This window comes from Rhodococcus sp. OS5 (assembly GCF_056837585.1).
Window position 1 is genome coordinate 5,843,078 of record NZ_CM166368.1, and the last position, 230,686, is coordinate 6,073,763.

The following is a 230,686-nucleotide window of genomic DNA, read 5'->3' on the forward strand; positions in this document are numbered from 1 at the left end:
GATCTTGTTCTTCACCAGCTTCTGCAACGCCGAAGACGCTGCCGCATGATCGGAAATTGCCGCGTCAGGACGAGCCTCGACGCGCACTGTCAGAGTATCCATCCGGCCCGGACGCTCCAGCACACACTGGAATTGGGGTGCCAGGGCGGGGACGGTCAGGATCAGCTCTTCGATCTGTGTGGGGAACAGATTGACCCCACGCAGGATGATCATGTCGTCGGTCCGGCCGGTGACCTTCTGCATCCGACGCATCGAGCGCGCCGTACCCGGCAACAGTCGGGTCAGGTCCCTGGTTCGGTAGCGAATGATGGGCAGCGCTTCCTTGGTGAGAGAGGTGAAAACCAGCTCACCTTCTTCACCGTCCGGCAGCACTTCGCCCGTGACCGGATCGATGATCTCCGGGTAGAAGTGGTCTTCCCAGATATGGAGCCCGTCTTTGGTTTCCACACATTCCATTGCCACACCCGGGCCCATGATCTCGGAGAGTCCGTAGATGTCGACCGCATGCATGTCGAGTTGCTGTTCCAGCTCGGTACGCATCTGTTCGGTCCACGGCTCCGCTCCGAAAACTCCCACCCTCAGTGAGGTCTTCGAGGGATCGATGCCTTTCTTGATCATCGCATCCACGATGGTCAACATGTACGACGGAGTCACCATGATGGCGTCGGGCTCGAAGTCCTCGATCAGTTGAATCTGCCGCTCGGTCATGCCACCGGACATGGGAATGACCGTGCAGCCCAAGCGCTCCGCACCGTAGTGTGCTCCCAACCCACCGGTGAACAGACCGTACCCGTAAGCCACGTGAACCTTGTCCGAAGACCGCACGCCGCCGGCCGAGAGACTGCGCGCGATGAGATCGGCCCAGTTGTTCAAGTCGTTGCTCGTGTACCCCACCACCGTCGGGCGACCGGTGGTCCCCGAAGACGCGTGAATTCGCGAGACCCGGTCCTGTGGCACCGCAAACATCTTGAACGGATAGTTCTCACGTAGATCCGCTTTGGTGGTGAAGGGAAACTTGGCGAGATCGCTCAGATCCTTCAAGTCGCTCGGGTGGACGCCGGCGTCGTCGAAAGCTTTGCGGTAGTGCGGAACATTGGTGTACGCGTGCATCAGGGACCATTGCATCCGCTCGAGTTGGAGCGTCGAAATGCGGTCCCGACTGGCAAATTCGATTTCTTGCGAAGTAGCAGTGACGAGTTCGGTCATGATTGTCTCCGGTGGGCTCAGTGAGGGCGCTGTGCGGGCGGTCAGGCGTCGAAATCGACTGTTATCTGTTCACCGACAGGGAAGGTCTGGCAGGTCAGTACAAAACCCGCGTCGACTTCGTAGTCTTCGAGTGCGTAGTTCCTGCGCATCTCGACGTCACCGCAGGTGACCTTGGCGCGACACGTTCCACACACCCCGCCCTTGCACGCGAAGGGCAGATCCGATCGGTACTGTTCCGCTGCATCGAGAATCGACTGGTCTCGCGGAAGTGCCGCGGTGGTCGATCGACCGTCGAGCGTGATGGTGACCTCGCTGCCTGGTCCCACAATTCCGGGCTCACGATGCACTGCAACCGGCGGAGCGACGTCGTCGACGTAGAACAGCTCGTGATGGATGCGATCCTTGGCAATTCCCAAGCCGGCCAGTACTTCCTGGGCGTCGTTGACCATCCCGAACGGACCACACAACCAGAAGCCGTCGACCTGGTCGCACGGAACGAGAGAGGTGAAGATCTCACGCAACCGGTCGGCGTCGAGACGGCCCGAGAACAACTCGACCTCGCGCGGCTCGCGAGAGAGGACATGAATAACGTCCAGGCGCGCACCGTACCGGTCCTTTAGGTCGGCGATCTCTTCGGCGAACATGACCGAACGGGTGCGCCTGTTCCCGTACAGCAGGGTGACATCGGCCTCGGGGTTCACCAGCAGTGTTGCAGCGATGGACAACATGGGCGTGATTCCGGAGCCCGCCGCGATCAGAACGTGCCGTCCACCCAATGCCGGATCGGCGACAAAATTGCCAGATGGGCCCTGGACGTCGATTCGATCCCCGGCCTTGACGTCTCGCACCAACCAGGAGGAGAAGAGTCCGTCTGCCACTTCGCGAACCCCCACCCGTGGAGACGCCCCTACCGGTGCACAGATCGAGTAGGAGCGACGGTGTTCGACGCCATCGATCATCCGCCGCAGTGTCAGTGACTGCCCGGCGCCGAAGTCGAATTGATCGGCGATATCGGCAGGCACGTCGAAGGTGACGGCAACTGCGTCGTCGCACAGTGATTCGACACCGGCGACCGTCAACGGGTGAAATGGTTTGTTCCGGTTCGTCGTTGCGGTACTCATCTGTTCAGATCTCCTTCACGTGATCGAACGGCTCGAGGCAGTCGAGGCAGCGATAGAGCGCTTTGCACAGGGTCGCACCGAATTCCGAACTCAGTCTGGTGTTTGCCGAACCGCACTGGGGGCACAGGATGTCGCGCGGCTTGGCCGTCAAGGTCAAGGCGATCGGGCCGGAGGTGCGACGCGGCGCGGCCCCCGGCACCGAGTACCCGGCCGTCCGAAGTTTCGCGAGCCCCTCTTCGCTGATCCAATCCGAACTCCAAGGCGGCGACAGTTGAGTCTTGATCTGGACGCTGCCGTACCCCGCGTCGGTCAGCTTGTGCTCGATGTCGTCTCGCATCGTCGCCATCGCCGGACACCCGGAATAGGTGGGAGTGATTGTCACACAGACCAAGTTCGCTTCGACGTCGACCGATCGGATGACGCCGAGATCAGCCAAGGTCAACAGTGGCATCTCCGGATCCATCACCGAGGCGACGATCTCCTGCGCCGAAGAGACAGTAGCGGAAGAGACGGTAGCGGCAGTCACGGTCACCACACCCCTTCCGGATGCTCCCGAGCGACGCTCTGCATTTCGGCGAGAAGTAGCCCCAGTGCCCCGGTGTGCAGTCCGGCACGCCCGCCGCGGCCGCCGACGAAACCGGAGAAACGCGAAGGGGGCTCTTCCATTTCGGCTGCATGGAGGACCTGGGCAAGAACAGCGTCGAACTCCGGCCGAACAGTACGCGGGTCCACTCCGACGCCAACTTCTGCCAAGACGAGTTCGTCCTGAGTGGGAACAAAGAGTTCGTCCACGAACGGGAAGATCTCGAGCAAGGCGTCGGCCGTCCGACGCTTGGATTCTGCCGTGCCGGCGCCCAAGGTGACGACCCATCTTGCCGCGTAGTCGCGGTGATAGGTCAGTTCCTTGACGCCCTTGTTCGCCACAGCTGCGAGAACCGGATCGCGCGACATGCGCAGCCGATCGAACAGCGCCAGCCGCCAGGTCGAGAACACGAGTAGCCGAACGACCGTGTGCGCGAAGTCGCCGTTGGCGAGTTCCACCAGTCTCACGTTGCGGAAACCGAACTGATCACGAAAGAAGGCAAGCGCATCTTCAGCCGGCACCGGTGACGTATCGGAGATGAACGGAACCACAGTGGAATCGGCTGCTGCCGCGCGAGCCAGCAGCAGCCTGGCCTGCCCGATCAAGTCCAGGCCGACGTTGGCGAGAGCTACCTCTTCTTCGAGTTCCGGTGCCCGCGTCGACCATTCGGCGAGTCGCTGCGAACTGACGAGCGCGTCGTCGCCGAGCATGAGGCAGTAGCGCGCCAGCGCACCGAGATCGACATCGCCTGGCACCGTGGTGTCGACTCCGGCGAGGGGGTCGTCGAAGCTCGTTCCGAACGCCCACTGACCGTGGCCGTCACCGTCGACCAGGCCGTCGTAGGCACTGTCGTGATCGTTCATCTGTTGGTCCTCGAAGTCGAAGTGATTCTCACATGTGCGGAACGGAGTCCGGGATGTCGTAGAAAGTCGGGTGCCGGTAGACCTTGTCGCCGCTCGGCGCGAAGAACGGATCCTTTTCTGCCGGACTCGAAGCCACGATGTTCGCGGATGGCACGACCCAGATACTCACGCCTTCGTTACGTCTGGTGTAGACGTCGCGCGCGTGGCGTAACGCCATCTGGTCGTCTGCCGCGCGCAGGGATCCGACGTGCACGTGGTTCAGTCCGCGCTTTCCCCTCAGAAATACCTCGTACAAAGGCCATTCGCCCCGCACCTGATCGCGCTGTACCTGATCGTTCTCGCTCATGATGTTTCCCCAGTCGTGCGATCGTGCGCGAGTCTCTCGCGCTGTGCAAAGGCGTACGCGGCGTCGCGAACCCAGGCCCCGTTGTCGTGTGCGGCTTTCCGATTGGTGATCCGCTCGACGCTCGCCGCTCCGTTGCCGCGGACCACGTCCATGAATTCGCTCCAGTCCGGCTCGCCGAAATCGTGTGCGCCACGCTCGGGGTTCCAGCGCAGGTCGGGATCAGGGAAGGTCACACCGAGTATCTCGGCCTGCGGTATCGACATGTCCACGAATCGTTGCCGCAGTTCGTCGTTCGTGTGCCGCTTGATGCGCCACTTCATCGACTGCTCGGTGTTCGGCGATTCGTCGTCCGGCGGTCCGAACATCATCAGAGCGGGCCACCACCATCGGTCGACGGCTTCCTGCACCATTGCCCGTTGAGCGTCCGTGCCGCGCATCATCGTCGCCAACAGCTCGAAGCCTTGCCGCTGATGGAACGATTCCTCCTTGCACACACGGATCATCGCGCGCGCATACGGCCCGAAGGAGCTGCGGCACAGCGGAACCTGATTGCAGATAGCAGCTCCGTCGACCAGCCAGCCGATCACACCCACGTCGGCGTATGTCAGCGTCGGATAGTTGAAGATCGAGGAGTACTTCTGCTTTCCCTCGATCAGTTTGGTGGTCAGATCGCCACGATCGGCACCGAGCGTCTCGGCCGCGGAGTAGAGATACAGACCGTGCCCGGCTTCGTCCTGGACCTTCGCCATCAGGATCGCCTTGCGTCGCAACGAAGGCGCACGGGTGAGCCAGTTTCCCTCTGGCTGCATTCCGATGATTTCGGAGTGCGCATGCTGGGCAACCTGACGGATCAGAGTCTTGCGGTAGCCGTCCGGCATCCAGTCGCGAGGCTCGATGCGCTGGTCTGCCGCGATCGTCTCGTCGAACAGGTTCTGCAGGTCTTGTGGAGCTTCCACGTTGGTCATCGTACCTACCTTTTATTACCGAATGATCGGTTGGTAACTAGTATGCACCGAGGTGTCCCAGCACACAAGAGAATCTTTCGCCGCACCAGAAATCAGCGGCCCTCGAAAACCGGCTTCTGCTTCGACAGGAAAGCCGTGACTGCGCCTCGATGATCTGCCGTGGAACCCAGCTCCACCTGTGCGTTCGCCTCGGCCGCCAGCGTCTGGGAAAGCCCAGGAGCAACGGCACGGATCAGCGATTTCACGTGGGCGAAGGCCGCGGTGGGTCCGTCGGCAAGCCGACGCGCGAGTACCCGAGCCTCAGCTGCGACGTCCTCGTCGGCCACCACGCGATGAACCAAGCCCCACTCCAGCGCGCTCTGCGCGTCGAACTTGTCGCCGAGCAACATCAGGCCACTGGCGCGGCTAGGTCCGAGCGCGTGCACGAGCGCATGACTGAGCCCGGAGTCACTGGCCAGACCGATGCCGGTGAATGCCGTCGCAAAGCTCGCGCGAGCCCCCACGACACGGATGTCTCCGGCCAACGCGATTCCCAACCCGGCCCCGACGCAGGCTCCGCCGATACCCACCACCACCGGGACAGAGAGCGTCGACAGCGCCGTGACGATGGGGTTGTAGTGCGCCTCGACGGTATCCATCGCGTGCGCCGGATCAGCATCCAACGCTGCAGCGTGCTCGCCCAGATCCTGACCGACGCAGAAGTTCTTGCCTTCGGCGAGAATCAACACCGCTCGAACCTCTGCGTCCGTGTGGACCTGCAGCAACGCTTCGAGCAGCTGAGACTTCATTTCGCCGTTGACGGCATTGGCGGCCTTGGGTCGGTCGAGAGTGATTGTCGCCAAACCTCGCTCGATCTCCAAGCGAATCACGTCAGTCATCGATGTTCCTTTCGCAGGCAGTTCGGTTCAGCTCCATGTGTGAAAACCCTGTCCCGTCTTGCGCCCCAACTCGCCGCGAGCCACCTTCTCTCGCAGCAGTGCTGGAGGTGCAAATCGATCACCGAGCGTGCTCGCGAGGTGTTCGGCGATCGCCAGGCGCACATCCAACCCGACCAGATCTGTCGAACGCAGCGGGCCCATCGGATGCCGATACCCCAATTCCATTGCTCGGTCGATCGATTCCGCGTCCGCCACACCCTCTTCGAGCATGCGGATGGCTTCGAGCCCGAGACCGACACCAAGCCGGCTGGTTGCAAAACCAGGTGAGTCGTTGACGAGCACCTCGGCTTTGCCGAGCATCGACACCCATGCTCGTACCGAGTCGACAACCTCGGGGCGGGTCTGAGGCGCCCGGACGATCTCGACCAACAGCGACGCCGGGACTGGATTGAAGAAGTGCATACCGATGAACCGGCCCGGATCCGTCAGCGCTGCGCCGAGTTCGGCGATCGACATGGAACTGGTGTTACTGGCGATCACGGTGCTTTCTCCGGCAACGGTTTCCGCAGCGGCGAGCACCTCGACCTTGAGGGCCGCAATTTCCGGGACCGCCTCGACGATCAGGTCGAGCGACGGTGGCAACGAGGTCACTGCGTCCACGGTGCTCACGCGCGCCAGCACCGTCGCGGGGTCCTGGTCGTCGAGTTTCCCTCGCTCGTGGGCTCTGTCGAGGCCGGCGGAAACACGCTGCAACGCGGCCGCGGTGTCGCCACTCTCCGCGATGGTGACCGCCCCGCCGAGACTGGCGAACACCTGGGCGATACCTGCACCCATGCGTCCACCGCCGATGACTCCGACGGTCTTCGGCGCAACTGCTTCAGTCATGATTTCTTCTCCAGGAAGGCCGTCATGCGATCGCGCTTGTCCGAACTCTCGAACAGGACGGCCTGGGCGATGTCGTCGGCAAACGGATGCGATCCCGGCGCATCGACGATGATCTTGGTCAATCGCAGTGCCAGCGGGGACAGTCGGGAAATGCGGTCGAGTAGCCGATGCGCTGCGTCGACGTGGCAGTTCGGTTCGGTTACCTCGACAACCAGGCCCGCTCGTAGCGCCTGCTCGGCGTCGAGGTTCCTGGCACCGAGGAGCACCTGCTTCGCGATCGAGACGCCGACGAGCTTCGGCAGTCGATAGCTGGCGCCGGCGGCTGCCATTATGCCGAGATTGGGCTCCGGATTCCCGAAGACCGCCGTCGTTGTCGCGATGCGAATGTCGCAGGCGTAGGTCAACTCTGCCCCACCGCCGAGCGCGTAGCCGCTCACGGCGGCCACGGTGGGAAGCGGGAGCTTTCCGATTCGGTCGAACAGCGTGCGGTTGATACCCGCGAACGCTTCCTCTCGTCCGCGCTCTCGGAGCTCCGCGATGTCAGCGCCGCCTGCGAAGTGGTCGCCGCGCCCCGCAAGCAGGAGCAGCTTCGGATCCCGTTCGAGGCGTCCACAAACCTGATGCAGTTCGTCGATCATTTCCGCGTTGATCGCATTGCGTTGCGCGGGCCTGTCGAGGGTGACCAAGACGCGATCCTCGCGCTCGTCCACGTGCAGGGTGTTCACATTCGCTCCTTCTCACTCTTCTCCATTAGTAACCGAACATTCGGTCGTTTGGCAAGGGTGAGAACGAGGATGGTGCACAGCTTTGCCCGAACTGAGAAGATGGGGACATGACTACGGCACGCCCCACTCGACGCACCGGCCTCCCCGGACGTCCCGGCTACGACCTCGATTCGCTCCTGGCCGTGGCCGTGAAGGTGTTCAACGACAAGGGCTACGACGGCGCCAGCATGGAGGTGCTCGCCAAGAAACTCGGCATCACGAAGTCCTCGATCTACCACCATGTGTCCGGAAAGTCAGAACTTCTCGAACTCGCCCTTTCGCGTGCACTCAACGCCCTGTTTGCGGTCACGACCGAAGAGGGCGCCACCACCGGTCCGTACATCGACCGGCTCGAATACCTGGTCCGGCGCAGCGTAGAGGTGCTGGTCGCAGAGCTTCCATACGTCACCCTGCTCCTGCGCGTCCGCGGCAACACGACGGTCGAGCGCGCCGCGCTAGCTCGTCGACGCGAATTCGACAACTTCGTCGGAGGTCTCGTCGCGTCCGCCGCAGCGGAGGGAGACTTGCGCCCGGACATCGAACCAGCCCTCGCCAGCAAGCTGATGTTCGGCACCGTCAACTCACTGATCGAGTGGTACAAACCCCGAGCGGGTGAGTCCGTCTCCGACATCGCCGACGCGGTCGTCGCCGTCACTTTCGACGGACTTCGCAAGGCCTGACTCCAGGCAGTTCTGCCGAATCCTTGACAACGCGGCGTTACCGGGCGATCGTAATTACCGACCGAACGTACGGTGAGATGGAGTTGTCGTGAGCAGACTGTTGGAAAGCTATGTGGCCGGTCAGTGGTACGCCGCACCGGACGCAGGTACCCCGTTGCCGAGCGCAGTGGACGGATCGGAGGTGGCCCGGATCTCCGCAACCGGCATCGACCTCGCCGAGATGGTTACGTACGCACGCGAGGTCGGCGGGCCTGCGCTGTCCGCGATGACCTTCCACGAACGTGCCGGCGCGCTCAAGGCTCTCGCCCTCACGTTGATGGCAGGAAAAGCCGAGTTCTACACACTCTCCACTGCCACCGGTGCGACGACGCGAGATTCCGGGGTGGACATCGACGGCGGATTCGGGACCCTGCTGAGCTACGCGAGCAAGGCTCGGCGCGAATTGCCCGACAGCACAGTCTTTCTGGACGGAAACGTCGAGCCTCTCGGCAAAGGCGGAACCTTCCTCGGGCAACACATCTATACATCACGTCGCGGCGTCGCCGTGCAGATCAACGCCTTCAATTTCCCGGTGTGGGGGTTCCTGGAGAAGCTGGCACCGGCATTCATCGCGGGGGTGCCGTCCATCGTCAAACCTGCCAGTTCCACGGCATATCTCACCGAACTCGTCTTCCGGCGCATCATCGAATCAGGCTTGCTCCCGGAGGGTTCCGTCCAACTGCTCTCCGGTAGTGCACGGGGCCTCCTCGATCACCTCGGCGGGCAGGACTCAGTGGCATTCACCGGATCCGCCGACACCGCCGCAACGCTGCGTGCTCACCCGAACGTCGTCGGCAAGGGCGTCCATTTCAATGCCGAGGCCGATTCACTCAACGCGTCGATCCTTGGCGAGGACGCCGTACCAGGAACACCCGAATTCGATTTTTACGTCAAACAACTCGTCACCGAAATGACAGTCAAGGCTGGTCAGAAGTGCACGGCGATCCGGCGCGCCCTGGTCCCGCTCTCGCTGGTCGACGCCGTTGTCGATGCCGCATCCGAGCGACTGAACAAAGTGGTCGTGGGACACCCCGATGCCGACGGCGTCACGATGGGAGCTCTCGCCAGCATCGAACAGCGTGACGAAGTCTTGAAATCCATTCGCGGTCTGACGAAGTCGGCAACTATCGTATTCGGAGACCCGGACAACGTCGACGTGGTCGGTGCCGACGGCCAGTCAGGAGCCTTCCTTTCCCCTGTCCTTCTCCGGGCGGAAGAGAATGCGCACGAGGTACACGAGCTGGAGGCCTTCGGACCCGTCAGCACCGTCATCGGATACGACGGCATCGATCATGCGATCGAACTCGCGGCCCATGGCGAGGGAAGCCTCGTCGCCTCGGTGGTCACTGCCGACACCGACATCGCACGTCGACTGGTGCTGGGCCTCGCAGCTTTTCACGGCAGAGTGCTCGTCCTGAACCGCGACGACGCCAAGGAATCCACCGGCCACGGCTCTCCCCTTCCAGTCCTCGTACACGGCGGTCCCGGCCGTGCCGGCGGCGGTGAGGAGCTGGGTGGCATCCGCGGAGTTCTGCACCACATGCAGCGGACCGCCGTACAGGGCACACCCGACGTCCTCACCGCAGTCGGCGAGCGCTGGTTCACCGGATCGCAGCGCACGACCGGATCCGAACATCCATTCCGAAAGAGTCTCGCCGAGTTGAAGATCGGTGACACTGTTGTCGGCGGTCCGCGCCAGGTCACACTCGCAGACATCGATCATTTTGCAGAGTTCACCGGTGACACCTTCTACGCTCACACCGATCCGGTGGCCGCTGCGGCGAATCCACTCTTCGGCGGCATCGTCGCGCACGGCTATCTTGTTGTCTCACTCGCTGCGGGCCTGTTCGTCGACCCGGCTCCCGGCCCGGTTCTCGCGAACTTCGGCGTGGACAGCCTCAGGTTCCTGACTCCGGTCAAAGCCGAAGACAGCCTGACGGTCACCCTCACAGCCAAGACCATCACACCTCGCAGCAGCGCCGACTACGGTGAGGTTCGTTGGGACGCCGTGGTGACGAACCAGGACAACGATCCGGTCGCGACATACGACGTCCTGACTCTGGTAGCCAAGACTCGCCCCGAAGGGAATTGAAAGCACATGACCTATCGAGTAGCAGTGTGTTACGGACGCCCCACCGATCCGGAGGCTTTCGACAAGTACTACAACGAGATCCACGTCCCGCTCGCCAGCGCAGTGCCAGGGCTCTCAGACTTCACGTTCAGCAAGTGCTCGACGCTGGACGGCTCCGATCCAGTCTTCTATGCCGTCGCCAACCTCGAGTTTCCCGATCTCGAGACTATGCAGAGCGGCCTGAAGTCCCCGGAGATGGGCGCCGCTGGAAAAGATGTCGCAAACTTTGCCACCGGCACGGTCGACATGTATGTCCAGGAAGTTGTCTCGGTCCTCTAGACCCCTGCAATTTCCCGATCACACAGGAGTTGTCTCGTGAGTACAGGAAGCATCACCGCCAGAGAGATATTCGACGCGGACCAGGCATCGCAGGCACTCGGTATCGAGATTTCCGAGCTGGCGCCCGGTAGCGCAACCGTGACCGTCACCGTGGGCGAAACCATGGTGAACGGTCACGGAATCACACACGGCGGTTATGTTTTCCTGCTCGCGGACACCGCGTTTGCGCTCGCCTGCAACGGCTACGAGGATTCAGCCGTTGCAGCGCGCGCGGACATCAGATTTCTGCGTCCGACCCGTCTGGGCGACACCTTGACCGCGGTCGCCACCGAGAAGGCTCGAGGCGGCCGAAGTGGGATCTACGACGTGACCGTTCGCAATGGCGACGCCGTCGTGGCCGAGTTCCGCGGCGACAGTCGAACCATCACCCGCTGAAATTCAGCCCACGGTGTATCAGCCCACGACGGGAAGTTCGAGGGGGCCGGAACCGTCGGCGAAGATCGTCACCGGCATGCCCTGCAATCCCCCACGGAAACTGATGTCGCCACCGGTGATCGCGAGACGCACGGAATGCCCTGGCTCGAATCGGTGCACTATCGCCGGCATCGTCACCGGCACCGGCTGCGACGGATCACTGATGCGTATGGGCGCGATGAGTCCGTTGATCAGCGAGGAAGTTCCGTCCGGAGCCACGTCGTAGAGTTTCGCGAACACCACCGGCTGTCCGGGCGCCGCAACACGCAGCGTCACAGTGGGGGCTCCCACCACGTCCATCGCCTCGGTCATCGGCGCAGCGGTCCAGAGCGCCTCGGTTCCCGGAATCTGTGCATTCGGAATGTTTCCGGCCGGATTGATATTGAGTGGCTCTACGCCCGTCGGCAGCCCAGCCGGTGCGGTGACGATCGTCTTCGAACCCGGTATCACCGGCGTGCCGTCCGGTAGCAGTCCCCCGTCGGCGGACAGATGGAAGGCGCGAGCGGTCCCGACATCGACGGTGTCGGACGTCGCGTAGGCCGGTGCCGCGTTTCCCTCGTAGTCGATCCAGTTGCGGAAATACGCGAATTCCGGGCCGGTCTCCGTGTTCTCGTCCTTGAGGTAGTGATCGAACCAGTCCATGAAGCGACCGGTCTCGTACTGGGTATCCTCGTCGGGTGCGGAGAAGCTGAACTCGCCCGGCGCAGCGGCCAAGTGGCTGTGCCCCCACGAATGCCAGATCATCTTGGCTTCGACGCCACGATCCTTCAGCGCGTCGTAAGTCGCGGTTGCCTCGTTCAGATCGAACAGGGTGTCCTGTTGCCCCTGAGCAAGCAGTACCGGAATGTTGATCCGGTCGACGAACGACGAGACCGACGACGCTCGGAGCTCACTCACTACTTGCGGTCCGATGTCGCCGGTCACCACCGCCTCGGCGATCGCGTTGCACATGTAAGGGACGTAGTTCGGGCAGCCGGGTAGCCGTGCGGGATCTGCGATGTAACCGTCCACACCGGGATTCGCGATGCCCGCGCCGAAGAGCAGCGATGCAAAGAGCACCTTCGCGGCTCCCGGCTCCGCTGTCGACACACCGGAGATGATTCCCGTGCTGTTGGGCGCCAAGGAATACGAGAGATCGTTCCAGGTGATCATGGGGATGATCGTGTCGATACGGGGATCGACACTCGCGGCGGCGAATTGAATGCCGCCGCCGTAGGAACCACCCGTCATTCCGACCCGCGGGTCGTTCGTCGACGGTGCACCGGTGTGATCGACGGAGTCCTGAACCACCGCGGTGAGCGCCGGATAGGGCTGCGTCAGAGCCTGATCCGTGAAGGCAATCCCTTCTTGGCCGCCGAGGAAGCTGACCAACTGGGAAGCGGCGACACCGTCGTATGCGGGAGAGTCGAGGGTGATCTTGCAACTCGAGCCGCCGAAACCCAATCCCGAATACGTCAGTCCGACGTACCCGTTCTCGGCGAAGTTCTGCAGGGCCGGAATCTGGTCCTTGTACGAACCGCCGAACCCGTTGGTGGTCAGGATCGCGGGAGCTGGGTTGTCAGCGTCGACACCATCGGAAACAAAGAGTTCACCGACGACGGTGCACGGCGTCGAGAGTTCAGGCCCGACATCGACCGAGAAGTACAGCAGCTGTGACGAATACGAGCCGTTCGGTGAATCCGCGAGCGCCGGCGGCGAAAAGCCGAGGGCGCAAACCACGAGCGTGACGACACTGATCGCAATTCTCCGGCGCACCTGAAAACCGTACACCCGGATCTGTTCTCCACCAGCTCAATCCGGCGCGTGCCGCCAACGTTTTCTCGCGAAAGTCACGCCAGACCGAGCCGACCTCTACTTGACCGTCAAGGTGCCGTGCATGCTCGGGTGGTAGGTGCAGTGGAACGTGTACGTTCCAGGCTCGTTCGGCACCGTGATGGTTTCCGTCTCACCCGCTTCGATGTCCTCGTTGAACAACCCCGCGGTATCGGACGTGACCGAGTGCTCGACGGTGTCGTTGTTCTGAATGGTCAGTACCTGTCCGGGCATCACCGACTCCGGCGTCGAGTATTCGAAACCGCTGATCACGATTCCCATCGACGACGCTCCCGGCGTCGACATACCCAGAGGCATGCTCGGCATCGACATACTGGTCGGCATGCTGGTCATCGGCATACTGGTCATCGCCATGCCGTCGTGATCGGCCGAATCGTTGTCCGACGAATCGTTGTTGTCACTGCACGCGGTCAGTGCGAACACCGCCAGGATCAGCGCTGCGAGCACTGCGAGAATCCGCTTCATTGCTTCGCCTCCTGCTCGTTCCCCCGCAGTCTGCTGATTACCCGCCGCCTAGGGGGCCAAACAGCTCCGATGTGGTGCCTGCGGCGCTGATAGTGCACGATTTCTGCACCAGCTCCACTCGCGGACCGACACTGAAGGAAACAGCACAGATGGCCAAGAGCAAAACGTCGAAGGCAGCCCAGCCGAAGGCGTCGAAGGCAGCGCAGCCGAAGGCTCCCAAGACAGCAGAGCCGAAGGTAGCCGAGAAGGCTCCCGCCGTTCTCTGGAAGGACCTGCCGGACGAGCACGACTACCCGGCAGCCCGCGATTACCTCCAGTTGGGCGCGACGCCGGTTCAGGTCCAAGCTCTCGTGTACGCCCTCAAGACGGCGACGCTGGTCTCGAAGAAGGCCAAGGACATCCTGCGGGCTGCTGGGCTCCCTCTGCTTCCGGTCGACAACCCACACGTGGCTGCCGACCTGTTGAAGATCCGTAAGGGGATCGCGCTGTCGCCGATCCTGCTGGTGCAGGGAGACTTCCGCGCCGGAGTACCGGCGCAGATCGCCGACGGCTACCACCGTGTGTGTGCGAGCTACCACGTGGACGAGAACACCGGCATCCCTGCAAAGATCGCTCCCTCGACAGTGACGTCGTAGGTCGTCGATGACCTTCGGCATCCTTGCCCTCGTCGCGCTGGCCGGCATTCTCGGCCCGCTGCTCGGCGCTCGCGTCAGTTGGCATGTCCCCGTGGTGGTCGGCGAACTTGCCGCGGGCGTCGTCTTCGGTGTCACAGGTTTCGGGCTGCTGGACTCTTCCGACCGGACTTTCACCTTCCTGGCCGATATCGGGTTCGCGCTCACGATGATGGTGGCCGGCTCGCACGTCCCGGTTCGCGATCCGGCAGTCCGTGCGGCCATCGGCAAGGGTGCCGTTCGCTCGGTTGTCGTCGGACTTCTGTCGGTTGTTGCCGGCTACGGTGCGGCGACGGCATTCGGCACCGGTCACGCCGCGCTGTACGCGGTCCTGATCGCGTCGTCGTCCGCGGCGTTGATTCTCCCCATCGTCGATTCGCTGGGGCTCGGTGGAACCTCGGTTCTGCAGATGACTGCCCAGGTCGCGATCGCGGACACCGTCTGCATTGTTGCGCTGCCTTTGGTGATCGATCCGGACAATGCCCCTCGTGCCGGTGTCGGCGCACTGGCTGTGGCGGCGTGTGCGGTTGCCTTGTTCTTCGTACTGCGAGCCTTCCACCGGTCCGGCCATTGGCGAAGGCTCCACAAATTCTCGGAGAAACGAAAGTTTGCACTCGAACTCCGGATCAATCTGGTGATCCTCTTTTCTCTGGCAGCGCTGGCGTCGAGCACTCACGTGTCGATCATGCTCGCGGGCTTCGCCTTCGGGCTCGTTCTTGCCGCAATCGGTGAACCCCGCCGCCTCGCCAAACAGCTCTTCGCCATCACCGACGGCTTCTTCGCTCCCCTCTTCTTCGTCTGGTTGGGAGCGGCGATCAATCTGCGCGACCTCGTCACCCATCCGTCCGCCATCTGGCTCGGATTGGTCTTGGGCGGAGCAACTCTCGTGGTTCACGCCGCGATACGCGCCCTCGGTCTCCCGCTCCCTCTCGGCGTGCTGTCCGCCGCACAACTGGGAGTACCGGTTGCCGCAGTTACGGTGGGCACTCAATTGGGGGTGATGGGCGACGGTGAACCCGCAGCCATCCTCCTCGCCGCCATGATCACGATCGGTGCAGCAACGCTGGCGGGTGCTGCCGCGTCGAAAGCTGGTCTCACGAAGCCTGCTTGACCGCGGCCCTCTCCACCGTCAGCAAGCTCTCCTCCGAATGTTCGGCGTGATACGCCGCGCCGCCGCCGCGGACACCGAAGAGTCGCTTGCTCCAGATCAGCCATACGACGGCAGCGATGTTCACCAGCAGCAACCCGGCCCTCAACCACGTGATCTTCTCGGTCAATTCGTAGATTTCGAGGGGCAGGAACAAGCTGGTCGCCACCACCGCGAAGTACTCGCCCCAGCGTTCGACCATCCACAGGCCGACTGCCTCGATCACTTGAAGGCCGGCGTAGACCAACAGCCCGACTGCGATCCAGGTGAGCGTCGTAGCGGACAACGAAAACGCCTGCTCGATGTGATGGACCAGTTTGGAATCGTCGATGTTCCAGCCCAATTGACGGGCAAGTGGCCTGATCAACGGCAATTCGTTCTCGAAGGCGTCCTCGGCGCGACCCTTCGACGATCTCAGTTCGAACACACCGATCGCCAGAAGAACCAAACCCAGAGCGCGGAACATTCTCTCGGTGGCAAGAAGTCGCATGATCAACCGGTCGCGAAGCAGCCTCCCCCGCGGAACCTCGGGGGCGGCGTCCGCCGGTCCCGATGCTCGGGGCGCTCCCGGGACGAAGTTGCCGCAACGTAGGCACCGCCACGCCTGACCCACCGCAGTATCCACATGTAGTCGATCCCGCAGCTCAGGTTCGTCCGGAGCGTAGGTCTCGTGACCGTGCCAACTGCACGAGCGCAATGCGAAGTCCACGGGTGAACTCTATGCCGCATATGCCCGGTAGCGTGGATACCCGCTGACCGTGCACTTCGAACGATGAGGATTCCGATGACAACCACCAAGATCGAAACCCGGCATGGCGTCATGGCAGTCGACGACAGTGCCACCGACGGTTTTCCGGTTGTCTTCATCCACGGGAACTCGGCCAGCCGCTCCATCTTCCGTCATCAGGTCGACGCCGACTGGGCCGGCGACTACCGCATGATCACTCTGGACCTACTCGGCCACGGCGACTCCGAGGACGCGAGCGATCCCGAAGCCGCATACACGCAGAACGGTTACGCCGACGCCATCGTCGATGTTCTGACCGAACTCGGCGTCGAAAGAGCCGTTGTCGTCGGCTGGTCGCTCGGCGGACACATCGCTCTCGAGTTGATCGCGAAATTCCCCGGGCTCACCGGAATCGTCATCACCGGTACGCCGCCGGCAAATCCCGAGACGCTCGGCGACGCCTTCAATGCCGGCGACGGATTGTCCATCGGCGGCACCGAGGTCATCACCGCGCAAGAAGCCGAACTCTACGCACGAATGACCGCCGTTCCCTTCGAGCAGGCTGCCCTCGACGCCGCGATACGCACGGACGGACGCGCTCGCAAGATCATGTTCGACGCATTCGGCGCCGGCCGCGAATCGGATCAGAAGGCTCTGGTTGCAACGGCGTCTGTGCCTCTCGCGGTGATCGACGGCGCCGAGGACCCGTTCGTGAACACGTCGTATGTCGCGTCGTTGACCTTCGCGAATCTCTGGGAGGGCACGTATCACGTGATTCCCGGTGTGGGGCATGCAGCGTTCTGGGAAGCCCCTGAGGTGTACAACCCACTGTTGCAACGATTCCTCGGCAGTTTCGCACAGTAACCTGCTGGACAACCTGCTGGACGCGGCGTCCTATGAGATAGAAGCCACTCGACAATCCGGCCATGTCCGGATCATTCATCGCCGTCCTACAGTTCGGAAAACGACTGGAGGCACTGCGATGACCATTCTCGAGCACGGCACGGAAACGTGCATCGGTGGACCGACCCTTCCCCAGATACGACGCCTCGTCACCGAAGTGCCCGGCCCCAACTCGCGCGCTTTGGCAAAGCGCCGGAGCGCCGCACTACCGGCCGGGCTGACCAGCGGATCCAGCATTTACGTTGCCGCAGCGGGCGGAGGAGTTGTCGTCGACGTCGACGACAACTCGTTCATCGACTTCGGCAGCGGCATCGCCGTGACCACCGTCGGAAACAGTGCGCCGCGCGTGGTCGAACGCACCACGCGCCAGCTCGGTCAGTTCACCCATACGTGTTTCCTCGCAAACCCCTATGAGGGGTACCTCGAGGTCTGCGAAGCGCTCAACCGCCTGACCCCGGGAGATCACGAGAAGCGAACAGCGCTGTTCAACACCGGCAGCGAAGCGCTCGAGAACGCCGTGAAATACGCACGTGCCGCCACCGGTCGCCCGGCAGTTGTCGTCTTCGACCACGCATTCCACGGTCGCACGTTGATGACCATGACGATGACAGCCAAGAACCAGCCGTACAAGGCCACATTCGGCCCGTTCGCACCAGAGGTCTACCGGGTTCCGATGGCATACCCCTACCGTTGGCCGAGCGGCCCCGAAAACGCGGCCGACGAAGCATTCGCCCAGTTCCGTCTTGCGATCGACACTCAGATCGGCGCCGAATCGGTAGCCGCTGTGGTCGTGGAACCGATTCAGGGTGAGGGCGGTTTCATCGTTCCCGCTCCGGGATTCCTGAAGCGAATCTCGGAATTCTGCCGTGAGCGCGGCATTCTCGTCGTCGCGGACGAGGTCCAGACCGGTATCGCACGAACCGGATCCTGGTTCGCCAGCGAGAGTGAGGACTTCGTCCCCGACATCATCACAACCGCAAAAGGTCTCGCCGGCGGAATGCCACTCGCCGCCGTGACCGGCCGTGCCGACGTCATGGACGCCGCGCATCCCGGTGGTATCGGCGGTACGTACAGCGGCAATCCCGTTGCCTGCGAGGCCGCCCTGGCAGTTTTCGAGACGATCGAGATGGAAGGGCTCCTCGACCGCGCCAAGGACATCGGCGACATTCTAACCACAGGTTTGTCCGAAATCGCTTCGGACACAGACATAATCGGCGACATTCGCGGACGCGGCGCCATGATTGCAATCGAACTCGTCCACGACGAGGACAAGGCTCCGAATCGCGAGGCCGTCGCCCAGATCGTCAGCTACGCCCACGCGCACGGTCTCCTTCTGCTCACCGCCGGCACCTATGGAAACGTCGTCCGTTTCCTCCCACCGCTGAGCATCTCCGACGAGTTGCTGACCGAAGGACTCGGTATTCTTCGCGACGCTGTGGCCGCAGTCCGATGAGCGTCGCAGTGCGCAGCTTGATCGGCGGAGCTTGGGTCACGGGCAGCGACGGCACACTGACGGACACCAACCCGGCCCGTCCCGACGAGGTTGTCGCCACCGGAGGCCGCGCCGGTGCCTCCGAAATGGCGACCGGTGTTCGCGTCGCCCGCATCGCCGCGAACGACTGGGCCCGCCTGCCGATGTCCGCACGCGGCGCATACCTCACTCGTGCAGCGGAAATCATAGAATCCAACGCTGAGGCCTGGGGCGAAGAACTCACCCGCGAAGAAGGGAAAACGCTGGCCGAGGGTATCGGAGAGGTGCGCCGCGCAGCGCAGATTCTGCGTTACTACGGCAACGCCGCCGACCGCGAGACCGGAACGGTGTATTCCTCCCCACGTAGCAGCGAGCAGATTCTCGTCACTCGCAAACCTCTCGGCGTGGTAGGCGTCGTCACGCCGTTCAACTTCCCGATCGCGATCCCGGCATGGAAGATTGCGCCTGCCTTGGTGTACGGAAACACCGTCGTCTGGAAACCGGCTGCCGCGGTGCCCCTTCTGGCCTTCCGTCTCGCGCAGGCACTGACCGAAGCGGGCCTACCCGACGGAGTCCTGAACATGATCCTCGCCGACAGCGCGGCCGGTGAAGCGCTGGTCGATCACCCGGACCTCGACGCCGTCACCTTCACCGGTTCCACCGGCGTCGGCCGAAAGATCGCGGGATCTGCTGCGGCGCGCGGAATTCCGGTACAGGCGGAAATGGGTGGAAAGAACGCAGCCGTCGTACTTGCCGACGCAGATCTCGAGCTTGCGGTCGAGCAGGTCATGCTGGGCGCATTTCGGTCAACCGGCCAGAAATGCACGGCCACTTCACGTCTGGTGCTCCATGAATCCATCGCCGAGGAATTCCTGGCCAGGCTGACCGTTGAAGTCAAGCAACTGAGAGTCGGAGATCCACTCGATCCCGACGTCACGACAGGTCCCGTGGTCAGCGCATACGCGCAGCAGTCGATCATCGGGGGGATCAATCGAGCCGTCGACGGCGGCGCCAGGGTTGTGGCCACCGCCGAAGCGCCGCAGTCGGGCTACTACGTCCAACCGACAGTGCTGGAACTACCGTCGAGCACCGAACTGTGGTTCGAGGAACTCTTCGGCCCGGTACTGGCGGTGCAGCGGGCAGCAACAACCGCAGACGCATTCCGCTTGGCGAACGAGGGCGAATTCGGTTTGTCCGCAGCATTGTTCACGCAAGACCTGACCAGTGCACTGGCCGGTATCGACGATCTGGACGTGGGGATCCTGCACGTGAATTCGGAATCGGCGGGCGCTGATCCCCACGTACCTTTCGGCGGCGCGAAGAGGAGTGGATACGGCCCCAAGGAACAAGGCGACGCGGCGCGAGAGTTCTTCACTCACACCACCACCGTCTATCTCAGGGGCGGCCGAGCGTGATCTGAATTCGATTCCGCCTGCAGCAGTTCACGAGCTTTGAGTGCGATCCACAACTCGGACCGGGTGTGGGCGGAATCGAGATCTCTCCCGATCAACTCGGCAGCCTTGTCCATGCGATTACGCAGCGTGTGCCGGTGAACACCCAATTGCGCTGCAGCGGATTCCCATTGACCATTGTGGTGCAGGAACGCTTCGATCGAGTCCACCAGACGGGAACCGTTCTCGGCGTCGTAGCCTTCCAGCACACCGAGACCGCCGGCCGCGATCGACTGCAGAACTTCGCTCGACTGCACACTCAACAAGAGACTGAAAGTCCCGAGTTCCGAGAACGGAACGAGCGTGTGCCCTTCGACCTGCCCCACTTTGGCAGCAGAGACGGCCTCGCGCAGACTGGCTGCTACACCGCTCATCGGCCGGACGCCACCGATTCCACCGTTGATACTCCGGCGTGAATTCTCCCGCACTCTCGCATACACACTGCGCGTGACCTTCTCCGCAACTTCACTTTTCACGACGAACCACACACCGGTTCCGTCATTCAGCGGGGCCAACAGGTACGGCACCGACTCTTCTTCCAGGGCCGCTGAAGTGATGTCGGTGGCCGCAAGCAAAGGTCCGACATCGGTCAAGGCAGTTGCCACCACCGTGGTTTCGGATTCGAATCCGAAGTACCGCAACAGACTTTCGTCGACGTCACCGCCGGCCTGGCGCACCATCGTCGTAACGGCCAACCTCAGCCGCTGTTCGGCATCGACAACCCGCAACGGCTTGGCAAGCTCGATGGTCAACAGCGACACCGTGTGGCCCACCAACAATCGCTCGGACTGATCCAAGGCGGCGTCGGACGCCACGGCCAGCGTGCCGCTCACAGCAAGGCGGTGAATGGCCAGGTGACCGTCGTCGTCCACCACGATCCGGCTGCGCTCCTTACCTGATCGCTCCCTGATACGTTCGGGCAGAGACGAACTCGCACCTTCCGTCAGAGCCAGCACCGCGCCGTCCCGATCGAGAACACAGACTGCTGCGTGAACGGCTCGACCCAGGGCAGTGATCAGAGCCGGCACCCCGTCGAGCAGAGCACGCGCCAACTTCTCCTGCGCGTCGACCACCGCCTGCACCGTTCGTATCTGGTCGGCGGTCAGTTCGTCGATCACGGCCCGCGAAATGGCGATGAACGGCGTCTCCTTGGCGACGGAAAGCACGGCAAAACCCAGTTCGTCGCCGGCCCTGATGATCGCGTCCGGCACCCTCTCGTGCACGGTGCCGGTGTCGAACGCCAGTGCCACCGCACCGGTCTGCGCGATGCGCTCGACGTACTCGTATTGCTTTGTCGCCGAACGCGGTAGATGCAGCCCCGTCGTCATGACAAGCTCTCCACCGGCGAGCCAACGGGTCGGATCCTGCAATTCGATTGCGTGCGCCCAGCTGATCGACAGATCCACGTCGTCGTGACCGGCAACGATCGTGAGGCCGAGCGAGGTGGTGGCCGCCAGGCGCCGGACAGTCATCGGCATTACCGGAACCTCCGAAGACATTGAACAGAAAGGCAGTGGATAAATGGGCAGTGGACAGAACTGACAGTTTCCAGTTCAGATTTGTACATCAAGTCCATGTTCTGGATCACACGATGAGCTTAGCGTCTCTCCGAAAGAACTGATCGCGTCATGCAATAGGAGCTGAGCCCAGATGCCCGACAGCAGCACCGAAACAGCCGAAGCCGCCAGCGTTCATTCGACACTCAAAACAGGCTTGAAGAAGCGTCACCTGACCATGCTTTCCATGGGCGGCGTCATCGGCGCCGGTTTCTTCGTCGGGCTGAGCGGAATCATCAACCAGGCGGGCCCCGGCGCAGTCATCACGTGCGCGATCTGCGGCATCATCGTGTTCCTGGTGATGCGCATGCTCGGCGAAATGGCCGTGGCCAAGCCGTGTACGGGATCGTTCACCGAATACGCCCGCATGGCGTTGGGCGACTGGGCGGGTTTCACCACTGGCTGGCTCTACTGGTATTTCTGGGTGATCGTCGTCGGCATCGAATCCGTCGTCGGAGCAACCTTGCTCTCCCGGTGGATCCATGGTGTCCCGCTCTGGCTCATGTCAGCGGTACTCCTGTTGGTGATGACCGGGGTCAATCTTCTCTCCGTCAGCAACTTCGGCGAGGCTGAATACTGGTTTGCGGGTATCAAGGTCGCCGTCATCATCGGCTTCATCGTGCTCGGCAGTCTGTTCGTCTTCGGCATCTGGCCCGGCAGTGAAGTCGATTTCAGCAATCTGACCGGCCACGGAGGATTTCTGCCGAACGGCTTCACCCCCGTACTGGTGGGCGTTGTCGCCGTGATCTTCTCCATGACCGGAGCCGAGCTTGTCACGATCGCCGCAGCGGAATCCGCCGAACCTGCCGGAGCGATCAGGCGGGCCACGAACACGGTCGTCTTCCGCATTCTCGCCTTCTTCGTTGTCGCCACCTTCCTCCTCGTGACGATGCTGCCGTGGGATTCGTTCGTCGTCGGCGATTCTCCGTTCATCTCCGCACTCGACCTGCTCGGAATTCCCGGCGCCGCCGACATTCTCAATCTCGTGGTTCTGGTCGCGGTGCTGTCCTGCCTCAATTCCGGCCTGTACACGGCGTCGCGGATGCTCTTCGCACTCTCCGTCTACAACGACGCGCCGGCCTGGATGACACGGACCAACAGCCGCGGCGTGCCGGTGAAGGGCGTACTCGCCTGCACCGTGGCCGGGTACTTCTGTATCGCGGCCGGCTACATCTGGCCGGATACGATTTTCTTGTTCCTCGTGAATTCGTCGGGCGCGATCTGCTTGTTCGTTTACATCCTGATCTGTGTATCCGAACTACGCCTCCGACGCCGATGGGAACGCGAAAGCCCCGAGATTCTGAAATTCCGTGTCTGGTTGTATCCCGGCCTGCCGATAGTGGTCACTGGTCTGATTCTCGTGATCCTGGTGGGAATGGGGCTCAACGAACCCACGCGCGCGGAATTCGTCCAAAGCCTGGTCGCGCTGGGGGTCATCCTCGCCGCTTACGGCGTGAGAAAGTCTCGTACGCGAAAAGTCGTATCGTTCGCGACCGGCTCGAACAACGCACACAGCAGTTCGAAGAAGGCTTGAAACAAGCATCGAGTAAGCACTCGACTCGATAATTGAACCTCTTCCCCGAAAAGAGCCGATCCGATGGAAGCGGTCGAACATAGATTTTCTCTTTACCTAAATTCAAGGCAAAATGGACAGCATGCCGAGCCCTGTCATCGCCTCCGAGGGGCACAGTTCTTGGCGAACACTTCACGAATGGTTCAACGAACCACACGACTACGAGTGGATAAAGCACCAGAGGTCCGGCCGGGCAATCATTCCGATCTTCCGAACCTTGCTCGGAATGATGACGATCATCTTCGGACTGTCCGCTTTCTACAAATTGATCGGTCCGGATACGCCGCCGACCACCCCCGGCAAAGCTCTTTCGATTTTCATGATCTGTACGTGTGTGGGAATCGCCGCATGCTGGTTCACACAACCGTTTCCCGGACGCCGGGGGTTGCTTGCATTCGGAATATTCGCAGATCTCGGGATCGCGGCTGCCGTCCTCCTGGTGCCGGATCGCTCGTCCGGGACGTTCGGTTGCATCGTCTTCGCGGTCACCGGAACCTTTGCGACGCTTTTTGTCAGCGCAAAGTGGCTTGTCGCTCATGTCGTTTGGTCGACGACCGTCACGACTACCGTTTTCGTTCTTGCATATCTGGAAGGCGACGTCGATATCACGACGCTTCTGGCCCGCGGCACCGTTCTTTTCGGAGCTGTCACACTCGTTCCCATTTTTGCGCACCTGACTTGGCGCACTCTCTACCGCGATGCCCAGTATTCGGACCGGGATCCCCTCACTGGACTGTTCAACCGTCGGGGACTGGAAGGGGCAGTCGGCGATCTCTTCGAGAGCGCCCGAGACGATTCTTCATCTCTCGCCTTCATCGTCGTCGATATCGACAAATTCAAAACGGTGAATGATCTTCACGGTCATGCCGAAGGCGATCATGTCATCAGGAGAACCGCGAACCGATTGAGCACACATCTCGGCGAACGCGGAGTCATCGCTCGAACCGGCGGGGAAGAATACCTGGCCGTCATCGCCGGCAATCCCGAATCGACAACCCTGTTGATCGAAGGGATAAACGCGGCGCTGTCGGATTGTTCCGACGCGATCCCCACAACGGTGAGCGTCGGAGCGGTGATGATGACCGCCGAATCGAAGGCGTGGAGCGGCGGTGCTTCCGCAATCCTGGCGGCGACAAATGTCGCGGATTCGATGATGTATCAAGCGAAGGCGGCAGGCGGTAATACGATCCGCTCGGCTCAGATCTGATTCACAGCCACGTAAGTGGGTGGACGCTGCGCCCAGTTTCCGTGTCCGTCGCGGCAAGATACACATCGACGCGCTCAGCGGTCAGAGCCTTGCTGATGTGGTAACCCTGGACCAGGTCACACCCGACCCACTGGACGCGGCGGAACTGCTCGATGGTCTCCACGCCCTCGGCCAACGATTTCATACCGAGGGCCGCGGCCAATTCGACAATGGACTTCACCACGGACATCTTCGGATCGTCCGAGTCGGTGACCAGCATGCGATCGATCTTGAGAACGTCGATTGGAAGTCTCTGGAGCGTGGCAAAGGACGAATAGCCGGTGCCGAAATCGTCGAGTGCGACGGTGACCCCGAGCTCACGCAGCTTGTAGAGATCCCGGATCGCGCGATCGTCCACAACACCTGTCTCGGTGATTTCGAGCTGCAACAGTTGCGGAGGCAAGCCCGAATCCGTCAGCGCTTTCTTCACCATCGCACCGAACTCTCGCGACACCAACTGCACTGGTGAAACGTTGACCGAGACGCCAATTCCGGTCGGCCACCCCGCAGCAGCGGCGGTCGCCATCGCCATTGCCTGCGCGCCGAGGGGAATGATCATTCCGGTTTCCTCCGCCACCGAGATGAACTGGCTGGGCCCGATGAGGCCGCGGCTGGGATGGTTCCACCGAAGAAGAGCCTCGAAGGCCACCACTTCACCGGTCTGAGTGTCGACCTGAGGCTGGTAATGGAGATCGAACTGCCCTTCCTCGATCCCTCTGTCCAGCTCGTGCAACGCCGTCGCCCGCGCCGATGCCCTCGCCCGCAGCAGCGGTGAGAACTTGCCCACTCGATTGCGCCCCGTCGACTTCGCCTCGTACAGAGCCAGATCCGCCAGCATCACCAATCCGTCGGCGTCCGTCGAATCCTCGGGCGCGCTCGAGTAACCGATCGTGGCCCGCACTTCGATCCGATTGCCTTCGACGAAGAATGGTTCGTGCAGCACTTCCAGGTACCGATCGAAGATCACACCGGGATCGTCGCGCGAAGACGTACAGACGATCAGCCCGAATTCGTCACCGCCCATCCGCGAACACATGTCCGAACCGATCACGTCGCGAAGGCGTTTCGTGACTTCGAGAAGTAATTGGTCCCCGATCGGATGACCAAGGGTGTCGTTCACCGATTTGAAGTTGTCGAGGTCGAGAATCCCGACGAGAACCTGCTTCTCCGGCGCGCGGGAATCGATCGCTTCCTCGAGTGCCACTCCGAACGCACGACGGTTCGGCAACCCGGTCAACGAGTCGGTGGCCGCAAGGCGAAGGATCTCCTGCTCGTGGACATACCTCTCCGTGATGTCGGAACCGACACCGCGCCAACCCAGAATCACGCCGGATTCGAGGACCCGTGGATTGCCGGAAAGAGACCACCAGCGTCGCCTACCGTCGACATGCACCGGCACGACGGTGTCCCGGAAGGGAGCACTCGATTCGAGTTTGTCGATCATCTGGGCCGCGGCCGCACGCCCCTCCGGACTCGATGCGATCTGGAGTATGGTGAGGAGTTGCCCGAAGGTGAGTTGCTGCAACTCGTCCACCGTCATACCTGCGACCTCGGCGAGACGTGCCGAGGTATGGGAGAACCGGCCGTTGGTGTCGCACTCCCACAGCCAGTCGCGGGAACCGCCCTCGAAACCGTCGAGCAACAACGCCACAGTCTGACGCTCGGATTCCGCCTGAAACTCTGCGAGACAACGTCTCTGGAAAGAGGCCGACAGATAGACCGCCCCTACGGTGAGCGCAAACATGTAGATGCACAACTGAATCGCAAGTATGCGAAAGTGGGGTTCGGCGTGGACGACGAGAACAGTGAAGACGCCGAGGCCGTGAATGTATATCCAGGTCAGGCTCACCGATCTCAGACTCGAGAACGTCACGGTCCCGGCGCCCATGATCCCGGCCATCGTCGCGATCAGAACCAAGTCGCGGAAGACGTCCATGTCGTGAAAGAGCAGAGCGAAAAGTGTGACGTCGAGGGTCGCGACCACGATCACTTCGACGAGCAGACCCACGTAGTCGTAGCGCGGGGTGTGCTTCGACGGCCGCCAGCGAAGGGGAATCCATACTCGGATCGAATTCGCGAGGACGAGAAAGATGAGGGCGCCACCCAACCACCTGAGCGTCTGACGTCCGGGCGGGACGGTGTAGGTCAGAATCACGACCAAACTCGCCATGTACGCAAGATTGGCGAACGGCGCGACGGCTGCAGCTTCGTCTATCTGACGGCGAAACAGGCTGTTGCAGTCGGCCTCCGAAGCAGGATCTTGCCTGCCCAATCGACTCGGACGGCTCATCAGCGAGGCATCCCGACATCTGCGCAGGCGCCATCAGCGGGCGTCGAATCCGCTCGCCTGGCCATCCGAACCTCCCCTGGCTCCCCACCGAACCCTTATCCGGTGAAACGTCAGTGTTTCAGACTCGCTGCTTGTTTCCTTCACAACGGTAGCCATCTGACGAATCGATTGTGCGCAGATCACTATATCCAGAGGTCGTTCCGTCGATCGTCCAGGTCGATCCGCGATTGCTGATTCTTAGCTCGAACCACGTTTGTCGCCGACCGCGACGTGGGGGATTCGAGCGGTCGGGAACAACGCGGCGATTGCGAGCAGCGCTGCCACGGCAAAAGCGACACGCAACGCGTCCAGCCTGGCTTCTTCGTTCACGTCCACGATCGCATCCGCCGTGGACTCGGCGACGCCGGCGTCATCGAGAGCGGATCGGAGTTGCGTCGTCGACAGGAACGGCACGCCCGAGGCCATGTCGGTGCTCGCTTGCTGCTGCACCGATGTCGGAACCGCCGGATTGTCTTCGATTCCGGCGATCGCCGACGTCGTGAGAGTGGCAATGAGAACCGATCCGATCAGGGCAGTTCCCAAGGAAGCGCCGAGGTTGGTGGCGGTGTTCTGCAACCCGCCGACCTCGGTGCTGCGCTCGTCCGGGACCGAGGACACCGTGACGGCTCCGAGCTGCGAAGACAGGCACCCCAAGCCGAAACCCATGAACAGCATGGGAATCATCACGATCGCCGCATTGGCGCCGGGGTCCATGCCTGCAACGAGCATCAGAATGCCGACGACCATGACCAACAATCCGACTCGGACCACGCGTCGCGGGTTCGCGGTAGGCCGTAGCTTCGGAATACCGATCGCCGCCACGACGAGCGCCGCCGACAACGGCAGGATGCGAACTCCCGTCTCCAGGGCACTGAGCTCCAGAACTACGGACAAGAACAACGGGACCGCGAAGAACACGCCCGCCTGGACCAGAAACTGCGCGAAGAACATGGAAAGTCCGCCACTGAGCTCGCGGTTTCGCAGCATCGCCGGATCAAGCAACGGCTCCTTCCCCGCAGCGGCCAGGCGTCCCTCCCATCGCAGGAATCCGTACACGACCAGGAGCCCGGCGATCAGCAGCCACACCACCGGGGAAAGCCCGACCAACTGCGGTCCGTCGGGTTTGGCCTGCACCCAACCCCACTCGCTCGAGCGCAGTACACCGAAGACGATCATGCCCAGTCCCACCACGGACAAGATCGATCCGACGTAGTCGAGGCGCGACTTCGACGGTGGGACGTCGACCACCTTGCTGAGCACCAGCAAGATCAGGACAACGATCACGACTTCGCCGACGAACACGTAACGCCATGACGCAAATGTCGTCGCGGCGCCGCCGATCAGCGGCCCGACCGCCACGGCCATCGCGCCGGCGGCAGCGACCAGACCGTAGGCAGCCGGGCGCTTCTGAGCCGGAAAGTTGGTGGCGACGAGCGCGACGATCGCGGGCATGATGAGTGCCGCACCGACGCCTTCGAGGAACGACCATCCGATCAGCAGGACCGCAAGATTGGGAGCGAGCGCCGTTGTCAGAGAACCTGCGCCGTAGATGATCAAGCCGAGCGCGAAGGCCCGGCGACGACCCATCATCGACCCCAGCTTGCTGCCCGTGATCATCAGCGTCGCCATGACCAGGGTGTACAGCGTGATCGCGGTTTGAATACCGGTGATGCTCGTGCCGACGTCCTCGGCGACGGTTGCCATCGAAACGTTCATGACCGAACTGTCCAAGGTCATCAGGAATTGGCTGGATGCCAACACCGTGAGAACCAGTCCTGAACCCGCTTGCGTCGTCGAACCAGCAACCTGTCCGTCACCCATCGTGCGGGTGTACCCGGTGTTCAGGTCCTCGAAGCAGACCGGTCAGTGCTGTTCGAGGCTGAGCTGATCCGCCCAAGCCGACACGTCCCCGCGTTCCAGAGCCACCGCCAGCAGTTCCGGAAACTTGTCCGGCGTGCACGCAAACGCGGGAATCCCGAGGGCACTCAGCGACGCTGCATTGTCGTGATCGAACGACGGTGCCCCGTCGTCCGAGAGTGCCAGTAGAACCACGACTTGAACGCCGGAGTTCTTCATGGCGGCCATGCGGCGCAACATCTCGTTGCGAATACCGCCCTCGTAGAGGTCCGAGATCAGAACGAACATCGACTCGGCAGGACGCGAGATCAGTGACTGGCTGTACGCGATTGCGCGGTTGATGTCCGTGCCCCCACCAAGTTGGGTCCCGAAAAGGACGTCGACTGGGTCGGACAGTTTGTCCGTCAGGTCGACGACGGCAGTGTCGAAAACCACGAGCGAAGTCTTCAGCGCCTGCATCGACGCCAACACCGCGCCGAACACGGATGCGTAGACGACGCTGGACGCCATCGAACCCGATTGGTCGATCGCCAGGACTACGTCGCGCTGCACGGATTTCGACTTGCGGCCGTATCCGACGAGCCGCTCGGGGACGACGGTTCGATACTCCGGAAGGTAGTGCGACAGATTTGCTCGGATGGTTCGGTCCCAGTCGATGTCACGCAACTTCGGATTCGACGTTCTGGCCGAACGATTGAGAGCCCCGGTCACCGCGGCCTTCGTTTTTTGCGCGATTCGCTCTTCGACTTCCCGAACCACCTTGCCGACGACCATTCGAGCAGTTGCCTTGCTGGCCTCCGGCATGACCTGGTTGAGGCTCAGCAGCGTCCCGACCAAATGCACATCGGGCTCGACGGCATCGAGCAGTTCCGGTTCGAGCAGCAACTGCGCCAAACCCAGTCGGTCGATCGCGTCCTTCTGCATCACCTGCACCACCGTGCTGGGAAAGTACGTCCGGATATCGCCGAGCCATCTGGCGACGGACGGAGCCGACGCCCCCAATCCGGCTGAGCGGCGTCGCCCCTTGGTCGGGCCGGACGAATCGTAGAGTGCGGCAAGAGCTGCATCCATTCGACGCTCGCCCGGTTGGCCCAGCCCACCCGTCGATTCTTCGGCGGATTCCCCGAGCATCAGTCTCCAGCGTCGAAGGCGCTGATCGTCGTCGCTCATGCGCCCACCCCCAAGATGTCCGCAACGACCGCCATTGCCGCTCTGCCGCGTCGAGCATCGGTCTCCACTGTCGTTTCGACGCGTCGGCCGCCTCTGACCGCCTGACCGATCGCTCGACGCTCCCCCGCCTCGAACGCTCCGAACGTACGTCGAAGCAGTGGAAGCGTGTCGATGAAGTCCTGCTCACGAAGTTGGCGAACCCACGTGTCGATCAGCGTGAGCAACGCTCGATCGTGAACGAGCACAAGCCCTCCTCCACCGAGAAACCCGTCGACCCACCCGGCTTTGGCGGTCGGCGTGCTTCCCACGGACAGGGCCCGAGACAAGCGCTGGGCTGCAGCGGTTTCCGTGATCGAACCGCTGTCGCGCAGTAGCCGCACCATCCGGCCGACGAGTAATCCGTTGACGTCGTCACGGTCGATCACGCCGGCCATGGCCTGCAGCCACCGTGCGCTCGCATCGCGATCGTCACGAACCATGACTGCCGAGTGAACCTTGTCGAGGTGTTCGCGAAACTCCTCGGCACTGGGATCGTCCAGGCCCGTGACGGCGACTGCGAGGCCGGTGCAAATGCGGATCAACAGGCTGTCGGCGACGTCGACCAAGGCAGACACGTCGGTTCCGCGCACATCGCCGTACCGCAGCGTTCGCGTCAGCGTGGGCAGCGCCGCCATCAGGTGCGACACGTCATGATCTAGTGCCGCAACCGTTTTCACACTTTCCAGCACAGCGGACAACGCTGCCGGCAGGTTCGCCAGGAGCGAGTTCTCCAGTAGTCCGATCAGTGACGCGAGGGAGATGTCCGGCTCGTTGATCTTCGAGACGACACGTGATGTTGCCGCTGCAGCCACCGTCGTGCCCCACAGCGACGCCTCGATCACCGAGACCGAGAATTCGGGCTTCCATTGCAGCGCCCAAGTCTCCCGGAACGTTCCGGTGGAACGGACCTCACTGTCGGCCGGGGTTCCCCAATCGATCTCGAGGATCCCCAGTCGGTGCAGGAACTGGGAACGCTCGACGTCGATATCGCGTCGCAGGTCCAGATCGAGAGTCTTTGCTCCCGCTTGTTGTCTGAGCCGCAAGGTCTTCGAGCGTGCGCGCAGGTCTGCTTCGAGTGGGACTGTCGGAGTTTCCTCGGGCACCGCGCCCAGCGCTTCGCCCACAACCAATCTTCGCGTGATCAGATCCAGAAGAACGTCGTTCCCGTCGCACATCACCGACCTCGTTGCCTCGGTGACCTCCGACAATCCCGCCAAGGGTCGAGAACGCAGTGCCGCCAACGTATCTGCCAAACGGACAGCTTCGATGACGTGAGCACTCGAGATCGGAAGGTCCTCGTCCCTGAGCACCCGCGCAACTTTGGTGAGCCACCGCGTGATCGTCTTGTCGTTCGCGGTGAACAGGTGGTGATACCAACCCGGCGAGGTGATTCCGGCGCCGTAACCCGATGCCGACGCCAGGCGTGAATGTGTCCAGGGAACCCAGGTCAGCGAGGTCTTGACCTTGGACATTCCTTTGAGGATGCGAGCATCGGGTGCCGCCGGCCCCAAGGCTCCGACCAACGCCGGCGCGTGCCAGGCTCCGCAGACGACCGCTACCCGCTCAGCGCCATCTTTCAACGTCTTTCGCAGCACCTGACGCATGTACGCTTCGCGATGCGCTGTCTCCTCGTCGATCGGCACTGTCTCACGCAGCGCCTCCATCGCCTCGGTGATCGCATCGAAAGAATCTGCGCCCGAGCTCGATTCGATCACCGAATCCCACCAGCGCTCGGTGTCGTCGAAACCCGCGGCCGCGGCCAGTTCCGACAGAGGATCGCCCTCGCGGACAGTACGAATCCCCTGATCCGCCAACACGTTGAAGGCGGGCAGATCGCAGAACCGTGCCTGCACACCGTTCTTCGCAGCCCACTGCAGCGCTTGCCATTCGGGTGAGAACACCGCAAACGGCCAGAAGGCCGCCTTCGACGGCTCGCCAGTGGCGTACGCGAGCAACGCAATCGGCGGTTTCATCGATTCCGACGCCGCCAGCATCACCAACGGGTCTGCGTCCGAAGGCCCTTCGATCAGGACGACGTCAGGCGAGAACTCTTCCAGACCCTGCCGAACCGAACGAGCAGATCCCGGGCCGTGGTGACGGATACCGAAGACCCGGACACGCAGGTCCGGAATCACGATGGTCACCCGGTGACCTCGCGGCACGCCCGGTAGAAGTCGGACCACTCGCCGCGTTCACGCACTACTGCCTCGAGGTACTCGTTCCACACCACCTTGTCTGCGACCGGATCCTTGATCACCGAGCCCAGGATTCCGGCAGCGACGTCGGATGCCCGCAGTACGCCGTCCCCGAAATGCGCAGACAACGCCAAACCGTTGGTGACCACCGAGATCGCCTCCGCCGTCGACAGAGTTCCGGACGGGGACTTCAACTTGGTGCGGCCGTCGGTGGTCGTGCCTGATCGCAGTTCCCGGAACACGGTGACGACCCGGCGAATTTCCTCGGCTGCTGCGGGGGTTGTCGGCAATTCCAGTGCTGCGCCCAGCTGTTCGACTCGACGTGCCACGATGGCCACCTCGTCTTCCTCGCTGGCCGGCAAAGGGAGGACTACGGTATTGAACCGTCGACGCAGTGCGGACGACAGGTCGTTGACACCGCGATCGCGATCGTTGGCGGTAGCGATCAGGTTGAAGCCCTTGGCTGCCTGCACCTCGATGCCCAGCTCCGGCACCGGCAACGTCTTCTCGGAGAGAATGGTGATGAGGGCGTCCTGCACGTCGGCCGGAATACGCGTCAACTCTTCGACGCGGGCGATCTTCCCGGTTTCCATCGCCGTCATCACGGGAGAAGGCACCAGTGCACCGGCGGTCGGCCCCTCGGAGAGAAGACGTGCGTAGTTCCAGCCGTAGCGGATAGCTTCCTCGGGCGTACCCGACGTGCCTTGAACCAGGAGCGTCGACGCACCCGAGATTGCGGCCGAAAGGTGTTCGGAGACCCAGGTCTTGGCCGTACCGGGAACCCCCAACAGCAGTAGCGCCCGGTCGGTGGCAAGAGTTGCGACGGCCACTTCCATCAACCGCCGTGGACCGACGTACTTCGGCGAAATGACGGTTCCGTCGTCGAGAGTGCCACCCAACAGATACGTCACGACGGCCCAGGGCGACAAGTTCCACGACGGTGGACGCGGACGAGCATCCTGCGCGGCCAGTGCTTCGAGTTCGAGCGCGTACTCCTGCTCTGCGTGGGGCCGCATCAGCTTTGCCGGTTGCGCGAGCTTTGCCGGTTGCGCGAGCTTTTCCGGTTGCGCGAGCTTTTCCGGTTCCGTGGTGGGCACGGTTACGCTGTCAGTCACTTGAGCTCCTCGAGCAGAGTCTTGCGGTGGGTGATGGCACTGGCAGTTCTGGCGAAGGTTTGCCGCCAGTCGGGGTCACGAGCACGCTCCGCCGCACGCTCCAGCAAAGTTACTGCGCTGTAAGGAAATCGAGTCTCGGCCAGGCGCAGCGATGCGACGTACTTGTAGCGTGAGAATTCGCCGGCCTTGGCGCCTCCGTCGGCACGTCTGGCCGCAACTCGTTCCCACTGGGCTACCACTGCCCGGGTGATGTCCTCGGGCCATGGACCTCGCAGAGCGTCGTAGATCGCTGCCCGGCCCGGGTGCAGAACGTTGGCGTCGCCGTTTCCGGACCTCAACAGATCAGCCAGCGCCTTGGCCGGCACCAACGGGAGCACGCGTCGATCGGTGGCGGTGCCGCGCATACGAAAGAGTTCCAGCGCCCATTCCGTATTGTTCTGCGCGACTGCGGCGGTGGACCACGCGTCGTGAAGGATCGGCTCCCAGCTTTCGTCAACGCTCATCCCCAAGACCTTGCCTGGTCCACCGATCATGTTGTTCCACAGAGACAACGGCGCAGAACCGATCGCCTGACGCACATACTCGGCACGATAGTCGGTGTGTGGATTCGGCCGGTCTTCGATGCCGTCTCGCCTCGCCGCTGAATCGACTTCCTCAGGCGGGACGATGACGAGCGTGGACCGAACGAGTTTCCTTTCCACCCGCACCCATTTCCGAACCCGAGCAGCCATTCTCTCCCCGAACTCCGATTCGGGGAGTTGTCCGAGTACTTCCACTGCCGCGCGTCGCACGTCCTTGCGACGGTCGTCGAGGGCTTCCTCCAACAATGGTTGATCATCCGCACTCAGTCCGTTTGCCAGCGCCGCGACGAAGGCAGCCTTCTGTTCGCCCCGCTCGGTGCCCCAGGACTTTCGGAGTTCGGCCAGCGCCAGCGCGGGATCTGTTCGACGAGTGTCCATCAGCCACTGTGTGCGCTGCGACGAACTTCCGTGACGCCACACGTCCGGGTTGGCATCCCTGGTTCGGACGAGTTTGCTCCACTCGGGGTTTTGCGCGGCAAGCCATCGACCACGCTCGCCGACCATCTGCAGGATGCTCTCCCGGTGAGCTTCACTTGCACGTGCAAAGGAAAGCAACTCGGCGACCAGATGATCAGGCGCACGGTAATTGTGCTCCAACGCGACTGCGAACCATTCGTCGAGCAAGGTCGCCTTGGCCGCGAGCATCGACAGCAGATGCGCCGATGAGGATTCCGGCAGCGTGAATCGAACATCGTCTGGCGCAGGTGTCGGCACCGCCGCCGTGGTGGAGCCCGCACCGCCACGGCGGTACGCCCTCTCCAACGCTGCTCCTGCGAGAAGCATCTCGGCAGGATCGCCGTCGAGTTCGCGAGCGTAGCCACGCACTTCAGCCGGCAGCTCCTCGAATGTTGTTGCTGTTCTGGCTGTCCCAAGGAGCGCCGCTGAGATCAATGTACTCACAGCACGATCACCTGCCCTCCCGTGAAAACCGAGATCGGAGTAAGAGCCAGCGCGTTCCACGTTCCGCAGACTGTGACCGGGTAACCGCCGGAAATGCCGAGCAACTTCCACAGAAGATCCGAATCACCCTCTGCCCGAAGCGCTGTGCCCGATTCGTCGACGACAAACCATGATCCGTCGACGAACGACGGGACCACCGAACTGATCACTGCCGGCCACGAGCGCAACCATGGATCCGCGGCGAGGGCATCGGTAAACTGCTGCAACGCAGTGTCGATGCTTCCGAACGGCATGGTTGTGAAGGGCTCCGGTTCTCCGTGCGTGACCCCTATCCGCGCCCGCAATGCCGCGGCACCGGGATAGAAATGAACATCGGCGTTGAGCAGAAACCCGACTGGCGGCGTTTCGGTGGCAAAATTGGGTGACCCGTGGGAGAAGTCGAGCAGCATGGCCCACCGCTTCGAATTCCTGCCGAGCATCCACACCGTTCGGGTGAACAGTCGCTTCTCCTCGGTGATCCCGGAACCGAGAATCATCCAGTTCTCTTTCACCGGAATCGATTCCATCACACTCTCGGTTGAGACCGGATAGCCGACGTGTGCTTTCACCGAATCGGCAAGATCTTCCGGCAACTCGGACAGCTTCTGATGCGCAGCAACCAGCAGGTGCAACCGAGCCAACTCGTCGAGTACTTTCTCAGGCCAGTTCTCGGTAGACGCAACGGTGCCCGCCAAGGCTCGAAGTGTGCCTGCGACACCAGGCGCCTGAGCATCCACCATTCGAGCAGCTACTGCGTCGAAGCCCGCCCAGGATGTGTCCATCGCTGCCAGACCACTGCGGATCTGATCGGTGATCCACAGGTCCAATTCGACGAGCCCGCTCGCAACGCGGTCGGCGCGCTTCTGCGCTGTCGCCGGGTCGGGAGCCTTCTTGGGGGCCTCGTCGCCGGTCTCAGCCCTTTCGCCGCGGGTCTCGGCCTTCTCCTCGCGGCGCAACAACCACTCTGCCGCGAAGTCGGCGGGCTCGTCCGCCGACGGCACACGCCCTTCCGACCATTCCACCAACAGCCCCAGAGCATGTTTGCACGGAAACTTTCGACTGGGGCACGAGCACTTGTATGCAGGGCCCCGCAGGTCGACCACTGCTTGATACGGCTTCGAGCCGCTGCCCTGACACAGCCCCCAGAGCGCGAGACCCCTGTTGCCGGCATGGCTCCACGAACCAGCCAACTTGCGCGCAGCGGCCAGCGATGCGGCGTCCGGAGCTACCGACGCCACCTGCCCAGCTGTCCACGGCGAAGTCACTCGACCACAGTATGACAACCCGCTGACATCACGGAGTCAGGCCGATTCGTTGGTGAATGACCCCTTGACTCGAACACATATTCGAATATGGTTTGGGGAGGGGATCGGGGGATTCAATGAGCGTCTTGTTGTCGGATGTGGTGTCGGGTTCTGCGGTGGGGCTACGCGGACGGTTGTGGCAGTTGTCTGCTGCCGAGTTGCGTGCGGCTGCGGTGTCGGCGAGCGCGGAGATTCTGCGCCTCGAAGCTGTGCGTGTGGCGGTGGTGGACGAGTTGTCGTTGCGCCCGGATGATCAGGTGATTGCCAGTCGCGGTGTGGGGTCCTGGTTGGCGGCTAACACCATGCTGCAGGTTCGGGACGGGAAGAAGATCGCCGCGTTGGGTGCGGCTTTGCGGCCGTTTCCGGCGGTGGCGGCTCGGTTCGATGGCGGGGATTGCTCCTTCGATCATGCCGTGTTGATCGTGGCGTTCTGTGAATCACCACCGAAGGGGATGCCGGAGGAGGCGCTCCCGAAGTGCATCGATTTGTTGCTCGCTGCTGCGTCGGGTGTGGAGGCGACGACGACGAAAGTGCAGAACGTGATCGCGACCTTGGAGCGGTTGTTCGAATCCGATGAAATTCCGCCCGCCGAAGATGTCGACCGGAACGAGTTGCGGATCGCCTCGACATTGAACGGTCGGGTGGTGGTGCGCGGCGATTTCGACGCCCTCACCGGCGAAATGCTGCTCTCCGCGTTGTCGAATCTGACAATGCCGACCCCAGCACCGGATGGGACGCCGGATGCCCGGTCGGCGGCGAAACGCACCGCGGACGGGTTCACCGAACTGATCCGCCGGTATCTGGACTGCGCGAAAACCGGTACCGATGGTGGTCAGCGTCCGCATGTGAACGTGCACATCAATGCTCGGGATCTGGCGGAGCATCGGGATTGTGCCGCACAGTCTTCGGATTCGGGTGATGACGACTCTCTGGACCTGGCCGATCTTGATGTCGGGCACATGCCCTGGCTCGGACCACTGTCCGTGTCACAGACCAGACTCCTCGGCTGCGACTGCTTCCTCTCCACCGTCCTGCTCGACGATCACGGCGCACCGCTCGATGCGAAACCCGGAAAACGATTGGTCACCCCCGAACAGCGAGTGGCCTTGATCGCCCGAGACAAAGGCTGCGCGTTCCCGGGGTGTTCATGTGTGCCTGCCTGGACGGATGCGCACCATATCCGGCACTGGGCGAACGGCGGCCCGACGGTGATGAACAACCTGGTCCTGCTGTGCCGTTCACATCACCGACTGATGCACCGGAAATCCGGGTTCGTCGGCAAATGGGAAATCCGAATCGGCGCCGACAACAAACCCTGGTTCGTCCCGCCGCCCTCGATCGACCCCGGACAGCAACCCAGGCCGGCGAACACCACCTTCAAAACCTGAGGGGTCAAACCTCTTTGGCGACAACAGAACACGGCCAGGCTCCGCATCGGACATCAAAACCCGATACGGAGCCCACAGGCCGTGTCGCATCCACGACTCATGACGATTTGGCCGGGCGCAAGACCGATCTGCCCAACAACTCACAAACCTGCAGGGCCAGAGCAAGATCCAACTTGTCTCGGCCGGCAGCAACTGGATCGCCGAGCGCCTTGTTGATGCGATACTTCACCGTATTCCGGTGCAGATTCATGTGATTGGCAGTGTGCAGATGACTTTCACCATGTGCAAAGTACACACTCAACGTCGTCCGCAAGGATGCAGCAGAGGGCGTATCTTCCGCCAACGGGCCAAGCACCTCCCAGACCCATGACTTCGTCGAATCGATGTTCTCGGACAGAAGTGAGACCACAGCGACGCCGCGGTCTCCGAAGCTCACCACAGGTCGCTGCGGTGTATCCGGGACGGCAGCAACCGAATAGGCGGCGGTTGCCTGTTCGTGGGACCGTTTGAAACCGTCGACCCCTGACCCCGGCAGTCCGATTGCCACCCGCGCCCCGCCGTCCAACGGCACTGCCGCCGCGAGAAACTCCGGATCCGGCGCAGGCACCCGGCGACCGAACGGCAGCCACGCCCACACCGTGCGTCGATCGATGGCGGTGATGATCGGCGGCTTGTCCGCTCCCGCCGCTGCGCCGAGATCACGTACGAGTCGGTCCAGCGTATTGATGCCCATGACGTCGGCATCCCACGTCGACCAGACCACCAGGGCGACGTGGTTCTGACCGAGGCGGTACCCGGTCTCCGCTTCGAAAGCAGCGGTATCTGCGTTGGTGCCGGACAGGAGGGCGTGGATTGCGGCCGAATGGAGGTTTCCCTGCGCTGCCATCCATCGACTGCGTTCCCGCTCGTACGCGTCGAAGACGTAGAGCGTGATCCAGTCGATGTAGCTGTAGACCACGTCCGAAGTGTGTTTCAGGACAGCCAAAGTGAGTCGCGCCGGAATATCCAGTGTGCTGATCTCGTCGTGACAGATCCGCATCAGATCGCCTTGGCCCATGTGATAGGCCCGGACAAGGGAGTTGGACGGGACATCCCGCTGCGCCAGACGCAGCGCGTATTCCACTGCAGCAGTGGTGGGTTGGAGATGATCGATCGGAATGTCGTTGGCCAATACGTGGATGATCGTCGTGATGTTTCCCTGCACGCTGGCCTCGAGCATTTCGAGCAATTTGGCGTCTGCATCCAATTGGTCGATTTCGTGAGCCATCATGAAGGCCATCTCACGCGCGATGTCGGCGCTGCGCTCGTCGAGTCGTCGTGCCAACTCGGCAACCACCGCAAGCACTTCCGGCTCCGCGGCTGCAGGCACTCGGGCGAGGCGCCGCATCGCACCGGCGCCTCGCTCCTTGTGCGATGGACTACTCACAGAACTTCCGCACCCTTTCGTCGCAGGTACTTCAGAGCCGATTCGGCTGCGTTGTACCCGCACATTCCATGTGCTCCGGCACCCGGCGGGGTCGAGGCCGAGCACAGGTAAGTGCCCGCGATCCCCGTGCTGTACGGATCGACTGCGACGCGCGGACGCAAGACAACCTGCAGTTCGGTGTTGGCACCTCCGATGATGTCGCCGCCTACCTGATTCGGATTGTCCTCTGCCAGGTCAGCTGTACCACTGCTCGACGTCGCGACGATCTGCTCCCGGAATCCTGGCGCAAACCTCTCGATCTGACGGATGATCGCCTCCGTAGCGTCGCCGGCGTAACCGTGAGGCACGTGCGCATAGGCATACAGAGGATGAACGTTCCCGGCGGATCGGGTGGGATCAGCCAGGTATTGCTGACCTAGGAGCACGAACGGCCGGTCCGGCATACGGCCTGAATTCGTCTCACGCTCAGCGGCCACGATTTCGTCGAAACCACCTGCCAGATGGACAGTTCCGGCCCGAGCACAGTCCGGATTGGTCCACGGCACATGACCTTCGATCGCAAAATCGACCTTGAATGCTCCGGGAGCCTGCTTGAACTTTCGATAGGCCCTCGCCACTCGACCAGGGAGTCGATCGCCCAGAATTTCGAGCGCACCCCCCGGATTGACATCCAGCAGAACAACATCGGCGTCCGGAATCTCGGAGGCCGTACGAACCCGAACGCCGGTGTCGATCTTGCCGCCGTGATCGAGGAGCATCGCAGCCATCGCGTCGGTGATCGACCGCGAACCTCCCTCGGCAACCGGCCAACCGTAGCGGTGACCAGCAGCAGTGATCATCAATCCCACCGCCGAGGTGGCCGGACGGTTGAGTGGATAGAAGGCGTGTGCGGCAACCCCGCCGAACAGCGCCTTCCCCTTGTCCGTCTTCCACAGTTTGGCGGTCACCGTTGCCGGAAGCAGCGCTCGCGGACCGAAAGCTGCGAGCCGCAGCGGATGGTGCGGAACATTGACGATCGGGCGCATCAGATCGGACGCCAGCGCATCGAACCCAGTCGACAAGTCACCGAACATGCGTTGCCATCGAGGCCCGTCAGCGCCGAGCCCCGCAGCCGTCTGCTCCAGCGAGCGGTACAGGACCCCGGCGTCCCCGTTGTCGAGCGGATGCGCGCAGTCCACCTCTGCCCATCTCCAGATCAGCCCGTATCGCTCGAGGTCCAGCTTGGACAGGTACGGCGAGCCGATACCCATCGGGTGAAACGCCGAGCAGTGATCATGGATCAACCCCGGCACGTCGATCGGACCGGAGCGGGTGCCTCCGCCGATCTGGTCGGCAGCCTCGAGCACCTGCACGTCCACACCGCTACGTGCGAGGTGTACCGCGGCAGCGAGCCCATTGGGCCCGCTGCCGACGACTACGGCCTTTGTCACTTACTCACCTCTTGCTCGCTACCGCTGACCCTCGTACGCATCTTCGGTTCGGAGACAACCTGCGGATCCGTTGCCGCGCGGTCGGCCCGTACGTCCAGTGTCCACTGAACGTCGAACGGAATGGGCCCGTTCGGCAACCACGGCTGTTCGGCGACTGCGTCGGCGACCTTGAAAGTACCTCGTTCGATGACACCGAGAGCGGCATCGATCACCTGGTACTCCTGCGTTCCCTTGTGGATGGGCTGCGATTCGATCCAGGTCACCAGGAACTCACCGGGTGCGAAATTGCAGCGACGCTGAATGGCTGCGATCAACTTCGCGTCGTGCAGGTGCCCGTCACCGAAGTTGAAGGCGACGATGGAGTTGCACATGAACTCTGCTTCCCGCAGTGAGTACGTGTTGATGTCGTCGCCGAGGTGCCTGATCATCAGAGAGAACAGCGCACGCCCCTGGCTGTGCATGGAACGCCAGCCCAACAGCTGATGCAGAACGACATCGGACACATCTTCGGGGTACATCGTCATCAACTGATTGCGCGTATCCGGCGACGGACGCTTGATGAACTGGTCGATCTTGGCTTCAGCGCCCGGCGCGAATGCCCACGTCGCGGATGCCCAGTTGCCGGCGTACTGACGCATCGACGGCAGGAAGGACACCAGATCCGGTCGAAGGTTTCCGAGAATGGGGAAGAAGGCAAGGGCTGCAACAATTCCCGCGGTGATCCACGGTGAGGACATGGCGCCGAGTCCGTAGCCGTCCCATGCCGGGAATCCCAGGAACAGGAAGACCGAGGCATAGGCGAACAGAAGATTCCATTCGAGTGGGACGGCAAGCGGGAAGGTCGACGCGATGAACAGATGGAATCCGACCATGAGGATCACGGCGAGGATCGTGAGGGTCTTGTTCGTCGAGAACAGCAGTATCAACGGGGTGACGATTTCGACCATCGTTCCGGCCACGTGTGCGACGCCGCCGCCCAGGTGTGAAGGCCGCAGATCCTCCGGGAAATTCCGGTAGTGGGCGCGCTTGATCTTCTTCGACGGGATCCACGGGGTATTGCTGAGCATCGGAGGAACCACCAGCGAGAAATGGCGACCGAACTTCGAGACACCGGCACCGATCCACACCATGACGATCAGCAGTTTGAGCGCCAGGATCATGTCGACGAACGGCAGGAATGTGAAGAAGAAGATCGCCGGCAGGTACTGCTCACTACGGGCAGCGATGAAGGGCACCTTGTCCCGCAACCCGAGAATCACCATGAGTACCAGGAAGGAGTACAAGACCGTCGGACGCACCAGTCCGGCATTGTCAGCGATTGCCGAGTCGATTCCTGTGGTGTGAACACCGGGGAGAACAGCGGCAACAAGGAGATTGGCGACTGCGGCGGCATAGATGAAGACGTCGAACACCGTGCGGGTGTCACCCGAGGTGAGCGGCACTTTGCCCGGCCACGGTGGCAGACGAATGGTGCCGGGGCGGAGCCAGTAGAGAACTCCACCGGTCATCGGCTTGAAGTGGCCGGCGAGCGGTCCCCAGGATCCTGCCAAGCCCAGCATCTCGAGCATCATCGTCCAGATGATGAGTTTCTGGTAGACGATCGGCTGGTTCCACCACGATCCGATGTCGAACCACGAGAGGCCGGAAGTCAAAGTGGCAACGGCTGTTCCAGCTGCCAGGTAGAGGAACAACAGTTTCATGATGTAGACGGTGTGGACCATCTTCGGCGTACCGAAGCCGTAATCCACCCAGTGCGTGGACATGTCACGCAGACGCTCGAGAAACGGCTTGTCCATGAACGTTGCCGGATCGACGGGAGGGAAGTTTCCTTCTTTGAATCCCATGATGTGCTCCTGAAATACGGAATGTGGGCATGACGGATCGACTCGACGGACGTCGTCGAGCTGTGCTGGTATTACGGGGAAGTGACTAGTGAGCGGGAGTTGCGCTCAAAGCTCGTCTCATTCCAGGTTTGTCGATCTTGCCCACCGGGTTTCGGGGAAGCGCATCGACGACGTAGATCGCCACTGGCACCTTTACTCGGGTGAGCAAGGCCGTGACATGTTCGAGCAGTTCGTCTTCGGTGACGGGTGCATCGGGGTAGGCAACGACATAGGCAACTGGCACCTCTCCGTAGACCTGGTGCGGAGCGCCGATGACGGCTGCCTCGAGCACGGAAGGATGTGTAGCGAGCGAATTTTCGATCTCCTTGGGGTAGATGTTCTCTCCCCCACGGATGATCATGTCCTTGATGCGATCGACCAGGGTCAGGTAGCCGTCCTCGTCGAGGACTCCGACGTCACCGGTATGCAACCAACCATCCTTGACGGTCTTCGCAGTCTCCTCCGGCTTCCCCAGATAGCCACGCATCACGTTGCCACCCTTGATGACCACCTCTCCGGCAGTCCCGGCGGGCGCAAAGGTTCCGTCCTCGGCAAGAATGGCAATCTGCTGGCCGGGCAACGCCGGGCCGACCGTACCGAGTTTGCGCACGCCGTCCACAGGATTGCAGGCCGACGCACAGGTCCCCTCGGTGAGTCCGTAACCTTCCACGATCACGAAACCGAAACGCTGCTCAGCGCGTTCGAGGAGTTCCTTGCTGATCGGCGCCGCACCGCACACGGCAAACCTCAAGGACGACGTGTCGATCGAGGAGTCTTCCGGCTGTGAGGTCAGCATCGCGTAGATTGCCGGCACCGCCGAGAAATACGTGGGGCGAAGCCGCGCGACGTCGTCGAAGAATCTCGAAACCGAGAACTTCCCGGTGACACTCACCTGTCCGCCGACAAGTAAGGGCGTCAAGACGCTGACGCAGATCGCGTTGACATGGAACAGCGGCAGAATCAGCAGGCAGTGATCCGCGCCGGTAACGCCGATGTTCTTGCCCATCGACGAAGCCATGAACTGCAGGTTGGCATGAGTCAGCATCACTCCCTTGGGCCGTCCGGTGGAGCCGCTGGTGTAGATGAGCAACGCCAGATCGTCTGCTGCAACATCGATTCCGGGTCGGGGATCGGTCGGCGGCACTGTCGCCAGATCCTCGACGGCCAACACTGCGCGGCCGCCCGAGGGTGCGTCGGCAGTGGCGGTGATGACCAACTCGGCCCCGGAGTCCGCGATCTGGTAGTCCGCTTCGTTCGCGGTGAACATCGGATTGATGGGTGTAGCGGCAGCACCGATGCGCCAGGCAGCCATGATCGCGATCAGCAACTCGACGCGATTGGGCAGCATGATCGCCACCACGTCACCGAGGCCGATTCCGAGTCCAGCCAATTGCGCGGCAACAGCTTCCGTGCGATCTGCGAACTCTTCATACGTGAGTTCGACGTGGTCGTCCCGCAAGCACGGCTTCTGCCCGTACTTCTCTGCAAGATCCCAAGCCAGATATCCGATGTTCGCCACGAGAGTCAGCACCTTTCATTCGTGTGTGACTCAAAACACTATCGGCGTCCTGCGGCCGAAGAAACGGTCCCAGGGGATCAACTTGTCCAGGTTCTTTGTTCCCTGAGCACAACACCACACGTACGGTATGCATCAGTTCGACGGCTGATGCAACACCTCGTGGGCGCGTCTGGTCACCACCTCGGAGATCCGGCGCAAGACAGGTGACGACAGTTTCCACTGCTGCCAGTACAGCGGAACGTCGTCCACGAAGTCCGGATCGAATCCGATCAGCACGCCGGAGCGATCGTCGTCGCCGCGCTGCAGGTCCGGTATCAATCCCCAGCCGTATCCCCGCCTGACGGCGTCCGCGAAGTCTGCCGATGAAGGAACAAGATGACGGGGCGGATCGGCGGGGTGGCCGACCTTTTGATCGAGGTAGCGATCCTGCAGTAGATCCTTGCGATTGAACACAACCAGCGGCGCCTCCGAAAGGGATTCGGCCGTGACACCGTCTGCGAACCAACGACGGCAGAACTCCGCACTCGCCATCGGCCGATACCGCATGATGCCCAAACGGCTGGAGGTACACCCTTGAATCGGTGACGCAACAGAGGTGACGGCAGCCATGACCGAACCGTCGCGCAGTAGTTCAGTGGTGTGGTCTTGATCGTCGAGATGAAAATCGAAACTGACTTCTTGCGTGAACTCCGCGAGGGCCCCGAGAACCCAGGTGGACAGCGAATCGGCATTGACCGCGATCGAGACGCGTGCAAACATCCCTGAACCATTTTCAAGGCCGAGTTCTCGCACGGTGCCACGCGACAGTGCGTCTATCTGACGGGCAAGACGCAGGACTTCTCTCCCCGAATCGGTGACCCGGATGGGTTTGGTGCGCTGCACCAGGATCCGGCCAACCGAGGTCTCGAGACCTTTGATTCGTTGGCTGACCGCCGAAGGCGTGATGTGTAACTTCCGCGCCGCCGCCTCGAAGGTTCCCTCGTCGACCGCGGCGTGCAATGCCCTCAGTTGCTCGAAATCCAACATAATCTGAAGCTACTCTGATGCATCCTAAGAATCATTAGCTGGACTGACTGAAATCCGAGCGGCAGGCTCGACGACATGCTCAGCACCAACGACCCTGCGTCGGCCCTCGTCGGTTTCGGGGTCGGACTGTCTTTGATCGTCGCAATCGGCGCCCAGAATGCGTTTGTTCTTCGTCAAGGCCTGACGCGATCACACGTACTCCCGATCGTCGCAGTGTGCGCGTTGTCAGACGCAATTCTCATCCTCGCGGGCGTCAGCGGAATCGGGACCCTCCTCGAACACGCACCGTCGATGATCACGTTCGTTCGTATCGCCGGCGCCGTTTTCCTCCTCAGCTATGCGCTCTTCGCCGCCAAGCGGGCACTTCACCCCCAGACGTTGGCGCCGGATCGACATGGCAACGGGTCGAGGCTTGCCGCCGTCACGATGGCATTGGCTCTCACCTGGCTCAATCCACACGTGTACCTCGACACCGTCGTGCTCATGGGTTCCATCGCCAACGGTCGCGGCGAGATCGGACGTTGGTGGTTTGCCGCCGGTGCCATCACGGCAAGTGTGGTCTGGTTCGGCGCCCTCGGTTACGGCGCACGTCTGCTGACGCCGCTTTTTGCGAAACCCAACGCCTGGCGGGTTCTCGATGCTCTGATCGCCGTGATGATGGCGGTTCTCGGAATCAGCCTGCTTGTCGAATTGTGACCAGGCTGCACAACCTCGATCCGACCCTGCGGGTAGCGCGATGGGTTACCGTCCAAGGTGAGGAAGCTCAATTCACCTGTCGCGAGTTGTGACCATCAGGTAGGGCTGATCACGATGACCGAGGACGATGGCGGCACCGAACCGCGTGACTCCAACCGCGGACTGGGTTTGCTGTGTCTACTCGCTGCGGTCGCCGGCGTCGGGGTCGGATTTGTCGGCGGCGCGTTCCGTTGGTGTCTGATCAGGGCCGACGAACTTCGTCAGGCGATCGTGAACTGGGCGCATCACGTTCCGTACGTCGGGTGGCTCGTGCCGGTCCTCCTGGTGGCCCTGTGTACCGTACTTGCCGTACTGATCGTCAGACGAGTGCCCCTCGCAAAGGGAAGCGGCATCCAGCACGTCGAGGCGGTGTCCCGCGGTGAAGCGAAACCGCCGGGAATCAATCTCGTGCCCGCCAGATTCATCGGCGGCCTCTTGGCGATCGGCTCCGGTCTGGTTCTCGGTCGTGAAGGCCCCACCGTACACATGGGTGCGGCGATCGGAGCAGAAGCGGGACGGCGAGCCCGCCTCACCGAACCCGACGTCGCCATGCTGCAAACATCCACGGCCGGAGCAGGTCTCGCTGTCGCATTCAACGCGCCGATCGCGGGAGCACTGTTCGTCTGCGAGGAGGTGACGCACTCGTTCCGGCTGCGCACCGTGCTGCCAACCCTTTTCGGTGTTTCAGTGGCGGTGGGCTGTGCACGGATCGTCATCGGTGATCAACCCGATTTCGAAGTCGGCACCGTCCCGACACCTCAACTCGCATTCTTGCCACTGTTCGTCGTCTTCGGAATCCTCACGGGGCTACTGGGTATTGCGTACAACCGCCTGATTCTAGGACTACTCGACATCGTGGCACGGCTCGACAAGATCCCACCGACTGTCATCGGCGCAACGATCGGCGCCGTCATCGGCCTGACGCTGTTCCTCGACCCGTTGGCCAGTGGGGGCGGCGACGTTCTTGCACAGATGATCGTCGGCGGAAGGACCTTCGTACTGCCGATCCTGCTGCTGTACTTGGTGGTTCGGTTCTTCACCGGCCCGCTCTCGTATGCCGCTGGAACTCCCGGCGGACTGTTCGCTCCCTTACTCGCTCTCGGCGCGCTCTGGGGGTCGATCTTCACCGGACTGTCGAGCTTCGTGCCCGGAGTGGACGCCGGGCTCACGGTCACCATGGCCACCGTCGGTATGGCGGCCTTCTTCGGCGCCGTAGTACGCGCACCGTTCACCGGCATCGTGATCGTGGTCGAAATGACCGCGGTGACGTCGACGCTGGTCCCGATGCTCGCTGCCACTGCGGCAGCGGTATTCGTCACCACGTCGGCAGGGTCGGCACCTATCTACGACAGTCTGCGCGAACGGATGTTGGAGCCGCAACGCCCGCATACGGATTGATCCCCGCACACGGGTCATTGCAGCACGGGTGCGCTACGTGAATTTCAGAATTTGCAGATGACTTCCTCGGAGAACCTGCGTACCGCATCTTTCTTCGCTTCCAGGTCGCAGTCGAACCCGAGGCCGTACATGGCCCAAGGAATGACGATCGATTCCGTCACTCCGCTATCGGCCAGTTCCAGGGAGCCGTCGAGACCGAAGCGATCGGCGCAGACGGCCTGAATTTCGAACGGGGACTCGGCGCGCCCGTACTCGACCCGCAGGACGCCGATCCTCGCGATGAGAGCTTGCAGATCAGCGAAAGAGACTGTAGCCGAGGTCCAACCGTCACCCACTCGCGCTGCACGGCGCAATGCGGCCGCGGAATGTCCTCCGATGTAGATGGGGACGGGATCGACCGGCGCCGGGCTCATCTGCAGCCTGTCGAAGTCGAAGAACTTGCCGTGATGTTCGACCATACCGCCGCCTAGAACCAGTCGCAGTACCTCGAGCATCTCGTCGACTCGCGGGCCTCGATCCTTGGGGGAAGCGCCGCACCACTCGAATTCCTCTGGCGCCCAGCCCACACCGACCCCGAGACCGAAGCGGCCTCCTGTCAGATTCGCGACCGACCCCACCTGGCTTGCCAGCAGCAGAGGATTGCGTGAGCTGAGCTCGAGCACCTGCGGATAAAAGCGAATCTTCGACGTTCCGGGCCCCATGAAGGCCGCGGCAATCATGGGGTCTACAAATGGTGTCTTCGCGTCCCACATCCGCACACCGTCAGCGGTATACGGATACCCGGTAGCGCCCCGCTCGGGAAAGAACAGTGAGTCGGGCATCGTGATCGAAGAAAAGCCGCATTCTTCGGCCACTTTCGCAAGTGCAACGAGTTGAGAGAGGGGAATCATCGCCACGGCGAGGCTGAACTTCATCGGAAGATCCCTCTGTTCAGTTGACCGGAGCGACTGAAGTGCCTCGATGAGCTCGAAGTCGGTTCGCACCGATCGGCTTGGGAGACAGTGGATCCTGAACAGTCACTTCTTGCAACGCCCAGTCATACGACAACTCCCCCGCAGTGCGGTCGAAGCATCAGCCACCCTCGGTTGGACAAGGACGTGTTCGAGGTTACAAAGCTCCCGCTACTTCGGCTCGGCGGCTTCCCGCCAGGCGGACACATACCAAGAACTTCGGGGTCCTGGTGACACCTGGCACCCCACTCCCCCTGATTTCGCACCGTGCAACCTGCGAATCGGCCTACTGATGCAAGGGAGTTCCGACGTAGTTCTCGGCGATCAGCGTTCGTCCCGCCACGGAACGCGTGACCATGTCCAACTCGGCCAACTGTCGGCGATGCCCGAAACCGCTGTCGTCTGGCAAGCGATGGAGCATCGACGACATCCACCACGAGAAGTGCTGCGTCCGCCACACACGCGGCAACACCGTTTCGGTGTACCCGTCCAGCATCTTTCGGTCGGACGAGGTGAAGAAACCGTCCATTGCCTTCGCCAGTGCGTAGACGTCGGCGATCGCGAGATTCATTCCCTTCGCGCCGGTCGGCGGCACGGTGTGCGCCGCATCCCCGGCAAGAAACAGGTTGCCGTGCTGCATCGGCTCACACACGAAGCTGCGGAACTGGAGGATCGACTTCTGAAAGATCCTGCCGTCCTTGATCTCCGCCCCCTCACCGTCGACGCGCATGTGCAGCTCGTCCCAGATTCGATCGTCGGACCAGTTGTCCACGGAGTCGTCCGGATCGACCTGAAGGTAATGACGCTGTACCTCGGGCGTCCGTGTGCTGATCAGTGCAAACCCGCGCTCATGGTTGGCATAGATCAGTTCTTCGGACGACGGCGGCGCCTCGGCCAGGATGCCGAACCACGCGAAGGGATACTGGCGGAAATGATCTGTTCGGATCGACGGTTCGGGAATCAGCTTTCGCGTTCCGGTGCGTGAACCGTCGCAACCGGCCACCAGGGCGCACTCGAGCTTCTGATCATTTCCGTCCGAGTCGACAAAAGTGATACTCGGGCGATCCGATTCGTGATCGTGTACTTGCGCGTCGGACACTCCGAATCGAATGTCCCCGCCGTCAGCGAGACGCCGCGCGATCAGATCCTTGAGCACCTCGTGTTGCGGATAAACCGTGACTGCTCGCCCGTCGGTCAGTTCGTCGAACGCGATTCGGTGCCCTCGTCCACCGAATCGCAACTCGATTCCGTGATGTTCGAGGCCCTCCCGCTTCAGTCGATCACCGAGTCCGGTCTCGACCATGAGATCAACCGTGTTCTGTTCGAGCACGCCGGCACGAATGGTGCCTTCTACCTCTTCGCGGGTGCGGCATTCCAGGACAACCGAATCGATTCCCTTCAGATGCAACAGATGCGAGAGCATCAACCCGGCGGGACCACCACCGACGATTCCGACCTGGGTGCGTGAAGAAGACATACAGAGAGCTCCTGAGGTGAGTGACGATTGAGACCACCCTCGACCACGATCACTCCTCTGAACAGCTGCAATTTCACTCAGTGAAAGACCGAAACGAGCTATCGAAACCCACCGCTACCAAGCCCGCGTGATATTCCACGGGCGGCCGCGACCAACGCCGGCAGTAAAGGAGCCGGATCCTGCTCCACCGGAACAACTGTCGAGACCGCTGCCACGACACTGCCCCCGGCTTCGCGGACAGGAGCGGCGACGGCAAGGGTTCCGACGTTCAGATACTCACGACAGACCACGAATCCGGCGCGCCTGATCTCGTCGAGAGTTGCTCGCAAAATCCGCTCGGAAGTAATGGTTTTGGGAGTGAACGACTCGAGGCCGGCGCGAAGGACGTCGTCGAGAAGCTCGGTTCCGCCGTGCGCGAGGAGAATCAATCCACCGCTGGACGCGTGCAACGGCAATCTTCCGCCGGCACGGCCGACCACGGTGACGGCGCTACGCGAGGACAAGCGCTCGAGGTACAGAGCCTCGGTGCCCTCACGAACGACCAACTGCACGTTCTCTCGGGTGACCTCGTACAGGTCCTCGAGGAACGGCAACGCCACCTGCCGTAGGCCGTGAGCGCCGGGAGCAAGAGCGCCGATCTCCCACAACCGGACTCCGACCTGGTACTTGCCGTCACTCCGACGCTCGAGTGCGCCCTCAGCCACCAACTGCCCACACAGTCGGTGGACGGTGGGCAGAGGCAAGCCGCTGCGACGACTGATCTCCGACTGCGTCAACCGCGGCGATTTCGCGTCGAAGGCACCGAGCACGATAAATGCCCGGCCGATCAACGAACGCTCGCCTGATGCCATTCACACAGTGTGACTGACATCAGGCGAAACGTGTTCAGGCGGTGCGGAGCTACGCGGAGTGCGCCAACTCCGGTTCGCGTTCGGTCACCGGCGGCGTGGCCTCGATCTTCATCGGCTCCTGCGCGTAGTGGAAGTGCGGACGACGGTGACCGATAAACGAACCGAACCACGACATCACAGCGACATACCGGTTGCGGAAGCCCACCAGATACATCACGTGCACGGCCAGCCACATGAACCAGGCGATCGTGCCCTTGAACTCGACCTTGCGGACGCGACACACAGCGCTGAATCGGCTGATGATCGACATGCTGCCCTTGTCGAAGTACTTGAAAGGCGTTCCGGCCTTGACCTTTCCGTTCACAGTCTTCGCTGCGTGACGGCCACCCTGCATTGCAACGGGCGACTGACCCGGCAGACCGTTCAGCGAAGTCATGTCGCCGATGGCAAAGACGTTGGCAAACCCGCCGACGGTCAAGTCCGGATTGATGAGCAGACGACCCGCACGGTCACTCTCACAACCGGTCGCCTCGCCGAGCACTGCTGCGAAGTCGTTGGCGCGAACACCGGCCGACCAGATGACGGTCTCGGCGTCGATGCGCTTCTCTTCCTTGGTCTTTGCCGAAGAGACGGTGACACCGTGCTCGTCGATGGCGGTGACCATGGTGTTGAGAACAACCTCGACACCCGACTTCTCGAGCGAGGCCTGTGTGTACTCACTGAGCTTGCCGCCGAAGGCCGGAAGCGCAACGCCCGCGCCCTCGACCATGGTGACCGTGACCTCGTCGGCGCTGATGTTGTTAATGGACTTGGCGAAGTAGCGACGCGCCAGTTCCTTGATCTGTCCGGCGAGCTCGACGCCGGTCGCGCCTGCACCGACGACAACGAAGCTGAGCAGGTTGCGGCGAACCAGCGCGTCGTTGGTGGTGTGAGCCTCTTCGAAGCAACGCAGGATCTGCTTACGCAGGACCTCGGCATCCTCGACGGTCTTGAGCTTGTAGGTGACCTTTTCGAACTCGTCATGACCGAAGTACGCCTGGGTGGCACCGGTGGCTGCGATGAGCGAGCGGTATCCGAGAGTGTGGCGGGTGCCCGAAGCCTCGTAGACGACGGTGTTCTCTTCGGCGTTGACCTCGACGACGCGACCGAGACGCACGTCGGCGTTGGGGTACTTCTGCAGGATCGTGCGGATGGGCGGAGCAACTTCGCCTGCCGACAGAACACCAGTCGCCACCTGGTAGAGCAGCGGCTGGAAGAGGTGCTCGGTGGTGGCGGAGATGAGGACGAACGGCGTCTTGGACTTCGCGAGGGTCTTGGCCGCGGCGAGGGCTCCGAATCCCGAACCGACGATGACTACCTGAGTCTGCTCGTGTCCAGTCGCGTCGATGTCAGCGCGACCCGCAGCTGTTCTATCCACAACAAATCTCCTCAACCAAATTGAAAGTATGACTATTACGGTATGGACTGATCATGGGTCGGGTCCAGCTAGCTGGAGTATTCGCAAGACTGTTATCTCGATTGCTCATAAGTAAGCTGTCCTCATGGACTTCCGCCAACTCAAGTACTTCCTCGTCGTGAGCGAGGAACTGAGCTTCAGTCGCGCTGCCGAGCGCTGCTTCATCTCGCAGTCGGCGATCAGCCATCAGGTCGCCCGACTGGAGAAGGAGCTTGGCGCGACACTCTTCGAACGCTCGACCCGAGCCGTTCGCCTTGCCCCGGCAGGATCGCGACTCGTGCCCATCGCGCAGCAAGTCCTCAGCCTCGAAACGATGGCCTACTCCGTCGCACGGGACCCACGAGCCCGGATCCGGATCACCGGAAACATGAGCTTCGCCGCTCAGACGCTGGACGCCATCGCACACGTGCGCGAACTTCATCCGGACCTGGACGTCGAGTTCGTCATCAAGAGTTTTGCCCACCGCATGGACGCCGTGGCCTCCGGTGACGCCGACATCGCGCTGATTCGCGGCGGCGTCGACCGCCCCGGACTCGAACCCTTGGACCTCGGCGTCGAAGATCTCCTGGTCGTCATGTCGAGCCGGCACCCCCTGGCCGGCCAGCAAAGCGTCGACCTCAATGATCTGGCCGCATACCCCCTGCTCCTGCCGCCGCGCCAAAGCCAGGTGCTCATTCACAAGGTGGTCGAGGACGCGTTCCGCGAGATAGATCGACGCGTCCAACTGGGCCCTGCAATTCCGAGCGATCACACAGCCACGCTGGACGTGATCACCAACCCGCGCGCCTGGACCCTGCTGTATTCGATCACCGCAGGCGAATCTCCACGCGCCGGCATCAGCTTCATGCGAGAATCGAACGGCCGCTTGCGAATTCCCGTCTCGGGAGTGACCCGCAGCGGCGCCACCCACTCGACCGAGTTCGCCGATCTGATCCAAGCGCTCAAGGACGCCATGAATCCGTCTTTCACTGAGTGAAAGTGCGATGGCGATCAACTCCCCTCACGGAGCAACGTGGTCCACAACCATGTGATGCGGCGCGCGGTTGCATCCCTTTACCGAGGAGCGGCCATGACGCGTTTGCTGAGCGAACCTGTGTGGGAATCGAAGATCTTCGACGGCGAATGGGTTCGCGGTAGCGCCGACGATCGCATTGTCGTCGAGCCGGCCACCGGCAAGCAGTTGACGACGGTCGGCATGGCAACACCAGACGACGTAGCAGCCGCTGCAACAAAAGCTACTGCCGCTCAGAAGGATTGGGCAGCAAGGCCGTACACCGAACGAGCCGCCGTTCTACGCCGCGCCGGTCAACTGTTCGAGCAGTACGCCAACGAAATCGGCGAATGGGTAATCCGCGAGGCCGGCAGCATTCCCGCCAAAGCCGGACTGGAAACCCACACCGCTGCCGAAGAGTGCTACAACGCAGCAGCTTTGGCCGCACACCCCGTCGGCGAGGTGCTGCGCTCGGAGCAACCGCGGCTGAGCTTCTCTCGTCGCGTCCCCGTCGGCACCGTCGGCGTCATCGCACCGTTCAACTTCCCGATCATTCTGTCGATCCGTGCAGTCGCTCCCGCACTGGCACTGGGCAATTCGGTGATCCTCAAGCCTGATCCGCGCACGGCGATCTGTGGCGGTGTGGTTCTTGCCCGCATCTTCGAAGAAGCCGGTCTGCCTGCCGGAGTGTTCGGCATGCTGCCGGGTGGCGCTGACGCCGGTGAGGCAATCGTGGTTCATCCGAGCGTTCGCGTCATCGCATTCACCGGGTCGACCCGGGCAGGACGCGCTGTCGGTGAACTGGCGGGCCGCCATCTCAAACGAGCACACCTCGAACTCGGGGGAAACAACGCACTGATCGTCATGGACGACGTCGACCTCGAAAAGGCCGCATCTGTAGGCGCTTTCGGATCCTTCATGCACCAGGGGCAGATCTGCATGACCACCGGCCGCCAGCTCGTCCACGAAAGTATCGCCGCCGACTACACCGCACTCCTTGCCGAACGCGCCGACAAGCTTCCGGTAGGCGACCCGTTCACCGGTCAGGTCGCACTCGGACCCATCATCGACGCCGGACAACGCGACCACATCCACTCCCTGGTCACCGGAAGCATCGCGGCCGGAGCAAAACTGGCGGCCGGCGGCACCTACGAGGATCTCTTCTACCGGCCCACCGTGCTGGCCGACACCCCACTCACCGCGCCGGCATTCGCCGACGAAGTCTTCGGGCCAGTCGCACCGGTCACCTCCTTCGCCACCGTCGAACAAGCCGTCGCCATAGCCAACGATTCCGAGTACGGACTGTCACTGGGCATTCTGACCTCCGACGCCATGCGCGGGCTCGAGCTCGCCCAACAAATCCCCACCGGCCTCGTACACATCAACGATCAGACCGTCGGCGACGAAGCAGTCATCCCGTTCGGCGGTATGGCGTCTTCGGGTAACGGTGGCCGCGTCGGCAGTATCGGCGCAAACCTCGACGCCTTCACCGAAACGCAGTGGGTGACTGCGCAGAGCGCACTCCCGGTCTACCCCTTCTAGTCCGGAACACGCCGAGTTGGTCCTGAATACACCGAGCTGGCCCCAGGGGCTCACTGACCAGCATTGACGGGATCGATCTCGCGGACTTACCATCCAGAGAAAATTACTTCGGCACATTAAGCAATTTCTCTTGTAATTCCCGAGAAGGACCCACTTGACGAATTCAGTGACGACCGACAGCGCTGCGCAGCCAACGGTCCACGACACCCCGGATGTATCCGTCGTAACATCGCCGCGCCGCGAGGCCGTCATCATCGGGGCGCTCAGCCTGGCCGCGATGATCGTCTCGATGATGCAGACACTGCCCGTCCCGATTTTGGGGCGTATTCAGTCCGATCTGGGCGCATCCGCGGCCGGCATCAGTTGGGTGACGACGGCGACGTTGCTGTCGGCCGCCGTTTTCACTCCCCTGTTGGGCCGCTACGGCGATCAGCACGGCAAGAAGCGCACGCTGGTCGGCGTTCTGGTCGTCATGGTCATCGGTTCGATCGTCGCCGCACTGGCACACAATCTGCCACTTCTCATCCTCGGACGCGTCCTCCAGGGGACCGCCACCGCCATCTTCCCGCTGGCTCTGTCGGTCCTGCGCGAAGAGGTCCGCCCACACAAGCTTCCCGGCGCGATGGCATTGGTCAGCGGAACTCTCGCATTCGGCAGCGGGCTCGCCCTCGTAGCCACCGGACTTCTCACATCGGCTCCGGATGCCGACTACCGCAACGCCTTCTGGATGGCCACCGGGTTCGCGTTGCTTGCCCTCGTCGCCGTCGTCACGCTGGTTCCGGCAACCAAGCACAAGAGCGGCGGGCGCGTCGACGTCATCGGCGCGCTGAGCCTGGGCGCTGCACTCCTTCTGCTCCTGTTGTCGATTTCGCAAGGCCACCAATGGGGTTGGTTCTCACCCGTGACCATCGGTGTTTTCCTGGGCTCGATCGTGATGTTCGCAGTCTGGGTCTGGATCGAGAAGATCGTCGACGAACCACTGGTCGACATGCGAATGTTCGTCCACCGGCCCGTGATGATGGCGAATCTGGCGGGGGTCATGCTGGGCTTCGGAATGTTCGCCAACTTCCTGGGCATCTCCTATCTCGTGCAGCTTCCCCACGCCCTCACGGGATACGGATTCGACGCCAGCATTCTGCGTGCGTCGGTGGAATTCCTGCTGCCGGGTGCGATTGCCTCGCTGATCGCAGCACCGATCGGTGGGCGGTTCATCAGAGTGCGTGGGCCACGCTTCGTCCTGGGACTCACCGCCATCTGTGGTGCGGTGCCGTTCGCCTGGCTCGCGTACGACCACACGCACACCGCGTCGGTCATCGGTGCCGGCATCGTGATCGGCGCCGCCGTGAGCCTGGGCTACGCGGCCATGCCCGCGATCATCATGTCGAGCGTTCCGCGACACCAGAGTGGAATAGCCAACGGCATCAACTCGATCTCCCGTTCCACCGGCAGCGCCATGGGCAGTGCCGTGGTGACTACGATTCTCGCCTCGATGACCATCGCGAACCTGCCAGAGGGCGTATCCGCTCTGCCCAGCGAATCCGCCTTCACCGTCACCTTCGTCACTGCCGCCGTAGCTTTCGCTCTGGTCGGCCTGGTGGGTTGGTCAGGCCTCCCCAAGAGTGCGTCGACGTCTGTCAACGGCAGCGCGTGAACAGGCCTGCTCCGAACAGCTCCGCATTCACGAGATGCCCATGCGTGTGAGCATTGTGCGAGGATCGGCGGGAGGTAGCAGGTCTCGAAGCTGAGCGGCTCGGCGGTCGGTGAACTGCCGACACGCGTCGTCGTCGGAGAACACCCAGAAGTCCCCACGCGCTATTGCTTCGGTCATGTGCTCGGCGGCATCGAGCGGGTCGAGTCCGGATTCGACGTTCGCCTGTTGCATTGCATCGAAGACAGCGTTTGCCGTGACGTTCGTAGTCGGCGCGTCACGCTGGGCCGCACGAAAGATCTCACTCCGGATCGAGTGTGGAACAACAGCACTGACCTGAATCGGAGAGTCGACCAACGACAGATCTTGGTGCAAGCTCTCGGTCATCGCCAGCACCGCGAACTTACTGACGATGTACGGTCCTTGCACCGCGGCGCTGTTGATCCCGCCGACAGAAGACAGATTGGCCACACACGCCGGCTTACCCACCTTCAACATCAATGGCACGAAAGCACGAAGGCAATAGAAGACGCCGTCGACGTTGATCTCCATCAACCGTCGCCACCGCGCACCACTGACTTCCCACAGCAACCCGGCCGTCTCCACTCCGGCATTGTTGACCAGCAACTCGACGCTGCCGTGACGATCGAACACATTGTCCGCCATCCTCTTCACGGCATCGGCATCCGCTACGTCCACCCCATGGACGTCAGCTCTCCCACCGGCCGCGCGAATGTCCTCGGCGACGAGCGACGCACGCTCCTCGTCGATGTCGGCAACGACCACCGTCATTCCCAGCCGCGCAAGGTGACGGGCGAACCCTGCACCGATACCGGCCCCCGCACCGGTCACGACGGCCGTGCCGGTACCGAACCGGCGTTCAGCGTGGGACATCTCCACTCCTCGGGTTGTGTCGCCGAAACTATTGCTCGACAAAGACTTCAGATTCCTTCGGGCAGAATGTTGGGATTGCACCACGTCGGTGGCTCACGTCTGGGCATCAGCCCTTGCCCGTCGAGCGCCTTCACGACCAGATCCTGATACCAGGGAAAATGAAGACTGAAGGCTACAAGGCCGGTCCGCTCGGCCGCGGGAAGAGAACACATGGCCAGCACCGTCTCGGCAAGATACTCGACGGGCTCGGTTTCGTATCCATCCGGAATGAGTGCGTCGGCGCCGGGAGTCGAGATCGCAGTGGAAGGCCCCACCGAGTTGACCGCGATATTGTCGTCCAGCACCTCCGCGGCGAGGCCCTGTGTGAACCTGTGCAGTGCTGCCTTCATCGACGCGTAAATCACGTCACCCGACGTCTTGTTGTAGTCGCGGAAGGGCCTGATCGGATTCAGTCCCGTCGAGGAACCGATGTTCACGATCCAGCCTGCGCCGCGCTCTCGCATGTAGGGGATGGCTGCCTTCGACAGGGCGAACGGCGCGCGAATGTAGTGGTCGAGGGTCCGATCGAACGTCGCCAGCGACATCTTCTCGATCGGCGCGTAGTCGGCAAACCCGGCATTGTTCACGAGGATGTCGATACCTCCGGTCCGCGAGACGACCTTCTCGATCAATCCGTCGCGAGCCTCGGAATCCTCGAGATCGGCCGGAATGGCAAGTGCACGACCGTGTTGCGACTCGATCATCTCGACGGTCTCGGACAACGTACCGCCGATGACGACATTACTGTCGGCACGGACTGCCGCGGTAGGCCGAGCCGACCGTGCGGTGACGACCACGGTTGCCCCCTCTGCCGCCAGTCGCCTGGCGATCGCCCTGCCGATGCCTCGACTGCTCCCGGTCACCAGCGCGGTCTTCCCTACCAGCGAGTGATTCAACTGCTCCTCCAAGGCTCTTCCACTTCACGACATCGAACACATGACGTATGTGTTCGACCTGAGTTCGACTGCATTTCACGCAATCGTTGTCCGCCATGTTGCATCATCCGATTCTGTTGCACAGCAACGATTCCCGCCTGACGGGAGGTGTCGAAATGCCGGGCACATGACCAAATCCGCTATCTCCCGCTGTGTGAGATCGAAAGCATCACAACGGGTTAGGGGAAAGTAATCTTCACCAATGACAGATGAAACGCTCTACGTGATCGATCGGATAGTCACGAAACCGGGATGCGGTCGACAGTTCGTCGACGCGCTACTCGACCAGTATTTGCCGAGTGCACAGCGTCGCGGCATGACACTCGCCGACGTACTCGTCAGCCCTCCGTTGTGGTGCGATCAAGACCCGAACACCTTGACCGTCACCTGGACGGTCGACGGCACGGCCGGCTGGTGGTCGATGACGCGCCAGGGCCGCAGAGACTCCACCCTCAGGCAGTGGTGGGATGCAATGGCTCCGCTCATAATCGAACGGAGTCGCTCCATGGCCGCCGCAGCAAAGGACATCGAAGGACTGAGCAATGTATAACGTGACAAGAGTCGTGCACGCCGCCAACGGGGCGGGCGCCGACGAGTGGACCGATGCAGTGAAGAACATTGCCGCAGTTGCCGAATCGTCGAACGCGCTGCGTCGTCTCGTCTGTACGACACTTCCCGGCGTCATCAACGGCGGAGATCTGATCGTCCATCTTCAGTTCGAAGACGAGATGGCTTGGCAGACAGCCCGAGATGCGGTCGACGACAGCCTGCGCTGCGCCGCCGTCGACCACTTCCACGGTGCCGAGTACTCGTCCGGGACCACGGGACGTTCCGGCGCCGACGCCGCCGGTCAGGTGTACCGAGCGCTGTTCATCCGGGTATCCCCCGGCACACCCCAGGACGTACTCGAGGAATTCGAACGGGATCTGCTCAGGATGCCTACCCATATCTCGTCGATCTGCGCCTGGCGTCTCAGCCGAGTCGACGCAGCGATCGGGCACACACCATGGACTCATGTCTGGGAGCAGGAGTTCACCGACCTCGGCTCACTGCAGACCCAGTACCTCGATCATCCGATTCACTGGGCAGTGGTGGACCGGTGGTTCGACCCCGAATGTCCCGAGGCCGTGGTCCACGACAGAATCTGTCACACGTTCGGCAATCTCACCGAGAGACTCCTGACAGTGAAGTGATCTGCCTACTCGCTACCGAGCGCCTCGCGCGTCATCGCCCAAAGCTTCTGTCGCGCAGGCTCGGTCAGTGACAAAGACGGGATAGTGAGGAAGCCGTGGAACAATCCTTCGAAGCGATGATGGCGCACCGAAACGCCAGCCGTCGCGAGCATCTGCGCATACGCGTCACCTGACGAACACGGCGGATCGAGTTCGGCTGTCACGACGACAGCAGACGGAAGACCGGCGAGCGTCTCCGCACGCGTAGGAATCACACGGGCGTCGTCGCGACCTTCAGGCGCGTACTGCTGCCAGTACCATTCCATCGCTGCGGCTGTGTTGTAGTGACCCGTGCCGTAGAGCCGGTACGACTCGGTTTCGAAGTCGTCGTCGATCACTGGGTAGATGAGAACCTGAAGGGCGATTTCCGGACCACCCCGATCCCGAGCGGCAATAGCCACAGTCGCCGCGAGGTTCCCTCCCGCACTGTCGCCCACAAGTGCGATTTTACCTGCGTCGGAACCGTATTCGGCAGCATGCTTGCTGGCCCACGCCACCGCGGCGTAGACGTCGTCGTGGGCTGCCGGTGCCGGATGCTCCGGCGCCAACCGATAGTCGACGGCAACCACTACTGCGCCGACTCCCTGCGCCATCGATCGACAGAATTCGTCGTGACTGTCCAGATCGCAGAACACGAAACCGCCCCCGTGAGCGAAGACCACGAGAGGAACGTCGTTCGAGGTTCCATGCGGACGAAAGACGCGAATTGCCAGATCTCCACCGGGACCGTCGATTACGTGATTCTCGACTGAAAGCATGTCGGGAAGACCCGTCAGCGGCGCACGTCGGTTCCGAATCAGAGTTCGTAGCTCCGACGGCGGGACACTGGTGACATCCGGGAATCCAGCGTTGAGGGTTGCGAGCATCGTGGTGACTTCCGCTTGAATCGTCATATCGTCTCCTGGTCTCTCAGCCCGGCGGGTGGCGCTACGTCTGCGCCGGCATCCGCGTTTGTCCACTTGGCGTGTGATCACGTCAACGTAGATCGCCCACCACCAAGCAAGGAACCCGCTCTCCCGATCAGTGGTCCGTTTCCGCCGACGAGCACCGGAGGCGTCCGATCCACAGGGTGGCCTTCTTCACAAAGCAGAAAAAACATGTCATCATTCCTAATCGAAATAGCCTTGTCCAGGGCAGTTGTCCAACTTGACTACGGGATAGCAGAGGGAACACATGTCGCTCCAGCTCGAGGTCGATCCCGCAACGCCGAACGCCTTCCTCGACCGAGTCTCTCTGCTACTGGATGCGTTCGGCGGTCGAGATCGTCTCACCCTCGCCGAGATTGTCCGACGAACCGGGCTTCCAAGGTCTTCAGCCCACCGCATACTCGACCATCTGGTCCAACTTCGGTGGCTGCACCGCAGCGGCCGCGATTACACGCTCGGGTTGCGGCTCGTGGAACTCGGCTCGTTGGCCGTGTACCAGGACAGACTTCACTCAGCTGCGCATCCGCACCTGTACGAATTGCACCGGCGTACCGGACTGATCGTCGAGATGACGATTCTCGACGGCTCAAATGTGGTGTGCCGCGCCCACATGGCAGGTCGTTTCGCCAGCATGATTCCGAATCGGATCGGTTTCAGCACGCGCGCAGACGGAACTCTCGTCGGCAGGGTCCTCCACACCTTCAACAACGAGCGAGGAGAGGCGGCCGACGAGGTCCGAAAAACCGGCGTGGGATACGGCCGTGACACGCCGATCGACGGATTCGGCACGATCGCCACTCCGATCGGCCCGATCGGCGTCGCGACCTCCGCGCTGTCGATCTGCGGACCGCTCCGACAAATGCCGCTCGACGAGCGAAACTCGCCTCTCACCGGGCTTCTTCGGGAAACAGCCGCTTCCCTGTGGCGAAATGCGGGCGTCCGGACCACCGAAAGCATGCGAGCTCAGTAGACACGAAGACTAGGCACGAAGACTAAGCACGAAGACTGGGCACGAAAACCTCGACAGCACAATTCTATTGGCGTGGGGCAGAATCTGGGGAGTTGTACCTCCGCACGCTCAGATCAACTTCCAACTACCGGCATTGACGGGCTGCGGCAAGCCGAGAGCGTTGGCGTCGCCTTGCGCGAATCGAGCGGCGGCCTCATCGATGTCATCGAGCAACTGAGCGGCGAGGTCGATCTCCATCTGAAAATGGCGGCCTATCCATCGCAGACTCATCTCGGTAAATGCCCAGGCGGGTTCATTCTCCGAGTTATCGGCGTGTTCGATTGCCTTGAGCTTCTTTGCCTCGAGGTTGTCGATGTGATCGAGCACTATCGACTTGAGCTGATCGGGGTCGTTGAGGTGGCCGACCCACAGTCTCAACATCACTCCATGTTTGAGAACGGGGGTTTCGATCTCCGATCGGCGTGACCATGATCTGAGAGCCTCGATACCGGATTCGGTTATCGTGAACACTCGTCGACGACGCCCACCCGACTCCGAAACCTCCCGCGAACTGACGAATCCCAGCGTTTCCAGCTTTTTGAGCTCGGTATAGACCTGGCTCACCGACGGGCTCCAGTAATAGAACCCGATGCTCCAGTCGGCCCAGCTTTTCAGATCGCTGCCACTGAGTTCTTCTCCGAATGTGAGCATTCCCAGCACTGCCCAACTTGTCGCGGGCAATGCCGGGTAACACGCAGTTGCGGGATCAGGCACCGGCCCAGACTAACAAGACGTCGACCATCTGACACCGACTTGCCCACCGAGTGGTCTGTTCACGAATTCGTGCAATCAGAAAAGGTTCAATCGCAGTTCGGAGACACCGCGGATAAAGGCCGTGCCACCCCACGTCACTCCACCGTCGACGAGCTCGGTCTTCGGCGCTTTGTCGATCAACGCCTTCAGGATGGTCTTGATCTCCAGCCGGGCCAACCACGCACCGAGGCAAGCGTGCGCACCGTGACCGAACGTGATGTGGTCCCGGACATTTGACCTCGACCAGTCCAATCTGTCCGCGTTCGGACCGAATCGAGTTTCATCGCGATTTGCCGACGCCAGCCACGTCACAATGTGATTTCCGGCCGGAATCACCGCATCTCCCACCGCGTAATCCTCGGGAGCAATGCGAATCATCAACTGCGCCGTCGGCTCATAGCGCAGGACTTCTTCTACCGCGTGATCGAGCAGTGCCCTGTCGTCGACGAGTCGTTCCCACTGATCACGATGGCCCATAAGTGCATTCATGGTGAGACCGACCTGATTGACTGTGGTGTCCAGTCCGGCGATGACCAAAGTCTGCACGGTAGCGGCAACTTGATCCGGCCCGATTATCTCGCCTTCGTCGCCGGCGGAGATGAAGTCCGACAGGATGTCGTCGCCAAGATTGTTGCGCTTCCAAGCGATAACGTCCTGAAGGTGTGCCGAGAAATCACGCTGAGCGGAAATGTAGTCGCTGGTCTGCTCGGCAGTCAGAAACGGATCGAGTAGGTTGAGTCCCTTACGGGTCCACTCGAACATCGTATCGGTGTCGGCAGGTACGGGGATACCGAAAATTTCGCAGACAAGGCGAATCGGTAGCGGATGAGCAACTTCCGTCACCAGCTCGATCTCGGAGCCCCGTCCATGATCGGCAAGCAACTCGTCGACGATTTCCTTCGCCCGCGCGTCGTAACGCTTGATTGCCCTGGGCGTGAACGGGCGCGCCAGTAGCTTGCGCAATGCCAGATGGTCCGGTGGATCCAGCTTCGACAACGATGGGCGCAACAAGTAGGCGTCGCTGCCACCGGCCGCCTTGATCCGCATATTGCGCGGTGCCTCGAGTGCATACTGTTCCGACGAACTCAGCGACTTGTCCGCCAGTGCGCGTTTCACGTCGTCGTAGGCGAAAAGCATGTATACGCCATTCGAATGCTGTTGTACCGGAGCAACTTCTCGCGCAATCGCGTACCGCGCGTACGGATCGGACAGGAAGCCTGGCTCCGTTGGATCGACCAATCCCGTTCTGAGCCAATCCGTTGTGTCATGAACCGCACGCTCCGAACCCACCGGCGAAGTCATAGTCAACCTCTCGTCCTCGACAAAATCACTCACACAAGATCTGGCAGATCATTGACGCCCTCGTAAAAATCCACAGCCGAATACCACTGGTGACGAGCGTCAGCGCTGCGCTGAACTGAACTGAACTGCGCAGAGCTTCACAGTCGGACTACGAGGCAACCAACAAACCGCCCGCTGTATGGGAAATGAAGTCGCGCTCCGGACGTCGGGTTGCCACATTCTCACTGAGCGGGCGGGAAGGTGCGCTCCTTGCTGCTCGAGGACAGAATTCCCAGACGTCTTCGCCGTGAATCAGTAAGGCGGCGAGATCAATTCCGGGCAATCGTCCCGAGAAGTGATGCGAACCGGTGTCGAAGCAGATTGGAAATTGCGCATGACCGAATATGTGAACCGCGCTGTGCGAGTCGTTCGAGCTCCCCGCGGCTTGCCTGTCGTAGAAGATTTTCGGATCGACGAGGTCCCGATCCGGCCGCCCGCGGACGGCGAAGTTCTGTTCCGCGCCCACTATCTTTCGATCGATCCGGCGATACGAAGACGCCTACCGTCCACCAGCTCTGCCCCCGGGCCGTTGGGAGCTGTTGCCGGTATCGGCGACGTCGTCTTGGCTGGAGTAGTGCCTGCGCACTCCGGTTTGGACGGCATCGCAGTCGGCGAAGTGATTTCTTCGCGGCATCCTGACTTTGCGGCAGGTGATTTGGTTCGAGGCGGCACGCACTGGCAGGTTTATCACACAATCAAAGGCGCTGCCCTGGACCGCATACCGAGGGAGAATCGAGCTTCCCTAGGAGATGAACTCGGAATTCTAGGACAGCCAGGATTTGTCGCACACTGCGGAATGCGGTTGGTCGCCGACGTCCGAGAGCGAGACACAGTCGTGGTTTCGGCGGCCGGCGGAGCAGTCGGCATGGTTGCAGGCCAAATCGCGAAGCTGGCGGGCGCCCGGGTGATCGGAATCGCCGGGGGTGAGAAGACCGAATACGTTGTGGAGGAATTGGGGTTCGACGCCTGCATAGATAGGAAGACGGCGAACATCGGCGAGCAGTTGGACGAATTGTGTCCGAAGGGCGTCGACGTCTATTTCGACAACGTCGGAGGCTCGATCACGCGAGCGGTTTTCGATCGCATGGCCGATTTCGGAAGGGTCGTCGTGTGCGGAATGATCAGCGAATACAACCAGGATGAAAGCGAAGTCGGGCCTCCCCTACGCCCTGTACTACGCAAACGTCTACGCATCGAAGGGTTCATCTGCTACGACCACTACGACCGGTACCCGGAGTACCGGGCGTGGGCGTCCGCTCGAATCGCCGAAGGTGGACTGCGCTACCGCAACGATGTCACCGAGGGCATCGAAAATGCCCCAGCGGCCTTGATCGGGCAGCTTTCGGGGCACAACCGGGGGAAGCAGTTGGTGATGATTTGACAAAGGGAGACCACACGTCGTTGTGTGGTCTCCCTTTTCGATTCGTTCAGCCGATCAGGCGTCAGCCTCTGGGCCGAGCATCTACCTTGTCGTCATCGTCGTCGCGCTCGCCGGTTGCGAGCTGGACGCCGGATTTCTCGATGCTGCCGTCAGGACCTGACTTCTCGAGGTCGATCGGTGCATCACCGGTCGCAACCTCTTCGGCCTCAGGCTCTTCCGGTAGCGGCTTCTTGAGACTCAGGATGATCGAGCCTGCCAACACCACGATGATCACCGCGAGGCTGACCAGTGAGGGAATCTCGGGGATCGACGTGCTGATCACCTTGTGGCTGGCCTGCATGATCAGCTTCACGCCGATGAAGGCGAGGATGATCGACAGACCCTTGGACAGGTAGTGGAACTTCTCGAGCAGGCCCGAGAGCAGGAAGTACAGGGCACGCAGACCCAAGATCGCAAACGCGTTGCTGGAGTACACGATGAATGGATCGTCACTCACTGCCAGCACTGCCGGGACACTGTCGACTGCGAACACGAGGTCGGCAGCTTCGATGGCGACGACGACGGCGAACAGTGGTGTTGCGACGCGCTTTCCGGCTTCCTTGACGAAGAACTTGGTTCCTGCGTATTCCTCACGGACCGGCATGATCTTGCGCAGCAAGCGAACCGCCAGCGAGGTTCCCGGATCGAAGTTCTCGTCGTCGTCCTTGAGCAGCTTGTAGGCGCTGTAGAGCAGGATGGCGGCGAAGACGAACAGCACGGCCGTGAACTTGCTGACCACGGCAACGCCGGCGGCGAGGAAGATACCGCGGAAGATCAGGGCGCCGATGACACCGAAGAACAACACGCGGTGCTGGTATTCACGGGGCACCTTGAAGTAACCGAAGATCAGGGCGAACACGAAGAGGTTGTCGACGGAGAGGCTCTTCTCCAACAGCCAGGCCGTGGTGAATTCGACGCCCGAGTTCACCCCCAAGGTCAGGGTGACGACCACCGCGAATACGAGAGACAAACCGACCCAGAGTGCACTCCACCAGGCCGCTTCCTTGAAGCCGATGACGTGCGCGCCGCGGTGGGCGAGCAGGTCGATGAGCAACATGACGACGATGACTGCGGCGAACGCGGCCCACGCCCACATGGGAACGTTCATCGCTGACCACCTACCCGAATGGCACTGATGACTGCGGTCACGGGGAGCTCCTTCACTGGGTTCGGACGGCCGTCTCGCCGTCTTCTCCAGTGTTCCTTGCCGACTTCTATCCATCCCGGTCGAAATATCGACGACTTTCACACCTGAAGTTGCCGAAACCATGCAATCTGAGGGTGTTGCGTCCGAAACCGCCGCTGGACGGCATCTTGTTCTAGCCTGGCAAGCATGAGCACCTCGTTGTACTACTCCGCCGTCCGCACCACACCGCTGACCGACGACGAGAAGGCCGAAGTCGACCGACTCATCGCCGTCCACAACGACGAATTTCCGTTCGACTACGAGGTCCTGGACCTCTATCCGTCGGATATCCCCGACACTCTGCTCAACGGTTCGACAAAGATCTCGAGCGACCCGACCGAGGTAATTCCTTCGCTCGTCTACTGGTTCAACGCTCTGACCGAACTCCGGCGAGCGGTGCCCGACGCAGACTGGGACGTTTCACTCGACGACACCCCCGCCGATTGGGATGACAGCTCCGGCTATTCGCTCCCCGGGCTCGACGACATGCAGTAGCGAGTCACGGGTTCGCCAGGAGGGCGGCTCCGTAGCTCTCCAGCGCGATGAGCGCCAACTCTGTTGGCAGCCGACGCTGGTCCACGCTGCGGTCTAACAGCTTTTCGGCCTGATCGAGTCGATACCGCACGGTGTTCTTGTGCAGACCGAGCGCCACGGCGGTAGCGGCTGCAGTGCAATTGTTCTCGTAATAGACCCGAACGGTGTCACGGATACGCGTCGTGACACCGTCCGCGCCGGCGAGTCCTTTCAATTCCCGGGCCACCAACGCACGCAGTTCGTCCAGATCTTCGGTGAGCAGACAGGGAACCTGAACATCTTCGTAGACGGTGACCCCCGGCGAACCCGTCGAACGGACCGCGATGCGCTGCGCGGCGAGAGCCTCGCGGTGACTGCGCGCGAATCCTTCCATTCCGTAACCGCTGGCCCCCACCGCGACACGGAGGTCCGAATTCCGAGCACGATCGAGCGCCGCCCACTCATGGTCGTCGAAATGCGCGACCCACGACCACACCTCGCGCGCCCCCGAAGGCAGCGTCAGCACGCGCTCGGCATTCGACTCGTCCACAAAGGAACGCGCATACGAGTCCAATCGGGCCAATACGTCGGCGGCCGGATCGGTGTCGTCCGTCCAGAGAACAAACGCAGTGTGGTGGCGCCGCATCGGGTAGTCGAGAATCTGCGACACCTCATCGGAGTGAAGTGCTTCGCCTGCGACAATCGCGTGCACCGTCTCGGACCGACGCGCAAAAGCGCCGCGCGCCAAGCTCTCACGCTCCTTCGCATACGTTGCCACCAACAATTCGGTGGTCACTTCCAGCCATCTCATCGCCGAACCCCACACTCGGACCAGAAGTGCGCGCTTGAGTTCCGGACCGATCGGAAGTGCTTCTATCGACTCGTCGACGAAGCCCAGCATCGCGAGGCGTCCGGCACCGTAGATCTTGAGCAGGACTCGAAGATCCATACCGCGCCTGGCAACGGTGAGTGCAAGCGCAACCGACTCCGGCGGCGGCGTGACCTCCTGGGAACCGCCCGCGATCGCGGCCACGATGACGCGAAGCTGCGCCGCAGTGCTCGCATCCACATCGCGTCGTAGCTCCCGATCACCCGCCACTTCAGGATTGGCCACCGCAATGGCGTCGTCGATGCGTTGAACGAAACCGTCGATCACCTCCGGCTGGAGATAGATGGGCGCGAGATTTGCAATCCAGCCGTCCAACTCCGATGTGTCCATGGCGCCTCCCCGACTTGTCATCCTGATTGTGACTTAGTCACAAATCTATCGTCTCACTTCGGCCAAGAAGCCCTAGCAACCCGGTTTCGACTGGTCCACAATCACATCTCACTGCAGATTCATCTCACTGCAACCAACCCCTATCTTTGGAGACGCTGGAGTAAATGAACAAACCTTTCGACGGTCAGGTAGTGGTCATCACCGGCGGCGCCCGGGGCATCGGATACGCCACCGCGAAGCGGCTGATCAGCCTGGGTGCGACGGTCGCGATCGGCGACATCGACGAAGCCACTCTCGCGCGAGCAGCCAAGGATTTGGGCATCCGCACGTTCGGGCGCCTCGACGTCACCGACCCCGCCTCGTTCTTCGACTTCCTCGACACCGTCGAAGGTGAACTCGGCCCGATCGACGTGCTGGTCAACAATGCGGGCATCATGCCGGTCGGACGGATCGTCGACGAGGACGACTCCGTGACCAGACGCATCATCGAGATCGACGTCCTCGGCGTGATCACGGGAACCAAGCTCGCATTGCGACGGATGCTTCCGCGCGGACGTGGACACGTCATCAACATCGCTTCGCTTGCAGGCGAACTCCCGTGCCCCGGTTTGTCGACGTACTGCGGCGCCAAGCATGCGGTGTTGGGCTTCACCGATTCTGTCCGCAAGGAAGTTCGTGGCACCGGAGTTCACATCTCGTCCGTGCTGCCGACGCTCACCAACACCCAACTCACCTCGGGCACTTCGGGAATGAAGGGATTCCGAGAGGTTCAGCCGGAGGAAATCGCCGAAGCCGTCGTCGGCTTGATCACCAAACCGCGTCCACGCGTACGTATTACGCGGGTGTCCGGGCTGCTCGTGCAGGCACAGGGCTTCTTCCCCCGGCGGCCGTACGAGGCATTGAGCCGACTGTTCGGCGTCGAGACGCAGTTTCTCGGCGACGTCGACACCGCGGCACGTGCTGCCTACGAAGAACGCGCCCGCGCAAGCTGATCAGGTCAGCTCGGTGGCCGGCCAGTCGAGCAGCTTCGCACCCAGTACGGCAGCGTGGAGTGCGAAGCTGTCGTTGGGATCGTTGACGTTCTGACCGGTGAGTTCACGGATGCGGTCCAACCGGTACGTCACGGCGCGGACGGACAAATGCAGGTCTCGGGCGGTCTTAGCCGTATTGCCGCCGGCGGAAAAGTACGCGAGCAGTGTGTCGATCATCGGTCCAGCGCCACCACGCGCCTCGAGCAGCGGTGTGAGAAGGGTGTGGATCAGGTCGGTGACCGCCGGTCTGTCGTTGACCAGAACCCGGTAGACCAGCAGGTCACGAGCATCGATGATCGGTGCGGTCAACGACAGGCGCTGCGCCAGGTCCAGTGCGTCCAGCGCCTCCCGGTACGACGCCACCACGCCCGAAGCGGTGGTTCGAGGGCGCCCGACAGCGATCTGCCACGTGCCGTCCAAAGGACGCCGCTGCAACTGCACTCGCCCGTCGTCATCGGTCCCCGGCCCGAGAGCCGACCGAATCCCTGCCAGCACGTGGTCGACGGCATCGCGATCCGGCGCCGCGAAAACGACCACCAGTTTGCCGCTCTTGCTGGCGACCAACGCATCGGCGTCACCCTTGCTACCCAGAACGGCACGTTCGACGGCGCGCACCAAAGGGTTGTCGTCGGTGAACTCACGGGCGGCGGTCACTACCGCCACGGCATGCGGACCACTGAGGTGGAGACCGAATCCTGAAGCGCGATCCAACAATCCGACGACGTCAGCGCCGCCGGTCAACAAGTCGTCGACGAACTCGCGGCGTGCCGATACCTGCGAGCGGACCAGAGAACGCCTGGCCAACTGAAAACCTTCGGCCAGTTCGGCGACGGCATCGTCGACGGCACGCAGCATCACTTCGCCGGCCGCGACGACGGCGTTCGGATCCGATTGTGCCGCAATAACAGCAGGCAGTTCACGCCACAGACGCCAGGCCGAGGAGAGATACAGATCGAGCAGGGCTCGCAGGGCGACACCCTGCTGCGCTGCTTCTTCCCCGCGAGCGCGGAAGCGGTGCAGCTGGCGACGCTGCAGCGGTTTCCCTTCACAGACAGCGTCGCTGAGCACGTCGAGGAAATCACCCAGCAGTTCGACGGGCAGGCCACCGGCGTCATCGGCCCCCGCCGCGGCAACCCGGCGTATGGCGTCGTCAGGTACCCCGGTTCGGCTCACCCTCGCATTCTCTCACTGCCGGCAGCATTGCCTGGCGTCACGAAAAGCGCATCGAACCCGTGTCGATGTACCGCTGATGGAACGAGAATGCCTCGCCCAGGATGTGCGGCGTCTGCCCCGCACCCGGTTGAGCGTCGGCGCGAGCGATGTAATCGTGGAGCAGTGGCCGGAATTCCGGGTGAGCACACTTGTCGACGATCAGGCGCGCGCGTCGCCGCGGCGACAGACCGCGCAGATCCGCCAACCCCTGCTCGGTCACCAACACCTGAGTGTCGTGCTCGGTGTGGTCGACGTGCGGAACCATCGGCACGATCGCCGAGATCTCACCGCCGCGGGCCGTCGACGGGCTCAGGAACATGGACACGTAGCCGTTGCGGGCGAAGTCCCCCGAGCCGCCGATTCCGTTCATGATCTTCGTCCCCATGACGTGCGTCGAGTTCACGTTGCCGTAGATGTCGGCCTCGAGCATGCCGTTCATGGCGATGATTCCGAGCCTGCGCACCACCTCCGGGTGGTTGCTGATCTCCTGCGGACGGAGAGTGATTTGGTGGCGGTAGAAGTCGATGTTCGCGGTCAGTTCTTCGATGCCCTCTTCGGTGAGCGCCAAAGCCGTCGAAGACGCATGCGCGACCGTTCCGTCCTTGATCAGCTTCAGCATCCCGTCCTGGATGACCTCGGAGTAGCAGGTCAGGCCGCGATACGGCCCCCGATCGAGCCCTCCAAGCACCGCGTTGGCGACATTGCCGATGCCCGCCTGCAGCGGAAGCAACGTATCGGCCGGCATCCGTCCGGCGCGCACCTCGAAGTCGAAGAATTCCAGGACGTGGCCGGCGATCGCCTCACTGACGGCGTCGGGTGCAGTGAGAGGGCTCGCGCTGTCACGGCAGTTGGTCTCGACAACGGCCACAACCTTCGTGGGATCCACTCGGAACGTGGTCTGGCCGATCCGGTCCTCGACACGAATGATCTCGAGCGGCTTGCGATGCGGCGGCAGCGCGGTGCCGTAATAGACGTCGTGAATACCTTCCATCGCCTCGGGCACCCACGAGTTGACTTCGAGGATGACTCTGTCGGCGACGTCCAGCCAGGTCTTGTTGTTGCCAATCGACGCGGAGGGAATCAATTCCCCTGATTCGGTGATACCGGCGACCTCGACCACCGCGACGTCTACGTTGCCGTAGTAGCCCTCCCACACCTGCTGAGCCACGTGGGAGAGATGGATGTCCACGTAGTCCATACGACCCTCGTTGATCCGGCGACGTGCGGTGGCCTCGGACTGATACGGCATGCGCAGCGCGATTCCGTCGACCTCCGCGAGCAGCCTTTCGGTCTCGGTGGACACAGAAGCGCCGGTCAGGAGATTGATCGTGAAGTTCGATCCGTTGCCGCGGGTCCGGTGAATACGCTCGGCCAGGGCCGGAATGACAACCTTGGGTGTACCGGCGCTCGCGAAACCGCTGATCGCGACGGTGTCGCCCGGGTTGATGAACTTCACGGCGTCGGACGCAGACATCACCTTCGACGCAAACGCTGTGGCGCGAATGCGGTTGGAGGTGGCGTTGTGTCCGGTCTCACCGAAGGTTGAACTCACGGCACCAGGATAAACAGGGCACGTCGAAGCGATTTACGGGGATAACCCAGACAGAATCGCTCCGACGTGCTATGTGCACCGATCAGTTGACGACGCCGTACACGCCTTCGCCGACCAGGCTCGCAATTCGATATTTCTGGATCTTGCCCGACCCTGTCAGTGGGAACGCCTCCGCGCTGAACCACTCCTTGGGCGCCTTGTGGCGCGCCAGTCGCTCGGTGCAGAACTCGACCAGCTCGGCGGCGGTCGGTTGGTCGGACTCGTCCTTCCAGCGGATGACGGCGACAACTCGCTCACCCCACACCTCGTCGGGCACACCCACGACCGCCACGTCGAGAATCTTCGGATGTGTGAAGATCACGGACTCGACCTCACGCGGATAGATGTTCTCACCGCCGCGGATGATCATGTCCTTGAGGCGGCCGGTAACCCGGACGTATCCACGTTCGTCCATCGTCCCCAAATCGCCGGTATGCAACCAACCGTCCTTGTCCACGGTGTCGGCCGAAGCCTCCGGATTACGGAAGTACTCGGTCATGACGAGGTACCCGCGCGCGCAGATCTCGCCTTGTTCGCCGAGCGGCACGCTGTCCCCGGTCACGACGTCGGAGATCTTCACTTCGACCTGCGGCAACGCGAGTCCGACCGTCTCCGACTTGTCCTCGGGGGTGTCGGCCGGGCTGGTCTGTGTGATGACGGGGCTGGCCTCGGTTTGTCCGTAGACGATGCTGAACCCCGCCCCGAAGGCCGACTCCACCGTGCTGACGAGTTCGGGCGGGACCGACGACCCGCCGGATACGACCACCGAACAGGCCGAGAAGTCGCGGCTCGCGAAGCTGGCGTCGTTGATCATCGCGATCAGCATCGTCGGCACTCCACTGATCACGTCAGCGTGAAAGCGTTCCGCCGCATCGAGAACCGCAGTCGGATCGAAGTACTGGATCAGGCCGATGGACATTCTTCGCTGCGCGGCGCCGAGAACCAGGATGCCGCACCCGGCGGTGTGGAACAGCGGCATGGCCGACACAACCGAACCCCGCTCAGGGAATCGGCCTCTCCGACTCACGAAATCGGCATTGTTGACCAATCCTCGGTGATGCAAAAGAGCACCTTTGGGAACCCCGGTGGTTCCCGACGTGTACTGGATCTGCGCATTGTCGTCAGGCGAGACTTCGGGCAGAGCGCCCCGCTCGCCCGCCCAACCTCGAACCTGGCGATCCCACTCCTCGAAGTTGACTGCGAGAACTTCTTCTCCCGAAATCGAAATCGCCTCGGATGCAACCGCTGCCATATCGCCACCGCGGAACTTTCCGGTGTGGAAGAGCCCCCGAGACTGGGACTGCGACAGGACGTACGCGAGTTCCTCCGCACCCAACGCCGGATTGGCGGTCACCAGAACCATCCCGGCGAGCGCGGCGCCGTATTGCAGAATCATCCATTCCGGAACGTTCGGAGCCCAGACAGTGATCCGATCTCCACAGTCGAACCGAGACAAGAGGTAGTGCGCACACCCCTCTGCTTCGTCGAGAAGCTCCGCGAAGGTCCACGTGCGATCGGTTTCAGCCGCCCCAGAAAGCGAATGCGATTGCGTCGGAACCACTTCTCTGATTGCAATCAGATTCGGCGAGTCCGCGGCGCACTCTCGCAGCAGCCCACCCACCGTTTGCTCCTCTATCGGGTCAGACACGTCAGCGGGGAAGTACGACGTTTCGAGAACACTGCTCATCTCACATCCACTTTCTATCGAGGAGGGGTGTCGGACGCGGGGAGCGGCCCGCCTCCGTCTGGAATCTTGCGTCCGGAATCGCGGTACTGAACCGCGGCATGGAATCCGTCGCGCTCGGCAAAATCCTTGAACCAGCGCCCCTCCGGGGAGTGACGCGTAATTCCGTCGAACAGGGTTGCCAGTACCTGGGTGCCTTGCAATCCCATGTTGTCGTACGCCTGGTTGATCATCATCTTCTGCATGGCCAACTGATTGAGCGGAACACCGGCGATGCGATCCGCCAACGCTTCCACCGCCGAGTCCAATTCGTCGGCCGGCACCGCTTCGAGCGCCAATCCCCAGTCAGCCGCAGTGACACCGTCAATGGTGTCTCCCGTCAACAGCATTCGCTTGGCACGCTGGGCTCCGAGCCGGTACACCCACATCGCCGTCGTCGGGCAACCCCACACACGCGCAGGCGGGTATCCGATGCGAGCGTCGTCGGCCATGATCAGCATGTCGCAGGACAGCGCGATGTCACTCCCACCGGCAATCGCATATCCCTGAACCTTGCAGATCGTCGGCTTGAGCGATCGCCAGAGCGTGAAGAAGTCGTCGGTGTTCTGCTTCATCCCGCGAAAGTCCTTGATGGGGTCCCAGACCGGGCCCTGGTTCCACTTTCCGTCAAGGTCGCCTTCGGCAAACTTCTTGAGGTCGTACCCGGCACAAAACGCCTTGCCCGCACCTTGCAAGACGATCACACGGACCTCGTCGTCGTCATTGGCTGCTGCCACCGCGTTTCGAATGTCCGACGGCATCCGGTCGTCGATCGCGTTGAGCCGATCGGGACGGTTGAGCGTGATATACGCTTTACCACCGGACGTCTCGTACTTCAGGGTCGCAAAATCCGTCATCATCGGTCCTGTCGACAGAGCGCGCCTCGCTCGGAACGAGTTGCGCTAGTTCTGGGTGAGGAGCAGGCGAACGACGCCTGCCCATTGACTGATCGAACGACGCGCAGACGCGTCGCTCTTCTGCACTGCCCGGGACAGCGCCAAACCACGGAGCATCAGCACCGTCAGATCTGCAATCTGCGAATAGTTCTCGGAAGCAACAATTTCGGGACCGAAAGCGTCGTGGACAACTCGCCGCAGATCCCGTCCGGCGATTCGCTCCGATTCCCGGAGCACCTCGGCCAACACCGGATCCGTCCGCGCTGCGGACCACAGTTCGAGTTCCGCTTGAAATGGCGGCTGAGTCAACGCCGAATACAGAGCGGAGATCGAGTTCTCGATCGTGTCAACCGACGAATCCTGCCGAGACATGGCAGCTCTTACCGCCACCTCGTTCCGTACGACGATGTTCGACACCAACGCCGCAGTGAGCTCCTGCATGTTCGGAAAGTGGTGCAGCAGAGCGCCCCGACTGACTCCGGCAGCGGTTTGCACCGACTGCGCCGTCAGAGATGAATAACCGTCCGCTATCAGTAAATCCGTTGCCGCATCGAGAATCCGGTGGCGCGTCGCTTCGCGCTGCGCATCGCGCAGGGTCACGGTCTCACCTCCAACTTCTCGAGTGGCATGGATCACAGTTTCACAGTCCATTCAGACTGTCAATGGCCGAAAGCCTCCGGCGTACTCTCGATGCACCGGCCCTTCGGACTGATCGGAGCAACACGTGACGACCTCACCGCCGACCGTCTCGCTGACGCTCGACCAACTTGCTTCACGCGCTGCTTCCCTGATCACCGACGACGGTCGGAGAATCCTCGGCATCACGGGCGCACCGGGAGCCGGAAAGTCGACGGTGTCACAGGCAATTGTGCGGAAATTAGGTTCTCGTTGCTCCATCGTCGAGATGGACGGTTTTCATCTTGCCAATCGGGAACTCGACCGACTCGGCAGGCATGAACGCAAAGGCGCACCGGACACCTTCGACGTCGACGGCTACGCGGCTCTACTACGCCGACTCCGAGCCTCGAACTCGACGGTCTATGCTCCGGTCTTCGATCGCGAGTTCGACGAATCAATAGGCAGCACAACGGCTGTCGATCCATGTACACCGCTGATAGTCACCGAGGGGAACTATCTCCTCCTACCCAGTGGTGGATGGCAGGAAGTGCGAGCAGCACTCGACGAGGTCTGGTATCTCGACGTTCCGGAGGAAACTCGGACGAAGCGCTTGGTGAAACGCCACAGCCGCTTCGGAAAGAGTTCCGAAGCGGCTGCAGAGTGGGTGAAACGGGTAGATCAGCCGAACGCCGAGTTGATCAGCGCAGTCAGGCCACGCGCGGATCTGATCGTCAGAATCGAACGGTCCGAGCCTCACTGATGTCAGCTGAAAACCTAAGAACCGCCGCCGGTTCCGAGAAAAGTGGCCAGCCCGGCAACTCCGGCGATTCCGCCGAATATCGCCGCCAATGCACCGGCGACGGTGATAACGCTGTCGAGCGCTTTGAGATCGGTGTCGGATGAACCCATGGCAGTCTCCTGGAGTCAGAATTGAAAGTGGGGTTGAATGTGCGCCGAAGTGCGCAATGTTGCACACGTCACTTTACCGGCATTCGCGACCCGAATCAACGAAAATTCTCTCTAAACATGTTGCACTGCAACATATTCAAACAGCAGCTTGCAGGTCCACCGAGGCACGACGACGGCCACCGTCCCGCAGCGCGGGCAGGTGGCCGTCGTTGGATATTGCCGAGGAGTCAGACGCTCGTCACATGCATGACGTGCTTGGCCCTCGTGTACTCCGCCAGTGCGAGCTCCGACAGATCCTTGCCGTAACCCGACCCAGCGAAGCCACCGTGAGGCATCTCAGCGGCGAGCATTCCGTGGGCTCCCACCCAGACGCAGCCGAAGTCCAGTTCGGCCGTCATCCTCATCGCGGTGCCGTGGTCGGACGTCCACACGCTCGACGCGAGAGCGTACTTGGTCCCGTTCGCAAGTTCGATCGCTTCAGCCTCGGTGGAGAACGACTGTACGGTGACAACCGGCCCGAATATCTCTTCCTGGACCAGCTCATCTTCCTGCTGCACCCCGGAAATAACAGTCGGCAGATAGAAAAACCCTGGTCCAGCTGGCTTTCCCCCGCCAATACATACGTTCGTATTTGCTGAGCGTCTCTCTACCAACTCCGCCACTCGATCACGGTGAGCGCGGCTGACCAGGGGGCCGAGACAATCGCCCGATTCCGGTCCGCCCAACCTCAAGTCCGCGGCCGCAGCCGTCAACTTCTCGGTGAACTCCTCCGCAACCTCCTCTTGAACGAGAATCCTCGTCGCAGCGGTGCAATCTTGACCGCTGTTGTAAAAGGCTCCGGCAACAATCCCCGCGACTGCGCCGTCGAGGTCCGCGTCGGCGAAAACAACGGCGGGTGCCTTGCCTCCGAGTTCGAGATGCAACAGCTTGACGTCTTCCGATGCGGCCTTTGCGACCGAAATCCCCGCTCTCGTCGATCCCGTCAGCGCAATCATCCGAGGAACCGGATGAGCGACGAGCGCGGCTCCGGTATCGCGATCGCCGCACACTACGTTCAACACCCCGGGCGGATAGATCTGCGCTGCAAGCACTCCCAGCATCACCGCGGTTTCCGGCGTCTCCTCGGCCGGCTTGAGCACGAGGGTGTTTCCCGTCGCGAGTGCCGGCGCGATCTTCCAGACCGCCATCATCAACGGGTAGTTCCAAGGAGCGATCGTACCGATCACGCCAATGGGTTCACGTCTGACATAAGACGTAGCACCCTCCGTGTACTCCATTGCGGCAACGCCCGGCAGAGAGCGGGCAATACCCGCGAAGTACCGCAGAAAGTCAACACACTGAGGGATCTCGTCGTCTCGCACCTGCCTGAGAGGCTTGCCGGTACTGCGGCATTCGACCTCGAGGAAATATTTCGCGTTTGCTTCCAGCGCGTCCGCGAGGGCCAGCAGCAACTCCTGACGGCGCGCAGGGGTGGACCGGCGCCAGAACCGCGCAGCCTTCTCGGACGAACGGCAGGCTCGGTCGACGTCATCGGCGGAACCGACGGCAGCACGGGCGTATACATTGTCGGTCACCGGATCGACCAGCACGGAAAGTCTACCTGCCGGGCTCTCGCACGTTCCGTTGATCACGTGACCAAACGCTGCGACAGTCATCGAAGTTTCCACCGTCATGAGCGCGATCCGGGGAGCGCGACGAAGAACTTCTTCGACGGCTCAACCGTCTCCCAGGTACCGCGAAACGACTGCGGCACGAAAAATGCTTCCCCAGCGGAGAATTCGCGACGGTTTCCATCGAGGTCGATCAGCGCCACCCGGCCGCTGATCATGATGCAGACCTCGTCGTACGGATACGGGTCGCACAAGAGCGTGCCGGGCTCGCCTTCCCAACCACCGCCGAAGTATTCCCCGTTCGGATCTCCGAATGACCTCCATTCGGATTCCGACCAGTTCGGGCTCGCGTCGTCACCCCACTCCGGGATGAACCGCGTCCCCTGCCCTGGCCCGAACATTCGAATGTCGTTGACACTCATGTCATTTTTCCTTCGTGTTGGAGCTGGAAATTCGTGCAGCAAACAGATTCAGTACGTTTGCAGTTATTCGTTCGGTGAACGGATCGTGATGGATCAGCCCGTTCACCCATTCGGTGGAACCTGCGTTGAACACGGAGCCGAGACCTCGCTTGTGACAGGCGACCATTCCCGATCCGTATTCGAGATCACGAAGGTGATCTGGAGGCTCACTGCCATAGAAGCATTCGATGATTCCCTGCACTTCGGCGAAAGGCGCACCGATCGGAACTTTCCCGTTCCATTTGTCCCGCGAACCCGAAACTGCCGGCGCCATCGCGATGATCTCCAGATCCTCGGGAGCGCCGTCGACGCCGGTCGCATACGGCTGGCCCTTCCGGAACGTGAAATCCACGCCGTCCATCTCGAATCCGGCAACACAGATCGGGGCGATCCCGAAGTTGTCTCCGTAGTACAGGTCGGTTCCGTTCAACGCCCAATGATCCGGCCGGTATACCGTGAAACCGCCCGAAGACCTGGGAGTTGTTGCACCGTAACGATTGTAGACACCGGCCATGCCGGTCAATCCCATCGTCCACGCCCCCGGTCGGGCAACCTCGGGCGAATCCCACGCCGTCGTCACCCGGGTCGGGTCGACTTCTCGCATCGGATCGTCGAACGGATTCTTGTAACAGACTTGTGCGTCGTTTTCGAGGCGTACCTGCCACAGGAAGTTCCCGCCGAATCGCGCCAGACCACCACCCTCTTCGACGAAATCATCTATGCGGTCACGCATCTCCCAGGACCAGTACTCGTCGTGACCGACGACAACTGCGCATGAATATCCATGCAGCGCTGACGGATCGTTATGCAGATCGTGTTGTGTCACGTGGTGGACGCGGAACCCCTGCTCTTCCGCCCAGACCGTGAACGGCCTCTCGTAAGTGGCCCAGAAGGCGTCCGCATGGTGACGCGAGTAGCCGTTCACCCACGCCCATTCGTACGGCGGGTGACGGGGTATCCATCCGATTCCCGGTGTGTCGGTGTGGATGTTGCGTGCTGCGCCCTCGGGTTTGCGCAACATCCCCCGCGCGACGGGACGCTGCGTCGAGGAAATCGGTGTCGGCACATCGCCGGAGCCGTCCGGAACACCTCGGTAGTGGTTTGCCCCACCCCAGTCGTTGTAGGCCAACATCGTGCTGGTGGTGTGAATGAGTACGAAGTCGGCATGCTCGGGTTCGCGCGCCTTGACGACGAAGAAGCCCTCCCGCTCAATAGTCACCCCTTCGTGGAGCATCCGGACCAGAACCAAGTACATGCCGGACGTCCACTTCGGATCTATCTCGACGGCAAGGGATTCCGACCAGTCGCAGCCCACTGCGTACGCGTCGGCAGGCGTCTGCTGCTGCTTGCCCGGCAGACCGACGTATTGCGCGACCTGTTGCGGCCGGGCGCCGTCTCGAACAATTTCGAGGTCGTATTCTTCTGCGGTGGTATGCACTCGGATCGAGACGGTGTCACCACCGAAGTACGAGAACCTGTCCGCATAGACCCATATCTCGGGAGCGCCCGGAACAATTCCGGGACGTTCGACCAACCCTCCGGGGACCGACCATGCGTATTCGCTCATGCCGACAACTCCTCGACCGAGTGTTCACGTACGCGCATCCCGCGTCCCACGCCGAATGCGAAAGCCAACAGCAATGGCACTGCCAACAAGAAGTTTTGCGCGGTGGTCAACCCGGTCAGGTCACTCATGTTCATCAAGAGGTATCCGAGCGCGACGATCAACGCCACTGCAGCGAGCGAGGGTGCAATCAACCTCTGCCACAGACCTTCACCGCGAGAATCCTGCGAGAAGAACCTGAGCACGGCGACGGAAGTGAGAACCTGCAACACCAGCACACCGATGATCGTTGGTGTATTCGTCCACACGACTACTTGGGTGTACGGGTCTGCGGGCGTCAGCGCAAAGCCGGCGATTGCCGCGAATACCAGTGCGCCTTGTGTGATTCCGGCGACGCTCGGCGTTCCAGTGGTCGGCGAAACCCGTGCAAGCGCGGCAGGAAAGACTTTCGCGCGCCCCATGGTGAGCAGATAGCGACTGCAAGCATTGTGGAGGGCAAGGCAACCCGCGAAGAAGCTCGTGACGATCAACAGATGCATCACGTCGGTCATCATGGAGCCGGCAAATTCATTGTTGAGATCGAAGATCAGCTCGGACGGGTCACCGCCGAGTAGGTCGCCCATCCGACTCGGGCCGACGGCCTGCACGATCACCCAAGCACAGAATGCGTAGACCACAGCCAGAACAGTGACTGCTGTGTAGGTCGCACGCGACACTGTGCGTTTGGAATCGACAACTTCCTCGCTGTAGATCGCCGTTTGCTCGAAACCGACGAAGGAGGTGAAGGTCAACACGAAGACGCTCGCCAGTCCGGCTGTCATGAAGGTCGACGGCGAAAAACTGTCGAGCGACAGTCCTTCGTGGCCGCCTTTCAACAGAACCGCCACACAGAAGACTGCGAGGACGCCGAGCTCGAGCGCCATCAAAACGGCCAGCACCTTCGCGCCGATATCGACCCTGCGATATCCCACCACCACGACCAGAACTGCGACCGCCAATGCGCAGGTGTAGACGGAAACGGTTACTCCCAAGAACAACTCGATCGTCGACGAGAGAAAGATGCCGCAAGCGACGACGAATCCGATCTGGCCACCGAGATAGCCGATGTAAGCCAGCACAGAGGCGCCTGCGCCGACTGTTTTTCCGAGCCCTTCGGTGATGTAGGCGTAGAACGCGCCCGCGCCGCGGATATGCCTGCTCATCGCCGTGAAGCCGACGGCGAACAGTAGATAGACGATCCCGGGAACGACGTACCCCACCGGAAGCGCAGCGCCGGACACCATCAGGCCCAGTGGCGCGAATCCCACCAAGATCGTCAGTGGCGCCGCTGCGGCGATGACGAAGAAGACCAGATGACGGCTGTTGATAGTTCCGGCGCGCAGGCCCGAGGATGACGTGGGAGAACCGGATTCAGAATGCGTTCCTGCACCGGGAGGGTTGGTTTTTTCGGTCATGGGGAGGCTCCGCGAGTTAAGGCAAGTATGCGCCTGCCTGGTCAGGTTTCCCGAGGTTCGCCCGAATTTCTCTCGACGTTCGCCCGGTGTTCCTAAGAGGGTGCCGAATCGTTTCACCAGTGTCAATACCTGCGCTGAAACGATTCGACGTTTTGTTTTGAGGTGCCCCTCACCGGTGCACGCAACATGCCGAAACGATTGATCGATAGGCTGGAGACAAACCGACCAACGAGTAGAAACGATCCGCAGTGGCTACCCCTGTTTCGCCGACGCTCCGTGATGTCGCCAACGCCGCCGGCGTCGCGGTGTCCACGGTCTCCTATGCACTCAACGGCAAGGGCCGGGTCGACGCGGCCACTCGCGCTCGGGTTCAAGAGGTTGCCGACCGCCTTGGATACCGTGCCAATCGGTCGGCCCAGAATCTCAGGTCAGGCCGGACTGCCACCCTCGGGTTGATGCTCCCCGCTCCCGACCAACTGTCATCGGCCGAGTACCTCAATTTCGACTGGTACGGGCGCGTGGCGACCGCCGCGACCCAGGCTGCATTCCACGCCGATCACTCACTCCTCCTACTACCGTCGATGAAAGATCCGAACGGACTGCGGCGCATCGAGATGGACGGCGTACTGGTCGTCGACCCGATGGTCGACGACCCGCGCGTCGAGGTTCTGCAGAAGATCGGAATCCCCTCTGTCGCAGTGGGTCCTGGACACTCCGGGCAGTTCGGATACTCCACCTCACCGGACCTCGTCTCCACCACGGAGACTCTTCTGAACCACCTCGCCGAACGTGGCGCAAGGGACATTTTCGTCCTCACTCCCGGAATGCACTCGGAGTGGACCCGCGCAACGACTTTCGCTTACTTCGAGTGGTGCCGCGCCCGAGGCGTGGCACCACGCACCAGCGAGGAATTGACGTCGTTTCCGGGCGCCAGCACCGTCGAAGGCCTCATCGGCGCCGCGTATGCGGCCACCCGCGAGGCCCTCGACTCCTCGACTCCGCCTGACGCGATCCTGTCGTTGATTCTCGGTTGCGCCCCGGCAGCGGCGCGAGCGGCCCTCGATCTCGGGCTGTCGATTCCGGGTGACGTCTTGATTGCACAGGACAGTGACGAACCCGCCCTGCTGGTTTCCCAGCCCCCGATCACTGCCTTCGACTTCTTCCCCCAAGAACAGGCGGCAGCGGCCGTAGATGCACTGTTGGCTCTGGTCAACGGTGACGAATCCCCAGTTCAGAGCTATACGCGTAGCGAACTCCGCGTGCGAGCGAGCACGGCCCATTCGCTCACACCATAAATTCACCTGGCACCGATAGACTGATTTCCGAATTATCGTCCGTCGCCTGCCGAGAGGAATCAGGTCATCGCGCACCGCTCCCGCGACCGCTTGGCCGGGTATCTCGCCGTAGTGCTGGTCTGTGCACTCGCCCTCCTCGCATCTGTCAGCAGTGCGACCGGCCTCGACCGCGACGTCGCTCCGGTCCGCATCGCCTACGCCGCGGCCGCAGACACTTTCGGCGATCTGTATCTTCCAGAAGGATCGGACGGTGACCTGCCGGTCGTCGTACTCATTCACGGCGGTGGATGGGCCCAGAAGAGCAATCTCGAATACGCGGGCGCGTGGGCAAAAACCCTGACCCCGTACGGAATTGCGGTCTGGAACATCGAATACAGACGCGTCGGCGGTCAGGGTGGATGGCCGACCACGCTCTCCGATACCGTTACGGCCACCAACGCCCTGGCCGGCATCGTTCAGGAAAAGGCCTCCGGGCGACTGGATTTGAGCCGTGTACACATCGCCGGCTACTCCGCGGGTGGACAACTTGCCGCCTGGGTCGCATCGCGATCCCAACAGGGTGCAGACGCCCCGGAACCAAACCTCTCGGTGCCGGTTCGCTCGACGACGATCATGGCCGGCGTCTTCGACATGACGCTCGCCGCAACCGCGGGCAAAGATCGATTTGTTCGAAATCTTCTGGGCGGCATGCCTACCGATCATCCCGATCGCTACCGCATCGCATCACCGATCGAGCACCTCCCCACCGGCCTCCCCGTCACGGTGATCCACGGACTCGGAGACAAGGTCGTGTCGGTCGAACAGAGTCGGCGCTATGCCCGTGCCGCCCGAGCAGCAGGCGACGTGGTCGATCTGATCGAACTTCCCGGCGTCGGCCACGGCGAGTTCGGCAACCCGACGACCGACGCCTGGGCTACCACCAAGCAAGCAATAATCGGCCACATAAATGCCTCTTGAGCAGGTAATACGGGCCACAGTGCTCTCAGCCGCTCGAAATAGAATTAGCTGAAACTCAATCGATGACGTACGGTGGGGTTATCAGAGGGCAGCCGTCAGTCAGGCAGCCGGTCGCTTCGCCCGGAACAACAGTTCCAGTATTCGTTCCAGGGGCAGACTTCCAGTTCGGTGCAAATCCGCGCCTTTGATCACTACGCACTTTCATCAGTCCCGCAGATTGTTGACCAGGCCGAAGGCTCCGACGGAGTCCGCCGCCAATCGCGTACCGACTGCACCAGTATCAACATGCGCTACACACCGCACGGGCCCAAAGACCCTGCGGTTCAAAGGAATACCTTGATCAACACCATGATTCACCCCGACGACACGAACAACCAGACGAACAGCAACTCGACGAACGGTCTACGGATCCCGACTACTTCGGGCCGGATCCGCGAGCGCGGTATCGAAATCGTCTGTACCCTCTACCGTTGCAGCACCGACGAAGCCGCCGAGCTGTTGCTCCGACATTCTCAGACCAACAACCTCAAGGTCACCAGCCTGATCAAAGCGCTTGTCGCCCTGATCGACGAAGACACGTCCGGCACTGGTTACGGAAGCAGTAACACGCTGGCGTCTCACTTCTGGCTGCGTGAGATCAGAAATCTCAGCCAGGCCCACCGACGCAGCGATCATTTTCATCGCCATCTCGTCGGCGCGTAACCGGCGCTGAGCGACAACTGACTTGAAACGACGGCTGGGGCAGTACACGGAAATCGTGTACTGCCCCGGCTGTCGTGTTTTCAGTTGTCAGGCGGAAGCCGACTCTCGGCAGTCAGGCGGAAGCCGACTCTCGGCAATCAGGCGGAAGCCGATTCCTTGTTCAGGCCCTGCGGAGCACCGTCGGTATCTGTCGCCTCGTCCACATGCTGCGGAGCGAAGAGCAGGCAGACGATGCTCAGGATGCACATGCCGATCAGCAGTGCGATGACCGGCCAGATGCTGCCGGTTGCCTTGTACATCAGCGTCGACACCAGCGGAGACAACCCACCGAAGATCGCGCCTGCACCCTGGTACGCCAACGAAATGCTTGTGTAGCGGGCCTGCGGCTTGAACATCTGCGACAGGACGGCGGCGATCGGGCCGTACGTGGCCGCCAGCACCAGTCGCATGACAGCGAAGGTCAGGAAGATCAGGAACACGGATCCGGACTTCAGCAGCAGGAACTGCGGCGCTGCGAGAATCGCGACTGCCGCAAGGCCCCAAATGACGACGCGGACGCGTCCCACCTTGTCGCCGAGCCACGCCACGCCGAGAGTCGCGATCAACTCGACCACTGCAGCGACACTGAGCGCGTTGAGAATCAACGTCTCCGACAATCCGACATCGGGGTCGGTTGCGTATGCCGTGATGAAGGTCGTCACGAGGTAGTAGCCGCCGACTGCGACGGGCAGAATGCCGATGCCCAGGATGATCGGGCGCCAGTTGGTCACCAGCGCGTACTTGAGCGGGAGCATTTCCGGTACGTCCGCGGACTTCACCTCGGATTCGAAAACCGGGGACTCTTCGACCTTCAGGCGAACGACCAAGCCGACGAGAATCAGCAGCGCCGAGCAGAGGAACGGCAGTCGCCAAGCCCACTCGCGCAGAGCGTCGTCGCCGAAGGTGGAGAGAATGCTGAAGAAACCTGTGGCCAGGAGCGCGCCGGCCGGGTTGCCCAGCTGAGCGAAACCGCCGTAGAAGGTCTTCTTGTCCTCGGGTGCATGCTCGACGGCCATCAGGACCGCGCCGCCCCATTCGCCGCCGACGGCAAAGCCCTGGACGAAGCGGAGCAGTACCAGCAGTAACGGCGCCCAGAACCCGATCGACGCGTAAGTGGGCAACATGCCGATGAGGAACGTGCCTGCACCCATCAGCGTCAAAGTCACAACCAATGCGGTGCGTCGGCCCATCTTGTCACCGACATGGCCGAACACGATTCCGCCGAGCGGGCGAGCGAAGAAACCGACGGCGTATGTCGCGAACGCCGCCGCAACGCCGGTCAGGCGGTCGGTTCCAGGTGGGAAGAAGATGTCACCGAACACCAGGGCTGCTGCCGTGGCATACACGTAGAAGTCGTACCACTCGATAGTTGTACCGACGAAGGCTGCAAATCCCGCCTTGCGGGCCTTCACGATCTGTTGCTCTCGGTTCATTACTTTTCCTCGGTGGTCGAAGTGCTCGACAATAGGTGGTTATGACCTGAATGTGCGAGTTCGCCGTCGATCCAGGTCTCTCGGACCTCGATCTGCGCAATCGCGTCGGCCGGAACCTCGAGGGGATCCGCGCCCAGAATGACGAAGTCGGCCCGCTTGCCGACCGAGATGCTGCCCAGCTCTGCTTCGCGGCCCAGCGCACGCGCACCGTTGAGGGTGTGAGCCTGCAATGCCTGGTCGGCGGTGATGCGGAGTGCATCGGAGCCGAGCTGATGGCCCTGACGCGTCACACGAGTAACGGCTGCCTGAATTGCTTCGAGCGGCTTCGGCTCTGCGACGGGGGCGTCGGAGCTGATGGTCACGGGAACTTCGGCAGCGATGAACTCGCCGAGCGGGTTGAACCGCTCGCCCGGAGTGCCGATCGCAGCGGTCACGCCCTCACCCCAGTTGTAGTAGTGCTGTGGCTGGTTCACCGGGTAGACACCGGCCAGGTTCATCCTTGCGATCTGCTCGGCCGTCGGGAGTCCGCAATGCTCGATGCGGTGACGAGCGTCGGCGTCGGGGTGAGCCTTCTGCGCAGCTTCGATGGCATCGAGCACCATGTCGATGGCGGTCGGTGACTGAGCGTGCGTGGCGGTCTGCAGACCCACCGAATGTGCCTTGGCAATCAGCTCCGAGTAGTCCGCCGGCTCGTGGTAGAGCTGCCCGGTGCGGCACGGGTCGCCCACGTAGCCGTCGGGGAAGTATGCGGTCCAGCCTCCGAGTGTGCCGTCGGCGTAGAACTTGATGCCGCCGAACGCGAGCCGCGAATTGCCGAAGGCTCCGTGCATTCCCGTGTCGATGACGTGATCGAGGAGGTGGCTGAGCATGTACATGCTGACGCGGGTCTTGAGCTGATCCTGCTCGGCCAGACGCAGGTACATGTCGAATTCACGCCGGGTCACCTGGCAATCACCGATGGTGGTGACGCCACCGGCCAGGAACTTGTCCTGAGCGACCGACAGCTGGCGAAGGTGCTCTTCCGGCTCGTCCTCGAGATGGAAGTTGGGGCCGTGATGGCCGACCTTCACTCCGTTGACGCCGGTGAGAATGTTGCACGCGGCGTCGGAGAGCTCACCGGTGAGTTCGCCGTCTTCATCTCGGAAGAACTCGCCACCGGCCGGATTCTCGGTGCTCGCGTCGATACCGTGCTTGTCGAAAGTGAAGGAGTTGACGACGCCGCCGTGACCGCTCGCGTTCATGAGGTAGACCTCGCGATCGGTGGCCACCTGATCGAGCTCTTCCTTGAGCGGGTGACGCCCTTCGATCAGGTTGCGGTGCTCGTAGCCGTATCCGCGAATCGGGACGCCCGCAGGTGCTGTGAGCGCCGCTTCCTGAAGTAGCGCAATGATTCCGGGGATGGAATGTGCCTTCTCCGGCCCACAGTCCACCCAGCTGAGCATCTGCCCGTACATCAACGGGTGTGCATGTGGATCGACGAAGCCGGGGACGACGGTGGCGCCGTCGAGTTCGACCACCGCGGTTGTGCGAGTGCTCAGCCGACGCGCCTCGGTGCGGCATTCCTCGAGCGTTCCCACCGCTGCAAAGCGGTTTCCGAACACCAGGAACGCTTCGGCTCCCACCGTGCTGTCGTCAACGGTGTGGATCTTGGCGCCGGTGAAGATCGTGCCGGTGGCGTCGAGAGGCGAGGCTTCGTGCGTGTGCAACTTGCGCATGGTGGTCCTTCGTCGAGATGGTGGTGCAGGTCACTGCGTGTTGAGCGAAAACTACGCCCTGACCTGGAGCTATGCAATGCATCAAAGTTTCAGACCAGGCGGTATACAACTTTTTTGTATGAGTTTTCGAGCATTTCTGCACTTATCCACATCATCCATGGCCACATGCGACTGTTCTAATAGGAAGCTCATACAGAAAAATCTCTGGAAAAGTTGGGGCAACCATGACGCTCGATCTCGATTCCAAGCTCATTGCCGCACTTCAGCGCAACGGGCGAGCGACGTACCGCGAACTGTCCGTGGCGGTCGACGCCCCACGAGCGGCGGTGTCCACCAGAGTGCAGGCGCTACTCGACTCGGGAACGGTGTCCGTAGTGGCCGTCGCGCACCCCGAACTTCTCGGGTTGAAGGCGCTTGCACACGTCTCGATCGCAGTGTCCGGACCGATGACCCCGGTACTGGACGCGTTGATCGCATCCGAGGCCGCCGTCTACATCTCGGCAGTCAGCGGGCAGTACAACGTGATTGCGGAACTTCGGGTGCCCAGTCACGACGATCTGTACCGTGCCATCGCCGAACTCCGCTCACAACGTGGCGTTCGATCCGTGAGCACGCTGGTCTACGTCGACGTCATCAAGGGAATCTTCATGCCCGAGACCGCTTTACAAGCCGATATCCGACTCGACTCGACAGATGTCGCGTTGATCGAACTGCTCGAGCGCAACGGGCGAATGCCCTTTCTCGAGCTGGCCGAACAGACCGGACTGTCGCCGAGCGCCGTGCGCAACCGGGTCAATCATCTGATCGCGAGCACGGCACTGCGCGTCGGCGCTGTCGTCAAGCGGCGAGGTGGTGGCCGAACGCTGGCGATGGGCATCGGCGTCAATCTGGGCTCACGGGACGACAACGCGGTATCGGAGATCGAGTCGCTGCCCGGAATCGAATTCCTCGCCCGGACCCTCGGACGATACGACGTGATCGCGACGGTTGCCGCCAACTCCTCGAGCGACCTGCATGCGCTGTCCGAACGAATCCGCGGGATCGACGGTGTCAGCGGCTTGGAATCTTGGGCACATCTCGAGGTATTCAAGGAGCACTACGCCCGCAGCCTGGACGTACGCGGGCGAGTCATTGACCCACTTGGTCGGGCACGCTAACCTCGATCAAGTCATTGACCCACTTATCCGAGGTGACATACATGGCCGATTCCGGACGCAAGGTAGACATCGTCGCCGCGGCGATCGAGGAGGCGATCTCGACCGGTCGATGGCCCGTCGGATCGAAACTCCCGCCGGAGACCGCATTGGTCGAAGAATTGGGAGTCGCCCGAAACACCATGCGCGAAGCGGTACGGGCGCTTGCACACGCCGGAGTTCTGTCCGTACGCCACGGTGGCGGCGTGTACGTCATGGCGGCGTCGCCGGTCGAAGGACTACTCGGGCGCAGGCTCGCCAGAGGTGACGTTCTCGACGTACTGAGCCTGCGACGCGGACTCGAGGTCGAAGCCGCGCGACTTGCAGCGCAGCGCCACACCCCCGAAGATCTCGCGCGGATACATGCAGCCTGGAATGCCCACCCCGGTCATGTCGGCGGCTTCACTGTCGAAGCCGGCATGGCCCTGCACCTTTCGATCGTCGAGGCGTCCCACAATTCCGCACTGATCGACGTCTACCGGGGAGTCCTTGCCGCCGTGACGGATTCGCTGTCCGCAGTCAGTGTCGGTCCAGGTTTCCACGTCGACGAGCACCGACCCTTGATCGCAGCCATCGAGGAACGCAACCCCGACGAAGCAGCGCACGCGGCAGGCGCAGCGCTCGACACGGTCATCGACGCCGTCGAAAGGAGCTTGGCGTGAATCGGGGAAACTGGAACGGTACGACCTATTCGCCTCTTGCCGAGCAACTCTCACCGGCATCGACGGAGGCACTGCGCTCGATCGGGCATGTGAGCACGGTGTACGACGTCTGCGCCGGAACCGGGAACTTTGCGCTCCCGGCGGCTCAGTCAGGCATGACGGTCCACGCACTCGACCTCTCCGCCAGCCAGCTCGAGGTCGCACGCGAACGCTGGATTCCCCACCCCGGCACTACCCAACCCAACTTCACGATCGGCGATGCGCAGTCTTTACCCTGGCCGAATTCGAGTGCCGACGCCTGCGTCAGCATCTTCGGGATCATCTTCTGTCCCGACCCCTCGATTGCCCTCGCAGAGATGATGCGGGTGACCCGGCCAGGCGGAAAGATCTGCGTCGCAACGTGGTCGGAGAACGGGTGGGCAGCAGCACTCCGCCGGGAGGCCGCCTCGGCGTGGAATGGCATCACACCACTACCGACGACATGGTCGAGCTCGAGCGAATTCGAGAAGGCAGCAGCCGGATTGGAGTCGGTGAGCTCGGCCTCGCACCTGCTCGAGTGGCAACTACCAGCCGGTTCGGATCCCGTCGAGGAACTGTGCGACCAGGCACCGGCGTTGAAGAACTTTCGCGAGGCCGTTCGAAGCACAGGGAATTGGGCTTTGATGTCAGCGCACCTCCGCTCGACGCTCGAGGCCTATCTCAGGTCGAGCGCGGCCGGCCCCGTCGCCACCAGCGAATACGTCCTCCACACGGGCACTGTCCCGAACTCTGACACCGCGCTCTTCCGAACGCGCGGGTAACCCTCTTGGCCGGATACGGTCTCTTCACCGTCCACCGAACCGAGGAGGCCCGCTTGATGTCTGAATCGAACTCCCTACCTGAATTGAAACAAGCATCGCAGCAAGCATCGAAACAAACCTTGTCCATGTCCGTCCTCATGACGCCGGACATGTCAAACTTCTCGGGCAACGTGCACGGCGGAACGATTCTGAAGTTTCTCGACCAGGTTGCCTATGCGTGCGCGAGTCGATATGCCCAGACCTACGTCGTGACTCTGTCAGTGGATCGTGTGGTGTTCCGCGAACCGGTGCATGTCGGCGAACTCGTCACGTTCAGCGCTTCCGTCAATTACACCGGGCGCACCTCGATGGAAATCGGAATTCGAGTCGAAACCGAAGACATTCTTCTCGGAAAATCTCGCCACACCAATAGTTGCTATTTCACGATGGTGGCGATGGGAAGCGACGGGAAACCGGCTGAGGTACCCCAACTCCGGCCGACCGGAACAATCGCCAGGCAGCGATTCGAGGCCGGGCGACGGCGTCGTGAACTGCGCAGAGAGAACGAGCTTCGTGAACAGTCCATCCGGGCCGCAGTTCGGGACTTAACGCCCGAACACGATGACTGAATCCAGTCATATTTAAGTTATAACCTTATGCATTAAGCTGATCGAGTGACTTCGAAGGCACGGGAAAAGTATGACGTTGTGATTGTCGGCGCGAGCATCGCGGGATGCGCGGCCGCAATCATGTACGCCCAGCAAGGTCTGCGGATAGCGCTTCTCGACGCTCGCTCCGACATCCGGGCGCACAAAGTCCTGTGCACTCACCGCCTGCAACCGTGCGGTGCCCCGATCTTGCAACGACTCGGCGCCACGGAAAAACTGCTCGCCCTGGGAATGGTGGAAACCGTTCCGACATTCTGGACCCCTTGGGGAGTGATCACCCCTGACGCGGCAGAGAACTCACCGCCACCTGGGTTCAACGTCCGAAGGGAAACTCTCGACCCCCTACTGCGCCAACTCGCGAACGACTACCCGAACGTCGACCTTCTTCTCGGGTATCGCGTTTCCGGACTGCTGACCGAGAACGGCACTACTGCAGGCGTCTACGGCACCGAACAGGGTTCGGTCTTCACTGTCGAAGCACGATTGACCATCGGAGCGGACGGCAAGGATTCGACCGTCGCACGATCCGCTCGTTGCGACTCCGTGACTGCATCCAACGGGCGTTTCAGCTATTTCGCCCAACTCTCCGGACTTGAACGACCCGGCGGAGAAACGTCATTGTCGTGGTTCATGGATCCCGACGTCGCCTATCTGCTCCCCAACGACGGCGGAATCAGCGTGCTGGTGGTCTTCCCTGCCCTCGACAAGCTCGGCTCGTTCACTGACGACCTGTCTACTGCTTTCCTCGAGTACGCCAACGCATTACCCGGCGCTCCGCTTGTTCGGCGAGAGCACATCGTCGGGAAGATCGTTGGTACCAAACACTTCTCCACAACCCTCACCGAACCCGTAGGTAACGGGTTCGCACTCATCGGCGACGCTGCGGCAACCAACGACCCGTTGTGGGGTATCGGATGCTCGTGGGCACTCGAGACCGCTCAGATGCTGGTCGATGCGACCGCGCACATGCTGACGGAGACGCCGGCAGACACACTCGACTCACATCGGAACGTGACCGCTGCATTGACCGAATACCGTAGCGCCAGAGCAAGTATGACGAATCACATCGACTACATGAGCGGTTACGCCGGTGGGCGAAAGTTCACCGCGATCGAACGTCTGCTCATCTCCGCGGCCACCCACGACCACGACGAAGCCCGAAGGTTCTACTTGTTCGGTTCCCGGTTGATACCGGCCGAACAGTATCTCTCGACTCGCTCGGTCGCGCGGGCAGCACAAAAACATCTCAGGCACCGTCTGCGTCGTAGATCTGTGGCCGGGACGTAATCTGACAAGCGTTTTTTCGGCGCCGGCAACGGGGAACCCTCCGATCGCAACCGAGTCGGAGGAGCGACCATGCGTGCACACATCGCCATTCCGAGTGAATCGACTTGTCACAGGTACGTAGTCGCCGTCGCCAGCTCCACCTTCGCCGAATCGGTCATCTGGTGCGACGGCCCCGCGTTCGACGCAGTACTCGTTCTGGGCAGCGAGATTCCGCAGCACAGTGGCCACCGAGCCGTACTCGCCTGGAATCACTACTTCGGGTGGGCGCTCGGCGTGGAAACCACACCGGATGCGTCGTTCGCCGTTGTCGAATGCCTCGGTATCGGGAGAATGCCGGATCCTGAACTGTGCGCCGACCGCGCTGTCGAGTTGATTGCCCAGGCGGGTAGTTAAGGAACTCATCGCGCGGCGCACAATCCGGCGGGCATAAGATCGAGCGCGAGTTTCGCACGCCCGACGAAAGAGAGCCCGACATGGACCCGCTGAACAGGCCTGCCGGTCAGCTGGCTCTCGAAAACGAACCGAACGGCAGAGCGACTTTGCGGGCGCGTCAGACGCCCCGCAGTGAGCGTCGCAAGATCGGGAAAGGCCTGCGCAAGCGAGTGGCGCGATCGTCGCTCGGCGACTGGACGCCCCCATCCGATCGACGTGACCCGGTCGATCAGGTCAACACGGCACACGAGGGAAGACTCGACTGGTTGGTTCCGATCCGTGTGGGGCGAATGGTCGCTTCGCCATACGGATTCCTGCGCGGTACCGCCGGATTGATGGCAGAGGACATGGCGCAGCTGCCGTCCACCGGCATCACTCCCGTCATCTGTGGAGATGCGCACGTCGGAAACTTCGGGTTCTACGGATCTCCGGAACGCGAACTTGTCATAGACCTCAACGATTTCGACGAAGCACATCCCGGCCCCTGGGAATGGGATCTACGAAGGCTGGCTGCGAGCATCTGGGTGGCCGGTCGGCAGAACGGTCTCACCGAAGCTCAATGCGAAACAGCAACAACCTCGTGTGTGTCCGCGTATCGCCTCCACTTGGCGAAGCTGTCCGAGCGTCCACTGTTCGATCGCTCCTTCGACCGGGTCGATCTCGACGGACTCACCGACCACGTCACCGATCCTGGGTTGCTGGCCGAGATCCGGCGCGCCGCGGAGCGCGCCCGGCGGCGTACGAGTGACCATGCGGTGCCGCGGTTCACCGTCGAGGATCACGGACGGCGCCAGTTGCTCGAGAACCCGCCGCTCACAACACGACTCACGCCGCAGGACACAGACTTTCTCCTGGAGGGTCTGGACGAGTATCTCGAAACCCTTGCACCACACTGGCGCCGAGTCGTCTCGGGATACAACGTCATCGACGTCGCGCACCGGGTTGTCGGAGTCGGGAGTGTCGCTCTGCGCGCCTATGTGGCCCTGTGCGAAGGGAGCATCCCGGACGACGTCATCTTCTTGCAGCTCAAGCAGGCTCGCCGATCCGTCGTTGCACCCTTCGTGCACGGTGACTCGGCCTGGCACGACCATCAAGGACGACGCGTCGCGGAATACCAGCAGGCTCTCCAGACAGTCAGCGATCCACTGCTCGGGTGGTGCACCGTGGACGACCGCCAGTACTACGTCCGTCAGTTCCGGAACATGAAAGGTTCTGTGGACCTGAACAATATCGATGCAGCAGCCTTGACCGACTATGTCGCGATCTGCGGTCGCCTACTGGCCAAGGGACACGCACGAACCAGTGGCGCGTCACTGATTTCCGGTTACCTGGGAACCTCGGACACGGTCGACACCGCCCTCACCCGGTTTGCTCGGCTCTACGCCGATCAGACCGAACGTGACCACGACGCTCTGTGCCGGGCGGTGTCGGCCGGCACGATCGCCGCGGAGCCGGGAATCTGATCCCTCACGCCGCGACAATCCTGCCCTGCTCGAACTTCACTCCACCCCAGATTCCGGTCTGACCAGTGGCAGAGGCGAATTCACGACACGAAGCCACAATCGGGCACCTGTTGCACACGTCGGTCGCGTAGTCGTATCCCTCGGACGGAAAGGGAAACCACCGGTCCGGCTCGGGGTCTCCTCGGCATTCCGCCTGCCACCACGTCCGGTCGTCCGAGATCGGCAAAAGCTCAGCCAAATTGGAGATTTCGTCAGCGCACATCACTGGCTCCCTTCGACTGTCACGTCCGACTCAATTCGCGCCAGATCTTCTGCTGCACTTTCTCGATGCGCCGAGGTGCCTTCGGCTCCCACAGCAGCCGCATACCGGCCTCGGCCGGTGTGCGATCCGCCTTGCGCTGATTGCAGGAACTGCAGCACGCCACCAGATTTCCCCACGTGTTGGGCCCGTTACGGCTCCGCGGCTGGACATGGTCGATGGTCGTTGCCCGGGCGGCGCAGTACGCACATCGACGACCGTCCCGGTCGAAGACACCGGCAAAAGTGGCCCGACTGGAATCGGTGACCGTCACCCGGTGAGCAACGTACACGTACTCGGCGAGCAGGATCGTCCTCGGCAGTGGGATTTCGACGTGCTTGGAGCGCACCGGAAATATCGGGGTCACGTCTTCGGTGGACTGCGCGGAGCCGGTGGCGATCAGGACGACCGCACGATCGGCGCTCACTTCACCGAGGTACTCGTACGTGGCGTTGAGTACCCGGACGGGGCGGTTCATCCAACTGTGAGCAAGTGCGCGGTTCGGGTTCCGCATGAGAGTTCTCAGTTCGTGTCGAGGAGTGAAACTCCTGGACACGAAGACGGGTCAGGAGCAAATGCAAGAAATGGGGAACGGCATATATCCAGCGCCACTCTGTTCCCCGAATGCGGGATGGGAAATACCGCGGGGTGAGTGCCCGCGCAGGTGCAACGCTTGCTTCCAGTCGCGCATGCCCGTCCCCTTCCACTTCTTGTTCTCGTCACCGGCGATTGCCGGCGCTCATCATCACACGGAAGGCATCCTCAGCGATATCGATTTATCAGGCCGGAAGAGCCGTCCTGGAAATACCGCGGTTTGACGCCGGAACACGCGGCTTGATCGAATGAGCCATGACTTCGTCGTACATCGACCTACGCTCGGACACCGTCACCAAGCCTGATGCGGAGATGCGGAAGGCGATGGCCGACGCCGAGGTCGGTGACGACGTCCTCGATCACGACCCGACCATGGCGGCGCTCGAGGAAGAGGTGGCGCACACTCTGGGTTTACCGGCGGCACTGTGGGTGCCGAGCGGATCGATGGGCAACCTGATTGCGCTGATGCTGCACCTTCACCGCGGCGATCAGTTCCTGGCACCGGAACACTCTCACGTCTTGGGCTCCGAATTGGGCACCGCTGCCTGGCTCGCCCAGGGAATGCCGATGGCGTTGCCGCACGACGGCGGACCCGGACGTCCCACCCCCGAGACGGTCGTGAAGGCGGCGGGCTCCCCCGGCCCGTACTTCGCGTTGAACACCACGCTGCTCTGTCTCGAGAACACTCACAACTTCGCCGGCGGTGCCGTCATGAATCCGACCGAATGGACGACGTTGGTCGACGCAGCGCGATCACGCGGCTTGAAGATTCACCTCGACGGCGCCCGTCTCTGGAATGCCGCTGCTGCACTCGATGTTTCGCCCACCGAATTGACTTCCGGCGCCGATACCGTTCAGGTGTGCCTGAGTAAGGGACTCGGTGCGCCGGTCGGCTCGATACTCGCCGCATCACCCGAATTGATCACCGAAGCCCGAAGGATCCGCAAGATGCTCGGCGGCGGCGTTCGTCAGGGCGGAGTGCTGGCCGCAGCCGGCATCGTCGCGTTGCGCTCACAAGCTCGCCTCTCCGACGATCACGACAACGCGCAGCGCCTCGCGTCGGGGCTTCGTGAACGCGGTTGGGCCGTCGACGAACCTGCCACCAACATCGTTCTGGCCGCGACAGCTGATCCGTCGGTCACCGTTGCTCAGCTCGCCGGTGTCGATGTCGGCGCGGTCACCGTTGCCGGGAAGGTTCGGTTCGTGACACATCGCGACGTGAGCACTGCCGACATCGACGCGGTTCTGTCCAGAGTAACCTTCTGAACTACGCCACCAGGGGTTGAACCTCCTGCGCGACAAAACGAATGAACTCGCGGACATCCGGCTCGTCAACAGTCGGTTGGAGTACCACGGTGGTTGCACCTGCTGCAACCCATCGCCGTGCTGCTGCCGCGACTTCGGCCGCGTTGCCCACGGCAATCGCATCCTCCGGCGACTCGCTACCGGACGCTGCGGCCTCGGCAAGGGCGCGCTCACGACCGCCGGAACCGAAAGCACAGATGACGTAGACGACGACCTCGTGATCCGACGCCCCGATGTGAGCGATCACCCGACGCACGCCGTCCGGGGTCGTCCCACCCGAGAGCACGGTGCCCTGCGCCAACTCGCCACTGAGCGCCAAAGTCTTTGGCCCCGTGGCGCCGACGAGCAACTGCGGCACCGTCTCCGGTGGCCACGCCAGCGTGACGTCCGTGAGATTCACGTATCGACCGGACACCGTCACCGACTCACCGCCCAGTAGCCGCTCGACTGCTCCGAACTGCTCCCGCAGGAGGGTCAACGGCGATTCGGCTTTGGCCCCGATCTGCCGCATCCAACTCTGAACGCCGTGACCGAAGCCAACCCGTAGTCGATCCGGATGAACTCTGGCCAGCGCTGAAATCTCCATCGCCGTGATCGCGGTGTTGCGCATCGGGGTCGGCAGCACACCGATCGCCACACCCACGCGATCGGTCTCAGCCAATACAGTTGCAGCAGTGGCTATTCCTCCGCCGAAGAAGCAGTCTTCCCACAACCAGACCTCGTCGATACCGACTTCGTCTGCATACCTGGCATGTCGAACCAGATCTTCCGGAGATTGCTCCGGGCGCACGACGACGGCAATCCGTGCGGCGCTCATGCCGTCACCAGAAACGCGGCGATCTCGTCGGCGGTTCGACGGCCCTGTTCGCGGCCGAGTTCGGCTGCGGGGCGCCTGGTTGTCGGTGAAAGCGAGTTCGTTCCGATCGCTTCGACGACGGCGTCGTCGGCGAAGACAGGCAGCACGGGCAAGGGCGTCATCACGTCGATTTCCTCTCGTAGACTGCCGCCCAGAAGATTCGGGGCGGGGTCGGCTGCGGGTGAAAGAACCACGACCACATCGCAGTCGGCAGCCAGATGAACATTCGAGCCACTCGCCATTCCGCCGTCCATGTACCGCTCGCCCTCGATCACGACTACCGGCCACACCCCTGGTACGGCGCAACTTGCTCCGACTGCGTCGATCAGTTCTACGCCGTCAGCGTTGCCGAACACCCTCAACTCACCGGTCTGTGCGTTGATCGCCGGGATGCGCAACTCCCGGTCGGGCCACAACCGATTGGGCAGCCTCGCCTCGATGACCGCGCGACGCACGGCAGGTTCGACGGTATCGGCTCTCATCGCTGCTTCGCCGAGCAAACGGAGCTGCTCGGCCCGGTCCTGCGATCCTGCGATCGCGTCGACGAACATCTGACCGAGTACCTCGACATCGACCTTCGGGTCGATTTCGCCGGTCGCCTCCGCTGTTTGTGCGTCGAAAAGCTCTTGCAGTGTCACGCCGCTCGCTATCTGAGCGCTCACCGTGGAACCTGCGGAAGTGCCGATCAACACGTCCGCCGTCAGCAGCGCAGCGGCAGTGTCCGGTGATTTGTCCTGAAGGCCCAACAGAAAACCTGTTTCCCAGGCGATTCCCGCAACGCCGCCACCGGCAAGTACCAACCCCAATTTCACGCCGTCCACCTCTCGTCGATCGTGATCCGTGCCCGAAGTCGACGTTAGACCTACTCTGAAGTGATGTTCATGCGCAGCGCAAAGACATTTGTTCCCGACGCACTCCGTGGTTTGATCGCATCCACCGACGACATCGCGTGGAATCCCGACCCTGGGTACCTCACACGCGCAAGGCCACTTCCCCGCGGACGGGTCGCGCTCGTCTCCGGCGGCGGTTCAGGCCACGAACCCATGCACGCCGGATTCATCGGCGAAGGAATGCTCACAGCCGTCTGCCCCGGATTGGTCTTCAGCTCACCCAATGCACTTCAGATCCACGAGGGGTCCAAGGCTGCCGACGCCGGCGGCGGCGTCCTTCACATCGTGAAGAACTACACCGGCGACGTGATGAACTTCGGTATCGCCCGAGAGTTGCTACGCGAGGACAAGATCGATACGGACGTCGTCCTGGTCGACGACGACGTCGCGACCGAACGCGCAGACGGCAGTGGCCCGGGGCGACGCGGTACTGCGGCAACCATCGTGGTGGAGAAGGTCTGCGGCGCATCCGCCGCCCGCGGCGACGACCTGGCCGAGGTGACCCGGATCGGACAACACGTCGCGCACTCCGCTCGGAGCATGGCCGTCGCCCTTCGCCCATGCACTTTGCCGGGGGCTGACGAGCCGTCGTTCGACTTGCCGGCGGGTCAGATGGAACTCGGTATCGGCATCCACGGCGAACGCGGCACAGAACGCGTGGACGCCCTGCCCGCACCGGAATTGGTGCGGCGGCTGACGGACCCGATCATCAAGTCCCTGAGTCTCGCCGAAGGCGACCGCGTCATCGCCGTCGTCAACGGTCTCGGCGCCACCCACCCGCTGGAGTTGCAACTTCTGTTCGCCGAACTCGGAGATTATCTGGACGAACAGGGAATTCACATCGAGCGGACACTGATCGGAACCTTCGTCACTGCATTGAACATGGCAGGCGCGTCCATCACCCTTGTTCGCACAGACAAAGAAATCCTCGAATTATGGGACGCACCAACAAAAGCGCCCGCCTGGCCGAATGCTATAGCGCGTGAGTACACCGGCATGGGCACGCGCGAATCTTTCGGTCCCACATTCACACCCGACACCTCACGCACCGCCGAAAGCAGCTTCGTCGGAAGCTGGATTGCGGACTGGGCCGAGAAGGTACTGGATCAGGAACCGGCACTGACCGATCTCGACCGACGAGCGGGCGACGGCGATTTCGGGACCAACATGGTGGCCGCACTGGATCAACTCGACATCTCGGCGATCCGTGACACGTACTCCACCGCAACGATATTCGATGCAGTCTCACAGGCGTACCTCGGCCACGCCGGTGGCACCTCCGGCGCATTGTTCGGCATCTGGTTCCGGCATTTCTTCCGCGTGGCCGCAGACTCGGCGGACTCCGAACTCGACCTCGGCGCGATCGCGGCTGCAGCGCGAGCGGGACTCGACAACATCACCTCGCTCGGCGGCGCACGCGTCGGCGACAAGACGATGGTCGACGCGATAGTTCCGGCGGTCGAGTCGTTGGAGCAATCCGTGAGCTCGGAAGCCGATCGAGATGCTGCGCTGGCGAGCGCAGCGGAAGCCGCAGCGGCCGGGGCGGAGTCGACCGAAACCATGCTCGCGAACCGCGGACGTGCAAGTTATGTGGGCGAAGCCGCTCGCGGAGTAGTCGATCCGGGAGCGCTACTCATAGCGTGGTTCTTCGCCAGTGCAGTGGGTCACTAGCGAGCACTTCGGGGCTGTGACTAATCTGGCAGCCACAGCACATCGTTTGTGACGGCCCGTGGGCAAAAGCACCGGTCTCACACACCACACAGGAGCAGCCCATGCTGAGCACCATGCAAGACGCCCCCCTCTCCATTGCTCAACTTCTCCGCCACGGTGCCTCCGTTCACGGCGCCTCCGAGGTTGTCACGTGGACCGAGTCCGGCCCGCGCCGTGTGTCCTACGCTGACGTCGGCAAGCGCTGTGCTCAGCTCGCGCACGCCCTGCGCGGGCTCGGCGTCGAGGGCGACGAGCGAGTCGCCACGTTCATGTGGAACAACTCCGAGCACCTCGAGGCGTACCTGGCGATCCCCTCGATGGGCGCTGTGCTCCACACCCTGAACATTCGTCTGTTCCCCGAGCAGTTGATCCATGTCGCCAATCACGCCGAGGACCGCGTGATCATCGTCGACCCGTCCCTGATTCCGCTTCTCTCTCCGCAGCTTCCGTCGCTGACCACCGTCAAGCACATCGTCGTCACCGGCTCCTCCACTGCAGGACTCGAAGCTCCCGAGGGAGTGCAGGTTCACACCTACGAGGGCTTGATCGCCGATCAGCCCACCGAGTTCGACTGGCCCGAGGTCGACGAACTGAGCGCTGCCGCAATGTGTTACACGTCCGGCACCACGGGTGACCCCAAGGGCGTCGTCTACTCCCACCGTTCGATCTACCTGCACTCCATGCAGGTCTGCATGAGCGACGGCCCCAACCTCGCGCAGGGCGATCGTGCACTCGCCGTGGTGCCTCAGTTCCACGCCATGTCGTGGGGACTTCCCTACGCCGCATTCATGATCGGTGCTTCGCTGATCATGCCCGACCGCTTCCTCCAGCCTGCCCCGTTGGCTGCGATCATCGCCAGCGAGAAGCCGACGTTCGCCGCAGCCGTCCCCACCATCTGGCAGGGCCTGCACCTCTACCTCGAGCAGAACCCGCAGGACATCTCCTCGATGCGCGAGGTTCTGATCGGTGGGTCCGCGGTACCGCCGGCCCTCATGCACGCATTCGAAGCCGATCACAACGTCTCGGTCCTGCATGCCTGGGGCATGACCGAAACCTCCCCGCTCGGATCCGTTGCCCGCCCGCCGGCCGGCGTCACCGGCGACGCGATGTGGAAGTACCGCTACTCCCAGGGCCGCTTCCCGGCATCCGTCGAGGCACGTCTCATCGACGATGACGGCAAAGTTGTTGCACACGACGGCGTTTCCGTCGGCGAGCTCGAAGTGCGCGGCCCCTGGATCACCGGGTCGTACTACGGCGTCGATGCGGAAGACAAGTTCAACGACGGCTGGCTCAAGACCGGTGACGTCGGATCCATCACGGCCGACGGCTTCCTGAGCCTGTCCGACCGCTCCAAGGACATCATCAAGTCCGGCGGCGAATGGATCTCCTCGGTCGACCTCGAGAACGCCGTCATGGGTCACCCTGACGTCACCGAAGCTGCCGTCATCGGCGTGCCGGACGAGAAGTGGGACGAGCGCCCGTTGGTTGCGGTTGTTCTTCGCGCTGGTTCCGAAACCACCATGTCCGAACTGCAACAGTACCTTTCGGACAAGGTTGCCAAGTGGCAGCTGCCCGAGAACTGGGCCGTGGTCCAGGAAGTCCCGAAGACGAGCGTCGGCAAGTTCGACAAGAAACGCCTTCGCGCCGACTACCACGAGGGCGGACTCGAAGTCACTCGCCTCTGACACGGAGTGAATGCTGAAGCATGAATACTGAAGGTGGGCAACAGGTTTTCACTCTGTTGCCCACCTTCATTTAACGAGCAATGCACTTTACGGACGATAACCGACCGTGCGAAAAGCGATGTCGACGTACTTCTGCGCCAATTGCGACGGCGACATCGGACCGCCGGTCTGGAACCAACGCGGCAGTGACTGCGCCATACCGAGTATTGCCCGGACGGTCTCTTCGGTATCGGTGACCGCGAAATCTCCCGATGCCACACCGTCGTCGACGATCCTGCGCATCAGCAACTCGAGCCGCTTACGACTGGCGGCGTATCGACTTCGGCTTTCCGGTGAGACATGCCGGATCTCGGTGTCCAACGCAGCATGCCGCGACCGGTGGGTCATATAGAGAACTATCGCCTCCACCACCAAGGCGAAGCGTCGTACCGGATTTTCGCCGGCCTCCGCTTCTGCCGCTTCGGTTCTGGTATTCAGCTCACTCATCGAGACCTCGAACAAAGCGACGAGAATTGCCTCTTTGTTCGCGTGGTGATAGTAGAGCGCGGGAACGGTTACCCCGACACGATTGGCAATCTGGCGCACCGTCGTGCCGTGGTAACCATTCTCGTCGAAAAGCTCGAGCGAAGCCATCAGGATGTCGGTCATCACCAGCGGCGGGAAGGACCTCCAGTCCACTGCCACCGAGCTCACCGACTCCACCTCGCCAGTCATGTGATAGCCGAAATTACCGCGGTGCCATACGGATTGCACCGTCGAGGCGGATCGTCTCACCATTGAGCATGGGGTTGGAAACGATGTGCGCAGCAAGCGCGCCGTACTCGCTGGGATCACCCAGGCGAGAGGGGTGAGGCACCTGCTGACCCAACGACGCCTGGGCTGCTTCGGGCAGTCCAGCCAGCAACGGGGTCTTGAACAAGCCGGGTGCAATGGTGTTGACGCGGATCAGCAGCGACGCGAGGTCACGGGCGATGGGAAGCGTCATACCGACGACGCCGCCCTTCGACGCGGAGTACGCAGCCTGCCCGATCTGGCCGTCATACGCTGCGACCGAAGCGGTGTTGATGATGACGCCGCGTTCACCGTCGATCGGCTCGGTCTTCGAAATACGTTCCGCAGCAAGACGAAGGACGTTGAAGGTGCCGATCAGATTGACGTCGATGACCTTCTTGAACGCGTCGAGCGGGAAAGCGCCCTTCTTGCTGACCGTCTTGACTGCGTTGCCGATTCCGGCGCAGTTGACTGCCACGCGCAGGGGTCCGAGGGACTCGGCCACGTCGAGTGCCGCGGTGACCGCAGCCTCGTCGGTGACGTCTGCAGCCGCGAAGCGGACCCGGTCGCCAAGTTCCTTGGCGATGGCTTCACCGTTGGACGACGGAAGGTCGATAATGACGACGCTGGCACCGTCGGCAAGAAGGGCTTTGGTCGTAGCCAGGCCGAGGCCGGATGCTCCACCGGTGACGACGGCGACGCTGTCGTTGACGATCATGAGAGTTCCTTTCGAAAGGTTATGTGTTTCAGATGCGTTCGATGATTGTGGCGTTGGCCATGCCGGCGCCCTCGCACATGGTCTGCAATCCGTAGCGTCCGCCGGTGGCCTCGAGGTGGTTGACCATCGTGGTCAGCAGACGAGTACCCGAGGACCCCAGGGCATGGCCGAGTGCAATCGCGCCGCCCCACGGGTTGAGCTTTGCCGGGTCGGCGCCGAACTCGTGAGCCCAGGCGAGTGGAACGGGAGCGAAGGCTTCGTTGACCTCGTAGGTGTCGATGTCGTCGATGCTCAGACCCGCGCGAGCGAGCACCTTGTGGGTGGCCGGGATGGGCGCGGTGAGCATGAAGATCGGGTCGTCGCCCGCGACCGAGAAGGAGTGGAAGCGTGCTCGCGGCGTCAGCCCCAGCTTCGACGCCATTTCTTCGCTCATGATCAGTGCTGCGGACGCGCCGTCGGTGAGCGGAGACGAGTTACCGGGAGTGATCGACCACTGTGCCTCGGTGAAGCGCTGCGCGTACTTCTCCGAGTAGAACGACGGCTTCAAGCCGGCGAGGCCCTCGGCGGTAGTGGACGCGCGAACCGTCTCGTCGACGGTATGCGAGACGGTCTCACCGGCGGCGTTGGTCACCGAGATCGGCAGAATCTCCTTGTCGAAGAGCCCCTTCGCCGCTGCCTCTGCTGCCCGCTGGTGGGACTGCGCGGAGAATGCGTCGAGAGCGTCGCGGTCAAGCTTCCACTTGGCGGCGATCAATTCTGCAGAGATTCCCTGGTTGACCAGGCCTTCGGGGTAGCGAGCCGCGACGCCCGGACCGGAAGCGTCCTTCCCCATCGTCGTGGTACCCATCGGGACACGACTCATGGATTCGACGCCTGCCGCGATCACGATGTCGTAGGCCCCGGCGATCACGCCCTGCGCCGCAAAGTGCGCAGCTTGCTGACTTGATCCGCACTGGCGATCAATCGTGGTGGCGGGTACCGACTCGGGGAACCCTGCCGACAGGACCGCGCTGCGGGTGATGTTGAGCGCCTGCTCACCGGCCTGGCCGACGCAACCGCCGATCACGTCGTCCACCAGGGCGGGGTCGAGGCCGTTTCGCGAGGTGATGGAACGCAGAACGTGGGCCATCAGTTCGACAGGGTGCGTCCCGGACAGTGCTCCGCCCGGCTTTCCCTTGCCGGACGCGATCCGGACTACATCGACGATCACTGCCTTGGTCATCTTCGTTCCCTTCGAGGACGTGCATTGCTGGGGCGGTCAGGCACCCGTGTTTCGTGGCGCCGGGTACCGGACCGAGATCGAGGGAGCACCCTGACTTAGCGCTCGCTAAAGAACTACCACCGACTTGATCCTCTCGTCAAGAGGGGGCCTCCGAACTCGAAACAAATGCGGCCGACTAAAAGCTGGGCGATCAGTGACCTCGCCTGGCCCACGCCATTCATTAGTACTTTCGAATGATAGGTTTTCAATCTTCGCCCGAAATGTCCGGAATCGGATAACCTTCCGCCACAAGCAATCCAAGCCACAGGGGATTCGGGGCGTGGCACCAATCGATGACAACCGCAGGGGGACTGACTGGGAGGTTTGGCGTGGACCTGCGATACGTTGCCTTCACGCGTGCCGACCCGCATTTCTACGACCGAATCAGAACGGTCACCCGACCAGATACATCAACTGACCAGCACTTTATCCCCGCGAAGTCGGTGGATTGGTCGCTCTGGCGGCGCGGTCCCCAAAGTGGACCGTGGAACTACTTCCAACCGCCCGACGGTCTGCTGCCAGAACAAGGATGGAAGATTCACTGCTCCGCTACCCAAGCCAACGCGCAGGAGCTGCTCGATACCGTTTCCGTGTATTGCGGTCACAATCATGTGCCGTTCAAATTTCTTCGGACGGCAGCAGACCTCATGTTGTCCAACAGCAAGCAGGCCAATCGAACTTCCAGCGGAAAATTCATCACGATCTATCCGGCGGATGGTGTTGCCACACAACGTGTCATCACCGAACTGGACAAGCTTGTCACCGGTGCCGACGGGCCGTACATCCTCAGCGATGTGCGATGGAACCGGGGACCGCTCTACTTACGGTACGGCGCGTATCTGCCCATGCAGACCTACGATTCATTCGGCGATCGCGTCCCCGCAATTCGGCGTCCTGACGGATCGCTCGAACCCGATGTGCGCGGCACTTCCTTCAGAACTCCGGACTGGGTACAAATCCCGGACTTCGTTCGCGCGCAGCAAGACAAGCTGAAATCACATGACGAATTCCCCTATTCGATCAATGAAGCCCTGCACTTCAGCAACAGCGGGGGGATCTACTCCGCATTCGACGACGCCGGCATCGATCTGGTCATCAAAGAAGGCCGTCCCTTTACCGCCCCGGACGCAAACGGCCGGTACGCAATCGACCGCATCCGTAACGAGTACGACAAGTTGACTCACCTTGCCGACAACCCGTACACACCTTCTGCCATCAGCTTGTTCGAGCGCGAGGGACACCACTTCCTTGTCACCGAGCGCGCTGCCGGCACTCCACTGAATCAGGAAGTTGCGCTCCGCCACCCACTGATACGCGCCGACCAGACACTCAGTTCCCGAACGGAATACAGAACCTGGGCACTCGACATTGCACAACAGTTGACTACCGCAGTCGAGAGCTTCCACAACGCCGGAATCGTTCATGCCGATCTTCACCCTGGCAACGTCATGTGCTCACCGTCCGGTATTCGGATCATCGACTTCGAGATGGCCCACAACATCGACGAGCATCCGCCCCGGTCCACCGGAGCCCCCGGATACACAGCACCTCGACAGTTGACAGGAATCGCGGCGGATCGATACTCGTTGGGATGCATCGAGCTGGGACTCTTTGTCCCACTTACTACATTGTTCCCTCTCGATTGCAACAAGATTCCCGAACTCATCGACTATGCGGTGTCTCGCTTCGATCTTCCTCGTGCCTTCGGTGCTTCGCTCTATTCGATGCTCGACGTACTCCCGCCGGAACCGGAGAATCGCCCGCGTCGTTGGGACACGTCGTCGAACGAAACCTTGCAACGCACGGCCGCTCTATTGCGCTGCGGCATCCTCGCCTCGCTTGATCTCGCCCGCCCTGATCGACTCTTTCCCGGTGACATCGCCCAGTTCGAGGTGAACGGCTACGGCATTGCTCACGGCTCGTGCGGAAACCTGCTCGCCGATGATCTTCCCGCAGACACCTTGGAGTCAGTTCTGGAATGGACTGAACATCAGGTTGATTCGGATACTCAACCAAAGTTCGGCTTCTTCGACGGGCTCGCGGGTGCGGTGCACACCTTTCGGCATCACGGGCGACATTCGACAGCCGACAGGTGGGTCGAGACTTTGCGTCGAGCCCCACTCGACGACATCGACTCCAGCCTTTTCAGCGGCCTTTCCGGAATCGGTTGCCTCCTACTCGAGGAATCGGTTTCACGACCGACTGTGTCACCCACTCTCGCTGTCGTGACCGAGACTCTGCGCGAACGAATTTCAGCTGCTCGCTTGCATGTCCGCGACGCCGGCGGAACACCTTGGGCAGTGGCCGGCCGAGGTGGGCTGATGCGGGGACCGAGCGGACAAGCACTGTTCTGGACTCGCCACTACGAACTGAGTGGTGATCCTCGATCGCTGGAACACGCACGCCAGCTCGTCGACATCGATCTGTCTGTGATGTCGATGTGCCCTGACGGGTCGATGCAGCTGAGAGAGGAGCGCCGGACGATGCCGTATCTCGGATCCGGGTCTGTCGGTGTGGGCCTGGTACTTCTACAACTTCTGCGCCATGTCGACGAACCGCGTTACGCAGCTGCGGTGCGCGCGATATCCCGCTCCGCCACAGTCGAATTCACTGCCCAAGCCGGACTACTCAACGGGCGAGCCGGGCTGATTCTGTTTCTCAGCGAACTCTCCAAGACTCCATACGCCGGCGCCGATTGTGAACAGACGCTTGCACAGCAGTTTCAGCTTCTGGGCTTGCACAGCCTCAATCACGCAGGAGGCCTGCACTTTCCAGGTGAACAGAACCTGAGACTCTCGACAGACTGGGCAACCGGATCCGCGGGAATACTGGCATTGCTCCGTCATGCCGGATTGCCAACTGTCCGACAGTCGTTTCCACTGATGTGCGTGTCGAACTGCCACATCTCCTAGTTGTTCGGAAAGTTATCACCCCGGAAGATTGGAGCACAGAAGTACCAGGCGAAAAACCTGGAATTAAATCAACACCGCAAGCAAACTCGATCGATCAAATCCATCGGCAAGAACGCCGATCAACAAAGGAAATGACAATGGACGCTATTCTCTCCCTTCAAGATCTGTCAGTCGCCGCCGGCAACGTCGGAGACGCAGGCCAGCTCGAGCAGAACGCGGCAATCAGTTCGCTCAGTTTCTTCTGCCTCTGACCTCAGGCCGATACCTCGGAGCAGGTCCGGGGTATCGGCTTTCGGAATCCGTGCGGATCATCAGACGAACAATATTGTTTCATCATGAGACGCATCCGCACTTCACCGAGCTGTATTCGCCGATGATGTGTGCGACCTGGCGGCAATGCCGAGGGTAGATCGCATGGTCACTGGCGACGATATTCCTACTGATCCTGACAGCCGCACTTTCGGGTTGGTTCGTTCAGCGTTGGGGCGAGAGTTGGGACTTCGGCGACATCTGCTCGCGCTGGTACGACGGGGGGTGGCGGTTGCCATGCCAACACCGCTCTCACCTTGACGACGCTTCTCGTACTCCTACTACCGTTCGCCTCAGGAATGCTGGTCGGCGTCACCACATTCTCCTGAGACTTCGAGCGGAGGTCTGGTGGTTTGAGTTTCAATAGCTGTCAACGACAAGATGAGGGAATCGGTACCATCCGCCCCCGATGTCTTCCAGCCGGAGCTGATTGAAGGTCTTGTCGGACACACCATCGGGTGCGTACACCCAGCCGGGATTGTCCAAGATGTCCAATCCATCTCGTGCGTCATAGAAATAGACGTGGCCTTCACTGCTGACGTTGGCATAGGAGATATCGAATCTGCCGATTCGTAGATCACGATGATACCCATCGGAATAGGGATCGTCAGGTTCTTGAAGTAGTTGCTGTGCAACGGTTTCGAAGTCTGCCCGATACTGATCGAAATGTGGCTGCCCCGCGGCCGCGATCCCGAGTGCGATCACCACGAGAACCGGAACAGCGACATCGGACCACAACCATCGGCGTCGCTGCCACCAGCACACTCCGAGCAGCACGATTGCAACACTCGCCGTGAGGACCCAGAGAACGACCGCACCGGCGATCGAGAGTGCACTATCCGCAGGTTCGGGCCAGGTGAGATGGCATTTCGCTGCGACATACATCGCCGACGCCGACGCTGCGATAAGTGCGTTTACCAAAACAACCCAACGAAGAGCACCGGACCTTCTCGTTGCCTGCGAGTTCGACACTGCCTGATCCATTCGATGAGAATAGCGAGCTGTTTGTCGCGGACTAGCAGTAACCACTTCCCCGATCTCACGATCGATTGTTTCTCGGCACGGAGAAAGTGTCCACGGTGCTATCTTTGCTGGCTATGGGAGGCAGGGCTGCGAGGATGGTCGATTTGAACTACCGATGTCAGGAGAGCTCGGCGACTCCCAAAGTCGACAGGTCAATTTTGAGCACGGCTGGATTCGGTGGATCGCAGCAACCAATACCATCGTCACCCCATGATGACGTGACTGTTGCGGGCGAGTCGTGAAGATTCGATTATTACGAGCAAGCCAAGCGTCTTTAGCAATATCGCTGATCGCACTAACCTTGGTCTATTTGTTGGACGCATTTTCTTTGCGCCTCCAACATCAGCCCAGCTGGTGCATTGATCACTATGGAATCCCATCACGATTCAATTATCTCCTTCCCGGCCGGGCGGAGAGGGTAGCGGCAGGAATTACAGACTTCTGGGGATAGTTCCCTCCAGGCATAAGCTGTACATTCACTGATGCAGTGACCAAAGAAAGCGAAACGGTGGCACCGGCCGCGAACAGGTCGTACATCGTCGTCGTTCTTGTGGCGCTGATCATGATCTCGACTGTCGGCGTATTGTTCGGCCGCCGGAAGCGCTGAAGATTGGTTTTGGCTCGGGACTGCAGATGCGCACTCGACACCAGACCGATGAGTAATAAATCGGTGTCCGTCGTGTCCGGCGCTTCCACCACTCGTCGATCTTCGCGAATCCACCAGCCTTGTTCGAGGGCATTTCTTGCGGGTCCTGGTGGTCTTCGTTCCCATCACGCTGGCGATGACACTCCTGGGCCTGGTGCTCGGCTGGACCCATGCGCTTGCCGGGGACAGGCGGCAACATGATCGACGCCGATTGGAAAATGTGCTGGGGCTCAGACAATTCCGACGTGATGCTGTTGTGCTCCGGGTTGATGGTGGCGCTCGCACTCGTCGGCGCACGTGGACGACGTCGGCGACCCACCTACAACCGAATGTCGGAAATGTCGAAATCGATTTGATAGCAGCAATTTTCGATCCACATTCTCTTGTGTTCGAAACTTTGTTCGATTATGCTTTCGGCATGGACAGTCGGGATGCGTGGCAGCTGGATGGCGAGGGCCTCAAGGAGGAGGTTCTGGATCTGGTGCGTGTCCGGCACGAGTTGCAGTCGCGGTTGGTGTTGCTGATCGTGGAGATGTTTTCCCGTGAGGTTCTCGGCGGGAAGGGTTTTCGGGCGATCGCGCAGTGGTTGCATGGTTCAACGAATTTGGAGATCGGTGAGTGCAGTCTGCTGGTCGGGTTGGCGCGGTTGTTGATGCTCGAACCTGTTGTCGCGGATGCGTTTCATCGCGGTGACGTGGATGCGTTGAAAGCCCGGCAGGTGGCGTCGTTCTGTCAGCATCCACCGAAGAACATGACCCCGGCGGATGTGGACAAGGCCCGCGGGATCCTGCTTGGCCTGGCGTCGCAGAACATTGCTGATTGTGATGCGGTGCGGGCGGCGATCCGGCGGATCGAGAAGCAGTACGGAAACCGTGAGGACGGCGTTCCGGTGGGTGAGGATTCCGAACGTAACGAGTTCTACGCCTCGAAAGGCTTGTACGGGCGGGTCACTGTGAAGGGTGATCTGGATGCGATCAACGGGGCCCGGTTGATCACGTTGTTGTCGAGTTTGTCGGCTCCGACGCCGGAGAAGGACGGGGTCAAGGACACCCGCACGCCGGCACTGCGGCGGGCGGACGGGTTCTGCGAATTGTTGCGGCGGTACGAGCGGGCGGGGTTGGGTCCGATCGAGGGCGGGGTGAAACCGCACATCACGGTGACTGCGTCTGCGAAAGACATGACGGACCTCAAGGCGTTGAAGGACCTCTTGCCGTCCACGGAGGAGTTGGGGTTCGCGTGGACGGATTGGGTGGGCCCGATCAGTATCGACACGGCCCGGATGTTGGCGTGCGACTGCACCGTCACCCGGATCCTCCTGGACGAGAACGGTGTTCCGCTCGACTGCGGTAAGGAAGCGAGAACAGCGACGGTTCCGCAAAGGCGAGCACTGGCCGTCCGGGATGGCGGGTGCGCGTTTCCGGCGTGCGGGACTCCGTCGGGGTGGTGCGATGCCCATCATATTGTTCACTGGAACGATGGTGGCCCAACAGATCTCGACAACCTGGTTCTGTTGTGCGGTCATCACCATCGGACGCTGCACCACACGGAGTGGCGTGTCGAGATCGGCCCGGATCGGAAATCGGTGTTCTATCCACCGATGTCGATCGATCCGTATCAACAGCCGATCGGCGGGAACAGCCCACCTACAGCAGCCTGAACCGCGACAATCGAATACATCAGCACCGGGGACGAACCATGCCCCGGTGCTGGTGCACGTTTCTGGTCAGATCCCAACCCCTCAGATCCCAACCCCTCAAATCCCAGCCCCTCAGATCCCGGCCCTTCGCACGAGAGCGTCAGTGGCAGAAGGGGATACAACGTCAATCGCTCGTAACAGCCCCGCGTACCGCGGATACAGCTCGACGGGACGCGTATTGATCGCCCTCAAGATCCACGATGCAGCTTGATCGGCCGTCAGCGCCGGCTGGCTCACGTAATCCGCCGTCGGCGCGATCATCGGTGTTCGTATGAGTGGGAATTGCACTGTGGTGACATCGACACCGGTGCCGTGACATTCCGCGCCGAGGCTTCGGCCGAATGCACTGAGAGCAGACTTCGACGCGTGATAGGCGCTGAACCTGGGCATCACCCCGGCAGTAACTCCCCAGGTTCCGACGTTGATGATGTGTCCGGACTTCGCCTCGAGCATTGCGGGCAGTAGCCGCAACGTCAGTCTTGTCGGCCCGAAGTAGTTCAGCGCCATGGTGCGCTCGTAGTCGTGGAATCGGTCGACCGAATCCAACGCGGTGCGCCGGATCGAGCGACCCGCATTGTTGACGAGGATGTCGACCGACCCGAATCGATCCGCGATCGTCTCCGCGAGTTCGTCAACGGCTTCACCGCGGGAGAGGTCCGCAGGCACGATGTGTGCCCATCCTCCCCTGCGGTGAATCTCGTCCCGTACGTGTTCGAGGTTTTCCTCACCGCGCGCGACCAGGATCATCTCGGCTCCCCGACGAGCCAATAGATGAGCTGTCGCCTCACCGATCCCCGACGAGGCTCCCGTCAGGACGATGGTCTTGTCGGAAAGCGTGACGCCGCGAGACGGAACAAGGGAGCGCAGACGCGTCGGCGGTCTCAATGCAAGATTGCTGAGAATCGATCTGATCACGTCGGCCTCGGTTCGATCTTCGCGTGCGATTCGGTGCGAACCCGTCCCTGAACAGCCCACTTCGGACGCACCGCGGAAATTACTCAAAAGTAAGTTATGGCGCCGTTTCGGCCGTGTCAAGAATTCGTCGGGATTCAGGAGTATCTGCCACTAGCTTTTCCTGATACCTCGGGTTACATTAAATCCAGACCGAGTGCCAGCGATCACACAACCGGCCCTCGATTCCACCGAACACCGCGAGAAATACCAGCGGTGACCGAAACGAAGAGGAGACGCCATGACGCTCACATCGCCGCTCGACAAGCGCGGAGAAGCATCCGACGACTCGTACAACGAGACGCTTCGACTCCTGTCCGAGGGCTCGGTGCACAAGCACTTCGACCCGTACCTCGACATCGACTGGGACTCCCCCGAGTTTGCCGTCGTCCCGAACGATCGCCGCTGGATCCTCCCGGCCGAGACTGACCCGCTGGGTGCACACCCGTGGTACCAGTCGCAGTCCGAGGCCAGGCAGATCGAAATCGGCATGTGGCGCCAGGCCAATGTCGCGAAGGTCGGTCTCCAGTTCGAGAACATTCTGATCCGCGGCATGATGCAGTACGTCTTCTCACTGCCCAACGATTCGGCCGAGGCGCGCTACTGCACGCACGAGTCGGTCGAAGAGTGCAACCACACGATGATGTTCCAGGAGATGGTCAACCGCATCGGTGCCGACGCTCCCGGGATGAGCCGTCCGATGAAGATGCTTGCACCCTTCATTCCCCTCGCTGCGGGTCCGTTCCCCGAACTGTTCTTCGTCGGTGTCCTCGCCGGTGAAGAGCCGATCGACCACATTCAGAAGAGCATCCTGCGCGCCGGCGGCCAGATCCACCCGATCATGCAGTCGGTCATGGCCATCCACGTAGCCGAGGAAGCGCGTCACATCTCGTTCGCGCACAAGCTTCTGAGCCGCCGCATCCCGCTGATGTCACGCCCGAACCGGTTTGTCCTCTCGCTGCTGTTCCCGATCGTCATGCGCATTCTCTGTGACGCCATCGTCATCCCGCCGAAGTCCTTCTGGAAGCAGTTCGACATCCCGAAGTCCGTGAAGAAGGACCTGTTCTGGGATCTGCCCGAGTCGCGCCAGACCCTGCGCAACTACTTCGGTGACGTCCGCATGCTGGCCACCGACACCGGCCTGATGAACCGTGCCTCGCGCCTGGTGTGGAAGGCCTGCAAGATGGACGGCCGCGCATCACGCTTCCGTAGCGAACCTCACCGCAGCTCGCACAACGCCGCCGCGTAGCTCCCGGACAGTCGAGATCGGACTCATAGCGCCATGCCACACGTAGTCACGCAGTCCTGTTGCAGCGACGCCTCGTGCGTCTACGCCTGCCCGGTCAACTGCATCCATCCGACGCCGGACGAGCCGGACTTCCTCACCGCCGAGATGCTGCACATCGATCCGCAGGCCTGCGTCGACTGTGGCGCATGCGTCTCGGCCTGCCCGGTCGACGCCATCGTCCCCGAGTCGAAGCTGACCGACCCGCAGCGAGTCTTTCTGTCCATCAATGCGGACTTCTACAAGGAAGAGCGACCCAGGCCGCTTCTCGCCAAGGTCATCCCGGCAGCCCACGTCGACAAGGGCCGACCGCCGTTGCGCGTTGCGATCGTCGGTTCCGGACCGTCGGCGATGTACGCCGCGGACGAGTTGCTGACTCAGCCTGACGTGCAGGTCAACGTCTTCGATCGCCTTCCTGTGCCTTACGGCTTGGTTCGCGCCGGCGTTGCTCCGGACCATCAGAAGACCAAGCAGGTCACTCGCTTGTTCGACAAGATCGCCGCACAAAAGGGTTTCGAGTTCTACCTCAACGTCGAGATCGGCAAGCACATCTCGCACAGCGAACTGCTCGAAAATCACCATGCGGTGCTCTACGCAGTCGGCGCTTCGTCCGACCGTGGTCTCGGCATTCCGGGCGCTGATCTGCCTGGCACGGCCTCGGCCACCGACTTCGTGGCCTGGTACAACGGCCAACCCGATCACGCCGACGACGTCTTCGACCTCTCACATCGCCGCGCGGTCATCATCGGAAACGGAAATGTCGCGCTCGACGTCGCTCGCATTCTGACGGCCGATCCCGAGAAGTTGGCCGGTACCGACATCTCCGCTCACGCACTCGCCGCTCTGCGGAAGAGTCGCGTCGAAGAAGTTGTCATCGTGGGTCGACGCGGAATCGCGCAGTCCGCGTTCACGGTCCCCGAGTTCACCGGCCTGATGGCACTGCCGGACATCGAACTCTCTGTCGGACCCGACGACATGGTTCTCGACTCGGCCACCGAAGAACTGGCAAAACGCGGCGAACTCCCGCATGCCGTCGAGCAGAAGTTGCGTCTCCTCGAAGCCCTGAAGAACCGCGATCACGTCGACGTCGGCAACAAGCGCATCACGTTGCGCTACCTGCTCACGCCGACCTCGATCACCGGCGACGATCAGGTCAGCGGAATCGAGTTCGCTCGCAACGCTCTTGTCGACGCCAACGGAACCGTGCAGATCGAAGCAACCGGCGATACCGAGACCATCGATACCGGCTTGGTCCTCACCTCGATCGGCTACCGCGGAGTGCCCATCCCCGGCGTCCCGTTCGACGAGCGTGCGTCGGTCATTCCGAACGAGAACGGCCGAGTCCTCGAAGCTCCGAACGGTGATCCCGCCACCGGGGTCTACGCGACCGGTTGGATCAAGCGCGGACCGAGTGGGTTCATCGGCACCAACAAGTCCTGCGCGCAGGAAACGATCAGGATGCTCGTCGACGACTTCAACGACGGACGCCTGACCAACCCGGTCGTCGACGACTCCGCAGTCGATCGTCTGGTCCGGGCGCGACAGTCCGACGTCGTCGACCGCGAGGGCTGGCACGCCATCGACAAGGCGGAACTGGAACGCGGCGCTGCGCACGACCGTGTCCGCGAAAAGGTTCTGGATCAGGTCGAGATCACCTCCATCCTCGACGCTGCGGCACGGGTGAAACCGGCGCGTCGATTCGGTCGACCCGTTCGCGCTCGCTGATCCGCTACAGGTAAACAGCTACTTTCACGCACACGGCCCCGCCTGCAGACTCGTCTGCCCGGCGGGGCCGTCTGCGTTCCGGCAACGTCCCACTCAGCGAAAATTTATGCCCGTCAGCGGCCGAAATCGTGTAATACTGCAACCTGTTCCAGTAAGCGGCACAGCGAGCCACGATCCCCGGATCACGCTCGCCAACCAGATGAGGATTGCATGAGCGAGACTGCAACGCCGGCGCCGAACGGGAGTGTGACACCTGCAGTAGAGGGTTGGTTCACCACCGGCGACGAACCTGCTCTGATCGGCACGAAGTGCCAATCCTGCGGCACCATTTCCTTCCCTCGTGAGGCGACGTTCTGCAAGAACCCGAGCTGCTTCAGCGAGGAGTTCGACGACGTGGAACTCTCCCGCCGCGGCACTGTCTGGTCGTACACCGACGCGCAGTACCAGCCCCCGCCGCCGTACATCCCGCGCTCGGATCCGTACGAGCCTTTTGCTCTCGCAGCAGTCGAGCTGCCCGAGGGGATCGTCATCCTCGGCCAGGTGGCCGACGGATTCGGCGTCGACGATCTCAAGGTCGGCAATACCGTCGAATTGGTTGTCGAGCCGCTGTACACCGACGAAACCGGAGTACGTACGACGTGGCGATGGAAGCCTGTCGCCGCAGCTGATCAGGAGTCGCAGTCATGAGCAAGGACGTCGCAGTACTCGGTGTCGGTATGCACCCCTGGGGCAAGTGGGGGCAGTCGTTCGTGAAATACGGCGTTGCGGCCGCTCGCGCCGCGCTCGCCGATTCGGGTGTGAATTGGCAGGATGTCGACTTCATCGTCGGCGGCGAGACCGTCCGCAACGGGTACGGCGGATACGTCGCCGGAGCCACCTTCGCGCAGGCACTCGGCTGGAACGGCGCTCGCGTCGCCACGTCGTACGCCGCGTGTGCGACGGGAGCCCAGGCACTCGACACCGCTCGCGCACGAATCCTGGCCGGCCTCAGCGAAGTTGCCCTGGTCGTCGGCGCCGACACCACGCCGAAGGGCTTCCTCGCTCCCGTCGCCGGTGAGCGTTGGGACGACCCGGACTGGCTGCGCTTCCGCCTCATGGGTATGACCAACCCGGCGTACTTCGCGCTCAACGCGCGTCGTCGCATCGACCTCTACGGCGCCACCGCGGAGGATTTCGCCAACGTGAAGGTCAAGAACGCCAGGCACGGGCTGAGCAATCCGAATGCGCGCTACCGCAAGGAAGTCACCGTCGAGAACGTGTTGGCCTCCCCCGTGGTGTCCAATCCCCTTCACCTGCTCGACATCTGCGCGACGTCCGACGGCGGCGCCGCAATCTTGCTGACGTCGATGGAATACGCCCGCAAGATGGGCATCGCGGAACCTGTTCGCATCAAGGCTATTTCGACGGTCACGCCGACGTTCCCCCAGACGATCATGGACATGCCGAACTTCTCCACCGATTCCAGCTCCGCCGTTCCCGCTCCGGAGCGCACGTTCAAGGAATCCATCGGCTACGCCGCATACGAAGAAGCCGGGATCTCTCCCGAGGACGTCGACGTCGCCGAAGTCTACGACCTCGCTACCTCCGTGGAACTGGACTGGATCGAAGACCTTGCCCTCTGCAAGCGGGGCGAGGCCGAGCACCTCCTGCGTGCGGGTGACACCAGTATCGGAGGCCGCATCCCGGTCAATCCGTCCGGCGGTCTCGCGTGCTTCGGCGAAGCCGTTCCCGCACAGGCACTTGCGCAGGTGTGCGAGCTCACTTGGCAGCTTCGTGGACAGGCCGAAGGCCGTCAGGTCGAAGGCGCCCGCATCGGTATCACCGCCAACCAAGGTCTGTTCGGACACGGCTCCTCGGTAATCGTTTCCGCCTGACCCTGTTCTACTTTCGTGGCGGTCGCACACTCACCCGTGAGCGGCCGCCACGATCACGTCTGCCACTGCCCCTGGCCGGGAAACCAGCGATGCGTGCGAGGTCGGGAGTTCGCTGGTGTTCGCGCCCATCCGGTTTGCCATGAACCGCTGCGCCGATGCTGGGATCACGCGATCCTCACCGGCAACCAGATACCAGCTCGGTGTGTTCGCCCACGACGGTGGCCCGCCGAGCTCGAGGTTCGCCCACAAAGCCGCAGACTTCTGATGCGCCAACATCGTTGCCGCTGTCTCGTCGGAAACATCCTGAGCGAAGACGGAATGGAAATACTCGTCCGTGACGTAGCCGTCGACGTTCTTCCCGCCGATCGCGTGAGGATCGTCGACGATCTTCAAGCCCAGAGCCGGAGGAAGCAATTGGCTGCCAGGAAACCTGATGGGATCGATCGTGATCTGCACCGGCTCACCCTGAACCGGAGCAAACGCCGCGATATACACCAACGACTGCACCTTCGGGTCGTGAACATTGGTGATCACCGCGCCGCCGTACGAGTGACCGGCGAGCACGACAGGTCCGTCGATGTCCGCAACCGTCTTCTCGATCACGGACGCGTCGTAAGCGGGCCCGCGTAGAGGATTGTCCGGCGCCACGACGCGATAGCCACGCGAACGTAGGTCGGCGGCAACGCCGTCCCAACTGGTCGCGTCGGCAAAAGCGCCGTGGACGAGAACGACGGTTGGCTTGGGGCTCGCCACCGCAGCGCCGGAGCCGAAGATCACTCCGGCCGCGACTGTCATGAGCAACGCCAGAACTGCGGTGAATACACGTGAGATCTTCATGCGTTTCCTTCACTCTCGTCGAAAAGCGAGAAACTGCGGTAAGCCGGGACACGCCCGTTTCGATCCTAGAAATACCTGCTGCGACGGACGTGACTGTCCGTGCAGACTTTTGAGCTCACACTGCACAACTTCTGGTTGAGCGTCCGCATCGCGGGGTATCAGGGCTGCATGGCTTTGCTCCTGGATACTTCCGTGTTGGAGCCTGACCAACGCGCGGACGCCTTTGTCGACGCGATCGGTCGTGCCTCGGTCCCGTGTGCAATCCACTTGGAGAACCCGGAACGGGTGAGCGCGAGAATGAACGTGTGGAACCTCGGTGCAGCATCACTGTTCCGCTCCGAGTCGACCGGTATGCGGTTGACCCGAACACCACGTCACGTCCGGTCCGCGTCGATGCCCGTCCTTGCGATTGCCCTGCAGGAGAGCGGGATCGGCCATCTAGATCAGCACGACGAACAACGCAGAGTGCCCGCCGGTGAACTGTTGATGACGGACCTGACGTCGACCTACAATTTCTCTTGGCCGGGAACGGGCGCTTCCCAGTGCCTCTACGTTCCGATGGATCGGCTGGGACTGCCGATCGACACCGTGCGGGACGCAGCTACCCGGCCTCATCACAGCAATCTGTACCCCGTGATGATCGCGCACGTTCGTGAATTGTTCCGCAGCGCCGCTCTGTTGGAGACCGATCCTGCCGCCGAACAATTGGGCGAGGCCTCGATCGAACTCGCACGTGCTTTGGTCGCTTCGATCGCACATGCGAATCCTGACGCATCCGCTCCGAGATCGGCCCTTGCCATGACTTCGATCCGTCGATACATCCGTGAACACCTTCACGATCCGACACTGAATCCCGCACGAATTGCTCACGCCCACAACATCTCACTGCGACAGCTGTACAAGATCTGCTCGGACAACGGCTTTCGGATCGAACAGTGGATCATCACCCAGCGCCTGCAGAAGGCTCGGGACGAACTGGCTCGACCCGCTACCGTCGATCTGCCGATCGCGACCGTTGCGCACCGGGCGGGGTTTGTCGACGCCGGACACTTCAGCCGACGCTTTCGACAGGCCTACGGGCTGAGCCCGACTCGTTGGCGTCAGCTCCGCGATTGAAGCAGCGCCACAACGTCTGACTGACCACGACTTTCGGCATTGTCCAACGCGGTCTTCCCCGATGCATCCCGGATCGAGGGATCTGCCCCCGCGTCGAGAAGCTGAGTGATCACGTCGATATAGCGCGCCGAACCATCGCCGTACACAACGGCTTCGAGTAGCGCCGCCCACCCGGGATCGTTGACGTGATTGACCGGAACCCCGGCAGCGATCAGCATCCGGACGCTCTCGACATGCGCGTGTTCACTCGCGGGAATCAGCGCCGTACCGCCGTAACGGTTCACGCTGTCGACGTCCGCGCCGTGGGCGAGCGTGAGCGCCAGAATCTCGTTCAAACCCTCGGCTCCGGAATACAGGAAGGCCGAATCCTGCATGGAATCCTTCGCGTTCACGTCTGCTCCGGCAAGAATCAACGTAGAAGCCGCGGCGACGGCGTCGTTCTTGGTGGCCTCGACGAGTGGAGTCCGTTCGCCCTCGCCGCGAGCTTCGATGTTCGCGCCCGAAGCCAGGGCCGCGGTGATCGCTGCCGGATCATTGCGGTCTACCGCATCGAAGAGTGCCCGTTCGGATTCCGGCGTCGATGGCGGCTTTACGCCCGTAATCGATACAGCTGCCGTTGTCGTCGCTGACGCGGCGATCGTCGACGTCACCGGGGTGTCGGACGAACTGCAGCCGGCCAACGCCCCGGTCACTGATACCGCGAGGATAACGCAGACGAGGACAGACCTACCCGGAAGCGCCGTCACAGCGGATTACTTTCTTGGACAAGAGTTTCAAGCGTCATCCTGACGGCGTCCAGATGTTCGGCCATCGCCCTGGAGGCGTGGTCGTAACTGCCGGATGCGATTCCTTCGACTATTCGTTCGTGTTCCTCGTTCGACCTTTCCTGGCGACCGGCAACAAGATTGAGTGTCTCGGACTGCCTTGTCAACGCTTCACGAATATCGACGATTACCGACTCGAAGACCCGATTCCTACTGGCTTTCGCGATCAGTCCGTGGAACTGCGCATCGAGTGCGACCCATACGAGCGGATCATCCTCGTCACGCATCTGCTGGACCAGTCCGCGGAGAGCCGTCAACTCCTCCGCTGTGTGCCGTTGGGCAGCCCATCCTGCGGCCGGAATTTCGACATGCGGCCGCGCTTCGACCAACTCGTTGGCCGCGTAGCTGCCGAAGTCGAGGTCTCGCGCTATCGAATCGCTGACGACGAAGGTGCCGAGCCCGGATTTCGTCTCGGTGAGCCCGAGGGCATGGCACGAGCGCAGGGCTTCACGGATGACCGATCGACTGACCCCGTGTCTTTCGGCCAGGGACGCCTCGGACGGGAGACGCTCTCCGACTGCCAGTTCGCCGGAGGTTATTGCGGCACGGAGGTCGGCGAGAACCGCCTCGGCAGCACTCACCCGCGAGGCGACGGGTCGCCTGGTGGCCCAGCTGTCTGACAGGTTCATGCCGTCATTGTTGCGACTGCCGAAGTCCCGCGTCAAACATCGCACTTGATGAAGGGTTGACGTGCCGGAGTGAGCGAGGTAACAATTACACCTGTCAGACAGCCTGATAGCCCGATAGCAGGGCGGGACTATAACTCGACCGTCAGCGCTGCGATCCCGAAATACACCCACCGCGCAGAGTGATGCTTGCGCGAAGAGACACGAGGAATTGATCAAGTGCTCGAAACGCGAACAGAACACGATCTGCTCGGCGATCGCGAGGTTCCAGCCGATTCGTACTGGGGTATCCACACCTTGCGCGCAATGGAGAACTTCCCGATCACTGGTCGAACAATCTCCACGAACCCGCATCTGATCCGCGGCATCGCTTACGTCAAGTGGGCCGCAGCCAGCGCAAACGAAAAGCTGGGCATCCTCGACCGCCCGCGCGCGGAGGCCATCTCACAGGCATGCAAGGAGATCGTGGACGGGCGGTGGCACGAACAGTTCGTGGTGGACGTCATCCAGGGTGGCGCCGGCACGTCGACGAACATGAATGCGAACGAGGTCATCGCCAATCGCGCGTTGGAAATCCTCGGCCACCAGCGCGGCGACTACGAACGGCTTCACCCCAATGAACACGTGAACCTGAGCCAATCGACCAACGACGTCTACCCCACGGCCGTGAATATCTCGACGATCTTCGCGATCGATGACCTGCTGGATGCACTTCTTACACTCCAGAACGCATTCACGACCAAATCTCTTCAGTTCGCCGACACAGTGAAGATGGGACGCACCCAACTGCAGGACGCCGTGCCGATGACCCTGGGTCAGGAGTTCGGGACCTACGCGGTCATGATCGAGGAGGATCGGGCGCGTCTGGCTGAGGCCGCTCTTCTCGTTCACGAGATCAACCTCGGTGCGACTGCTATCGGCACTGGCCTCAACGCACCCGCCGGCTACGCCGAGGTGGCCTGTTCCGACCTGGGCGCACTGACCGGACTGCCGCTGGTGTTGGCAACGGATCTTGTCGAAGCGACCCAAGACGTGGGCCAGTTCGTCCACCTCTCCGGCGTCCTCAAGCGGGTCGCTGTGAAGTTGTCCAAGGTGTGCAACGATCTCCGGCTGCTCTCTTCGGGCCCGCGAGCCGGATTGAACGAGATCAATCTTCCACCGGTGCAGGCAGGTTCGTCGATCATGCCGGGCAAGGTCAATCCTGTCATTCCCGAAGTCCTCAATCAGGTCGCGTACGAAGTCATCGGCAACGACGTGACGATCACGATGGCTGCGGAATCCGGTCAGCTCCAACTCAACGCTTTCGAGCCGATCATCGTGCACTCACTGTCCGAAGGAATGCGACACCTCGGTGCGGCTTGCCGCATTTTGGCGGACCGGTGCGTACTCGGCATCACGGCTAACACTGAACTGCTGCGCGCCCGAGTCGAAGACTCCATCGGCCTCGTCACCGCGCTCAACCCCTACATCGGATATACCGCGTCCACTCGGATCGCCCAGGAGGCGTTGATTTCCGGGCGTCGCGTCGCCGATCTCGTAATCGAAGCCGGCCTGCTCGACCGCGAGGAACTCGATCGGTTGCTCAGCCCCGAACATCTCGCCAATCTCCGCGTTTCGGGGGAGAAGCCTCATGCCACCGCTGTTGCGGAGGAGGTTTGATGACCGTCGAACGGGAAGAGACAGGCCGCGCCGAAGTTGCCACTGAGGAGGATCTCGGATATCAGAAGGCGCTCGGCCCCAGACAAATTCAGATGATCGCGATCGGTGGCGCGATCGGAACCGGCCTTTTCATGGGGGCGGGAGGGCGACTACAACAGGCGGGCCCGGCCTTGGTTCTCGTGTACGCGCTGTGCGGATTCTTCGCGTTCCTGATCCTGAGGGCGCTCGGCGAACTGGTGATGCACCGACCGACTTCCGGATCCTTCGTTTCCTACGCACGCGAATTCTTCGGCGAAAAGATGGCTTTCGCTGCGGGCTGGTTGTACTGGATGAACTGGGCAATGACTGCCGTGGTCGACGTCACGGCTGTGGCGTTGTACATGAACTTCTTCAAAAAGTACTGGGCGCCACTGGGACACATCGATCAGTGGATGTTCGCTCTGATCGCGGTGTTGCTGGTTCTCGGACTGAATCTCGTGTCCGTAAAAGTCTTCGGAGAGTTGGAGTTCTGGTTCGCGTTGATCAAGGTCGTGGCCTTGACCGCATTCCTCGGGTTCGGTGTCTATTTCGTACTCTTCGGCACACCCATCGAAGGGCATTCCTCCGGATTGAGCCTGATCGCCGACAACGGTGGGCTGTTCCCCAACGGAATACTGCCGGCAGTCGTGGTGATTCAGGGCGTCGTGTTCGCCTACGCTTCAATTGAACTCGTGGGGACCACGGCTGGAGAGACCGAAAATCCCCGGAAGGTGATACCCAAGGCGATCAACACAGTGATCATTCGGATCCTCGTCTTCTACGTGGGGTCGGTCCTGCTGCTCTCGCTGTTGCTCCCGTACACCGAATACCACGCCGGTGAAAGTCCATTCGTCACATTCTTCGGTTCGATCAACATCCAAGGCGCAGATGCGATCATGAATCTGGTCGTTCTCACGGCGGCGTTGTCTTCCCTCAATGCCGGGTTGTATTCGACCGGACGAATACTCCATTCGATGGCGACGGCCGGTTCGGCGCCTGCCTTCGCTGCCAGAATGAACAAAGCCGGAGTGCCGTACGGGGGAATCGCACTCACCGGCGTGGTCATCCTGTTCGGCGTCGGGCTCAATGCTGTTGTCCCAGCGCAAGCCTTCGAAATAGTCCTCAATCTTGCGGCACTGGGCATCATCAGTGCATGGGCGGTAATTGTGCTGTGCCAGTTGAGGCTCTGGCAACTTGCGAAACAAGGCAAAGTCACTCGCCCTGCCTTCCGCATATTCGGCGCACCGTACACCGGGATCGCGACACTGGTCTTTCTTGCGGTCGTTATCGTGTTGATGGCATTCGACAACCCTGTTGGAACGTGGACCGTCGGATCCATCGCGATCATCGCACCGCTCTTGATGATTGGTTGGTACGCCGCCAGGAATCGTATTCGCGAGTTGGCCATCCACCACCCCGCAGCTTGACGTGAAAGGACCACAGTGTCGAAAGTCGCAGTTGTCACTACCGGTGGCACCATCGCCAGCACCCGGGATGCGCATGGAATCAGCCGGCCCGCAATCACCGGTGCAGATCTGGTCGGCAACGAGCAGACCGACATCGAGCTTCGAGTCGTCGACGTGATGTCGAAGGACAGCTCGAGCATGACCTTCGCGGACATGGATCGTGTTCGCGACGCCGTAGCCGATCAATTGAAAGATCCCGAACTCGACTCGGTGGTCGTGCTTCACGGCACCGACACGATGGAGGAAACTGCGTTCTTGTTGGACCTGCACCACGACGACCAACGCCCGGTGGTCTTCACCGGCGCGCAGCGCACTTTCGACCATCCCGAATCCGACGCTCGTTCGAATCTCGCCGCGGCGATCTCAGCCGGACTGGACATCTCGTCACACGGGCGTGGTGTCCTCATCGCCTTCGGCGGTTCGGTCCATCCAGCCGCAGGTACGCGAAAGTCCGATACGACGGCACTCGATGCCTTCCGCCGCGTGCACATCGATCCGCTCCTGCTGCGTACTCCCGAACCATTGCCGTGGCATCCGATTTCGGACACCCGCGTCGACATCATCGCCGTGTATCCCGGGGCAGACCGCGTACAGATCGACGCCTGCGTGCACGCCGGGGCGCAGGGACTTGTTCTCGACGGACTCGGTTCGGGAAATGCCAATCCGACGATAGTCGAGGCCGTACGAGACTGCGTAGGCGCTCACATTCCGGTAGCCGTGACAACTCGGGTGCCCTCGGGGCCAATCTCCCCGGTTTACGGTGGCGGTGGTGGCGGGCACGACTTGATCGCCGCAGGCGCTGTATTTTCCACCGATCTTCGAGCCGGGCAGGCACGTGTACTTCTGGCAGCCTTGTTGTCAGATCCGGATCTTGTGGGCCTGGAAAAGGTATTCGACCGCTATTCGAGGTTTGCTCGCACCCCGCCGTTCGGGCGGTAGAACTAGCGACACCATTCATTGTTCGAAATTCACTCCGCTAAATCAGGGACTTTGGTCCGAATATTCGACTTGGACGCTTATTTGGTGTCCGAATTGGGTAGTTTCACATCATCTAACTCGTTCAAAATTTCGATCCAGCGGTCACGTCCAGTGCAGCCAGTCGAACAGGAGTCGGATGAGCAGCCCATTTCGTGATGCCGCTGCAGTAACGCTCGACGCGTCTCACCGCGTCGGGCAAGCGCACGTGCCAGGCGCCGCACTCAACGGTCGTTTTCACCCGCCAACTGCCGTGAAAGGACTGGTCGCGCGTCCGCGCCTGCACCGCAAACTCACCGCATCCACTGCCACCAAAGGCTCAGGCCCCGGGCCTGTCGGGTTGCTCTCGGCTCCGGCCGGTGCGGGGAAGACCCTACTTCTGGCCGATTGGGCTCGCGAATATTCCCGAGCCTCCCCTGATGTTGCGCTGGCCTGGCTGACGTTGGCCGAGCGCGACAACAACGTGTCGATACTGTGTGAATCCCTCGCCGAGGCGATCGCGACCTCCGTCGATGCGGCCGGCCAGAGGCTCCCCGTGCAGACCGGATCCAGGCCGCCCGTCGAGCAGTGGCTCGCGCACTTTGCGGAAACCCTCGAAACGCACGAGCGCCGAACAACGTTGATCCTCGACGACGTTCACACCCTCCACGATCCGATGTCGATCGGTCTCCTCGATCGGATACTCACACAGACCCCGGGCAACCTGTCGATTATCGTTGCCGCCCGCTACGAACCACCGCTCACGTGGCATCGTCTGGCTCTCGACGGCCGACTCACCCGCTTTGCATCCACCGATCTCGCTTTCGATCGCTCCGAGATCACCGCGATATTCGGCGAGTACGACATCACGCTGCGCGACGACGAACTCGCAATCGTCGAGAACTTCACCAAGGGGTGGGGCGCCGTCGTTCGCCTGACCGCCGCGTTTCTGGCCGGCCGCAGTGACATCGGCGATGCACTGAACGAGTTCACGCACACACCCCGCCCGATCGCCGACTTTCTCGTCGACGAGGTACTGACGTCCTTGCCCGAACATGTCACCTCGTTCATGTTGCGAACATCGGTGGTCGATTCTTTCTCCGCCCAACTGGCGGAAACTCTGACGGACTCGAACGCTCTATCCGAGATCGACTCGCTGATTCAGTTCAACTTCCCCGTGACCCGTACCGATTCCGCCGACCACACAACGTGGTTCAGCTATCACCCTCTCTTGCGCGAGCACCTTCGGGCAGAGTTCCGTCGCGTCGATCACGTCGAGAGAAACCGCGTACACCTGCGAGCAGCAAGCTGGTTCGAAAGCAATCACTTCGAACTCGAGGCGCTCGAACTCGAGGTGTCGATCGGAGACCCACACCGCATTCTCGCGTTTCTCGAACGCTGCGGGCTGGGCCTCGTACTCGACGGGCACTGCGGGGACGTCGTGCGAGTCCTGGAATCGGTGTCGACGCAGGTTTCGGAATCCCCGATCACCCGACTGGTGCTGGCGGCGGCCGCCCTCCACTCCGGTGACGTGACCTCGGCGACCACGTGCCTCGATCTTCTCGAGGCAACTCATCCACCGATTGCAGAAGATCCATTGTTCCTGGCGATGAGCCTGGAAATCTCCTGCGTTACGGCGACTTCCGACAACGAGCCGCTGGCGGCACGTCTGGAGCGGCGTCAGAAAAGCACCCACTCCGACATCGAAGCCTACGCACACATGGAATTGGCGTCGGCACACTTACTGCGACGTGAGTTCGACAGGGCGACTGTCGAATACACTCAAGCCGTCGCACTCGGGACAATACGGGGCAGGGCGCGATTCGTCTTGAAGTCGCTGACCGGACTGGGCTACGTAGCTTCTCTCAGCGGAGACATCGGGGCGATGAGGGCTCACTCCGTCTACGCTCTCGACTACGCGGTCGAACATCGCATCACGACGACTGCGGAGTACGAGTTGTCCGCGTCGGTGGCCGCCTTTGCCACATATCTCTGCGCTTCGAGCGAACTCCCGTACCGCATCCCGACAATCGGAAACTACCGGAGCACAGACGTTCTCGGCGCCAGCGCGCCGGTGTTCGGGTGGCACTCCGTCGTAACCTTCGGCCTTCACAGTCTCGACGGCTCGACCGACCGACGCTCGACCGCCGCCGATGTTCGCGACGCGATGCTCAGCGCGATCGAATTACGTACCTTTGCGTTCGCGACCTTGGCTCTTCTACCACCCGTCGTCCACGCATGCCTTTCCGTCGGCGAAGTGGAATGGGCAGCGAGACTCGTGCGTGACGCAGCCGATCAATTCGGAGAAACGTCGGAGATACATCTCGCACGGGGTGCCGTCGCCTTCTCGTCCAACAAGTTCGCGGAAGCACTCGTCGAAGTTTCCGAAGCTCTCGGGTCCTCCGAAATCCCGTTGCTCGCACATCACGTCTACGCCTGGACACTCGAAGCCGGGATCCACGCTGCAACAGGTCACGAGCGCAAGTCGTTTCGCTCCCTCCACAAAGCGCTGCGCGCCGCGGAAGCCGGTAGCCTGCTACGCCCCTTCCTCGACTACGGCGCATCCCTGCGGCCGGTGTTCGACGAGTTCAGTGGACATTTCGGAGATCAAGAAGCATTTGCCGAACAGGTACGTAGCCGCATTCGCCCACAAGAATTGGTGAGTGCACCGATCCTCACGCCAGGCGAATACACCGTACTCCGTGAACTGGCTTCCGGAGACACCACCGAGTCCATTGCCGACACGCTGTTCCTTTCCGTCAACACCATCAAGACGCATCTTCGCGGGATCTATCGCAAGTTGGAAGTGAGCAACCGACGCGACGCGCTCAAGGCTGCGCGACGCGGCGGACTCATCTGAGCAAGACTGCTTCCATGCCCCCGAAGCTGTATTCCGATACGCGCGATCGATTGACCGTGTGGGCGAGACGTACACCCAGTCGACGGTTGGCGACTGATGCAACCATCGGGGTCTTCGAAGTCGGGCTCGTGGACAGCGCCATGACTTTGGCGGCCCAGGCCTTTACGTCATTGCTCCCGGTCATGATTGCAGCGTCGACCTTGGAGAAGCTGAAGCCGTTGGCTGATGCCGCCAAAGACGACCTCGGCGTCCAACTCCCCGACACCGTATTGACCAGTACCTCTACCGCGGCAGCGTTCGGGATTGTCGGCTTGCTCATGCTGCTGATCAGTTCCACGTCCTACGCTCGCGCTCTCGGCCGGATGTACGGACGGATCTGGAGCGTGCCGACGGCGACACTCCGTCAGGCGTGGCGGTGGTTCGCGGTAGTGTGCGTCGTGGCCGCGTCGGTGGTCGGTGCGGCCCTGTGCCGTGAACTGAATGGTGTTCCGGGAGTGGGCAGAGTCCTGGAATTCACAGCGGTCTACGTCGTGTGGGCACTCGTGTGGACAGCCGTGCCCATGCTGCTGACGGCCAATCGCATGACCACTCGAATGTGCGTCGGGTCAGGATTGCTCACCGCGACGGGCCTGACCGGACTGCACGTGGCCGGCACTCTTTTCCTCCCCCGAATGACAAAGACGTCGCAGGACGAGTTCGGTCTTCTGGGCGTGATGTTCACCGTCATCGGCTGGCTGTTCATCTTCTCGGCCATCGTGGTTGTCGCGTCGTCGATCGTCGGATCAGTGGCCAAAGATTCCGGTCCCCTGGGAATCTGGCTACGGACATCACGCTGAGGTGTTGTCTCGACCTGCAAGCGCTTTCGAGACGGTCGGATAGACGTCGACCTTCAGCGCGCCCTGGTCGGCACCGGACAGAACGTCGCGGAACTGCCCGATGTCGCGTGCCACTCGGAAGCTCACATTTCTGCGTGCCAACGAATCTCGAAGCTGAGCCAACATCTGCGCAGCGCTGACGTCGATGAACGGTGACGTCTCGGCGTCGAGAACGACCATGGTGGTGCCGGCGGTCACCAGACCGGTGATCTGATCACGCACGTGATCGGCATTGGCGAAGAACATCCCCGCTTCGACCCTGACCACTACGACGCCGTCGAGTGTCTTCAGATCAGGATGCCCACTGATGTCGACCCAGCGCGTGCCGTCCTTGGCCAGAGCGGCCACGTGCGGTTTGGAGACCCGATACAGGAGCAGCAACATCGAGACGGCGATTCCGATGATCAGACCGGGCAACGTGTCGAAGAGGAGAACCCCGAACATCGCCGCGATCGCCGCCGCGAAATCGGCCCGGGCAGCGTGCCCGTAGATACTGCCCAACCTCTTCGTCCACACCCGGTACAGCGCTGCGAGGGAGGAGAAATCGACCAGTTCGATCACTGCTGCGATGACCACAGCCGAGAGCGTCGCCTCTGGCAACTTCTCGAACAGGCCGGTGAGAAACAGCAGTGTCACCAGCGTCAGCGCCGCGACCACCAGTCCGCTGACCTGAGATTTGGCGCCCGCTCCTCCGTTGACGGCGGTCTTCGACAGGCTGCCGTTGACCACCATTCCCGAGCAGAGACCCGATCCGAGATTGGCCGCACCCAGTCCTGCCAGTTCACGATTGGCGTCGATGGTGTAGCCGGCTTTGGCCGCGTATGTCTTTGCAGCGCCAAGACCTTCGGCGAAACCGATGAGCAGAACGCCGACCGCAGGTCCGACCAGGTCGAGGTAGTCCTCGGCTCCCACACCACTCGGCAGACCCATCGACGGCAGGCCCGAGTCGATGTGTCCGACAATGTCGATGCCACGATCGTCGAGGCCGAACAACGCTACTGCGGTAATGCCCAGCAGCACGACGAGGAGCGAACCCGGTACGAGCGGAAGCCATCGCTTGACGCCCAGGACCATTGCCAGGCTGAGCAATCCGATGATCACGGTCGGTAGGTCGACCTCACCCAGTTCCTTCACCACTGTCCACGTCTGGACGAAGAAGTTTCCCTCCCCCTTGTCCACGCCCAGGAGTTTGGGTACTTGACCGATGATGATCGTGAGCGCCAGACCGACGATGAATCCCTTGAGAACCGGCTCGGAGATGAAGGACGCGATGAATCCGAGGCGCATGAATCCTGCGAGCAGTCCGACGAGCCCGGTCACGATCGCCAATGCCGCCGACAGCGCGATGAATCGGCCGTCGTTTCCTGAAGCCAATGGCGCAATCATCGCCGCGGACAACGCTGCGGTCGCCGACATCGGCCCGACGATCAGATGGCGCGAACTGCCGGCTGCTGCATACAGAATCAATGACGGAACCGCAGCATAAAGCCCGACCACCGGCGGAACTCCGGCGATGGTGGCGTACGCGAGCGCTTCCGGAACAAGGACAGCCCACACCGTAAGGCCCGCAATGATGTCGGGGCGAAGCCAAGCGCGTTGATAGTCGGACAACGATCCGAAGACCCACCAGGTCCGCGTGTGCGGAGCACTCATAGTCCTTGCACCCCTTTACTGATCTGCATCGCCGCGATCAGGACGAGGAGCCCGACGTTCAGCAAGTGCGTGTTGGTGGCTATCCAGGTGCGGATCTTCAGCAGCGGTTCGGTTGCCTCGTCCTTCTTGATCAGCAGGAGGGCAACAGGTACCGCGACCGAGGTCACGGACACCAACGAGAAGATCACGGCCGAGACGATCTGCGACGTCGGTGCCACGGTGCTGAGACGAAGGTTCATCGCTGCTGCGATGGCACACGACATGTCGATGGGGTTGAGAACGAACAGCGCGAAACCGAGCACACCGGATCGCATTGGTTGGAAGTGCTCAACCGATTGCAGCATCTTCGGCAGCTGAGGGGCCGCAGCCACAACGTCGCCAGGGGCAACTGCAGCCGCCATCGCCTGAACCCCGCGACGACTGCGTGAGTAGACGAACCAGGCACCCGCCAGCAGAGTTGCCCCGAGAACGAGATGGATGATGGGCACCCACAGCGGAGGGTGTGTGCGCTGATGAACCTGGAGTGCGGTCAAGATGACGTACGAACCGGCCAGCGCGACAACTATTCCGAGATACCACCCGATCAGGTACGCAATGCTGTTGATACGCGCTCGTTCGGAAAACAGTACGGCCACAACGGCGACAACCGCCAGCGGGCTCATGATGATCCCGAGCGCCAGCGGGATCTGTTGCAGTAGCAGCGATCCCATAACTACCTCCAGTTGTCAGAGACCGCCGATGCCCTTGCCGATGAGAACAACACCGATAACCAGGATCAACACACTCATCACCGTGGCGTTGTTTTCCTGCAACCACACCTTCAGCTTGGCCAGCGGACCACGCAGTCGCTCCGCGGCAACGAGGTAGCCGATCACGGGCACGCACACTGTGCAGGCCGCGATGATCGTGAAAACCAGAATGGCGACAACAACTTCTCCGGAGCCCAATGACGCGGATCCGATCGAGATTCCGGCCGCGATACACATCATCAGATTCTTCGGATTGATCGCAGCCAGAGCGAAGCCCAAGCCGAGGCCTTTGACAGCGGTCATGTCATCGATGGCGTGCATCCACTTCGGGGTTTCGTGCTCGCCTCCGCGTCCGCGCCATTGCTTGACTCCGAACGCAAGAAGCAATACACCCAACGCCAGCTTGATCCACGACACTGTCGCTGACGGATCACCTTCGGAGTCACCGAGCTTGCTGGACAGAAGCACGAAGATCACGGTGGCGACGACGATTCCCAGTATCCAGCCCAGCGCGAACCCGACGCTCGTGCTGCCGGCACGCTTGGACAACAACATCAAGATTGCCGCGATGATCGGGATCGGCGATACCGCAACGCCGACCGCGAGGGGTAACAGATCCCCGATGACAGATCCCATGCCGACCTCTTCTCTCTCCCGGTCGACACTAGGGGTGGCGACTCTACGGAGCCTCACACAAAAGGGATGAACGGACCCGCGACGACATTCACCCGTAGGGGATGACGCCCCGAGCGCGTACGGGAGTAAGACTGGATCCCACGGATGCGGAGTCCTGGATCGGGCAGCGACGCCGATTGCACTTGACGACATGCGATTTCGAGGCTCGGAGCGCTGCCTTCTCGAACCTCATGGCCCTACGAAATGGAGCGGATACTGATGAATGCTCCCACTCGGTATCAATTCCTCATCGACGGCGAAGTGTCGGACCGCGTCAAGGCCGCATTTCCTGAACTCAGTGTCGCCAGTGCCGCCGGCGGGTTCACCAGTTTGTACGGACCCGTCGCGGACCACACGGCTATGCGGAGCATCATGGCCCGTCTCGATTCCCTCGGCCTGACCGTCGCCGAAATGCGTCGACTCCCAGACTGATCCGAGCCACACCCTGTCGAAATGTCCCACGCACGAGCGATGGTCCCGACCGAGTCGACTCGGTCGGGACCAACTGCTCTCGGGTTGTTCGGTGCCTAGACTCTGTCCCTGTCCCAGGTCGCGACCGCCCAGATCACAACGACATCGAGCGCGATGACCAGGATCGACCACAGTGGGTAATACGGCATCCACAAGAAGTTGGCGATGATCGAGAGCGACGCAATGACGATTGCCGCCGCCCTGGCCCACACTGCACCGGTGAAGAGGCCGAGGGCCACCACGATCCCGATGATGCCCAAGATGATGTGGATCCAACCCCACGTCGTGATGTCGAACTTGTACGTGTAGTTGATACCCACGACAAACAGATTGTTGTCGGCAACGGCCGCGATGCCCTGAAGCAGAGCGACAATGCCTGCGGTGAGCAGCAGAATTGCTGCTGCAAACGTCGTACCTACCGCGAAACCCTGCCGGACAGGGTGATTCGCGGGTTCCCGCGGTGGAGCAGTCATCAGCGTTCCTTTCGACAGAATGCACTTCCCTTACTCAGTCTCGAGGGGCTGGAAGGCGAAAACATCACCCGTCGCGGATGAACCGCAGGTCACCGACCCGTACCCGTTTGCCGGGATCGCAAACCAGGCCTGACACCCTTTTCCTCGACTGAACACAGGCTGTGGCGTACTTGTGGGGGTGTTCACTCAGCTGAACCTGTGCCCACTCAGCAGTAGTCGCACTCGTCATCGCTCTCCGGCACGTCTTCGACGTTCAGCCGGGTGGGTGGACGCGGATGCATGACCGCTTCACGGTTACGGCCCCCTTCGGGGCGCTCGGACACCTGGCGCTGAGGTTGGCTGTCGGCCCGTATCTGCGGCGCCTTCTCGAGCAACGCGCCGCGCACATCAAGGGCCGCGCAGAAGTCGGCACGCCTTTCATCGAGTGAACACCCGCTCTGACGCACCGCAGCGAGTGCTCACTCGACAAAACCTGTGTTCACTCAGCAGCAGTCGCACTCGTCACCGCTCTCGGGCACAGCCACAACCGGGCAGCACGGATCGCCCTTCCACGCGTTGATGCCTTCTTTCACCGCGATGACGGCGATGACCAGTGCAGCAATCGGATCCGCCCACGACCAGCCGAGCAGCGAGTTGAGCAGCAAACCGACCAACAAGACAGCAGAGAGGTAAGTGCAGAGCAGCGTCTGCTTCGAATCCGCGACCGCCGACAGCGAACCCAACTCCCGACCGGCTCGGCGTTGCGCATAGGACAGGGCCGGCATGATCGCCAAACTCACCGCAGCCAAGAGTATTCCGACGCTCGTGTGCCAAGCTTCCCCCAGACCGAACAGCGACCGAATCGCGTCGAACGAGACGTACGCAGCGAGCCCGAAGAACGAGAATGCGATCACTCGCAGTGCCGTCTTCTCACGGCTCGTCGGATCCGGCGCCGAGAACTGCCAGGCAACAGCTGCCGCCGAGGACACTTCGATCACCGAATCGAGGCCGAAACCGAACAGTGCTGCGGACGACACTCGTGTGCCCTCCGCCATCGCGATGATCGCTTCGACGACGTTGTAGCTGATCGTGATCGCCACGAAGATGCGAATTCTTCTCGACAAGAGCGCACGCCGGTCAGTCGAGAGCCCGACACCGTCAACGGGCGCAACCATCAGCAGCACCCCTCTGATTCGCTGTCCGGGCAGTACGACGGATCCACCGCGAGTACGACCCCGAGCAGGTCGTCGAGGGCCCGACCGATATGTACATCGGCGAGTTCGTATCTGGTCCGGCGCCCTTCCGGGACGGCCACCACCAAGCCGCAACCGCGCAGGCAAGCCAGATGGTTGGACAGCTTCTGCCTGGTCACAGCCAGTGTTTCAGCGAGGTCGGACGGATACCGCGGGGCGGTCTTCAGTTCGAGCAGTATCCGTGTCCGAGTCTCGTCGGACAGTGCATGCCCGAACCTCGCAAGCACCGCCACGTTGGTCACCACATCTACGCCCTCGATATCCATACGTGCGACAGTACATCGAAAACTGGATTCAGAAAACGATGAACTCCGATGGTTCAAGATCCCACCATCGGGTAACGCAAGCGTGAAGCCACCCAACCAAGCGAACACCGGGAGCCCACATCCGATGAACCGTACAAAAGTCGACGACCACGTAGCGCTGGCCGAACTACCGACAACCGGAAGCATCTTCCAGGCCTCGTGGCCGGTGCGTACGGGTGACATCCACACCGACAAACAACTGCGCCTCGACGCGATCGCGCGCTACCTCCAAGACGCGGGCTTCGATAATCTCGTCGACCGCGGCGCCATGGATACACACCCGCTGTGGATGGTACGAAGAACGGTGATCGATGTACTCGAACCGGTCGTCTGGCCGGATCGAGTTCACCTGCAGCGCTGGTGTTCAGGCCTGTCGAACAAGTGGTGTTCGATGCGAGTTCGCATCAGATCCGATGGCGGCGGGTTGATCGAAACCGAGGCGTTCTGGATCAACATCGACCCGAAGACGGGAATGCCGGCATCCATCAGTGAGAAGTTCACCGCCGCCCTGGCATCGACGGCCGTGGACCAGCATCTTCACTGGCGTCGGTGGATCGACCCGACCCCGGACACGACGCCGTCAGCGGATACGCCGTTCCCGTTGCGCTCGAGCGATTTCGACCCCTTCGATCACGTGAACAACGCAATCTACTGGCAGCCCGTGGAAGATGCGCTGCCCGACAGATTACGAAGCGGGCCCTTTCGCGCGATCCTCGAGTACACCCAGCCCATCAAGAGAGGTGAGCAGGTGAGCGTGCGAACCGGCACGAACACGCTGCACATCGACGCAGGCGACGAGGCACGTGCGTCGGCGCGGTGGTTCGCCTTGTCTCCGAAGAGCAACGATCAGGGGTGAAGTTTTCCGAATCCCACGACGGCAGAGTCGGATTGCCAGTCCAGATCATGAACCCGCACCTTGCCGAACTCGTTGCCGCCAACCGTGACCGCAGAGTTGCCGTCCACTGCCACAACGATGTTGGTGTGCTGACCGACCCATCTCGAACTGTCGTAGATCACCACATCACCCACATTCGGGGTGTACCCGCTGCCGTTCTCGGCGTACGCGCCGATCCCTTGGTAATACTCCTGCAAGGTGTACACCCCCGGGATGCGCCAACTTCCGGAGTTCGGGTTGGACAACGGTCGACCCGCTTCCCTCATGATCCAGCTGACAAAGTCGGCGCACCACTCTTCGTCGATGCCGTCGGAATAGAAGGTGCCCGGACGGTCCTGCTCATGCTCGGATTGCAGTAGCTCGAGCACCCGACCTTGATCAGACGTGAGCGCACTCGCGTCCACCGCCGGGAACTCAGCCGTGTCCCAGGGCAGGTACCGCGATGGTGCGATCGCGACGACCACCACCCCAACCACGATCACGACGCCGAGCACCCCGGCAATCCAGAGCACGATGCGGCGTCGGCGGTTCGATTCGGCAGGACTCACCCTTACGAGTGTGCCAGCCTGCCGCGGACCGAATCGCCAACCACCCCGATGACCTGGCAATTCTCACCAAATTCACACGAATGTGCCACCAAACTATTGCGGTGGCACCAAAGTGGTGCCATAGTGATGCCATGGACTTGACACCGTACGTAGACAACCTTCGCCACGAACTCGCGGTGGCGGCCGAAGCAGGCGGAGAAGACGCAAAGGCACTCGCCGATCGTTTGACCGCACCGCTGGAATCAGCAGTGCGACTCACCCTTCTCGACGCATTGTCTGCGGCAGCCGCCGAGATCACGCGTGACCTCGCCCCGGGTTCGGTGGACCTGCGCCTGCGGGGACGCGAACCCGAATTCGTGGTGGCACCAGCCATCAGTGAACCGGTTCCAGCCCCCGTCGAAGAGGACCCGACTCCGGCACCGCGCCCCGTCACGGAGTCCGACGACGCCTCGATGACTCGAATCAACTTGCGGCTGGGGCAAGACCTCAAAGACCGGATCGAGGCGGCGGCCCGGGAAGCCGGTATCTCCGTCAACGCGTGGCTGGTTCGCTCGGCTGCAACGGCTCTGGAAGGCGGCGCGAACAGAAGCACTCCGAGACAGCGCACGTCCCAAGGTTCCGAAAGCTTCAGCGGCTGGGTGCACTGACACCGGCTTCATCTTTCGCACCACCCTCTTTCATCAACCGAGACAACCTCATCGGGAGTATCACCATGCCTACATTCAGCACACCTGACCCCATCACCTTGAACTTCGACGTGGCAGTCGCACAAATCCGGATCACGGCGAGCAGCCGCAACGACACTGTCGTGGAAGTGTTGCCCAGCAACTCGTCTCGCGAGGTCGACGTTCGAGTCGCCGAACAAACGCGCGTCGAATTCGCAGGTGGCCGGCTGCAGATCAAGACTCCGAAACAGCGCGGCCTCGGCATCTTCGGGAAGACAGGATCTGTGGACATCTCCGTTCAGCTTCCCTCCGGCTCGGAACTCGAAGGCACTGCCGCAGTTGCCAACCTCCGTAGCGAAGGCACTCTCGGACGATCACGGGTGAAGGTTTCCGCGGGCGATTGCACACTGGAAACCACCGGGCCGCTCAACGTCAGCACCGGGGCCGGCGCGATCATCGTCGAGCACGTGGCCGGTGACATCGACACGAGCACCGGGTCCGGAAGCATCCGCATCGGCCGCGTCGACGGCAACGCGGAGGTCAAGAACTCCAACGGCGACATCAACATCGGCACGATCACCGGCGCACTGAAGGCGAAGACCGCCAACGGCAGTGTCGCCGTCGAGCACGCCGAATCCGACGCGAGCGCCGCAACCGCCAACGGCGACATCCGTTTCGAGACCATCGAGAGTGGAGTCGTATCCGCCAAGACGGCCGCCGGGCGAATCCATATCGGCGTTCGATCCGGCACCGCCGCACGATTCGACGCTCATACGTCCTTCGGCCGCGTCGACAACCAGATGAATGCCACGCACGGTCCGGCTTCCACTGAACGCCGGGTAGACGTCCGGGCACAAACCAGTTACGGCGACATCGTCATTCGACGTTCGGAGCCTCGAGAAGAATCCAACAAGAAGATCTAGCGAAAGGAACGCTGATGTCCCGTAAACCAGCCATCACCGCGACGGGCCTGAAGAAGGCCTACGACGACAAGACGGTACTGGACGGAATCGACATCTCCGTCGACCGCGGAACCGTCTTTGCGCTCCTCGGCCCCAACGGCGCCGGCAAGACCACCATCGTGGAAATTCTCTCGACCCTCGTTCCGGCAGACGGCGGCAACATCCGCATCGCCGGGTACAACCCTTCCGACGATCCCGACGCGGTGCGTTCGCGCATCGGCGTCACCGGGCAGTTCTCAGCGGTCGACGACTATCTGTCCGGTGAGGAAAACCTTCTCCTCATGGCCGACCTGCACCATCTCGGCAAGGACGAACGTCGAACGCGCACTGAAGAACTCCTGAAGAAGTTCGATCTGATCGACTCCGCGGACAAGCTGGCGTCGACCTACTCGGGCGGCATGCGTCGACGGCTCGACCTGGCAATGACGTTGATCGGACGACCGGAGATCATCTTCCTGGACGAGCCCACCACCGGCCTCGACCCCCGAAGCCGACGCACCATGTGGCAGATCATCCGGGAGTTGGTCGAGGGCGGTGTCACCATCTTCCTCACGACCCAGTACCTCGAGGAAGCTGATCAACTGGCCGACCACATCGCCGTCCTCGATCAGGGACGGATCGTCGCCCAAGGTACGGCAGCGGAACTCAAACGGCACATCCCCGGCGGCCACATTCGTCTTCACTTCTTCGACCGAGATCAGCTCGATTCTGCTGCAGCTGTTTTCGACGAATCATCACGTGACGATGCCGCCTACGTCCTCCAGGTCCCCAGCGACGGGGGTGTCCGCTCGCTGCGCTCTCTTCTCGACCAACTCGACGCTCACTCGATCGACGTCAAGGAACTCTCCGTGCACACACCCGACCTGGACGACGTGTTCCTGACTCTGACCGCCACCGAAAGGACCGACGCGCGATGACCACCATGACGCTTGCCTATCAGGACTCGAAAACCATGCTGCGTCGCAGCATTCGACACATCCTTCGATATCCGTCGATGACGGTGATGCTCGTCGGAATGCCAGTCGTTTTCCTACTGCTGTTCGTCTACGTGCTCGGCGGAACGCTCGGGAACGGCCTCGGCCCCGGCGGTGGCGGCCGAGCCGAGTATGTCAATTACGTTGCACCGGCGATTATTCTGATGACCGTGGCATCAGCGGCACAAGGTACTGCCATCTCCGTCGCAACCGATATGACCGCCGGGATCATTGCACGATTCCGAACGATGGCGATCACGCGCACGTCCGTCCTGACCGGTCACGTTCTCGGCAGCCTCCTTCAGACGATCGTGAGCCTCGTTGTCGTCATCGCCGTAGCGATAGCCGTCGGCTTCCGGCCCACTGCAGGCTTCGTGGAGTGGGCCGCGACGTTTGCACTCCTCGTCTCGGTCTCCATCGCCATGATCTGGTTGTCGGTCGCCTTCGGCCTCGTCAGCAAGAGTGTCGAGACGGCCAGCAACCTTCCAATGGTGTTGATCCTCTTGCCGTTCCTGGGAAGCGGCTTTGTCCCCACCGACTCGATGCCGACCGTGTTGCGATGGTTCGCCGAGTATCAGCCGTTCACTCCGATCATCGAGACTCTTCGAGGACTTCTTCTCGGCGAAGCCATCGGAAACAACGCGATACTCGCGATCGGATGGTGCGTCGCAATCACCTTCCTCTCCTACCTCTGGGCACGGAGTTTGTTCAACCGACGCCCGGTGCGCTGACCTCGAAACACACGATCTTCGAGAACAGGTACGGTGTCGCTGTCGTCGAGTTCCGAGGCGATGGCGACGTCGTGTGGAAACCCCATGGCGATCAACTCACGTCCTGAGGCACAGTCCCGCAGGCGGTCCTCGTACGAATCCGCCACCGCCGCCCACGCATCCGCCGCCATCCGAGCCTCGGGCGATACGTGGCCGTCCCAACCAGCAGCGGTCAGCGCCGTGACAACCGCACCGGCACCCCACAGATCCTCCACCGCCGGGCGCAACTCTCCACCGGGCCACTTCTCCCCGGATGCGACTATCGCAACCCGCGATCCCGGACCATGTTCGTGCACAATCCAATCCGCGACGGCATAAGCGTTCCTCAAGGAAGCGCCGACACACACCGCAACCTCGGACGCCAACGCAAACGCGATAGTCGACCCGTTCGGAGACGGCAGCACCAGCCGACTTGGCGCCTCGGTCTCGCGAATCGTCTTGGGAGACAGACTGATCTGACCCTCTCTGGCCACACTTCGCCGTACAGCCAGAACCGCATCGGCATCACGCGCGTAGTCGACCGCACTCTCGTCATTCCAGGAAAAGGGAAGTACGTCGATTCCCGCGTCGGCGGCAACGCTCAGCGTCGTCGTGAACGAGAGAACGTCTACCACCACTGCCACATCGACGCCGGCAGCAACCGCTTCGGCGCCGCGCAACCCCCAGTCGAATCGAAGTCCGTAATCGAGTTGGCGATGCTCCGGATTCATCGCACCAGCATCTCAGAAACGAATCAGCTTGTCCGGCACGCGCAAGTCATCGTGCTCGTACAGTGCTCGCACGGCAACGGGATCGTCGGCGGCGCACACCGCGGCGACATCGTCCAACAGTAGGTCGTAGTCGGCGCCTGTCTTTCCGTCGTAGGCGTCCGTCATACGACCCCACTCGTCCCACGGCAGAGTTTCGACCTTGTTCATCGCGGCAAGATCCTTCACTGCGTTGCCGCGGATCTCGGCCGGCCCCCAGTTCTCGGTGCCGTACACCCCGAACTGGGACCCGTCGATCACGCCGCGTCGATACGCCAGCCACGCCTCACCACCACTGAGGAATTCTCCCGGCTGCAGATCATGGGCGCGAGGAAGGACGTTTTGTCCGAGGATCTCCGAATCGATGCGGATCCACCGCTTGCCGGCGTCGTCCCAGTACTCGGTGATCCAGTGGTCCACGCCCTGTCCCGGTTGAAAGTAGGTGGCAAAACCACAGCGGACGCGAGCGGCAATTCCGCGATAGCGCAGAAACGCACAACTCAAAACAGCAAAGTGCCGACAGGTTCCGACGAGCCGCTTGTCGGGTTCTCGGGCGGAGGTCACCGGTGCCGGATCGAGCGCAAGCAGGCGTTGAAGCAGAACGCTTGCCGGCCGGATCTGGTTTTCGTCGAATCGGTCGGCAGGCAGATTCAGCGACTGAGCATCGGTGGGTTGGACCACCAGGTACGGCACTACCCGGCATATTTGCATGGGGTCGGTGGGGAGCGACTCGAGGGCGAGCATGTCCACCCCGTCGATGCGGGTGAACGGTCCTGCTGATGTGTAGTCGAGAACCGCCGTCATGGGCGGAGGTTAACAAACACTGCCGACACAGCAACTCCACTATGGTTAGGGTCCCATAACCATGAAACCCGAGGTTGCCGTGAACCCTATGTTGAGCCGCCGTGCCATGCTGTCCGTCACTTTCGCAACAGCAGCCGGTTTCGCCCTTGCTGCCTGCGGCGACAGTGCGAAGGACGAATCCACTCCCGGCACCGAAGGTGCTCACGCCGAGGCCAACGCCTTCCCGGTGACGATCGACCACAAGTTCGGCTCCACCACCATCGAGCAGGCACCCAGCCGCATCGCAGCGGTCGGTATCGGCGACGCGGACGTTTTGCTTTCCCTCGGGCTGACGCCCGTCCTGGTCCCGGTGTGGAAGGGATCGACCGACGACGGAATCGGCGTCTGGGCCGACTCCGCAGTCCAGGGCGCCGAGCCGACGCCATTGGCCAACGCCACCACCGATTTCGACATCGAAACGATCGTGGCTGCAGCGCCTGACCTGATCATCGCCGTCAACAACGCGATCGACGAGGATCTGTACAAGCAGCTCAGCGCCATCGCGCCGACGGTGCTGCACGCCGCCGATCAGACGGATTGGGTTCTGCCCTGGCAGGAAGTCACGACCCGCATCGGTACGGCTGTGGGCGTTCCCGCGCAGGCAAAGAAGGAGGTCCAGGAAGTCGAAGACCTCATCGTTCGCACCCGCGCGGAGAACCCCCAGTTCGAAGGCAAGACAGCAGCTCTCGTCATTCGCTGGAGCGACGGAAATCTGCGAGCGTTCAGCCCCGAGGCAGCGCGGGCTCAGCTGCTCACGCAATTGGGATTCACGGCGCCTGCCGCACTGAAGGATCGGTTCGCGGGCAAGCTGAACTACGAGATCTCCGCCGAGAACTACGACCTCCTCGAGTGCGACTACCTGCTCTTCGACAACTACGAGAAGGCTCGCGCCGAGATGGAGTCGCAGCCGGCGTTCACCAATCTGAACGTGGTCGAGACCGGAGGCCTGATCAGCTTGGACCCCATCGTCAGTGACGCGGTGTCCATGCCGAACCCACTCACCATTCCGTTTGTGCTGGAAGATTTCGTCGCAAAGATCAATCAGACGATCGCTGGTCGATAACTTTCGTTCGGCCTGACCACACCCACAACACCACAGCCGACACGGCCACGCAGAGCGCAACGATCACCCATGGTGACGCCGGCGCTGCGTGGCCGTTGTCGACGAGGTCGTACACGAATCCGACTCCCACGGTTCCCAGGAGCGCGAGCAGACCGCCGATCGTGTTGAGCATGCCGAAGTGCGCTCCGAGGTTGCTTTCACGACCGAGGATCGCGATGGTGTCTCGCATCGGCGGCACCATCAACATCTGTCCCAGGTGCAGCAGCCCGATCCACACCGCCAGACCGACTATCTGCGTCGACGCCGAAGCTGCGGAGTCGACGCCGGTGACCAGCGGAACCAGGAACGACACCGAAATGAGCACAAGCCCGAAGGTGATCGCGCGCCGATGCCCGATGCGGTGGGCAACCGCGACCGTCGGTCCCTGCCCGACGATCACCAACACCGCCGCGCCCACGTAGAACCATCCCAGCGCCGACTGCGAACCGATTCCGCGCTCGAGCTGTTCCGGAAGCATCAGGTACAGCTGGCTGTACGCAACCAGCTGAAAACTGCAGAGCGTCGCGAAGAGCAGAAAGTTGTTGTTGGTCAGGACGCTTCGCCAGACGTCGCGCAGCGTATAGGTCGACACCGGGCCGTCGTGGGCATCGCCCGGTCGGGGGAACCAGATGAAGAACCCGACCCACATGATCGCGAAGAGCAACGCGGCGCTCGACGCCGTCCACGAGAACGGAAACATCAGGAGAGCAGCTCCCAGCGCCGGACCGATCACTGTTCCCAGGCGGCTGCACATCTGTTCCACTGCAAACAAATCGGTACGACGCATAACTCCGGCGGACTCGAGTTCGCGTCCGTACTCCGCGTTGGCCGACTCCACTGCGGGCGCGAAGAGCGCGGCAGCAAAGCCGACCAGGAGCACGCCGACGATCACGGCGCTCATGCTTTCTGCCAGACCGAGCATCAGAAAACCGACTACACGAACGGCTATGCCCAGCAGGATGATCGGACGCTTGCCGAACCTGTCGGCGAGGCTTCCACCGATGAAGAACATGCCCTGCTGACTGAACATCCGCAATCCGAGGACGAGGCCGACAATCCAGGCCGCAAATCCGAGGTCCTCCGAAAGGTGCACCGCCAGAAAGGGGACAACCAGATAGAACCCGATGTTGAACAGCACCATCGAGAGGAGGAGCAGCTTCACCACCGGCGGCAGGACACGAACCTTTGCGAAGGTCTTGTTACCGGGGAAACGCTCACTGAGTACCACGATCAGAAGACTATTGCCCGCACGGCGTTCTGTGGAAATCTGCCATTTTACAATTGGTTAACTGTCCGTTTAGGTAGCGATGGTAATCATCTTCCGGGGGTTCGAGCACACGACAACGAGAGCCGGGATTTGATGAATGGATTGACGCGCCGCCAGATGGTCAAGGCGATGGCGGTAGCCGCGGGCACAGTCACCGCGAGCGCATTTACATTGGGTGCCAATACCTCCGTCGCGGGGGCGAGCCCCGCGCAGGAGATCAAAGTGCTCTCCCTCAACACCTGGCACGGCGGAACCAAGATCAACGGTGGCCTGCAGCTGATCGCCGACATGATCATCTCGACACAGGCGTCGATAGTACTCCTGTCGGAAGCCGGCACTGCGACAACTGCATTGGCGGACATGCTGACCAAATCAGGAACCACCTTCTACGGAGCAGCGTCCTCCGACGTGGGGATTCTCTCCAAGTTTCCGATCGAGGAAACAGCCGACCTGAACTCGATGATCAAGGCAGTCGTGACGGTCGACGGCAAACAAATCGCCGCCTACTCGGCACATCTGGCCTACACGTCCTACGCGACGTATCTACCGCGCGGATACGGCGCGGGTGTTCCCAAGCCCGGAGAGTTCTCCGAGTTCGGTTGGAACAAGATGCCGTCCGGTCCGGTCACGGACCCCGAGACGGTTCAGCGTGTGAACATCAATTCGGGACGACCCAAGGCAATTTCGACGTTCGTCGACGATGCGGCAAAAGAACGGGCCAAGGGCAGATCCGTCATCCTCGGTGGCGATTTCAACGAACCGTCGGCCCTGGATTGGACCGACAGCACGCGAAATCTGTTCGACCACAACGGTGTAGTCGTTCCTTGGGAATCCACCCGCCTGCTCGACCAAGCCGGATTCGTCGACGCTTACCGCAGTAAGTACCCGAACCCGGCCACACACCCGGGCTTCACCTGGCCGTCCGACAATCCCGACGTCGACACCTCACAGCTCACCTGGGCACCCGAGGCAGACGAACGCGATCGGATCGACTACATCTTCGCCGACCGCGCTTCCGACCTGAAGCTGGGATCCGTCGGGATCATCGGCCCGCGAAAGACGATCGTGCACAACAAAAGAGTGGAGGAGAACTCCCAGGACAACTTCATCGCTTCACCGACGCCGTGGCCGACCGATCACAAGGCCGTTCTTGCGACGTATCGTTTTGCCAGCTTCGGCGGCGGATCATCGACCGGTTCGTGGAGCGGTTCCTGACAGGGCATCTCGTAGCCACTCGATCATCATCGGCGTCAACTCGGGCAGCTTGGTCACTGCGCAGTGCCCCGCATCCGGGATGACGTGTACCTGCGTGTTCGGGCGCTCCTCGAAGAGAGTGGTGTCGGAGAGCGGGATGTGAACGTCGTCGGCCCCGTTGACCACAAGCATCGGGGTCCGGCCGTCGTCGGCGGTCATCAAGACACTGCGATCGAAAGCACGCAGACCCTGTACCAGCGCCTCTTTGGTTGCCGGTGCATCGAAACCCAGTGCGTTTCCGACGATGTCACCCATGCCGTAGACCAGGCGCTCCGCGTTCGCGGTCTCGAACGCGCCCTTGACCGGGGCGCCGATGTTGATCACCGCATCGACGGCGCCGGTCAACCCCGACCGCACGGCGAAGTTGCCACCGAAGGAGACTCCCAGGTGTGCCACCTGGCCATTGCCGAGGGCGCGAGCCGTCGCCACCAGTCCGTCGATCACCTCGTCACCGAAAGCGTCGAGAGGAACCGGTGATTCACCAGTTCCCGGCTGGTCGAAAGCAACAACAGTCACTCCGGCGTTCTTCGCGAACGCACTGACCAACGGATGCATGTCCATCTTCCAGCCGTCGACGCCGCCGCTGAGCAACAGGACGGGTGCATCCTCGTACCTCCCGTCCACGGAGAGAATGTGCACCGGTAGCTCGATCTCGCCGGATCGGTAGGGCAGGGACAGGATTCGACGCTCGAACTCGAGCCCGAATCCCGGTGCTGCCTTGACGTATTCGTCCACCTGATTCTGCAGGGCCCGGCGCCGCGAATCGTTGGCCAGGACGGGGAACTTGGCGATTCCGTAGATCATCGCCGCGAGTGAATGATTGCCGGCCGCGGAGTACTTTGCTGCCAACGCCGACCACTCGTACGACCAACCACCCGGCGCGTCGGCCCAGGTCGAGTGGATGGACGCGCGCAGTTCCTCGAGATCCGAGACGGGGAGCCCGAAGCTCAGAAACTGTCCTGTGCGCTCTTCGAAGAGGCCTCGGTGATCGACAGGAAATTCGTATGACATGGGAAAACACCCCTCAATTCATCTCTAATGCAACGATCAGTTGCATTAGCTCAGTGAACCACGTGCCTCCAGCTAACACAACACCTTGTTGCGATAAGGTTGACTCATGACTTCGACACCACAACGGCCCGGAGGGCGTAGTGCCAGGGTGCGCGAGGCCGTCCTGGCAGCCACGGCGGCCGAATTGTCCGAACGCGGATTCGCCGCGATGACCATCGAGGACATAGCCACCCGCTCCGGAGTCCACAAGACCACGATCTACCGGCGGTGGAGCACGCTGTCCCAGTTGGTGGCCGACGCGGCCGTCGAGGTATCGGCAACCACCGTCCCCATCCCGGATACCGGTTCCATCGAATCCGACCTGCGCGAGATGGCCAGATCGATAGTCGCACTGGTGACCAGCGAGTCAGGCGGCGCGTTGGTGGCTGCACTGTTCTCCGATGCGGTCCGCACGCCCGAGGTCGCGAGACTCAAGCGCGAGTTCTATTCCGCACGTTACGAACTGGCAGACATCGTCGTTCGCCGAGCAGTCGAGCGCGGGGAGATCTCCGAGCAGGTCTCGGCCGCTGATCTTCTGGCGGCCGTCGCCGCACCCATCTACTATCGCCTGCTGGTCGCCGATCTACCCGTCGACCAGTCGGTTGCCGATCGTGCTGCTGCCGGCGCGCTCGCTGCGGCCCGCGCCGGGGCACTCGATCAGGCCGAATGAGCCAGTGAATTCAGCGCTTCCACGATTGCCTCGTTGAATCCGCTGCCGCCATGCCCGGCGCCGTCGAGTACCACCAACTCACTACCCGGCCAACGCCGGTGGATCGCCCAGGCAGTGTCGAGTGGCCCGGAAATGTCATACCGTCCGTGCACGAGAATCGCGGGAATCTCAGCGAGACGGTCCATTCCGTCCAATATCTGATTCGGCGCCAGGAAGCAGTCGTTACCCCAGTAATGCGTAACCAGCCTGGTCATCACCCGGCGGAAGTCCGGATTCTGGTATCGAACACTCGGAGTCCACCCCGGCATCAGCGACACGTGCACGTCTTCCCAACGGCACCACTGCAACGCGGCATTCTCGCGCACAACAGGATCCGGATCGGCAAGCAGTCGCGCGTACGCCGCGGGGAGGTTTCCGTCACGCTCGTCCACCGGCAACGGCGCCACGAACTCTTCCCATTCACGCGGAAATACCCGGCCCATGGCACGGGTGATCCACTCGATTTCGACCCTCGTCCCGCCGGTGATCGCGCCCAGGGCCATCGCTTGCACCCGCGCGGGAAACGCCTGCGCGTACACCAGACCCAAACTCACGCCCCAGGAAAGTCCCGTCACGATCCATCGCTCGATACCGAGATGCTCACGAAGACGCTCGATGTCTTCCACAATGTGCGCCGTGGTGTTCACGGTCAGATCGACGTCCGGACTGCTCGCTAGCGGAAGACTGCGCCCACAGCCTCGCTGATCGAACAGAACTGCGCGAAAGACTTCGGGATCGAAGAAACGCCTGGCGCCGACAGTGCATCCCGAACCGGGACCGCCGTGGAGGTAGAGAACCGGAATGCCCGCAGGATTGCCGACTGTCTCCCAGTACAGACTCTGACCATCCGCCACTTCCAACAGACCGGACTCGTACGGTTCGACGGGCGGGTACAGGACAGCAGTCATAGGCGGTGATTCTTCCATCAAGCTGCCTACTCGAGTAGGCAGCACGCGGCCGAGCAATGGCCTAGCGTGGACAGGACACCACTGCGACGGGAGTACACCAGATGCGTGATGGGTTCAGGTTGCCGGGATACGGCGGCGCCGCAGTCTTCCTTCGCAGTCATGCGGTTCCCGCCACTGTCTTCGAATCCGACGTACCCACACTCGTTTTCGACGTCGGGCTGCTCAGCCCCGACCGCTTCAATCAGTATCTCAGCCGACATACGGACGACGGATTCGTCGAACGGCTGGCGGCGTTCTTCTTTCACGCGGCCGCAGACTTCCATCCCGAGAAATCGCTTCCGGCGTTCACCGACGAACGACTCGGGCTGATGATCTCGGTCTGTTCCAGCACCGATCGAGAGGTGGAACTCGACTTCTCACTCGCCGAAGATCCCGAATCGGAGGACACCGAACGCGACGAGATGACCTTCGAGACAAGCCGAGTCGTCCTCGCGACCTCGGCGCAGACGGTTTCTCGACTGACCGGTGGAGTAACCACCCACTTCGACGGGGAGTTGTAGAGACATGGGTTTTCTCTTCGAGGTTCTCGATTTTCCCGAAGGCAGTCGGATGACCGATCTGTGGAACAACACATGGGCTGAGCCGGCAATGGGCGAGGAGATTGCCTCCGGCCACTTCATTCATCTGGGCGACGATCAACACGTCGACGTGGAGACCGATTTTCTCAGTAGCCACCTACCGTTCAACGTGGCAGGCTTCGGTGGAGTCTTTCCCGACGGCAAACCTTGGATGTTCGTCATGCAGAAGGCGCCGGCGGACCTCGCGACCAGGCTTCGCGGCGAGGACGATCCGCACTCACTTCTGCGCGGATCACTCGACCGCGCCATGTCTTTCAACCCTGATGCACTGGTGGCCGAGGAATTGTCCTGGAGGCACGCCGATCTGGTGAAGGTGTACGAGGAAGAGGGAATCCCTGCGGTATCCGTCGCGGGTTGGTCGGTTGCGGATCTCCTGCGTGGCCTCTTGGCGCAGTGTTGCAACGTCGAACTTGCCGCCGTCGTCGCCGGATACCCAGAGTGCGCCTATCCCGAATCGGCGCATGCGTGCGAAGCGGACGTGTTCTCAGACGTGTTCGCCGGTTGGGTCAGCGGACTGCGGTGATGTGACGGAGGAGACTCCACCCTCCCGATATTTCGGAGTAGACTCATTTATGAGCGTGATCCGAAATGGAACGAGGTGAGCGGGATGACGAAGCCGGACCAAGAGCTGGGCCGTCGCGAACGCAACAAACTCGAGAAGCAGACACGCATCTTCGACGCCGCTGCCGAACTGTTCGCGGAAAAGGGCTACAGCGCAGTCACAACTCAAGAAATTGCCGACCGCGCCGATGTAGCCGGCGGCACTCTCTTTCGTTACGCCGCAAGCAAAGCCGAGTTGCTGCTCATGGTGTACAACGCGGAATACCGCAAGCAGATCGAATTGGGAGAAGAGCGTGAAGCCAAGTCGACCGGCACAGAAGATCGTGTGCTCGAGCTGGTTTCACCCCTGCTGATCGCAAGTCGCCGAAACGACGAGAACACCGGCATCTACCAACGCGAGGTGTTGTTCGGTGAGCCCAGCGAGTGTTTCCGGGCCGAAGGCCTGGAACTCTCGCAGCGCCTGCAAACGCGGATTGCGCAAATCTTGCACGAGGCACACCCCAACCACACCACCCGAACCACCACTGCAGCGCGAACGATTTCCAACGTGCTGCACTTCGAAATAGCCCGCGCGGCATTGGACCGGATCACGGCTGACGAACTCACGAACATCGTTGCCGCACAGGTCCGATTGACGCTTGCCGGACTACCCACCGAATAGGATTGAGGATCGAAAATGACTGAACTGAAGCAGATCACCGTTCTGGGTACCGGAGTTCTCGGCTCACAGATCGCCTATCAGACCGCCTATCACGGCTTCGACGTCGTCGCGTACGACATCAACGCCGAGGTCATCGAAAAGGCCAAGGCTCGGTTCGACTCGTTGGCCGCGGCCTACAAGGCCGAGAACGTCGAGGGCGCCAAGGAAGGCAAGGCTGACGAAGCGCTGCAACGTATTACGTACTCGTACGATCTAGGCGAAGCCGTCGCCAAGGCCGACCTGGTCATCGAGGCAATTCCCGAGGACATCGCCATCAAGCGCGACACCTACGAGAAGCTTGCCACGGTTGCTCCTGAGCACACGGTGTTCGCTACCAACTCCTCGACGCTGCTGCCGAGCGATCTCAAGGAGTTCACCGGCCGCCCCGAGAAGTTCCTCGCATTGCACTTCGCAAATCACGTGTGGGTCAACAACACTGCCGAGGTCATGGGCACCGAGTCCACCGACCCCGCCGTGTACCGCGAGGTCGTCGAGTTCGCGAAGAACATCGGCATGGTGCCGATCGAACTCAAGAAGGAGAAGGCGGGCTACGTACTCAACTCGCTCCTGGTCCCGCTCCTCAACGCGGCCTCCGACCTGCTGATCGACGGCATCGCCGATCCCGACATGGTCGACAAGACGTGGCGTATCGGCACCGGAGCCCCGTTCGGCCCCTTCCAGATCATGGACGTCGTCGGGTTGACCACCGTCTACAACATCTCCTCCCAGGGCGGCGAGAAGCAGCGCGAATTCGCCGACTACATCAAGAAGAACTACATCGATGAAGGCAAGCTCGGCGTTGCTGTCGGCGAGGGCTTCTACAACTACAAGGGCTGACCGACTTACCGGCTCACCGCGCGGTGGTTACGACGTGAATTCACGTGGTAGCCACCGCGCGGACGTCTGTTGTCAGTAAGTCCGAAACCACCCTGAGCGATTGTGACGCAAGCTTCTTCACGTGCGAACCCATCATCAGGAGAGATCCCCACATGCGTCGTTCCGCCATCTCGGCACTCACAACACTGGCACTGCTCGGCGCCGGAACATTGGTCAGCACTCCCGCTGTCGCCGCTCCCCTCGCGTGTGGCGGAATCTCCACCGGTTCGTTCTCAGGCTCCGCCGGCGGATCGGAGTACCTGTGCGCCAAGGAAGGTGATCTCCTGGACGTGCGCATCGGCGACGTTCACGCGACACAACCGTCACTCGGCTACGACGAGGTGTACTACAAGCTCGGGCGATACACGCTCGGAAAAGACACGATCAACAAGAAGTTCGACGACTGGTGTGAGGCGAACGGCCAGATCCAGGCCGCGACCGCTACTGCGGCGTCGACGCTGAAGGACCCGTCGTCCTTCACCTGCCAGATTCCAGTGGGTCAGGAAACCGCCGAGAGCATCGCGCCCATGAAGACCGTGGTCGTCGGACCCCGCGGCGATCTCTACCTGACCGACGGTCACCACACCCTCACGTCCTTCATCGAGACGGCCGACGGAGGCCCCGACCTGCACGTGCGACTGCGGGTTCTCGGCAACCTCAGTGGCCTGAGTGAAGGCGCCTTCTGGACCGAGATGGAAAAGAACAAGTGGGTCTGGTCGCGTGACGTCGACGGAAACCAGGTACCGGTCCAGGCTCTGCCGAAGAGCGTCGGCCTGGCCAACTTCGCCGACGACAAGTACCGCAGCTTGATGTACTTCTCCCGCGACATCGGATTCGCCGCAGGCACGATTCCGTTCCAGGAGTTCTACTGGGGCGCCTGGGTCCGCGACACCGCGCCCGTCGACCTCACCAACTGGAATCGCGATGATCTCTCCAGCTACCTGGGCACCGTGAAGTCGGTGACCAAAGCACAGACAGCGTTGACGGGCGATGCCGTCGTCGACAGCGGATTCACTGCCACCGATCTTGGCGTCCTGTCGGCCTGGAACGACGGCAAAGCCGAGTCCAAGGGCGAGTTCGCAAAGCTGTCCAAGCCGTACACAGACGACAAGCCGGGCAAGATCGCCTACGCACTTGCCTACAAAGCAACCCTCTGACCTGCTCAGATCCAAGTCACACCAAGTAGACTTGACTAAGGTAAGCCTCTACTCAGTAGTCTGATCCCATTCGGGTGCCGCTTCATCGAAGCAGCGACGCCCTGCCCTGACGGAATACATGCCGTCGTATCTGCCCGGTCGAACAATCTCCGGGCAACCAGGACAGGGAGAAGGTTGCTGCAGTGAGCACGTCCATCGTCGGTTTGTACGACCCCTCAGATGACAAGAGCAGTTGCGGGGTCGGGTTCATCACGCGCAAGGACGGCGTGCAGACCCACGATGTCCTGATCAAGGGGCGAGAAGCACTCTGCTCGGTACCGCACCGCGGCGGTATGTCTTCCGAGGGCATCGGCGACGGCGGCGGTGTCTCGGTTGACCTCTCCCTCCGGTTCTTCCGCAAGGTCACCGGGCGCTCAGATCTCCGCGCCGGCCGCTTCTGCGTCGGCAACTTCTTCCTTCCGGACAACGATGCTCAGCATGCTCGTGCAGCCGCTCTGGTGGAACGCGAACTTCTGGACCGAGGCTTCACCACCCTCGCTGTGCGCAACGTGCCGGTCGACGACTCGGCGATTCGGCCGGCAGCCATCGCGCATCAGCTTCCGATCAGGCAGTGGATTTTCGAGGTCCCCACTCCGCGTCCCGAGCCTGCGGTTGTCGATCGCCTCGTGCACGAAGCTCTGCTCGCCATCGAAGCCATCGCGTACAACACCCCTGCACTACGCGGTTTGTACCCACTGTCCCTCAGCGCGAGGACTCAGGTTCTCAAGGGCCGCTTGAACTCCGACGAAGTGATCCCGTACTTCCGCGACCTGGTCGACCCCGATCACGCTGTCCACACGATGTACTTCCACACGCGGTTCTCGACCAACACGGACCCGCATCCCACGATGGCGCAGCCGTTCCGATTCATGGCTCACAACGGAGAACTGAACACCGACAAGAAGAATCGGCTCTCCGAAGCAGCGGTGGCAAGCGCAAAACGACGTGCGATCGTCCGTCCGCCCGGCCAGTCCGACAGTTGCCGACTCGATCAGACCCTGGAAGCTCGCGTCATCGAGGACAGTGTCGACCTGGTGACGGCTGTGGTCTCGATGATGCCGCCGGCCTGGGAAAACGACACCACTCTCTCCCCCGCAGTGCGTGCGATGTTCGAGTACTTCTCGCTGTACGAGGAGAAGAACGACGGACCGGCAGCGCTGGTGTTCGGCGACGGCACCATCATCGGTGCGCGCCTGGATCGCCTCGGTCTGCGTCCACTACGCACGATCGAGACGCACGACTACGTGTGCGCATTCTCCGAAGCCGGACAGATCGCGTTCGCACCCGAGACGGTGATTCACCGTGGCCGCGTCGAGGCCGGCGGAATGTTGTACTTCGATCATCGCGATCGCCATATCTACACTGCCCGCGAAGCTCTGGAAAAGATTGCCGCTCAGCGCGACTACCAGTCGTTGCTGGAGCAATCGCGAATCCTGATCGAAGACATTCCCGCCGTGCCAGCGGAGAAAGTCAGCTCCCCGACCCGTTACAACGGCACCTTCGAGATACATCAGCGCTACATGGCGTACTCCCTGGATCAGGAAAGTTTCAAATTCCTGATGGATCCGATGCTCACGCACGGAACCGAAAAGGTCTCCGCCATGGGTTACGGCAACGCCATCAACGCATTCAGCGACCGCGAAGGCGGTGTGGCACGTTACTTTTCACAGCGATTCGCCCAGGTCACCAACCCTCCGCTCGACAGCATCCGTGAAGCGGACGGTATGACCCTCCGGGTCGCATTGGGTGCGAAGATGTCCCCCGGACAGGGCAAGCAGATCGTCATCGCCTCGCCGATCCTCGGGCACCTGGACATGCTCAAGATCCGCGAACAGAACCACACTCCGCACCGCCGCTTCGAAATGCTCTACCCCGCCGAGGGTGACGCGCAGGCAATGGTCGACGCGATGACCGCGCTCGGCGACGCTGTTGTAGCCTTCGCGGCCGAACAGGGCGGAATCGCAGTCCTGACCGACCGCCACGTATCTCACGAGCGCGCAACACTTCCCGCGATCATGGTCGTCGGAGCATTGAACCAACGCCTCATCGACGCGGGCCTGCGATTGCGCGTCTCTCTCATCGTGGAGAGCGGCCAGATCGAGTCCTCACACCACGTTGCGGCCGCACTCGGTTTCGGCGCTTCCGCCGTCTACCCGCTGTCCGTTCAGTTGCGAGCCGAGGAGAAGTTCGCCGCTGACCCGGACGCCGCGTTCCGACGCTTCGCGAAGGCCGCCGAGAAGTCCCTGATGAAGACGATGGGACGCGTCGGTCTGTGCACCGTCGAGAGCTACATCGGTGGAGAATTCTTCGAACCCAACTTCCTCGACACTTCCGACCCTGTTCTGCGCCAGTGGTTCCCCAACATGAAGTCACCGGTGGGTGGCGTCGGTTTCGACACCGTCGCGGTGACCTCGAAGCAGTGGCACGAGCGTGCGAGCGAAGTCGGGGGCGAGAAGGATCTGCCACTGCTCGGCCTGTTCAAGGAGCGTGCAGACGGCGCAGGGCATTCGTTCGGTACCACCGCGGTCCGTAAGTACGTCGAACTCACCGAGGAGAAGATCGCGTTCGACAGTCCCTCCGGAACAGAACAATTCGAGGCTCTAATTCTACTGCCGCTCGGACGGCTCGACGACGCCTTCCGCCTCGATGCGGGGGCCTACCGGGCGACGAGCTTCGACCGGTTGACCACCGAGCAGATCGACGACTTCGACATCACCGCCGGGTACCGGGACTTTTCCACTGTCATGGCTGCGGAACGATCGCGTCGTCCCGCCGCGTTGCGCGATGTCATCTCCGTGCCCGGTGATGTCACATTTGCGGTGACGACAGCCGAGTTCACCGACCAGATCAGCCGATTCTCGGTGCGCGGCAATAAGACGATCGTGATGCGTGGAATCCGGTGTGAATCTGCCGCGGACGGCCGGTACACACTTAGCCTGGACGGTCCACTGGCCGACGACACCGCTCGGGTGGTAGCACTCGGCGATGCTCTTTCCGTCGCCTTTGCCGACGACGTCACCATCGAGGCCACCGACCCGGATCTGGTGCTGAATGCAACCGGTATTGCGGCAGAGTTCCTTTCCAAGCTGAGGGTCGCACCGGCAGGTGTACCTCTCTCCGAGGTACAGAGTGCAAGCGACATCACCCCGAAGTTGGCGTCGGGTGCCATGAGCCATGGCGCACTGAACGCTCCGGCGCACGAAGCCGTCGCGCACGGCACGAACATGGTCGGTGCGATGTCCAACAGCGGCGAAGGCGGCGAACACCTTTCGCGCTACAACACGATTCGTGCATCGCGCATCAAGCAGTTTGCATCCGGACGCTTCGGAATCTGGGCGGGCTACCTCGCCGATCCGATGCTCGAAGAGATCGAGATCAAACTCGGCCAAGGCGCAAAACCCGGTGAGGGCGGGCAGCTTCCGGCCGCCAAGGTCACCGTCGACATCGCTGCCGCCCGCGGCGGAACGCCCGGCGTCGAACTGGTTTCGCCGCCGCCTCACCACGACACGTACTCCATCGAGGACCTCGCTCAGCTCATCCACGACTGCAAGGCAGCTCGCATTCGGGTGATCGTGAAGTTGGTGTCCTCGGAAGGAATCGGCACCATCGCCGTCGGTGTCGCCAAGGCCGGCGCCGACGTCATCAACGTCGCCGGAAATACCGGTGGCACCGGCGCAGCTTCGGTGACCAGCCTCAAATACGCGGGTCGTGCGGCCGAGGTCGGTATCGCGGAGGTCCATCAAGCTCTGTGTGCCAACGGACTTCGCCAGAAAGTCGTTCTGCGATGCTCGGGCGCGCATCAGACCGGCAGCGACATCATCACTTCCGCTCTACTCGGCGCAGACAGCTTCGAGTTCGGTACGTCGGCGCTGATGATGATGGGCTGCGTCATGGCCAAGAACTGCAACATCAAGTGCCCCGCCGGTCTGACCACCAACCCGGAACTGTTCGACGGCGATCCCCGCGCGATGGCGCAGTACCTTCTCAACATCGCTCACGAAACTCGGGAACTGCTCGCGAATCTGGGAATGCGGTCCCTTCAGGAAGCGCGGGGTCGAACGGATCTCCTGCATCTGCTCGATCACCCGTCTATTGTCGGCAATCTGAAGCTGGACGCGATGTTCGAGTCCGCCCCGGACATCACCATCGACAATCCTGTGTACCTCGAACGTGAGTACGCGCTCGACGAGAAGATCATGGACGAGGTTCGTACGGTGTTCTTCAACCGTGGCGAGGCCTCGGTCGCCGTGTCCGGACCTGAATTCGCCGAAGGTGCACTGCACCTGGGTAACCGGAACAAGAGCGTCGGTGGTCAGTTGGCGATCGACCTCGAACGCGAACTCAACTACGGAGCGGCCGGCCTTCTCGCTCCGGGAGTACTGACCGACGAGCGTGGGCGACGCTACCTGGCGCCGGGCAGCGTGCGCGTCCTGACGACCGGATCTGCGGGCCTGTCGTTCGGCGCATTCTGCAACGACGGCATGCACCTGGAACACACCGGGACATGTAACGACGGCGTAGGAAAGAGCATGAGCGGCGGCGTGATTGCCGTGCGCAGCCCAGGCGGCGGCTCCAGTGACGCCGGTGGAAACGTGTTGATCGGCAACTTCGCGCTCTTCGGCGCCACCGGTGGACGAGTGTTCGTCGAAGGTGAAGCAGGCGATCGCTTCGCAGTTCGCAACTCCGGCGCCAGTGCTGTCGTCGAAGGTGTCGGAGACTTCGCCGGCGAGTACATGACTAACGGTGCTGTCGTGAATCTCGGCGAGTTCGGCAAGGGTGTCGGCAACGGCATGAGTGGTGGGTTCTTCTACCAGTACGACCCTCGTGGCGAATTGGCACTGCGAGCAAGTACCGATTCCGTACTGCTGGGTTCGATCACCGCTGCGACCGATCCTCTGGCCGCCGTCCACAACCACGCGGTACAACTCCTGCTCGAACTGCATGTGGAGGCAACGGGATCCGCGCTCGGCACCCGACTGCTCGAGAACTGGGAAGTCGAACAGCACTCGTTCGTCTACGCCATGCCCAAGGCATTGATGCTTTACCAGGACAGCGATGCAATCCTGGCTGCGAAGTCGCACAAAGAGCTTCTCGAAGAATTGGCGTCCGCCATCGCAGCACGTCAGGTCCGCACGTTCAAACTCGCAGTGCGCGATGGGCGCCCCGCACTGAACGGAGCAGTCCCCGCCTATGGCGAGACCGATACCGCGACGATGTATGCGCTGCTCAGTGCGTACACCGTGCTTCACTTCGCGCAACAACTCGCCACCGCCCGCACGCCGGGTGCGTCCGGACCCGACGATCCAGCAGTGCAGAAAGCGGCCCGAAACCTGGTGCTGACCGAGGACTTCGCCCTCGTCCAGCACTTGGTCAAGTACTCGAAAGAGATTCTGGCCGACTACGACGACGAACAGTTGGCTGCGCTGATTGCAGCCAAGCGGGTCGACGACTACAAGCAGGCGCTGAGCCTACGCAACGTGTTGGCCATGGACAGCCCGGCGACGTACGGGTGGATTCTGTTTCAAGACAACAAGAATCGGGAAAAGCTCGGATCACTGCCGAACTTCGACGAACTGTTCGCTTCGCGCACGATCCCCGACCTGGTGTCCTGACCTCCTCCCCGAAAGTAGGTGAGCTTCAAATCATGGAAATCCCGTACATCCCCGAATACGCACCGTTCACCGGCGACCAGCGCGCGTGGCTTTCCGGATTCCTGGCCGGTCTACACTCGCGAACTGTCATGTCCGGTCAAACCGGTACTGCAACAGCGACAGTGGAGAGAGCTGCCGGCGCAGCCGTGCACATCCTTTACGGAAGTCAGACCGGCAACGCGGAGTCCTTGGCTGAAGACGTAGCCGCAGCTGCTCGTGCCCACGGTCTCGAACCACTTGTCGCGAGTCTGGACACCGTGGATATCAATGCACTTTCCGCCATGCGCCGGGTGCTCGTCATCACCTCCACCTACGGCGAGGGCGAGATGCCCGACAACGCGCAGCTGTTCTGGGATGCAGTCGAATCCGAGAGTGCGCCCCGGCTGGAGGGTCTCTACTTCGGAGTACTCGCACTCGGTGACACCAGCTACGACGGCTACTGCCAGTCGGGCAAGAACATCGACGCCCGCTTCGAAGCGCTCGGCGGGACCCGGGTTGTCGACCGCACCGATTGCGACGTCGACTACGAGGATCCGGCGGCCGAGTGGATCGTTCGGGCCGTCGCTGCGGTGGCCGGTGTCGACGGTGATGCGGGGGCCGCTGCCTCGCCGGTTGCGCCCGCTCAGACGAAGACCAAGTCCCAGTGGACTCGCAAGAACCCCTATCCTGCAACCGTCCTCGCCAACCGGCTGTTGTCCGGCGAGGACTCAGCCAAGGAAGTCCGCCACTTCACCTTTGCGCTCGGCGAGGACGGTCTGGACTACGAGGCCGGAGATGGATTGGGCATCCGCCCGATCAACGACCCCGCCCTCGTCGAGGCGATCATCCATCAGCTCGGTGTCAGCGGCGATTACGTGGTTACCGCGAAAGACGGCTCGTCCGCACCGTTGGACCAGGTGTTGACCAGCGACTACGAGATCTCGATTCCCTCGCGCGATTTGATCGAAGACATCGCCCGACGCAGCGGCGACGCCGAACTGCGGCACATTCTCGACACGGAAGATCGGGAAGCGCTCGATGCGTGGCTGTGGGGCAAGGACGTTCTCGATCTCCTCCAGTTGGACAACAGCATTCGCCTGAATCCCGAGGATCTGCTTACACTTCTTCGCCCGCTGCAACATCGGGTCTATTCGATCTCCTCCAGCCCGCTGGCCCACGACGGCACCGTGCATCTGACGGTAGCGAGTGTGCGCTACCGCTCGGGCGAGCGGGATCGCGGCGGCGTCTGCTCGACGTACCTGGCGGACCGCGTCGGCGAGGGAGATCGGGTCGGAGTTTTTGTCTCCAAGAACAATTCGTTCCGCCTACCTGCCGATGACACTACTCCCGTCGTGATGATCGGACCCGGCACCGGTATCGCACCCTTCCGCGCTTTCCTGCACGAGCGTCGCGCGCGCAACGCGTCGGGGCAGAATTGGCTCTTCTTCGGCGATCAGCATCAGTCGAGCGACTTCATCTACGAGGACGAGTTGAACGGGCTGACCCGTGACGGTGTCCTGACTCGCCTCGATCTGGCCTTCTCGCGCGATCAGTCCGAGAAGATCTACGTCCAGACTCGTATGCGCGAGCAGGGCCGAGACTTGTTCGACTGGCTCGAAAACGGTGCGCACGTGTACGTCTGCGGCGACGCCACTCGGATGGCAAAGGACGTCGACGACGCATTGCACGACGTGGTCGCGGAGCACGGCGGATTGGATGCGGACGCCGCCGAGGATTACGTCAACAACCTCAAACGATCGAAGCGGTACCTAAGGGATGTCTACTGAGATGTGCCCGCACCGTGGCGAATGTCGTTGCGCAGCTTTGGCACGCATGTCGGACCTGGACGCACTGCTTGCGCGTCCGGGGTTCCGTGGTGGACTGATCGACACCGCACCTGACGTAGTCGGCGAAATGTTGCCGCTCTTGGACGACACCGTAGCAATCACCGTCGCAGGCCCGGTGGCTGTCAACGACTCGGGCAAGTACTCCGTTCCGACAGTTCCCGGAGATCCGTTGGTCTGCACGCCCGGGCTCGTCTCTCTGCGTTTGAACGTTGCCTCCCTCGGCTCGGTGGTGACCACGGAAGCAGAGCAGCACATACCGCCGACGCTCCGCATTTTCGACATCCACGGATCAAGTTCACACACCACGTATTTGACCCCGGCCTCGGATCGTCTCGCCTTCGAAGCGATGCGAACTGCGCCGAGCACTGCGAGGGAAACAAGCCCTCCCATCCAGACGTCGAATACGCCCGCATTCTGGGCCGAAGCCGATCAGCTGACACAGCTCGACTTCATCCTCGCGGACGGCGGCAGCGAACGTCGTAGCGGCCTGGTCGCTCTGGGCGCCCTCGGTTACCGGCGAGTCGATCCTCACCTCGTGGCTGCCGGGATGGAGCACCTGTCCTACCACCAACTTCCCGTCACGACCGTCGTCGCCGGGAACGGATGCCTGCAGATCCACCGTGGTGACCTCGACGCCGCAGCCATGTTCGGGGGGACGCTGACTTTGGCGTCCGACACCTGCCGGACGATGATCGACCTGAATGGTGTCTCGGAGTGCTGGCTGACTCGCACCCACGGCGTTCACGGCCTGACCAGCTCGATCGAGATGTACGACTTCCGCCGCAAATGCGTGGCAGTCTTCACCCAAACGGGTCCAACCGAACCCGCAGTCATGGGCGTGTGGGAAGACGTCATGAGTTCCATCTCGGCCGCATCCTGACACCGACAGATGCTGGGCGAGTGTAAGAAATCGGCGTACGGCGATAACCATATGGAGCCATCGACCCCTAACCTTAGGTCTCGGTCATTTGTCGTGCCTGCACCCTGGCGCTGATTCAAGGAGTTATCCATGCCCCGCCCTCTCGTCGAACCGTCGCTGGTCCCGGCCTTGCGCCCGGCGCTGCCTGCATTGGCTGCCGGGGTCGTCGCGGCCGCAGCGTCGGGGGTCGCGATGCTCGGGGCGCTCTGGTGCGTCGTGCAACTCATCGGTGAACCGTCGATGAGCTGGGCCGGGTGGGCATGTGCGCTGTGGCTCGTGGGCGTCGCGCTCGCTGCCACATCGTCGTGGCTCTCGCACCACGCGGAATCGCTTTTCGAGGCAAGGGTTCGCCGCCAACTCGCAGCCCACCTCGTTCGCCTACCGGCAAGCACGCTGTCCCGCTACAGCGGAGACGCGCTGAGGAGGCTCGTTTCGGACGACATCTCGGCGCTGCACCATATGACTGCGCACCTACCGGCCGAGTTCGCCACACTCATCGTGGTCCCCGCGGTCACGATCGCGGCGTTGGTTGCCTCAGCCGGCCCCGTGGCGCTTCTCGCTCTGGCTCCCGGCATCGTGGCAGCTCTGTTCTACCTGGTCGTGATCCCCCGAATGGCCGCTCGGCACAGCGCCGAAAGTGCAGATGTCATGGGCGACATCGTGACTGCCGTGGACGACTATGCCCGCGGCATCCGCGTCTGCCGGATCTACGGCGCGCAGACCGGCGCTGCCGCCGACTATGCAGAATCGACAGCACGGTTCACCCGGGGAATGCAGGAGCGCGTTCGACTCGTGGCTACCCCTGCGGCCGTCGCCGTTGCCCTCATGCAGGCGACGGCGACGTTCGCGATCGCCTATGCCGTCGGATTCCACTGGGATGCAACGACGTTGGCCGCCACCATTCTCTTCAGCCTCGCAATCGTGACACCGGCCCTGCGGCTCGGGCACGGCCTCGACTACGTCGCTGCTGGACGCTCTGCTGCGGGCCGGCTCGCCGCTGCCCTGGACGAACCCACCCTCCCTGCCGGTGAAGCGCCAACCGTTCCGGCCTCGAGTCCCTCCGATCGACTGGAGATCGTCAACCTGACTGTCACGATCGCGGACCGCAGAGTCGTCGACGACGTCACGCATGCATTCCGCCCAGCCACGATCACTGCGATCACGGGACCGAGTGGAGCAGGCAAGACGACGCTCCTGAAAGCATTGGCCGGCTTCGAGATCCCGGAACTGGGTACCGTCCGCTACGCAGGTCGTAGCATCACCGCGATCGACGAGAACCTGCGGCCACAGTCCCTTCTGCTCACACCCCAGGGCGCAGACGTGTTACCTGCCACGGTGCGCGAGAACATCGCGCTGGCCGCCCCCGATGCAACGGACGCGGAATACACCGCCGCACTACGCCGGGCACAGATCGACGTCAGCCTCGACGCCCACGCAGCTTCACTCTCCGGCGGAGAACGTCAGCGAGTCGGGATCGCTCGGGTGTTCCTCTCGCCCGCAGCAGTACTGCTGCTCGACGAGCCGACCAGTGCACTCGACGATCGGACAGCGGCAGAACTGCTGAAAGAACTGCGGCACCTCGCGCACGACGAAGGAAAGACGGTCGTGATCGTCACCCACGACCCCGCTCTTGCAGACGATGCCGACGATCGACTCGACCTCGGCGGTCGAAACCTGAACGAGGCTGCCTCGCACAATGCAGCCCTGACTGGAGCCGAATAATGAACAGCGCCAATGCAGCCCGACGACGCTTGATCACCATCGGACTCGGTTGGGTGTCCGTTGCTGTCCTCGAGGCGATCGCGTACACCACCCTCGCGCTCTCGATCGCTGATCACCGGTCGCCGGTTCTCGTCCTGGCCACGGCCACCATCGCTCTCTTCGTGACCGTCCTGGTCTCGCGGGGCGGTTACTTCACCGGGGCTCGACTCGTGGGCGATCTCTACGACGCTCTCGGCGACGCCTTCGCCCGTGCGAAACTGTCCTGGTTCACCGACGACAACCGGGCACTGCTCGCCACCGTCGCCGGGCGCGGAATCCCGTCGCTGATGAGTGTTCCCGCGCACCAACTTCAGACCTTCCTGGTTGCACCGCTGATCCCGCTGCTCCTGCTTCCTGGGATCGCGGTCGTCGCGGGGCCAGGCGTCATGCTGCTCGTCGGTGGACTGCTCGCCGTGTCGCTCGTCGCTCAGACGCTGGCCCAACGTGCGCTCAGCCGAGCGGACGAGCGCCGACACGAAGCCGAGCTCGCAGCAACTCAGTCGACACTCGAGCTCACCGACCACCTCGAATTACTGCGCACAGCAGCCGGTCCCACACGTTCCGTCGAACGAATCGAGCGAAGCTGGCGGAATCAGGAAGCCGCGCTTGCACGGACAAATCTCGCCGCGGCACCAGCGACATTCATCTCGGCGATCGCCACCATTGTGCCGCTGGCAGGTGCAGTGATTTTCCTCGCCGCCACCGGATTCGACGATCCCGCAGCCGCTCTCGCGCTTGTCATCCTCACCGCCCGCGCCGCTGCGCCGCTCGACGAACTCGCCCTGGCCGGAATCGGAGTCAACGAGCTGCGCGCAACGGTTCGCGACTACCGCACAGCGACTTCGGCTCCCGCACTGGCCGAGCCCGCACCCTGGGACGCCGCGCGCCCTGTTGGAACGGACATCGAGGTCGCCGGGGTAGATCACGCTCCGGTTCTGCGCGGCATCACCGCGAAGATCCCCGCGGGTGAGCGAGTTCTCGTCGCAGGACGCTCGGGTACGGGGAAGAGCACACTTCTCGGGCTGCTCATGCGCTTCGACGATCCGGACCAAGGCAGCGTCACTCTGGGCGGAGTTTCATTGCGCGACTTGCCCTACGAAGACCTGGCGGCACACATCGGCTACGTGCCGCAGGACCCACTCGTGTTCTCGGGCACCCTCGGCGAGAACATCGGACTGGGAAGACCGGGCGCTACCGAAACCGAGATCGAGGACGCCGCAAGGCACGCTGCCCTCGGCGCCGTTCTCGACCGCTCGACGCTCGGCATTCATCAGGACATCGGACACCAGGGTGCCGCTCTCTCCGGCGGCGAACGTCAGCGGGTGGCGATCGCTCGCGCCTTCCTCAAAGACGCTCCCGTCCTGGTTCTCGACGAAGCCACCTCGGCCCTCGATGAGGCCACCGAGCGCCGTATCGCCGGCGCCGTGCGGGAATTGGCGGCCACCGTCTTCGTCGTCACCCACCGCGACCCCGCCATCTGGGAGCCCACCCGCACGATCACCCTCTGACATCGCATGCCCTAGTGCTCGCGTTGCAGTCCCTCAACTTCGGCAGGTGTCCGACGGATAACCCTTGCCGGCGATCCAGCAGCAACGACGTGATCAGGAATGTCATGCAAGACCACACTTCCCGCGCCGATCACGGCGTTGTGACCGATCGAAACTCCTGCACCGACAGTGACTGAGGCGCCGAGCCACGTGTTCTCACCGATGACGATCGGAGCAGCCCGCTCCCATCCCTCGCGGCGCCGTCGATGATCATCGACAGGGTGCAACGCTGTCATCAGCTGGGCTCCAGGCCCGATCCTCACGTCCGCGCCGATCGTGATCAGCGCATCATCCATGAAGAACCCGTTCGCGTTGACGAATGCGTTGGCTCCGAGCCGAATGTTGTGTCCGTAGCTGCATTGGAACCGCGGCACCACCAAAGCTCCGTCACCTACCTCACCAAAAAGGCTGGCGAGAGCCCGTGAGCGGACAGCGTCGTCGTCCGCCGCAGCCCCATTGAACGAGTCGAGTCGACGCCAACACTCAAGCCGCCGTTCCCGCAGCTCGTCATCATCGAGATACCACTCACCACGAGCAAGACGATCCGCCTGTTCTCCCACACTCGGATCGTCGCACACCGCGCCACGGCACCCCTGTTGGGCGCGTTGCACCCGACAAAGCGCTACAACAGAAGGTCTTCCATGCCGCCCAATTTCGCGAGCTCAGCTCAGCCGCTCGATGATGGTGACGTTCGCGGTCCCACCACCCTCACACATGGTTTGGAGTCCGTACCGTCCATCAATGCGGTCCAACTCGTGCAACATCGTGGCGAACAACTTGGTGCCAGTGGCCCCAAGAGGGTGGCCCAGTGCGATTCCACCACCGTTGGGATTGACCCGGGAGGGATCTGCACCCGTCTCGATCAACCAGCTCAGAACTACCGAAGCGAATGCCTCGTTCATTTCTACGGTATCCATCTGGCCGATCGCCATGCCGGATTTCGCCAGTGCATACTTCGTCGCGGGTATCGGCGCCGAGAGCTGCAGCATCGGATCGTCGCCGCGCACGCTCATATGATGAATGCGCGCACGTGGCTTCAATCCATGAACCTCGAGCGCCTTCTCGGAGACGATCAGGGCCGCTGATGCGCCGTCACAGATCTGCGAAGCCACAGCAGCCGTCAGCAACGAGCCATCCCTCAATGCGGGCAGTGCAGCCATCTGCTCCATGGATGTCTCTCGTGGGCATTCGTCAACGACGCATTGGCCCAATGACACTGTCTCACGCTCGAATCGGCCGTCTGTGATGGCAGCACGGGCACGCTGATGCGATTGCAGTGCCCACTCCTCCATGTCTTCACGGCTGATACCCCATTTCTTGGCAATCAGGTCGGCGCCGACGAACTGTGAGATTTCGGCCTCGCCGAATCGTGCTGCCCACCCCCGGGACTTGCTGAAGGGCGTGTCGAATCCGTACTCGTTGCCGGCACACATTGCCGCCGAGATAGGAATCGAGGACATGTTCTGCACACCGCCGACAAGCACCACATCTTGGGTCCCGCTCATGACCGCTTGCGCTGCGAAGTGGACGGCTTGCTGTGAAGATCCGCATTGTCTGTCGACTGTCGTTCCTGGGATGTCCAACGGTAGGCCTGCTGAAAGCCAGGCGGTGCGGGCAATGTTGCCCGATTGCGGCCCGATAGCGTCGACACAACCGAAGATCACATCGTCGACGGCCATCGGGTCCAGTCGAGTGCGGTCGAGAATCGATGTGATCACGTGGGCCCCCATGTCCGCTGGGTGCTCTCCTGCGAGCGAGCCGTGCCGTTTACCCACCGGAGTGCGGAGCGCATCGACGACATAAGCCTGAGGTGCAACCATACGAACTCCTTCGAAATCGAGCTTTGTCGGGCTTTCGATGTCGCACACACTCTAGCGATCAAGCATTTGTTTGGTAGATGAAACGTGATTTCGAGACCCGCAGCCACCACCACAGGATTGGTCTCCGCACTTCTATCCAACGAAATCCACTGCTGTCGCAATCATTCGACAGTTCGAGGCTCGACCCCCCCAAACGCGGCTTGGCTGCCCACGCCGCAGACCCCTCACGCCAGCGTGAAACGGCGAAAGATGCGAGAACAGCTGCGGGAGTGCATCTTCGAGCGGAACGAGCGCATCATCCATATCCATTGCCTTCCCTGAGAAATCGTTCAGCCCGCCTTGCGAACAACACCAGCTTTGTCGAGCTACACCGCAAGCCGGCTGGCCGATGGCTGGAAAGTTAGTACTTTCGTTGGAGCCCAGCACGATTGGGCTATTCACCGCCCAATACAGGCTTCGTATACCGATACGCGTTGCAGGACAACGATTCTACAAACGGTCACGCACTCAGCGATTCATGAACCGCCGCTGGCTCGAAAACTGGATCCCCTTGCGGTAATTGCGCTCCGGGTAGAGCATGGGCACCACACCGTCTTCGATTACCGGAGGTTACCGTGACGAATCTCGTACGCCGACTATCTGCCTGCGTATCCATAGTGGCCGTATCGGTTCTCGCGCCCGCAGCCGTTGCCTCCGCTGCGGTCACCGTTCCGTTCCAAATCAACCCGGCGCCGTTCGGGAACCCAAACGGCAGCTTCGACGCACCCCCTGTCCACTGTGTGGCGGTAGTCGGCGAACAACCTGGCACGGTGACGATCACCGGCGCCAAAGACGAGCGGTGGGGTTGCATGCTTTCGACGGAAGTGCGCTGGATGAACCTCTCGACAGGAGCCTCCGGCACCGGTCGGCTTTCTGGCGACAACCAAGGAACCCCGGGAGAGGCAACCCTGCAGACTGGAGCCGGGCAAGTTGCCGTCGCCATATTGCCTGCCGCCGGACCTGTCACCCCGGGTTTCGCAACCTTCTTCGTCCCATAGGCAACCCTCAAACCCGGGACACCTGCTGTACGAACGACCCGTCGCCACACAATCGTGTGGCGACGGGTGAGGGCTTTCCGTTCTCCAGTTGTACGCCTACAGCTTCGCGCTGATGAGCGGCACGATATGTTCAGCCGCCCACATCGTTCCGATCGGGCCACCGCTCGTGATTGCCCACAGAACGTCGCCACCGTCGGCGGTGCGAGGAGGCAGAGCGACCCAACGACCGGAGGACACCGCTCCCAGCGCTTGGAAGAGCTTCCCGCCGGTCAGCTTGTCGAAATCCTCCTCGCTGCCGGCGGCACTGCGGCCGATCAGCAGGAAGTCCGCATCGATGTTCTCGAGAAGTTCCTCGCCGACAGTGCTTTGGGTGACGAACTCCTGTGCACGCGGGTTCTCGGCAAAACCGAGCTCGCCCAAGAAAGTTGCCGGAGCCGAATCGGGCGCTGAAAGGTACTGCAGCCCATTGCCGGTTCCGTAGAAGATCGCCCAGGTTGCGGTCAGGCCAGTGAGTTCAGGGTTCTCCTGACGCACCTTCGCAAAATACCGATCATGGTCCGCCACGATCTTTTCGGCTGCCTTCGAGAGGTCGAGTGTCTCGCCGAGTACGCGGATCGATTCCTTCCACGGCACGAGCATCCGCGACTTCGTGTCGGGGCTCGTCACCACCGGTGCGATGGAGGACAAACGTTCGTAGTAATCGCCCATCGACAAACCACCCAGGCCGTCGGCCCAGCCGACGGCGACGATGAGGTCAGGTTCGCTCGCGGCGATCGCTTCGACGGGAAGTGTGCCGCCCATCGCGAACTCGAAGGTGTCGAGATCCTCTGCGCCGTAAGGCAGCAAGTACGACTGGGAAGCCGACTCCTTGACCATCGACGAGGAGAGAACGGGTTTGACGCCGAGCGCGAGGAGCATTTCCGTGTCGACGGCATTGGGGACGATTGCGGCAACCCGCTCCGGGCGCTTCTCGAGAATACTTGTACCATATGGCGATTCCAGGGTCAGCGGGTAAGTAGTCGTTCCTTCCGCAGCGGGAAGGGCGTTCCCCTCCGAACCGGGAGTGGACGCCGTTTTCGAGTTTTCGGCCGAGGCCGAGCACCCGGACACAAGGAGCGCTGCGGCGAGCGCGGCCCCGATCAGTCCGATGATCCGTGATCGTCTGGTGCGCAGGACTGTCATTTCTGCCTTTCGGTGTTATCGAGCGCTTCGGTCTTACCGAGCGATGGAGCCGGGTCAGGAATCTGTGCGCACTGTGTCGCTGCGTTTCCAGTAGCCGGTGAAATCGATGTCGGTCTTCGCAATTCCTCGATCACGAATCAAATGACGCCGAAGCGAGCGAATCGTCGCCTGTTCGCCTGCAAGCCAAGCGAATACGCGTCCGTCAGGCCATTCGACTGCACTGACCGCGTCGAGCAACAAAGAATTAGTGCCGGGCTCCGCCCCCTCGCGTGGCAACCACGTGACACTCACCCCGGGCAACTCGCGCACCGATTGAATGTGAGCCGAGTCCGCAATTTCGACGAACACATGCCCCCTGGCATCGGCAGGCAATTCCTCGAGCAGACGTGCGATCGCAGGTAGCGCCGTCTCGTCACCGACGACGAGCAGATACTCGCAATCTTCCGGGAGTCCCTGCGATACAGAGGGACCCGCGATGTGCATTCGGTCGCCCGGGCCGGCGTCGCGCGCCCAGGTGGTAGCAACTCCACCGCCGTGAACGACGAAATCGACGTCGAGTTCACTTGTTCGCGGATCGTAACGGCGCACGGTGTACGCGCGGGCAAGTGGACGGCGTCCCGCTGCGAAAGTCACAGTGCCGTCGACTATCACAGGCAAGACCGGATCGGTTTCGCCAGGATAGGCGAACAACAATCGGAGGTCGTCGTCGAAGCCGGTGCTGACGAAGGCGGGCTCGGCAAAGCCATCGGCGTTTGTGAAGGTGTCGAGCTGCGCTCCGGTGAGCGTCACTCTCCGCATGCCCGGCGTCACGTCTGTCACCCGACGTACCTCGAGTTCACGCAAGGTGACTGAGTACGCCGTTGTCGGACGGGTGTTTCGGGGCACGGAAAGACTCCTCGGAAGCGCACAGACGGGGGGGGTTCGACCCACGCTCGATCACGGCGGAAGGGCCATTGAATAAAGCTAGCCTCCCCTAATCGGCTACGGTTATCCGTGCGTGCCGACTTCTTACACTCATCGGTGGCTGCGTGAGAAAGCATCTGAATCGGGAGGGCATACGTGGGACCACGGTTGGTGTTCTCCGCGGGCGAAGTCCCCGAGATCCCCGCGTCCCGACTCTCCTTGATCGCGAATGCACGTGAGCCACTGCTCTTCTGGGTACACACCGGACACGCGGAACTACAGATTGGCGACCGCACCCGCAGCGTGACCGCTGGGGCGGCAGCCTGGGTGCCCGCGGGAATCGCCTACAGCATCCGAGTCGACCCGGGAGCGGTCGCCTTTCCCATTCCGATGCCCGCTGCCGACCTGCCGCCCACGTTGAACCGGATCATCGATTTCGAGATCCCGGCAGCCTGGCAGGACTGGCTCGTCCACCAGTTCGCGCACAACTTGGGATTTCTGCGCGGTGGGGCGACTGTGGGGGCCGGACTACTCGAGCTTGTCGCGGGGGCCCATTCCAACGACGCCGACGCTTCGGTGTCGTACGCCCCACCGAATTTGCCACGCTCGGCCGAGACCCTCGAGATCGCTCGCACGCTTCTACGGACGCCAGCCGACGACACGGAGCTTTCCCAGTTCGCCCGGCAACTCAAGATCGGCGTCCGCACCCTGCAGCGCCGATTCACGGAGGAGACGGGGTTGCCTTTCGCGCGTTGGCGCACCTCGGCCCGGATCGCGGCAGCAATCGCATACCTGAACTCCGGCCGCGAAATCGGATGGACGGGTGGGCAGGTCGGATTCGCGACGCCCGCGGGATTCACCCGTGCCTTCCGTGAACACACCGGTGTGACACCCAGTGACTACACACGTGCAAACCAAGGCTCAGCGCCGATCCATGAGAACGAGACCTTGGCACAGAGCGTCGCACTCTTGTCCGAGGAAGGCGCCCACTCAGGCTCGGCGCCGATACCGCCGACGATTCCCGCAAGCGGAACGTGGGCCAGGGTCAACAACTTTCACGTCATCGTCTGGATCTACCGAGGCTCCGCCCGGGTCACTTTCGGCGACCGAACCTGGAATCTGAGGCGGGGCGACGCGATGTGGCTTCCCGCGGGAGTACGCAACAGCGTCGAGATCGCGGAGGGTTCGCTTCTACTTCCGCTCGGATCCCAGCCTGGCGACTCTCCCGTCACTGCACCGCCGCCACGAGTGCTGCACTTCGCGCGCGAAGCGGAGGCGTATCTGTTGCACACGGTCGTTGCGAATTACACCCTTCTGCGCCCCGAGATCCATGACCCAGCGAGGATCTCGAGGCTGATCCGAAACAGCGCGGCGACGCGGACACCCGGCGGCCGAACCGATCCTGTCGAAACGATCCTTACCGCACTCCGCGCGGACCCCACCGATTCGCGCACGCTGCCGGAGTGGAGCGCTCGACTCGGCGTCGACGAGGGCCTGCTCCACAAACGCTTCGTAGCGGCCACCGGCCAGAGCTTCCCGCGCTGGCGCGGTCAGTTGCGGATGACCCTCGCCCGCGCTTACCTCGAGGAGGGCTTCTCGGCCGGAGAGACCGCCCGTCGACTCGGCTACGCGCACGCGTCCGGATTCACCAAGGTCTTCATCGGTGCCCACGGCATGTCGCCCCGGGACTACCAGCGCCGCGGATGGCGGGGAACGGTCGAAGGACTCATCGACTCGTGACCTTCCGACGGATGAGTCCTTCGATCCGTCGTGTCGTCCCCCGAAACGGTCCCGAACTGGCACTACTCACTTGACTAAATTTTCAGTCAAGGTTTACGCTCCATGCAAGCGGGACGCGGACCGGGCGCGCACGCACACAGCACAAGGAGTCACCGCAATGCAAAGACGTCGGTTCATTCAGGCAGGCGCCGCTGCGCTCAGTGGCCTCTTTTTGGCAGGTTGCGGCGATTCCGACTCAGCCTCGGGCGGGAGCAATGGAGACGACGATCTTCGCGAGTGGGTGATGCCGGAAGAGGGTGATCCACACAAGCGCACCTGGATGGCGTTCGGTGCCAGCGAAGCGATCTGGGGAGCAGCCCTCCTGCCCGAGGTCCAGCGCAACCTCGCGACGATCGCGCAGACCATCGCGCAGTTCGAGCCCGTCTCGATGCTTGTTCGTTCCGAGGAACTGGACTTGGCTCGCTCCCTCGTCGGCCCATCGGTCGAACTGATCGCCGCGCCTCTCGACGACCTCTGGATGCGCGATACCGGCCCCGTATTCGTGAAAGGCAACGGGACCAAAGCGGGTATCGATTTCAACTTCAACGGTTGGGGCGAGAAGCAGGATTTTGATCAGGACGGCCAGGTCGCAGCCTTCGTTGCCGCCCGTGCGGGAGTCGAATCATTGCCTACCGACCTGATCCTCGAAGGCGGCGGCATCGAGGTCGACGGCGAAGGCACAGCCATCATCACCGAAAGCTGTGTACTCAACAACAACCGCAACCCGGGATGGTCGAAGTCGGACGTCGAAGCCGAACTCGGCCCCCTGCTCGGTCTCGACAAGATCATCTGGCTACCGGGAATCGCCGGCAAGGACATCACGGACGGCCACACGGACTTCTACGCCCGTTTCGCACGCCCAGGTGTCGTGGTCGCAGGCCTCGACACAGACCCGGAGTCGTTCGACCACGACGTGACCGCACGTCACCTCGAGATTCTCCAGAACGCGACCGACGCACAGGGACGGAAGCTGGAAGTGGTGGTCCTCGAGGCGCCGGTCGCGATCAGGCCCGACTTCGAATCGGACGATTTCGCAGCCGGATATATCAACTTCTACGTATGCAACGGCGCGGTCATCGCACCCGAGTTCGGTGACCCCGAGGCCGACCAGGCCGCCAGAAGTGAATTGGAGCGCCTCTTCCCCGACCGCCGTGTCGTGCAGATCAACATCGACGCCATCGCCGCGGGTGGTGGCGGCATTCACTGCACCACCCAGCAGGAACCCGCGGACTAGAAACCTGTCCCGACCACCCTCGTAGAATTCGGACTCGTGTCGAACCGCCAAACGCAAATCTTGGAAGCAGCAGTCCGCGTCATTGCCCAACACGGCGTACGCGGGCTGAGGGTGGAGACACTCGCTGCCGAGGCCGGAGTGTCGACAGCACTCATCTACTACCACTTCCAGAACCGTGCAGGTGTGCTGCGCCGGGCCCTCGATCACATCAACGATCGCGCCGCGCTGTACACCGAAAGCGCCTTCACGGAGACAGACCCTCGTGCGCAGCTCGAGCAGATGCTCCTGCTGGAGTTTCAGAATGCCCCGAAGATTCGAGAGAACAGCATCGCCTGGGGTGAACTCCGAGCAAGCGCAGTCTTCGCCGACGAACTGCGCGAACCGCTACGCACCACGACGCAAGAGTGGGCAGACGACGTCAAATCTTTGATCCGCCAAGCGCAGGACGCCGGACTCGCTGACCCGGAGGCAAGCCCGGCCGACGCCGCCGAGCGACTCACCGCCCTGGTCGAGGGTTTGAGTGAGCGCTGGCTGAGCGGCTCGATCCCCATCGAACGAGCCAGAGAACTGCTCACCGGCGCGATCAGTGTGGAGATCGATCCGAGCTAGCCTCTACCGCTCGCCGACGCCCTTCGATTCCGGAGACAGAGCCGGGAACCAGATGTCGGTCAGAACTTCGGCGGCCTGAATCCGCGTCACATCGATTGTCCCCTGCACGGCCCAGCGTGTGAAGAATCGCTCCAACTGACTCACGAGCAGTTCGACGCGCAACCGTGCCTCGTCGTGCTGTTCCTCCGGCCAACGGCCCAGGTACTTGGGCATGGCATTCGGTAGTTGGGTCATACCGTCTCGCGCTGTCTCGCGGAACTCCGGTTCGAGTGCCACGGCCTCGTCCCACGCCGGCAGCAGGCGTTTGTTCTCGTCGAACCAGTCGAAGGCACGCTCCAGCCAAGCCGTGAATTCCACGCGAGAGTTCGTGTCGAGGACCCGATCGAGATCGATGTAGAAAGCGAACGCACTCGCCGCCATCCCGGCCGCGCCGATCGTCTTGAGCATCTCCACTTTGCTGGCGAAATGCACGTAGAACGTGGCTCTACTGCATCCGACGACCGAGGCGATGTCATCGACCGTCACGGCCGCGTATCCCCGTTCCTCGAACAGAGTGCGTGCGGCGTCCACGAGTTTGGCCCGCGTCGCTCGTTTCTGCTCGTCGCGAAGTGTTCCCCGCCTGTTCTTCGGGCCGTCCGTAGTCGTGCTCACGTCGCCCACCTTGCTCGCATTTCAACCTCCTGGCAAATCACCGACTCGCCGTCACCAAAAAACATTGCGTCATTCATTGACACAACGTCAGCGAATGGCGCACTATGACTCAAGTCACTTCTCGGGCTTCGATTCTTCTTCTCGCACGCCCGAGACAGAACAGAAAGCGATGGCGAATGAGCCCCTCCCCCTTGCCGAGCGTGTGCATCATCGGCGCCGGGCCTACCGGAATCACGACGGCCAAGCGAATGAAGGAATTCGGAATACCCTTCGACTGCTACGAAGCGTCCGACGAGGTCGGCGGAAACTGGTACTACAAGAATCCCAACGGGATGTCGGCCTGCTACCAGAGCCTGCATATCGACACGTCGAAGTGGCGCTTGGCATTCGAGGACTTCCCGGTCTCCGCTGACCTTCCCGACTTCCCGCACCACTCCGAACTCTTCCAGTACTTCAAGGACTACGTCGAGCACTTCGGGCTGCGTGAGTCGATCATCTTCAACACCAGTGTTGTTGCAGCAGAACGTGATACAGACGGGCTGTGGACCATCACGCGCTCGGACGGCGAAGTTCGCACCTACGACGTCCTGATGGTCTGCAACGGACATCATTGGGATCCCAACATCCCGGACTACCCAGGTGAGTTCGACGGGGTCCTCATGCACAGCCACAGCTACAACGACCCGTTCGACCCGGTCGACATGCGCGGCAAAAAGGTAGTCGTGGTCGGAATGGGCAACTCCGGCTTGGATATTGCCTCCGAACTGGGCCAGAGATACCTCGCCGACAAGCTCATCGTGTCGGCTCGCCGTGGAGTCTGGGTACTGCCGAAATATCTCGGCGGTGTACCCGGCGACAAACTGATCACCCCGCCCTGGATGCCGCGTGGTCTACGACTGTTCCTGAGTCGTCGATTCCTCGGCAAGAATCTGGGAACGATGGAAGGCTACGGTCTGCCGAAGCCGGACCACCGCCCCTTCGAGGCCCACCCGTCGGCCAGCGGCGAGTTCCTCGGACGCGCCGGGTCAGGCGACATAACCTTCAAGCCTGCCATCACCAAACTCGACGGAAAGCAGGTTCACTTCGCGGACGGCACCGCCGAGGACGTCGACGTGATCATCTGCGCCACCGGCTACAACATCAGCTTCCCCTTCTTCAGTGATCCGAATCTGCTGCCGGACAAAGACAACCGATTCCCACTGTTCAAACGAATGATGAAGCCCGGCATCGACAACCTCTTCTTCATGGGACTGGCGCAGCCCATGCCGACACTCGTCAACTTCGCCGAGCAGCAGAGCAAACTCGTCGCGGCCTACCTGACCGGCAAATACCAACTGCCGTCTGCGAACGAGATGCAGGAGATCACCAAAGCCGACGAGGCGTACTTCCTCGCCCCCTATTACAAGTCGCCGCGGCACACCATCCAGCTCGAGTTCGATCCCTACGTCCGCAACATGAACAAGGAAATCGCCAAGGGCACCAAGCGTGCTGCGGCCTCCGGAAACAAGCTACCTGTTGCCGCGCGTGCAGCAGCACACGAACTCGAGAAGGCGGATCGCGCATGAGTCTGGTGAACGGTCACTGCGACAACGAGTTCGACGCCGTCCGAGCGGCTTTCGAGGCTCAACTCGAATCCGGTGAAGAACTCGGCGGCTCCGTTGCCATCACCATCGACGGAGAATCCGTGGTCGATCTCTGGGGCGGGTACGCCGACGAATCCCGTACCACTCCTTGGGGCAGCGACACCATCGTCAACACGTTCTCCATCACCAAGACCATGACGGCCCTGTGTGCGCTCCTGCTGGTCGAACGCGGCCAATTGGACGTGTACCAGAAAGTTGCTCACTACTGGCCCGAATTTGCGGCAAACGGTAAGGAAGACATCGAAGTTCGCCACCTCCTGTCGCATACGTCTGGCGTCTCCGGTTGGGAGCGCCCGATCGAACTGACGGACATCTACGACCTCGAGGCGTCCACCGCTCGCCTCGCTACCCAGAAGCCTTGGTGGACCCCGGGTACGGCGTCGGGCTATCACGCGATCAACTACGGCCATCTCGTCGGTGAGGTCATTCGTCGCATCGACGGGCGAACTCTCGGCAGGTTCTTTGCCGAAGAGCTTTCCGGTCCACTGGGAGCCGACTTCCATATCGGCACGTCCGCAGAGCATTTCGGTCGAATCGCCACCATGGTTCCGCCGCCCGCGTTGGAGTTCGACCTGTCCACGCTCGACCAGGACAGCATCTTCATCAAGACCCTGACCTGCCCACTGCTCGACTACCCCGAGGTCAACACCGCACCCTGGCGGGAAGCCGAGATCGGCGCAGTCAACGGCCACGGCAACGCACGTTCTATCGCTCGGGTCCAATCCCTGATCTCGAACGGTGGTGTGCTCGACGGCCGGAAGCTGCTCTCGCAGAGCACCATCGACCTGATTTTCGAGATCCAAGCCGACGGTATCGATCTCGGGATCATGACACCACTCAAGTTCGGCATCGGCTACGGACTGCCACATCCGGTTACCGCGCCACTGATTCCGGACGGACGCACCTGCTGGTGGGCAGGTATCGGCGGCTCGATGCTGGTCAACGATCTGGACCGACGGATGACCTTCGCCTACGTCATGAACAAGATGGCACCGGGCCTGATCGGATCCGACCGCAGCAACGCGTACCTGAGCGCCGCATACAACTCCGAGGTCAGCGAGGTCAGCTCATGAAGGCAGCCCAGCTCATGGGGCCCGGGCTCCTGGAAATCAACGACGTGCCGGTCCCGGAGATCGGCCCGTCGGAACTACTGATTCGGGTGGGCGCAGCGGGAATCTGCCACTCCGATCTCCATCTCCTGCACTTTCCGTACAAGATGCGCGAAGAACCGCTGACTATCGGCCACGAAATTGCCGGAACGATCGAAGCCGTCGGGAGTGGCGTCGACGGCCGTTCCGTCGGAGAGCGTGGCGTCGTCTACCTCTGTTGGTCATGTGGACAGTGCCGAGAATGCATGAGCGGCAACGAGAATATGTGCCTCGCCGCTGGACGCACCGCGATGCCGCCCTGCCCCGGGCTTGGTCCCGAAGGCGGGATGGCCGAGTACGTCAAGATCCCGGCTCGCTCATTCGTACCCATCGGAGACCTCGACTTCCTGCAGGCCGCACCTCTCGCCGATGCGGCACTGACGAGCTACCACGCCATTCGCGGTGCCCGCGAACATCTCCAGCCCGGTGCCACCGCCGTCGTGATCGGCGTCGGCGGACTCGGTCACGTTGCAGTACAGATACTTCGCGCAATCAGTGCCGTGCGCATCATCGCCGTCGATGTCGGACAGGATCAACTCGATCTCGCCAAACGTTGCGGCGCCGACATCACGCTCGAATCGGGACCGGACACCGCGCAGCACATCCTCGACCTCACATCGGCCAGAGGCGCAGAAGTCATCTTCGACTTCGTCGGCATCGACGCAACTGCACAGATGTCCGTTCAAGCGGTTGCGCCGAACGGCGCGTATCGCATGGTAGGTCTCGGAGGCGGAAACCCCGGAATCACTGCCGAAGCTGCCGGCGGACCAGGCTGGCCGTGGGGCGCATCGATCCGGAAGTCGTACGGCGGCACCAGAAACGACCTCGCCGATTCCATCGCCCTGGCACAGGCCGGTCTGGTAACCGTAGAAGTAGCCCGCTTCGACCTCGCTGATGCCCGCGACGCACTCGACCGTCTCGAACACGGCAAGGTCACCGGACGCGCAGTGCTCGTACCCTAATCTTCGAAAGGCACTTCACGTGACTACTTCCGCTGATACACAAGCATTCATCGCGTCCGTCATGGCCGGGCTGACCGGCCCCGGTGGTCCTTTCGAGATGCAAGTCGAGGATGTACTGGGCAGTTCGATGCCCGTCATGAAGAACCGTGACAAGGCACTCGGCGACGTGCTCGCTGCATCCTTCGACTACGGATCACGCGACTATCTGGTGACCAAGGACCGACGCTTCAGCTACCTCGAGCACGGCGAGGCCGTAGCAGCATTGGCGACGGCGCTCCGCGAGCGGTACGGCGTCCGCAAGGGTGATCGGGTCGGCATACTTGCTGCCAATACGCCGGAATGGGTGATGACCTTCTGGGCGGCTCAGTCCCTCGGTGCCATCGCCGTCGGATTCAACTCGTGGTGGGTGGCCCGCGAGGTGGCGTACGGCATCGATCACACCACCCCCACAGTGGTGATCGCCGACGCCAAACGCGCGCAGATTCTTTCCGAACTGAACACCGATGTTCCCGTACTCACGATGGAAGAAGATCTACCTACCTTGATGGAGAAGTATTCGGGATCGACACTGCCCCGTACTTCCGTCAACGAGGACGATCCGGCCGTCATCCTGTACACGAGCGGAACCAGTGGCCGCCCCAAGGGGGCTGTTCACAGTCACCGAAACGTGTTGGCCGTCATCGACTACCACCGCTACAGCGATCGCCTCGCTGCGGCGTTCACCGGAAAAACCAGCGACGGCCGACCGAGTGACTTGCGGTATCTGCTGACCGCGCCGCTGTTTCACATTGCAAGCCTGCATAACCTGGCGATCCCACGACTCGCGACGGGCGGAGCGGTGGTCATCCATCAGGGCGCCTTCGACGTCGACGAAGTCCTTTCCCTCGTCGAACGCGAGAAGGTCACAAACTGGGCGGTGGTCCCCACCATGGCAACCCGTCTCCTCGAGTACGGCAGTCTCGAGAAGTACGACCTGACCTCACTGAGCGCCTTTGCGCTCGCGTCTGCGCCGTCATCTCCGGCCTTGCAGGACCGACTGCGCGCACGACTGCCTTTTGCGCAGCACACCTTGGTCGACAGCTACGGGCTCACCGAATCCTCCACCGGCATTTCAGTTGCCACACCACCGGAACTTGCCGCGTTCCCCGGAACTCTCGGCCGGCCGATCATCGGGGTGAGCGTGGAGGTGCGCGACCCCTTCGGTGTTGCAGTCCCCGACGGCGAGGAAGGTGAGATCTGCGCGCGCAGCGCCTATGTGATGTTGGGGTACTGGAACGACGAGACCGCGACTGCAGCCGCTATCGGTCCTGATCGATGGCTCCGAACCGGCGACTTCGGAGTATTCGAGGACGGCCGACTCCGCCTGACGGGTCGCCGATCCGACCTGATCCTGCGCGGCGGCGAGAACGTCTACCCTCTCGAAATCGAGCAGACCATCGACGAGCATCCCGCCGTACTCGAATGCGCTGTGATCGGCATTGATTCGGCAGACCTCGGCCAAGAAGTTGCAGCCGTCGTCGTTTTGCGGAGTGAGGGAGCCGCCGGCGAAGAAGAACTACGCGACTACGTCGCCGAACGACTGGCTTACTTCAAGGTGCCGGTGAAGTGGAAACTGAGCACAACTCCTCTGCCCCGCAATGCAACCGGAAAAACGATACGTGCAAAGGTGGTTCTCTCATGACCTACGACGCCGTGATCAACAACGGTCTGTGGTTCGACGGCACCGGGGCCAAACCAGCTGTCCGCAATCTGGGTATCCGCGATGGGTTGGTTACTGCCATCTCCCTCGATCCACTCGACGAAACCAACTGTCCCCGTGTCATCGACGCCAGGCGCAAGTGGGTGATCCCGGGCATCGTGGACATCCACACTCACTACGACGTCGAGATCCTCGAAGGCCCGGCGCTGAGCGAATCTCTCAGACACGGGGTCACGTCGATCTTTGTCGGATCGTGTTCCCTGTCCACCATTCACGCCAGCCCCTCCGACGCGGGTGATCTCTTCGGCAGAGTAGAGGCAATTCCGCGTAAGCACGTCGTCGACGCACTCAACCGTGCCAAGACCTGGAACTCTGCGAGCGAGTATGTTGCTGCACTAGAGGCGCTTCCGCTAGGTCCCAACGTTGCAGCCTTCATCGGACACTCCGATATGCGGGCCGCCGAGATGGGACTGGATCGTGCTACCAGGAAGGACGTCCATCCCACAGACGCCGAACTCGCGTCGATGGAAGCACAGTTGACCGAAGCTCTCGACGCAGGATTCGTCGGGATGTCCAGTCAGCAATTGTTGTTCGACAAACTCGACGGCGAGACCTGCCGCTCACGCACGCTGCCGTCGACGTATGCAACCACGAAAGAACGACGCCGACTCAATGCGATCCTGCGCCGTCGGGGACGGGTATTTCAGGCCGGACCTGACCTCTCCAACCCGATGAGTACCGGAGCGATGGCGTTCTCCAGCGCGGGTATCTGGCGTAAGCGACTCAAGACGAGCATGCTTTCGGCGGCCGACATCAAGTCCAACAAGTTGGCCGTGGTGATACTCGGCCCACTGGCACACTTGGTCAATCGACTCGGCGGCGACCTGCGCTGGCAGCACCTACCAGTTCCCTTCGAGGTATATGCCGACGGCATCGACCTGGTTGTCTTCGAGGAGTTCGGATCCGGCGCTGCAGCACTGCATCTGACCGACGAGATGGAACGCAACGTCCTCATGCAGAGCGAGGATTACCGTCGACAATTCCGCAAGGACTACGACCAGAAGTTCGGTGTCAAAGTTTGGCATCGCGATTTCTTCGACGCCGAGATCGTGTCCTGCCCCGACGAATCCCTGGTCGGCAAGAGCTTCGGGCAGGTCGGCGTCGAACGTGGCGGCCTCCACCCTGTCGATGCATTCCTGGATCTGGTCCTCGAACACGGCACGAAAGTGCGTTGGCGCACAACCATCTCGAACCACCGGCCGGAGGTTCTGGACAAGTTCGCCCAGGACAATGGCGTCCAACTCGGGTTCTCCGACGCCGGAGCGCATTTGCGCAACATGGCGTTCTACAACTTCGGCTTACGCCTACTACGACGTGTCTACGATGCCCAAAAGGTCGGCCGTCCGTTCATGACCGTCGAGGCAGCGGTGCATCGTCTCACCGGTGAACTCGCCGAGTGGTACGACGTCGATGCCGGGCACCTTCGATTAGGTGATCGCGCCGACCTGGTTGTGATCGATCCCGCTCATCTCGACGATTCGCTCGACGCGTACGCGGAAAGCCCGGTTGTGGAGTACGACAACCTCTCCCGCATGGTCAATCGCAACGACCAGACCGTCACCGCAGTGTTCGTCGGCGGCGAGTACGTCTTCGGCGACGGAGAAGCAGCACCCGTTCTCGGCAACCGCCGAACCGGAAAGTTCTTGAAAGCAGGTGCCCATTAACACGTCCAGATTTGCCGGGAAAACAGCAGTCGTCACTGGAGCAGCATCAGGTATCGGTGCAGCCATCGCACTAAGGCTTATCGACGAAGGCGCACAGGTAGCTGGAATCGACATCGCTGCAGAGGGTTTGAAAGAGATAGCCTCCCAGCAGGGCGGGGCTTTCCTCGCCGTTCCCACTGACGTCACCAAGGAATCCGATGTTGCCGAGGCCCTTGCCGCGGCGGCGGCGGAATTCGGCGGTATCGATCTGGCTTTCAACGTTGCCGGTGCGTCGAGGGTGGGGCAGATCGTCGACCTCGACGAGGCCGACTGGGACTTCACCATCGACCTGGTGCAGAAGGGCGTCTTCCTCTGCACCAAACATGAAGCGCGGCATATCCGAGAGCATGGTCGCGGTGGTGCGATAGTCAACGTGTCCTCATTGAACGCGCACGTGCCGAGCCCCTACGGGAGCGCATACGCGACAGGCAAAGCCGGAGTCGAGATGTTCAGCAAGAATGCCGCGATCGAACTGGCTGCGTCGGGGATCCGGGTCAATGCCGTTCTACCCGGCCTGGTCGACACGCCACTGGTCGCGCCGGTCATGAACTACGAACCCGCCCGCGACATGTTTCTCAGCCGAATCCCCATGTCCCGAGCAGCAACTCCCGACGAGATCGCGGGCCCCTGCCTCTATCTCGCCAGCGACGACGCCTCGTACATCACCGGAACCAGTCTGGTCGTCGACGGCGGCTGGGAGGTCTCGAACTACCCGGATCTGACGACGCTGGGCAACTAGTTCAGTTGCCGGGCAACACACATTGAGTATCGAGGCCGAGGACGTGGTTGAGCCTGCCGAAGGCCAACCACGATCCGAGGCACATGCTCAACTCGACGATTTCTCGCTGGGAGTAGTGAGCTGTCATGCGTTCCCAGAACTCGTCGTCGAGCCCGTGGTGGTCGAGGGCGTATCTCTCGGCGTATTCGGCAGCGAGGCGCGTCCTGTCGTCGAAGGCATCGGTGGTGCGCCAGTCGGTGACAGACTGATCGAACGTCGACTCCACAGTCTCGCCGTCACGCTCGGTGCGCCAGTCCTGACAGAAGATGCACCCGTTGATCTGAGCGATCCGAAGCCTGGCCGCCTCGAACTCGCGGAGTCCGAGAGTGCCGTCCGTGTAGACCTTTTGGGAGAACCCGGCGGCCGCGGGTCCGATGCCGGGGACCATCTCTCCCCACACGTAGCCGATCGGATTCTTGCCTTCGGGTATGTCGATATTCATGTGAGTACCTCCGAGTTTCGGGCACCGAGCTTGCCGACGCCGGGTGTGAGCGGAACGTCCAGCGCGTCGTAAAGACCGGGTTCAGCCTGACGTAGCCAGGGAATTGCGTTGACGAGACGTCCTACGGCCGTGGCATTTCCACCGGCCGCGCGGTTTCCACCTTCATCGGTGGCTTCGACGTTGATCTCGATTCGTGGTCGTCCTTCGACGATCACCTTGTGCGCGCCGTCGCCGCCGTCGGGCGGGAGCGGCCAGTCGCGGGCACAGGACGGATGAATACGCGTGACGTGTTCGATCACGATCAGGGGTTCCCCGCCGACGATTCCCTGAACCTCGAATCGCAGTGCGCCTTGGGTGCCGACCGCGAACTCCCCCATATGTTCGGTCGACACGGTTTCCTCGAGCGGGCGGCGCAGCAAGGTCTCGCGGATCTCGTCGAGTTCCACCCCGAGTGCCCGCGCGATGAGCCGAATCTGCCCGCCCCAGACCATGGTGGGTACGGTCGGCGCGACCATGGGAGGTTCGTAGTCCATCGGCTGACCCATCCCGATCAGGTAGCGGACAGAATCCGGCTGTTCGTAGGTCGTGTAGTCGAAGATTTCCTGACACCGGATCTGGTCGATTGTCCCCGCGAGCCCGCTGACGAGAATCGGCAGGATGTCGTTGCCCCAGCCTGGGTCGATACCGGAGACGAACAGAGCCCCGCCGCCCGCCTTGGCAGCAGCTTCGACGGGATCACGGAGTTCGGGAGGCGCAGATTTCGGGTCGTACAGCGCATATACGGACGGCGTGACCACCACAGCTCCGGCGGCCAGTGCCCGCGTGATGTCGGCAACCGCGTCGTCGGGCCGAATGTCGCCGGACGCCGCGTAGACCACCGCGCCGGGAGACGCTGCGAGCACGGCATCGGCGTCGTCGGTAGCCGCGACGCCCAGGTGCACTCCCAGATCGGCGAGGTCACCGGCGTCTCGCCCGACCTTCTCGGGGTTCGCAACGATGACGCCGACAAGTTCGAGGGCCGGATTGGCTGTCACAGCGCGAATCGATGCACGCCCGACGTTGCCGGTACCCCACACGACAGTCGGAATCTTGGACTCGGCTTCATTCGAAACTGCACCCATCAATCGGACATTACCCAGCTCAGCGCGTCAGGTCAGCAGAACTGCAAGAATTCGTTTCACTTCATCCGGTCAAAAATGCCATTGCCTGCGCAGTCAGTGCGCCCTCACCCCGCCTCCGGTACGTCTCGGCGGGTCGGCCGTTACCTGGTCTGCTCATCTCGCCGGTACTTTCGAGCGCGTCGAGCACCTGCCGGCGGAAGCTGTCCTTCTGGAACGGACGATCGAAGATCACCTCGTACAGTCTCCGAAGTTCGGCGACAGTGAACGTCCCGCCCGACAATCCGTCCGGATCCACGTACGACGCATACCTCGTGCGTAGGTCCGTGACCGCGAGTCGCACCATGTCGGCGTGATCGAATGCGAGTCCGCTCACTGCCTCGTCGTCGTACACATCGACGAGAAGCGCCGAATCGGGCAGTGCCGATTCCGGTAGGCAAGCCGTGTGTGCGACCGACAAAACCCATCCACGGTCGTCGCGGTCCGGTCGGTCGAAGATCGCCAACTGGTGGAAGCTCGTCTGGGCCAACTCTGCCTTGACCGACAGGGCACGATCGGCTGCGGCCGTGAGCAATTCGCGTTCGTGCAGAAATGTTCCCGGTAGCGCCAGCGCACCGAGACGGTGCCGAACCACCAGAACTTTCAGAGATCCACCGCTGTACGTCAGCACCGCGACGTCCACTGCCACAGACGGACGCGGATAGTCCGTCAATCCCTTACCGCTCGCGCCTGTCCATTTATTCACCCTTGCATGTTATCTCAAACATGATCTATGGTTAGCGCAAAGTTGATCAAACGATCATCGCGAACCGAAGAGGTGGCCATGAAACTCACCGCACAGCAGTCCGATCGAGCGGCCGGCGTTCTGCTCGGCACCGCAGCAGGAGACGCGCTCGGCGCCGGCTACGAATTCACCTACCCGAAGGCCGAGGTCACGATCGACATGATCGGTGGCGGCCCGTTCGACTGGGCGCCGGGAGAATGGACCGACGACACCTCGATGGCAGTTGCGATCGCCGAGGTGGCCGCTACCGGAATCGACATCGGAAGCGCTGACGGTCTCGATGCCATTGCAGCACAGTTCATCCGGTGGTACGACTCGAAGCCCGCGGACATCGGCAACCAGACGCGAGCAGTGTTGTCCGTCCGCTCCGAAAGCGCAGCGGCGATGGCGGATTGTGCGCGAGCGATCAGCGGCCGCAAGGCCGGCAACGGCTCGCTCATGCGGACTGCTCCCGTCGCCCTCTCCTACTTGGACGATGCAGAAGGTGCCAGGTCGGCAGCGCACCGGATCAGTTCACTCACGCACGACGACCCGCGTGCCGGACAGGCGTGCGAGTTGTGGACCCATGCCATCCGCCATGCCGTTGCCTCCGGCAACTTCGACGGTGTTCGCGGCTTCCTCTCCGTTGCCGATCAGGACGTCGCCGAATACTGGGGCCCGCTGCTCGATCAGGCCGAAACCGGGAACCCGCAGGACTTCTCCAAGAACGGTTGGGTGGTGCATGCACTTCAGACTGCTTGGTGGGCAATCACTTCCACGGACAATGGCGATGCTCGCCACCTCCAGTACGCATTGGAAGCGGCAGTAAGAGCCGGCGGGGACACCGACACGACGGCGGCCATCGCGGGTGGCCTCCTCGGCGCCCGCTGGGGAGCGTCGGCGGTTCCCGCCCGTTGGCGCCGAATCATGCATGGCTGGCCGGGATACCGTTCCTCCGATCTGATTCGCCTGGCAATAAAGACCGCTCGCGGCGGTACCGACGACAAGAACGGATGGCCGTCGACGGCAGAACTCGACTACTCGAGGTTTCGCGGAACCCACCACCTGACGACGCACCCGCACGACGACGGCGTCATGCTCGGCGGCGTCGATGCGGTGTCCACTGCAGACTACGACGCCGTGGTCAGCCTGTGCCGCATGGGAACACGACAGGTCGCCCCTGATCACGTCGAGTTCTGGTTGGTCGACGACGGTCACGATTCCAACGCCAACCTCGAGTTCGTTCTCGACGACGCAGCGCGCACCGTCCAGGCGTTGCGGGCCGAGGGAAAGCGCGTACTCCTCCATTGCGTTCAGGCGCACAGTCGCACGCCGTCGGTTGCAGCGCGATACTCGATGTTGATCGGACGTGATCCCTACGACGTACGCTCGGCTATGCCGTGGGCTCGCCCGAAGCGTGAACTCTGGAACACGGCAGTCGGAGACGCGTCCGTCGGACACACAGCCGTCGGATACACAGGAGGATCCATGCCCGCTATTACAGTCGTCGAAGGTGACATCACGACGCTGACCGTCGACGCCATCGTCAATGCGGCCAACTCCAGGCTCCTCGGCGGCGGCGGTGTCGACGGCGCGATCCACCGTGCCGGTGGACCGGAGATCCTGAAGGCTTGCGAGGTATTGCGCAACACCAGCCTTCCCGACGGCCTGCCGGTGGGTGCGGCAGTAGCCACCACCGCCGGAAAGCTGCACGCCAAGGCCGTGATTCACACCGTCGGCCCGAGGTATTCGCGCTCCGAGGACCGATCCGGTCTGCTTCGGTCGGCGTACACCCGCAGCCTCGCCGTGGCCGACTCGATCGGCGCCCGTACCGTCGCCTTTCCGTTGATCTCGGCAGGGGTCTACGGCTGGCCGAAGGAAGATGCCGTCCGACAGGCCGTTTCAGCGATTCGCGCGGCGAAGACCGAGGTCGAGACGGTCACACTGGTCGCGTTCAACAAGGAAACGGCAGACTTGATGCGCCGCGCCATCGACTGACCTTCGGACGGGACAGTCAACTCCCTCAGCCGTGCACCAGGCGTGACACCAACTCGGTGCGTGTATGCACGCTCGACTTTCGATACACGTGTTGCAGGTGACTCTTCACGGTTGGGACGCTGATGAACAGCGCACGGGAGATGTCGATGTTGCTCGCACCCTGTGCCAGCAGTTCGACGACGTCGCGCTCCCGAGCAGATAATCTCCAATGTTCCGGCACTGCAGAAGAACTCGGGGCACTGGGCATTTGACCGAGCATGCAATAGGACTGTTCGACGAATCCATGAGACTTCTGCAGAAATTGCATCTCTTCCCTCGAGAAGTCACCGTCGCGGGCACTTCGGAGCAGGGAAACGCCCGCCACGATGCGCCCGGCATGACGCAGATACAGTTCAGCCTCGTATCGATAACCCATCGGGCGAAAGAAGCCGTCGTAATAGTCGGTCTTGTCGAAACGCTGGCCAATGTCGTTCGACGATGCGAGGTCGGCGCCCGATTCGGCGAACCTACGCGGATGAAAAGGGTCCAACTCGTGAAAGTGCCTGGTGTAGCGACCATTTTCCTCAGGACACACCCGATCGAATACGTGCATGTCGGCATTCATGCTGCGATCAACGGAATAGAAAACCATCCCGGACACGCGAACGAACCTGGCAAGAAACTCCATCGCGTTGCGTTTGAATTCGATGTTGCGAGCGAACTCGTTGTTGCGTCGGATCGGTTGGAGATTCGGTGCAACGAGATCCGACCGAACCACCGACATATCGCGCTCCTCCACAACGAACCAGTACGACGCTACCTGCGGCCATAATCACTGGTCAAGACCGATCGGACTTCATCCTTTCGGATGATTCTCCCCCAGCCCGGCCGCTCATAGAGTGCTACTACCTGGCGAGCCACACGCGGTGGACTCGTCGAGATGCACGGAGGTAGGTCCACGTGAGCAGAACACTCATCCGATCGTCGAAGGTCCTGACCTTCGACGATGCGAACCCGGTCGTGGAAGCGGTACTCGTGGACAACGGCGTGATCCTCGAGACGGGCAGGTTCTCCGACCTGGTCGAGTCCGCTGGCCCGAACACCCGGGTCATGGAAGCCGGCGACGCGGTCGTCATGCCAGGACTCATAGACACCCACCCGCACGTCATGCACTTCGGTGCACTTCGCGGCGGCCTCGTCGACTTGAGTGATGCACTCGATCACGCCGATATCGTCGAGCGCATCAGTGCTCGGGCCGCCGTCACCGCACCCGGCGAGTGGATCATCTGCACGCCGGTCGGTGAAGCCCACTACTTCATTCGCCGATCGTGGCGCGACCTTGCCGAGCGACGATTGCCCGACCGTCATGTCCTCGACCGGGCGACCTCCGACCACCCTGTGCTCATTCAAGCGTGGGCGCCGCGTACTCCGAACATCGTGGCGTTCAACAGCGCCGGCTTGCGTGCTGTCGGTCTGTCGGACTTCATCCCTGATCAAGTGTGTGATGTGGAGATCGAGAAGGACGAAGCCGGACGTTTGACAGGAATACTTCGCGGACCGGTGAACAACTACTACACCTACGACCCGTTCTGGGGACAGATCCTTCTCAAGCTCCCACCACTCGATCCCGATCACGCAGTACCCGGTGTACTCGACGAAATGGCTCGCTTCTCCGCCCACGGTGTCACCACTTTGTACGAGGGACACGCCATGGAACCGATCCACATACAGATGTATCAACATCTCCGTACATCCGACATGCTCACCATGCGAGTCCAGGCCACTCACGACGTGGAGTCGGTCATCTTCTATCCCTTCGAACCGTTGTCGCTGCACGAGTTCGACGATCGATTGAAATCACTTGCGCCGCAATCGGCCGATAGCGCCGACGACATGTTGCGAATCGTCGGTATGACCATCAGCCCTGGGGGACCCTGTTTTGCAGGGCATTTCGCCATGCACGAAACCTATACCGATCCTTTCGGCAGGCCTACCAAGGGAAATCGCTTCGTCTCACTAGAGAAAGAAGAATCGTACGTTCGATTCTGCGCGGAGAATGACGTTCGGGCCAACATTTGTATCGGTTCCTACCGTGAGCACGACGACTTTCTCGAGATCGCCGAGCGTGTCGTCATCGAACACGATTTTCGAGACAAGGCGTGGATTCTGCAGCACGCGATCACCATAAGCCCGGATCACGTTCGCCGGTACAAGGCACTCGGTTTCCAGATCACCACTTCTGTCGGATTCGCATGGGGCAAGGGCGCAATGTACGACGAACGGATCGGCCGGCACATATGGCGTGACATGGTCCCCTTGAGGCGCCTACTCGACGCAGGCCTCGACGTCTCCGGCGGGTCTGACTGGGGACCGAAGAGTCCATGGGAACAGATTGCACTTGCACAGACGCACGAGATTGCCGGCACAGACCTGAGAAACGACGGTCCGGACCAGGTCATCAATCGCCAGGAATCTCTCGCTATGTGGACCACAAGCGCAGCGAAGATCCTCGGATGGGACGAAATCGGATCCATCCGACCCGGAAATCACGCGGACATCATCTTCGTCGACCGCGACCCTTCGACCTGCGATCTCGACGAATTGAAGGACATTCGAGTGCATCGAACCATGTTGGGCGGAAACATAGTTCACGACGACGCCGTCCTCCCTGCCGCCACCGAGGGGATCTTCGATGAAGCCGAATGAGTACACCGAGCATGACGCCACGGGCCTCGCCGAACTGATTCGCGACAAGCAGGTGTCCGTTGACGAAGTTCACCAGGCAGCACGCACCGCGATCGAGACCGTCAATCCGACGCTGAACGCCGTCGTCGAGGGCCCGTGGGATCGAGCCCTCGATTGCAACGAACAGGGACTATTTGCGGGGGTTCCCTTTGCACTCAAGGATTTTGCCGTACACGCGGCCGGAGTACCGACCAGGTTCGGAAGTCGGCTGGCGGGCGAAGGTGCAATCTTTCCTCACGACACCGAACTGATGACACGATTCCGGGCGGCAGGATTGGCTGCTGTGGCGGTGACCACCACACCGGAATTCGCGTTCAACGGAAACACCGAACCTGTTGCTCAAGGCTCGACGCGCAATCCGTGGGACACCGAACGCAGTGCCGGCGGATCGAGTGGCGGATCAGCGGCATTGGTCGCAGCGCGAGCCCTTCCCATCGCTCACGCTACCGACGGTGGAGGGTCGATCCGAATTCCGGCGTCCGCCAACGGGTTGGTGGGTCTGAAACCGAGCCGGGGGCGTGTACCAGTGGGCCCTGACTCGAGCGAACCACTCTCAGGGCTGGGGGCCGAGTTGGGGCTCGCCCGATCGGTGCGTGACTGCGCAGCGTTACTCGATGCCGTGAGCGGGCCGGCCCCGGGAGACAAGTACGTGATCCGTGATCCCTCGCGACCATACTCCGACGAGATCAACCGCTCCCCGGGGCGTTTACGCATTGCGATCCACACTCAGTCGTGGTCCGGAGATCCAGTGAACATCGAGGTCGCGAATGCCGTGTCCTCTGTCGGCACGGTTCTCGAGGGGCTCGGGCATCACGTCATTCCCGACACGCCGGTCTTCGACTGGGATCAGTTCGTCGAGGCCAACCTTCCGGTGTGGAGTGTCTCTCTTGCCGAAGGCGTCGATGCACTTGCCGGAGCTTTCGGTGTGACCCCGGGACCCGAGAACCTCGAGGCGACAACCTTGGCCTGCGTGGAGTACGGACGCCGAGTCACGGCCATTCAACTCGCTCGAGCGCTCGCCGTCTTCAACCAGGTGTCCCGCTCAGTCGGAACGTTTTTCACGAATTACGATCTATTGCTCACCCCGACGCTCGGTGAGCCACCCCAACTGTTGGGCGAACTCGATTCCAATGACGCATCACTCTCCCCTAGCGAATGGACTCGCAAGTTGTTCGGCATCTGTTCGTTCACTCCACTTTTCAATGCGACGGGCGGACCGGCAATCAGCCTGCCGCTGGGTTCCACGCGCTCGGGGTTGCCTATCGGCGTTCAACTGGCCGCGCCCATGTGTGAGGAGGGCACCCTGATAGCGGTTGCATCCCAATTGGAGAAGGTCGTGCCGTGGGCGCATCGCATACCGAAGGTAAATGCCGGTGAATGCTGACTCGGCCGCAGCTCCCATCGCCCCCTACACGGCGATTGGTCTGTCGACGGTGGTGCGCAACATCGAACACCGATCGCAGATCAAGGCAAACCTCGACACCATCGAGGAAGCGATTCACGCTGCGGTGTCGACAGTTTCGATCAACATGCCTGTCAAACTGATTGCGTTGGCAGAAGGCGCGTTGACCGGGTTCGGGGACGAAGCCTTCGACATACCTCACGTGAAGGCAGCACGGGAGATGTTCATCGACATCCCCGGCCCCGAGACAGATCGACTCGGCGGACTTGCCAAGCAGTACGGGGTCTACATCATCGCTCAAAGCAAGGCGCGGTGGCCCGAGGTCATGGCTGATCGATTCTTCAACTCCATGGTGGTGATCTCCCCGGCAGGCGAGGTGATACATCGCGCCACGAAGAATCACGTCTGGTGTCGAGAACGTTCCTGCACGCCTCACGATGTCTATGACCGCTGGACCGAACTGTTCGGCGACAGCATCGACGCATTTTATCCCGTTCTGCACACTTCGGACATCGGTTCGATCGGCACAATCTGCTGCAGCGACGGAGAGTATCCGGAAGCAGTACGCGCCTTGGCTTTTCAAGGAGCCGAGGTCGTGTACCGCCCGAGCGAGGCGGTTCCGATGACGCATGCAGGACCGGACCCAGGGGGAACATGGCTCCTCCAGAACCGTGCGCATGCGCATTTCAACAGTCTGTACATGATCTGCCCGAACACCGGACCGGTCTATCCGACTCAGTCGGCGTTACAGTCATTCGACATCGCCGGCGGAAATTCACACGTCGTGGACTACCACGGAGCGGTACTCGGCCACACCGTCTCCGGACACAATTCATTCGTGTCGGGCGTGATCGACATCGAAGCATTGCGCCAGTTCCGCGTCATGAACTTGAACTCCAATTGGCTCAAAGACCTCCGTACCGAACTCTTCCGTCGGATGTACGACGAACCGATTCATCCTGCAAACCTGTGGCTCGAGAGTAATCCCGTTCTCCATGCCGACGCCGACAAGATATACCGGGCCAACATCGCCCGATTGCTCGCCCGCGGGGCGTACCGAGAACCTGCATACGACTTCCGCGGCGCTAACATCACCCCACGTTAAAGCAGTGCAGAGCGGTCGGAGAAGTGGAGAAATTTCACCGGTTGGACGTTTGTCCAACAATTTGTCCGAATCGCATATTTCGCGGCTCGCTCTGTGTTCTACTCCTCTCCAGGGTTTGAGCTGGTGGTGAGCAAACGACGAGACGTATTCGATTCTCTGTCAGCTCGAGGCTGGTTCCCAGACCCGGCTTCAAGCCGAGAGCTCGATCTTGTCGAGCGCTACTCAAGGAGAATGTGAATGGTGTCGACGTTGATGCGCCGAGGAGTGGGGGTGGCCGCGTCGTTGACCGGATGCGTTGCCCTCGTGATCGGCGGAGCCGGAGTCTCGTCCGCCGCTGATGTGGACCTTCCGTTCACGGCATCGTGCCACGGGTGGCAGTTCCCCGGACCGATCACGCACAACGAGACGCGTGATTCCGGCGTCACGATCAGTGCGCCGGCCGTGGTCCCGCCGAACTCCACCTTCACATACCGCCTCGCGCCCAAGCCGATGACGGTCCCCAAAGACGGTTACGACCTCAGGTCCGTCGTGAACTGGACGCGTCTCAAGTTCGATTTCGACATCCCCGCAGGCACCACCTACGTGGGGGCGCAGATCGTGGCGGGCACCAGCTCGAATCTGGGTGGGGTCGCCCCGACGATCACGCGGGTGAACGATGCTGGTTCACCCGATCCGAGTGGGACGCATCTTCGTATCTCCGGCAACAACATCACCGCGGGCAACGGACCCAACACCGACGACAACGGCGGCGGTGGAATCGAGGTCGGTGGAGGAAAGACGTTCCAGCTCCCGGCAGTCGACGTCACCGTCACGTCCGGGGCTGTCGGCACCCAGATCAAGCCCATGCTGCGCGTGTCCGACACCAACTCGGGTTCCTACGACAGTGCCGCCAACTACCTGACCTTCCTGCAGCAGGAGACGCTGCTCGGTGGAGTCAAGTACTGGCTGACCACCAATTGCTCACCGCGCGACAATCGTTCCGCCGGATTGAACGCGGGCGGCCAGCCACTCGCCGTGATCAAAGTCGACTCCAGCCTCGCTCAGACACAGACGCGAATCGACGCACCCGGTAAGGCCGTCGTCGGTGACTCCGTGGAGTTGACGGCAACGGTCACTCCGTGGCCGTCGGGAGGAACAGTGCAGTTCCGTGACGGTGGGGTAGACCTCGGCGCTCCGGTGGCTGTCGTCAACGGTGTCGCAAAGGCCAACCGCACGATGACAACAGCGGGCGACCACAACATCACGGCGTACTACACGGGATCGGCCGGCTTCATGGAGTCGATGTCGGGTGCCGTGACGATCAACGTCGTCGAACCGTCCGAGCCCGAGCCTGGCACCGGGAGCCTCGGCAGCCTCGGCATCCCCGGATTCGGGTCGTGAAAACTGTGAGCAGAAACCAGGATTTCTCGATGAACTCGAAACTGTTGCGCGGCTCTGCGATTGCAACCGTCTCGGTACTGGCCGGTGGCCTGTTCTCGATCGCCGGCGGCGGGATCGCCTCTGCTGCCCCCGAGACCAAGAGCGTGGCCTTCACAACTGCATGCCATGTGCGCGAGATGGACGGTGTGGCAAGCCCGATCACGTTCAACGAGACACTCGGCTCGGGAGTCACCATCACCGCGCCGACCACCGCGGCACCAGGTGAGACCGTCACCTACCGCGTGCAGCCGAACGAGATGAAGACAAACAGCGGCGGCCATGCCAGCCGTGGAGTCGTGCACTGGGCCCGGATCAAGTACGACTTCGACATCCCGTCCGGCGTCGAATTCGTGAGTTCCCAGCTTGTGGCGGACAGTGCGTACGGCCTCGGATCCGACAGTGCCACTCCGACAGTCACACGGATCGACGACGGCGGTAATCCATCGGCATCCGGTACGCACCTGCGTATCTCCGGATCGAATCGAACCACCGGAAACGGTCCGTCCTCCGCAGTTCGATCGAGTGACGGCATCATCGTCGGTGCCAACACCAAGTTCCGACTCCCCGCAGTCGACGTCACGGTCAAAGCCGGTGCGGCCGGTACCGAGATCAAGCCTTCGCTGAGGGTTTCCGATCCCGGTTCCGCCAACTACGACGACGACCGAAATGCGCTCACATTCGTCCAGCGCGAAAAGGATGTCTTCACAGTCAACTACTGGGAGCGCTACAACTGCTCCCCGCGGGACAACAGGAACTCCGGCCTCAACGCCGGTGGGCAGGCCCTGACCACCATCTACGTCAGCCAACCGACAACCACCACAATCCAGATGCCCGGCTCGATCCAAGCCAGCACACCGACCGAGCTTGTCGCAAAGGTGGATCCGGCTCCGGTCAACGGAAACGTGCAGTTCAGGGTGGACGGCGCCGACGTCGGTACACCGGTCACTCCGGGCGCCGACGGCACTGCCCGGCTACCGCATACCTTCTTCACCGCCGGAACCGCGCGGGTCTCCGCAACGTTCCAGGGAGTCAACGGATTCCAGAGTTCCAACTCGACCGAGGCAATGGTCACGGTGACTGCCGCACCTGTCGTCAAGCAGACCGACACTGCCGTGAACGTTCCTACCGATGCGAAGACGGGCATATCGGTGTCGCTGAGGGCGCAGGTCACGCCGACACCCGCCGGTGGCACTCTCCAGTTCAAGGACGGCGCTGCAGATATCGGCGCTCCGATCCCGGTGGGCGCTGACGGCAAAGCCACTCTGGAACATGCCTTCACCTCGGCTGGATCTCATGCCGTCTCGGCCTACTACTCCGGCGCAACAGGATTCATGCCGTCGATGGCATCCGCTCAAACGGTCACCGTGTCTGATCCCGCACCGTCCGATGTCACCACCTCGACCTCACTGGCAGCTCCCGCGACGACCAAGCAGAATGTCGCGGCAGAACTGTCCGCGACGGTCACCCCCAACCCCGGCGGGGGCTCGGTTCAGTTCTACGACGGCGACCAACCCATCGGACAGCCCGTTGTCGTCGGAGTCGATGGAGTGGCGCGACTGACGCACACTTTCGCATCGACGGGCGATCATCGGATCAAGGCGTCATACGCCGGGCGAAGTGGATTCACACAGTCCGCGTCGGACGAATCCGTCGTCAAGGTTTCTGCTGTGCCTGACGACGGCGGGAACGGCGGTTCGGGCAGCCTCGGTTCACTGGGCGGTCTCTTCGGTTCCTGATCGAATTCTTCTCGACGCTGTTGCCGCTGCACCGATTCGGAGCAGCGGCAGCAGCCTGTTGCGGCCGTGGTCATAGAACTGATTGATTTATCGATGGAGCACAAGTGTCCAGGAATTCTCTTTCTCGACGGTCGTTTCTCGCCGCCGGGGTCGGTGCAACTGCAGTCGCCGCTACTTCCCTTCTCCCGCCGTCGCTTCAGCGTGTACTGGCGACACCCGTCAACTCCGGCGGGCTCGATTCGATCGAGCATGTTGTCCTCGTCATGCAGGAGAACCGATCTTTCGATCACTACTACGGCGCACTGAGGGGTGTTCGCGGATTCGGGGATCCGAATGCGCTGCGTCTGCGCGGCGGCCACAGCGTCTTCGAACAACCCGGGCCTACCGGTCCTGTGCTCCCCTTCCCTATCCGCGATTCGGCTGCGGCGCAACGCATGGACACCCAGAACGTGACCGGACTCGACCACAGCTGGGCGGGCGGACATGCCGCACTCGCCGACGGCTGGCACGACGGTTGGATCGCGGCAAAAACCGGCACGACGATGGCCTACTACGACCGGCAAGACATTCCCTTTCACTACGAACTGGCGGACGCGTTCACGATCTGCGACGCCTACCACTGCTCCGTTCCGACGTCCACGAGCCCCAACCGGAACTATTGGGTCTCTGGATACACGGGATACGAGCCACTTTCGCCGAATCCAACCGAGTCGGTCCTGCCTTCGGATCCACCCGGTCCCGGGGGACGAGCTGTAACCAACGCGGCCTACAACCCCTGGCACGCCGGTTACGGATGGACGACGGTCCCCGAGCGGTTGCAGTCCGCCGGCATTTCCTGGAAGACCTACCAGGAGTGGGACAACTTCGGAGACAACAACCTCGAATACTTCACCGCCTTCAAGAAAGTGGCGGCAGGGCTGCTTGGCCGGCCGAGCCTGCTCCCCTACGAAATCCAGACCTTGGCCGGGTTCTATCTCGCCCTGCCGTCGATGCCGGCGCCGGTCCAGGACGCAGCGGTACTGGCCCTCGCGAATGCCGCAGACCAACTGTCGCCTGCTGATCGCCAACTCTACGATCGCGCGCTGTACCGATCCCGGCCCGGCACACTGGCTGCCGAGTTCAGGAAAGACGTCGAGTCCGGTCGACTGCCGCAAGTCAGCTATCTCGTTCCGTCCGAGGTGGATTCGGAGCACCCATCGGGTTCGTCACCGGCAGCGAGCGCAACACTGCTCTATCAAGTACTCGACGCCATCGCGTCCGATCCGGATCTGTGGACGAAGACGGCCGTGATCGTCAACTTCGACGAGAACGACGGGTACTTCGACCATGTACCGCCACCTCGACCGCCGCGCTCGGTCGAAGCCGAATGGGTCGGTAATCAGCCGCTCGGTCTCGGCCCGCGGGTGCCGATGACGATCATCTCGCCGTGGACTGTTGGCGGTTTCGTTTGTTCACAAGTGTTCGACCACACGTCCGTCACGCAATTCCTGGAGAAGCGGTTCGGAATCACGCAGCCGGAAATCGACCCGTGGCGACGCACGGTGAGTGGCGACCTGACGTCGGCGTTCGACTTCGCCAACCCGCGTAGCCGACCGACTTTGGCGCGCCCGCAGCCCACTCCGCCTCTGGAACCGCGGTGGACACCGACCCCACCCACCGAACAGAGAATGCCCCTGCAGGAAAGCGGCACTCGACCAGCACGGGCCCTTCCCTATCAGCCCGACGCCTACACGACGGTGAACCCGGAAACCGGCTCGTTGACGGTCCATCTGGTCAATGCCGGTGCCGCATCAACTCACCTGGCCTTGTACCCGTACGCAGGTGAGTTCGACGAGCCACGGCATTACGACCTCCTGGGCGAGGTCGATGACACCGTTGCGCTCAGTGATCGCGTCTACAGCCTGACCCTGTTGGGTCCCAATGGTTTCAGGCGCGAGTTCAGTGGAGCTACAGACAGTGCGGCAGCCTCGCTCGACGTCTCGACAACCATCGACGCAGGGACGCGCGCGCTTGTACTGACCGCGAACAATTCCGGAAGTCGCGCACTCTCCGTCGACGTCGACGGAGACCGACGGAAGCTCGCTGCCGGCGCACGCGGCCGGTGGGCGGTGGCGTCGGTGGACGGCTGGTATCAGGCCACCGTGACGGTCGACGAAGATCCTGAATTCAAGCGCGTGCTCGTCGGACACATCGAAAACGGGCGGACCAGTGTAAGCCAACCGACGTGAATCGACACCGAGCGTTCAAGCCCAGGGCCGAATCCCCATTCGGACAAGTCAATCCATCCACACACCCAGAAGGAGTTTCCGTGCGTCGTATCCCGCTCTCAGCACTGATAGTCGCGGGCTCACTGATACTGGGCGGCGGAATTGCCGCGGCTCAGGGCAGCCTGCCCACGTCGGGGAGCGCCGATGGCACGTCGGTGCCACCGTCGTACCTGACCGACGACGCCGGGCGCTCCTTGATCCTGCGAGGGTTCAACACGGCGTCGAGCGCAAAAAGCGCACCCGACGGCATGCCGAAGTTCACCGAAGCCGATCTCGAGCGCGAACATGCCGACATGGGAACAAATTTCGTGCGTTTCCTGATCTCCTGGCGTTCGGTGGAGCCAGAGCCGGGACAGTACGACCAGAAATATCTGGACCGCGTCGAGGACCGGGTCAGCTGGTACGCCGAACGCGGGTACAAGGTCATGCTCGACATGCATCAGGACGTCTACTCCGGCGCGATCACACCAGAGGGCAACAGCGGCAACGGCGCCGGCAACATCGGCAACGGCGCGCCGGCCTGGGCGACCTACATGGACGGCCTTCCGGTCACCCCTCAAGACCGCTGGGAGCTGTACTACGTCCAACCCGGTGTGATGCGTGCATTCGACAACTTCTGGAACACCACCGGCCAACATCCCGAACTGGTCGAGCACTACGCGAACGCCTGGCAGGCGGTGGCCGAACGTTTTGCAGGCAATGACACCGTCGTGGCATACGACCTGATGAACGAGCCGTGGGGCGGTTCCCTCCAAGGCCCCGCCTTCGAAGGTGGGCCCCTCGCTGCCCTGTATCAGCGAACCACCAACGCCATCAGGGAAGTTGATCAGGACAGCTGGGTGTGTGTGGCCCCGCAGGCCGTCGGCGTCAACCAAGGTGTCCCCAGCGGGCTCACGAAGATCAACGACCCACGAGCCGGCGAACAGCGAATCGCCTACTGCCCACACCTGTACCCGCTGCCCCTCGACCTCGGTGACGGATACTCCGGCCTCTCACGCACACTCACCGACGCGACCATCGACACCTGGCGCGACAGCGTCGAACACATCGCAGGCAACGTACTCGGCGGCGTTCCGATCATTCTCGGCGAATTCGGGCTCGACACAACACTGCCCGGCGCAACCGACTACATCGACCGCGTCTACACGACCGCCCGAGAACTCGGCGCGGGTGTCTCCTACTGGTCCAGTGATCCAGGTCCTTGGGGCCCGTACCTGCCGGACGGATCGCAGACACTCCTCGTCGACACCCTGAACAAGCCGTATCCGCGTGCCGTCGCGGGCACACCCACCGAATGGTCCTCGACCGTTGACCGCCTTCAGCTGACGTTCACCCCGAACCCCGCAGTGACGGCACCGACCGAGATCTACCTACCCGAAAGCGGCTTTCCCGGCGGCGTCGACGTCGCGGGCGCCGACATCGTGAACTGGAACCCCCAAAGCCGTCTTCTCACAGTGGAAACCGCGGACGGCGCGGGTCCCGTCACGGTCACGGTAACGCCGGCAAACTGACCGCGAGCGCCGATATTCCTGGATATTTGTCCGGTTCTTTCGTAACGTACAAGCGACGGGTGATCGGCCGACGGAAGGCGACTATGTCCACGGAGAAGATGTCTGTCCAAGATCGTGTTGCGCGGGTGGTGCTCGATGTCGTCGGCGCCTTACCGACCGGCGCGCAGCGCATTCTCGGTGGCAAGCCGAAGGAGATCGACGGGCAGACTCTGCACCCCGAGATCCAGCTTGCACTGCGGTTGCTCTCAGCGGTCGAAGGTACAAGCTTCGAGCATCTTCCGGTCGAAGAGGGACGGGCTCAGATCGCCGCCGAATCGCGACTGTTCGGCGGTACGCCCATCGACATCGAGACGGTACGTGACCTCGAGATCCCGGCCGGGGATCACGCGATTCCGGCTCGGCTGTATCGCCCGGCCGGAGTCTCAACGCCCGCTCCACTTTTGGTGTACTTCCACGGCGGCGGGTTCGTCCTCGGCAGCCTCGAGAGCGGCGACAGTGTGTGCCGCTTCCTGGCCCGCCACGGCGAGGTCAGTGTGTTGTCGGTGGACTACCGGTTAGCACCGGAGTTCCCGTTCCCCGCCGGGGTCGATGACGCCGTCGCCGCATTCCGGTACTGCGTCGAGCATGCCACAGATCTGGGTGCAGATCCGAAATCCATTGCGGTAGGCGGAGACAGCGCGGGTGGGAACTTGGCTGCCGTCGTCGCGCAGTCCACGACCGAAGACGACGTCAAGCCCGCATATCAGCTACTCTTCTTTCCCTGGGTGGACCTTTCGTCGAAGCGCCCTTCGCACAAGATGTTCGGCACCGACTTCTTTCTCACCGACGCCCAACTCGATTGGTATGCGGCCCATTACCTGTCGGGCGGCGCTTCGGCCCTCGACCCGCGAGTCTCCCCGCTGCTCACTCCGGACCTGGCCGGCCTACCACCCGCGTACGTTGCCGTCGCCGGTTTCGACCCACTACGCGACGAGGGTGAGGAATACGCGAACCGGCTGCGAGAGGCCGGAGTCCCGGTTGCACTCAGGCGTCACAGTGGATTGATCCATGCCTTCGTCAACACCACCGGTGTCGGCCATACCGGTCAAGATGCGATGTTCGAGGCCTGCGGCGCTCTGCGGGTTGGACTTTCGGGCCCGCGCTGAGGGCAGGGTCACGAAACGGGGAGTGCCAGATCCGCCCACTCGACCATCGCTTCGAGCACGGAGCGCAGTTCCATCCCCGTCGCGGTGAGTTCGTACTCCACTCGCGGCGGCACCTCGGCGTAGGCAGTCCGGGTCACCAGATCGAACTCCTCGAATCGCTTGAGCCTGGCGGAAAGTGTCCTGGGACTGATGCCGGGCAATGCGCGTCGTAGTTCCGTGAAGCGCATCGGGCCGTGCGTGAGCTCACGAACGATCAGCGTTGCCCACGGTCCGTCCAGAACCAGCAGAAAGCGCGCGACGCCGCACTCCGGAAGCACGTGACCTGATTCACTCATCGATTCCCCATTAGTTCACTTGAAGTAACTGGTTCCCAATCTGAACTATAGGCGTCATGACTTACACAGTGCATGGCGCCACCGGCGCACAGGGTTCTCCCGTTCTCGCGGGATTGGTCGCGGCTCTCGCCGGATCGACAGGTGCCGAAGTCCGAGCAATCACCCGCAACCCCGACCAGACGTTCGAGGGTGCGAACACCGTTGTCGCGGACAATGCGTCAGTCGACTCTCTCGCCGACGCTTATCGCGGGGTAGACGGGGTGTTCTTCCACCTGCCACTCGCCGGTGACACCGAGACGCTAGCTGGTTACGCCCACAACGTTCTGGCAGCAGCAAGAGTGACAGGTCCTTCGCGGTTCGTGATCTCTACCAGCGGCACGGTGACCCGCGACGCTACTTCGCCGCTTGCCGGTCCCAACACACCCGTTCTCTCCGAGCTCGTCGACGGACTCCGCGCCGAAGGTATCGCGGTGACCGTCCTGACCCCGCGTTTGTTCCTCGAGAATCTTCTTCTGCCCACCGTGCTGTCGGGGGTGAAAGACGAAGGGGTCCTGCGTTACCCACTACGTGCCGATCTCGCGGTCGCATGGAGTTCACATCTCGACGTCGCTGATGCAGCCGTTGCGGCCCTGACTCTCGACGTAGCACCGGACGCGGTCGACATCGGACAGATTCCGGCGATCACCGGCATCGAACTGGCCGAGGCATTCGCCGAACACTTCTCGCGCGCGGTAACTTTCGAAGCCGTGACGCCCGACGCCTTCGGTGCGTCGATTGCGCCGATCATCGGAGCGGGCGCAGCAGTCGGGGTTTCCCAGCTCTACACGGGGCTCGAATCTGCCGACAGCGTCGCGTTCGACTCCGCGACGGGTTCTGCCGTTGCCTTGGGCATCGTCGCCCGCAGCACCCGGGCCTGGCTGGCAGATCTCGGAGTGAACTGACCGGAACGACGCAAACGGCCGGCTCCGCGAAGTATCGCGTGGAGCCGGCCGATTTCCGGGGTTACCGGTGCGTGCGGGTCTTCAACTGGCGGTTCAGCTGCCGACTCCCGAAGTCCAGACCGGCACCGTCACTGGTGGCCAGCACGGTGAGTCCAGCGGCGACCAGCAACGAAATAAGCACAACGCTCATGGTGAGTCACCTTTCTTCCTGTCGTGAAACGGTTTTGCGCCTCCGGGAAATGTCGACATATCCGGCACCCCACTTCAGCTGACCTCAAAGTATCTGTAACTATGGGTTACGCGCAATGTGTGGTCCCTCACCTGAAAGCGCAGGGTGATGCGCAGATCACGCTGCGTTCGACGGCGAACTTACCTGGCCAGAACCATGTTCACGAACTCGTCGGCGAGCGCCTGAGCGTCCGCACCGCTGCCAGGAACCACATCGGGCGCACTGTGTACCAATTGCATCTGCCCCAGGTACATCGAATAGGCAAGTACGCCACGATGTTCCGCTTTCTGCCTGTCCATCCCCAGATCGACCAACAACGTCACGATGTAGGTAACTCGACGCTCGGTGACACGTCGAACCGCCGCCGAAACCACAGGATGGTCGATCCCGGCAAGCAGTTCCAACTCCGCACGGCGACCGGCCAATCCGGTCGTGACCGAATCCACCAGACGACGCAACCTCACCTCCGCCGGTTCACCAGAGGACTCGACGGAGGAGATCAGTCTCTCGGTTGCCAAAACTTCCCACCGGCCGAGCGCAGCTTGCAGCAATTCGTCGCGGTTGGCGAAGTGCCAATAAAAGGAACCCTTGGTCGATCCGAGCGTGCGCGCCACCTTTTCCACTGCAACTGCATCAGGCCCATGGCTTGTCAGAGCCCGGAAAGCTGCATCGATCCACTGGTCGCGAGAGAGTCGGGCGCGGGCATTCGTCACCTCCGTACGGTACCGTATGGATAAGTTCCATACGGCACCGTACGGAGGACGAAATGACACTCGCTTTCAAGGCAATGCCTGCACCGGACTGGGCAGAAGCCACCACGATCACCATCCCGTCTGTTCCGACCCATACATCCGAGGAGTGGGCGCAGGCAGTCTTCGACGTCAGGAATGTCCCCGCACCCGTCCTCGCGATGTTCTGGCTCAGGGAGCGGATAGTCGGACTGCTCGGCATCGCCAAGGGACGCCCCGACACCTTTGCCGTCGACAAGATCGCCGACGGCGAGGCCCTCATCGAAGCGGACGAGAAACACCTACGATTCGTCGCCTCGGTTCAGGCCGACAACGACGCCGGCCTCCTGCACGTCGTCACCGCCGTGGAGCTGAAGAACCGCGCGGGCCGAATCTACTTCGCACCCGTTCAGGTACTGCACGGCGTGATCACGCGGGCAATGATGACGTCCGCTCGAAAGAGACTGTGCACGTGATCAACCGTCCGGACCGCCCTTGAGTTCGAGGCTGATCTGATCGGCATCCAGCGCGGCAAGTGCCGATCCGAGCATCCGTGCGTCGAACACGCCATCGTCACGTGCGTCGAGCAGTGCCTGACGCTGCGCGTCGATCACGTCGAGGCGGATCCTCTTCTTCGACCGACCCTCTGGCGGAACGACACTCGCAGCAGCATCTTCGAGGAGGTCGAGCAACCTGCGATGCTCGTCTAGTTCGGATTCGGTGAGATCCTGCGAGGCCGGACCGGTCGCCACTACGACGCGCTTCAACGTTCCTCCCTGAAGGATCAACGAGCCTGCTGCCACCAGGAACGCAACCAAGATCAGGAGCGATCGACTCGGGGTGTCTTCCGGCAGAGTCTGCGCTGCAGCCAGAGTGACCGCCCCGCGCATGCCGGCCCAGATGACGATCGTGCCTTCACGCCATCCCAACGGCGCAGCAAGGTAGTAGTCGATATCGGCAACCGTCCGCCGAACCCGAACCTTGAACCTTTCCATCTGATTCGCCGAAGGTGCCCGGCGCCTGCTGCGTCGTTCGTCTGGCGGGTAATCCTCGGGATTGTCGAGGCGATTCGCGATGTCGGAGAGTCTGGGTTTCATGCGTTCACGAAAATTCGCCCGCGCTTGGAGCGCTCGCAGGAGCGGGGCCACGTACAGAGCCCGCACCAAGATCGTGAGGAACAGTGCACCCGCCGCCACGAAGACCGCCGTGGATATGCCCTCGTGGTCGACCCGGACATCGTCGACTATCGACGAGAGTTCGAGGCCCATCACCAGGAAGATCGCACCTTCGAGAACCAATTCGACTGTGCGCCAGTTCTGGGAGTCGGACAACCGGTGTCGCGGTGACAGCTTCCGAGGAGCGTCGTAGCCGGTGACGAGCCCGGCCACGACGGCAGCAACCAATCCTGACGCACCCAACTCTTCGGCGGGGATCGCCGCCAGAAACGGCACCGTGAACGAGATGACCGTGTTGACCGTCGAATCGGTGACACGGGCGCGAACCATCAGGTTGACCTTGCCGACGACAACTCCGATGACCGCGGCCACGACGACGGCAAAAGCGAACTTGCCCAACACACTCCACAGCGACACCGATGCGGCGGCCCCGGCGATGGCAGTACGCAACAGAACCAGAGCGGTGGCGTCGTTGAGCAGGCTTTCGCCTTCGAGGATCGACACCACCCGCGGCGAGACCGGGAGTTTCTTGACGATGGACGTCGCGACGGCATCCGTCGGGCTCACGATCGCACCGAGTGCAATGCCCCACCAGATACCGAGTCCTGGTATCACCCAGGAGAAGAACACACCGAGAACAAGCGCACTCACGACCACGAGCAGAACGGAAAGCCCACCGATGGCACCGAACTCACGCCGAAACTCCATCGACGGCATCGAGACCGAGGCGGAGTACAGCAGTGGCGGAAGCACGCCTGCCAGAATCCATTCCGGGTCGATGTCCACTGCTGGGACAAATGGTAAGAGGCTGACAACGATCCCGGCCATCACCAGAATCAACGGTGCTGCGACTCCGATCCGCGCTCCGAGCGTCGAGGCCGCGACGATTCCGAGCAGACCGAGCACCACGATGATCAGAGCGTCCACTGCGTCCCCCTGTACCCCCGGATTTGTGTCTGGCTCTTTCTACACCTTTGCCGGAGACGGGGGCGAGACCCGCCACGCGACGGCGATCAGAACAACCGTGAACGCCGATGCGGGCCACAGAGCGTGAAGACCGATCCACCGATGAACGAGCGCACCGACCACCGCGCCCGCGATCAACCCGGCACACATCCCGAAGTGCTGCAGCCACGCCCACTTCGGGCCACCCAGAAAGGCTCCGGTCAGACGCTGGCCCATCTTGACCAGCGCACCGGTCATGTACGTGACACCGATCGTCACCTCGCCGTCGCGCTGGAACACCGAGTTGACGGCTCCCATCGCCAAGGCCATCGCCGAGATCGCGCCGGGAGTGACGTCGAGGCTGCTCATCACCGAACCGATGGCCAGCAGCCCGGCTACAACCGCGAGCACCGTGACCTTGCGGGCCCGGACCGAATAGCGCTCCGTGAAGTGGGTGACGACGGTTCCCAGCGCGATTCCCAGAAGGAAGAGCACGATGATGCCGCCGGCCACCCGCGCGGTCGACCACACCCCGTCGGCAAATGCGACGCTCGCCTGCGTCATGTTGCCGCTCATGAACGAAACGAAAGGCCCACCGAGCGTGATGAATCCGAGCGCGTCGACGTAACCGGCCAACCCGGCGAGCGCTGTCGCCAGGCCGATCAGCGACCTGCTGTATCCCGTCACCCGACGAGCTCGGTTCAGCTCAGCTTGCTGGTGCGCAGCTCGTGGCCCTTGGACGTCTTGCAGCGGCCGGTCTCGAGATCCCACTGCCAGCCGTGCAGATCGCAGGTGAGGTTGGTGCCGTCGACAACACCGAACTTCGACAGGTCAGCCTTGAGGTGGGGGCAACGACGCTGAATCTCGTACCCGCCCAACTCGATAGACGCGCTGTCGTCGTGGGCCTCGGCGAACCAGCCGTCGGCGTACGCGATGCGCTCGTCGGTGAGGCACTTGAAGAACGTGTAGAGGAATTCGTTGTACCCACCGATGCGCCACGCCGTGAAGCGTGTCGACAGGAAGATGGTGTTGACCCAGTCGGGCTCGTCGTCGCGCAGAACGGTGCGAACCAGTTCGGGAGCGATGCGGAAGCCGTAGCGGTACTTACCTTCTCCGTCGATGGGCTCACGAACGATCCGCTTCGGGAAGTCGAGGACGACCGTCTCCTCTCCCATCACGAGTCCGACGGGGTAGCCGATTCCGTCGCAGATCAGATCGGACTGAGCCATGATCGGCTCGAACTTGGCCTTGAGACCGTCGAGCAGCGGCTCGCCTTCGGCCGGAGCCCACGTGGCCTTCTGCGCGGCGATGACCGGTGCCATCTTCTGCGCCATCTTCTCGATGTACTCGGCCTTGTTGGAGAAGATCTTGTCGACGTCTGCGTCCGGGATGGGATGCGTCAGCGCGACCTTCTCGCTTCCGCGAAGTTCGACGGCCGAGCCGGGGATCATCAGCAGACCACGATCGTTGCCGTTGATGCGCATCTGCTCGAGGAACGTGATCTGGTCGGGGAAGATGTTTCCCTCGTCGCCGTGATCGTCGTTGAGGTAACGCAGGTCGTCGTCGAGGAAGACCGGCGGGCCGGCCGACGGGACAACCCAGGCAGCGTCGACCTGGGAGATGTAGTTGCGGCAGCGGTCCATGCCGCGCTGACGCTTCTGCTTGCCGAAGTTGCGCTTGGTGCCCTTCGGGATGTCGTAGACCATCGGGTACCAGATCGCGCCCGAGTACTGCAGCAGATGGATGTCGACCTTCCCGAAGGCGTCGGTCAGCGGGTCCAGATCGACGGGCCTGGCGTCGTTCATGTTGAAACAGGTGGTTTCCCCGTCCGAGACGACGAGGCCCGAGTCACCGATCGGACCGTCCGCGGGAGCGCGCAGAGCGATGATCATGATGTCGAGATCGCCCTTGGGACCGCTGACGGTGTGCTTGACGGAGTCTTCCGTCTCGAAGAACTTGTGGAAGCCGAGCTTCTCGAGTTCACGCTTGAGGTCCGGCACCGGGTAATCGGGGAGCAGGACTGTGGCGTCCTTGTTGACGTGCGCGATCAGATTCTTCGGATCGAAGTGGTCCTTGTGCAGGTGCGAGACGTAGAGGTAGTCGCAATTGCCCAGCGCGTCCCAGTCCAACTCTGTGTTGTCGGGGAACGGCACCCAGGACGCAAAATACGTCGGGGTCACCCATGGATCACACAGGATGGATCCGGCCTCGGTCTGGATGTGAAATCCTGCGTGGCCGACGCTGGTGATCTGCATTGCAACCTCCGAAATCGTACTGCTGGTCAACTCAGCATAGTCGGCGCGATCAGGGCCAAATCGCGATCGAGGAGGCGGCCGGTTGTGACGTCATGCACGTCAGAGGTCGAAAGTGGGTTGTGAATCAGACCTGCCGGTGACGCGGACAACACTCTCTGTGCTGGCGTGTTCGCCGTATTTCTTGGCGTTCGCGGGAGCTGTTTCAGCATTCCCGAAGACAGCCCCTAAGGCTAACCTAACAAGCATGACTCGACTCCTTTCTCCCTCCACGACCGATCGCGACTACTGGGCGATCGTGGACAACCTGACGCGACGCGGTTTCTTCGGCGTCGGCGCGGGCGTCGCTGCGGCCGCGTTTCTCGCCGCCTGCGGCAGCACGGAAAGTTCGACGCCCGAGAACGCGGAGACCTTCGAGTTCACGCGCGGCGACGAGAAGCTGATCATTCCGACGGACCCGCAGAACGTCGTTGCCCTCGACCCGCGGGACGGCCTCGAATTGTCGATCCTCGCCGGATACCCGGTGACCGCCTACCCGACCGGCGCAGCCGAACACCTACGCCGTGAGGTCCCGGATGCCACGGGTGTCGAGATCTTCGCCGAAGGTGCTTCCGATCCCAACTTCGAATACATCTCGACTCTCGGCGCAGACCTTCTCGTCCTCAGCGCCGGCTGGTGGGACACCGGGTCGTACGGCAACGACCGGATGCAGCAGATCGCACCGGTCCTGCCCGTCGGCAAGGACTTCACCCCGGAGTGGCGGAAGGTCATGTCGGACTTCCTCACCGGCATCGGGCGCAGCGATCGCGCCGAAGAAGTACTCGCCGAGTACGACGCCCATGTAGCTCAGGTCCGCCCGACCGTCGAACCGCTGATGGCCGGCAAGAAGGTTGCCTTCGTCGCCGCCGCGGAGGATCAGATCGCGTGGTTCCAGAACGATTTCCGCACCGCCGTCGCCGAGGACCTGGGATTCGAGGTGCTCCGTGAAGGCCCCGACCTTCGCGTGATGCTCGGATCGGAGCAGTTCAACCGTCTCGAAGAAGCCGACGTCATCTTCGCCTTGGATCGCAGCGCCTCCGGCAGCGTGTACACCTCGCCGACGTGGCAGCGTCTGCCCGCCGCGCAGGCTGGTCGAGTGATTCCCTTCGACTACTACAAGGCCGCGGGATACGCCTTGACCGCCAAGGTTCTCGTCGACGACTTGGCGGCCGGGGTCAAGCGGTAGAACCCGACCTTCGTCGACCCGACGGGGCCCCGATCATTCGGCACCGGCGGCTCGTCCTGTCACGCGGTCCCGAAACTCGCGGAACGCTGGAAACCACCGGTGAGCGCCCGCGCCAGTTCCTCGGCGCTGTCGACCCAGACGACGTCCTCCAACTCGGAAACGTCGTCGGGCTCGTGATTGCGCTGGGGAACGAGAAACGTCGGGTCACCCTGGGGGTTGACGATCAGGAACCCAGCCGCCGAGCAGAGGTCGTAGACGAACGCGCACTCGGCAGGCGACAGCGTCGCGTGGAAGATTCCACCACTGAGTGGATCGCTCTGCTCGAGCGAGTCGAGATGAAGGTCGGAGAAGGCCCCGTCGATCGTCAATGCCCTGTCGTCACGGTCGACGATCTCGCCTCCGTACGGGCTCTCGACCACGCGCAGCCCGTGCTGATCGAGGAAAGCGGCGACCGCCGCCCGATCAACATCGAGTTGCACGTCCTTCGTCACCCGCATGAAGTGCAGCGAGAAACCCATCGATCCCCCTCGTCCATTCGCGACGCACGTGATGCGCTCGCCAGTACCATCGACAGCCGAGAAGCGTCAAAACTACCTCTCGAGTAGGGTCCGGATCGCCTCGACCACTTCGGCAGGCGCCTCTTCTGCCATGAAGTGACCTGCGGACAGCGTGCGGTGCTCGAGATCGGGCGCCCACGCTTTCCACAGGGCCTCGGCGTCGTAGCCGAGCATCGAGCCCCAGTCCTGCTGAATGACCGTGACCGGCATGTGCAGTTGGTTGCCCGCCTCCCGATCGGACTGATCGTGTTCGATGTCGATGCCTGCCGACGCCCGGTAATCGGCAACGATCGACGGCACCGCCTCCCGTGAGGCGCGCAGGTATTCCGCCCGCACGTCTACCGGAATCGCTTCGCGGTTCTGCGTCCACACGTCGAGAAAGTACTCGAAGAACGCATCGGCGCTGGCGCTGATCATCTGCTCGGGAAGACCAGGTGGCTGAGCCATGAGATAGAGATGGAACGCCACAGCAGCATTCGATCCATGCAGGATGTCCCACATATCCAGGGTGGGGAGCACGTCCAGCGAGCCGAGTTGCGTGATCGCATCCGGATGATCCAGCCCCGCTCTGACGGCAACCAGTGCGCCACGATCGTGGCCGACGAGGGCGAACTTCTCGTGTCCCAATTTCCTGGCCACCTCGACGATGTCGGCAGCCATTGTTCGTTTGGAGTAGGTGTCCGGGTTTTCCTCGACCGGTTTGTCGCTGGCTCCGTATCCGCGTAGATCCGGGCAGATGACGGAGTGATCCGACGCCAAGGCAGTGGCTACGTGACGCCACATGAGGTGAGTCTGAGGGAAGCCGTGCAGAAGGACGAGTGGTGTTCCGCTTCCGCCGACCGCGACGTTGAGCCGCACTCCGTCTGCTGTGGAAATCTGCTGGTAGTCGAAGCCTGGAATGGTGATAGTCATCGATCGCTCTCGTTAGTCGGGGTGATGGCAGGTCGGGGTGATGGCAGGTCGGGGTGATGGCAATCAGCTTCGCCGCAGTCGATGAGCGTTCGATGAGCGCGATAGCGTGGGGAAATGCGAGACCACACATTTGAAGCCCCGGCTTACGGAGTGCTCGGACCCGTGGTCGCGTGGAACGAGTCTTCACACCAGATCGATCTGAAGGGTCCACGACACCGAGCGGTCCTCGCTCGTCTCGTCGTCGCCCGCGGACGTGTTGTTCCCGTGGACGTGATTGTCGACGACCTCTGGGTCGATCCTCCGTCCGGCGCTACCAGCGCAATACGTACGTTCGTTTCCGCTTTGAGACGTGCGCTCGAACCGGATCGCGCGCCGCGAAAGAAGCCGAAAGTCATTGTCACCGAAGGGCCCGGTTACGCCTTTCATGCAGCACCCGACGCGGTCGACGCTTGGGAATTCGAAAGACTGGTGCGAGAAGCCGCGGATTCGACGCCGGCAAAATCACTCGAACTGCTCCGAACCGCGCTGCAGCTGTGGAGAGGGCCGGCCTACGCGGAGTTCGCCGACGAGCCTTGGGCCCGAACGGAGCGATCACGCTTGGAGGAACTGCGTCTGGCTGCCGTCGAACGCTTGGCATCCGCGCAGCTCGATCTCGGGCGAGCTGCCGAAGCGATTCCCGATCTGGATGCTCACGTGACGGAACACCCTTGGCGCGAGGAGGGTTGGCGACTACTCGCTCTGGCGCTGTACCGGTCCGATCGTCAAGGCGATGCTCTGGCAGTCCTACGTCGCGCACGGAAGTTACTCGCCGAAGAGTTGGGCATCGACCCTGGTCCACGACTGAACGACCTCGAGTCCGACATTCTCCGCCGGGAAACCCGCCTGGATCCTGTAGGGGCAGAACAGATCTTCAGTCAGGTTTCGGCAGCGTACGACCGGACCGTAGCGGCAGGATCGAAATCGAGACTGGAGTCAACCGTCGGCCTCCTCCGAAGTTTGGCAGTTGCGGGCGGAAGCGGACTCGAGACTGCCCGAAACCAACGACTGACAATCATCGGCGCCGCTGAACAATTGGACGACGTCGAACTCACCGCGCGGATCATCGGCAATTACGACGTGCCCGGGATCTGGACGCGATCCGACGATCCTCGGCAGGCTACGCAGATCGTCGAGGCCGCTCAGCGCACTCTCGATCGACTTCCGGCCGGCAACGAACCCGCTCGGGCGAGACTGTTGGCGACAATCGCACTCGAATCGCGCGGACTGCCCGGTCATCACGGTCTCGAATGTGCCCGTGCCGCAGTACAGATCGGTCGCGCTCTCGACGATCCAGGGCTCCTAGCCTTCGCTCTGAACGGATTGTTCATGCAGACGTTCTGGACTAACGGTCTGGCCTCCGAGCGCGACGACATCGGCCGTGAACTGGTCGACCTCGCCATTCGACACGGCCTGGCTACCTTCGAGATCCTCGGCCATCTGATCCGCATGCAAACCCTCAGCGCCCTTGGGCAATTCGATGCAGCCGAGCTACATGCCGAGACGGTTGATCGATTGGCCGGACGTCACGAACGCCCGTTGGCAGCGGTGTTCACCACCTGGTTTCGCGCTATGCGTACTGCCGCTGCCGGCGCGGAGGCCGCGCACTGCGAGAAGCTGTACGAAGCTGCGGCGGTCAATCTTTCCGATGCCGGCATGCCGGGTCTCGCGGACGGCATACTCCCTCTCGCAATTCTCGCCCTCCGCGTATGGCGGGGACTGCCGGCGGTTTTCGACCCGACTACGCAGTGGGGCCCCTACGAACCCTGGGCCCGGCCACACCTGCTCATCGCACAGGGGCAGACGAACGAAGCAGCGAAGGCCGTCGAGGCATTGCCGGACCCGCCCGAAGACCTACTCTCCGAGGCACTGTGGTGCTTGACTGCCGCAGCGGCCACTGCAGTCGGCGACCATCGAGTCAAGGAGCGTGCGCGAGCGGCGCTCCTACCTGCCGCCGCCGAAATAGCCGGCGCCGGAAGCGGAATGCTCACCGTGGGACCCGTCTCGCACTACCTGGCCGAATTGGAGCAGGGCTGAACCGTCAGGTGAATGCAATCACCGTCTCACCCCACGCCTCCCAGATCTCGCGGTCGAGATCAGCGACGACGGCATCGCGTTTGTCGATCAACAGTGTCGAGCGTGTGTCGGTGTCGTAAGTGGGCCACCCCGGGTCCGCACCCAGTTCGCGATCGTCCCCGGCGTCGTAATCGCCTGCAGCTCTGGCAAAGTCCAACCACCTCGCCTGCAGGCGCTCAGAGACATGACGCGCCGCGCTCAAGCCACCCAACTTGTAGGTAATGTCTCGTGCCCCGTGGTTGATGTTGCCGAAGACGTAGGCAAGTTCGGTGCCGTGGGTCGCACCGATCTTCAGCGCCTTGAGCATCGGCGGCGCGTAGTCGAAGCGATACAACCACGTCGGCGCAACCTTGCTGTGCGCTTCGGCGATCCACAACGTAGGCAGCCGGAATCCGAAATCACGGGTCAAACCGAGACCGGCGCCCAGCTTGGACAGTCCCGAATACGCGCCTTCGATTTGAGAATGATCCGGTAGCTCGAGTCCTGGATGCTCGTCGGCGATCTCCGCGAACATCGACGTGATCACGACGGGATCGATCGGCATCAACGGCGACTTCATCATCCGGAAGAGCGAAGATTCGTCCTTGTTGGTTCCGATGATCAGCGGAATCGGGTGTGCATTGCCGTGACGGAACGCGCGCACCGGGTAGTCAGGGAGCAGATCACCGTCGACGATCGGCGCGAACGCCAAAGTGCCAGGCGTCTCCTGGGGGACGCGAGCAAACAGTTCGTCTGACGGCCCGATCAAGTCTTCGGCAGACGTGGACCGCAACAGACCCAGATCGCTTCCGCCGCTGAAGATCTCGAGAAACAGCTTCGCGACGATCTCACCACGTTCACTACCGTACACCGAAGTGGCGGGCGAACTTTCGGCAATAGCGCGATGAAACAGGCCGCGAGCGGACGGGACGGTCATCAGCGTCGTCACCGCGCCGCCACCTGCCGACTCGCCGAACAACGTCACTTTGTCGGGATCGCCACCGAAAGCCGCGATGTTGCCTTGAACCCATTGCAGCGCTGCAATCATGTCGCGGAGAGCGACATTGGGCTCGAAGGTATGTTCACTCGAATTGAAGGACGAGAAATCGACGAAGCCGAACACACCGATGCGGTAGTTGATCGAGACGACGACAACGTCGCCGTTCTCAGCCAATGTGGTTGCGTCGAAAAGTGGTTGGCTGGACGCTCCGCGGAAATACGCTCCGCCGTGAATCCAGACCATCACCGGTTTACCCGGCGCATCAGAACCGACGGCGCCCGGTGCCCACACGTTGACGAACAGGCAGTCTTCGTCCATCGGAACGTTCTCACCGAGCGGGATCATCGCGAGTCGACTTTGCGGCTCACACGGCCCGAATTCTGTTGCGTCCTGGACCTCGGTCCAGGGCTTCGGCGGAACCGGCGCGCGAAATCGCAGCGGACCGACCGGAGGTGCCGCGTAACGAATCCCCTTCCAACTCGACACCGAGCCTTCCGTCGATCCTCGAACCGGCCCGTACGTTGTCTCGACTACCGGCGCTTCGCTGGGTGTGATCGTCATTCGATTTCTCCTCGAAAACAAGTTGCTACTTCGACAGGGCTTCGACAACGTGCGAGAGTTCCAATGCTGCCAGCATCAGGAACAAAACGGTCATGATTGCTGCATTGTGGCGGATCAGAGTGCTTTTGGTGGCGCTCAGTGCATCGGTCACCTTCGCCGAGGGCACGGCAGCCAATGCTGACAGCACGATCAAAGCGATGGACGCCCCTACCGCGAACAGGACGGAATACGCGATCACTGATACCCAGCCGAGGTGCCCGCCACCGATGATCGAACCTGCCTTGAGTTCGAGCGGCAGGTTCTTCGCGTTGGGTACGGTCAACAACAGTCCCAGGACCGCAGCTTTGCCCGGTTGCATCGAGTCGATCTGCGCCAGCCACGACGGCATCGCCGGCTCGGCATCGTCTTTCGGACGGCCACGCCAACTCGAGTACGCGAGCGCCAGAAAACCGACAGTGAACACGACGGCGAACACCGTCTGGACGGTATGCGCGCTGCCGCTGGACTTCGATTCCACTCCGGTGGTCGAGAGTGCCGTCGCTGCTGTGATCGCTGCCGCGGCCAGCACGATGCTCGCGGTGTACGCGAATGCATTTGCCTTCGCCCGAGTGGACAGCAGGATCGCGATGATCGCAACCAGAGGAATCGGGCTGATGACGACGCCGGTGGCGAGTGGAATGAGCTGCGCAGTAATCGATTCCATTTCTGCGACCGTACAAGCGGCCAATCCGGCCATTGGCGAAACGTTCGGCCTCCACGACATCGCCACTCACGGTGTCACAGAAGCACGGCTGTGAGGACCACCCGGTCTTCCTCTTCGACAAGTTCGAGGGACGTTACCGTACCGGCGAGCGATTCAAGCCCGATCCCTGAGTCCCGTGCCACCGGCATCCGACCCGGCGAACTGATCCGCACTACTACCGCCCGAGCATCGGCGAGTGTCACCTCGAGGAAGACGGGCCCTCCTGCACCGTGTTTCACGGCGTTGGTCAGTCCCTCCGACAGGATCTCCACCACGCTGCCGAGCCGAGCGGAGCCGGAACCGATCACCGCCCAGACTTCGTCGTCGACGTGACTGACGACCGGAATTGCGTAGCGCCACACCGTGACAAGATCATCGATACGCTTTCGGGCATCGGAGTCAGCCGGCTGATCGGATGACGCAGACAGGTCGCTTTCCAAGCCGTCGAGAATGTGGGCAATGGTTGCCGCAACATCGACTGGGCGACCGGCAACGGCGCCCGAAGACCATGCGGCCGCTACGAGTTCGCCCTGCACCGACGAGTGCAACAACCTGGCCAGTCCGCGTCGGGTGTGCATGAGCTCGGCATGGATACGAGCTGCATCGAGCGCTTGCCGGCTCAGGGCGCTGCGGAGTTGACGCTCCTCGTCCTGACGCTGCGTATCCGCAGCCCTGATCAGACAGACGGACAGCGCAACCAACGGGTAGACGGCCATCGACGAGAGATAGAAAGTCGGGGTACGGCCGAACACCGTCAGGAGCAGCCACGTCGCGGTACTGCTGATCAACGCACTCGAGCAGTACACCGCAGAAAGAGTCGCGATCCGTCTCAGAGGGCCGTCTCCGCTGCTGACAACTCGGCGAGCGCACGCATTGCCACCGACGAAGAGCCAGAAACCGACGCCGAGCTGGACCGCCGTGAACGTCACGCCGTAAGTCGTGAGCAGGTAGACGGTCACCAGTGCCGTGTACGCGAACACCGGTACGTACAGTGGCGCCGGTTCAACGCTGCGTACGACGCCGATCAGTCGATCTCTCGCCGTCAGCCGCACAGTCGGCGTCGGTGATTCGATCGGGGGAATCTCCCGGAACAGTCGATGACTCATCGGGCGAACCACGTCGTCGGAGATTCGCTTCAAGAGCGCTGCTCCTCGTACTCCCTCGAGTTCCGTTTCAGCAACCGCGTGCATGACTGTCTCGATACTGCGCTCGAGCTCTCGCCGACACTGCGCACGGGTTTGGTCGAGGCGGAATCGATCTCGGGTCTGTTGGAGTTGGACGGCGGCCCCGGCAACCTTCAAACTCCGTTGCAGCGCGAGGCGGTCACGGAGAGCGCTTACCAGTACGGCGGTCAACGACAAGAAGACAACGCTGCACACGACGTTGAGTCCCACCCGGACGAGCATCGGTCTGGGGTCGACGGGGAGTTCGAGCGAGCGGGTGATCGCGTCGAGGACGAACGGGCGGATCGCGCCGATCATTGCGAACAGGGCCAGGGCTGCGAGCTGCGATCGGTGTGCTGCAAGAACAGCCCTCGCCATCAGCAGCATCACCCCGACAACGCAGTGGGTCGCGAAGGCGCCGACTGCCATCACGCCTACTTCGCGCACCCCGGTACACAGGTAGTAGTTGGCCATCACGGTCACCGCGAACGGCAGCGTCAGAATCCAGGACCACTTGGTGACGATGTTCCGATCACCGAGACGAAGCCACCACTCGCGCGGGTTCACACCGAGTCGGTCACTTCGGGCACACCGAAATGGCGGATGAAGATACTCGCAGCAAGCACTCGCGGATTGGTGGACGAATCGTGCGTCAATCCCAGGCTCTCGAGAGTGCGCGCGATGAGCTTCTCCACACCTCGGATCGAGGACCCACGATGCGCTGCGATTGCGCTGTTCGACCACCCGAGCGAGATGTAACGCAGAAGATCGAGCTGTGATCTGGTGAGGCTCGACAAGGCGGAGTCCGGATCACTCCCGAGCGCCGGTGGCTAGGTTTCCGTCAACGCGGCCTCCACTACGCCGATCAACTGATCCGCCGACTGGACAGCCGCCTTGTCCACGAACAGCGATTTCGGCGGCACACCCGCAGAACCTGGCGCTGTCGATGCGTTGGGGTAGTTCGTCAGGAACACGATCGCGCAATGCGGAGCCTTCACGGTGACGATGTTCGCGAGATCGACGCCGTTCGGCCGCACGCCAAGGTCGATGTCCGTGACCAAGAGGTCAGGATCGAATCCGTCGAACTCCGTGAGCGCTTCGACCGCCGATCCGGCCGTATGGACCACGAACCCTGAGTGTGTGAGCGTGTCACCGACGAGCGCACGCATCAGTGGTTGGTCTTCCACCACCAACACCCGTCGCACCCACTGGCTGGTCTCCATGACCAGAGATTAACCGTTGGGAGAGTGCGTATTCGACCGAGCAGGTGGTGACGGATTCCGAGTAACACGGCAGTTATCAACCAGGCGGGTTCCAAGCATTTCGCCCGATATGTCCCAAGCGTCGGAGCGCAGGGTGTTCCGAGTACACACCCCTTCGACCATCAGGACGGGCCATGACCGCACCGATCACCCCGAAGAACACCGCAGTACGACGAGCCACTTTGCTGGCAGTATGCGTGAGCACCGCAATGCTCATGCTCGACATCGCCGTCGTCAACACCGCCCTGCCGTCGATCGCATTCGATCTCGATACCGGAGTCAGCGCCCTGCAATGGGTGATCGACGCGTACACGCTGGCATTGGCGACGGTGGTTCTCAGCGCCGGATCGTGGGCAGACCGACGGGGTCGACGCCATGTTTTCATCATCGGCATTCTGTGGTTCACCACGGCATCTCTGTTCTGCGCTCTGGCGCCGAACATCTGGGTGCTCGACCTCGCGCGGGCCGCTCAGGGTATCGGCGGTGCCGTACTCTTCGCCTGCTCACTTGCCTTGCTGGCGGACGTGTTCGAGAAGGGTCCCCAGCGCGCGACTGCTCTGGCTGCATACGGCGCCACGATCGGGGGCGCGTTTGCCGTCGGCCCACTGGTGGGCGGGTTGCTCACCGAGTTGTTGGATTGGCGCGCAATCTTTTTGATCAACGTTCCGATCGGGTTGATCACACTGGCGATGACGGTGCGGTGGGTTCCCGAGTCACGCGATCCTCGACCTCGCCGCGCGGACGTGCCCGGGCAGATTCTGGTGTCCACCGGCCTGGCAGCTCTGGTGTTCGGTTTGTTACGCGGTAACGAGGATGGGTGGTTCGAGCCGCAGCCGATGATCGCCGCGGTGATCGCCGCGGCCGCCATGATCGGTTTCTCCCTGCACGAGCTTCGTACCACCGAGCCCATGCTGCCCCCGCATCTGCTCGCCAATCGGGCCTTCGCCGGAGCGCAGGTCGCAGCGTTCTCGATCTCCGCCTCCATGTTCGCGGTGTTCGTCTACACGACCATCTACCTGCAGAACGTGCTGCATCTGTCTCCCGTGGACGCCGGCCTGGTGTATCTACCGGCGACGATAGCGATGTTCGTCGTCGCGGGCGCCACCGCGAAATTGGACGGGCGCATCCCCGTCTCGGTCTCGTTGACGTGCTCGCTTCTACTCGTCTCGGTGGGGCTGGTCATGATGACCGTCGTCGACGTGACCAGTTCGCCGTACGCGATACTTCCCGGATTTGTTGTCGCGTGCGTGGGGGCCGGGGTGTTCAACCCCGTCATGAGTGGGTTGGTTCTGGGCGAAAGCACTTCGAACCATTCCGGATTGGCCGCAGGGATCAACGACGCGTTCCGGCAGACCGGCATCGCAGTCGGGGTTGCCGTGCTCGGCGCCTTCCTTCCGGCGCAGTCGATGCTGCCCGGCGGATCACCGGACGACTTTGTCGGTGGACTTCGGTTGGCACTGTTTGTCGCAGCCTTCATCGCAGCTCTCGGTGCGTTGGTCTGTGCGGCGACGCTGCGCACTACCGGCGTCAACCAGACTCTTTCCGAGGAATCCGAGCAGATGTTGACGAGAACTAGTTGACCGTTTTGTCCTGCATGTATGAATTTCGCTCCTTAGAATCGAACCGTCCTGCGTCCGCAGGTACGAGGGGAAACGGATGATCTATCGACTGCTCGGGCCGTTGGAGGTCGCACGGGGTCCGGCGACGAGCGACGTGATCGATCTGGGCCCTCGAAAACAACGAACGGTCCTTGCCGTTCTACTGCTCAACCGTGGTCGCGTCGTCTCCACCGACCGGCTGATCGATGCTCTCTGGCACGACGACGCACCGGCGAGTGCGATGGCAAGCATCCAGGCGTATATCTCCAACCTGCGCCGAGCGCTACGCGTCGAAACCGGTACGGCGTCACCGATAGTGCGTCAATCGCCTGGCTATGTCCTCGAGGTCGCTCCGGCAGACGTCGATCTGTCGGTGTTTCTCGACGACGCCGAAACGGCGCGACAACACGCTGAGAACGAACGGTGGCAGGAGGCTTTGACGACCGCTGACCGTGCCCTCGCCTCGGTCCGGGGGCAGCTTCTGGACGACCTGAACGACGCGCACTGGGTGGAGGTGGAAGCCGCAGCCTTCGAGGAAGTGCGGACCGAGTGCCGGGAGACCCGGATAACGGCGCTTCTGGCTCTCGGGCGCCTGGCACCCGCGCTGGTCGAAGCTGCTCAACTCTGTGGCGAGTACCCGTTCCGCGACCGGACCTGCTGGCTGCGAATGGTTGCCCTGCATCGGGCGGGCAGGTCACCGGAAGCGTTGGAACAGTTTCGATTACACGCGTCTCGGCTCGACGCCGAGCTGGGACTGGAGCCCGGCGGGGAGCTGACAGCATTGCAAGGCGCGATCCTGCGCCACGAACCCGGCCTGGCCGCCTGGCCGCGCACTCCGGGATGGACGGGGGCCGAACAAGTGTCGGTCCCGGCTTCTCCCCCAGCCGTAGCAGCGATGCCCGAGACGGATTCCTCACGCTTGTTCGTCGGGCGCGACGCTCAGACGATTGTCGCCGACAAGATGCTCGACGACGTTCGCCGTGGCTCACCTCGCTGGTTGATCTTGACCGGCCCCGCCGGCATCGGCAAGACACGATTCGCCGAGGAGTGTTCGTCGAGAACAACGTCCATTCGAGGAGCCACCGTCTGGGCACATTGCCCGGAGGACGACGGAACGCCGCCGTGGTGGCCGATCCGCCGACTGGTTCGGGAACTCGGAGCCGACACCGATTTCGTACTGACGCCGCCGACGGACATCGATCCGGACGAAGCGAGATTTGCCGTCTACGAACGGGTTCGCACCACCATCGAAGCTGCGGCGAAAGATGCACTGTTGACCGTCGTCATCGACGACATTCAATGGGCCGATCCCACGTCCCTTCGTTGCCTGACCTACCTGGTCGGCGCAATGACCAGTGCCAGAGTCTGGTTCGTGTCGACGCTCCGAGACTCGGAAGTCGGGCCGGCAGTGCGCAAGTTCGAAGAAGCCGTACTCCACGGCGAAGGAAACCGAACCATGATTGTGCCGGCGCTCGCGCAGGGCGAGGTTGCAACACTCGCAAGGTGCGTCTCCGGGGACACGCTCGACGACGCGGAGGCGCGAACCCTGGCGGAACGAACCGGCGGCAACCCGCTGTTCGTCTCGGAGTACGCCAGGCTTCCCCGGAACGAGCGACTGGGCGACGGCATCCCCGTCGCCGTTCGATCTGTCCTCGGTCGACGGCTTGCCGCAGTGGAACCGGCAGTGTTGCACGCTCTTCGGGTTGCCGCAGTTATCGGCGACGCCATCGAGGTGTACACACTGGCCGCAGCCACCCGTCTCGATGTCGACACTCTCGCCGACCATCTCGACGCGGCTGCTGATGAACGAATCATCGTCGCGGACTCGACAAACGGCGGTTACGTCTTTGCTCACGGCCTTCTCCGAGACGAAGTCCTCGAAGCGATACCCACGCTTCGTCGCCAGCGGATACATGCCCGAGTTGCCGAAGTGCTCGAAAATTCCTCCGATCCGGACCGGCTGAGCCGCCGCGCGCAACATCTGATGTCGGCACTTCCCCTGGTCGATCCACTCGTCGTTCTGGAGGCATGCACGGCTGCAGCTCAGGATGCGACCGATCGGTGGAGTTCGGAGACCGCGGCCGAGTGGTGGGAGGCAGCTGTCCGCGCGTTCGACTTACTTCCGGTGTCCCAGCAATCCGCTGACGATCGGGACGACCTGCTGGTGGCCAGAGTCGAGGCCCTCGCCCGCGCAGGTCGAGGGCAGACAGTTCTCGACGTCGTCAATGCCGGTCTCCTCGAGGCTGTTCGGGAGGGGCGAACCTCCGCCGTCGGACGATTGGCAGGCGCATTACTTCGGGCCGCCGGTGCGTGGCCGTGGGTTTCCTACGGTACCGATCCGGGACCACTGCTCGAACGGCTCGCGGCGGTCGAGCCCTTGGTCGAGAACGACAGGTCAGCTCACGCACGGGTTCTTGCTGCGCTGGCGGTGGGAAGTTGCTACCACCCCGAAGCCGAGATCCCGAATCGATGGAGCGCCCGTGCTCTCGACATCGCCCGCGAACTCGACGATCCGGATGTGATCGCGGACGCGCTGCTCGGACGGATTCTGCTTTTCTCCGGAGTCGCGGTGCACAGCGCGGAGTCCATGCGCCTACTGCGCGAGCTTTTCGAACTGCCGCACCAACAATCGCGTGTCGACAGCGTCGTCGCACACGCCGTCGCGAGCATGACGGAGATGAATCTGGCCAATGTCGATGCTGCCGTCAAACACGTCAGGCAGGGGATCATCGGCTGCGAGCTACTGAGACTCCCGGTGGTTCGAGTCCAATTACGCTGGATGGAAGCAACTCTCGCCGAATGGTACGGAGACTTCGCGCAAGCCCGCCGGCAGTACGAGACGGCCAGGCAGATCCATCTGCAAACGGAGTTGTACACGGCTGGCAGCGCAGATCTGGCGTTCAACACTCTGGAATGGGAGCGAGGTGCGTTGGCCGAATCTGATCCCGGTGTCGTGGAACCTGATTCGTGGACCATCGCCATCGACGCCGCCCGAGGCGAGCGCGAGGCCACTTCCGACGGCATCAAGAAGTGGCTGATCAATCGCGGGCCACAGACGTGGACGACATTGGGACACCAGACACTACTTGCACGCGTCGTGGCAGATCTGGAACTGGTCGAATACGCCGACACCTTCATCGAACTTCTCTCGCCACACACCGGCTGCATCGCAACGGTGGGCCATGTCGGTGAACTGGGCTCGGTCGCCGAAGCCTCCGCTCGGCTGCACGCGCTTCTCGGTCACGTCGAGCAGGCATCGACTCTCCTGGATCAGGCCGAGAAGATCGCAACTGGCTCCGGTGGAGCACCAACACTGCTGCGCTGTCGACTGCTTCGGGCGCTGCTTCGAGAGCCGTCCGCCGAACGTGAACGGGAGCTGACGGAAGTGGCGGCCGAATCGGAGACACTCGGCATGCGGGGCGTAGCTGAACGAGCGCGATCGACATGGCCCTGAACTGCGAGAATGCGCTTGGATAAAACTTGGATCCGCTTGGGATACATACGTCAAGAACCACCCAAGCCTGTTCGGACATCCTTCCCTTGACCGAAAGACGGATGAGGAAAGGAAGACCATGAACCTTCAAACCCCCACGCTCGACGCCGCGGTCGAATCACTGCGCGCAGAGGTGACCGGCTCCGTTTCCCTGCCTGGCGAAACGGGATACGAGTTGGCGATTCCGTGGAATGCAGCGGTTCCCGTCGCGCCTGGCGCGGTGGTGGCAGTCGAGAGCGCGCAAGACATTGCCGCAACTGTGCGATTCGCGGCGAAGTTGGGTCTGCGCGTCGGTGTTCAGCGCACCGGCCACGGCGCGGTCCCTCTCGGCAGTGACGTTCTCCTCGTCCACACCGGCAGGCTCACGGAGTGCGTCGTCGACCCCGAAAACCGCACTGCCCGAATCGGCGCGGGCTTGATCTGGCAGGACGTCATCGACGCTGCCGCACCCCACGGCTTGGCGCCACTGGCCGGTTCTTCACCCACTGTCGGAGTCGCCGGCTTCCTCACCGGCGCCGGCATCGGCCCGTTGGTGCGCACGTACGGGCTGTCGTCGGATCACGTTCGTTCGTTCGACATCGTCACCGGCAGTGGCGAACTCATTCATGTCACCCCCGACGAACATGCCGAATTGTTCTGGGGGCTACGCGGCGGCAAGGCCACACTGGGCATTGTCACAGCCATCGAGATCGACCTACTACCTGTCACCCACTTCTACGGCGGTGCACTCTATTTCGACGGCGCAGATGCAAGCGCGGTCGCGCACGCCTGGCTGGACTGGGGCGCCGACCTGCCTGAGCACAGCTCGACCTCTCTTGCCTTTCTGCAACTTCCACCCCTTCCACAGGTTCCGCCGCCGCTGGCCGGCAGGCTCACAGTCGCGGTCAGATTCGCAAGTCTTGCCGAGGAATCCGATGCCAAGTCACTGATCGACCGAATCCGTTCAATCGCAACACCCTTGATCGACGCAGTCGGTGTGCTGCCTTATGCCGCCCTCGGGGCAGTGCACGCCGATCCCGTCGACCCGATGCCGACGCACGAATCCACGGCATTGACCAACGAGCTGTCACACGAGGCCGTCGACGCACTGCTCGCCGCTGCCGGCCCCGGATCCGGTTCACCCCAAACCGTCGTCGAATTACGTCTCCTCGGGGGCGCCCTCGCACGGGAACCTGAGCACCGCAGCGCCTTCTGCCATCGTGACGCTGCCTTCTCGCTGTTCACCGTCGGAGTTCTTGCCCCACCGATGGTCGACGCGGTAGTCCCGCACGCCGAGACTCTCGGACGAACGATGGCGCCATGGACGAACGGGCATGCACTGCCCAACTTCGCGCCGAGCGTCGACCCGGAGAAGATCGCCCGCACCTACGACGAGGACACCGCTCACTGGCTGAGCGCTTTGGCGGACACGCATGATCCACAGGGAGTTCTGGCCGTCGGTCAGGTCATGCGCCGGATCTCCTGAACTTCGCCAACTCTCGCAACCGGACCAGATCCCAGGCGTGCCGGGGGCGACGGATACCCGGTCGATCTCGGGGGACTCTGACCCTCAGCGCCTGCGGACTGACCGTGCATCTGACCGGAGTTGGCATCACCAGCGCCTCGCCGTCGACGCCGACCGGAATCTCGTCGGTGTCGGCGTCGACGATCACCTCGAATCCGGTGCCCTGAGCCAGACCGTGTTGATGCGCCCTATGGAGCAACCCGATGGCCTGACGGGCACTGCTGACGGAGATCGCGACGATTCCGAGAGTGCCCCTGTCCAATCGCGGCCGATGACCGAGCCCCGCCAGGTCGTTCATCTCGTACGGGCCGTTGCTGACCAGCACAGCCTGTGGACCCACCGCGGACACGCTCGGGGAGCGCGCGGTCAGCACCGCTCCGGCACGTCCGGCGAGGAGATCCGGGAGCATCTGCAAGAAGGTGCTGGTCTTGGCATCGCGGTACTCCGGACTCTGGACTACCTCGGCGTACGCCCCGAACGATGCGTTGTTGACGAAAGTTCGACCGCCGACATTTCCCAGATCCACCGTGACCTCGACGCCGTCGACGAGCGCGTCGAGGCACCGAGATGGATCCTCGAGATCGAGCCCCAGATCCGCGGCGAAGTGGTTGCGCGTTCCCGCGCTGACGACGAGGAAGGGCAGGTCGTGTTCGGCCGCGACAGCAGCAACCAGTGCCTGTGTTCCGTCGCCACCGGCCACACCGAGTAGGTCGGCGCCGTCCGCGACCGCCTGCCTGGCCAAGGCCGTCACGTCGATCTTCTCGGGCCCCTCGAGCAGTGCGACCGTGGCCCCCAGTTCCTCGGCCTTGCGTTTCAAGTCGAACTTCTCGACCTTGCCACCACCGGAGTTCGGGTTCATCACGAAGAACGGCTTGACGGGCGGCGGTGCCGGTCGCTCGACAACCGGCAATTCCTTCTCCTCCCCCGCCAAGGCGGTGCGAGCGCAGATACCGGCTACCACGAACAACCCGATCGCGAGCAGCACCACCCACAGGAGTCGTTCTCGGACCAGGAACGTGAGCACCACGATCGGGGTCAGTACCACCACCGCCAACGAGATCCAGCGGAGGAATCCGCGGGTGGTCAGAAACCAGTACACGGCCACGACGCACACGACCACCCCACCGATCCCCAGGATCAGCATGGTCAAGGCTTTCAGTCCGGCGAAGATCAGGAGCACCGCGACTGCAAGAACCAGGGCCGCGAAGGCTGCGCGCGCCAACCAACTCTGTTTCGACGAGGGCCGATCCGTGTGGGCAGAGGTCGTCATCGAGCCACCTCCCCGCGATTGTCATTTCGGCCGGTACTTCGACGCTATCCCTTCGAAGCAGGCCAGTCACCTACCGGCAAGAATCTCGCGATCGCGCACTGCTACTTTATGACGACACCTCGTCATAAAAAGGAGTAACCGTGACAACACCGACGTCCGAAGCGTGGGAATCCGCCGAAGGAACCCTGACCGGCATTCGGAAAGCCGGACTCCACGGACTGCGTTGGACGGCCTGGTTGGCCGGCGCGACAGGTCTCGCACAGTTGGTGTCGATCGGGCTGAACTTCAGCGACACTGTCAGCGGAATCGTTCCGGCCACGTACCCGCCTGTAGATGTGGCGTGCAGCGTCGTCGCGCTCGTTCTTCTGGTCGGCCTGCTTGTCGGCCGCCCCAACGGTCCCGCGATGTTGTCGAGTCTCGCCCTCCTCATGGCCATGCTGATGGCGCCCACCCTTCACAAACATGCACCCGAGTCGCTCTGGCTGGCGGCGGCACACGCCGTCTCGGTCGTCGCCGTCATCACGCTGTCCGTGATGACTTCGCGGTTCTCCAGTGCCGAGTTGGATCGGTCGTGACACCGGATTCACCCCTCTCGCTTGCAGCTGAGGAATGGATCACTGATCTCACTGCCGCGGAGATGGAGCGATTGCGCAAACGCACGACGCTCACACTCGCCGAAGAACAAGAGGTCTGCCGATCCGTACGCTCGATCGCGCAGCAGATGATGCTCGCACCCGTCTCGATGTGGCAAGGTGATCCGCGCCTTGTTGCGGACCTGTTCGACCTCCCCGTGACCGTGAATCAGACCCAGGAGGATCGACCATGCCGAAGTTGACCGGTGGTGCGACGACCGCAGAGCACAAAATCGCCACCCGAGAAGCCATGTTGGACGCATTCATTCGCGAACTTCACGAGCAAGGCTGGCAAAACGTGAAGCTGCAGACGGTGGCCCAGGCGGCCGGCGTCTCGCGGACAGCGGTGTACAACTACTTCCCCGACAAATCCGCGTTGCTGCTCGCCTGGTCCACACGCGAGATGGACAGATTCCTACTCCTGGCCGAGCGTGAACTCGCGGACCGCGAGAATCCTGTGGACCGACTCGAAATCCTCGTCAAACTGACACTCGTCGAGTTCTCACTGCAACGATTCACAGGAATCGCGTTGGTCGAATTGTTGTCAGCGCAGGATCGCGAAAGTTTCCTCGAACATATTGTCCCGCTGTCGGTTCTGGTCGAACAGGTCGTCCAGGAAGGTGTCGACGCCGGTGTCTTTGTCGATTCCGATGCTGCCGCATCCGCGCAACTCATCCTCGCCTGCGTGGAAAGCCGACGCCCGATGCTCATGGCCGGCGACCGAGTGGACGCCGTCGTAGCGACCACCGTCCCGTTCATCATGCGCGCGTTGGGCGTTGCGTGGCCGGCTTCCCCCGCGGCCGAACCCTCCGATCGCTCTGCTCACGATCGGTAGGATCGCAGGTATGCATTTCGACCTCCCGCCCATCGATCAGCAAGCCGAGCGATTGATCGAACTCGGTGTTCACGAGATGGCCGGACTTTCTGCCGGCGATGTCAGGGAGGTCGCAACCGGGCACGGTGATGTCGGACTACTCACCGTGCACGAAAAACTGGCTCCGGCTTCAGTTCTGACTCCGCTGCTCGAGCTCGGGAACAAGCGCGGATTCATAGTCGTCGACATGGCGGACGTCGATCTGTTCGCCCCCACCGAGCAGGCAACGCTGCCCGAAAGCCCATTACATCTGCTCAGTGGAGTCGACCGCGGGGATCACCTGGCCAACTGGAGTCCGGACGAAGCATTGCCCGCAATCGTCGACGCAGACCGTACGCCGCTGACGCTTACCGAAGGCATCCACTGGCTGTTGCAGCGCCCCGACATTCTCGAACGCGGAAAGTGTTTCATGACCATCGGCTCCCGACTGCGCAAACCTGACGGATCCTTCGACACCAGAACTCCCGCCGTGTGGATCAGCAACGGAACCGGTCGCGACGGCAAAGACAACCGCAACGCCCCGAAAGTCGGGTGGTGCTGGTGGGGTAACCGCCACACGTGGTTGGGGTTCGCATCGGCGAGCGACCGGGTACCGCTCCCGAACTAGAGCACGGTTGCGCGGTCGAATCGGTACCGATCCTTCCACGGCATCTCGGCCTCGAGCATTGCAGCGGCAGAGAGTAATTCCGCGTCGCAACCCCATTTCGCCGAGATCATGATGCCGAGTGGAACGCCGTCTTCCGTCCAACCGAGTGGCAGACTGATCGACGGGAAACCGGTTGCATTGGCGACGACGGTGTTTCCGGTGAAAGCGACCATGTCGATCAGTTCGGTCGCGGGATCTTCGTCGTTGCGCAACTCCCCGATCGCAAGCGGCGGCTTCGTCACAGTCGTAGTGACGACAAGGTCGGCGTCGGCGTAGTCGAGACTCCATCGTCGCGCCCAGGCCTGAACAATTCCGATTGCCGCGGCCAGCTCGCCCGAAGGCACCTCGTTTGCTTGAACTCGCAAGTGTTGCACTATCGGACGCAGAAGGTGTTCGTACTCCTCCGGGATCGGCTTGGTTCCCGCCAAAGACGAGAACATCTTGACGAAAGCATCGATGAAAATGTCATCGCGAGCCTGCGGTCGCTCGAACACGTTGTGGCCCAGACCCTCCAGCACAGACCCAACCTTCGATACAGCAGCCGAGAGCTGCGCATCCACGGCTCCGCCGGAGACCGCTCCGTGAGCAAGAGCGACGGTCAAGGGGCGAGCCCGAACTCCCCCGGCCTGTACGACGAACTCTTCGAACGACTTCGGCCGAGGCGGGTGGATAGTTCCGGCGCCGGGTCGCGTCGCCAGAACGTCCAGCAGCGCAGCGGTATCGCGAACTGTCCGGGCGATCGGCCCCTTGCTCGCAAATCCGAAGTTGTCATGCCCCGCCACGCCCATCGTGATCAAACCGCGGCTCGGCTTGAGGCCGACGACTCCGCACGTACTTGCCGGCGAACGCAACGAACCGGCGGTGTCACTTCCCTGTGCAAACGGCACCAGACCAGCGCCGACGGCGGCAGCAGCGCCGCCACTGCTGCCGGCGGCACTCCGCGTGCGATCGAACGGGCTGCGAGCAGGCGGAGCGACTTCCGGCTCGGTGTAACAGGCTGCCCCGAACTCGGGCACCGTCGTCTTACCGATGTCGATCAACCCACCTTCTCGGATCGCCTCGACGATCTCGTCGTCAGCGTCCGGCACGAAGTCGCGAAAGAGCGCCGATCCGAAGGTCGTGCGAATGCCGCGCGTTGCGTCGAGGTCTTTGATTGCGGTCGGAACGCCGAACAGACGCGGAAGGGGCCCGGCGTCCCGCTCGTCCAACCTGCGCTGCGCTTGTTCGGCGAGGGCGACAGCGTGCTCCCCGGCGATCGTCGTGAAGGCGCCGACGTCATCGGCAGTGGTCGCACGGTCGACGAAGTACCTGGTGACTTCGGGAATCGAGACCTGCTTGGCGGCGATAACACCGGCAAGTTCGACGGCAGACAGTTGATGGAGATCGGTCATCGGGCAGCGCTCCTTGGAGGTCGATGGACACTTGTAATTTCGATACGCGTATCGCTATTGTTGTCAGCATGGTATCCGAATCCACCAGCTCTGCAAGGGCTGGTCGACCAAAAGCATTGAGTCACAGACAGATTCTTGATGCCGCGGCAGAGATCGCCGATACGGACGGCCTGGATGCGGTGTCATTTCGAGTGCTCGCCGAACGACTCGGCATATCGCCGATGTCCGTCCACCGCACAACCGGCGGCATCGACGCCTTGAGGCGAGATCTGATCTCGACTCTCGTAGGCGAAGCCGTCTCGTCGATCGACTGGCCGACCGACTGGCGCGGGGTTGCCCGCACGTTCACCTACGGCCTCCACGATCTCCTGATGCGCCATCCCCTGGTCCTGGAAGCCCATCGGCAGGCATCACTGGAAGCACCCGGGGCCGACGATACCGCCCACCGAGTCGTGAGCGCCCTTTCCTTGGCAGGCCTCGAGGACGAGCAGGCCACGTACGCATACGGCGCGCTGCATGATTTCGTCACCGGACACGTCGCAATTCAATTGGGACGCGGCGCTTTCGACAGCGCACCTGCCGATCGACGCGAGGCATCGGTGTTCGCACTTCATCACGATCCCACCCGAAGGTTCGAGTTCGGAGTCGCCCTCATCCTGGACGGTGTGGCGTCGATCGCGCAGCAAGGAACCACATCATGACGAGCAGCGTGACCACAACCGAAATTCGCGACGCGTCGGGGCGTCGTATCGCATTCTGCGAGTACGGCGATCCGACTGGCAACCCGGTAGTCGTGGCCCACGGATCACCTGGCAGCCGATACGAAGGGCTCTCACTCCACAACGCGTCTTCGACGGCAGGCATACGGCTGATAGTCCCCGATCGACCCGGCTTCGGACGCACGGATCCGTACACGGACAAGGGATTTCATTCCTGGGACGACGACTTCGTCACCCTGGTCGATCACCTCGAGTTGGGCTCGGCCACACTGATGGGTTTCTCCGGAGGCGGCGGTTACGCGCTCGCAGTCGCTGCAGCCGTTCCCGAACGAGTCTCGAAACTGGTGCTGGCGTGCGCCATGATCCCCGGGGCACCGCGAGATACTTTGCGACGCAGAATAAAACTGGTATCTGCGTTGTACTTTGCCGCCACCTGGGCTCCCCGTGTGGCCGGCGCAATGCTCGCAGGAACCGGAGTGTTCTCCAAGCTACGCAGCGACTCAGTCTCGATCTGGCCGGCCGCCGATCAGGCAGTCATGACCGACGAGGTACATCGCCCCGCCCTCCAGTTGGATTCATCCGAAGGGATCGCACAGGGCGGATCCGCAGGGGTTGTCGACTTGGCTCGGTATCGCCACGAGATGCCTGGACTCTTCCAATCGATTTCGGTACCAACGGTTTTCCTACACGGAACCGACGACGGAAACGTACCCATCGAAGTAGCCCGCTGGGCACACTCGTTGATTCCCGACTCTCGCTTCGAAGAGATCAACGGAGGCGGCCATCTGTTCGTCGTCGCGGACCCCACTCCACTCCTTCGCGCCCTCGCCTAATTCCCTCTTGACTCGAACGCGTGTTCGAGTATCCTTTGGGGAGGGGATCGGGGGATTCAATGAGTGTCTTGTTGTCGGACGTGGTGTCTGGTTCTGCGGTGGGGTTACGCGGACGCCTGTGGCGGTTGACTGCTGCCGAGTTGCGCGCTGCTGCTGTCGAAGCGAGTGCGGAGATTCTGCGCCTCGAAGCTGTGCGTGTGGCGGTGGTGGACGAACTGTCGATGCGTCCGGATGATCAGGTGATTGCCAGCCGTGGAGTCGGGTCATGGTTGGCGGCCAACACTATGCTGCAGGTTCGGGACGGGAAGAAGATCGCCGCGCTGGGTGCAGCTTTGCGGCCGTTTCCGGCTGTGGCGGCTCGGTTCGATGGCGGGGATTGCTCCTTCGATCATGCCGTGTTGATCGTGGCGTTCTGTGAATCACCACCGAAGGGGATGCCGGAGGAGGCGCTCCCGAAGTGCATCGATTTGTTGCTCGCTGCTGCGTCGGGTGTGGAGGCGACGACGACGAAGGTGCGGAACGTGATCGCGACATTGGAGAGGTTGTTCGAATCGGATGAGATTCCGCCCGCCGAAGATGTCGATCTCAATGAGTTGCGGATTGCTTCGACGCTCAATGGTCGGGTGGTGGTGCGTGGTGATTTCGACGCTCTCACCGGTGAAATGCTGCTATCGGCGTTGTCGAATCTGACGATGCCGACCCCGGCACCGGACGGAACCCCGGATTCTCGGTCGGCGGCGAAACGCACGGCGGACGGGTTCACCGAACTGATCCGCCGGTATCTGGACTGCGCCAAGACCGGAACCGATGGTGGCCAGCGCCCGCATGTGAACGTGCACATCAATGCTCGGGATCTCGCCGAGCACCGGGACTGCGCCGCAACACCCTCCACTGCTGATGACGGAATGGCTGTATCGGATCTCGATGTCGGGCACATGCCCTGGCTGGGGCCGCTGTCGGTGTCGCGGACCAGGCTCCTCGGGTGTGACTGTTTCCTCTCCACCGTTCTGCTCGACGATCACGGCGCACCGCTCGATGCGAAACCAGGAAAGAGGTTGGTCACCCCCGAACAGCGAGTGGCGTTGATCGCCCGAGACAAGGGCTGCGCGTTCCCCGGCTGCACATGTGTACCGGCCTGGACGGATGCGCACCATATCCGGCACTGGGCCAACGGCGGCCCGACGGTGATGAACAACCTGGTCCTGCTGTGCCGTTCGCACCACCGGTTGATGCACCGGAAATCCGGGTTCGTCGGGAAGTGGGCGATTCGGATCGGTGTCGACAACAAGCCCTGGTTCATCCCACCACCCTCGATCGACCCCGGACAGCAACCCAGGCCGGCGAACACCACCTTCAAAACCTGAGAGGTCAAACCTCTTTGGCGACAACAGAACACGGACCAGCGCCGCATCGAGGAGACCTCGATGCGGCGCCAAAAGACATGCTCAGCCCAAGTCGGCGACAATCCGCTCGGCGAGAGGCCGTGACGACGCCGGATTCTGACCGGTGTAGAGCTTGCGGTCCACCACGACATAAGGCGACCACGCCTCGGCCTTCGAGAATTTGCCGCCCAATTCGCGTAGGCGAGTTTCGAGCAGCCACGGAGCCTTGTCCGCCAGACCAGCCTGCGTCTCCTCTTCGTTGGTGAACGCGGTCAGCTGATAGCCGTCGAACAGCCAGCTTCCATCGGGTCTCTGGGCCGGCAGGAGTGCCGCCGGCGCGTGACAGACCGCCGAGACTACCTTGTCCGCGTCCAAGAAGTTCACGAGAAGCTCACCGAAGGATGCCGACACCGCAAGATCCTCCATCGGTCCATGTCCACCCGGTACAAAGACCACGTCGTAATCGGCAGCATCGGCGTTCTCCAAAATCTCCGGCGAATCGAGCACCGGCTGCAGATCGGCGATGTACTTGCGCATACGGTCGGCGCCTTCTTGCCCGCCGTTCACCTCGGGCGCCAGGCTTCCCTCGTCCACAACGGGAGCTTTACCGCCAGGCGTCGCGATCACGATCTCGTAGCCGGCGTCGACGAAAACGCGATGCGCCTCGACCAGTTCTTCCGCCCAGTACCCGGTCGGGTGGGGTGTTCCGTCCTTCAGCGTCCAGTGATCTGCAGAAGTGACCGCAAACAACAGCTTTGTCATCGCGCAACCTTTCGTCGGTAAAGGAACCCATTGGTGACAAGACACCATCTTCAAGGCCCGATCAATGAAATAACGTCCAGTCAGTGCAACACGCTGCCCTTGTGAGAATTCCTCACCACCGCAGAATCACGTCACCCGTCAGGTCCCGATCGGCTTGCCGAACAGTCCTGCGACGAGTTCACCGACCGCATCCACCCAGACTGGCCAGGTCCTCTGATCAAGCGCCATGGATCCAGCGTCGAAGGTGCTGCATCCCTGCTGAGCAGGCACACCAGCGAACCGATCACGAAGCCACAGTAGAGCACTCGGCAATGCGACGACTTCCATGCTGACGTGCTCACTGAAGTGGTCTCTGGTGTAAACGACACTCGCAGAAGGATCTTGGCAATAGGTATCGACAAGTTTGTTCACCGGGCCAACAGGCACCAACCAGTCGGGATTCGACTGATAAATGTACATCGGCACGTCAGGAACAGACTTACCCATGGCAGCTCGGGAGAGCGCAGCTCTCACCGTGGGGTGTTGGACGGGATCTCCCGGGACATCGAGGAAGCCCTTGATGTTGAGGAAGGGCACTGCAGCTGACGTCCAGAGCATGCACAGGTTGTCCTTGGCAGCGAAAAGCGCTCGGCCGGCAGGGTTTATGTGCTGATCGATGAAGCCTGCAAGTTCAGGATCTTCTCGGCTCACTCCGATTACACCGGCAGCGACGATCCCGGCCCCTAGAGCGTTGTTGGCATTGTCGAGCAAAGCGCCGAGATCCGCGGCAACACCACCTTCGGCGACTCCGACGATATTCAGTTCCGGCGCGTACGCCTGCCGTATTTCAGCTGCGTGACCGGTAGGAATCGATCCACCCGAGTAGCCGAGCAGCCCTACGCGAGTTGACCGCCCTTGTAGCTCCATGGGTTCGAAGTTCTCAGCAGCACGGATACCGTCGAGCGTGATCCGGGCCGCGACGGGGCCGGAGGCGAAGGAAGAATTGGGTCCCTGATGATCGGGCACCGACAATGCCCAACCCTGCGCCAGTGCCGCCTGCACTTCGAGGAATTGAGCCCCACCGGTCGCAGCGCCCGTCACCAGCCACGGCAACGCGCCTTGCTGCATGACATACGAAGGTGCGCAGTAGTTTCCGAGTGAATCCTCTGCCATCTGAAAGGACAGCAGCGGGCGCGGGCCCCCATCGCGAGTGTCGCCACGCGGCTTGATAACTGTGGTGACAGCAGGAATCGCCTCGCCCGCAGCATTATTGGATCGATACGAGATCTGCCACGCATCCACGTTGGTCGGAATCAGGTTGAGAGTACCGAGATTCACCGCACGAGCGGCGATGATCTCACCCGGTTGCTTGGATTCGACGACCTCGACAGGCGGTTCATAGAAGGCCTGGTCCAGTTCAGGCAAAGGCGGTGCAACCGCAGGCGGCAGGGCAGGCTGGACCTGAATTTGGGCGGGAACACCTTCGTCCGGTGCCGCTGAGGCAGGTGCCGAAAGTCCGATCTGCCCGATTACTGCAATCACGGCAATTGCGAGGCCCCCGCGTTGTCGGTCAGTTGTCCAGCGTCGTCCCATACCAATTCCTCCCCGGAAAAGCACAGATTGCCTTGTGTTGCCGCAGTTCTCATCACGAGCACACAAGTTAGATGCGAGTGTCTAACACATTGAGGACGAGAGTAGAGCGTTGTGGGCCGGATTACAATCCCCTGGTGTTCGTGACCTATTCGTCGGCGTGAAGGGGTGCGTCGTCGATCAACGCATTCAAGAGCACCGTCATCAGATCGACCAGTACCGACACGGGAGGACGAGGCTCCGCAGTGCTCCACTGGTGCACCAGCGCGGTAAGCGCGCCGATGAAGGCGGTGGACGCCCACCGGTAACCACCCGGCGGTTCGTAATCTTCGCCCACGATCCCTTTGATGATCGACTCGAAAAATGTTGCCCAGACCGAACGTTGGTCCACACGATGCTTTTCCACCCGGGGACTGACACCTACGACGTCGATGAAGGCAACGTGTGCGCGTCGTGGGTCACTTCCGACCGACTCGACGAAGGCGGCCATGGCCGTCGCTGCCTTGTCACGGAGATTGACCGAAGGCTCTGCATCGAGTGCGTCGACCATTGCAATTCTGGCGTCGAGTTGAATCTGGTCATACAGCGCGAGGAGTAGATCCTCGCGACTACCGAACTCGTCGTAGAACTGCCTTCTGGCCAGACTCGCGGACGCGCAGATATCCGCCACCGAACTTCCGGCATACCCCTGGTCCGCAAACACGCTGAGAGCAGCATTCAAAAAGAGAGAACGGCGTTCGGCCTTGCGAGCCGCGACCGACCTTCCGCCGTAGTTTCTGTCTGTTTCAGCGATTGCCACGTCTGCCAGACTATGCGGCATCGCGCCGCACACAAAACGCATCTGACCTGCTGCGAAGTTCCTTCACCACCACTACCGGCGCATCGGCACTGCAGCACGATCAGGCCAATACGAAGGCCACGGCAAAAAGTGTCCAGGCGGCAGCGAGAACCGTTGACGCCGCAGTAACTGCCCCGGTCACGGCAGGTCGAGTGCTGCGGTTGCGCGCGGCGATGATCCCGACCGTCATCAAAGTCAACGCCACCAGGAACGACAAAACCACGATTTTCACCAGCAACCCCTTCGACGACGGTCAACAGAACCGGAGACCATTTAGATAGTACACAAATAAATCGTGCATTAATTAAACTCAAAGTCCGTCAGGGGAATCTTGACAGAATTCAACAGCGCCTGTCAGGCTAGTCCTGACGAAAGGAGAACTTCTCATGGAAGACCTGATCGAACGCGCCCTGACTGCGAAGATCGAGACCGCCGCGATCACCACGGTCAACGCCGCGATCACCGAGGCCGGCACTCAGGCAGACAAGATTGTCGGAACAGATCCTTTACCTGGCAGCCCTGAGTGGGAGGCAGAACAGGACACCGACATCCCGGCGCAGCGTCAGATGGCGTGGCAGTTGGCCTGTTTCCGGATTCAGCTCGCCGCGGGTATCGATTCGACGGCAAGCGTCATGAGCCTGCGTAGATTCGGCGCAACATGGTCAACCATCGGCCGCGCTGCCGGAATGACCCGTCAGTCCGCGCATGAACGGTGGGGTCGACGTGTATCGGACATGCTCGATCCCTACGGAGTCGGGATGCCGCCCATGGTGCCGAATGATGATCCGACTCAGCCCTGACTAACAATCGCGTGACCAACAATCGCGTGACTACCGATCCGGCAGCAGCGCATCGGCTTTCGCGACCAGCACAGCGCGCTCACGCTCGTTCCCGGCCAGCCGAGCCGCTTCGAGGAGTTCGGTTCTAGCCTCCTCGGATCGGCCGAGCTGACTGAGCAACTCCCCCCGAACGCTGGGAAGCAGGTGGTAGTCGGCCAGTTCACCTGAAGCGACAAGCTTGTCGACGAATTCGAGCGCAGGGCCAGGACCGTATGCCATGGATACCGCCGCCGCATGATTGAGGTCGACCACGGGCGATGGCGCCAGTTGCGCCAGAGCCTCGTAGAGGATCACTATCTTCTTCCAATCGGTGTCTTCGAAAGTTGCTGCTCGCGCATGACATTCGGCAATCGCCGCCTGCAGGCCGTACGGGCCTCGTCCACGCCCGACGGCGTCAGCTCGTTCCAGCGCGGCAAGCCCACGCGAGATCTGTAGGCGATCCCACCTCGTCCGATCCTGGTCAGCCAGCAGGATGGGTTCACCGGTCGAGGTTGTCCGAGCGCCGAATCTCGAGGCTGTCAGCTCCATCAAAGCGACAAGGCCGTGTACCTCGGACTCCCTGGGGACCAATTCGGCGAGTATTCGCGCGAGCCGCAGAGCCTCAGCACTGAGCTCCGCCCGCATCCACTCGTCCCCGGAACTGGCTGCATAGCCTTCGTTGAACACCAGGTACAGCACTCCGAGGACGGCGCTCAATCTGCTCGAAAACTCTTCTCGCCCTGGAACTTCGAAAACCGCTTTCGAGGCGGTCAGCGCCTTCTTCGCGCGGACTATCCGCTGCTGCACCGTCGCCGTCGGCGTGAGGAACGCTTTCGCAATCTCTTCCGTGGTCAAACCGCCCACCACCCGAAGCGTCAACGCCACCTGCGCTTTTCGATTCAACACGGGATGGCAGGCGATGAACATCAGGCGAAGGACATCGTCGTCGATGCGGTCCGGATCCCAGCTGACGTCGTCGAAATGTGAAGCGTCGTTCTCGAGTTCACGCGCAAAGTGGGCGTAGCGCTCGTCCAACCTCTCACGTCGTCGCCACCCGTCGATCG

204 protein-coding genes (2 of these 204 cut by a window edge) are annotated in these 230,686 nt (G+C 62.0%); 103 read left to right on the forward strand and 101 right to left on the reverse strand.

Annotated features, from left to right (window positions below; translation table 11 throughout):
- The 9 genes from paaK to ACVZUB_RS27455 form a co-directional block, all read right to left on the reverse strand.
- A protein-coding gene (paaK, locus tag ACVZUB_RS27415; protein WP_007730627.1) for a phenylacetate--CoA ligase PaaK crosses the window boundary here: on the reverse strand, positions 1 to 1,206 show its 5' portion. The gene continues 96 nt to the left of window position 1, outside the view; the window shows 1,206 of its 1,302 coding nt (coding positions 1-1,206); its start codon is at positions 1,204 to 1,206; the stop codon falls past the left edge of the window.
- A gap of 41 nt (positions 1,207 to 1,247) precedes the next feature.
- Positions 1,248 to 2,327, reverse strand: a complete 1,080-nt coding sequence (paaE, locus tag ACVZUB_RS27420; protein ID WP_482627932.1) for a 1,2-phenylacetyl-CoA epoxidase subunit PaaE — start codon at positions 2,325 to 2,327, stop codon at positions 1,248 to 1,250.
- A 4-nt stretch (positions 2,328 to 2,331) separates the two neighbouring features.
- Positions 2,332 to 2,790 carry a 1,2-phenylacetyl-CoA epoxidase subunit PaaD gene (gene paaD, locus ACVZUB_RS27425; RefSeq protein ID WP_047269445.1) on the reverse strand — a complete coding sequence of 153 codons (459 nt, stop codon included), beginning with the start codon at positions 2,788 to 2,790 and terminating at the stop codon, positions 2,332 to 2,334.
- Positions 2,791 to 2,855: 65 nt separating this feature from the next.
- Positions 2,856 to 3,773 carry a 1,2-phenylacetyl-CoA epoxidase subunit PaaC gene (gene paaC / locus ACVZUB_RS27430; protein WP_007730623.1) on the reverse strand — a complete coding sequence of 306 codons (918 nt, stop codon included), beginning with the start codon at positions 3,771 to 3,773 and terminating at the stop codon, positions 2,856 to 2,858.
- A 28-nt stretch (positions 3,774 to 3,801) separates the two neighbouring features.
- Positions 3,802 to 4,119 (reverse strand): 1,2-phenylacetyl-CoA epoxidase subunit PaaB, encoded by a 318-nt coding sequence (gene paaB / locus ACVZUB_RS27435; RefSeq protein ID WP_007730622.1) that lies wholly within the window; start codon positions 4,117 to 4,119, stop codon positions 3,802 to 3,804.
- Positions 4,116 to 5,084, reverse strand: coding sequence for a 1,2-phenylacetyl-CoA epoxidase subunit PaaA (gene paaA / locus ACVZUB_RS27440; protein WP_054187523.1), 969 nt, complete (start codon positions 5,082 to 5,084; stop codon positions 4,116 to 4,118). Before paaA ends, paaB begins: the two co-directional genes overlap by 4 nt.
- A 92-nt stretch (positions 5,085 to 5,176) precedes the next feature.
- Positions 5,177 to 5,962 carry an enoyl-CoA hydratase-related protein gene (locus ACVZUB_RS27445; RefSeq protein WP_283551708.1) on the reverse strand — a complete coding sequence of 262 codons (786 nt, stop codon included), beginning with the start codon at positions 5,960 to 5,962 and terminating at the stop codon, positions 5,177 to 5,179.
- Positions 5,963 to 5,989: 27 nt separating this feature from the next.
- Positions 5,990 to 6,847, reverse strand: coding sequence for a 3-hydroxyacyl-CoA dehydrogenase family protein (locus tag ACVZUB_RS27450; RefSeq protein WP_007730617.1), 858 nt, complete (start codon positions 6,845 to 6,847; stop codon positions 5,990 to 5,992).
- Positions 6,844 to 7,572 carry an enoyl-CoA hydratase/isomerase family protein gene (locus tag ACVZUB_RS27455; protein WP_482627933.1) on the reverse strand — a complete coding sequence of 243 codons (729 nt, stop codon included), beginning with the start codon at positions 7,570 to 7,572 and terminating at the stop codon, positions 6,844 to 6,846. The genes ACVZUB_RS27450 and ACVZUB_RS27455 overlap by 4 nt, the downstream gene beginning before the upstream one ends.
- Positions 7,573 to 7,679: 107 nt before the next feature.
- Here ACVZUB_RS27455 and ACVZUB_RS27460 point away from each other — a divergent pair, with 107 nt between their 5' ends.
- From ACVZUB_RS27460 to paaI, 4 genes are all read left to right on the forward strand, one after another.
- The gene (locus ACVZUB_RS27460; RefSeq protein ID WP_007730612.1) at positions 7,680 to 8,291 is read left to right on the forward strand and encodes a TetR/AcrR family transcriptional regulator; all 612 of its coding nucleotides are present in this window, start codon (positions 7,680 to 7,682) and stop codon (positions 8,289 to 8,291) included.
- A gap of 88 nt (positions 8,292 to 8,379) precedes the next feature.
- The gene (gene paaZ / locus ACVZUB_RS27465; protein ID WP_482627934.1) at positions 8,380 to 10,422 is read left to right on the forward strand and encodes a phenylacetic acid degradation bifunctional protein PaaZ; all 2,043 of its coding nucleotides are present in this window, start codon (positions 8,380 to 8,382) and stop codon (positions 10,420 to 10,422) included.
- A 6-nt stretch (positions 10,423 to 10,428) separates the two neighbouring features.
- Positions 10,429 to 10,740 (forward strand): EthD family reductase, encoded by a 312-nt coding sequence (locus tag ACVZUB_RS27470; RefSeq protein WP_007730606.1) that lies wholly within the window; start codon positions 10,429 to 10,431, stop codon positions 10,738 to 10,740.
- A gap of 36 nt (positions 10,741 to 10,776) precedes the next feature.
- Complete coding sequence (gene paaI / locus ACVZUB_RS27475; protein WP_482627935.1) at positions 10,777 to 11,175, forward strand: hydroxyphenylacetyl-CoA thioesterase PaaI; 399 nt, start codon at positions 10,777 to 10,779, stop codon at positions 11,173 to 11,175.
- A gap of 18 nt (positions 11,176 to 11,193) precedes the next feature.
- Here paaI and ACVZUB_RS27480 read toward each other — a convergent pair whose 3' ends face one another.
- A complete protein-coding gene (locus ACVZUB_RS27480; RefSeq protein WP_482627936.1) occupies positions 11,194 to 12,984 on the reverse strand; it encodes a CocE/NonD family hydrolase in 1,791 nt (596 codons plus the stop codon).
- Positions 12,985 to 13,065: 81 nt separating this feature from the next.
- Complete coding sequence (locus tag ACVZUB_RS27485) at positions 13,066 to 13,512, reverse strand: cupredoxin domain-containing protein (RefSeq protein WP_003943263.1); 447 nt, start codon at positions 13,510 to 13,512, stop codon at positions 13,066 to 13,068.
- Between the two features lie 272 nt (positions 13,513 to 13,784).
- Here ACVZUB_RS27485 and ACVZUB_RS27490 point away from each other — a divergent pair, with 272 nt between their 5' ends.
- Both ACVZUB_RS27490 and ACVZUB_RS27495 read left to right on the forward strand, forming a co-directional pair.
- Positions 13,785 to 14,147, forward strand: a complete 363-nt coding sequence (locus tag ACVZUB_RS27490) for a hypothetical protein (RefSeq protein ID WP_029537164.1) — start codon at positions 13,785 to 13,787, stop codon at positions 14,145 to 14,147.
- 7 nt (positions 14,148 to 14,154) lie between these two features.
- On the forward strand, positions 14,155 to 15,294 hold the full coding sequence (locus tag ACVZUB_RS27495; RefSeq protein WP_054187526.1) for a cation:proton antiporter: 1,140 nt from the start codon (positions 14,155 to 14,157) through the stop codon (positions 15,292 to 15,294).
- Here ACVZUB_RS27495 and ACVZUB_RS27500 read toward each other — a convergent pair.
- Positions 15,278 to 16,039, reverse strand: coding sequence for a DUF2127 domain-containing protein (locus tag ACVZUB_RS27500; protein WP_003943067.1), 762 nt, complete (start codon positions 16,037 to 16,039; stop codon positions 15,278 to 15,280). The two genes, ACVZUB_RS27495 and ACVZUB_RS27500, sit on opposite strands and share 17 nt — an antisense overlap.
- A 75-nt stretch (positions 16,040 to 16,114) precedes the next feature.
- Between ACVZUB_RS27500 and ACVZUB_RS27505 the strand changes: the two genes are divergently transcribed.
- From ACVZUB_RS27505 to ACVZUB_RS27515, 3 genes are all read left to right on the forward strand, one after another.
- On the forward strand, positions 16,115 to 16,921 hold the full coding sequence (locus tag ACVZUB_RS27505; protein WP_003942939.1) for an alpha/beta fold hydrolase: 807 nt from the start codon (positions 16,115 to 16,117) through the stop codon (positions 16,919 to 16,921).
- 118 nt (positions 16,922 to 17,039) lie between these two features.
- Positions 17,040 to 18,413: a 4-aminobutyrate--2-oxoglutarate transaminase gene (gene gabT, locus ACVZUB_RS27510; protein WP_076948621.1), complete on the forward strand. Its 1,374-nt coding sequence runs from the start codon at positions 17,040 to 17,042 to the stop codon at positions 18,411 to 18,413.
- A complete protein-coding gene (locus ACVZUB_RS27515; RefSeq protein WP_482627937.1) occupies positions 18,410 to 19,846 on the forward strand; it encodes an aldehyde dehydrogenase family protein in 1,437 nt (478 codons plus the stop codon). The genes gabT and ACVZUB_RS27515 overlap by 4 nt, the downstream gene beginning before the upstream one ends.
- Here ACVZUB_RS27515 and ACVZUB_RS27520 read toward each other — a convergent pair.
- Positions 19,822 to 21,354 carry a PucR family transcriptional regulator gene (locus tag ACVZUB_RS27520; RefSeq protein WP_482627938.1) on the reverse strand — a complete coding sequence of 511 codons (1,533 nt, stop codon included), beginning with the start codon at positions 21,352 to 21,354 and terminating at the stop codon, positions 19,822 to 19,824. The two genes, ACVZUB_RS27515 and ACVZUB_RS27520, sit on opposite strands and share 25 nt — an antisense overlap.
- 178 nt (positions 21,355 to 21,532) lie before the next feature.
- On the opposite strand from ACVZUB_RS27520, the gene ACVZUB_RS27525 reads away from it, so the two are divergent.
- Positions 21,533 to 22,972 (forward strand): amino acid permease, encoded by a 1,440-nt coding sequence (locus tag ACVZUB_RS27525; RefSeq protein ID WP_054187531.1) that lies wholly within the window; start codon positions 21,533 to 21,535, stop codon positions 22,970 to 22,972.
- Between the two features lie 121 nt (positions 22,973 to 23,093).
- Complete coding sequence (locus tag ACVZUB_RS27530; RefSeq protein ID WP_064113656.1) at positions 23,094 to 24,218, forward strand: GGDEF domain-containing protein; 1,125 nt, start codon at positions 23,094 to 23,096, stop codon at positions 24,216 to 24,218.
- Between the two features lies 1 nt (position 24,219).
- Here the strand turns inward: ACVZUB_RS27530 and ACVZUB_RS27535 are convergent, their stop codons facing one another.
- The 7 genes from ACVZUB_RS27535 to ACVZUB_RS27565 all read right to left on the reverse strand — a co-directional run bounded on the left by ACVZUB_RS27535 (position 24,220) and on the right by ACVZUB_RS27565 (position 35,747).
- Entirely contained in the window at positions 24,220 to 26,547 is a 2,328-nt protein-coding gene (locus tag ACVZUB_RS27535; protein ID WP_482627939.1) for a putative bifunctional diguanylate cyclase/phosphodiesterase, read from the reverse strand.
- Between the two features lie 237 nt (positions 26,548 to 26,784).
- A complete protein-coding gene (locus ACVZUB_RS27540; RefSeq protein WP_482627940.1) occupies positions 26,785 to 28,407 on the reverse strand; it encodes an MFS transporter in 1,623 nt (540 codons plus the stop codon).
- Positions 28,408 to 28,449: 42 nt separating this feature from the next.
- Complete coding sequence (locus ACVZUB_RS27545; protein WP_047269390.1) at positions 28,450 to 29,613, reverse strand: VWA domain-containing protein; 1,164 nt, start codon at positions 29,611 to 29,613, stop codon at positions 28,450 to 28,452.
- A complete protein-coding gene (locus ACVZUB_RS27550) occupies positions 29,610 to 31,796 on the reverse strand; it encodes a DUF5682 family protein (protein WP_404650118.1) in 2,187 nt (728 codons plus the stop codon). Before ACVZUB_RS27550 ends, ACVZUB_RS27545 begins: the two co-directional genes overlap by 4 nt.
- Positions 31,793 to 32,863 (reverse strand): ATP-binding protein, encoded by a 1,071-nt coding sequence (locus ACVZUB_RS27555; protein WP_050656937.1) that lies wholly within the window; start codon positions 32,861 to 32,863, stop codon positions 31,793 to 31,795. Before ACVZUB_RS27555 ends, ACVZUB_RS27550 begins: the two co-directional genes overlap by 4 nt.
- A 95-nt stretch (positions 32,864 to 32,958) precedes the next feature.
- Complete coding sequence (locus ACVZUB_RS27560) at positions 32,959 to 34,443, reverse strand: DUF5691 domain-containing protein (protein ID WP_482627941.1); 1,485 nt, start codon at positions 34,441 to 34,443, stop codon at positions 32,959 to 32,961.
- The gene (locus tag ACVZUB_RS27565; protein WP_482627942.1) at positions 34,440 to 35,747 is read right to left on the reverse strand and encodes an SWIM zinc finger family protein; all 1,308 of its coding nucleotides are present in this window, start codon (positions 35,745 to 35,747) and stop codon (positions 34,440 to 34,442) included. The genes ACVZUB_RS27560 and ACVZUB_RS27565 overlap by 4 nt, the downstream gene beginning before the upstream one ends.
- Positions 35,748 to 35,863: 116 nt before the next feature.
- On the opposite strand from ACVZUB_RS27565, the gene ACVZUB_RS27570 reads away from it, so the two are divergent.
- Entirely contained in the window at positions 35,864 to 37,174 is a 1,311-nt protein-coding gene (locus ACVZUB_RS27570) for an HNH endonuclease signature motif containing protein (protein WP_482627943.1), read from the forward strand.
- Between the two features lie 97 nt (positions 37,175 to 37,271).
- Here the strand turns inward: ACVZUB_RS27570 and ACVZUB_RS27575 are convergent, their stop codons facing one another.
- From ACVZUB_RS27575 to ACVZUB_RS27595, 5 genes are all read right to left on the reverse strand, one after another.
- Positions 37,272 to 38,561 (reverse strand): PucR family transcriptional regulator, encoded by a 1,290-nt coding sequence (locus tag ACVZUB_RS27575; RefSeq protein ID WP_118604685.1) that lies wholly within the window; start codon positions 38,559 to 38,561, stop codon positions 37,272 to 37,274.
- A 35-nt stretch (positions 38,562 to 38,596) separates the two neighbouring features.
- Positions 38,597 to 40,030 (reverse strand): phytoene desaturase family protein, encoded by a 1,434-nt coding sequence (locus tag ACVZUB_RS27580; protein ID WP_030536102.1) that lies wholly within the window; start codon positions 40,028 to 40,030, stop codon positions 38,597 to 38,599.
- Entirely contained in the window at positions 40,027 to 41,874 is a 1,848-nt protein-coding gene (locus ACVZUB_RS27585; protein ID WP_064075024.1) for a DUF3556 domain-containing protein, read from the reverse strand. The genes ACVZUB_RS27580 and ACVZUB_RS27585 overlap by 4 nt, the downstream gene beginning before the upstream one ends.
- Positions 41,875 to 41,959: 85 nt before the next feature.
- Positions 41,960 to 43,432 carry a class I adenylate-forming enzyme family protein gene (locus ACVZUB_RS27590; RefSeq protein ID WP_482627944.1) on the reverse strand — a complete coding sequence of 491 codons (1,473 nt, stop codon included), beginning with the start codon at positions 43,430 to 43,432 and terminating at the stop codon, positions 41,960 to 41,962.
- A gap of 132 nt (positions 43,433 to 43,564) precedes the next feature.
- The gene (locus ACVZUB_RS27595; RefSeq protein WP_482627945.1) at positions 43,565 to 44,458 is read right to left on the reverse strand and encodes a LysR family transcriptional regulator ArgP; all 894 of its coding nucleotides are present in this window, start codon (positions 44,456 to 44,458) and stop codon (positions 43,565 to 43,567) included.
- Positions 44,459 to 44,533: 75 nt separating this feature from the next.
- Here ACVZUB_RS27595 and ACVZUB_RS27600 point away from each other — a divergent pair, with 75 nt between their 5' ends.
- Together ACVZUB_RS27600 and ACVZUB_RS27605 are read left to right on the forward strand one after the other, a co-directional pair.
- Positions 44,534 to 45,154, forward strand: coding sequence for a LysE/ArgO family amino acid transporter (locus ACVZUB_RS27600; protein WP_042451547.1), 621 nt, complete (start codon positions 44,534 to 44,536; stop codon positions 45,152 to 45,154).
- 114 nt (positions 45,155 to 45,268) lie between these two features.
- Positions 45,269 to 46,591, forward strand: coding sequence for a ClC family H(+)/Cl(-) exchange transporter (locus ACVZUB_RS27605; protein ID WP_042451676.1), 1,323 nt, complete (start codon positions 45,269 to 45,271; stop codon positions 46,589 to 46,591).
- 44 nt (positions 46,592 to 46,635) lie between these two features.
- Here ACVZUB_RS27605 and ACVZUB_RS27610 read toward each other — a convergent pair whose 3' ends face one another.
- From ACVZUB_RS27610 to ACVZUB_RS27625, 4 genes are all read right to left on the reverse strand, one after another.
- Positions 46,636 to 47,505, reverse strand: coding sequence for a TIGR03619 family F420-dependent LLM class oxidoreductase (locus tag ACVZUB_RS27610; protein ID WP_042451679.1), 870 nt, complete (start codon positions 47,503 to 47,505; stop codon positions 46,636 to 46,638).
- A 322-nt stretch (positions 47,506 to 47,827) separates the two neighbouring features.
- Positions 47,828 to 49,018 (reverse strand): 4-hydroxybenzoate 3-monooxygenase, encoded by a 1,191-nt coding sequence (locus ACVZUB_RS27615; protein ID WP_007730544.1) that lies wholly within the window; start codon positions 49,016 to 49,018, stop codon positions 47,828 to 47,830.
- 98 nt (positions 49,019 to 49,116) lie between these two features.
- Positions 49,117 to 49,869, reverse strand: a complete 753-nt coding sequence (locus ACVZUB_RS27620; protein WP_003943227.1) for an IclR family transcriptional regulator — start codon at positions 49,867 to 49,869, stop codon at positions 49,117 to 49,119.
- Between the two features lie 49 nt (positions 49,870 to 49,918).
- A complete protein-coding gene (locus tag ACVZUB_RS27625) occupies positions 49,919 to 51,286 on the reverse strand; it encodes an NAD(P)/FAD-dependent oxidoreductase (protein ID WP_003942969.1) in 1,368 nt (455 codons plus the stop codon).
- 124 nt (positions 51,287 to 51,410) lie between these two features.
- On the opposite strand from ACVZUB_RS27625, the gene ACVZUB_RS27630 reads away from it, so the two are divergent.
- The 3 genes from ACVZUB_RS27630 to ACVZUB_RS27640 all read left to right on the forward strand — a co-directional run bounded on the left by ACVZUB_RS27630 (position 51,411) and on the right by ACVZUB_RS27640 (position 55,509).
- Positions 51,411 to 52,301 carry a LysR family transcriptional regulator gene (locus ACVZUB_RS27630; protein WP_058038355.1) on the forward strand — a complete coding sequence of 297 codons (891 nt, stop codon included), beginning with the start codon at positions 51,411 to 51,413 and terminating at the stop codon, positions 52,299 to 52,301.
- Positions 52,302 to 52,394: 93 nt separating this feature from the next.
- Positions 52,395 to 53,858 carry a benzaldehyde dehydrogenase gene (locus ACVZUB_RS27635; RefSeq protein WP_482627946.1) on the forward strand — a complete coding sequence of 488 codons (1,464 nt, stop codon included), beginning with the start codon at positions 52,395 to 52,397 and terminating at the stop codon, positions 53,856 to 53,858.
- Between the two features lie 154 nt (positions 53,859 to 54,012).
- Positions 54,013 to 55,509, forward strand: a complete 1,497-nt coding sequence (locus tag ACVZUB_RS27640) for an MFS transporter (protein ID WP_482627947.1) — start codon at positions 54,013 to 54,015, stop codon at positions 55,507 to 55,509.
- Positions 55,510 to 55,536: 27 nt separating this feature from the next.
- On the opposite strand, the gene ACVZUB_RS27645 is transcribed toward ACVZUB_RS27640, so the two are convergent.
- On the reverse strand, positions 55,537 to 56,400 hold the full coding sequence (locus ACVZUB_RS27645; RefSeq protein ID WP_007730535.1) for an SDR family NAD(P)-dependent oxidoreductase: 864 nt from the start codon (positions 56,398 to 56,400) through the stop codon (positions 55,537 to 55,539).
- Between the two features lie 47 nt (positions 56,401 to 56,447).
- Positions 56,448 to 57,335 (reverse strand): SDR family NAD(P)-dependent oxidoreductase, encoded by an 888-nt coding sequence (locus ACVZUB_RS27650; RefSeq protein ID WP_058038475.1) that lies wholly within the window; start codon positions 57,333 to 57,335, stop codon positions 56,448 to 56,450.
- 241 nt (positions 57,336 to 57,576) lie between these two features.
- Between ACVZUB_RS27650 and ACVZUB_RS27655 the strand changes: the two genes are divergently transcribed.
- Together ACVZUB_RS27655 and ACVZUB_RS27660 are read left to right on the forward strand one after the other, a co-directional pair.
- Complete coding sequence (locus ACVZUB_RS27655; protein WP_218695684.1) at positions 57,577 to 57,924, forward strand: hypothetical protein; 348 nt, start codon at positions 57,577 to 57,579, stop codon at positions 57,922 to 57,924.
- Entirely contained in the window at positions 57,917 to 58,567 is a 651-nt protein-coding gene (locus ACVZUB_RS27660; RefSeq protein WP_075834703.1) for a Dabb family protein, read from the forward strand. Before ACVZUB_RS27655 ends, ACVZUB_RS27660 begins: the two co-directional genes overlap by 8 nt.
- Positions 58,568 to 58,572: 5 nt before the next feature.
- On the opposite strand, the gene ACVZUB_RS27665 is transcribed toward ACVZUB_RS27660, so the two are convergent.
- On the reverse strand, positions 58,573 to 59,499 hold the full coding sequence (locus ACVZUB_RS27665; RefSeq protein ID WP_054781273.1) for an alpha/beta hydrolase: 927 nt from the start codon (positions 59,497 to 59,499) through the stop codon (positions 58,573 to 58,575).
- Positions 59,500 to 59,779: 280 nt separating this feature from the next.
- Between ACVZUB_RS27665 and ACVZUB_RS27670 the strand changes: the two genes are divergently transcribed.
- The gene (locus ACVZUB_RS27670) at positions 59,780 to 60,502 is read left to right on the forward strand and encodes an IclR family transcriptional regulator (protein WP_007730520.1); all 723 of its coding nucleotides are present in this window, start codon (positions 59,780 to 59,782) and stop codon (positions 60,500 to 60,502) included.
- Between the two features lie 108 nt (positions 60,503 to 60,610).
- On the opposite strand, the gene ACVZUB_RS27675 is transcribed toward ACVZUB_RS27670, so the two are convergent.
- Both ACVZUB_RS27675 and ACVZUB_RS27680 read right to left on the reverse strand, forming a co-directional pair.
- The gene (locus ACVZUB_RS27675; protein ID WP_050656919.1) at positions 60,611 to 61,192 is read right to left on the reverse strand and encodes a PadR family transcriptional regulator; all 582 of its coding nucleotides are present in this window, start codon (positions 61,190 to 61,192) and stop codon (positions 60,611 to 60,613) included.
- A 138-nt stretch (positions 61,193 to 61,330) separates the two neighbouring features.
- On the reverse strand, positions 61,331 to 62,596 hold the full coding sequence (locus tag ACVZUB_RS27680; RefSeq protein WP_047269381.1) for a cytochrome P450: 1,266 nt from the start codon (positions 62,594 to 62,596) through the stop codon (positions 61,331 to 61,333).
- 373 nt (positions 62,597 to 62,969) lie between these two features.
- On the opposite strand from ACVZUB_RS27680, the gene ACVZUB_RS27685 reads away from it, so the two are divergent.
- Positions 62,970 to 64,016, forward strand: coding sequence for an NADP-dependent oxidoreductase (locus ACVZUB_RS27685; protein WP_042451682.1), 1,047 nt, complete (start codon positions 62,970 to 62,972; stop codon positions 64,014 to 64,016).
- Positions 64,017 to 64,077: 61 nt separating this feature from the next.
- On the opposite strand, the gene ACVZUB_RS27690 is transcribed toward ACVZUB_RS27685, so the two are convergent.
- Entirely contained in the window at positions 64,078 to 65,163 is a 1,086-nt protein-coding gene (locus tag ACVZUB_RS27690) for a TerC family protein (protein ID WP_064075031.1), read from the reverse strand.
- Positions 65,164 to 65,388: 225 nt separating this feature from the next.
- Here ACVZUB_RS27690 and ACVZUB_RS27695 point away from each other — a divergent pair, with 225 nt between their 5' ends.
- Complete coding sequence (locus ACVZUB_RS27695; RefSeq protein WP_030536118.1) at positions 65,389 to 65,736, forward strand: hypothetical protein; 348 nt, start codon at positions 65,389 to 65,391, stop codon at positions 65,734 to 65,736.
- A 4-nt stretch (positions 65,737 to 65,740) separates the two neighbouring features.
- Here the strand turns inward: ACVZUB_RS27695 and ACVZUB_RS27700 are convergent, their stop codons facing one another.
- Positions 65,741 to 66,973 carry a PucR family transcriptional regulator gene (locus tag ACVZUB_RS27700; RefSeq protein WP_042451555.1) on the reverse strand — a complete coding sequence of 411 codons (1,233 nt, stop codon included), beginning with the start codon at positions 66,971 to 66,973 and terminating at the stop codon, positions 65,741 to 65,743.
- Positions 66,974 to 67,137: 164 nt separating this feature from the next.
- Between ACVZUB_RS27700 and ACVZUB_RS27705 the strand changes: the two genes are divergently transcribed.
- On the forward strand, positions 67,138 to 67,965 hold the full coding sequence (locus ACVZUB_RS27705) for an SDR family oxidoreductase (protein ID WP_003942902.1): 828 nt from the start codon (positions 67,138 to 67,140) through the stop codon (positions 67,963 to 67,965).
- Here the strand turns inward: ACVZUB_RS27705 and ACVZUB_RS27710 are convergent, their stop codons facing one another.
- The 5 genes from ACVZUB_RS27710 to ACVZUB_RS27730 all read right to left on the reverse strand — a co-directional run bounded on the left by ACVZUB_RS27710 (position 67,966) and on the right by ACVZUB_RS27730 (position 74,026).
- The gene (locus ACVZUB_RS27710) at positions 67,966 to 69,177 is read right to left on the reverse strand and encodes a PucR family transcriptional regulator (RefSeq protein ID WP_007730515.1); all 1,212 of its coding nucleotides are present in this window, start codon (positions 69,175 to 69,177) and stop codon (positions 67,966 to 67,968) included.
- Positions 69,178 to 69,214: 37 nt separating this feature from the next.
- Positions 69,215 to 70,768 (reverse strand): acetyl-CoA hydrolase/transferase family protein, encoded by a 1,554-nt coding sequence (locus ACVZUB_RS27715; protein ID WP_482627948.1) that lies wholly within the window; start codon positions 70,766 to 70,768, stop codon positions 69,215 to 69,217.
- An 82-nt stretch (positions 70,769 to 70,850) separates the two neighbouring features.
- Positions 70,851 to 72,494, reverse strand: a complete 1,644-nt coding sequence (locus ACVZUB_RS27720; RefSeq protein ID WP_081558570.1) for an AMP-binding protein — start codon at positions 72,492 to 72,494, stop codon at positions 70,851 to 70,853.
- Positions 72,495 to 72,508: 14 nt separating this feature from the next.
- The gene (locus ACVZUB_RS27725) at positions 72,509 to 73,387 is read right to left on the reverse strand and encodes a crotonase/enoyl-CoA hydratase family protein (protein WP_223304467.1); all 879 of its coding nucleotides are present in this window, start codon (positions 73,385 to 73,387) and stop codon (positions 72,509 to 72,511) included.
- 45 nt (positions 73,388 to 73,432) lie between these two features.
- Entirely contained in the window at positions 73,433 to 74,026 is a 594-nt protein-coding gene (locus ACVZUB_RS27730) for a TetR/AcrR family transcriptional regulator (RefSeq protein ID WP_007730510.1), read from the reverse strand.
- A gap of 124 nt (positions 74,027 to 74,150) precedes the next feature.
- Here ACVZUB_RS27730 and ACVZUB_RS27735 point away from each other — a divergent pair, with 124 nt between their 5' ends.
- The gene (locus ACVZUB_RS27735) at positions 74,151 to 74,804 is read left to right on the forward strand and encodes a nucleoside/nucleotide kinase family protein (RefSeq protein ID WP_007730507.1); all 654 of its coding nucleotides are present in this window, start codon (positions 74,151 to 74,153) and stop codon (positions 74,802 to 74,804) included.
- A 14-nt stretch (positions 74,805 to 74,818) separates the two neighbouring features.
- On the opposite strand, the gene ACVZUB_RS27740 is transcribed toward ACVZUB_RS27735, so the two are convergent.
- The 5 genes from ACVZUB_RS27740 to ACVZUB_RS27760 form a co-directional block, all read right to left on the reverse strand.
- On the reverse strand, positions 74,819 to 74,953 hold the full coding sequence (locus ACVZUB_RS27740; protein ID WP_003942853.1) for a hypothetical protein: 135 nt from the start codon (positions 74,951 to 74,953) through the stop codon (positions 74,819 to 74,821).
- 227 nt (positions 74,954 to 75,180) lie between these two features.
- Positions 75,181 to 76,626 carry an aminobutyraldehyde dehydrogenase gene (locus tag ACVZUB_RS27745; RefSeq protein ID WP_482627949.1) on the reverse strand — a complete coding sequence of 482 codons (1,446 nt, stop codon included), beginning with the start codon at positions 76,624 to 76,626 and terminating at the stop codon, positions 75,181 to 75,183.
- Positions 76,623 to 76,985, reverse strand: a complete 363-nt coding sequence (locus tag ACVZUB_RS27750) for a cupin domain-containing protein (RefSeq protein WP_007730501.1) — start codon at positions 76,983 to 76,985, stop codon at positions 76,623 to 76,625. The genes ACVZUB_RS27745 and ACVZUB_RS27750 overlap by 4 nt, the downstream gene beginning before the upstream one ends.
- 1 nt (position 76,986) lies before the next feature.
- Positions 76,987 to 78,591: a N,N-dimethylformamidase beta subunit family domain-containing protein gene (locus ACVZUB_RS27755; protein ID WP_007730498.1), complete on the reverse strand. Its 1,605-nt coding sequence runs from the start codon at positions 78,589 to 78,591 to the stop codon at positions 76,987 to 76,989.
- Complete coding sequence (locus tag ACVZUB_RS27760; RefSeq protein WP_482627950.1) at positions 78,588 to 80,042, reverse strand: APC family permease; 1,455 nt, start codon at positions 80,040 to 80,042, stop codon at positions 78,588 to 78,590. Before ACVZUB_RS27760 ends, ACVZUB_RS27755 begins: the two co-directional genes overlap by 4 nt.
- Before the next feature lie 248 nt (positions 80,043 to 80,290).
- Between ACVZUB_RS27760 and ACVZUB_RS27765 the strand changes: the two genes are divergently transcribed.
- The 3 genes from ACVZUB_RS27765 to ACVZUB_RS27775 all read left to right on the forward strand — a co-directional run bounded on the left by ACVZUB_RS27765 (position 80,291) and on the right by ACVZUB_RS27775 (position 82,996).
- Positions 80,291 to 81,337, forward strand: coding sequence for a LacI family DNA-binding transcriptional regulator (locus ACVZUB_RS27765; protein ID WP_482627951.1), 1,047 nt, complete (start codon positions 80,291 to 80,293; stop codon positions 81,335 to 81,337).
- Between the two features lie 90 nt (positions 81,338 to 81,427).
- Positions 81,428 to 82,294 (forward strand): alpha/beta hydrolase family protein, encoded by an 867-nt coding sequence (locus ACVZUB_RS27770; protein WP_030536126.1) that lies wholly within the window; start codon positions 81,428 to 81,430, stop codon positions 82,292 to 82,294.
- A 336-nt stretch (positions 82,295 to 82,630) separates the two neighbouring features.
- Entirely contained in the window at positions 82,631 to 82,996 is a 366-nt protein-coding gene (locus ACVZUB_RS27775) for a hypothetical protein (RefSeq protein WP_007730475.1), read from the forward strand.
- Positions 82,997 to 83,133: 137 nt separating this feature from the next.
- On the opposite strand, the gene ACVZUB_RS27780 is transcribed toward ACVZUB_RS27775, so the two are convergent.
- Both ACVZUB_RS27780 and ACVZUB_RS27785 read right to left on the reverse strand, forming a co-directional pair.
- Positions 83,134 to 84,468 (reverse strand): MFS transporter, encoded by a 1,335-nt coding sequence (locus tag ACVZUB_RS27780; RefSeq protein WP_482627952.1) that lies wholly within the window; start codon positions 84,466 to 84,468, stop codon positions 83,134 to 83,136.
- A complete protein-coding gene (locus tag ACVZUB_RS27785) occupies positions 84,468 to 86,183 on the reverse strand; it encodes an amidohydrolase (protein ID WP_030536127.1) in 1,716 nt (571 codons plus the stop codon). The genes ACVZUB_RS27780 and ACVZUB_RS27785 overlap by 1 nt, the downstream gene beginning before the upstream one ends.
- Positions 86,184 to 86,407: 224 nt before the next feature.
- On the opposite strand from ACVZUB_RS27785, the gene ACVZUB_RS27790 reads away from it, so the two are divergent.
- The 7 genes from ACVZUB_RS27790 (at position 86,408) to ACVZUB_RS27820 (ending at position 92,667) form a co-directional block, all read left to right on the forward strand.
- Complete coding sequence (locus ACVZUB_RS27790) at positions 86,408 to 87,340, forward strand: Lrp/AsnC family transcriptional regulator (RefSeq protein WP_482627953.1); 933 nt, start codon at positions 86,408 to 86,410, stop codon at positions 87,338 to 87,340.
- A 41-nt stretch (positions 87,341 to 87,381) separates the two neighbouring features.
- The gene (locus ACVZUB_RS27795) at positions 87,382 to 88,038 is read left to right on the forward strand and encodes a FadR/GntR family transcriptional regulator (protein ID WP_054186998.1); all 657 of its coding nucleotides are present in this window, start codon (positions 87,382 to 87,384) and stop codon (positions 88,036 to 88,038) included.
- Positions 88,035 to 88,838 (forward strand): class I SAM-dependent methyltransferase, encoded by an 804-nt coding sequence (locus ACVZUB_RS27800; protein WP_075834719.1) that lies wholly within the window; start codon positions 88,035 to 88,037, stop codon positions 88,836 to 88,838. The genes ACVZUB_RS27795 and ACVZUB_RS27800 overlap by 4 nt, the downstream gene beginning before the upstream one ends.
- Before the next feature lie 56 nt (positions 88,839 to 88,894).
- Positions 88,895 to 89,446 carry an acyl-CoA thioesterase gene (locus ACVZUB_RS27805; protein ID WP_042451572.1) on the forward strand — a complete coding sequence of 184 codons (552 nt, stop codon included), beginning with the start codon at positions 88,895 to 88,897 and terminating at the stop codon, positions 89,444 to 89,446.
- A gap of 45 nt (positions 89,447 to 89,491) precedes the next feature.
- Positions 89,492 to 90,772 carry an NAD(P)/FAD-dependent oxidoreductase gene (locus ACVZUB_RS27810; protein ID WP_482627954.1) on the forward strand — a complete coding sequence of 427 codons (1,281 nt, stop codon included), beginning with the start codon at positions 89,492 to 89,494 and terminating at the stop codon, positions 90,770 to 90,772.
- A 69-nt stretch (positions 90,773 to 90,841) separates the two neighbouring features.
- Positions 90,842 to 91,165, forward strand: coding sequence for a DUF6292 family protein (locus tag ACVZUB_RS27815; RefSeq protein WP_003942947.1), 324 nt, complete (start codon positions 90,842 to 90,844; stop codon positions 91,163 to 91,165).
- Between the two features lie 80 nt (positions 91,166 to 91,245).
- Complete coding sequence (locus ACVZUB_RS27820; RefSeq protein ID WP_054780778.1) at positions 91,246 to 92,667, forward strand: DUF2252 domain-containing protein; 1,422 nt, start codon at positions 91,246 to 91,248, stop codon at positions 92,665 to 92,667.
- Positions 92,668 to 92,671: 4 nt separating this feature from the next.
- On the opposite strand, the gene ACVZUB_RS27825 is transcribed toward ACVZUB_RS27820, so the two are convergent.
- Positions 92,672 to 92,929, reverse strand: a complete 258-nt coding sequence (locus ACVZUB_RS27825; protein ID WP_007730463.1) for a WhiB family transcriptional regulator — start codon at positions 92,927 to 92,929, stop codon at positions 92,672 to 92,674.
- A gap of 19 nt (positions 92,930 to 92,948) precedes the next feature.
- Positions 92,949 to 93,479 carry an HNH endonuclease gene (locus ACVZUB_RS27830; protein WP_168421998.1) on the reverse strand — a complete coding sequence of 177 codons (531 nt, stop codon included), beginning with the start codon at positions 93,477 to 93,479 and terminating at the stop codon, positions 92,949 to 92,951.
- Between the two features lie 335 nt (positions 93,480 to 93,814).
- On the opposite strand from ACVZUB_RS27830, the gene ACVZUB_RS27835 reads away from it, so the two are divergent.
- Positions 93,815 to 94,825, forward strand: a complete 1,011-nt coding sequence (locus ACVZUB_RS27835) for a GntG family PLP-dependent aldolase (RefSeq protein WP_475843075.1) — start codon at positions 93,815 to 93,817, stop codon at positions 94,823 to 94,825.
- Between the two features lies 1 nt (position 94,826).
- On the opposite strand, the gene ACVZUB_RS27840 is transcribed toward ACVZUB_RS27835, so the two are convergent.
- Both ACVZUB_RS27840 and ACVZUB_RS27845 read right to left on the reverse strand, forming a co-directional pair.
- Positions 94,827 to 95,681: an LLM class flavin-dependent oxidoreductase gene (locus tag ACVZUB_RS27840; protein ID WP_482627955.1), complete on the reverse strand. Its 855-nt coding sequence runs from the start codon at positions 95,679 to 95,681 to the stop codon at positions 94,827 to 94,829.
- Positions 95,678 to 96,541 carry a patatin-like phospholipase family protein gene (locus tag ACVZUB_RS27845; RefSeq protein WP_047269365.1) on the reverse strand — a complete coding sequence of 288 codons (864 nt, stop codon included), beginning with the start codon at positions 96,539 to 96,541 and terminating at the stop codon, positions 95,678 to 95,680. The genes ACVZUB_RS27840 and ACVZUB_RS27845 overlap by 4 nt, the downstream gene beginning before the upstream one ends.
- A 54-nt stretch (positions 96,542 to 96,595) precedes the next feature.
- Between ACVZUB_RS27845 and ACVZUB_RS27850 the strand changes: the two genes are divergently transcribed.
- A complete protein-coding gene (locus ACVZUB_RS27850; protein WP_039973156.1) occupies positions 96,596 to 98,281 on the forward strand; it encodes a dihydroxyacetone kinase family protein in 1,686 nt (561 codons plus the stop codon).
- A 101-nt stretch (positions 98,282 to 98,382) separates the two neighbouring features.
- Positions 98,383 to 100,005 carry a long-chain fatty acid--CoA ligase gene (locus ACVZUB_RS27855; protein WP_003943212.1) on the forward strand — a complete coding sequence of 541 codons (1,623 nt, stop codon included), beginning with the start codon at positions 98,383 to 98,385 and terminating at the stop codon, positions 100,003 to 100,005.
- Between the two features lie 87 nt (positions 100,006 to 100,092).
- On the opposite strand, the gene ACVZUB_RS27860 is transcribed toward ACVZUB_RS27855, so the two are convergent.
- Genes ACVZUB_RS27860 through ACVZUB_RS27870 form a run of 3 tightly spaced genes read right to left on the reverse strand, consistent with a single transcriptional unit; the run spans position 100,093 to position 102,716 of the window.
- Positions 100,093 to 100,719, reverse strand: coding sequence for a TetR/AcrR family transcriptional regulator (locus ACVZUB_RS27860; protein WP_050656998.1), 627 nt, complete (start codon positions 100,717 to 100,719; stop codon positions 100,093 to 100,095).
- Positions 100,720 to 100,732: 13 nt separating this feature from the next.
- Positions 100,733 to 101,494: a 3-hydroxyacyl-CoA dehydrogenase gene (locus ACVZUB_RS27865; RefSeq protein ID WP_003942978.1), complete on the reverse strand. Its 762-nt coding sequence runs from the start codon at positions 101,492 to 101,494 to the stop codon at positions 100,733 to 100,735.
- Between the two features lie 28 nt (positions 101,495 to 101,522).
- On the reverse strand, positions 101,523 to 102,716 hold the full coding sequence (locus ACVZUB_RS27870; protein WP_311094055.1) for a thiolase family protein: 1,194 nt from the start codon (positions 102,714 to 102,716) through the stop codon (positions 101,523 to 101,525).
- 368 nt (positions 102,717 to 103,084) lie between these two features.
- On the opposite strand from ACVZUB_RS27870, the gene lanKC reads away from it, so the two are divergent.
- Entirely contained in the window at positions 103,085 to 105,667 is a 2,583-nt protein-coding gene (gene lanKC / locus ACVZUB_RS27875; protein ID WP_482627956.1) for a class III lanthionine synthetase LanKC, read from the forward strand.
- Between the two features lie 669 nt (positions 105,668 to 106,336).
- Here the strand turns inward: lanKC and ACVZUB_RS27880 are convergent.
- Positions 106,337 to 106,960, reverse strand: a complete 624-nt coding sequence (locus ACVZUB_RS27880; protein WP_054186991.1) for a hypothetical protein — start codon at positions 106,958 to 106,960, stop codon at positions 106,337 to 106,339.
- A gap of 1,103 nt (positions 106,961 to 108,063) precedes the next feature.
- Between ACVZUB_RS27880 and ACVZUB_RS27885 the strand changes: the two genes are divergently transcribed.
- On the forward strand, positions 108,064 to 109,302 hold the full coding sequence (locus ACVZUB_RS27885) for an HNH endonuclease signature motif containing protein (protein WP_482627957.1): 1,239 nt from the start codon (positions 108,064 to 108,066) through the stop codon (positions 109,300 to 109,302).
- Between the two features lie 111 nt (positions 109,303 to 109,413).
- Here the strand turns inward: ACVZUB_RS27885 and ACVZUB_RS27890 are convergent, their stop codons facing one another.
- A complete protein-coding gene (locus ACVZUB_RS27890; RefSeq protein WP_074447109.1) occupies positions 109,414 to 110,256 on the reverse strand; it encodes an SDR family oxidoreductase in 843 nt (280 codons plus the stop codon).
- A gap of 277 nt (positions 110,257 to 110,533) precedes the next feature.
- On the opposite strand from ACVZUB_RS27890, the gene ACVZUB_RS27895 reads away from it, so the two are divergent.
- From ACVZUB_RS27895 to ACVZUB_RS27910, 4 genes are all read left to right on the forward strand, one after another.
- Entirely contained in the window at positions 110,534 to 111,541 is a 1,008-nt protein-coding gene (locus ACVZUB_RS27895) for an AurF N-oxygenase family protein (protein WP_003943163.1), read from the forward strand.
- Positions 111,542 to 111,574: 33 nt separating this feature from the next.
- The gene (locus ACVZUB_RS27900; protein ID WP_482627958.1) at positions 111,575 to 113,302 is read left to right on the forward strand and encodes an FAD-dependent oxidoreductase; all 1,728 of its coding nucleotides are present in this window, start codon (positions 111,575 to 111,577) and stop codon (positions 113,300 to 113,302) included.
- 210 nt (positions 113,303 to 113,512) lie between these two features.
- The gene (locus ACVZUB_RS27905; RefSeq protein ID WP_019745839.1) at positions 113,513 to 113,989 is read left to right on the forward strand and encodes a Zn-ribbon domain-containing OB-fold protein; all 477 of its coding nucleotides are present in this window, start codon (positions 113,513 to 113,515) and stop codon (positions 113,987 to 113,989) included.
- A complete protein-coding gene (locus ACVZUB_RS27910) occupies positions 113,986 to 115,176 on the forward strand; it encodes a lipid-transfer protein (RefSeq protein WP_030536146.1) in 1,191 nt (396 codons plus the stop codon). Before ACVZUB_RS27905 ends, ACVZUB_RS27910 begins: the two co-directional genes overlap by 4 nt.
- A 30-nt stretch (positions 115,177 to 115,206) precedes the next feature.
- Here the strand turns inward: ACVZUB_RS27910 and ACVZUB_RS27915 are convergent, their stop codons facing one another.
- On the reverse strand, positions 115,207 to 116,013 hold the full coding sequence (locus ACVZUB_RS27915) for an alpha/beta fold hydrolase (RefSeq protein ID WP_482627959.1): 807 nt from the start codon (positions 116,011 to 116,013) through the stop codon (positions 115,207 to 115,209).
- A gap of 99 nt (positions 116,014 to 116,112) precedes the next feature.
- Between ACVZUB_RS27915 and ACVZUB_RS27920 the strand changes: the two genes are divergently transcribed.
- Positions 116,113 to 117,129 (forward strand): helix-turn-helix domain-containing protein, encoded by a 1,017-nt coding sequence (locus ACVZUB_RS27920; RefSeq protein WP_270923015.1) that lies wholly within the window; start codon positions 116,113 to 116,115, stop codon positions 117,127 to 117,129.
- Here ACVZUB_RS27920 and ACVZUB_RS27925 read toward each other — a convergent pair.
- Entirely contained in the window at positions 117,114 to 117,821 is a 708-nt protein-coding gene (locus ACVZUB_RS27925; RefSeq protein WP_270923014.1) for an ankyrin repeat domain-containing protein, read from the reverse strand. The genes ACVZUB_RS27920 and ACVZUB_RS27925 overlap by 16 nt on opposite strands.
- Before the next feature lie 50 nt (positions 117,822 to 117,871).
- The gene (locus ACVZUB_RS27930; RefSeq protein ID WP_050655023.1) at positions 117,872 to 118,582 is read right to left on the reverse strand and encodes a FadR/GntR family transcriptional regulator; all 711 of its coding nucleotides are present in this window, start codon (positions 118,580 to 118,582) and stop codon (positions 117,872 to 117,874) included.
- A gap of 216 nt (positions 118,583 to 118,798) precedes the next feature.
- On the opposite strand from ACVZUB_RS27930, the gene ACVZUB_RS27935 reads away from it, so the two are divergent.
- The 5 genes from ACVZUB_RS27935 to ACVZUB_RS27955 all read left to right on the forward strand — a co-directional run bounded on the left by ACVZUB_RS27935 (position 118,799) and on the right by ACVZUB_RS27955 (position 126,372).
- Entirely contained in the window at positions 118,799 to 120,238 is a 1,440-nt protein-coding gene (locus tag ACVZUB_RS27935) for an aspartate ammonia-lyase (protein ID WP_058038379.1), read from the forward strand.
- Entirely contained in the window at positions 120,238 to 121,683 is a 1,446-nt protein-coding gene (locus tag ACVZUB_RS27940; protein ID WP_270923013.1) for an amino acid permease, read from the forward strand. The genes ACVZUB_RS27935 and ACVZUB_RS27940 overlap by 1 nt, the downstream gene beginning before the upstream one ends.
- Before the next feature lie 15 nt (positions 121,684 to 121,698).
- On the forward strand, positions 121,699 to 122,661 hold the full coding sequence (locus ACVZUB_RS27945) for an asparaginase (protein ID WP_030536153.1): 963 nt from the start codon (positions 121,699 to 121,701) through the stop codon (positions 122,659 to 122,661).
- Between the two features lie 175 nt (positions 122,662 to 122,836).
- Positions 122,837 to 125,536: a helix-turn-helix transcriptional regulator gene (locus ACVZUB_RS27950; protein WP_058226846.1), complete on the forward strand. Its 2,700-nt coding sequence runs from the start codon at positions 122,837 to 122,839 to the stop codon at positions 125,534 to 125,536.
- 14 nt (positions 125,537 to 125,550) lie between these two features.
- On the forward strand, positions 125,551 to 126,372 hold the full coding sequence (locus tag ACVZUB_RS27955) for a hypothetical protein (protein WP_003942972.1): 822 nt from the start codon (positions 125,551 to 125,553) through the stop codon (positions 126,370 to 126,372).
- Here ACVZUB_RS27955 and ACVZUB_RS27960 read toward each other — a convergent pair.
- Genes ACVZUB_RS27960 through ACVZUB_RS27970 form a run of 3 tightly spaced genes read right to left on the reverse strand, consistent with a single transcriptional unit; the run spans position 126,364 to position 129,449 of the window.
- Positions 126,364 to 128,064 carry a SulP family inorganic anion transporter gene (locus tag ACVZUB_RS27960; RefSeq protein ID WP_050655018.1) on the reverse strand — a complete coding sequence of 567 codons (1,701 nt, stop codon included), beginning with the start codon at positions 128,062 to 128,064 and terminating at the stop codon, positions 126,364 to 126,366. The genes ACVZUB_RS27955 and ACVZUB_RS27960 overlap by 9 nt on opposite strands.
- A complete protein-coding gene (locus ACVZUB_RS27965; RefSeq protein WP_042451601.1) occupies positions 128,061 to 128,774 on the reverse strand; it encodes a GAP family protein in 714 nt (237 codons plus the stop codon). The genes ACVZUB_RS27960 and ACVZUB_RS27965 overlap by 4 nt, the downstream gene beginning before the upstream one ends.
- A gap of 15 nt (positions 128,775 to 128,789) precedes the next feature.
- A complete protein-coding gene (locus ACVZUB_RS27970) occupies positions 128,790 to 129,449 on the reverse strand; it encodes a GAP family protein (protein ID WP_007730384.1) in 660 nt (219 codons plus the stop codon).
- A gap of 258 nt (positions 129,450 to 129,707) precedes the next feature.
- On the opposite strand from ACVZUB_RS27970, the gene ACVZUB_RS27975 reads away from it, so the two are divergent.
- Positions 129,708 to 129,920 (forward strand): hypothetical protein, encoded by a 213-nt coding sequence (locus ACVZUB_RS27975; RefSeq protein ID WP_003943015.1) that lies wholly within the window; start codon positions 129,708 to 129,710, stop codon positions 129,918 to 129,920.
- 95 nt (positions 129,921 to 130,015) lie between these two features.
- Here the strand turns inward: ACVZUB_RS27975 and ACVZUB_RS27980 are convergent, their stop codons facing one another.
- Positions 130,016 to 130,432, reverse strand: coding sequence for a DUF7144 family membrane protein (locus tag ACVZUB_RS27980; RefSeq protein WP_003943077.1), 417 nt, complete (start codon positions 130,430 to 130,432; stop codon positions 130,016 to 130,018).
- Positions 130,433 to 130,707: 275 nt separating this feature from the next.
- Between ACVZUB_RS27980 and ACVZUB_RS27985 the strand changes: the two genes are divergently transcribed.
- Entirely contained in the window at positions 130,708 to 130,860 is a 153-nt protein-coding gene (locus tag ACVZUB_RS27985; protein ID WP_007730382.1) for an SRPBCC family protein, read from the forward strand.
- A 54-nt stretch (positions 130,861 to 130,914) separates the two neighbouring features.
- Here ACVZUB_RS27985 and ACVZUB_RS27990 read toward each other — a convergent pair whose 3' ends face one another.
- Together ACVZUB_RS27990 and ACVZUB_RS27995 are read right to left on the reverse strand one after the other, a co-directional pair.
- The gene (locus tag ACVZUB_RS27990) at positions 130,915 to 131,586 is read right to left on the reverse strand and encodes a cation efflux transmembrane domain-containing protein (protein ID WP_228401454.1); all 672 of its coding nucleotides are present in this window, start codon (positions 131,584 to 131,586) and stop codon (positions 130,915 to 130,917) included.
- The gene (locus ACVZUB_RS27995) at positions 131,586 to 131,930 is read right to left on the reverse strand and encodes an ArsR/SmtB family transcription factor (protein ID WP_007730375.1); all 345 of its coding nucleotides are present in this window, start codon (positions 131,928 to 131,930) and stop codon (positions 131,586 to 131,588) included. The genes ACVZUB_RS27990 and ACVZUB_RS27995 overlap by 1 nt, the downstream gene beginning before the upstream one ends.
- Before the next feature lie 124 nt (positions 131,931 to 132,054).
- Here ACVZUB_RS27995 and ACVZUB_RS28000 point away from each other — a divergent pair, with 124 nt between their 5' ends.
- Positions 132,055 to 132,825, forward strand: coding sequence for an acyl-[acyl-carrier-protein] thioesterase (locus ACVZUB_RS28000; RefSeq protein ID WP_007730372.1), 771 nt, complete (start codon positions 132,055 to 132,057; stop codon positions 132,823 to 132,825).
- On the opposite strand, the gene ACVZUB_RS28005 is transcribed toward ACVZUB_RS28000, so the two are convergent.
- A complete protein-coding gene (locus ACVZUB_RS28005; RefSeq protein ID WP_039973153.1) occupies positions 132,816 to 133,412 on the reverse strand; it encodes a CHAP domain-containing protein in 597 nt (198 codons plus the stop codon). The two genes, ACVZUB_RS28000 and ACVZUB_RS28005, sit on opposite strands and share 10 nt — an antisense overlap.
- Before the next feature lie 131 nt (positions 133,413 to 133,543).
- Here ACVZUB_RS28005 and ACVZUB_RS28010 point away from each other — a divergent pair, with 131 nt between their 5' ends.
- The 4 genes from ACVZUB_RS28010 (at position 133,544) to ACVZUB_RS28025 (ending at position 136,744) form a co-directional block, all read left to right on the forward strand.
- On the forward strand, positions 133,544 to 134,059 hold the full coding sequence (locus ACVZUB_RS28010) for a toxin-antitoxin system HicB family antitoxin (protein ID WP_007730367.1): 516 nt from the start codon (positions 133,544 to 133,546) through the stop codon (positions 134,057 to 134,059).
- A 65-nt stretch (positions 134,060 to 134,124) separates the two neighbouring features.
- A complete protein-coding gene (locus ACVZUB_RS28015; RefSeq protein ID WP_007730364.1) occupies positions 134,125 to 135,000 on the forward strand; it encodes a DUF4097 family beta strand repeat-containing protein in 876 nt (291 codons plus the stop codon).
- Between the two features lie 14 nt (positions 135,001 to 135,014).
- The gene (locus ACVZUB_RS28020; RefSeq protein WP_007730361.1) at positions 135,015 to 135,956 is read left to right on the forward strand and encodes a daunorubicin resistance protein DrrA family ABC transporter ATP-binding protein; all 942 of its coding nucleotides are present in this window, start codon (positions 135,015 to 135,017) and stop codon (positions 135,954 to 135,956) included.
- Complete coding sequence (locus tag ACVZUB_RS28025; RefSeq protein WP_007730359.1) at positions 135,953 to 136,744, forward strand: ABC transporter permease; 792 nt, start codon at positions 135,953 to 135,955, stop codon at positions 136,742 to 136,744. The genes ACVZUB_RS28020 and ACVZUB_RS28025 overlap by 4 nt, the downstream gene beginning before the upstream one ends.
- Here ACVZUB_RS28025 and ACVZUB_RS28030 read toward each other — a convergent pair.
- Complete coding sequence (locus ACVZUB_RS28030) at positions 136,699 to 137,493, reverse strand: 2-phosphosulfolactate phosphatase (protein WP_007730356.1); 795 nt, start codon at positions 137,491 to 137,493, stop codon at positions 136,699 to 136,701. The two genes, ACVZUB_RS28025 and ACVZUB_RS28030, sit on opposite strands and share 46 nt — an antisense overlap.
- Before the next feature lie 12 nt (positions 137,494 to 137,505).
- Positions 137,506 to 138,333 (reverse strand): transglutaminase domain-containing protein, encoded by an 828-nt coding sequence (locus ACVZUB_RS28035; RefSeq protein ID WP_007730354.1) that lies wholly within the window; start codon positions 138,331 to 138,333, stop codon positions 137,506 to 137,508.
- 88 nt (positions 138,334 to 138,421) lie between these two features.
- Between ACVZUB_RS28035 and ACVZUB_RS28040 the strand changes: the two genes are divergently transcribed.
- Positions 138,422 to 139,435, forward strand: a complete 1,014-nt coding sequence (locus ACVZUB_RS28040; protein WP_007730352.1) for an ABC transporter substrate-binding protein — start codon at positions 138,422 to 138,424, stop codon at positions 139,433 to 139,435.
- On the opposite strand, the gene ACVZUB_RS28045 is transcribed toward ACVZUB_RS28040, so the two are convergent.
- On the reverse strand, positions 139,410 to 140,702 hold the full coding sequence (locus ACVZUB_RS28045) for an MFS transporter (protein ID WP_007730351.1): 1,293 nt from the start codon (positions 140,700 to 140,702) through the stop codon (positions 139,410 to 139,412). The genes ACVZUB_RS28040 and ACVZUB_RS28045 overlap by 26 nt on opposite strands.
- Before the next feature lie 132 nt (positions 140,703 to 140,834).
- Between ACVZUB_RS28045 and ACVZUB_RS28050 the strand changes: the two genes are divergently transcribed.
- Entirely contained in the window at positions 140,835 to 141,956 is a 1,122-nt protein-coding gene (locus ACVZUB_RS28050) for an endonuclease/exonuclease/phosphatase family protein (protein WP_007730349.1), read from the forward strand.
- Here ACVZUB_RS28050 and ACVZUB_RS28055 read toward each other — a convergent pair.
- On the reverse strand, positions 141,927 to 143,006 hold the full coding sequence (locus ACVZUB_RS28055) for an alpha/beta fold hydrolase (protein ID WP_063315498.1): 1,080 nt from the start codon (positions 143,004 to 143,006) through the stop codon (positions 141,927 to 141,929). The two genes, ACVZUB_RS28050 and ACVZUB_RS28055, sit on opposite strands and share 30 nt — an antisense overlap.
- Positions 143,007 to 143,112: 106 nt before the next feature.
- Here ACVZUB_RS28055 and ACVZUB_RS28060 point away from each other — a divergent pair, with 106 nt between their 5' ends.
- Positions 143,113 to 143,715, forward strand: coding sequence for a TetR/AcrR family transcriptional regulator (locus tag ACVZUB_RS28060; protein WP_207624043.1), 603 nt, complete (start codon positions 143,113 to 143,115; stop codon positions 143,713 to 143,715).
- Here the strand turns inward: ACVZUB_RS28060 and pip are convergent.
- Positions 143,703 to 144,662 (reverse strand): prolyl aminopeptidase, encoded by a 960-nt coding sequence (pip, locus tag ACVZUB_RS28065; RefSeq protein ID WP_007730337.1) that lies wholly within the window; start codon positions 144,660 to 144,662, stop codon positions 143,703 to 143,705. The two genes, ACVZUB_RS28060 and pip, sit on opposite strands and share 13 nt — an antisense overlap.
- 101 nt (positions 144,663 to 144,763) lie before the next feature.
- Here pip and ACVZUB_RS28070 point away from each other — a divergent pair, with 101 nt between their 5' ends.
- The 10 genes from ACVZUB_RS28070 to ACVZUB_RS28115 all read left to right on the forward strand — a co-directional run bounded on the left by ACVZUB_RS28070 (position 144,764) and on the right by ACVZUB_RS28115 (position 160,298).
- Positions 144,764 to 145,222 (forward strand): hypothetical protein, encoded by a 459-nt coding sequence (locus tag ACVZUB_RS28070; RefSeq protein ID WP_003942982.1) that lies wholly within the window; start codon positions 144,764 to 144,766, stop codon positions 145,220 to 145,222.
- A gap of 4 nt (positions 145,223 to 145,226) precedes the next feature.
- A complete protein-coding gene (locus tag ACVZUB_RS28075) occupies positions 145,227 to 145,823 on the forward strand; it encodes a hypothetical protein (RefSeq protein ID WP_007730333.1) in 597 nt (198 codons plus the stop codon).
- Positions 145,824 to 145,907: 84 nt separating this feature from the next.
- Entirely contained in the window at positions 145,908 to 146,522 is a 615-nt protein-coding gene (locus ACVZUB_RS28080) for a TetR/AcrR family transcriptional regulator (protein ID WP_030536169.1), read from the forward strand.
- A gap of 15 nt (positions 146,523 to 146,537) precedes the next feature.
- Complete coding sequence (locus ACVZUB_RS28085) at positions 146,538 to 147,398, forward strand: 3-hydroxyacyl-CoA dehydrogenase (RefSeq protein ID WP_030536170.1); 861 nt, start codon at positions 146,538 to 146,540, stop codon at positions 147,396 to 147,398.
- Between the two features lie 152 nt (positions 147,399 to 147,550).
- Positions 147,551 to 148,594: a ParB/Srx family N-terminal domain-containing protein gene (locus ACVZUB_RS28090; protein ID WP_007730324.1), complete on the forward strand. Its 1,044-nt coding sequence runs from the start codon at positions 147,551 to 147,553 to the stop codon at positions 148,592 to 148,594.
- A 182-nt stretch (positions 148,595 to 148,776) separates the two neighbouring features.
- Positions 148,777 to 154,245 carry a glutamate synthase-related protein gene (locus tag ACVZUB_RS28095; RefSeq protein ID WP_482627960.1) on the forward strand — a complete coding sequence of 1,823 codons (5,469 nt, stop codon included), beginning with the start codon at positions 148,777 to 148,779 and terminating at the stop codon, positions 154,243 to 154,245.
- 32 nt (positions 154,246 to 154,277) lie between these two features.
- Positions 154,278 to 156,050 carry a sulfite reductase subunit alpha gene (locus ACVZUB_RS28100; RefSeq protein ID WP_482627961.1) on the forward strand — a complete coding sequence of 591 codons (1,773 nt, stop codon included), beginning with the start codon at positions 154,278 to 154,280 and terminating at the stop codon, positions 156,048 to 156,050.
- A 46-nt stretch (positions 156,051 to 156,096) separates the two neighbouring features.
- The gene (locus ACVZUB_RS28105) at positions 156,097 to 156,990 is read left to right on the forward strand and encodes a ChuX/HutX family heme-like substrate-binding protein (RefSeq protein WP_058038398.1); all 894 of its coding nucleotides are present in this window, start codon (positions 156,097 to 156,099) and stop codon (positions 156,988 to 156,990) included.
- A gap of 129 nt (positions 156,991 to 157,119) precedes the next feature.
- A complete protein-coding gene (locus ACVZUB_RS28110; RefSeq protein ID WP_482627962.1) occupies positions 157,120 to 158,751 on the forward strand; it encodes an ATP-binding cassette domain-containing protein in 1,632 nt (543 codons plus the stop codon).
- Positions 158,751 to 160,298 (forward strand): ATP-binding cassette domain-containing protein, encoded by a 1,548-nt coding sequence (locus ACVZUB_RS28115; protein WP_482627963.1) that lies wholly within the window; start codon positions 158,751 to 158,753, stop codon positions 160,296 to 160,298. Before ACVZUB_RS28110 ends, ACVZUB_RS28115 begins: the two co-directional genes overlap by 1 nt.
- An 11-nt stretch (positions 160,299 to 160,309) precedes the next feature.
- Here the strand turns inward: ACVZUB_RS28115 and ACVZUB_RS28120 are convergent, their stop codons facing one another.
- Both ACVZUB_RS28120 and ACVZUB_RS28125 read right to left on the reverse strand, forming a co-directional pair.
- Positions 160,310 to 160,897 carry a sugar O-acetyltransferase gene (locus ACVZUB_RS28120; protein WP_042451691.1) on the reverse strand — a complete coding sequence of 196 codons (588 nt, stop codon included), beginning with the start codon at positions 160,895 to 160,897 and terminating at the stop codon, positions 160,310 to 160,312.
- A 102-nt stretch (positions 160,898 to 160,999) separates the two neighbouring features.
- Positions 161,000 to 162,157, reverse strand: coding sequence for an acetyl-CoA C-acetyltransferase (locus ACVZUB_RS28125; RefSeq protein WP_165638449.1), 1,158 nt, complete (start codon positions 162,155 to 162,157; stop codon positions 161,000 to 161,002).
- A 656-nt stretch (positions 162,158 to 162,813) separates the two neighbouring features.
- Here ACVZUB_RS28125 and ACVZUB_RS28130 point away from each other — a divergent pair.
- Complete coding sequence (locus tag ACVZUB_RS28130) at positions 162,814 to 163,194, forward strand: hypothetical protein (protein WP_003943006.1); 381 nt, start codon at positions 162,814 to 162,816, stop codon at positions 163,192 to 163,194.
- Between the two features lie 96 nt (positions 163,195 to 163,290).
- Here ACVZUB_RS28130 and ACVZUB_RS28135 read toward each other — a convergent pair whose 3' ends face one another.
- Both ACVZUB_RS28135 and ACVZUB_RS28140 read right to left on the reverse strand, forming a co-directional pair.
- Positions 163,291 to 164,376, reverse strand: a complete 1,086-nt coding sequence (locus tag ACVZUB_RS28135) for an ABC transporter substrate-binding protein (protein WP_030536179.1) — start codon at positions 164,374 to 164,376, stop codon at positions 163,291 to 163,293.
- A gap of 54 nt (positions 164,377 to 164,430) precedes the next feature.
- Positions 164,431 to 165,261: a siderophore-interacting protein gene (locus ACVZUB_RS28140; RefSeq protein ID WP_042451620.1), complete on the reverse strand. Its 831-nt coding sequence runs from the start codon at positions 165,259 to 165,261 to the stop codon at positions 164,431 to 164,433.
- A gap of 174 nt (positions 165,262 to 165,435) precedes the next feature.
- On the opposite strand from ACVZUB_RS28140, the gene ACVZUB_RS28145 reads away from it, so the two are divergent.
- The 3 genes from ACVZUB_RS28145 to ACVZUB_RS28155 all read left to right on the forward strand — a co-directional run bounded on the left by ACVZUB_RS28145 (position 165,436) and on the right by ACVZUB_RS28155 (position 168,901).
- On the forward strand, positions 165,436 to 167,019 hold the full coding sequence (locus ACVZUB_RS28145; protein WP_311094074.1) for a helix-turn-helix transcriptional regulator: 1,584 nt from the start codon (positions 165,436 to 165,438) through the stop codon (positions 167,017 to 167,019).
- A 157-nt stretch (positions 167,020 to 167,176) separates the two neighbouring features.
- Positions 167,177 to 168,292, forward strand: coding sequence for an agmatine deiminase family protein (locus tag ACVZUB_RS28150; RefSeq protein WP_037130621.1), 1,116 nt, complete (start codon positions 167,177 to 167,179; stop codon positions 168,290 to 168,292).
- A 36-nt stretch (positions 168,293 to 168,328) separates the two neighbouring features.
- A complete protein-coding gene (locus tag ACVZUB_RS28155; protein WP_482627964.1) occupies positions 168,329 to 168,901 on the forward strand; it encodes a TetR/AcrR family transcriptional regulator in 573 nt (190 codons plus the stop codon).
- 3 nt (positions 168,902 to 168,904) lie between these two features.
- On the opposite strand, the gene ACVZUB_RS28160 is transcribed toward ACVZUB_RS28155, so the two are convergent.
- Positions 168,905 to 169,561, reverse strand: coding sequence for a TetR/AcrR family transcriptional regulator (locus tag ACVZUB_RS28160; protein WP_058038401.1), 657 nt, complete (start codon positions 169,559 to 169,561; stop codon positions 168,905 to 168,907).
- Positions 169,562 to 169,728: 167 nt separating this feature from the next.
- On the opposite strand from ACVZUB_RS28160, the gene ACVZUB_RS28165 reads away from it, so the two are divergent.
- The 6 genes from ACVZUB_RS28165 to ACVZUB_RS28190 are packed head-to-tail and all read left to right on the forward strand — an operon-like array spanning position 169,729 to position 177,506.
- A complete protein-coding gene (locus ACVZUB_RS28165) occupies positions 169,729 to 171,117 on the forward strand; it encodes a flavin-containing monooxygenase (RefSeq protein ID WP_482627965.1) in 1,389 nt (462 codons plus the stop codon).
- Entirely contained in the window at positions 171,114 to 172,268 is a 1,155-nt protein-coding gene (locus tag ACVZUB_RS28170; RefSeq protein WP_482627966.1) for a serine hydrolase domain-containing protein, read from the forward strand. The genes ACVZUB_RS28165 and ACVZUB_RS28170 overlap by 4 nt, the downstream gene beginning before the upstream one ends.
- Positions 172,265 to 173,305, forward strand: coding sequence for an NAD(P)-dependent alcohol dehydrogenase (locus tag ACVZUB_RS28175; RefSeq protein ID WP_165638454.1), 1,041 nt, complete (start codon positions 172,265 to 172,267; stop codon positions 173,303 to 173,305). The genes ACVZUB_RS28170 and ACVZUB_RS28175 overlap by 4 nt, the downstream gene beginning before the upstream one ends.
- A gap of 19 nt (positions 173,306 to 173,324) precedes the next feature.
- Positions 173,325 to 174,986: a steroid-24-oyl-CoA synthetase gene (gene casG, locus ACVZUB_RS28180; RefSeq protein WP_165638455.1), complete on the forward strand. Its 1,662-nt coding sequence runs from the start codon at positions 173,325 to 173,327 to the stop codon at positions 174,984 to 174,986.
- A complete protein-coding gene (locus ACVZUB_RS28185; protein ID WP_083056266.1) occupies positions 174,983 to 176,728 on the forward strand; it encodes an N-acyl-D-amino-acid deacylase family protein in 1,746 nt (581 codons plus the stop codon). Before casG ends, ACVZUB_RS28185 begins: the two co-directional genes overlap by 4 nt.
- Complete coding sequence (locus tag ACVZUB_RS28190; RefSeq protein WP_054188276.1) at positions 176,718 to 177,506, forward strand: SDR family NAD(P)-dependent oxidoreductase; 789 nt, start codon at positions 176,718 to 176,720, stop codon at positions 177,504 to 177,506. The genes ACVZUB_RS28185 and ACVZUB_RS28190 overlap by 11 nt, the downstream gene beginning before the upstream one ends.
- A 1-nt stretch (position 177,507) precedes the next feature.
- Here ACVZUB_RS28190 and ACVZUB_RS28195 read toward each other — a convergent pair whose 3' ends face one another.
- From ACVZUB_RS28195 to ACVZUB_RS28205, 3 genes are all read right to left on the reverse strand, one after another.
- Complete coding sequence (locus ACVZUB_RS28195; RefSeq protein WP_003943220.1) at positions 177,508 to 177,987, reverse strand: carboxymuconolactone decarboxylase family protein; 480 nt, start codon at positions 177,985 to 177,987, stop codon at positions 177,508 to 177,510.
- On the reverse strand, positions 177,984 to 179,108 hold the full coding sequence (locus ACVZUB_RS28200) for an NAD(P)H-dependent amine dehydrogenase family protein (RefSeq protein ID WP_007730283.1): 1,125 nt from the start codon (positions 179,106 to 179,108) through the stop codon (positions 177,984 to 177,986). Before ACVZUB_RS28200 ends, ACVZUB_RS28195 begins: the two co-directional genes overlap by 4 nt.
- Before the next feature lie 61 nt (positions 179,109 to 179,169).
- Complete coding sequence (locus ACVZUB_RS28205) at positions 179,170 to 179,850, reverse strand: NUDIX hydrolase (protein ID WP_482627967.1); 681 nt, start codon at positions 179,848 to 179,850, stop codon at positions 179,170 to 179,172.
- 78 nt (positions 179,851 to 179,928) lie between these two features.
- Here ACVZUB_RS28205 and ACVZUB_RS28210 point away from each other — a divergent pair, with 78 nt between their 5' ends.
- The gene (locus tag ACVZUB_RS28210) at positions 179,929 to 181,866 is read left to right on the forward strand and encodes an O-acetyl-ADP-ribose deacetylase (protein ID WP_482627968.1); all 1,938 of its coding nucleotides are present in this window, start codon (positions 179,929 to 179,931) and stop codon (positions 181,864 to 181,866) included.
- Between the two features lie 25 nt (positions 181,867 to 181,891).
- On the opposite strand, the gene ACVZUB_RS28215 is transcribed toward ACVZUB_RS28210, so the two are convergent.
- Positions 181,892 to 182,629, reverse strand: a complete 738-nt coding sequence (locus ACVZUB_RS28215; RefSeq protein ID WP_054781200.1) for a helix-turn-helix transcriptional regulator — start codon at positions 182,627 to 182,629, stop codon at positions 181,892 to 181,894.
- A 176-nt stretch (positions 182,630 to 182,805) separates the two neighbouring features.
- Here ACVZUB_RS28215 and ACVZUB_RS28220 point away from each other — a divergent pair, with 176 nt between their 5' ends.
- From ACVZUB_RS28220 to ACVZUB_RS28255, 8 genes are all read left to right on the forward strand, one after another.
- Positions 182,806 to 184,551: an amidohydrolase gene (locus tag ACVZUB_RS28220; RefSeq protein ID WP_404650242.1), complete on the forward strand. Its 1,746-nt coding sequence runs from the start codon at positions 182,806 to 182,808 to the stop codon at positions 184,549 to 184,551.
- Positions 184,538 to 185,974 carry an amidase gene (locus tag ACVZUB_RS28225; RefSeq protein WP_482627969.1) on the forward strand — a complete coding sequence of 479 codons (1,437 nt, stop codon included), beginning with the start codon at positions 184,538 to 184,540 and terminating at the stop codon, positions 185,972 to 185,974. Before ACVZUB_RS28220 ends, ACVZUB_RS28225 begins: the two co-directional genes overlap by 14 nt.
- Positions 185,964 to 187,097: a nitrilase-related carbon-nitrogen hydrolase gene (locus tag ACVZUB_RS28230; RefSeq protein WP_197486202.1), complete on the forward strand. Its 1,134-nt coding sequence runs from the start codon at positions 185,964 to 185,966 to the stop codon at positions 187,095 to 187,097. The genes ACVZUB_RS28225 and ACVZUB_RS28230 overlap by 11 nt, the downstream gene beginning before the upstream one ends.
- A gap of 237 nt (positions 187,098 to 187,334) precedes the next feature.
- The gene (locus ACVZUB_RS28235; protein WP_482627970.1) at positions 187,335 to 188,477 is read left to right on the forward strand and encodes an Ig-like domain-containing protein; all 1,143 of its coding nucleotides are present in this window, start codon (positions 187,335 to 187,337) and stop codon (positions 188,475 to 188,477) included.
- 29 nt (positions 188,478 to 188,506) lie between these two features.
- Entirely contained in the window at positions 188,507 to 190,252 is a 1,746-nt protein-coding gene (locus ACVZUB_RS28240; RefSeq protein ID WP_482627971.1) for an Ig-like domain-containing protein, read from the forward strand.
- A gap of 104 nt (positions 190,253 to 190,356) precedes the next feature.
- Positions 190,357 to 192,480 (forward strand): phosphocholine-specific phospholipase C, encoded by a 2,124-nt coding sequence (locus ACVZUB_RS28245; RefSeq protein WP_404650240.1) that lies wholly within the window; start codon positions 190,357 to 190,359, stop codon positions 192,478 to 192,480.
- Between the two features lie 80 nt (positions 192,481 to 192,560).
- Entirely contained in the window at positions 192,561 to 194,030 is a 1,470-nt protein-coding gene (locus ACVZUB_RS28250; protein ID WP_404650239.1) for a cellulase family glycosylhydrolase, read from the forward strand.
- An 83-nt stretch (positions 194,031 to 194,113) separates the two neighbouring features.
- On the forward strand, positions 194,114 to 195,175 hold the full coding sequence (locus ACVZUB_RS28255) for an alpha/beta hydrolase (RefSeq protein ID WP_231782675.1): 1,062 nt from the start codon (positions 194,114 to 194,116) through the stop codon (positions 195,173 to 195,175).
- A gap of 8 nt (positions 195,176 to 195,183) precedes the next feature.
- Here the strand turns inward: ACVZUB_RS28255 and ACVZUB_RS28260 are convergent, their stop codons facing one another.
- Positions 195,184 to 195,510, reverse strand: a complete 327-nt coding sequence (locus ACVZUB_RS28260) for a winged helix-turn-helix transcriptional regulator (protein ID WP_019745900.1) — start codon at positions 195,508 to 195,510, stop codon at positions 195,184 to 195,186.
- A 56-nt stretch (positions 195,511 to 195,566) separates the two neighbouring features.
- Here ACVZUB_RS28260 and ACVZUB_RS28265 point away from each other — a divergent pair, with 56 nt between their 5' ends.
- A complete protein-coding gene (locus tag ACVZUB_RS28265) occupies positions 195,567 to 196,451 on the forward strand; it encodes an SDR family oxidoreductase (RefSeq protein WP_064687923.1) in 885 nt (294 codons plus the stop codon).
- Between the two features lie 61 nt (positions 196,452 to 196,512).
- Here the strand turns inward: ACVZUB_RS28265 and ACVZUB_RS28270 are convergent, their stop codons facing one another.
- The gene (locus ACVZUB_RS28270; protein WP_003943237.1) at positions 196,513 to 196,641 is read right to left on the reverse strand and encodes a hypothetical protein; all 129 of its coding nucleotides are present in this window, start codon (positions 196,639 to 196,641) and stop codon (positions 196,513 to 196,515) included.
- Between the two features lie 179 nt (positions 196,642 to 196,820).
- Positions 196,821 to 197,393 (reverse strand): TetR/AcrR family transcriptional regulator, encoded by a 573-nt coding sequence (locus tag ACVZUB_RS28275; RefSeq protein ID WP_378396821.1) that lies wholly within the window; start codon positions 197,391 to 197,393, stop codon positions 196,821 to 196,823.
- A 53-nt stretch (positions 197,394 to 197,446) separates the two neighbouring features.
- Between ACVZUB_RS28275 and ACVZUB_RS28280 the strand changes: the two genes are divergently transcribed.
- A complete protein-coding gene (locus ACVZUB_RS28280; protein WP_007730272.1) occupies positions 197,447 to 197,884 on the forward strand; it encodes a DUF2867 domain-containing protein in 438 nt (145 codons plus the stop codon).
- Here the strand turns inward: ACVZUB_RS28280 and ACVZUB_RS28285 are convergent, their stop codons facing one another.
- Genes ACVZUB_RS28285 through ACVZUB_RS28295 form a run of 3 tightly spaced genes read right to left on the reverse strand, consistent with a single transcriptional unit; the run spans position 197,885 to position 201,783 of the window.
- A complete protein-coding gene (locus tag ACVZUB_RS28285) occupies positions 197,885 to 199,510 on the reverse strand; it encodes a cation:proton antiporter (protein WP_054781195.1) in 1,626 nt (541 codons plus the stop codon).
- A gap of 39 nt (positions 199,511 to 199,549) precedes the next feature.
- Positions 199,550 to 200,215 carry a YoaK family protein gene (locus ACVZUB_RS28290; protein WP_054781194.1) on the reverse strand — a complete coding sequence of 222 codons (666 nt, stop codon included), beginning with the start codon at positions 200,213 to 200,215 and terminating at the stop codon, positions 199,550 to 199,552.
- Between the two features lie 14 nt (positions 200,216 to 200,229).
- Positions 200,230 to 201,783, reverse strand: a complete 1,554-nt coding sequence (locus ACVZUB_RS28295; RefSeq protein ID WP_003942885.1) for an MBL fold metallo-hydrolase — start codon at positions 201,781 to 201,783, stop codon at positions 200,230 to 200,232.
- Between the two features lie 244 nt (positions 201,784 to 202,027).
- Between ACVZUB_RS28295 and ACVZUB_RS28300 the strand changes: the two genes are divergently transcribed.
- Positions 202,028 to 203,005, forward strand: coding sequence for an ABC transporter substrate-binding protein (locus ACVZUB_RS28300; RefSeq protein ID WP_003942949.1), 978 nt, complete (start codon positions 202,028 to 202,030; stop codon positions 203,003 to 203,005).
- A 59-nt stretch (positions 203,006 to 203,064) separates the two neighbouring features.
- Here ACVZUB_RS28300 and ACVZUB_RS28305 read toward each other — a convergent pair whose 3' ends face one another.
- Both ACVZUB_RS28305 and ACVZUB_RS28310 read right to left on the reverse strand, forming a co-directional pair.
- Complete coding sequence (locus tag ACVZUB_RS28305; protein WP_482627972.1) at positions 203,065 to 203,523, reverse strand: hypothetical protein; 459 nt, start codon at positions 203,521 to 203,523, stop codon at positions 203,065 to 203,067.
- A 72-nt stretch (positions 203,524 to 203,595) separates the two neighbouring features.
- Positions 203,596 to 204,474, reverse strand: a complete 879-nt coding sequence (locus ACVZUB_RS28310) for an alpha/beta fold hydrolase (protein WP_482627973.1) — start codon at positions 204,472 to 204,474, stop codon at positions 203,596 to 203,598.
- Positions 204,475 to 204,588: 114 nt separating this feature from the next.
- Here ACVZUB_RS28310 and ACVZUB_RS28315 point away from each other — a divergent pair, with 114 nt between their 5' ends.
- Positions 204,589 to 206,547: an AfsR/SARP family transcriptional regulator gene (locus tag ACVZUB_RS28315; RefSeq protein WP_482627974.1), complete on the forward strand. Its 1,959-nt coding sequence runs from the start codon at positions 204,589 to 204,591 to the stop codon at positions 206,545 to 206,547.
- Positions 206,548 to 206,551: 4 nt separating this feature from the next.
- On the opposite strand, the gene ACVZUB_RS28320 is transcribed toward ACVZUB_RS28315, so the two are convergent.
- The 5 genes from ACVZUB_RS28320 to ACVZUB_RS28340 all read right to left on the reverse strand — a co-directional run bounded on the left by ACVZUB_RS28320 (position 206,552) and on the right by ACVZUB_RS28340 (position 211,254).
- Positions 206,552 to 208,126, reverse strand: coding sequence for a carboxylesterase/lipase family protein (locus ACVZUB_RS28320; protein WP_482627975.1), 1,575 nt, complete (start codon positions 208,124 to 208,126; stop codon positions 206,552 to 206,554).
- A gap of 25 nt (positions 208,127 to 208,151) precedes the next feature.
- Positions 208,152 to 208,829: a GAP family protein gene (locus ACVZUB_RS28325; RefSeq protein WP_168798812.1), complete on the reverse strand. Its 678-nt coding sequence runs from the start codon at positions 208,827 to 208,829 to the stop codon at positions 208,152 to 208,154.
- A gap of 74 nt (positions 208,830 to 208,903) precedes the next feature.
- Entirely contained in the window at positions 208,904 to 210,598 is a 1,695-nt protein-coding gene (locus tag ACVZUB_RS28330) for a sensor histidine kinase (protein ID WP_482627976.1), read from the reverse strand.
- On the reverse strand, positions 210,595 to 210,828 hold the full coding sequence (locus tag ACVZUB_RS28335; protein ID WP_482627977.1) for a helix-turn-helix domain-containing protein: 234 nt from the start codon (positions 210,826 to 210,828) through the stop codon (positions 210,595 to 210,597). The genes ACVZUB_RS28330 and ACVZUB_RS28335 overlap by 4 nt, the downstream gene beginning before the upstream one ends.
- 33 nt (positions 210,829 to 210,861) lie before the next feature.
- The gene (locus tag ACVZUB_RS28340; protein WP_482627978.1) at positions 210,862 to 211,254 is read right to left on the reverse strand and encodes a response regulator; all 393 of its coding nucleotides are present in this window, start codon (positions 211,252 to 211,254) and stop codon (positions 210,862 to 210,864) included.
- Between the two features lie 173 nt (positions 211,255 to 211,427).
- On the opposite strand from ACVZUB_RS28340, the gene ACVZUB_RS28345 reads away from it, so the two are divergent.
- From ACVZUB_RS28345 to ACVZUB_RS28355, 3 genes are all read left to right on the forward strand, one after another.
- Complete coding sequence (locus tag ACVZUB_RS28345; protein WP_482627979.1) at positions 211,428 to 212,873, forward strand: MFS transporter; 1,446 nt, start codon at positions 211,428 to 211,430, stop codon at positions 212,871 to 212,873.
- A gap of 76 nt (positions 212,874 to 212,949) precedes the next feature.
- Positions 212,950 to 216,345, forward strand: a complete 3,396-nt coding sequence (locus tag ACVZUB_RS28350; RefSeq protein ID WP_482627980.1) for an ATP-binding protein — start codon at positions 212,950 to 212,952, stop codon at positions 216,343 to 216,345.
- Between the two features lie 118 nt (positions 216,346 to 216,463).
- A complete protein-coding gene (locus ACVZUB_RS28355; protein ID WP_064075087.1) occupies positions 216,464 to 217,849 on the forward strand; it encodes an FAD-binding oxidoreductase in 1,386 nt (461 codons plus the stop codon).
- On the opposite strand, the gene ACVZUB_RS28360 is transcribed toward ACVZUB_RS28355, so the two are convergent.
- On the reverse strand, positions 217,830 to 219,158 hold the full coding sequence (locus ACVZUB_RS28360; RefSeq protein ID WP_136471008.1) for a diacylglycerol/lipid kinase family protein: 1,329 nt from the start codon (positions 219,156 to 219,158) through the stop codon (positions 217,830 to 217,832). The genes ACVZUB_RS28355 and ACVZUB_RS28360 overlap by 20 nt on opposite strands.
- Positions 219,159 to 219,298: 140 nt before the next feature.
- Between ACVZUB_RS28360 and ACVZUB_RS28365 the strand changes: the two genes are divergently transcribed.
- From ACVZUB_RS28365 to ACVZUB_RS28380, 4 genes are read left to right on the forward strand one after another with little or no spacing between them, the layout of a single operon-like run.
- Positions 219,299 to 219,733, forward strand: a complete 435-nt coding sequence (locus ACVZUB_RS28365; RefSeq protein ID WP_234552366.1) for a hypothetical protein — start codon at positions 219,299 to 219,301, stop codon at positions 219,731 to 219,733.
- Positions 219,730 to 219,993: a hypothetical protein gene (locus tag ACVZUB_RS28370; protein ID WP_482627981.1), complete on the forward strand. Its 264-nt coding sequence runs from the start codon at positions 219,730 to 219,732 to the stop codon at positions 219,991 to 219,993. Before ACVZUB_RS28365 ends, ACVZUB_RS28370 begins: the two co-directional genes overlap by 4 nt.
- On the forward strand, positions 219,981 to 220,625 hold the full coding sequence (locus ACVZUB_RS28375; protein ID WP_064075089.1) for a TetR/AcrR family transcriptional regulator: 645 nt from the start codon (positions 219,981 to 219,983) through the stop codon (positions 220,623 to 220,625). The genes ACVZUB_RS28370 and ACVZUB_RS28375 overlap by 13 nt, the downstream gene beginning before the upstream one ends.
- A gap of 10 nt (positions 220,626 to 220,635) precedes the next feature.
- The gene (locus ACVZUB_RS28380; protein WP_482627982.1) at positions 220,636 to 221,271 is read left to right on the forward strand and encodes a DUF5701 family protein; all 636 of its coding nucleotides are present in this window, start codon (positions 220,636 to 220,638) and stop codon (positions 221,269 to 221,271) included.
- Here the strand turns inward: ACVZUB_RS28380 and ACVZUB_RS28385 are convergent.
- The gene (locus ACVZUB_RS28385; protein ID WP_482627983.1) at positions 221,268 to 222,701 is read right to left on the reverse strand and encodes an amidase; all 1,434 of its coding nucleotides are present in this window, start codon (positions 222,699 to 222,701) and stop codon (positions 221,268 to 221,270) included. The genes ACVZUB_RS28380 and ACVZUB_RS28385 overlap by 4 nt on opposite strands.
- A gap of 116 nt (positions 222,702 to 222,817) precedes the next feature.
- On the opposite strand from ACVZUB_RS28385, the gene ACVZUB_RS28390 reads away from it, so the two are divergent.
- Genes ACVZUB_RS28390 through ACVZUB_RS28400 form a run of 3 tightly spaced genes read left to right on the forward strand, consistent with a single transcriptional unit; the run spans position 222,818 to position 225,617 of the window.
- On the forward strand, positions 222,818 to 223,402 hold the full coding sequence (locus ACVZUB_RS28390) for a TetR/AcrR family transcriptional regulator (RefSeq protein WP_482627984.1): 585 nt from the start codon (positions 222,818 to 222,820) through the stop codon (positions 223,400 to 223,402).
- Entirely contained in the window at positions 223,399 to 224,253 is an 855-nt protein-coding gene (locus ACVZUB_RS28395) for an alpha/beta fold hydrolase (protein WP_099697208.1), read from the forward strand. Before ACVZUB_RS28390 ends, ACVZUB_RS28395 begins: the two co-directional genes overlap by 4 nt.
- Before the next feature lie 59 nt (positions 224,254 to 224,312).
- Positions 224,313 to 225,617 (forward strand): HNH endonuclease signature motif containing protein, encoded by a 1,305-nt coding sequence (locus tag ACVZUB_RS28400; protein ID WP_482627985.1) that lies wholly within the window; start codon positions 224,313 to 224,315, stop codon positions 225,615 to 225,617.
- Between the two features lie 81 nt (positions 225,618 to 225,698).
- Here ACVZUB_RS28400 and ACVZUB_RS28405 read toward each other — a convergent pair whose 3' ends face one another.
- The 4 genes from ACVZUB_RS28405 to ACVZUB_RS28420 all read right to left on the reverse strand — a co-directional run bounded on the left by ACVZUB_RS28405 (position 225,699) and on the right by ACVZUB_RS28420 (position 229,036).
- The gene (locus ACVZUB_RS28405) at positions 225,699 to 226,397 is read right to left on the reverse strand and encodes a type 1 glutamine amidotransferase domain-containing protein (protein ID WP_030537402.1); all 699 of its coding nucleotides are present in this window, start codon (positions 226,395 to 226,397) and stop codon (positions 225,699 to 225,701) included.
- A gap of 138 nt (positions 226,398 to 226,535) precedes the next feature.
- Positions 226,536 to 227,969, reverse strand: coding sequence for a lipase family protein (locus ACVZUB_RS28410; RefSeq protein ID WP_116057683.1), 1,434 nt, complete (start codon positions 227,967 to 227,969; stop codon positions 226,536 to 226,538).
- A gap of 145 nt (positions 227,970 to 228,114) precedes the next feature.
- Positions 228,115 to 228,807: a TetR/AcrR family transcriptional regulator gene (locus ACVZUB_RS28415; protein WP_080961262.1), complete on the reverse strand. Its 693-nt coding sequence runs from the start codon at positions 228,805 to 228,807 to the stop codon at positions 228,115 to 228,117.
- A gap of 58 nt (positions 228,808 to 228,865) precedes the next feature.
- Complete coding sequence (locus ACVZUB_RS28420; protein ID WP_007735738.1) at positions 228,866 to 229,036, reverse strand: hypothetical protein; 171 nt, start codon at positions 229,034 to 229,036, stop codon at positions 228,866 to 228,868.
- Positions 229,037 to 229,190: 154 nt separating this feature from the next.
- Here ACVZUB_RS28420 and ACVZUB_RS28425 point away from each other — a divergent pair, with 154 nt between their 5' ends.
- Positions 229,191 to 229,604 carry a hypothetical protein gene (locus tag ACVZUB_RS28425; protein ID WP_003942828.1) on the forward strand — a complete coding sequence of 138 codons (414 nt, stop codon included), beginning with the start codon at positions 229,191 to 229,193 and terminating at the stop codon, positions 229,602 to 229,604.
- A gap of 30 nt (positions 229,605 to 229,634) precedes the next feature.
- On the opposite strand, the gene ACVZUB_RS28430 is transcribed toward ACVZUB_RS28425, so the two are convergent.
- Positions 229,635 to 230,686, reverse strand: partial view of an RNA polymerase sigma factor gene (locus ACVZUB_RS28430; protein ID WP_042922905.1) — the 3' portion only. The gene runs 223 nt beyond the window's last position; the window shows 1,052 of its 1,275 coding nt (coding positions 224-1,275); its start codon lies beyond the right edge, outside the window; its stop codon occupies positions 229,635 to 229,637.

Coding starts and splice junctions, on each gene's coding strand:
- paaE (WP_482627932.1), bottom strand. CDS start 2,327: ATGAGTACCGCAACGACGAACCGGAACAAACCATTTCACCCGTTGACG.
- paaD (WP_047269445.1), bottom strand. CDS start 2,790: ATGGATCCGGAGATGCCACTGTTGACCTTGGCTGATCTCGGCGTCATC.
- paaC (WP_007730623.1), bottom strand. CDS start 3,773: ATGAACGATCACGACAGTGCCTACGACGGCCTGGTCGACGGTGACGGC.
- paaB (WP_007730622.1), bottom strand. CDS start 4,119: ATGAGCGAGAACGATCAGGTACAGCGCGATCAGGTGCGGGGCGAATGG.
- paaA (WP_054187523.1), bottom strand. CDS start 5,084: ATGACCAACGTGGAAGCTCCACAAGACCTGCAGAACCTGTTCGACGAG.
- ACVZUB_RS27445 (WP_283551708.1), bottom strand. CDS start 5,962: ATGACTGACGTGATTCGCTTGGAGATCGAGCGAGGTTTGGCGACAATC.
- ACVZUB_RS27450 (WP_007730617.1), bottom strand. CDS start 6,847: ATGACTGAAGCAGTTGCGCCGAAGACCGTCGGAGTCATCGGCGGTGGA.
- ACVZUB_RS27460 (WP_007730612.1), top strand. CDS start 7,680: ATGACTACGGCACGCCCCACTCGACGCACCGGCCTCCCCGGACGTCCC.
- ACVZUB_RS27470 (WP_007730606.1), top strand. CDS start 10,429: ATGACCTATCGAGTAGCAGTGTGTTACGGACGCCCCACCGATCCGGAG.
- ACVZUB_RS27485 (WP_003943263.1), bottom strand. CDS start 13,512: ATGAAGCGGATTCTCGCAGTGCTCGCAGCGCTGATCCTGGCGGTGTTC.
- ACVZUB_RS27495 (WP_054187526.1), top strand. CDS start 14,155: ATGACCTTCGGCATCCTTGCCCTCGTCGCGCTGGCCGGCATTCTCGGC.
- ACVZUB_RS27505 (WP_003942939.1), top strand. CDS start 16,115: ATGACAACCACCAAGATCGAAACCCGGCATGGCGTCATGGCAGTCGAC.
- gabT (WP_076948621.1), top strand. CDS start 17,040: ATGACCATTCTCGAGCACGGCACGGAAACGTGCATCGGTGGACCGACC.
- ACVZUB_RS27515 (WP_482627937.1), top strand. CDS start 18,410: ATGAGCGTCGCAGTGCGCAGCTTGATCGGCGGAGCTTGGGTCACGGGC.
- ACVZUB_RS27520 (WP_482627938.1), bottom strand. CDS start 21,354: ATGACTGTCCGGCGCCTGGCGGCCACCACCTCGCTCGGCCTCACGATC.
- ACVZUB_RS27525 (WP_054187531.1), top strand. CDS start 21,533: ATGCCCGACAGCAGCACCGAAACAGCCGAAGCCGCCAGCGTTCATTCG.
- ACVZUB_RS27530 (WP_064113656.1), top strand. CDS start 23,094: ATGCCGAGCCCTGTCATCGCCTCCGAGGGGCACAGTTCTTGGCGAACA.
- ACVZUB_RS27535 (WP_482627939.1), bottom strand. CDS start 26,547: ATGAGCCGTCCGAGTCGATTGGGCAGGCAAGATCCTGCTTCGGAGGCC.
- ACVZUB_RS27540 (WP_482627940.1), bottom strand. CDS start 28,407: ATGGGTGACGGACAGGTTGCTGGTTCGACGACGCAAGCGGGTTCAGGA.
- ACVZUB_RS27545 (WP_047269390.1), bottom strand. CDS start 29,613: ATGAGCGACGACGATCAGCGCCTTCGACGCTGGAGACTGATGCTCGGG.
- ACVZUB_RS27555 (WP_050656937.1), bottom strand. CDS start 32,863: ATGCGGCCCCACGCAGAGCAGGAGTACGCGCTCGAACTCGAAGCACTG.
- ACVZUB_RS27570 (WP_482627943.1), top strand. CDS start 35,864: ATGAGCGTCTTGTTGTCGGATGTGGTGTCGGGTTCTGCGGTGGGGCTA.
- ACVZUB_RS27575 (WP_118604685.1), bottom strand. CDS start 38,561: ATGCGGCGCCTCGCCCGAGTGCCTGCAGCCGCGGAGCCGGAAGTGCTT.
- ACVZUB_RS27585 (WP_064075024.1), bottom strand. CDS start 41,874: ATGGGATTCAAAGAAGGAAACTTCCCTCCCGTCGATCCGGCAACGTTC.
- ACVZUB_RS27595 (WP_482627945.1), bottom strand. CDS start 44,458: ATGTTGGATTTCGAGCAACTGAGGGCATTGCACGCCGCGGTCGACGAG.
- ACVZUB_RS27600 (WP_042451547.1), top strand. CDS start 44,534: ATGCTCAGCACCAACGACCCTGCGTCGGCCCTCGTCGGTTTCGGGGTC.
- ACVZUB_RS27605 (WP_042451676.1), top strand. CDS start 45,269: ATGACCGAGGACGATGGCGGCACCGAACCGCGTGACTCCAACCGCGGA.
- ACVZUB_RS27610 (WP_042451679.1), bottom strand. CDS start 47,505: ATGAAGTTCAGCCTCGCCGTGGCGATGATTCCCCTCTCTCAACTCGTT.
- ACVZUB_RS27615 (WP_007730544.1), bottom strand. CDS start 49,018: ATGTCTTCTTCACGCACCCAGGTCGGAATCGTCGGTGGTGGTCCCGCC.
- ACVZUB_RS27620 (WP_003943227.1), bottom strand. CDS start 49,869: ATGGCATCAGGCGAGCGTTCGTTGATCGGCCGGGCATTTATCGTGCTC.
- ACVZUB_RS27630 (WP_058038355.1), top strand. CDS start 51,411: ATGGACTTCCGCCAACTCAAGTACTTCCTCGTCGTGAGCGAGGAACTG.
- ACVZUB_RS27635 (WP_482627946.1), top strand. CDS start 52,395: ATGACGCGTTTGCTGAGCGAACCTGTGTGGGAATCGAAGATCTTCGAC.
- ACVZUB_RS27645 (WP_007730535.1), bottom strand. CDS start 56,400: ATGTCCCACGCTGAACGCCGGTTCGGTACCGGCACGGCCGTCGTGACC.
- ACVZUB_RS27655 (WP_218695684.1), top strand. CDS start 57,577: ATGACAGATGAAACGCTCTACGTGATCGATCGGATAGTCACGAAACCG.
- ACVZUB_RS27660 (WP_075834703.1), top strand. CDS start 57,917: ATGTATAACGTGACAAGAGTCGTGCACGCCGCCAACGGGGCGGGCGCC.
- ACVZUB_RS27665 (WP_054781273.1), bottom strand. CDS start 59,499: ATGACGATTCAAGCGGAAGTCACCACGATGCTCGCAACCCTCAACGCT.
- ACVZUB_RS27670 (WP_007730520.1), top strand. CDS start 59,780: ATGTCGCTCCAGCTCGAGGTCGATCCCGCAACGCCGAACGCCTTCCTC.
- ACVZUB_RS27675 (WP_050656919.1), bottom strand. CDS start 61,192: ATGCTCACATTCGGAGAAGAACTCAGTGGCAGCGATCTGAAAAGCTGG.
- ACVZUB_RS27680 (WP_047269381.1), bottom strand. CDS start 62,596: ATGACTTCGCCGGTGGGTTCGGAGCGTGCGGTTCATGACACAACGGAT.
- ACVZUB_RS27685 (WP_042451682.1), top strand. CDS start 62,970: ATGACCGAATATGTGAACCGCGCTGTGCGAGTCGTTCGAGCTCCCCGC.
- ACVZUB_RS27690 (WP_064075031.1), bottom strand. CDS start 65,163: ATGAACGTTCCCATGTGGGCGTGGGCCGCGTTCGCCGCAGTCATCGTC.
- ACVZUB_RS27695 (WP_030536118.1), top strand. CDS start 65,389: ATGAGCACCTCGTTGTACTACTCCGCCGTCCGCACCACACCGCTGACC.
- ACVZUB_RS27700 (WP_042451555.1), bottom strand. CDS start 66,973: ATGGACACATCGGAGTTGGACGGCTGGATTGCAAATCTCGCGCCCATC.
- ACVZUB_RS27705 (WP_003942902.1), top strand. CDS start 67,138: ATGAACAAACCTTTCGACGGTCAGGTAGTGGTCATCACCGGCGGCGCC.
- ACVZUB_RS27720 (WP_081558570.1), bottom strand. CDS start 72,494: ATGAGCAGTGTTCTCGAAACGTCGTACTTCCCCGCTGACGTGTCTGAC.
- ACVZUB_RS27725 (WP_223304467.1), bottom strand. CDS start 73,387: ATGACGGATTTTGCGACCCTGAAGTACGAGACGTCCGGTGGTAAAGCG.
- ACVZUB_RS27740 (WP_003942853.1), bottom strand. CDS start 74,953: ATGGGTTCATCCGACACCGATCTCAAAGCGCTCGACAGCGTTATCACC.
- ACVZUB_RS27745 (WP_482627949.1), bottom strand. CDS start 76,626: ATGACGGTGGAAACTTCGATGACTGTCGCAGCGTTTGGTCACGTGATC.
- ACVZUB_RS27750 (WP_007730501.1), bottom strand. CDS start 76,985: ATGAGTGTCAACGACATTCGAATGTTCGGGCCAGGGCAGGGGACGCGG.
- ACVZUB_RS27755 (WP_007730498.1), bottom strand. CDS start 78,591: ATGAGCGAATACGCATGGTCGGTCCCCGGAGGGTTGGTCGAACGTCCC.
- ACVZUB_RS27760 (WP_482627950.1), bottom strand. CDS start 80,042: ATGACCGAAAAAACCAACCCTCCCGGTGCAGGAACGCATTCTGAATCC.
- ACVZUB_RS27780 (WP_482627952.1), bottom strand. CDS start 84,468: ATGAACCGAGAGCAACAGATCGTGAAGGCCCGCAAGGCGGGATTTGCA.
- ACVZUB_RS27785 (WP_030536127.1), bottom strand. CDS start 86,183: ATGCGCAAGTTGCACACGCACGAAGCCTCGCCTCTCGACGCCACCGGC.
- ACVZUB_RS27790 (WP_482627953.1), top strand. CDS start 86,408: ATGACGCTCGATCTCGATTCCAAGCTCATTGCCGCACTTCAGCGCAAC.
- ACVZUB_RS27795 (WP_054186998.1), top strand. CDS start 87,382: ATGGCCGATTCCGGACGCAAGGTAGACATCGTCGCCGCGGCGATCGAG.
- ACVZUB_RS27805 (WP_042451572.1), top strand. CDS start 88,895: ATGTCTGAATCGAACTCCCTACCTGAATTGAAACAAGCATCGCAGCAA.
- ACVZUB_RS27815 (WP_003942947.1), top strand. CDS start 90,842: ATGCGTGCACACATCGCCATTCCGAGTGAATCGACTTGTCACAGGTAC.
- ACVZUB_RS27820 (WP_054780778.1), top strand. CDS start 91,246: ATGGACCCGCTGAACAGGCCTGCCGGTCAGCTGGCTCTCGAAAACGAA.
- ACVZUB_RS27825 (WP_007730463.1), bottom strand. CDS start 92,929: ATGTGCGCTGACGAAATCTCCAATTTGGCTGAGCTTTTGCCGATCTCG.
- ACVZUB_RS27830 (WP_168421998.1), bottom strand. CDS start 93,479: ATGCGGAACCCGAACCGCGCACTTGCTCACAGTTGGATGAACCGCCCC.
- ACVZUB_RS27835 (WP_475843075.1), top strand. CDS start 93,815: ATGACTTCGTCGTACATCGACCTACGCTCGGACACCGTCACCAAGCCT.
- ACVZUB_RS27840 (WP_482627955.1), bottom strand. CDS start 95,681: ATGAGCGCCGCACGGATTGCCGTCGTCGTGCGCCCGGAGCAATCTCCG.
- ACVZUB_RS27850 (WP_039973156.1), top strand. CDS start 96,596: ATGTTCATGCGCAGCGCAAAGACATTTGTTCCCGACGCACTCCGTGGT.
- ACVZUB_RS27855 (WP_003943212.1), top strand. CDS start 98,383: ATGCTGAGCACCATGCAAGACGCCCCCCTCTCCATTGCTCAACTTCTC.
- ACVZUB_RS27860 (WP_050656998.1), bottom strand. CDS start 100,719: ATGACTGGCGAGGTGGAGTCGGTGAGCTCGGTGGCAGTGGACTGGAGG.
- ACVZUB_RS27865 (WP_003942978.1), bottom strand. CDS start 101,494: ATGATCGTCAACGACAGCGTCGCCGTCGTCACCGGTGGAGCATCCGGC.
- ACVZUB_RS27870 (WP_311094055.1), bottom strand. CDS start 102,716: ATGACCAAGGCAGTGATCGTCGATGTAGTCCGGATCGCGTCCGGCAAG.
- ACVZUB_RS27880 (WP_054186991.1), bottom strand. CDS start 106,960: ATGGATCAGGCAGTGTCGAACTCGCAGGCAACGAGAAGGTCCGGTGCT.
- ACVZUB_RS27885 (WP_482627957.1), top strand. CDS start 108,064: ATGGACAGTCGGGATGCGTGGCAGCTGGATGGCGAGGGCCTCAAGGAG.
- ACVZUB_RS27895 (WP_003943163.1), top strand. CDS start 110,534: ATGACGCTCACATCGCCGCTCGACAAGCGCGGAGAAGCATCCGACGAC.
- ACVZUB_RS27900 (WP_482627958.1), top strand. CDS start 111,575: ATGCCACACGTAGTCACGCAGTCCTGTTGCAGCGACGCCTCGTGCGTC.
- ACVZUB_RS27905 (WP_019745839.1), top strand. CDS start 113,513: ATGAGCGAGACTGCAACGCCGGCGCCGAACGGGAGTGTGACACCTGCA.
- ACVZUB_RS27910 (WP_030536146.1), top strand. CDS start 113,986: ATGAGCAAGGACGTCGCAGTACTCGGTGTCGGTATGCACCCCTGGGGC.
- ACVZUB_RS27915 (WP_482627959.1), bottom strand. CDS start 116,013: ATGAAGATCTCACGTGTATTCACCGCAGTTCTGGCGTTGCTCATGACA.
- ACVZUB_RS27930 (WP_050655023.1), bottom strand. CDS start 118,582: ATGAACCTGTCAGACAGCTGGGCCACCAGGCGACCCGTCGCCTCGCGG.
- ACVZUB_RS27940 (WP_270923013.1), top strand. CDS start 120,238: ATGACCGTCGAACGGGAAGAGACAGGCCGCGCCGAAGTTGCCACTGAG.
- ACVZUB_RS27950 (WP_058226846.1), top strand. CDS start 122,837: ATGAGCAGCCCATTTCGTGATGCCGCTGCAGTAACGCTCGACGCGTCT.
- ACVZUB_RS27955 (WP_003942972.1), top strand. CDS start 125,551: ATGCCCCCGAAGCTGTATTCCGATACGCGCGATCGATTGACCGTGTGG.
- ACVZUB_RS27960 (WP_050655018.1), bottom strand. CDS start 128,064: ATGAGTGCTCCGCACACGCGGACCTGGTGGGTCTTCGGATCGTTGTCC.
- ACVZUB_RS27965 (WP_042451601.1), bottom strand. CDS start 128,774: ATGGGATCGCTGCTACTGCAACAGATCCCGCTGGCGCTCGGGATCATC.
- ACVZUB_RS27970 (WP_007730384.1), bottom strand. CDS start 129,449: ATGGGATCTGTCATCGGGGATCTGTTACCCCTCGCGGTCGGCGTTGCG.
- ACVZUB_RS27975 (WP_003943015.1), top strand. CDS start 129,708: ATGAATGCTCCCACTCGGTATCAATTCCTCATCGACGGCGAAGTGTCG.
- ACVZUB_RS27980 (WP_003943077.1), bottom strand. CDS start 130,432: ATGACTGCTCCACCGCGGGAACCCGCGAATCACCCTGTCCGGCAGGGT.
- ACVZUB_RS27985 (WP_007730382.1), top strand. CDS start 130,708: ATGCATGACCGCTTCACGGTTACGGCCCCCTTCGGGGCGCTCGGACAC.
- ACVZUB_RS27990 (WP_228401454.1), bottom strand. CDS start 131,586: ATGGTTGCGCCCGTTGACGGTGTCGGGCTCTCGACTGACCGGCGTGCG.
- ACVZUB_RS27995 (WP_007730375.1), bottom strand. CDS start 131,930: ATGGATATCGAGGGCGTAGATGTGGTGACCAACGTGGCGGTGCTTGCG.
- ACVZUB_RS28000 (WP_007730372.1), top strand. CDS start 132,055: ATGAACCGTACAAAAGTCGACGACCACGTAGCGCTGGCCGAACTACCG.
- ACVZUB_RS28010 (WP_007730367.1), top strand. CDS start 133,544: ATGGACTTGACACCGTACGTAGACAACCTTCGCCACGAACTCGCGGTG.
- ACVZUB_RS28015 (WP_007730364.1), top strand. CDS start 134,125: ATGCCTACATTCAGCACACCTGACCCCATCACCTTGAACTTCGACGTG.
- ACVZUB_RS28020 (WP_007730361.1), top strand. CDS start 135,015: ATGTCCCGTAAACCAGCCATCACCGCGACGGGCCTGAAGAAGGCCTAC.
- ACVZUB_RS28025 (WP_007730359.1), top strand. CDS start 135,953: ATGACCACCATGACGCTTGCCTATCAGGACTCGAAAACCATGCTGCGT.
- ACVZUB_RS28030 (WP_007730356.1), bottom strand. CDS start 137,493: ATGAATCCGGAGCATCGCCAACTCGATTACGGACTTCGATTCGACTGG.
- ACVZUB_RS28035 (WP_007730354.1), bottom strand. CDS start 138,333: ATGACGGCGGTTCTCGACTACACATCAGCAGGACCGTTCACCCGCATC.
- ACVZUB_RS28040 (WP_007730352.1), top strand. CDS start 138,422: ATGTTGAGCCGCCGTGCCATGCTGTCCGTCACTTTCGCAACAGCAGCC.
- ACVZUB_RS28050 (WP_007730349.1), top strand. CDS start 140,835: ATGAATGGATTGACGCGCCGCCAGATGGTCAAGGCGATGGCGGTAGCC.
- ACVZUB_RS28055 (WP_063315498.1), bottom strand. CDS start 143,006: ATGTCATACGAATTTCCTGTCGATCACCGAGGCCTCTTCGAAGAGCGC.
- ACVZUB_RS28060 (WP_207624043.1), top strand. CDS start 143,113: ATGACTTCGACACCACAACGGCCCGGAGGGCGTAGTGCCAGGGTGCGC.
- pip (WP_007730337.1), bottom strand. CDS start 144,662: ATGACTGCTGTCCTGTACCCGCCCGTCGAACCGTACGAGTCCGGTCTG.
- ACVZUB_RS28070 (WP_003942982.1), top strand. CDS start 144,764: ATGCGTGATGGGTTCAGGTTGCCGGGATACGGCGGCGCCGCAGTCTTC.
- ACVZUB_RS28075 (WP_007730333.1), top strand. CDS start 145,227: ATGGGTTTTCTCTTCGAGGTTCTCGATTTTCCCGAAGGCAGTCGGATG.
- ACVZUB_RS28080 (WP_030536169.1), top strand. CDS start 145,908: ATGACGAAGCCGGACCAAGAGCTGGGCCGTCGCGAACGCAACAAACTC.
- ACVZUB_RS28085 (WP_030536170.1), top strand. CDS start 146,538: ATGACTGAACTGAAGCAGATCACCGTTCTGGGTACCGGAGTTCTCGGC.
- ACVZUB_RS28090 (WP_007730324.1), top strand. CDS start 147,551: ATGCGTCGTTCCGCCATCTCGGCACTCACAACACTGGCACTGCTCGGC.
- ACVZUB_RS28100 (WP_482627961.1), top strand. CDS start 154,278: ATGGAAATCCCGTACATCCCCGAATACGCACCGTTCACCGGCGACCAG.
- ACVZUB_RS28105 (WP_058038398.1), top strand. CDS start 156,097: ATGTCGGACCTGGACGCACTGCTTGCGCGTCCGGGGTTCCGTGGTGGA.
- ACVZUB_RS28110 (WP_482627962.1), top strand. CDS start 157,120: ATGCCCCGCCCTCTCGTCGAACCGTCGCTGGTCCCGGCCTTGCGCCCG.
- ACVZUB_RS28115 (WP_482627963.1), top strand. CDS start 158,751: ATGAACAGCGCCAATGCAGCCCGACGACGCTTGATCACCATCGGACTC.
- ACVZUB_RS28125 (WP_165638449.1), bottom strand. CDS start 162,157: ATGGTTGCACCTCAGGCTTATGTCGTCGATGCGCTCCGCACTCCGGTG.
- ACVZUB_RS28135 (WP_030536179.1), bottom strand. CDS start 164,376: ATGACAGTCCTGCGCACCAGACGATCACGGATCATCGGACTGATCGGG.
- ACVZUB_RS28150 (WP_037130621.1), top strand. CDS start 167,177: ATGCAAAGACGTCGGTTCATTCAGGCAGGCGCCGCTGCGCTCAGTGGC.
- ACVZUB_RS28165 (WP_482627965.1), top strand. CDS start 169,729: ATGAGCCCCTCCCCCTTGCCGAGCGTGTGCATCATCGGCGCCGGGCCT.
- ACVZUB_RS28170 (WP_482627966.1), top strand. CDS start 171,114: ATGAGTCTGGTGAACGGTCACTGCGACAACGAGTTCGACGCCGTCCGA.
- ACVZUB_RS28175 (WP_165638454.1), top strand. CDS start 172,265: ATGAAGGCAGCCCAGCTCATGGGGCCCGGGCTCCTGGAAATCAACGAC.
- ACVZUB_RS28185 (WP_083056266.1), top strand. CDS start 174,983: ATGACCTACGACGCCGTGATCAACAACGGTCTGTGGTTCGACGGCACC.
- ACVZUB_RS28195 (WP_003943220.1), bottom strand. CDS start 177,987: ATGAATATCGACATACCCGAAGGCAAGAATCCGATCGGCTACGTGTGG.
- ACVZUB_RS28200 (WP_007730283.1), bottom strand. CDS start 179,108: ATGGGTGCAGTTTCGAATGAAGCCGAGTCCAAGATTCCGACTGTCGTG.
- ACVZUB_RS28210 (WP_482627968.1), top strand. CDS start 179,929: ATGAAACTCACCGCACAGCAGTCCGATCGAGCGGCCGGCGTTCTGCTC.
- ACVZUB_RS28215 (WP_054781200.1), bottom strand. CDS start 182,629: ATGTCGGTGGTTCGGTCGGATCTCGTTGCACCGAATCTCCAACCGATC.
- ACVZUB_RS28225 (WP_482627969.1), top strand. CDS start 184,538: ATGAAGCCGAATGAGTACACCGAGCATGACGCCACGGGCCTCGCCGAA.
- ACVZUB_RS28235 (WP_482627970.1), top strand. CDS start 187,335: ATGGTGTCGACGTTGATGCGCCGAGGAGTGGGGGTGGCCGCGTCGTTG.
- ACVZUB_RS28240 (WP_482627971.1), top strand. CDS start 188,507: ATGAACTCGAAACTGTTGCGCGGCTCTGCGATTGCAACCGTCTCGGTA.
- ACVZUB_RS28255 (WP_231782675.1), top strand. CDS start 194,114: ATGTCCACGGAGAAGATGTCTGTCCAAGATCGTGTTGCGCGGGTGGTG.
- ACVZUB_RS28260 (WP_019745900.1), bottom strand. CDS start 195,510: ATGAGTGAATCAGGTCACGTGCTTCCGGAGTGCGGCGTCGCGCGCTTT.
- ACVZUB_RS28265 (WP_064687923.1), top strand. CDS start 195,567: ATGACTTACACAGTGCATGGCGCCACCGGCGCACAGGGTTCTCCCGTT.
- ACVZUB_RS28270 (WP_003943237.1), bottom strand. CDS start 196,641: ATGAGCGTTGTGCTTATTTCGTTGCTGGTCGCCGCTGGACTCACCGTG.
- ACVZUB_RS28280 (WP_007730272.1), top strand. CDS start 197,447: ATGACACTCGCTTTCAAGGCAATGCCTGCACCGGACTGGGCAGAAGCC.
- ACVZUB_RS28295 (WP_003942885.1), bottom strand. CDS start 201,783: ATGCAGATCACCAGCGTCGGCCACGCAGGATTTCACATCCAGACCGAG.
- ACVZUB_RS28300 (WP_003942949.1), top strand. CDS start 202,028: ATGACTCGACTCCTTTCTCCCTCCACGACCGATCGCGACTACTGGGCG.
- ACVZUB_RS28305 (WP_482627972.1), bottom strand. CDS start 203,523: ATGGGTTTCTCGCTGCACTTCATGCGGGTGACGAAGGACGTGCAACTC.
- ACVZUB_RS28310 (WP_482627973.1), bottom strand. CDS start 204,474: ATGACTATCACCATTCCAGGCTTCGACTACCAGCAGATTTCCACAGCA.
- ACVZUB_RS28315 (WP_482627974.1), top strand. CDS start 204,589: ATGCGAGACCACACATTTGAAGCCCCGGCTTACGGAGTGCTCGGACCC.
- ACVZUB_RS28320 (WP_482627975.1), bottom strand. CDS start 208,126: ATGACGATCACACCCAGCGAAGCGCCGGTAGTCGAGACAACGTACGGG.
- ACVZUB_RS28325 (WP_168798812.1), bottom strand. CDS start 208,829: ATGGAATCGATTACTGCGCAGCTCATTCCACTCGCCACCGGCGTCGTC.
- ACVZUB_RS28340 (WP_482627978.1), bottom strand. CDS start 211,254: ATGGAGACCAGCCAGTGGGTGCGACGGGTGTTGGTGGTGGAAGACCAA.
- ACVZUB_RS28345 (WP_482627979.1), top strand. CDS start 211,428: ATGACCGCACCGATCACCCCGAAGAACACCGCAGTACGACGAGCCACT.
- ACVZUB_RS28350 (WP_482627980.1), top strand. CDS start 212,950: ATGATCTATCGACTGCTCGGGCCGTTGGAGGTCGCACGGGGTCCGGCG.
- ACVZUB_RS28355 (WP_064075087.1), top strand. CDS start 216,464: ATGAACCTTCAAACCCCCACGCTCGACGCCGCGGTCGAATCACTGCGC.
- ACVZUB_RS28360 (WP_136471008.1), bottom strand. CDS start 219,158: ATGACGACCTCTGCCCACACGGATCGGCCCTCGTCGAAACAGAGTTGG.
- ACVZUB_RS28375 (WP_064075089.1), top strand. CDS start 219,981: ATGCCGAAGTTGACCGGTGGTGCGACGACCGCAGAGCACAAAATCGCC.
- ACVZUB_RS28380 (WP_482627982.1), top strand. CDS start 220,636: ATGCATTTCGACCTCCCGCCCATCGATCAGCAAGCCGAGCGATTGATC.
- ACVZUB_RS28385 (WP_482627983.1), bottom strand. CDS start 222,701: ATGACCGATCTCCATCAACTGTCTGCCGTCGAACTTGCCGGTGTTATC.
- ACVZUB_RS28395 (WP_099697208.1), top strand. CDS start 223,399: ATGACGAGCAGCGTGACCACAACCGAAATTCGCGACGCGTCGGGGCGT.
- ACVZUB_RS28400 (WP_482627985.1), top strand. CDS start 224,313: ATGAGTGTCTTGTTGTCGGACGTGGTGTCTGGTTCTGCGGTGGGGTTA.
- ACVZUB_RS28405 (WP_030537402.1), bottom strand. CDS start 226,397: ATGACAAAGCTGTTGTTTGCGGTCACTTCTGCAGATCACTGGACGCTG.
- ACVZUB_RS28410 (WP_116057683.1), bottom strand. CDS start 227,969: ATGGGACGACGCTGGACAACTGACCGACAACGCGGGGGCCTCGCAATT.
- ACVZUB_RS28415 (WP_080961262.1), bottom strand. CDS start 228,807: ATGCGTTTTGTGTGCGGCGCGATGCCGCATAGTCTGGCAGACGTGGCA.
- ACVZUB_RS28425 (WP_003942828.1), top strand. CDS start 229,191: ATGGAAGACCTGATCGAACGCGCCCTGACTGCGAAGATCGAGACCGCC.